204 protein-coding genes, 1 tRNA gene, 1 other RNA gene, 2 pseudogenes and 1 riboswitch (1 of these 209 cut by a window edge) are annotated in these 229,552 nt (G+C 57.2%); of the genes and pseudogenes, 87 read left to right on the forward strand and 121 right to left on the reverse strand.

Annotated elements, in window-relative coordinates; genetic code table 11:
* Positions 1-328: 328 nt before the first annotated feature.
* The 4 genes from zapB to DSD31_RS00555 all read left to right on the forward strand — a co-directional run bounded on the left by zapB (position 329) and on the right by DSD31_RS00555 (position 3,984).
* On the forward strand, positions 329-574 hold the full coding sequence (gene zapB, locus DSD31_RS00540; RefSeq protein ID WP_113990778.1) for a septal ring assembly protein ZapB: 246 nt from the start codon (positions 329-331) through the stop codon (positions 572-574).
* Between the two features lie 160 nt (positions 575-734).
* Positions 735-1,724 carry a sulfate ABC transporter substrate-binding protein gene (locus tag DSD31_RS00545; protein ID WP_004868989.1) on the forward strand — a complete coding sequence of 330 codons (990 nt, stop codon included), beginning with the start codon at positions 735-737 and terminating at the stop codon, positions 1,722-1,724.
* A gap of 91 nt (positions 1,725-1,815) precedes the next feature.
* Positions 1,816-2,571: a CDP-diacylglycerol diphosphatase gene (locus tag DSD31_RS00550; RefSeq protein ID WP_004868986.1), complete on the forward strand. Its 756-nt coding sequence runs from the start codon at positions 1,816-1,818 to the stop codon at positions 2,569-2,571.
* A gap of 108 nt (positions 2,572-2,679) precedes the next feature.
* Positions 2,680-3,984, forward strand: a complete 1,305-nt coding sequence (locus DSD31_RS00555; protein ID WP_004868985.1) for an SLC13 family permease — start codon at positions 2,680-2,682, stop codon at positions 3,982-3,984.
* A 112-nt stretch (positions 3,985-4,096) separates the two neighbouring features.
* Here DSD31_RS00555 and tpiA read toward each other — a convergent pair whose 3' ends face one another.
* Together tpiA and DSD31_RS00565 are read right to left on the reverse strand one after the other, a co-directional pair.
* Positions 4,097-4,864: a triose-phosphate isomerase gene (gene tpiA / locus DSD31_RS00560; RefSeq protein WP_015585511.1), complete on the reverse strand. Its 768-nt coding sequence runs from the start codon at positions 4,862-4,864 to the stop codon at positions 4,097-4,099.
* Between the two features lie 110 nt (positions 4,865-4,974).
* On the reverse strand, positions 4,975-5,574 hold the full coding sequence (locus DSD31_RS00565) for a DUF1454 family protein (protein ID WP_004868981.1): 600 nt from the start codon (positions 5,572-5,574) through the stop codon (positions 4,975-4,977).
* A 112-nt stretch (positions 5,575-5,686) separates the two neighbouring features.
* Between DSD31_RS00565 and DSD31_RS00570 the strand changes: the two genes are divergently transcribed.
* On the forward strand, positions 5,687-6,115 hold the full coding sequence (locus DSD31_RS00570) for a DUF805 domain-containing protein (protein ID WP_004868978.1): 429 nt from the start codon (positions 5,687-5,689) through the stop codon (positions 6,113-6,115).
* Here the strand turns inward: DSD31_RS00570 and fpr are convergent, their stop codons facing one another.
* The 7 genes from fpr to gmk all read right to left on the reverse strand — a co-directional run bounded on the left by fpr (position 6,116) and on the right by gmk (position 14,243).
* Positions 6,116-6,862: a ferredoxin--NADP(+) reductase gene (gene fpr / locus DSD31_RS00575; protein ID WP_004868977.1), complete on the reverse strand. Its 747-nt coding sequence runs from the start codon at positions 6,860-6,862 to the stop codon at positions 6,116-6,118. It abuts the gene before it with no gap.
* Positions 6,863-7,056: 194 nt separating this feature from the next.
* Positions 7,057-8,067, reverse strand: a complete 1,011-nt coding sequence (gene glpX, locus DSD31_RS00580; RefSeq protein WP_004868975.1) for a class II fructose-bisphosphatase — start codon at positions 8,065-8,067, stop codon at positions 7,057-7,059.
* 67 nt (positions 8,068-8,134) lie between these two features.
* On the reverse strand, positions 8,135-10,216 hold the full coding sequence (gene recG, locus DSD31_RS00585; RefSeq protein WP_004868972.1) for an ATP-dependent DNA helicase RecG: 2,082 nt from the start codon (positions 10,214-10,216) through the stop codon (positions 8,135-8,137).
* Positions 10,217-10,978: a tRNA (guanosine(18)-2'-O)-methyltransferase TrmH gene (trmH, locus tag DSD31_RS00590; protein ID WP_015585515.1), complete on the reverse strand. Its 762-nt coding sequence runs from the start codon at positions 10,976-10,978 to the stop codon at positions 10,217-10,219.
* Positions 10,979-11,150: 172 nt separating this feature from the next.
* Positions 11,151-13,271 (reverse strand): bifunctional GTP diphosphokinase/guanosine-3',5'-bis pyrophosphate 3'-pyrophosphohydrolase, encoded by a 2,121-nt coding sequence (spoT, locus tag DSD31_RS00600; protein WP_004868967.1) that lies wholly within the window; start codon positions 13,269-13,271, stop codon positions 11,151-11,153.
* Positions 13,272-13,289: 18 nt separating this feature from the next.
* A complete protein-coding gene (gene rpoZ / locus DSD31_RS00605; protein WP_004868966.1) occupies positions 13,290-13,565 on the reverse strand; it encodes a DNA-directed RNA polymerase subunit omega in 276 nt (91 codons plus the stop codon).
* A gap of 54 nt (positions 13,566-13,619) precedes the next feature.
* A complete protein-coding gene (gene gmk / locus DSD31_RS00610) occupies positions 13,620-14,243 on the reverse strand; it encodes a guanylate kinase (protein WP_004868963.1) in 624 nt (207 codons plus the stop codon).
* A 256-nt stretch (positions 14,244-14,499) separates the two neighbouring features.
* Here gmk and ligB point away from each other — a divergent pair, with 256 nt between their 5' ends.
* Entirely contained in the window at positions 14,500-16,179 is a 1,680-nt protein-coding gene (gene ligB / locus DSD31_RS00615) for an NAD-dependent DNA ligase LigB (RefSeq protein WP_048022788.1), read from the forward strand.
* A gap of 5 nt (positions 16,180-16,184) precedes the next feature.
* Here the strand turns inward: ligB and DSD31_RS00620 are convergent, their stop codons facing one another.
* Both DSD31_RS00620 and DSD31_RS00625 read right to left on the reverse strand, forming a co-directional pair.
* Positions 16,185-16,802: a trimeric intracellular cation channel family protein gene (locus tag DSD31_RS00620; protein WP_004868959.1), complete on the reverse strand. Its 618-nt coding sequence runs from the start codon at positions 16,800-16,802 to the stop codon at positions 16,185-16,187.
* Between the two features lie 207 nt (positions 16,803-17,009).
* Positions 17,010-17,873 carry a YicC/YloC family endoribonuclease gene (locus DSD31_RS00625; RefSeq protein ID WP_004868955.1) on the reverse strand — a complete coding sequence of 288 codons (864 nt, stop codon included), beginning with the start codon at positions 17,871-17,873 and terminating at the stop codon, positions 17,010-17,012.
* A gap of 239 nt (positions 17,874-18,112) precedes the next feature.
* Between DSD31_RS00625 and rph the strand changes: the two genes are divergently transcribed.
* Both rph and pyrE read left to right on the forward strand, forming a co-directional pair.
* The gene (gene rph / locus DSD31_RS00630; RefSeq protein ID WP_004868954.1) at positions 18,113-18,829 is read left to right on the forward strand and encodes a ribonuclease PH; all 717 of its coding nucleotides are present in this window, start codon (positions 18,113-18,115) and stop codon (positions 18,827-18,829) included.
* Between the two features lie 175 nt (positions 18,830-19,004).
* Positions 19,005-19,646 carry an orotate phosphoribosyltransferase gene (gene pyrE, locus DSD31_RS00635; protein WP_113990779.1) on the forward strand — a complete coding sequence of 214 codons (642 nt, stop codon included), beginning with the start codon at positions 19,005-19,007 and terminating at the stop codon, positions 19,644-19,646.
* A 39-nt stretch (positions 19,647-19,685) separates the two neighbouring features.
* Here the strand turns inward: pyrE and slmA are convergent, their stop codons facing one another.
* From slmA to coaBC, 3 genes are all read right to left on the reverse strand, one after another.
* Positions 19,686-20,282 carry a nucleoid occlusion factor SlmA gene (gene slmA, locus DSD31_RS00640; RefSeq protein ID WP_004868952.1) on the reverse strand — a complete coding sequence of 199 codons (597 nt, stop codon included), beginning with the start codon at positions 20,280-20,282 and terminating at the stop codon, positions 19,686-19,688.
* Positions 20,283-20,407: 125 nt separating this feature from the next.
* The gene (gene dut / locus DSD31_RS00645; RefSeq protein WP_004868951.1) at positions 20,408-20,866 is read right to left on the reverse strand and encodes a dUTP diphosphatase; all 459 of its coding nucleotides are present in this window, start codon (positions 20,864-20,866) and stop codon (positions 20,408-20,410) included.
* A complete protein-coding gene (gene coaBC, locus DSD31_RS00650; protein WP_032718458.1) occupies positions 20,844-22,055 on the reverse strand; it encodes a bifunctional phosphopantothenoylcysteine decarboxylase/phosphopantothenate--cysteine ligase CoaBC in 1,212 nt (403 codons plus the stop codon). The genes dut and coaBC overlap by 23 nt, the downstream gene beginning before the upstream one ends.
* A gap of 173 nt (positions 22,056-22,228) precedes the next feature.
* Between coaBC and radC the strand changes: the two genes are divergently transcribed.
* The 4 genes from radC to mutM all read left to right on the forward strand — a co-directional run bounded on the left by radC (position 22,229) and on the right by mutM (position 24,492).
* On the forward strand, positions 22,229-22,894 hold the full coding sequence (gene radC, locus DSD31_RS00655; RefSeq protein ID WP_004868949.1) for a RadC family protein: 666 nt from the start codon (positions 22,229-22,231) through the stop codon (positions 22,892-22,894).
* 216 nt (positions 22,895-23,110) lie between these two features.
* Positions 23,111-23,347: a 50S ribosomal protein L28 gene (gene rpmB / locus DSD31_RS00660; RefSeq protein ID WP_002436699.1), complete on the forward strand. Its 237-nt coding sequence runs from the start codon at positions 23,111-23,113 to the stop codon at positions 23,345-23,347.
* Positions 23,348-23,367: 20 nt separating this feature from the next.
* Positions 23,368-23,535, forward strand: a complete 168-nt coding sequence (gene rpmG, locus DSD31_RS00665) for a 50S ribosomal protein L33 (RefSeq protein ID WP_003024094.1) — start codon at positions 23,368-23,370, stop codon at positions 23,533-23,535.
* Positions 23,536-23,682: 147 nt separating this feature from the next.
* The gene (gene mutM, locus DSD31_RS00670) at positions 23,683-24,492 is read left to right on the forward strand and encodes a bifunctional DNA-formamidopyrimidine glycosylase/DNA-(apurinic or apyrimidinic site) lyase (RefSeq protein ID WP_004868948.1); all 810 of its coding nucleotides are present in this window, start codon (positions 23,683-23,685) and stop codon (positions 24,490-24,492) included.
* 89 nt (positions 24,493-24,581) lie between these two features.
* Here mutM and coaD read toward each other — a convergent pair whose 3' ends face one another.
* The 7 genes from coaD to rfaQ form a co-directional block, all read right to left on the reverse strand.
* Positions 24,582-25,058 (reverse strand): pantetheine-phosphate adenylyltransferase, encoded by a 477-nt coding sequence (coaD, locus tag DSD31_RS00675; protein ID WP_004868947.1) that lies wholly within the window; start codon positions 25,056-25,058, stop codon positions 24,582-24,584.
* A gap of 2 nt (positions 25,059-25,060) precedes the next feature.
* Positions 25,061-25,831, reverse strand: a complete 771-nt coding sequence (locus DSD31_RS00680) for a glycosyltransferase family 2 protein (RefSeq protein WP_004868946.1) — start codon at positions 25,829-25,831, stop codon at positions 25,061-25,063.
* Complete coding sequence (waaA, locus tag DSD31_RS00685) at positions 25,831-27,105, reverse strand: lipid IV(A) 3-deoxy-D-manno-octulosonic acid transferase (protein WP_004868944.1); 1,275 nt, start codon at positions 27,103-27,105, stop codon at positions 25,831-25,833. Before waaA ends, DSD31_RS00680 begins: the two co-directional genes overlap by 1 nt.
* 91 nt (positions 27,106-27,196) lie before the next feature.
* Entirely contained in the window at positions 27,197-28,186 is a 990-nt protein-coding gene (locus DSD31_RS00690) for a glycosyltransferase (protein WP_004868941.1), read from the reverse strand.
* A gap of 30 nt (positions 28,187-28,216) precedes the next feature.
* Positions 28,217-29,311 (reverse strand): glycosyltransferase, encoded by a 1,095-nt coding sequence (locus DSD31_RS00695; RefSeq protein ID WP_113990780.1) that lies wholly within the window; start codon positions 29,309-29,311, stop codon positions 28,217-28,219.
* A 2-nt stretch (positions 29,312-29,313) separates the two neighbouring features.
* Positions 29,314-30,441 carry a glycosyltransferase family 4 protein gene (locus DSD31_RS00700; protein ID WP_048022800.1) on the reverse strand — a complete coding sequence of 376 codons (1,128 nt, stop codon included), beginning with the start codon at positions 30,439-30,441 and terminating at the stop codon, positions 29,314-29,316.
* Positions 30,438-31,514: a putative lipopolysaccharide heptosyltransferase III gene (gene rfaQ, locus DSD31_RS00705; protein ID WP_032724303.1), complete on the reverse strand. Its 1,077-nt coding sequence runs from the start codon at positions 31,512-31,514 to the stop codon at positions 30,438-30,440. The genes DSD31_RS00700 and rfaQ overlap by 4 nt, the downstream gene beginning before the upstream one ends.
* Positions 31,515-31,625: 111 nt before the next feature.
* Here rfaQ and DSD31_RS00710 point away from each other — a divergent pair, with 111 nt between their 5' ends.
* The gene (locus DSD31_RS00710) at positions 31,626-32,588 is read left to right on the forward strand and encodes a polysaccharide deacetylase family protein (protein WP_113990781.1); all 963 of its coding nucleotides are present in this window, start codon (positions 31,626-31,628) and stop codon (positions 32,586-32,588) included.
* A gap of 20 nt (positions 32,589-32,608) precedes the next feature.
* On the forward strand, positions 32,609-33,691 hold the full coding sequence (locus DSD31_RS00715) for a glycosyltransferase family 9 protein (RefSeq protein WP_065907240.1): 1,083 nt from the start codon (positions 32,609-32,611) through the stop codon (positions 33,689-33,691).
* A 46-nt stretch (positions 33,692-33,737) separates the two neighbouring features.
* Here the strand turns inward: DSD31_RS00715 and DSD31_RS00720 are convergent, their stop codons facing one another.
* From DSD31_RS00720 to rfaD, 5 genes are all read right to left on the reverse strand, one after another.
* Positions 33,738-34,910 carry an O-antigen ligase family protein gene (locus tag DSD31_RS00720; protein ID WP_032718394.1) on the reverse strand — a complete coding sequence of 391 codons (1,173 nt, stop codon included), beginning with the start codon at positions 34,908-34,910 and terminating at the stop codon, positions 33,738-33,740.
* On the reverse strand, positions 34,888-35,796 hold the full coding sequence (locus DSD31_RS00725) for a hypothetical protein (RefSeq protein WP_004868927.1): 909 nt from the start codon (positions 35,794-35,796) through the stop codon (positions 34,888-34,890). Before DSD31_RS00725 ends, DSD31_RS00720 begins: the two co-directional genes overlap by 23 nt.
* Positions 35,796-36,767 (reverse strand): lipopolysaccharide heptosyltransferase RfaC, encoded by a 972-nt coding sequence (rfaC, locus tag DSD31_RS00730; RefSeq protein WP_004868925.1) that lies wholly within the window; start codon positions 36,765-36,767, stop codon positions 35,796-35,798. The genes DSD31_RS00725 and rfaC overlap by 1 nt, the downstream gene beginning before the upstream one ends.
* 3 nt (positions 36,768-36,770) lie before the next feature.
* Positions 36,771-37,829, reverse strand: coding sequence for an ADP-heptose--LPS heptosyltransferase RfaF (gene rfaF, locus DSD31_RS00735; RefSeq protein ID WP_004868923.1), 1,059 nt, complete (start codon positions 37,827-37,829; stop codon positions 36,771-36,773).
* Positions 37,830-37,908: 79 nt separating this feature from the next.
* Positions 37,909-38,889, reverse strand: coding sequence for an ADP-glyceromanno-heptose 6-epimerase (gene rfaD, locus DSD31_RS00740; protein WP_004868921.1), 981 nt, complete (start codon positions 38,887-38,889; stop codon positions 37,909-37,911).
* A 212-nt stretch (positions 38,890-39,101) separates the two neighbouring features.
* Here rfaD and kbl point away from each other — a divergent pair, with 212 nt between their 5' ends.
* From kbl to DSD31_RS00755, 3 genes are all read left to right on the forward strand, one after another.
* Positions 39,102-40,295: a glycine C-acetyltransferase gene (gene kbl, locus DSD31_RS00745; protein WP_004868920.1), complete on the forward strand. Its 1,194-nt coding sequence runs from the start codon at positions 39,102-39,104 to the stop codon at positions 40,293-40,295.
* A 9-nt stretch (positions 40,296-40,304) separates the two neighbouring features.
* On the forward strand, positions 40,305-41,330 hold the full coding sequence (gene tdh, locus DSD31_RS00750) for an L-threonine 3-dehydrogenase (protein WP_004868917.1): 1,026 nt from the start codon (positions 40,305-40,307) through the stop codon (positions 41,328-41,330).
* A gap of 193 nt (positions 41,331-41,523) precedes the next feature.
* Complete coding sequence (locus DSD31_RS00755; RefSeq protein WP_004868916.1) at positions 41,524-42,321, forward strand: glycosyltransferase family 2 protein; 798 nt, start codon at positions 41,524-41,526, stop codon at positions 42,319-42,321.
* On the opposite strand, the gene DSD31_RS00760 is transcribed toward DSD31_RS00755, so the two are convergent.
* Genes DSD31_RS00760 through gpmM form a run of 3 tightly spaced genes read right to left on the reverse strand, consistent with a single transcriptional unit; the run spans position 42,318 to position 46,097 of the window.
* The gene (locus DSD31_RS00760) at positions 42,318-43,268 is read right to left on the reverse strand and encodes a divergent polysaccharide deacetylase family protein (protein ID WP_044346796.1); all 951 of its coding nucleotides are present in this window, start codon (positions 43,266-43,268) and stop codon (positions 42,318-42,320) included. The genes DSD31_RS00755 and DSD31_RS00760 overlap by 4 nt on opposite strands.
* A 3-nt stretch (positions 43,269-43,271) precedes the next feature.
* Positions 43,272-44,543: a murein hydrolase activator EnvC gene (gene envC / locus DSD31_RS00765; RefSeq protein WP_015585524.1), complete on the reverse strand. Its 1,272-nt coding sequence runs from the start codon at positions 44,541-44,543 to the stop codon at positions 43,272-43,274.
* A gap of 9 nt (positions 44,544-44,552) precedes the next feature.
* Positions 44,553-46,097 carry a 2,3-bisphosphoglycerate-independent phosphoglycerate mutase gene (gpmM, locus tag DSD31_RS00770; protein ID WP_032718389.1) on the reverse strand — a complete coding sequence of 515 codons (1,545 nt, stop codon included), beginning with the start codon at positions 46,095-46,097 and terminating at the stop codon, positions 44,553-44,555.
* Positions 46,098-46,342: 245 nt separating this feature from the next.
* Here gpmM and DSD31_RS00775 point away from each other — a divergent pair, with 245 nt between their 5' ends.
* The 5 genes from DSD31_RS00775 (at position 46,343) to cysE (ending at position 49,579) form a co-directional block, all read left to right on the forward strand.
* Positions 46,343-46,774, forward strand: coding sequence for a rhodanese-like domain-containing protein (locus tag DSD31_RS00775; protein WP_004868909.1), 432 nt, complete (start codon positions 46,343-46,345; stop codon positions 46,772-46,774).
* 109 nt (positions 46,775-46,883) lie between these two features.
* Positions 46,884-47,135 (forward strand): glutaredoxin 3, encoded by a 252-nt coding sequence (grxC, locus tag DSD31_RS00780; protein ID WP_004868906.1) that lies wholly within the window; start codon positions 46,884-46,886, stop codon positions 47,133-47,135.
* Positions 47,136-47,193: 58 nt separating this feature from the next.
* On the forward strand, positions 47,194-47,661 hold the full coding sequence (gene secB / locus DSD31_RS00785) for a protein-export chaperone SecB (protein ID WP_004868904.1): 468 nt from the start codon (positions 47,194-47,196) through the stop codon (positions 47,659-47,661).
* A complete protein-coding gene (gene gpsA / locus DSD31_RS00790; protein ID WP_004868903.1) occupies positions 47,661-48,677 on the forward strand; it encodes an NAD(P)H-dependent glycerol-3-phosphate dehydrogenase in 1,017 nt (338 codons plus the stop codon). The genes secB and gpsA overlap by 1 nt, the downstream gene beginning before the upstream one ends.
* An 80-nt stretch (positions 48,678-48,757) precedes the next feature.
* Positions 48,758-49,579, forward strand: a complete 822-nt coding sequence (cysE, locus tag DSD31_RS00795; protein WP_004106845.1) for a serine O-acetyltransferase — start codon at positions 48,758-48,760, stop codon at positions 49,577-49,579.
* A gap of 177 nt (positions 49,580-49,756) precedes the next feature.
* Here cysE and trmL read toward each other — a convergent pair whose 3' ends face one another.
* From trmL to DSD31_RS00820, 5 genes are all read right to left on the reverse strand, one after another.
* The gene (gene trmL / locus DSD31_RS00800) at positions 49,757-50,230 is read right to left on the reverse strand and encodes a tRNA (uridine(34)/cytosine(34)/5-carboxymethylaminomethyluridine(34)-2'-O)-methyltransferase TrmL (RefSeq protein WP_004868901.1); all 474 of its coding nucleotides are present in this window, start codon (positions 50,228-50,230) and stop codon (positions 49,757-49,759) included.
* A gap of 93 nt (positions 50,231-50,323) precedes the next feature.
* The gene (lldD, locus tag DSD31_RS00805) at positions 50,324-51,508 is read right to left on the reverse strand and encodes an FMN-dependent L-lactate dehydrogenase LldD (protein WP_004868899.1); all 1,185 of its coding nucleotides are present in this window, start codon (positions 51,506-51,508) and stop codon (positions 50,324-50,326) included.
* Entirely contained in the window at positions 51,508-52,281 is a 774-nt protein-coding gene (lldR, locus tag DSD31_RS00810) for a transcriptional regulator LldR (RefSeq protein WP_064356578.1), read from the reverse strand. The genes lldD and lldR overlap by 1 nt, the downstream gene beginning before the upstream one ends.
* On the reverse strand, positions 52,278-53,933 hold the full coding sequence (gene lldP, locus DSD31_RS00815; protein WP_004868894.1) for an L-lactate permease: 1,656 nt from the start codon (positions 53,931-53,933) through the stop codon (positions 52,278-52,280). Before lldP ends, lldR begins: the two co-directional genes overlap by 4 nt.
* Positions 53,934-54,275: 342 nt before the next feature.
* Entirely contained in the window at positions 54,276-54,638 is a 363-nt protein-coding gene (locus DSD31_RS00820) for a YibL family ribosome-associated protein (RefSeq protein ID WP_004868892.1), read from the reverse strand.
* A gap of 275 nt (positions 54,639-54,913) precedes the next feature.
* On the opposite strand from DSD31_RS00820, the gene DSD31_RS00825 reads away from it, so the two are divergent.
* Positions 54,914-55,138 carry a hypothetical protein gene (locus tag DSD31_RS00825; protein ID WP_044346788.1) on the forward strand — a complete coding sequence of 75 codons (225 nt, stop codon included), beginning with the start codon at positions 54,914-54,916 and terminating at the stop codon, positions 55,136-55,138.
* Here the strand turns inward: DSD31_RS00825 and mtlR are convergent.
* The 3 genes from mtlR to DSD31_RS00840 all read right to left on the reverse strand — a co-directional run bounded on the left by mtlR (position 55,127) and on the right by DSD31_RS00840 (position 58,913).
* Positions 55,127-55,726: a mannitol operon repressor MtlR gene (gene mtlR / locus DSD31_RS00830; protein WP_015585526.1), complete on the reverse strand. Its 600-nt coding sequence runs from the start codon at positions 55,724-55,726 to the stop codon at positions 55,127-55,129. The two genes, DSD31_RS00825 and mtlR, sit on opposite strands and share 12 nt — an antisense overlap.
* On the reverse strand, positions 55,723-56,871 hold the full coding sequence (gene mtlD, locus DSD31_RS00835; protein WP_004868885.1) for a mannitol-1-phosphate 5-dehydrogenase: 1,149 nt from the start codon (positions 56,869-56,871) through the stop codon (positions 55,723-55,725). Before mtlD ends, mtlR begins: the two co-directional genes overlap by 4 nt.
* A gap of 122 nt (positions 56,872-56,993) precedes the next feature.
* Positions 56,994-58,913, reverse strand: coding sequence for a PTS mannitol transporter subunit IICBA (locus DSD31_RS00840; RefSeq protein ID WP_004868884.1), 1,920 nt, complete (start codon positions 58,911-58,913; stop codon positions 56,994-56,996).
* A gap of 664 nt (positions 58,914-59,577) precedes the next feature.
* Between DSD31_RS00840 and DSD31_RS00845 the strand changes: the two genes are divergently transcribed.
* From DSD31_RS00845 to selB, 5 genes are all read left to right on the forward strand, one after another.
* A complete protein-coding gene (locus DSD31_RS00845; protein ID WP_004868882.1) occupies positions 59,578-59,934 on the forward strand; it encodes a DUF3302 domain-containing protein in 357 nt (118 codons plus the stop codon).
* A 2-nt stretch (positions 59,935-59,936) separates the two neighbouring features.
* Positions 59,937-61,073: an HlyD family secretion protein gene (locus tag DSD31_RS00850; RefSeq protein ID WP_004868880.1), complete on the forward strand. Its 1,137-nt coding sequence runs from the start codon at positions 59,937-59,939 to the stop codon at positions 61,071-61,073.
* Between the two features lie 381 nt (positions 61,074-61,454).
* Positions 61,455-62,063 carry a glutathione S-transferase gene (locus DSD31_RS00860; protein WP_015585527.1) on the forward strand — a complete coding sequence of 203 codons (609 nt, stop codon included), beginning with the start codon at positions 61,455-61,457 and terminating at the stop codon, positions 62,061-62,063.
* 106 nt (positions 62,064-62,169) lie between these two features.
* Positions 62,170-63,558 (forward strand): L-seryl-tRNA(Sec) selenium transferase, encoded by a 1,389-nt coding sequence (selA, locus tag DSD31_RS00865; RefSeq protein ID WP_004868874.1) that lies wholly within the window; start codon positions 62,170-62,172, stop codon positions 63,556-63,558.
* Positions 63,555-65,396, forward strand: a complete 1,842-nt coding sequence (gene selB / locus DSD31_RS00870) for a selenocysteine-specific translation elongation factor (protein ID WP_048022813.1) — start codon at positions 63,555-63,557, stop codon at positions 65,394-65,396. Before selA ends, selB begins: the two co-directional genes overlap by 4 nt.
* A gap of 126 nt (positions 65,397-65,522) precedes the next feature.
* Here the strand turns inward: selB and DSD31_RS00875 are convergent, their stop codons facing one another.
* Both DSD31_RS00875 and DSD31_RS00880 read right to left on the reverse strand, forming a co-directional pair.
* Positions 65,523-67,484 carry a glycoside hydrolase family 127 protein gene (locus tag DSD31_RS00875; protein ID WP_113990782.1) on the reverse strand — a complete coding sequence of 654 codons (1,962 nt, stop codon included), beginning with the start codon at positions 67,482-67,484 and terminating at the stop codon, positions 65,523-65,525.
* Positions 67,485-67,494: 10 nt separating this feature from the next.
* Positions 67,495-68,895, reverse strand: coding sequence for an MFS transporter (locus DSD31_RS00880; protein WP_004868866.1), 1,401 nt, complete (start codon positions 68,893-68,895; stop codon positions 67,495-67,497).
* A 252-nt stretch (positions 68,896-69,147) separates the two neighbouring features.
* Here DSD31_RS00880 and DSD31_RS00885 point away from each other — a divergent pair, with 252 nt between their 5' ends.
* Entirely contained in the window at positions 69,148-69,963 is an 816-nt protein-coding gene (locus DSD31_RS00885) for a helix-turn-helix domain-containing protein (protein WP_004868865.1), read from the forward strand.
* Positions 69,964-70,005: 42 nt separating this feature from the next.
* On the opposite strand, the gene araD is transcribed toward DSD31_RS00885, so the two are convergent.
* From araD to DSD31_RS00945, 12 genes are all read right to left on the reverse strand, one after another.
* The gene (araD, locus tag DSD31_RS00890) at positions 70,006-70,704 is read right to left on the reverse strand and encodes an L-ribulose-5-phosphate 4-epimerase (protein WP_004868864.1); all 699 of its coding nucleotides are present in this window, start codon (positions 70,702-70,704) and stop codon (positions 70,006-70,008) included.
* Entirely contained in the window at positions 70,698-71,558 is an 861-nt protein-coding gene (locus DSD31_RS00895; protein ID WP_004868862.1) for an L-ribulose-5-phosphate 3-epimerase, read from the reverse strand. Before DSD31_RS00895 ends, araD begins: the two co-directional genes overlap by 7 nt.
* Positions 71,551-72,213, reverse strand: coding sequence for a 3-keto-L-gulonate-6-phosphate decarboxylase UlaD (gene ulaD, locus DSD31_RS00900; protein WP_071359838.1), 663 nt, complete (start codon positions 72,211-72,213; stop codon positions 71,551-71,553). Before ulaD ends, DSD31_RS00895 begins: the two co-directional genes overlap by 8 nt.
* Complete coding sequence (locus DSD31_RS00905; protein WP_004868856.1) at positions 72,210-73,715, reverse strand: FGGY-family carbohydrate kinase; 1,506 nt, start codon at positions 73,713-73,715, stop codon at positions 72,210-72,212. Before DSD31_RS00905 ends, ulaD begins: the two co-directional genes overlap by 4 nt.
* A gap of 47 nt (positions 73,716-73,762) precedes the next feature.
* Complete coding sequence (locus DSD31_RS00910) at positions 73,763-75,082, reverse strand: MFS transporter (protein WP_015585530.1); 1,320 nt, start codon at positions 75,080-75,082, stop codon at positions 73,763-73,765.
* Between the two features lie 53 nt (positions 75,083-75,135).
* Entirely contained in the window at positions 75,136-76,071 is a 936-nt protein-coding gene (locus DSD31_RS00915) for a DUF4862 family protein (protein ID WP_113990783.1), read from the reverse strand.
* 45 nt (positions 76,072-76,116) lie between these two features.
* Positions 76,117-76,584, reverse strand: a complete 468-nt coding sequence (locus DSD31_RS00920; protein WP_004868849.1) for a NanQ anomerase/TabA/YiaL family protein — start codon at positions 76,582-76,584, stop codon at positions 76,117-76,119.
* 11 nt (positions 76,585-76,595) lie between these two features.
* Positions 76,596-77,594, reverse strand: a complete 999-nt coding sequence (yiaK, locus tag DSD31_RS00925; protein WP_004868847.1) for a 3-dehydro-L-gulonate 2-dehydrogenase — start codon at positions 77,592-77,594, stop codon at positions 76,596-76,598.
* A gap of 112 nt (positions 77,595-77,706) precedes the next feature.
* Positions 77,707-78,570, reverse strand: coding sequence for an SMP-30/gluconolactonase/LRE family protein (locus tag DSD31_RS00930; RefSeq protein ID WP_004868844.1), 864 nt, complete (start codon positions 78,568-78,570; stop codon positions 77,707-77,709).
* A 1-nt stretch (position 78,571) separates the two neighbouring features.
* Entirely contained in the window at positions 78,572-79,639 is a 1,068-nt protein-coding gene (locus DSD31_RS00935) for an ABC transporter substrate-binding protein (RefSeq protein ID WP_227538655.1), read from the reverse strand.
* 63 nt (positions 79,640-79,702) lie between these two features.
* Complete coding sequence (locus tag DSD31_RS00940) at positions 79,703-80,773, reverse strand: ABC transporter permease (protein WP_113990784.1); 1,071 nt, start codon at positions 80,771-80,773, stop codon at positions 79,703-79,705.
* A 13-nt stretch (positions 80,774-80,786) separates the two neighbouring features.
* On the reverse strand, positions 80,787-82,307 hold the full coding sequence (locus DSD31_RS00945) for a sugar ABC transporter ATP-binding protein (RefSeq protein ID WP_044350502.1): 1,521 nt from the start codon (positions 82,305-82,307) through the stop codon (positions 80,787-80,789).
* Between the two features lie 223 nt (positions 82,308-82,530).
* On the opposite strand from DSD31_RS00945, the gene yiaJ reads away from it, so the two are divergent.
* Both yiaJ and DSD31_RS00955 read left to right on the forward strand, forming a co-directional pair.
* Positions 82,531-83,349 (forward strand): IclR family transcriptional regulator YiaJ, encoded by an 819-nt coding sequence (gene yiaJ, locus DSD31_RS00950; protein ID WP_004868836.1) that lies wholly within the window; start codon positions 82,531-82,533, stop codon positions 83,347-83,349.
* A 117-nt stretch (positions 83,350-83,466) separates the two neighbouring features.
* Positions 83,467-83,955, forward strand: a complete 489-nt coding sequence (locus tag DSD31_RS00955) for a 4Fe-4S binding protein (RefSeq protein WP_004868835.1) — start codon at positions 83,467-83,469, stop codon at positions 83,953-83,955.
* Between the two features lie 82 nt (positions 83,956-84,037).
* Here the strand turns inward: DSD31_RS00955 and avtA are convergent, their stop codons facing one another.
* Positions 84,038-85,297 (reverse strand): valine--pyruvate transaminase, encoded by a 1,260-nt coding sequence (gene avtA / locus DSD31_RS00960; protein ID WP_004868832.1) that lies wholly within the window; start codon positions 85,295-85,297, stop codon positions 84,038-84,040.
* A 174-nt stretch (positions 85,298-85,471) separates the two neighbouring features.
* Positions 85,472-87,505, reverse strand: coding sequence for an alpha-amylase (locus tag DSD31_RS00965; RefSeq protein ID WP_113990785.1), 2,034 nt, complete (start codon positions 87,503-87,505; stop codon positions 85,472-85,474).
* A gap of 315 nt (positions 87,506-87,820) precedes the next feature.
* Here DSD31_RS00965 and DSD31_RS00975 point away from each other — a divergent pair, with 315 nt between their 5' ends.
* Positions 87,821-88,639 carry a protein bax gene (locus tag DSD31_RS00975; protein ID WP_075808156.1) on the forward strand — a complete coding sequence of 273 codons (819 nt, stop codon included), beginning with the start codon at positions 87,821-87,823 and terminating at the stop codon, positions 88,637-88,639.
* Positions 88,640-88,692: 53 nt separating this feature from the next.
* On the opposite strand, the gene xylR is transcribed toward DSD31_RS00975, so the two are convergent.
* The 4 genes from xylR to xylF all read right to left on the reverse strand — a co-directional run bounded on the left by xylR (position 88,693) and on the right by xylF (position 93,754).
* On the reverse strand, positions 88,693-89,871 hold the full coding sequence (gene xylR, locus DSD31_RS00980) for a D-xylose utilization transcriptional activator XylR (protein ID WP_004868824.1): 1,179 nt from the start codon (positions 89,869-89,871) through the stop codon (positions 88,693-88,695).
* A gap of 125 nt (positions 89,872-89,996) precedes the next feature.
* Positions 89,997-91,178: a xylose ABC transporter permease XylH gene (gene xylH / locus DSD31_RS00985; protein ID WP_004868822.1), complete on the reverse strand. Its 1,182-nt coding sequence runs from the start codon at positions 91,176-91,178 to the stop codon at positions 89,997-89,999.
* Positions 91,156-92,697 carry a xylose ABC transporter ATP-binding protein gene (locus tag DSD31_RS00990; protein ID WP_064356585.1) on the reverse strand — a complete coding sequence of 514 codons (1,542 nt, stop codon included), beginning with the start codon at positions 92,695-92,697 and terminating at the stop codon, positions 91,156-91,158. Before DSD31_RS00990 ends, xylH begins: the two co-directional genes overlap by 23 nt.
* A gap of 64 nt (positions 92,698-92,761) precedes the next feature.
* A complete protein-coding gene (xylF, locus tag DSD31_RS00995) occupies positions 92,762-93,754 on the reverse strand; it encodes a D-xylose ABC transporter substrate-binding protein (protein ID WP_004868818.1) in 993 nt (330 codons plus the stop codon).
* A 375-nt stretch (positions 93,755-94,129) separates the two neighbouring features.
* Here xylF and xylA point away from each other — a divergent pair, with 375 nt between their 5' ends.
* Both xylA and xylB read left to right on the forward strand, forming a co-directional pair.
* Complete coding sequence (gene xylA, locus DSD31_RS01005; protein ID WP_004868817.1) at positions 94,130-95,452, forward strand: xylose isomerase; 1,323 nt, start codon at positions 94,130-94,132, stop codon at positions 95,450-95,452.
* Between the two features lie 87 nt (positions 95,453-95,539).
* Complete coding sequence (xylB, locus tag DSD31_RS01010) at positions 95,540-96,997, forward strand: xylulokinase (protein WP_004868816.1); 1,458 nt, start codon at positions 95,540-95,542, stop codon at positions 96,995-96,997.
* A 40-nt stretch (positions 96,998-97,037) separates the two neighbouring features.
* Here xylB and DSD31_RS01015 read toward each other — a convergent pair whose 3' ends face one another.
* Positions 97,038-98,033: an acyltransferase gene (locus tag DSD31_RS01015; protein ID WP_015585539.1), complete on the reverse strand. Its 996-nt coding sequence runs from the start codon at positions 98,031-98,033 to the stop codon at positions 97,038-97,040.
* Between the two features lie 185 nt (positions 98,034-98,218).
* On the opposite strand from DSD31_RS01015, the gene DSD31_RS01020 reads away from it, so the two are divergent.
* The 3 genes from DSD31_RS01020 to glyS all read left to right on the forward strand — a co-directional run bounded on the left by DSD31_RS01020 (position 98,219) and on the right by glyS (position 101,646).
* Entirely contained in the window at positions 98,219-98,518 is a 300-nt protein-coding gene (locus DSD31_RS01020; RefSeq protein WP_004868812.1) for a YsaB family lipoprotein, read from the forward strand.
* Between the two features lie 137 nt (positions 98,519-98,655).
* Positions 98,656-99,567, forward strand: coding sequence for a glycine--tRNA ligase subunit alpha (gene glyQ, locus DSD31_RS01025; protein ID WP_004126458.1), 912 nt, complete (start codon positions 98,656-98,658; stop codon positions 99,565-99,567).
* A gap of 9 nt (positions 99,568-99,576) precedes the next feature.
* On the forward strand, positions 99,577-101,646 hold the full coding sequence (glyS, locus tag DSD31_RS01030; protein ID WP_048022828.1) for a glycine--tRNA ligase subunit beta: 2,070 nt from the start codon (positions 99,577-99,579) through the stop codon (positions 101,644-101,646).
* Between the two features lie 98 nt (positions 101,647-101,744).
* Here glyS and DSD31_RS01035 read toward each other — a convergent pair whose 3' ends face one another.
* A complete protein-coding gene (locus DSD31_RS01035) occupies positions 101,745-101,933 on the reverse strand; it encodes a hypothetical protein (RefSeq protein ID WP_004868809.1) in 189 nt (62 codons plus the stop codon).
* Between the two features lie 75 nt (positions 101,934-102,008).
* Entirely contained in the window at positions 102,009-102,218 is a 210-nt protein-coding gene (locus tag DSD31_RS01040) for a YdgH/BhsA/McbA-like domain containing protein (protein ID WP_004868808.1), read from the reverse strand.
* Between the two features lie 378 nt (positions 102,219-102,596).
* On the opposite strand from DSD31_RS01040, the gene DSD31_RS01045 reads away from it, so the two are divergent.
* Positions 102,597-104,216 (forward strand): ABC-F family ATP-binding cassette domain-containing protein, encoded by a 1,620-nt coding sequence (locus tag DSD31_RS01045; protein ID WP_044350514.1) that lies wholly within the window; start codon positions 102,597-102,599, stop codon positions 104,214-104,216.
* A gap of 101 nt (positions 104,217-104,317) precedes the next feature.
* Here DSD31_RS01045 and cspE read toward each other — a convergent pair whose 3' ends face one another.
* From cspE to DSD31_RS01060, 3 genes are all read right to left on the reverse strand, one after another.
* Positions 104,318-104,530, reverse strand: a complete 213-nt coding sequence (cspE, locus tag DSD31_RS01050) for a transcription antiterminator/RNA stability regulator CspE (protein WP_004868803.1) — start codon at positions 104,528-104,530, stop codon at positions 104,318-104,320.
* A gap of 261 nt (positions 104,531-104,791) precedes the next feature.
* Positions 104,792-105,082 carry an HTH-type transcriptional regulator gene (locus DSD31_RS01055; RefSeq protein ID WP_004868797.1) on the reverse strand — a complete coding sequence of 97 codons (291 nt, stop codon included), beginning with the start codon at positions 105,080-105,082 and terminating at the stop codon, positions 104,792-104,794.
* A 242-nt stretch (positions 105,083-105,324) separates the two neighbouring features.
* Positions 105,325-106,683: an MFS transporter gene (locus DSD31_RS01060; protein WP_004868795.1), complete on the reverse strand. Its 1,359-nt coding sequence runs from the start codon at positions 106,681-106,683 to the stop codon at positions 105,325-105,327.
* Between the two features lie 440 nt (positions 106,684-107,123).
* Here DSD31_RS01060 and DSD31_RS01070 point away from each other — a divergent pair, with 440 nt between their 5' ends.
* A complete protein-coding gene (locus DSD31_RS01070) occupies positions 107,124-107,834 on the forward strand; it encodes a DUF3053 domain-containing protein (RefSeq protein WP_004868792.1) in 711 nt (236 codons plus the stop codon).
* A gap of 57 nt (positions 107,835-107,891) precedes the next feature.
* Here DSD31_RS01070 and ghrB read toward each other — a convergent pair whose 3' ends face one another.
* From ghrB to DSD31_RS01100, 6 genes are all read right to left on the reverse strand, one after another.
* Positions 107,892-108,863 carry a glyoxylate/hydroxypyruvate reductase GhrB gene (ghrB, locus tag DSD31_RS01075; protein WP_004868790.1) on the reverse strand — a complete coding sequence of 324 codons (972 nt, stop codon included), beginning with the start codon at positions 108,861-108,863 and terminating at the stop codon, positions 107,892-107,894.
* 24 nt (positions 108,864-108,887) lie between these two features.
* Positions 108,888-110,168 (reverse strand): MFS transporter, encoded by a 1,281-nt coding sequence (locus DSD31_RS01080; protein WP_004868788.1) that lies wholly within the window; start codon positions 110,166-110,168, stop codon positions 108,888-108,890.
* An 84-nt stretch (positions 110,169-110,252) separates the two neighbouring features.
* On the reverse strand, positions 110,253-111,191 hold the full coding sequence (locus DSD31_RS01085) for a sugar kinase (RefSeq protein WP_004868786.1): 939 nt from the start codon (positions 111,189-111,191) through the stop codon (positions 110,253-110,255).
* A gap of 3 nt (positions 111,192-111,194) precedes the next feature.
* Positions 111,195-111,944, reverse strand: a complete 750-nt coding sequence (locus DSD31_RS01090) for a sugar phosphate isomerase/epimerase family protein (protein WP_004868783.1) — start codon at positions 111,942-111,944, stop codon at positions 111,195-111,197.
* Positions 111,945-112,054: 110 nt separating this feature from the next.
* Positions 112,055-113,071, reverse strand: coding sequence for a LacI family DNA-binding transcriptional regulator (locus DSD31_RS01095; RefSeq protein WP_004868782.1), 1,017 nt, complete (start codon positions 113,069-113,071; stop codon positions 112,055-112,057).
* 123 nt (positions 113,072-113,194) lie between these two features.
* Positions 113,195-113,857, reverse strand: a complete 663-nt coding sequence (locus DSD31_RS01100; RefSeq protein ID WP_004868780.1) for an OmpA family lipoprotein — start codon at positions 113,855-113,857, stop codon at positions 113,195-113,197.
* A gap of 167 nt (positions 113,858-114,024) precedes the next feature.
* Between DSD31_RS01100 and DSD31_RS01105 the strand changes: the two genes are divergently transcribed.
* Positions 114,025-116,355 carry a molybdopterin guanine dinucleotide-containing S/N-oxide reductase gene (locus DSD31_RS01105; RefSeq protein WP_064356590.1) on the forward strand — a complete coding sequence of 777 codons (2,331 nt, stop codon included), beginning with the start codon at positions 114,025-114,027 and terminating at the stop codon, positions 116,353-116,355.
* Here the strand turns inward: DSD31_RS01105 and DSD31_RS01110 are convergent.
* Both DSD31_RS01110 and tag read right to left on the reverse strand, forming a co-directional pair.
* Positions 116,324-116,764: an N-acetyltransferase gene (locus DSD31_RS01110; protein WP_075808162.1), complete on the reverse strand. Its 441-nt coding sequence runs from the start codon at positions 116,762-116,764 to the stop codon at positions 116,324-116,326. The two genes, DSD31_RS01105 and DSD31_RS01110, sit on opposite strands and share 32 nt — an antisense overlap.
* Entirely contained in the window at positions 116,742-117,323 is a 582-nt protein-coding gene (gene tag, locus DSD31_RS01115; RefSeq protein ID WP_004868774.1) for a DNA-3-methyladenine glycosylase I, read from the reverse strand. The genes DSD31_RS01110 and tag overlap by 23 nt, the downstream gene beginning before the upstream one ends.
* A gap of 264 nt (positions 117,324-117,587) precedes the next feature.
* Here tag and DSD31_RS01120 point away from each other — a divergent pair, with 264 nt between their 5' ends.
* The 17 genes and pseudogenes from DSD31_RS01120 (at position 117,588) to DSD31_RS01205 (ending at position 140,559) form a co-directional block, all read left to right on the forward strand.
* A complete protein-coding gene (locus DSD31_RS01120) occupies positions 117,588-118,196 on the forward strand; it encodes a lipase (RefSeq protein ID WP_015585545.1) in 609 nt (202 codons plus the stop codon).
* A 239-nt stretch (positions 118,197-118,435) separates the two neighbouring features.
* On the forward strand, positions 118,436-119,638 hold the full coding sequence (locus tag DSD31_RS01125) for an L-lactate MFS transporter (RefSeq protein ID WP_015585546.1): 1,203 nt from the start codon (positions 118,436-118,438) through the stop codon (positions 119,636-119,638).
* Positions 119,639-120,001: 363 nt separating this feature from the next.
* On the forward strand, positions 120,002-121,693 hold the full coding sequence (gene eptB / locus DSD31_RS01130) for a kdo(2)-lipid A phosphoethanolamine 7''-transferase (RefSeq protein ID WP_004868768.1): 1,692 nt from the start codon (positions 120,002-120,004) through the stop codon (positions 121,691-121,693).
* Positions 121,694-121,783: 90 nt separating this feature from the next.
* Positions 121,784-121,860 (forward strand) — tRNA-Pro (locus DSD31_RS01135).
* Positions 121,861-121,893: 33 nt separating this feature from the next.
* A non-coding RNA gene (locus DSD31_RS01140) (RtT sRNA) lies at positions 121,894-122,025 on the forward strand.
* Between the two features lie 839 nt (positions 122,026-122,864).
* Complete coding sequence (dppA, locus tag DSD31_RS01150) at positions 122,865-124,472, forward strand: dipeptide ABC transporter periplasmic-binding protein DppA (protein WP_004868766.1); 1,608 nt, start codon at positions 122,865-122,867, stop codon at positions 124,470-124,472.
* A gap of 106 nt (positions 124,473-124,578) precedes the next feature.
* Positions 124,579-125,598, forward strand: a complete 1,020-nt coding sequence (gene dppB, locus DSD31_RS01155) for a dipeptide ABC transporter permease DppB (RefSeq protein WP_004868763.1) — start codon at positions 124,579-124,581, stop codon at positions 125,596-125,598.
* Between the two features lie 9 nt (positions 125,599-125,607).
* A complete protein-coding gene (gene dppC, locus DSD31_RS01160; RefSeq protein WP_015585547.1) occupies positions 125,608-126,510 on the forward strand; it encodes a dipeptide ABC transporter permease DppC in 903 nt (300 codons plus the stop codon).
* 10 nt (positions 126,511-126,520) lie between these two features.
* Positions 126,521-127,504: a dipeptide ABC transporter ATP-binding protein gene (gene dppD, locus DSD31_RS01165; protein WP_015585548.1), complete on the forward strand. Its 984-nt coding sequence runs from the start codon at positions 126,521-126,523 to the stop codon at positions 127,502-127,504.
* On the forward strand, positions 127,501-128,514 hold the full coding sequence (gene dppF, locus DSD31_RS01170) for a dipeptide ABC transporter ATP-binding subunit DppF (RefSeq protein ID WP_004868756.1): 1,014 nt from the start codon (positions 127,501-127,503) through the stop codon (positions 128,512-128,514). The genes dppD and dppF overlap by 4 nt, the downstream gene beginning before the upstream one ends.
* A gap of 496 nt (positions 128,515-129,010) precedes the next feature.
* Positions 129,011-129,625: a cellulose biosynthesis protein BcsO gene (gene bcsO / locus DSD31_RS01175; RefSeq protein WP_113990786.1), complete on the forward strand. Its 615-nt coding sequence runs from the start codon at positions 129,011-129,013 to the stop codon at positions 129,623-129,625.
* A 1-nt stretch (position 129,626) separates the two neighbouring features.
* Positions 129,627-130,419, forward strand: a pseudogene (locus tag DSD31_RS01180) (cellulose synthase operon protein YhjQ/BcsQ).
* A gap of 19 nt (positions 130,420-130,438) precedes the next feature.
* A complete protein-coding gene (bcsA, locus tag DSD31_RS01185) occupies positions 130,439-132,550 on the forward strand; it encodes a UDP-forming cellulose synthase catalytic subunit (protein WP_004868748.1) in 2,112 nt (703 codons plus the stop codon).
* Positions 132,547-135,030 (forward strand): cellulose biosynthesis cyclic di-GMP-binding regulatory protein BcsB, encoded by a 2,484-nt coding sequence (bcsB, locus tag DSD31_RS01190; protein ID WP_065907215.1) that lies wholly within the window; start codon positions 132,547-132,549, stop codon positions 135,028-135,030. Before bcsA (DSD31_RS01185) ends, bcsB (DSD31_RS01190) begins: the two co-directional genes overlap by 4 nt.
* Positions 135,027-139,079, forward strand: a complete 4,053-nt coding sequence (locus tag DSD31_RS01195) for a cellulose biosynthesis protein BcsC (RefSeq protein ID WP_004868743.1) — start codon at positions 135,027-135,029, stop codon at positions 139,077-139,079. Before bcsB (DSD31_RS01190) ends, DSD31_RS01195 begins: the two co-directional genes overlap by 4 nt.
* The gene (bcsD, locus tag DSD31_RS01200) at positions 139,079-139,555 is read left to right on the forward strand and encodes a cellulose biosynthesis protein BcsD (protein WP_160873410.1); all 477 of its coding nucleotides are present in this window, start codon (positions 139,079-139,081) and stop codon (positions 139,553-139,555) included. The genes DSD31_RS01195 and bcsD overlap by 1 nt, the downstream gene beginning before the upstream one ends.
* Positions 139,556-139,566: 11 nt before the next feature.
* A complete protein-coding gene (locus DSD31_RS01205; RefSeq protein ID WP_113990787.1) occupies positions 139,567-140,559 on the forward strand; it encodes a glycosyl hydrolase family 8 in 993 nt (330 codons plus the stop codon).
* A gap of 59 nt (positions 140,560-140,618) precedes the next feature.
* Here DSD31_RS01205 and map read toward each other — a convergent pair whose 3' ends face one another.
* The 5 genes from map to bcsE all read right to left on the reverse strand — a co-directional run bounded on the left by map (position 140,619) and on the right by bcsE (position 145,225).
* A complete protein-coding gene (gene map, locus DSD31_RS01210) occupies positions 140,619-141,398 on the reverse strand; it encodes a type I methionyl aminopeptidase (RefSeq protein WP_004868737.1) in 780 nt (259 codons plus the stop codon).
* Positions 141,379-141,597 carry a ParD-like family protein gene (locus tag DSD31_RS01215; RefSeq protein ID WP_004868736.1) on the reverse strand — a complete coding sequence of 73 codons (219 nt, stop codon included), beginning with the start codon at positions 141,595-141,597 and terminating at the stop codon, positions 141,379-141,381. The genes map and DSD31_RS01215 overlap by 20 nt, the downstream gene beginning before the upstream one ends.
* Before the next feature lie 210 nt (positions 141,598-141,807).
* Positions 141,808-143,478 carry a cellulose biosynthesis protein BcsG gene (gene bcsG, locus DSD31_RS01220; protein ID WP_004868734.1) on the reverse strand — a complete coding sequence of 557 codons (1,671 nt, stop codon included), beginning with the start codon at positions 143,476-143,478 and terminating at the stop codon, positions 141,808-141,810.
* Entirely contained in the window at positions 143,475-143,672 is a 198-nt protein-coding gene (gene bcsF / locus DSD31_RS01225; RefSeq protein ID WP_004868733.1) for a cellulose biosynthesis protein BcsF, read from the reverse strand. Before bcsF ends, bcsG begins: the two co-directional genes overlap by 4 nt.
* The gene (gene bcsE / locus DSD31_RS01230) at positions 143,669-145,225 is read right to left on the reverse strand and encodes a cellulose biosynthesis protein BcsE (RefSeq protein ID WP_113990788.1); all 1,557 of its coding nucleotides are present in this window, start codon (positions 145,223-145,225) and stop codon (positions 143,669-143,671) included. The genes bcsF and bcsE overlap by 4 nt, the downstream gene beginning before the upstream one ends.
* A 170-nt stretch (positions 145,226-145,395) precedes the next feature.
* Between bcsE and bcsR the strand changes: the two genes are divergently transcribed.
* From bcsR to DSD31_RS01275, 9 genes are all read left to right on the forward strand, one after another.
* Positions 145,396-145,584, forward strand: a complete 189-nt coding sequence (gene bcsR, locus DSD31_RS01235; RefSeq protein WP_004868728.1) for a cellulose biosynthesis protein BcsR — start codon at positions 145,396-145,398, stop codon at positions 145,582-145,584.
* Positions 145,585-145,595: 11 nt separating this feature from the next.
* Positions 145,596-146,333: a cellulose biosynthesis protein BcsQ gene (gene bcsQ / locus DSD31_RS01240; RefSeq protein WP_004868727.1), complete on the forward strand. Its 738-nt coding sequence runs from the start codon at positions 145,596-145,598 to the stop codon at positions 146,331-146,333.
* The gene (bcsA, locus tag DSD31_RS01245; RefSeq protein WP_004868725.1) at positions 146,330-148,948 is read left to right on the forward strand and encodes a UDP-forming cellulose synthase catalytic subunit; all 2,619 of its coding nucleotides are present in this window, start codon (positions 146,330-146,332) and stop codon (positions 148,946-148,948) included. The genes bcsQ and bcsA (DSD31_RS01245) overlap by 4 nt, the downstream gene beginning before the upstream one ends.
* Before the next feature lie 10 nt (positions 148,949-148,958).
* On the forward strand, positions 148,959-151,322 hold the full coding sequence (gene bcsB, locus DSD31_RS01250; protein ID WP_088883579.1) for a cellulose biosynthesis cyclic di-GMP-binding regulatory protein BcsB: 2,364 nt from the start codon (positions 148,959-148,961) through the stop codon (positions 151,320-151,322).
* Positions 151,323-151,325: 3 nt separating this feature from the next.
* Entirely contained in the window at positions 151,326-152,435 is a 1,110-nt protein-coding gene (gene bcsZ / locus DSD31_RS01255; RefSeq protein ID WP_004868720.1) for a cellulose synthase complex periplasmic endoglucanase BcsZ, read from the forward strand.
* A complete protein-coding gene (gene bcsC, locus DSD31_RS01260; RefSeq protein ID WP_113990789.1) occupies positions 152,417-155,896 on the forward strand; it encodes a cellulose synthase complex outer membrane protein BcsC in 3,480 nt (1,159 codons plus the stop codon). The genes bcsZ and bcsC overlap by 19 nt, the downstream gene beginning before the upstream one ends.
* 308 nt (positions 155,897-156,204) lie before the next feature.
* Positions 156,205-158,214 (forward strand): biofilm formation regulator HmsP, encoded by a 2,010-nt coding sequence (hmsP, locus tag DSD31_RS01265; RefSeq protein ID WP_113990790.1) that lies wholly within the window; start codon positions 156,205-156,207, stop codon positions 158,212-158,214.
* A 157-nt stretch (positions 158,215-158,371) separates the two neighbouring features.
* Positions 158,372-159,658, forward strand: coding sequence for a dicarboxylate/amino acid:cation symporter (locus tag DSD31_RS01270; RefSeq protein ID WP_004868713.1), 1,287 nt, complete (start codon positions 158,372-158,374; stop codon positions 159,656-159,658).
* Between the two features lie 220 nt (positions 159,659-159,878).
* On the forward strand, positions 159,879-161,372 hold the full coding sequence (locus tag DSD31_RS01275; protein ID WP_004868711.1) for a M16 family metallopeptidase: 1,494 nt from the start codon (positions 159,879-159,881) through the stop codon (positions 161,370-161,372).
* A 52-nt stretch (positions 161,373-161,424) separates the two neighbouring features.
* Here the strand turns inward: DSD31_RS01275 and kdgK are convergent, their stop codons facing one another.
* Positions 161,425-162,354 (reverse strand): 2-dehydro-3-deoxygluconokinase, encoded by a 930-nt coding sequence (kdgK, locus tag DSD31_RS01280; RefSeq protein ID WP_015585562.1) that lies wholly within the window; start codon positions 162,352-162,354, stop codon positions 161,425-161,427.
* Positions 162,355-162,548: 194 nt separating this feature from the next.
* Here kdgK and DSD31_RS01285 point away from each other — a divergent pair, with 194 nt between their 5' ends.
* A complete protein-coding gene (locus tag DSD31_RS01285; protein ID WP_064359704.1) occupies positions 162,549-164,600 on the forward strand; it encodes an AsmA family protein in 2,052 nt (683 codons plus the stop codon).
* 47 nt (positions 164,601-164,647) lie between these two features.
* Here the strand turns inward: DSD31_RS01285 and DSD31_RS01290 are convergent, their stop codons facing one another.
* The 3 genes from DSD31_RS01290 to DSD31_RS01300 form a co-directional block, all read right to left on the reverse strand.
* Positions 164,648-165,970 carry an MFS transporter gene (locus DSD31_RS01290; RefSeq protein ID WP_004868705.1) on the reverse strand — a complete coding sequence of 441 codons (1,323 nt, stop codon included), beginning with the start codon at positions 165,968-165,970 and terminating at the stop codon, positions 164,648-164,650.
* A gap of 270 nt (positions 165,971-166,240) precedes the next feature.
* Positions 166,241-167,272, reverse strand: a complete 1,032-nt coding sequence (gene yhjD / locus DSD31_RS01295) for an inner membrane protein YhjD (protein WP_004868703.1) — start codon at positions 167,270-167,272, stop codon at positions 166,241-166,243.
* 120 nt (positions 167,273-167,392) lie between these two features.
* Positions 167,393-168,292: a LysR family transcriptional regulator gene (locus DSD31_RS01300; RefSeq protein WP_004868701.1), complete on the reverse strand. Its 900-nt coding sequence runs from the start codon at positions 168,290-168,292 to the stop codon at positions 167,393-167,395.
* Positions 168,293-168,411: 119 nt separating this feature from the next.
* Here DSD31_RS01300 and DSD31_RS01305 point away from each other — a divergent pair, with 119 nt between their 5' ends.
* Entirely contained in the window at positions 168,412-169,170 is a 759-nt protein-coding gene (locus DSD31_RS01305; protein WP_004868698.1) for an SDR family NAD(P)-dependent oxidoreductase, read from the forward strand.
* Between the two features lie 42 nt (positions 169,171-169,212).
* Here DSD31_RS01305 and DSD31_RS01310 read toward each other — a convergent pair whose 3' ends face one another.
* The 3 genes from DSD31_RS01310 to DSD31_RS01320 form a co-directional block, all read right to left on the reverse strand.
* On the reverse strand, positions 169,213-169,752 hold the full coding sequence (locus tag DSD31_RS01310; RefSeq protein ID WP_004868697.1) for a GNAT family N-acetyltransferase: 540 nt from the start codon (positions 169,750-169,752) through the stop codon (positions 169,213-169,215).
* 68 nt (positions 169,753-169,820) lie between these two features.
* A complete protein-coding gene (locus DSD31_RS01315) occupies positions 169,821-171,473 on the reverse strand; it encodes an alpha,alpha-trehalase (RefSeq protein ID WP_004868695.1) in 1,653 nt (550 codons plus the stop codon).
* 248 nt (positions 171,474-171,721) lie between these two features.
* Positions 171,722-172,870 (reverse strand): iron-containing alcohol dehydrogenase, encoded by a 1,149-nt coding sequence (locus DSD31_RS01320; RefSeq protein ID WP_004868693.1) that lies wholly within the window; start codon positions 172,868-172,870, stop codon positions 171,722-171,724.
* A gap of 122 nt (positions 172,871-172,992) precedes the next feature.
* Here DSD31_RS01320 and DSD31_RS01325 point away from each other — a divergent pair, with 122 nt between their 5' ends.
* Both DSD31_RS01325 and DSD31_RS01330 read left to right on the forward strand, forming a co-directional pair.
* Positions 172,993-173,616: a glutathione S-transferase family protein gene (locus DSD31_RS01325; RefSeq protein ID WP_004868692.1), complete on the forward strand. Its 624-nt coding sequence runs from the start codon at positions 172,993-172,995 to the stop codon at positions 173,614-173,616.
* 212 nt (positions 173,617-173,828) lie between these two features.
* Positions 173,829-174,962, forward strand: coding sequence for a serine hydrolase domain-containing protein (locus DSD31_RS01330; RefSeq protein WP_004868690.1), 1,134 nt, complete (start codon positions 173,829-173,831; stop codon positions 174,960-174,962).
* A 19-nt stretch (positions 174,963-174,981) separates the two neighbouring features.
* Here DSD31_RS01330 and gorA read toward each other — a convergent pair whose 3' ends face one another.
* Complete coding sequence (gene gorA / locus DSD31_RS01335) at positions 174,982-176,334, reverse strand: glutathione-disulfide reductase (protein WP_004868688.1); 1,353 nt, start codon at positions 176,332-176,334, stop codon at positions 174,982-174,984.
* Positions 176,335-176,431: 97 nt separating this feature from the next.
* Positions 176,432-177,274, reverse strand: coding sequence for a 23S rRNA (adenine(2030)-N(6))-methyltransferase RlmJ (locus DSD31_RS01340; RefSeq protein WP_004868687.1), 843 nt, complete (start codon positions 177,272-177,274; stop codon positions 176,432-176,434).
* Positions 177,275-177,467: 193 nt separating this feature from the next.
* Here DSD31_RS01340 and DSD31_RS01345 point away from each other — a divergent pair, with 193 nt between their 5' ends.
* The 3 genes from DSD31_RS01345 (at position 177,468) to rsmJ (ending at position 182,068) form a co-directional block, all read left to right on the forward strand.
* Complete coding sequence (locus DSD31_RS01345) at positions 177,468-178,739, forward strand: acid phosphatase (RefSeq protein ID WP_113990791.1); 1,272 nt, start codon at positions 177,468-177,470, stop codon at positions 178,737-178,739.
* Between the two features lie 401 nt (positions 178,740-179,140).
* A complete protein-coding gene (gene prlC, locus DSD31_RS01350) occupies positions 179,141-181,183 on the forward strand; it encodes an oligopeptidase A (protein WP_113990792.1) in 2,043 nt (680 codons plus the stop codon).
* A 132-nt stretch (positions 181,184-181,315) separates the two neighbouring features.
* Positions 181,316-182,068 carry a 16S rRNA (guanine(1516)-N(2))-methyltransferase RsmJ gene (gene rsmJ / locus DSD31_RS01355; RefSeq protein ID WP_015585567.1) on the forward strand — a complete coding sequence of 251 codons (753 nt, stop codon included), beginning with the start codon at positions 181,316-181,318 and terminating at the stop codon, positions 182,066-182,068.
* A 105-nt stretch (positions 182,069-182,173) separates the two neighbouring features.
* Here rsmJ and DSD31_RS01360 read toward each other — a convergent pair whose 3' ends face one another.
* The gene (locus tag DSD31_RS01360; protein WP_065907190.1) at positions 182,174-183,376 is read right to left on the reverse strand and encodes an NAD(P)/FAD-dependent oxidoreductase; all 1,203 of its coding nucleotides are present in this window, start codon (positions 183,374-183,376) and stop codon (positions 182,174-182,176) included.
* A 232-nt stretch (positions 183,377-183,608) separates the two neighbouring features.
* Between DSD31_RS01360 and DSD31_RS01365 the strand changes: the two genes are divergently transcribed.
* Complete coding sequence (locus DSD31_RS01365) at positions 183,609-184,112, forward strand: RrF2 family transcriptional regulator (protein WP_004868676.1); 504 nt, start codon at positions 183,609-183,611, stop codon at positions 184,110-184,112.
* A gap of 36 nt (positions 184,113-184,148) precedes the next feature.
* Here the strand turns inward: DSD31_RS01365 and dtpB are convergent.
* Positions 184,149-185,620, reverse strand: a pseudogene (gene dtpB, locus DSD31_RS01370) (dipeptide/tripeptide permease DtpB).
* A 320-nt stretch (positions 185,621-185,940) separates the two neighbouring features.
* Positions 185,941-186,378, reverse strand: a complete 438-nt coding sequence (gene uspA / locus DSD31_RS01375; RefSeq protein WP_004126268.1) for a universal stress protein UspA — start codon at positions 186,376-186,378, stop codon at positions 185,941-185,943.
* A gap of 379 nt (positions 186,379-186,757) precedes the next feature.
* On the opposite strand from uspA, the gene uspB reads away from it, so the two are divergent.
* Positions 186,758-187,093: a universal stress protein UspB gene (gene uspB, locus DSD31_RS01380; RefSeq protein ID WP_004868671.1), complete on the forward strand. Its 336-nt coding sequence runs from the start codon at positions 186,758-186,760 to the stop codon at positions 187,091-187,093.
* Positions 187,094-187,136: 43 nt separating this feature from the next.
* Here uspB and DSD31_RS01385 read toward each other — a convergent pair whose 3' ends face one another.
* The 3 genes from DSD31_RS01385 to pitA all read right to left on the reverse strand — a co-directional run bounded on the left by DSD31_RS01385 (position 187,137) and on the right by pitA (position 189,584).
* A complete protein-coding gene (locus DSD31_RS01385; protein WP_015585569.1) occupies positions 187,137-187,544 on the reverse strand; it encodes a hypothetical protein in 408 nt (135 codons plus the stop codon).
* A complete protein-coding gene (locus tag DSD31_RS01390) occupies positions 187,522-187,824 on the reverse strand; it encodes a polymorphic toxin type 44 domain-containing protein (RefSeq protein WP_077266782.1) in 303 nt (100 codons plus the stop codon). The genes DSD31_RS01385 and DSD31_RS01390 overlap by 23 nt, the downstream gene beginning before the upstream one ends.
* A gap of 260 nt (positions 187,825-188,084) precedes the next feature.
* Positions 188,085-189,584 (reverse strand): inorganic phosphate transporter PitA, encoded by a 1,500-nt coding sequence (gene pitA, locus DSD31_RS01395; RefSeq protein WP_004868665.1) that lies wholly within the window; start codon positions 189,582-189,584, stop codon positions 188,085-188,087.
* 230 nt (positions 189,585-189,814) lie between these two features.
* Between pitA and DSD31_RS01400 the strand changes: the two genes are divergently transcribed.
* On the forward strand, positions 189,815-191,008 hold the full coding sequence (locus tag DSD31_RS01400) for a BaiN/RdsA family NAD(P)/FAD-dependent oxidoreductase (protein WP_015585571.1): 1,194 nt from the start codon (positions 189,815-189,817) through the stop codon (positions 191,006-191,008).
* A gap of 43 nt (positions 191,009-191,051) precedes the next feature.
* On the opposite strand, the gene DSD31_RS01405 is transcribed toward DSD31_RS01400, so the two are convergent.
* From DSD31_RS01405 to DSD31_RS01440, 8 genes are all read right to left on the reverse strand, one after another.
* Positions 191,052-192,065 (reverse strand): magnesium transporter, encoded by a 1,014-nt coding sequence (locus tag DSD31_RS01405; protein WP_004868661.1) that lies wholly within the window; start codon positions 192,063-192,065, stop codon positions 191,052-191,054.
* Between the two features lie 57 nt (positions 192,066-192,122).
* Positions 192,123-192,306, reverse strand: a riboswitch (M-box (ykoK) riboswitch).
* A 139-nt stretch (positions 192,307-192,445) separates the two neighbouring features.
* Positions 192,446-192,862 carry a nickel-responsive transcriptional regulator NikR gene (gene nikR / locus DSD31_RS01410; protein ID WP_004868659.1) on the reverse strand — a complete coding sequence of 139 codons (417 nt, stop codon included), beginning with the start codon at positions 192,860-192,862 and terminating at the stop codon, positions 192,446-192,448.
* On the reverse strand, positions 192,850-193,641 hold the full coding sequence (nikE, locus tag DSD31_RS01415) for a nickel import ATP-binding protein NikE (RefSeq protein WP_032724994.1): 792 nt from the start codon (positions 193,639-193,641) through the stop codon (positions 192,850-192,852). The genes nikR and nikE overlap by 13 nt, the downstream gene beginning before the upstream one ends.
* Positions 193,638-194,402: a nickel import ATP-binding protein NikD gene (gene nikD, locus DSD31_RS01420; protein ID WP_015585572.1), complete on the reverse strand. Its 765-nt coding sequence runs from the start codon at positions 194,400-194,402 to the stop codon at positions 193,638-193,640. Before nikD ends, nikE begins: the two co-directional genes overlap by 4 nt.
* A complete protein-coding gene (nikC, locus tag DSD31_RS01425; protein WP_015585573.1) occupies positions 194,402-195,235 on the reverse strand; it encodes a nickel ABC transporter permease subunit NikC in 834 nt (277 codons plus the stop codon). Before nikC ends, nikD begins: the two co-directional genes overlap by 1 nt.
* Positions 195,232-196,176 carry a nickel ABC transporter permease subunit NikB gene (nikB, locus tag DSD31_RS01430; protein WP_004868652.1) on the reverse strand — a complete coding sequence of 315 codons (945 nt, stop codon included), beginning with the start codon at positions 196,174-196,176 and terminating at the stop codon, positions 195,232-195,234. The genes nikC and nikB overlap by 4 nt, the downstream gene beginning before the upstream one ends.
* Positions 196,176-197,744 (reverse strand): nickel ABC transporter substrate-binding protein, encoded by a 1,569-nt coding sequence (gene nikA / locus DSD31_RS01435; RefSeq protein ID WP_064359711.1) that lies wholly within the window; start codon positions 197,742-197,744, stop codon positions 196,176-196,178. The genes nikB and nikA overlap by 1 nt, the downstream gene beginning before the upstream one ends.
* 195 nt (positions 197,745-197,939) lie before the next feature.
* Positions 197,940-198,800 carry a LysR family transcriptional regulator gene (locus DSD31_RS01440; protein WP_004868649.1) on the reverse strand — a complete coding sequence of 287 codons (861 nt, stop codon included), beginning with the start codon at positions 198,798-198,800 and terminating at the stop codon, positions 197,940-197,942.
* Positions 198,801-198,897: 97 nt separating this feature from the next.
* On the opposite strand from DSD31_RS01440, the gene DSD31_RS01445 reads away from it, so the two are divergent.
* The 8 genes from DSD31_RS01445 (at position 198,898) to arnF (ending at position 207,174) form a co-directional block, all read left to right on the forward strand.
* On the forward strand, positions 198,898-199,431 hold the full coding sequence (locus DSD31_RS01445) for a phenolic acid decarboxylase (RefSeq protein ID WP_160873409.1): 534 nt from the start codon (positions 198,898-198,900) through the stop codon (positions 199,429-199,431).
* A 367-nt stretch (positions 199,432-199,798) separates the two neighbouring features.
* A complete protein-coding gene (gene arnB / locus DSD31_RS01450; protein WP_004868647.1) occupies positions 199,799-200,938 on the forward strand; it encodes a UDP-4-amino-4-deoxy-L-arabinose aminotransferase in 1,140 nt (379 codons plus the stop codon).
* Position 200,939: 1 nt separating this feature from the next.
* The gene (gene arnC, locus DSD31_RS01455) at positions 200,940-201,923 is read left to right on the forward strand and encodes an undecaprenyl-phosphate 4-deoxy-4-formamido-L-arabinose transferase (protein ID WP_004868646.1); all 984 of its coding nucleotides are present in this window, start codon (positions 200,940-200,942) and stop codon (positions 201,921-201,923) included.
* Complete coding sequence (gene arnA / locus DSD31_RS01460) at positions 201,920-203,905, forward strand: bifunctional UDP-4-amino-4-deoxy-L-arabinose formyltransferase/UDP-glucuronic acid oxidase ArnA (protein WP_004868645.1); 1,986 nt, start codon at positions 201,920-201,922, stop codon at positions 203,903-203,905. Before arnC ends, arnA begins: the two co-directional genes overlap by 4 nt.
* A complete protein-coding gene (gene arnD / locus DSD31_RS01465; RefSeq protein ID WP_004868644.1) occupies positions 203,902-204,804 on the forward strand; it encodes a 4-deoxy-4-formamido-L-arabinose-phosphoundecaprenol deformylase in 903 nt (300 codons plus the stop codon). The genes arnA and arnD overlap by 4 nt, the downstream gene beginning before the upstream one ends.
* Entirely contained in the window at positions 204,801-206,456 is a 1,656-nt protein-coding gene (arnT, locus tag DSD31_RS01470; protein WP_032718353.1) for a lipid IV(A) 4-amino-4-deoxy-L-arabinosyltransferase, read from the forward strand. Before arnD ends, arnT begins: the two co-directional genes overlap by 4 nt.
* Complete coding sequence (gene arnE / locus DSD31_RS01475; protein WP_004868642.1) at positions 206,453-206,791, forward strand: 4-amino-4-deoxy-L-arabinose-phosphoundecaprenol flippase subunit ArnE; 339 nt, start codon at positions 206,453-206,455, stop codon at positions 206,789-206,791. The genes arnT and arnE overlap by 4 nt, the downstream gene beginning before the upstream one ends.
* Complete coding sequence (gene arnF, locus DSD31_RS01480; RefSeq protein ID WP_004868628.1) at positions 206,791-207,174, forward strand: 4-amino-4-deoxy-L-arabinose-phosphoundecaprenol flippase subunit ArnF; 384 nt, start codon at positions 206,791-206,793, stop codon at positions 207,172-207,174. Before arnE ends, arnF begins: the two co-directional genes overlap by 1 nt.
* Position 207,175: 1 nt before the next feature.
* Here the strand turns inward: arnF and acpT are convergent, their stop codons facing one another.
* The 18 genes from acpT to DSD31_RS01570 all read right to left on the reverse strand — a co-directional run bounded on the left by acpT (position 207,176) and on the right by DSD31_RS01570 (position 222,130).
* Positions 207,176-207,745, reverse strand: coding sequence for a 4'-phosphopantetheinyl transferase AcpT (acpT, locus tag DSD31_RS01485; RefSeq protein ID WP_048022859.1), 570 nt, complete (start codon positions 207,743-207,745; stop codon positions 207,176-207,178).
* A 1-nt stretch (position 207,746) separates the two neighbouring features.
* Positions 207,747-208,976 carry a beta-ketoacyl-ACP synthase gene (locus DSD31_RS01490; protein ID WP_015585577.1) on the reverse strand — a complete coding sequence of 410 codons (1,230 nt, stop codon included), beginning with the start codon at positions 208,974-208,976 and terminating at the stop codon, positions 207,747-207,749.
* A complete protein-coding gene (locus DSD31_RS01495) occupies positions 208,973-209,704 on the reverse strand; it encodes a 3-ketoacyl-ACP reductase FabG2 (RefSeq protein WP_004868621.1) in 732 nt (243 codons plus the stop codon). The genes DSD31_RS01490 and DSD31_RS01495 overlap by 4 nt, the downstream gene beginning before the upstream one ends.
* A complete protein-coding gene (locus DSD31_RS01500) occupies positions 209,701-210,177 on the reverse strand; it encodes a hotdog family protein (RefSeq protein WP_015585579.1) in 477 nt (158 codons plus the stop codon). The genes DSD31_RS01495 and DSD31_RS01500 overlap by 4 nt, the downstream gene beginning before the upstream one ends.
* Positions 210,174-211,343, reverse strand: a complete 1,170-nt coding sequence (locus DSD31_RS01505; protein ID WP_113990794.1) for a beta-ketoacyl-[acyl-carrier-protein] synthase family protein — start codon at positions 211,341-211,343, stop codon at positions 210,174-210,176. Before DSD31_RS01505 ends, DSD31_RS01500 begins: the two co-directional genes overlap by 4 nt.
* Position 211,344: 1 nt before the next feature.
* The gene (locus DSD31_RS01510; RefSeq protein ID WP_064356605.1) at positions 211,345-211,929 is read right to left on the reverse strand and encodes a DUF3261 domain-containing protein; all 585 of its coding nucleotides are present in this window, start codon (positions 211,927-211,929) and stop codon (positions 211,345-211,347) included.
* Positions 211,926-214,250 (reverse strand): MMPL family transporter, encoded by a 2,325-nt coding sequence (locus DSD31_RS01515; protein ID WP_048022866.1) that lies wholly within the window; start codon positions 214,248-214,250, stop codon positions 211,926-211,928. The genes DSD31_RS01510 and DSD31_RS01515 overlap by 4 nt, the downstream gene beginning before the upstream one ends.
* A complete protein-coding gene (locus DSD31_RS01520) occupies positions 214,219-214,824 on the reverse strand; it encodes an outer membrane lipoprotein carrier protein LolA (RefSeq protein ID WP_004868611.1) in 606 nt (201 codons plus the stop codon). Before DSD31_RS01520 ends, DSD31_RS01515 begins: the two co-directional genes overlap by 32 nt.
* Positions 214,821-215,243 carry an acyl-CoA thioesterase gene (locus tag DSD31_RS01525; RefSeq protein ID WP_004868610.1) on the reverse strand — a complete coding sequence of 141 codons (423 nt, stop codon included), beginning with the start codon at positions 215,241-215,243 and terminating at the stop codon, positions 214,821-214,823. The genes DSD31_RS01520 and DSD31_RS01525 overlap by 4 nt, the downstream gene beginning before the upstream one ends.
* A 3-nt stretch (positions 215,244-215,246) precedes the next feature.
* The gene (locus tag DSD31_RS01530) at positions 215,247-216,938 is read right to left on the reverse strand and encodes a glycosyltransferase family 2 protein (protein ID WP_113990795.1); all 1,692 of its coding nucleotides are present in this window, start codon (positions 216,936-216,938) and stop codon (positions 215,247-215,249) included.
* Positions 216,929-217,282, reverse strand: a complete 354-nt coding sequence (locus DSD31_RS01535) for an ApeI family dehydratase (protein WP_004868605.1) — start codon at positions 217,280-217,282, stop codon at positions 216,929-216,931. The genes DSD31_RS01530 and DSD31_RS01535 overlap by 10 nt, the downstream gene beginning before the upstream one ends.
* The gene (locus DSD31_RS01540) at positions 217,269-218,627 is read right to left on the reverse strand and encodes an AMP-binding protein (RefSeq protein WP_054829448.1); all 1,359 of its coding nucleotides are present in this window, start codon (positions 218,625-218,627) and stop codon (positions 217,269-217,271) included. The genes DSD31_RS01535 and DSD31_RS01540 overlap by 14 nt, the downstream gene beginning before the upstream one ends.
* Positions 218,624-219,205: a COG4648 family protein gene (locus tag DSD31_RS01545; RefSeq protein WP_004868602.1), complete on the reverse strand. Its 582-nt coding sequence runs from the start codon at positions 219,203-219,205 to the stop codon at positions 218,624-218,626. Before DSD31_RS01545 ends, DSD31_RS01540 begins: the two co-directional genes overlap by 4 nt.
* Before the next feature lie 5 nt (positions 219,206-219,210).
* Entirely contained in the window at positions 219,211-219,462 is a 252-nt protein-coding gene (locus DSD31_RS01550; RefSeq protein WP_004868599.1) for an acyl carrier protein, read from the reverse strand.
* Between the two features lie 10 nt (positions 219,463-219,472).
* Entirely contained in the window at positions 219,473-219,730 is a 258-nt protein-coding gene (locus DSD31_RS01555) for a phosphopantetheine-binding protein (protein ID WP_004868598.1), read from the reverse strand.
* On the reverse strand, positions 219,711-220,526 hold the full coding sequence (locus DSD31_RS01560) for a lysophospholipid acyltransferase family protein (protein ID WP_004868595.1): 816 nt from the start codon (positions 220,524-220,526) through the stop codon (positions 219,711-219,713). The genes DSD31_RS01555 and DSD31_RS01560 overlap by 20 nt, the downstream gene beginning before the upstream one ends.
* A complete protein-coding gene (locus tag DSD31_RS01565; RefSeq protein WP_004868593.1) occupies positions 220,523-221,245 on the reverse strand; it encodes a beta-ketoacyl synthase chain length factor in 723 nt (240 codons plus the stop codon). Before DSD31_RS01565 ends, DSD31_RS01560 begins: the two co-directional genes overlap by 4 nt.
* Positions 221,246-221,740: 495 nt before the next feature.
* Positions 221,741-222,130 carry a hypothetical protein gene (locus tag DSD31_RS01570; protein ID WP_113990796.1) on the reverse strand — a complete coding sequence of 130 codons (390 nt, stop codon included), beginning with the start codon at positions 222,128-222,130 and terminating at the stop codon, positions 221,741-221,743.
* A gap of 669 nt (positions 222,131-222,799) precedes the next feature.
* On the opposite strand from DSD31_RS01570, the gene DSD31_RS01575 reads away from it, so the two are divergent.
* Complete coding sequence (locus tag DSD31_RS01575; RefSeq protein WP_004868587.1) at positions 222,800-224,020, forward strand: MFS transporter; 1,221 nt, start codon at positions 222,800-222,802, stop codon at positions 224,018-224,020.
* Here DSD31_RS01575 and DSD31_RS01580 read toward each other — a convergent pair whose 3' ends face one another.
* Positions 224,021-224,578: a DcrB family lipoprotein gene (locus tag DSD31_RS01580; RefSeq protein WP_004868586.1), complete on the reverse strand. Its 558-nt coding sequence runs from the start codon at positions 224,576-224,578 to the stop codon at positions 224,021-224,023.
* A 73-nt stretch (positions 224,579-224,651) separates the two neighbouring features.
* Complete coding sequence (locus DSD31_RS01585; RefSeq protein ID WP_004868583.1) at positions 224,652-225,317, reverse strand: 7-cyano-7-deazaguanine/7-aminomethyl-7-deazaguanine transporter; 666 nt, start codon at positions 225,315-225,317, stop codon at positions 224,652-224,654.
* 211 nt (positions 225,318-225,528) lie between these two features.
* Between DSD31_RS01585 and tusA the strand changes: the two genes are divergently transcribed.
* Positions 225,529-225,774: a sulfurtransferase TusA gene (gene tusA, locus DSD31_RS01590; RefSeq protein WP_004868581.1), complete on the forward strand. Its 246-nt coding sequence runs from the start codon at positions 225,529-225,531 to the stop codon at positions 225,772-225,774.
* Positions 225,775-226,194: 420 nt separating this feature from the next.
* Here tusA and zntA read toward each other — a convergent pair whose 3' ends face one another.
* Positions 226,195-228,393: a Zn(II)/Cd(II)/Pb(II) translocating P-type ATPase ZntA gene (zntA, locus tag DSD31_RS01595; protein ID WP_113990797.1), complete on the reverse strand. Its 2,199-nt coding sequence runs from the start codon at positions 228,391-228,393 to the stop codon at positions 226,195-226,197.
* Positions 228,394-228,471: 78 nt separating this feature from the next.
* Positions 228,472-229,098, reverse strand: a complete 627-nt coding sequence (locus tag DSD31_RS01600; protein ID WP_004868576.1) for a lysoplasmalogenase — start codon at positions 229,096-229,098, stop codon at positions 228,472-228,474.
* 141 nt (positions 229,099-229,239) lie between these two features.
* On the opposite strand from DSD31_RS01600, the gene DSD31_RS01605 reads away from it, so the two are divergent.
* A protein-coding gene (locus DSD31_RS01605; RefSeq protein ID WP_069476381.1) for a DUF2500 domain-containing protein crosses the window boundary here: on the forward strand, positions 229,240-229,552 show its 5' portion. The gene runs 47 nt beyond the window's last position; the window shows 313 of its 360 coding nt (coding positions 1-313); the start codon lies at positions 229,240-229,242; the stop codon falls past the right edge of the window.

The following is a 229,552-nucleotide window of genomic DNA, read 5'->3' on the forward strand; positions in this document are numbered from 1 at the left end:
TGCCGGATAACTTCCACAGAAACGCGCCGAATGCGCCAGGTAAAGACTGAAAAGTGTTGCAAACCGCAATCTGCGCGGGTTGTCGCTGGACAGGGAAGGCGGGGATTCATACAATCGACTGCATGACCACTGTAGTGCGCTTATTTTCGTTAAGGCGTCACCGCGTAGGTACACAACATCATTCGGGATGTGTCAAAACGGCAAGCGAATGAATCCTCGCCGCTTACTTCGGTAAGTGTTCGGGAAGAACCCGCTAACGCAGAAGCAGCTTGAAGGACGACGTGTACGGGATAGTACTCTATCAACGCCTTGCAAGTTCAGGAGAGGTATGACGATGTCATTAGAAGTGTTTGAGAAATTAGAATCAAAAGTACAGCAGGCGATTGATACCATCACTCTGTTGCAGATGGAAATCGAAGAGCTGAAAGAGAAGAACAACACGCTGGCGCAGGAAGTTCAGGGCGCACAGCACGGTCGTGAAGCGCTGGAGCGTGAAAACGGTCAGCTGAGAGAACAGCTGCAGGGCTGGCAGGATCGTCTGCAGGCGCTGCTGGGTCGCATGGAAGAAGTGTAACCCTCTCGCCCTCACCCTCTCCTCTCCTGGAGAGGGTAAGCATTCCCCTCCGGTTTACATATACTCGCAAGTTATAGCCAATCTTTTTTTATTCTTTAATCATTGTTTCGCTTTCTGGCACGCTTAACTCATCACAACACGACATAAAGAGAGCGGTGCGATGAACAAGTGGGGCGTTGGGTTAACTCTGTTGCTGGCATCCGCCAGCGTTCTGGCCAAAGACATTCAGTTATTAAACGTATCTTATGATCCAACGCGCGAGCTGTACGAACAGTACAACAAGGCATTCAGCGCGCACTGGAAACAAGAAACCGGCGACAATGTGGTGATTCGTCAGTCGCATGGCGGCTCCGGCAAACAGGCGACGTCGGTGATCAACGGTATCGAAGCCGATGTCGTGACGCTGGCGCTGGCCTACGATGTTGATGCGATCGCGGAACGTGGCCGTATCGATAAAAACTGGCTGAAACGTCTGCCGGATAACTCCGCGCCGTATACCTCCACCATCGTGTTCCTTGTACGTAAAGGCAACCCAAAACAGATTCATGACTGGAACGACCTGATTAAACCGGGTGTGTCGGTGATTACGCCAAACCCGAAAAGCTCCGGCGGCGCACGCTGGAACTACCTGGCCGCCTGGGGCTATGCCCTGCACCAGAATCACGGCGACCAGGCAAAAGCCCAGGAGTTTGTGAAGGCGCTGTATAAAAACGTCGAAGTGCTGGACTCCGGCGCGCGCGGTTCGACCAATACCTTTGTTGAACGCGGGATCGGCGATGTGTTGATTGCGTGGGAGAACGAAGCGCTGCTGGCGGCGAACGAGCTGGGCAAAGATAAGTTTGAAATTGTGACTCCGAGCGAATCGATTCTTGCTGAACCGACCGTCTCCGTGGTTGATAAAGTGGTCGATAAAAAAGGCACCCGCCAGGTAGCTGAAGCTTACCTGAAGTATCTCTACTCGCCGGAAGGCCAGGAGATTGCGGCGAAGAACTTCTATCGCCCACGTGACCCGGCAGTCGCGAAGAAATATGCCGATGAGTTCCCGAAACTGAAGCTGTTCACCATCGACCAGGAGTTTGGTGGCTGGACGAAGGCGCAGAAAGAGCACTTCTCAAACGGCGGTACTTTCGACCAAATCAGTCAGCGTTAATCGTTCCGAACGCCCGGTTAAATAACCGGGCGTTTTTATTTAGTCATCAAACTACGCTACTCTTCCGTTTCTGGCTGGACAGGAAAAGATGATGAGAAGAGTACGATACCTTTTATGGCTGCTGCTGGTGCTTGTACTGGCAGCGGCGGCCGGCGGCTGGTACTGGCTGCATTCCGGTAACCCTGACGCGCTGCGACAGATTGTTTTGCAGCAATGCGTTCCTAATCAACAGCAGCACCAAACTCCCTCGCCGTGTGCCGACGTCAATCTGCAGGGCGGCTACGTGCTGTTTAAAGATCGCAACGGGCCCTTGCAGTATCTGCTGATGCCGACCTATCGAATTAACGGCACCGAGAGCCCGCTGCTGCTCGACCCGTTAACGCCGAACTTCTTCTGGCAGGCATGGCAGGGGCGCGACATCATGAGCGAACGCCGCGGTTCAGCGGTACCGGATAACGCCGTGTCATTAGCCATTAACTCCCGCAGCGGACGCACGCAAAACCATTTCCATATTCATATCTCCTGCTTACGCGAAGATGTGCGCGCCCGGCTGGATAACGATGCCGCTGCTATCAGCAGCCGATGGCTGCCGCTTCCCGGTGGTTTGCTCGGCCATGAATATCTCGCGCGGCGAGTCACTGAGTCCGAGCTGGCGCAGCGTAGCCCGTTTCTGATGCTGGCGGAAGAGGTGCCGGAGGCGCGTGAACATATGGGGCGCTTTGCGCTGGCGATGGCGAAGCAGAGCGATGGCTCGCTGGTGCTGCTGGCAACCGAGCGCAACCTGCTGACCCTGAATCGCGCCTCTGCTGAAGAGATCCAGGACCATCGCTGCTTGATTCTGAAATAACCTTTATTGCTGAGCCATGCAGGTGCCTGCATGGCTGGCTATTTTTTGATAGGTTTACCTGCCTCGCCCCCGATCGTATTCTTGCTGAAAAAACGACAGGAGACAGGCATGTCGCTCTGGTTTTCTCACCCTCTGTTTCTTCCCTCGCTGATTATCGCGATAACCATTGTGCTGTGGGCGACCTCGCTGTTGCCGGAGTTTATGACCGCGCTGCTGTTTTTCGCGGCGGCGATGATCGCCAAAATTGCGCCGCCGGAAGCGATCTTTGGCGGGTTTGCCTCGTCGGCATTCTGGCTGGTATTCAGCGGCTTCGTTCTCGGGATTGCGATTCGTAAAACCGGGCTGGCGGACAGAGCGGCACAGGCGCTATCGGCGCGACTGACGGACTCCTGGCCGTTGATGGTGGGTAGCGTCGTGCTACTCAGCTATGCGCTGGCCTTCGTGATGCCGTCGAATATGGGACGCATCGCGCTGCTGATGCCCATCGTGGCGGCGATGGCGAAACGGGCCGGTATCGCAGACGGTTCGCGGGCCTGGTATGGCCTGGCGCTGGCGGTGGGTTTTGGGACCTTTCAGCTGTCGGCGACCATTCTGCCCGCCAACGTCCCGAACCTGGTGATGAGCGGCGCGGCCGAAGGTTCTTACGGGATCCACCTTAACTACCTGCCGTATCTGCTGCTGCACACGCCGGTGCTGGGCTGGCTAAAGGGGGGAGTATTAATTGCCCTGATCTGCTGGCTGTTTCCTGGCAAACCGCATCCGCCGCGCGAACTGATCCCGCTTCCGCCGATGAGTCGGGACGAGAAGCGCCTGGCCTGGCTGCTGGCCGTGGTGCTGGTGCTGTGGGTGAGCGAGAGCTGGCACGGTATCGGGCCCGCCTGGACGGGGCTGGCAGCGGCAGTCGTCACGCTGCTGCCGCGGGTTGGCTTTATCAGCGGCGAGGAGTTTTCCAGCGGGGTGAATATTCGTACCTGCATTTACGTCGCCGGGATCCTCGGACTGGCGATTACCGTGACCCAAACCGGCATCGGTGAGGTGGTCGGCAATGCGCTGCTGCACGTGATGCCGCTCGACAAAGAGAGTCCGTTCACCAGCTTCCTGGCATTAACCGGCATGACCAGCGCCCTGAACTTTATTATGACCGCCAACGGCGTACCCGCGCTATACACCACGTTTGCCCAGAGCTTTTCCGATGCCACCGGTTTCCCGCTGCTCAGCGTGATTATGATTCAGGTATTGGGCTATTCCACGCCGCTGCTGCCGTATCAGGCGTCGCCGATTGTCGTGGCGATGGGGTTAGGGAAAGTGCCGGCACGGGCGGGAATGCTGCTGTGTATCGCCCTGGCGGCGGTGAGCTATTTGATTCTGCTGCCGCTGGACTATCTGTGGTATCAAGCGTTGGGGAAATTGTAGCGGCATAAAAAAGCCCGGATGCGGCGCCTGCGCGCGTTGTCCGGGCTCCTCGTATTGCGTTATTCCTTCGCCCCGGTAAGCGGTACGCCGCCGGGGCCGGGCTTAGCGCAGGTTACGCTTTTTTCGCTGCTTCAGCAGCTTTCACGATCACTGCGAAAGCGTCTGCTTTCAGGGAGGCGCCGCCAACCAGCGCGCCGTCGATGTCCGGCTGGGTGAACAGTTCTGCTGCGTTAGATGCGTTAACGGAACCGCCGTACTGGATGATGACCTGCTCGGCCACTTTCGCGTCTGCTTTCGCAATGTGATCGCGAATGAATTTATGCACCGCCTGAGCCTGTGCCGGAGTCGCTGATTTGCCGGTGCCGATTGCCCAGACCGGTTCGTAAGCGATAACCACGCCTTCGAATGCCGCAGCGCCCTGAGTTTTCAGAACGGCGTCAATCTGACGTGCGCACACTTCTTCCGTTTTGCCCGCTTCGTTTTCTGCTTCAGTTTCGCCGATGCACAGAACCGGAATCAGACCCTGTTCTTTCAGAACCGCGAATTTCTTAGCGATGAACTCGTCAGACTCGTTGTGGTAAGTACGACGCTCAGAGTGACCGATGATGATGTATTCAGCACCGACATCTTTCAGCATTTGAGCAGAGGTTTCACCGGTGAATGCGCCGGACAGGTTCAGGTCAACGTTCTGCGCGCCCAGGTGAATGTGGCTACCTTCTGCCGCATGCTTAGCCAGATCGATGTACATTTCTGGCGGAGCGATTGCAACGGCACAGCCAGAAACGCCAGCCAGTTCGGTACGCAGGTTAGCAACCAGTTCGTTTACCATATGGCGGCTGCCGTTCAGTTTCCAGTTACCCATCACTAAAGGATGTCGCATTTTAATTCTCCACGCTACGTTAAGCGAATTAAGGAATATAGCCACCCGTCAGGGCAGCATGGTCTGTCAAACAGTATAGAGATTCATCGTTGGAAAGGCTTTGCTTTTTGTCATTTATTATTGCTCTCCAGCGTTTCAGATAGCGCCAGCTTAATCGGTTCAACAGCGAAGGTCAGCCCTTTTTCACCGTTGTCTGCGACAACATAACGTATCGCGCCTTCCGTTTCAGAGAAGTAACGTTTTCCCTTGCCGGCGGCGAGCATTTTCTGCAGTTTTTGCTGGCTCTGAGCCACGCTTAAGGTGGGCGCGAACATGCGTAACACGGCGCTCATATACTCCTGCGCTTTGGCCTTCGCCGCTTTCTGCTCGGGCCCCTGAATAGGGAGCCAGGTCACCTGCATCGATTTTATTTTCAGGGTGCCGCGCTCCAGCGCCGTGGAGGCGTAAAGATTTTCATTAATTTTGCTCGCCGCACGCGTCAGATTTTCTCTGTCGCGGCTGGAGGCAATGGCGCGAAATTCATTCAGCTGAAGCTTCGGATTCGCCGCGTTGAATTTTTCCCGAAAGTCGCTGATAGACATATCAAAGGTAGGGGCGCCCGCCAGCAGATAAGGGGCCGTGGCGGAGGATTCGGGCACCGCGGACAACGCCTTCGGGCCGACGGATAAGGCCGTCAGCCCAATAAAACATACAGTCATCCACGTCTTCATGCCGGTCTTTCCTTTTTTTGCCTGCAGACGATTAAAACGGGAACCGTCGCGCTTGTCAAAAAGTGACGGCTTCAGGGTAAACTACGCGAATGATGATGATAAGGAATAAAACATGACCCTACAGCAGTGGATGTTCTCAATTAAGGGGCGTATCGGGCGCCGTGACTTCTGGATCTGGATGGCCATCTGGGTTCTTGCCATGAGCGTGCTCTTTACCCTGGCCGGCACCAATTTGCTCAATGTGCAGACCGCTGCGTTTATCCTGGTGTGCCTGCTGTGGCCGACGGCGGCGGTGACGATCAAACGCCTGCACGATCGCGGTAAATCGGGGATCTGGGCGCTGCTGATGATTCTGGCGTGGATGCTGCTGGCGGGGAACTGGTCGGTGCTGCCTGGCGTCTGGCAATGGGTTGTCGGGCGGTTTGTGCCGACGCTGATTATCGTCATGATGTTCATCGACCTGGGCGCGTTTGTCGGTACCCAGGGCGAGAATAAATTTGGTAAAGATACGCAGGATGTTCGCTGGAAGGCGGAGCCCTGATTACCAGTATTGCTCGGCGGTCATGTGGCCCGGCCGGCGGCGTAAATGTTTCGTCATCTGCCGGGTTTCTTTCAACAGCTGCTGGGTATCACGCACCATCTGCGGGTTTCCACACAGCATCACGTGGCTATTATCGGCGTTCATCGGCAGGCCAACGGCCTCTTCCAGGGCGCCGGTGTCGATAAGAAACGGAATCCGTCCGGTCAGCGAACCGGCGGCGGTTTCACGGCTCACGACGGTCTGAATCCGCAGCTTGCCGCCATAGCGCTGTGCTAATTCGCGCATCAGCGGCAGGTAGCTTAAATCGGCCTCATAGCGCACGGCGTGGACCAGCACCAGATTTTTGAAGCGCTCAAGGTCTTTACCTTCCTGCAGAATTGACAGATACGGGCCGAGCGCGGTGCCGGTCGCCAGCATCCATAAGGTCTCGCAGTCAGGTACCTCTTCCAGAACGAAGAATCCCGCGGCCTCGCTGACCAGCTGAACGTCATCGCCCGGTTTGAGCGCCGCAAGGCGTGGGCTGAGCTTACCGTCCGGGACGGTGACCAGATAGAACTCCAGATCGGGATTGCCCGGTGCGTTAACGTAGGAATAGGCGCGCTGAACGCGCTCCCCGTCAATTTCCAGCCCGAGCTTGGTAAATTGCCCGGCGGTAAACGGGTGAACCGGCGCGTGGACGTACAAACTGAACAGCGTATCGGTCCAGAACTCTATTTTTTTTACTTTACCGTTAACCCAGTCCGCCATCATCTTCTCCCGTTGCGCAAAGCGTTGCCTTATCTTCGTTGCACGCGGCAAAGATTTCCAGCCTGACGGCGCCGAAAAGCTCTATTGATCAAATATTCTCGTCATACTTCAATTGCCTGTGCGTTGGCGGCAGCCGTTTTCGGCCCGTCCCTGGGCCTGGCGCCAGCGTGCAATCCGCACGCGCGATCGGAGGCTTACAGAATATGCAGCTGAATATCCGGGTCTTTACGGTCGAGATAATGAATGGACTGAATGCGGCGAATCGTACGGGATTTACCGCGGATCAGCAGCGTTTCGGTGGTGGCCATATTGCCCTTACGGGTAATGCCATCCAGCAGATCGCCTTTGGTGATCCCGGTTGCGGAGAACACCACATTATCGCTGCGGGCCATTTCGTCCAGGCGCAGCACTTTGCCTGCTTCGATGCCCATCTCTTTGCAGCGCGCCAGTTCGTTCTCGCCGATACGACGGTTTTCTGCGGTATCGCCTTTTACATCGTGACGAGCCAGCAGGCGACCCTGCATGTCGCCGTCCAGAGCGCGGATCACTGCGGCAGAAACTACCCCTTCCGGCGCGCCGCCGATGCCGTACAGGACGTCTACTTCGCTGTCCGGCATGCAGGTCAGAATCGACGCCGCTACGTCGCCATCCGGAATGGCGAAGACGCGAACGCCCGACTGCTGGAGTTCGGCAATCACCGCGTCGTGACGCGGTTTGGCCAGAATGGTGACGGTCAGCTCGGCCAGCGGTTTATTCAGCGCCGCGGCGACATTACGCAGGTTCTCCGCCAGCGGCAGATTGAGGTCAATCGCCCCTTTTGCCCCTGGGCCGACAATCAGTTTTTCCATGTACATATCCGGCGCGTTCAGGAAGCAGCCTTTATCGCCGACCGCCATCACCGCCAGCGCATTGGCCTGGCCCATGGCCGTCATGCGCGTCCCTTCGATAGGGTCAACGGCGATATCCACCGCATCGCCGTTGCCGGTGCCGACCTTCTCACCGATATACAGCATCGGCGCTTCATCGATTTCACCTTCGCCAATGACGATGGTGCCGTCGATATTAATCAGGTTGAGCATAATGCGCATGGCATTGACGGCGGCGCCGTCGGCGGTATTTTTATCGCCGCGGCCCAGCCATTTATAGCCCGCCAGCGCGGCAGCCTCGGTGACACGCGAAAATTCGATGGCCAGTTCTCGTTTCATAATCCACTCGTTGTGAAGATAAATTGCGCGAAGCGTCCTGGTCTGGCCCTGCGGGACAGAGTCGACGCTAGGCGTTGGAATAGCGTTCGGTTTCCGGCATCCAGCGTTCAATAAGCGCCTGGGCCTGCTGAGAATAACGTTCGTGAATATGGCGAGCAATGCGCTGAACGTCAGGGATCATGGCCTGATCGCGCAGCAGATCGGCGACTTTAAACTCGGCGGTGCCGGTTTGTCGGGTGCCGAGCAGCTCGCCGGGGCCGCGGATTTCCAGGTCTTTCTGGGCAATAACGAAACCGTCGTTGCTGTCGCGCAGAACCTGCAGGCGTTTCTGCGCCGTTTTTGACAGCGGTGATTTATAGAGTAGCACGCAGTGGGAGGCGACCGCGCCGCGCCCGACGCGCCCTCTGAGCTGATGCAGCTGCGCCAGCCCCAGACGTTCCGGGTTTTCGATAATCATCAGGCTGGCATTCGGTACGTCGACCCCAACCTCAATAACCGTGGTGGCGATCAGCAGGTGCAGTTCGCCCTGCTTGAAGGCCTGCATAACCGCCTGTTTATCTGCCGGTTTCATCCGGCCATGTACGAGGCCGATATTCAGCTCCGGCAGCGCGAGCTTAAGCTCTTCCCATGTCGCCTCTGCCGCCTGCGCTTCCAGCAGATCGGACTCTTCAATCAGGGTGCAGACCCAGTAGGCCTGACGCCCTTCCTGAGTACAGGCGTTGCGAACCCTATCAATAATATCGTGGCGACGAGTATCGGGGATGGCCACCGTGGTGACCGGCGTCCGGCCCGGCGGCAGTTCGTCGATAACCGAGGTATCAAGATCGGCATAAGCCGTCATCGCCAGGGTTCGTGGAATCGGGGTAGCGGTCATGATCAGCTGATGGGGATGGAAGCCCTGCTGCTGGCCTTTTTCCCACAGCGCCAGACGCTGGTGAACGCCGAAGCGGTGCTGCTCATCAATAATGACCAGCGCCAGACCGTTGAACTGCACCTGTTCCTGAAAAATGGCGTGAGTGCCGACGATCATCTGTACCTGGCCGCTGGCAATGGCCTCCTGCTGCGCCTGGCGGGCTTTCCCTTTCTGTTTGCCGGCCAGCCAGCCTACTTCGATGCCCAGCGGCGCGAACCACTGGCGGAAGTTATTGGCGTGTTGTTCCGCCAGCAGTTCGGTCGGCGCCATCAGCGCTACCTGTTTGCCGTGAGCGATCGCCCGCAGCGCTGCGAGGGCGGCAACCAGCGTTTTACCGGAGCCGACGTCGCCCTGTACCAGACGCATCATCGGCACATCAAGCGCCATATCGCGTTCAATTTCGGCGGTAACTCGCTGTTGTGCGCCGGTTGGCTTAAAGGGCAGGGAGGCCAGCAGCTGGTTTTTGAATGTGTCGTTCGCACCGAGTGCCAGGGCATGATAACGCTGGGCGCCGGCGCGTAGCGCCAGCATGCTCAGGTTATGCGCCAGCAGTTCTTCCAGAATTAAGCGCTGTTGCGCCGGATGCTTACCGCTTTCCAGGTCACTGAGCTGCAGCGACGGCGGCGGACGGTGTAATGTGCGTAGCGCCTCCGGCAGGCTCATCATTCCCTGCGCCAGTTCGGGCGGCAACAGCTCGGCGATGGCACAGGTATCCAGTAATTCCAGCGCCTGATCGGTGAGCTTGCGCAACGTCGCCTGCTTGATGCCTTCGGTGGTGGGATAAACCGGCGTCAGCGTTTCCTGGAGATCGGGGGTGCTCATGTCACCCTGCACGCGGTATTCCGGGTGAATCATCTCCGCCCCGTATTTCCCCCGTTTGGCTTCTCCATAGGCCAGCACGCGCCGGCCGGTCGCCAGGCTGTTTTTCATGGCGGCGTTGAAGTTGAAAAAGCGCATGGTGAGAATACCGGAACCGTCGCTGATCTGGCATGTCATCATTCGGCGGCCGCCGAAGGTGATGTTGCTGCTGAGAACTTCACCTTCAACGGTGGCGTAAACGCCCGGTAGCAGCTCGCCTATCTGATAAAGATGGGTGCGGTCTTCATAGCGTAGCGGCAGGTGCAGAAGGAGATCCTGCACGGTATGCAGGCCGATTTTCGCCAGTTTGTTGCTTTGCGCCGCTCCAACGCCGGTGAGCGAATTGAGCGGGACGGCATCTAACAGGCGACCGGCCATTTACCCTTCATCCTTCAGACTGCATCTTGTCTGGCCTGCTTCGGCACGATTGTCGCGCCTGCTACCGTGAGCGGTACCGGAAGCCTGCATGGTTGCCCACCACGCGTCATCGGCTTCGACTTCGCCCTGCGCATTCACGTAGGGGTAAGGCAGACCTTTTTGTTTTGCCACTCTGGCCAGTACCGGATACCCGCCTTCAAACAGCAGGCGCTGCTGTTCTTCTTCCGGCAGCATGCTGTTCTCACGCTTATACATCCCCGCATTTTGCCGCTGGCGCTGGGCTTCATACAGAATCAGAGCCGAGGCGACGGAGACATTCAGCGACTGCACCATGCCAGTCATCGGAATGATGATGTCCCGATCGGCCAGCGCCAGAGCTTGCCGGGTAATGCCGGTTTTTTCCTGCCCCATCAGGATGCAGGTAGGACGGGTATAGTCGATTTCACGGAAATCGACGGCTTTGTCAGAGAGGTGAGTGGCCAGGATCTGCATGCCCTGGCCCTTTAAATGGCTGACGGCATCGTCAATTGAGCGGTGGGTTTTAACCTGCACCCAGCTATTGCTGCCGGCGGCGGCTGAGGCCATCGTGCGCATGCGGCTGCTGGGCCAGATGGCGTGGACTTCATGTACGCCAACGGCGTCTGCGGTACGAATCACCGCAGAGACGTTATGAGGTTTATGGACCTGCTCCATGCAGACCGTCAGGTCAGGCTGGCGCCTGGCGAGCATCTCGCAGATACGCGCATAACGCTGTGGATTCATAAACACTTCATCCTTCAAATTGCCTCGGCGTTAGCCGTACTCATTACCCCCGGTTACGTACTCCTGTACGGGACGGGTAATTCATTCGCTCGCCGCGCGATCCGGCTGACCGCCCGCCCCTTCGGGACCGGTACCCGTGCGGTGCAAAACGCGAATGATTTTGTGCGCAAGGCTAGTTTCGGTTACGGGTGACTTTTATTACATCCGGCATAACGCGAATTTTGCGCATAATATTCGCCAGATGTACGCGATCGCGCGCCGTCAGGCGGATAAACGCGCTGTACACGCGACCATCTTTTTCTTCGGTATTCAGACTCTGAATATTAGAAGAGGCGGTATTAATGGCCGCGGTGAGGTTCGCCAGTGCACCCTGGTGGTTAAACATATCCACCTTAATTTCGGTGATAAATTCCTGCGCGGTCTCTTTATCCCACTCGACGGCCATAAACTTCTCTGGCTCTTTCTGATAGCCACGAATGTTACGGCAGGACTCATGGTGAATGACCAGGCCTTTGCCAGGGCTGACATGGGCGATAATCGGGTCGCCGGGAATCGGACGGCAGCACTTCGCAAAGGTAATCAGAACGCCGTCAGCGCCTTTAATCGGCAGATGACCATGGCCTGAAGAGGCGCCTTGCGCCGGTGCGGTGACGGTCTCGCCCTGTTGCAGGTTTTTGGCTACCACCACGCTCATCGCGTTGCCGAGGCCAATTTCCGCCAGCAGATCGTCAAGGCTGGCCAGCTTCATGCGTTCCAGCTCACGCTGAATGCTCTCCTGCGGGATTTCAGCCAGTTTACGGCTACCGCCGAGGGCGTGGTTGAGCAGACGGCGACCCAGGCTGACGGAGTCATCGCGCTTAAGGTTTTTCAACAGCTGGCGAATTTTGGCGCGCGCTTTTGAGCTGACGACAAAGTTCAGCCACGCGGCATTCGGACGTGCGCCCGGTGCGGTGATGATTTCCACCGTCTGGCCGCTGGAAAGCGACTGGGACAATGGATACGGCTGGCGGTCGACGCGTGCGCCAACGCAGGCATGGCCGATATCGGTATGTACCGCGTAGGCGAAGTCCACCGGCGTGGCGCCAGCGGGGAGTTCGACAATGCGCCCTTCTGGGGTGAAAACGTAAATCTCATCCGGGAACAGATCGGATTTGACGCTCTCGATAAATTCAAACGAGCTGCCTGCGCTTTGCTGCAGCTCCAGCAGGCTCTGCATCCAGCGCTGGGCGCGGATTTGTGCGGTGGTGCTGCTTTCGCCGCCGTGCTCTTTATAGGCCCAGTGCGCCGCAACCCCCATTTCTGCCATCTGGTCCATGTCTTCGGTACGAATTTGTACTTCAACCGGGACGCCGTGAGGGCCGATCATCGAGGTGTGCAAAGATTGATAGCCGTTCGCCTTGGGAATGGCGATGTAATCTTTCATCCTGCCAGGACGAGGCTTGTAAAGGCTATGCATCTGGCCAAGCACGCGGTAGCAGGTGTCAGCATCATGCACAATCACGCGGAAGGCGTAGATATCCATAATCGAGTGAAAACGCTGCTCTTTCAGCACCATTTTGCAGTAGATGGAGTACAGATGCTTCTCGCGACCGCTGACGCGACAGGGGATTCCCGCTTCCTGTAAACGCCCTTCGATTTCAGAGAGGATCTTTTGAATCATCTCTTTACGGTTGCCGCGCGCTGCTTTGACGACTTCTTTGATGACGCGATAGCGGTTGGGATACAGCGCTTCAAAGCCCAGCTCTTCGAGCTCGGTTTTGATGTGGTGGATACCTAAACGGTGGGCCAGCGGGCTGTAGATCTCCAGCGTTTCGCGGGCAATGCGGCGGCGTTTATCCGGGCGGAGTGAGCCCAGGGTGCGCATGTTGTGCGTGCGGTCGGCAAGTTTGATCAGGATGACGCGGATATCCTGCACCATCGCCATAATCATTTTGCGAAAGTTTTCGGCCTGCGCCTCTTTCTTATCGCGGAACTTGAGCTTATCAAGTTTCGATACCCCCTCTACCAGCTCAGCAACGCTTTTGCCAAAGAGCTGCTCCATATCCTGGTAGGTGGCAGGGGTATCTTCAATCACGTCATGCAGTAGCGCAGCCATCAGCGTTTCATGGTCGAGTTTCATCTCGGCCAGAATGCAGGCTACCGCTACCGGGTGCGTGATATAAGGTTCACCGCTTGAACGTGTCTGGCCCTCGTGAGCGTCACGTGCAACGAGATATGCCTGCCGAAGACGCTTGATTTGCTCTTCCGGCAGGTAATTTTGAATCAGCTGATTCAGGCTTTCAAACAGATACAAGGGCTACCCACTGCGTGATTAACGACGGCCTTCGGCAATAGCGGTAACGGCTTGTAATTCAGCGGCTTCCTGCTCTTGCTGCTCTTGACGATCGCGGACGTCGAGGATCTGATTGTTGATCAGACCTTCTTCGATTTCGCGCAGTGCAATAACGGTAGTTTTATCGTTTTCTTCCGGTACCAGCGGATCTTTTCCGCCAACCTGCATCTGACGAGCGCGACGCGCGGCGACCAGTACCAGGTCAAAACGGTTACCAATTTTCTCTACAGCGTCCTGAACAGTTACGCGTGCCATACTTAAAATGCTCCACAGATGAAGAAATGACTGGGCATGATACTGAATGTGGGTTCAGTCTGCCAACAGTTTGGTGATTAAAGCGCCATGTCGCTGCTTTTGGCGGCTCATGCGCAGACGTTCGGCGCGAATAATGTTTTTCAGATCGCTCAGGGCGGTATCAAAATCATCATTCACAATAAGGTAATCATATTCCGCGTAATGACTCATTTCTGCAACAGCCTGAGCCATACGTTTTGCGATCACCTCTTCGCTGTCCTGGCCGCGGCCACGCAGGCGACGGTCAAGCTCATCTTTTGACGGCGGCAGAATAAAGATGCTGCGTGCGCCAGCCATTTTTTGACGGATTTGCTGAGCGCCCTGCCAGTCGATATCCAGGAAGACGTCGACGCCGGTTGCCAGTACCTGCTCGATGGTTTCGCGCGAGGTGCCGTAATAGTTGCCAAAAACTTCCGCGTGCTCAAGAAATGCGTCTCTGCTAATCATCGCCCTGAAATCGTCGTGATTAACGAAGAAATAGTGTTCGCCGTGCACTTCACCCGGACGCGGCGCGCGCGTGGTATGTGAAACAGAGACCTGGGTGTCGTACAGCGGTTGGGTTTTCAATAAAGCCTGAATCAGGCTGGATTTACCCGCGCCACTTGGGGCGGAAACAATATAAAGCGTGCCTTGAGCCATGAGAGTCTTTTGTATGTGATTGTCGAAAGAGATACTACATACGAGCCTATTATACACGGCGCCGCACCGTGACGCAGTCCCTGTCACACTTTTTGCTTCTGTTTCTTTCATTTTGCCAGCCGTTTCCCTGATTTCGCCGTGTATTGCGCAGCAGGCAAACAAAGTCTGGATGTCCGATCGCAGCGTGATAAATCCCTCGTCGCCGAATAAAACCGCTCTCCTGCAGAATGTTTGCGGGTAAACAGGAGGTGGAGTCATGCATAAATGGATCTGGATGATTGGCGCGTGGGCGGTGGCTGGATACGGACAGGCTACCTGTCCTGAATGGCCGCAGGCACAGGCCCGGCAGGAGGTACATCGTCTCAATCAACAGGTGACGGCCTGGAACAATGCGTACTGGCGACAGGGGAGCAGTGGGGTCAGTGATGAAGTATACGACCAGCTTTCGGCGCGACTTATGCAGTGGCGGCGCTGTTTTTCGCTGCTATCGCCTGCGGATAACGATGATGTGCCGCCCGCTACCGGAGAGGTCAGGCATCCGGTTGCCCATACCGGCGTGCGTAAACTGGCCGATAAATCGGATATTGCGCGGTGGATGCGCGATAAAACGGATCTCTGGGTGCAGCCGAAAGTGGACGGTGTCGCCGTGACGCTGGTGTATCGCCACGGGCGGCTGGCACAGGCCATTAGCCGTGGCGATGGTCGAGCCGGGGAGGATTGGACCGCCAGGGTGAGGCTGATTCCGGCCGTGCCGAAGATGACGGAGGGCGAGCTGGCGAACAGCGTGCTGCAGGGAGAGATTTTTCTGCAGCGCGACGGGCATGTGCAGAAGCAAATGGGGGGAATGAATGCCCGGGCGAAAGTGGCCGGTACTCTGATGCGCCTCGATACCCCGGCGCAGCTTGCGGAACTGGGGATCTTTATCTGGGCATGGCCAGATGGCCCTCAGGACATGCGCCAGCGTCTGGCTCTGTTGCGCAAGAGTGGATTTCTCCACAGCGCCTCTTTTACGCAGCCCGTTACGGATGCGCGGCAGGTGGCACGGTGGCGAGAGCGCTGGTTAACCTCGCCTCTGCCTTTTACTACCGACGGCGTGGTCGTGCGCCGCGGCCACGAACCCGGCGGGCGATTGTGGTCGCCAGGGCAGGGTGAGTGGGTCGTTGCGTGGAAATATCCGCCGGCATCGCGGTTAATGGAAGTGCGCGGCATTCGCTTTCGGGTCGGGCGCAGCGGCAAAATTTCCGTCGTCGCTCTGCTGGAGCCGCAGCGCCTTGACGACAAACGGGTTAAGCAAGTCAGTATTGGCTCGCTTTCTCGCTGGAAGCGCCTGGATATTGGCCTCGGCGATCAGCTGCAAATCAGTCTGGCGGGCCAGGGCATTCCGCGCCTCGACAGCGTAGTATGGCGATCGGCGCAGCGTACGAAACCGCAGCCTCCCCCGGAACGGTTTACCCCGTTGACCTGCTATTTCACCACGCCGGGGTGTGATGCGCAGTTTCTCTCAAGGCTTATCTGGTTATCGTCAAAACCGGTTCTGAATCTTGATGGCGTGGGTGAATCAGTATGGCGCACGGTGCAACATGCGCGCCCGCTGGCGCATCTGTTCTCGTGGCTGGCATTGACGCCAGCGCAGCTGCAGGGGATTCCGGGGATAACCTCCGGGCGCGGGCAGCGGCTTTGGCACCAGTTTAACCTGGCGCGCGAGCAGCCCTTTCTGCGCTGGGTCCAGGCGATTGGCGTACCGATTCCCCGGGCGGCGCTTGCCGGTCTGGCGAGAGAAAACTGGCAGCAGCTACGAGAACGTTCTGAAGAACAGTGGCAGCGTCTGCCGGGCATGGGGGCAGGGAGAGCGAGGCAGCTGGTTGCCTTTCTCCAGCACCCGGATGTTGCCGCGCTGGCGCAGTGGCTCAGCGGGCAACATATACCCGGGTTTTGAGAGGATCAGTGGGCGTTATGGTTGTAGTGGAAGACGGGCAGCCCCAGCTTCCAGCGCAGCGCCAGCATGCGAGCGGTGAAGCCAAACAGCAAGGTGGAGATCACCACCACGTCGTGGCTGCTGACGTAATGCTGCAGGGCAATATAGAGAATTGCGGCCGCAAACGAGATGCCGGCATACAGCTCCTTCTGGAAAACCAGCGGAATGCGCTTGCAGAACATGTCCCGCAGTACGCCGCCAAATACGCCGGTAATCACGGCGGCGATAGAGGCGATCACCGGTCCTTCTCCCATATCCAGCGCGATTTGCGCGCCGATAATTGAGAACACCACCAGCCCCAGGGCATCCAGAACCAGAAACAGACGGCGTAGATGGGGCATGACCGGCGCAGCAATAGTCGTTAACACTGCCGCGACGGCGACGATAATGACGTATTCCGGATGTTTTACCCACCCCAGCGGGTAGTGGCCCAGCAGAATATCCCGGACTGAGCCGCCGCCCAGCGCGGTGGCGGTAGCAATGATGATGACTCCAAAAGTGTCCATCCGGCGGCGACCGGCCGCCAGAGCGCCGGTCATCGCTTCCGCAGTAATACCGATTAAATACAGAATATGAAGCAGCATAAATCCCCCACAATGATGTCGGGCAGATTAGCGATTTGTGCGTAAGATCACGATTGAGATTTTCTAAGGTGAATCATTTTCCCCAGGAAAAACTAATGTGAGAGGTGTTTTATGAGCAGTAGTGCAGGGAGATGTTGATCGACGGATGATAAAAACAGATAAGTAAAAGTAATGCTGGCTCACAACAAGAGGAGCCAGCAAAAGAGATTACTCGATGTTCTGAATTTGCTCGCGCATTTGCTCGATCAGGACTTTCAGTTCGATGGCGGAATTGGTCACTTCGGCATTAATGGATTTCGATGCCAGCGTGTTCGACTCGCGGTTAAATTCCTGCATCATAAAGTCAAGACGGCGGCCAACGGCTTCTTTCTTCTTCAGGATGTTCCAGGTCTCTTTTACGTGCGCTTCCAGACGATCCAGCTCTTCGGCGACGTCGATACGCTGCGCCATCAGCACCAGCTCTTGTTCGAGACGGTTGTTTTCCAGCTGCACTTCCGCATCTTCCAGTCGGGAAACCAGGCGCTCGCGCTGCCACTGTAAGATTTCCGGCATATGGGCGCGCACTTTGGCGACTTCGGCGGTGACGCCTTCCAGACGCTGCTCAATAAGCGCTTTCAGCGCCTGACCTTCGGTCTCGCGGGCAACGATAAAATCATCCAGCGCACCGTTCAGGGCCGACAGAATATCGGCGGCAATCGCATCGAGATCCTGTTCCTGAGCAGCCATTACGCCAGGCCAGCGCAGAATATCAACCGGGTTGATTTCGCCTTCGTCGCTCTGCATCTTGACCCAGTTGGCGGCATTGACCAGCTGTTTTGCAAGACTTTCGTTCAGAATCAGCTCGCCCTGGGCGCTGGGATCCTGATCAAAACGTAAGGTACATTCAACTTTGCCACGGGTCAGGCGAGAACGGATGCGCTCGCGCACGACAGGCTCCAGGCTACGGAACTGCTCCGGCAGACGGAAATAAGTTTCCAGATATCGTTGGTTTACCGAGCGCAGTTCCCATGCGGCGCTGCCCCATTCACCCTTGATTTCACGCCGGGCATAGGCGGTCATACTGCGGATCATAGACGTTCCTGTTTTTAAAGGAGAGTGAGGTGGATTATAGCTTTCAGGGCCTTATCAGGATAGGAATAAGCGAGCATTATCCGTATATACACGTTATCCTTCTGGCAGCCCCTCTGTTGGCGGCATTGCTCAGCCCTGAGCGCCAGTTATCTACGCCGTCAGAGGCGCGTCACCTCATGCATCCCGCATGATTTTGTGTATAATGCGCGCCACATTCGTTTCAAGCCGGAGAGATCATTATGCGTCCAGCAGGTCGTAGCGCTAATCAGGTGCGTCCCGTCACCCTGACCCGTAACTATACAATACACGCAGAAGGCTCCGTGCTGGTCGAATTTGGTGACACTAAAGTGTTGTGCACCGCGTCGATCGATGAAGGCGTGCCGCGCTTCCTGAAAGGCCAGGGCCAGGGTTGGATCACGGCAGAATATGGCATGCTGCCGCGTGCAACGCATACCCGTAACGCGCGTGAAGCCGCGAAAGGGAAACAGGGCGGCCGTACTATGGAAATCCAGCGTCTGATTGCCCGTGCGCTGCGTGCGGCGGTCGATCTGAAAGCGTTGGGCGAATTCACCATTACTCTCGATTGTGATGTTTTGCAGGCTGACGGTGGCACCCGTACCGCATCCATTACCGGCGCCTGCGTGGCGCTGGCCGATGCGCTGAATAAGCTGGTGGCGGCCGGCAAGCTGAAAAGCAATCCAATGAAAGGGATGGTCGCCGCGGTTTCCGTTGGTATCGTCAATGGCGAAGCGCTGTGCGATCTGGAATATGTCGAGGATTCAGCGGCGGAAACCGATATGAACGTGGTGATGACCGAAGATGGTCGCATCATTGAGGTACAGGGCACCGCGGAAGGCGAGCCGTTTACCCACGAAGAGCTACTCACCTTGCTGGCGCTGGCCCGCGGGGGTATCGAATCCATTGTCGCGACGCAGAAAGCGGCATTAGAAAATTAATTTTAAGGGCGGCTGATGAGTCGCCCTTTTTTTTACGTTTTATTCTTCATGCGGTCTTTCTCGGCTGCCGCACGCGACCGGCTCACAGCGTTATCGACGTATCTGTGCCGCCTGATGACGCGTGAAGAATTTGGCGTAAACCTAAATGATGAAAAGTAAGATAAGGAGCGAATCCATGAAACCGTATCAGCGCCAGTTTATTGAGTTTGCGCTTAACAAGCAGGTACTTAAGTTTGGCGAATTTACGCTGAAATCCGGGCGTAAGAGCCCCTATTTCTTCAACGCCGGCCTGTTTAATACCGGGCGCGATCTGGCACTGTTAGGCCGTTTCTACGCCGAAGCGCTGGTCGATTCCGGAATTGATTTCGATCTGCTGTTTGGGCCGGCTTATAAAGGGATTCCTATCGCGACGACTACCGCGGTTGCGCTGGCGGAGCACCATGACCTGGATTTGCCTTACTGCTTTAACCGCAAAGAAGCAAAAACCCACGGTGAGGGGGGCAATCTGGTCGGCAGCCTGCTGCAGGGGCGCGTCATGCTGGTTGATGATGTCATTACCGCAGGTACCGCGATTCGCGAGTCGATGGAAATTATCCAGGCGCACGGCGCGGAACTGGCCGGCGTGCTGATCTCTCTGGACCGTCAGGAGCGCGGCCGCGGCGAAATCTCGGCGATTCAGGAGGTCGAGCGTGACTACGGCTGCAAAGTGATTTCTATCGTGACGCTGAAAGACCTGATTGCCTATCTGGAAGAGAAGCCGGAGATGGCTGAACATCTGGCGACGGTACGTGCTTACCGCGAAGAGTTTGGTGTATAAGTCGAAAGCCCCGGAGGCGATATGCCTCCGGGATTTCCGCTACTGCAGCTGAGCGGCGACCAGCGGCCAGCGGGCGTCAAAATCATCCGTCGGACGATATTTAAACTCGCTGCGAACAAAACGCGACAGCATGCCTTCGCAAAATGCCAGCAGCTGGCTGGCCAGCAGCGCCTCATCGATGGTGTAACCTTCACCTTCCCGCATTTTCTTCTCACGCATGACCTGGCGCAGCTGAACCTCGATACGCTCAAACAGCTGGTTAATCCGCCCCTGGAGACGATCCTGTTCGAACATCAGCGCATGGCCGGTCAGAATTCGCGTCAGCCCAGGATTACGCTCACCAAACCCAAGAATCAGCAGCACAATCAGACGCAGGCGCGCCGACGTGTCTTTTTCATCTTTTAAAATCAAATTGATGCGCGTAATCAGACTGTCTTCGATAAACTCGATCAGGCTATCGAACATGCGGGTTTTACTGGGGAAATGGCGGTACAACGCCGCTTCGGATACCCCGACAGACGCCGCCAGTTTCGCTGTGGTAATGCGCTGACTTCCATCGCTGGATTCAAGCATCAGGGCCAGAGACTGAAGTATTTCTTCGCGACGATTCCTTTTCGCAGTTTGTTTTTCTGCCATGTTTTAAAATACCCCTGAAAATAAGCACTTGTCAGGCAGACATCCACAAAGTGACCGCAAACGGTCGTTTGCGGCGATGTTATTGCATTAGTGCACTTTGGGATGCGGATTCGATGTGGTCGGGCTTATGCGCGCCCTGAGTGACCAAAGCCACCTTCGCCACGTTCGGTGGCGTCAAAATCTTCCACCAGGTTAAATTCCGCCTGTACGACGGGTACAAAGACCATTTGAGCGATGCGCTCGCCAGGTTCAATCGTAAAGCTCTGCTGGCCGCGGTTCCAGACGGAAACCATCAGCTGCCCCTGATAGTCGGAGTCGATAAGACCAACCAGGTTGCCCAGAACCACGCCGTGCTTATGGCCCAGCCCGGAGCGCGGCAGAATCACCGCCGCCAGAGAGGGATCGGCGATATGAATAGCCAGACCGGTCGGCAACAGCGTGGTTGCACCCGGCGCCAGCTCTACGGCGTCGTCGAGACAGGCTCGCAGGTCAAGTCCGGCGGAGCCGGAGGTGGCATAGGTCGGCAGCGGAAATTGCTGGCCAACGCGCGGGTCCAGAATCTTAACGTCGATTTTTTTCATCATAACGGGTCACGATCTCGTCGAGTAATAATTGGCCAAGGAGTTCTTTACGCTCAAGTGGCAAGCGCTTATCTCCATCCTGCCAGAAAAGGTGTAATGCGTTGCTGTCGCTGTTAAAGCCTTGATCAGGCTGCGAAACATCGTTAGCGCAAATCAGGTCGAGATTTTTGCGCGCGCGTTTTTGCTTCGCGTATTCTTCCACATTATTCGTTTCGGCGGCAAACCCTACGACAAAAGGCCGATTAGCCGCGAGTGCCGCCACCCCGGCAACAATATCCGGATTTTTGACCATTTTGAGGGTGAGTTCATCACCTTGCTTTTTAATTTTTTCTTCAGCGATGGCGACGGCACGATAGTCTGCTACGGCGGCACAACCAATAAAAATCTGCTGCTGCTGGGCGTTTTGCTGGACCGCAGCTTCCATTTCCAGCGCGGTCGTTACATCGATTCGCTGTACAAACGGCGGCGTCGGCAATGCAACCGGCCCGCTCACCAGCGTGACGTTTGCCCCGCGGCTTGCGGCCGCGGCGGCAATGGCAAACCCCATCTTGCCGGAGCTGTGGTTAGTAATATAACGCACCGGATCCAGAGGTTCACGCGTGGGGCCCGCGGTAATCATGATGTTGAGATGTTGCAAATCTTTGACAGGCGAAAAATGCGCAGCGGCTAAATCAACAATCGTCATCGGATCCAGCATGCGGCCAGGGCCAATGTCGCCACAGGCCTGGCTACCGCTGTCCGGCCCCCAGAGCAGCAGGCCGCGTGAGGCGAGTACCTCGAGGTTATGCTGCGTGGCCGCTGCGCGGTACATTTGCTGATTCATCGCCGGGACAACGGCAACCGGAGAGGGGGTCGCGAGGCAGATAGTAGAAACCAGATCGTTGGCCATACCGGCCGCAACGCGGGCAATCAGATCGGCGGTTGCCGGGGCGAGGATAACCAGGTCCGCCCATTTGCCCAGCTCTATGTGACCCATCGCCGCTTCCGCTGCCGGATCGAGCAGACTATCGGAGACCGGATAGCCAGACACCGCCTGCAGGCTCAGTGGCGTAATGAAGGCTTTGGCGGCTTCCGTCATGGCAACACGCACATCCGCGCCACGGTCACGCAGGCGGCGCACCAGTTCCGGCGTTTTATAAGCAGCAATGCCGCCGCTCACGCCAAGAACGATCTTTTTACCAGCCAGACTCATCATGATTCTTTCCTGTTGCAGTACACCAGAATCCGCGCATATTACCACAATCCCGTCGCCGTCGCGTGACTGCCAGGCATTCACTTTGCGAGGCGCTACGCAACAGGTAGATACGGCAGTCGGCAGCACCGTCGGGCTGTGCCAGGATGGGGGCACGAGAAAGGAGAGGCCCTATGGATGCACCGGAACCCCTGATGCCACGGGAAAAAATGTGGCTTTACGGCATTGAAACGTTGTCGGACGTTGAGCTGCTGGCGCTGTTTTTACGCACCGGGACGCGGGACAAAGATGTCATGGCGTACTCGCATGACCTGTTACAGCGTTTTGGTTCGCTGTATGGCCTGCTGTCAGCGAATAAAGCACAGTTTGAGACGGTCGACGGGATTGGCCTGGCGAAATATGCCCAGCTAAAAGGAGTGGCTGAGCTGGCGCGGCGTTATTTTAGCCTGCGGCTGGTTGAAGAGCCCTCTCTGGTCACGCCGATGATGACGCTGGAGTTTTTGCAAAGCCATCTCTCCGATGAAGAGCGGGAGATCTTCATCGTGATCTTTTTAGATAATCAGAACCGGGTATTGAAACATAGCCGGCTTTTTTCTGGTACTCTTAGCCACGTAGAGGTGCATCCGCGAGAAATTGTACGCGAAGCCATCAAAGTGAACGCCGCTGCGGTGATCCTTGCACATAATCATCCGTCCGGTAGTCCCGAGCCGAGTAAGGCCGACAGACTGATGACCGAACGTGTGGTAAAGTGTTGTGGTTTCATGGATATACGAGTACTCGATCATCTTGTAATCGGCCGCGGTGCGTACGTATCTTTTGCCGAACGCGGCTGGATTTAGCCCCGATCACGCGATCCAGCGGGATCTTTGTCTGTTCGGGACTTGAGCACATCGCCGAGTCAGCGTATACTACGCCACCTTTGAGAATCTCGGGTTTGGCATTTGGGCCTGGCAATCGATGGTTCACTTAGAACTGCGATGACCGGGCTGTAAAGCCTGACGAGGCGCCGATACCCCATACGAAGCTCGAGCTAATTTGATTTTTGGAGAATAGACATGTCCCGAGTCTGCCAAGTTACTGGCAAGCGTCCGGTGACCGGTAACAACCGTTCCCACGCACTGAACGCGACCAAACGCCGTTTCCTGCCGAACCTGCACTCTCACCGTTTCTGGGTTGAGAGCGAAAAGCGTTTTGTCACCCTGCGTGTATCTGCTAAAGGTATGCGTGTTATTGATAAGAAAGGCATCGATACAGTTCTGTCTGAACTGCGTGCCCGTGGCGAAAAGTACTAAGTACTAAGAGGAAATAAATCATGGCTAAAGGTATTCGTGAGAAAATCAAGCTGGTTTCTTCTGCTGGTACTGGTCACTTCTATACCACCACGAAGAACAAACGTACTAAGCCGGAAAAACTGGAACTGAAAAAATTCGATCCAGTTGTCCGTCAGCACGTTTTATACAAAGAAGCTAAAATCAAATAATTTTAGTTTCCTTGTAAAGAAAACCCCGCTCCGGCGGGGTTTTTTGTTTTTTGTCCGGCAGAACCCGTCGGATAAACCCTGCCGGGAATTTGCTTCCCTGTCGTCTGTTGCTGCAGCACAATACTCTGGGTTAACGGAGGAAAACGAATGCCTGAATTACCTGAGGTAGAAACCAGCCGGCGTGGCATCGAACCATACCTGGTGGGCGCAACCATTCTGCACGCCGTTATTCGCAACGGGCGTCTGCGCTGGCCGGTCAGTGAAGAAATCTATCGTTTGAGCGACATACCGGTGCTGAGCGTGCAGCGCCGTGCCAAATATCTGCTGCTTGAGCTGCCCGGCGGCTGGATTATCGTCCACCTTGGGATGTCGGGAAGTCTGCGAATTCTGAGTGAAGAGCTGCCTGCAGAAAAGCACGATCATGTTGACCTCGTGATGAGTAATGGCAAGGTCCTGCGCTACACCGACCCACGCCGCTTTGGCGCCTGGCTGTGGACCCGCTCGCTGGAAGGGCATCCTGCGCTGGCACATCTTGGCCCAGAGCCCTTGAGCGATGATTTTAATGCCGACTATTTGCAGCAGAAGTGCGCGAAAAAGAAAACCGCTATTAAGCCCTGGCTGATGGATAACAAACTGGTGGTCGGGGTCGGCAATATCTACGCCAGCGAATCGCTGTTTTCGGCCGGGATCCATCCCGATCGGCTGGCGTCTTCGCTTTCACGCGAAGAGTGTGAACGGCTGGTAAAAGTGATTAAAGCGGTGCTGCTACGCTCGATTGAGCAGGGGGGCACGACGCTGAAGGATTTCCTGCAAAGTGATGGCAAGCCGGGCTACTTCGCCCAGGAGCTGCAGGTTTATGGCCGCAAGGGCGAACTTTGTCGCGTTTGCGGCACGCCGATTACAGCCAGCAAACATGCTCAGCGGGCAACATTTTATTGCCGCCAGTGTCAGAAGTAAGGTGCTGATGTCGCCGCGATCCAGGTGACGCCTCGCCAGCCGGGTACGGGTTCACGCTATTGCTGGCGGGTAGCCCGGACGGCGCAAGATTACAGCTTTTTCAGCAGCGCCTGGTGTACGTTGGCCGGCAGGAAGTGGGAAACATCGCCCTGGTGGCGCGCCACTTCCTTCACCAGCGATGAAGAGATAAACGACCACTCTTTGCAGGGCATCAGGAAGACGCTTTCCAGGGTTGGCATCAGGTGGCGGTTCATATGTGCCAGCTGCATCTCATATTCGAAGTCCGCCACCGCACGTAAACCGCGAATGAGGATATTCGCCTGCTGCGCGCGGGCAAAATTCGCCATCAGATCGCTGAAACCAACCACCTCGACGTTGACCAGATGCGCCGTTGCCTGCTCCGCCAGCGCAATACGCTCGTCGAGGGTGAACATCGGTTTTTTGCTCGGGCTGGCGGCAATGGCCAGCAGCACCTTGTCAAACATGCTGGCGGCACGCGTGACGATATCGATATGCCCGTTGGTAATGGGGTCGAAGGTGCCCGGATAGATCGCTTTTGTGCTCATAATTACACTTTCTCTGAGTAGCCGCGGCTCAGCGCCCACAGCTCGGTGTATTTATTAAACGTATACTGCGCGTTGACCACGGCAAGTAGCCAGCCCTGTTTACCATCCAGCACGCCGCCGCGTAGCAGCAGCGTTTTCACAAAAGCCCCCAGCGTATGGCCGAAAATGCTCGCCAGAGAGGTCTTCTTCCCCTTCTGGTGGCGCTCCCGTGCCCAGGCAGAGGCATAGGCCAGCTGCTTTTGCTGGAAGCCGGAGAAGTCGCGGCAGGTCAGATGCAGTAAATCGCCCGACAGTTCGATAACCTGCGCGCCTTTGGCATCGAGCGATTCGTGCACCAGATTATTGTTATAGCGGAAACGGCTGCGTTCGTACAAACGCATGACGCGGTCGGGATACCAGCCGCTATGGCGCATAAAGCGGCCAAGGAAATAGTTACGCCGGGCGATGCTGTAGACGGCACCTTTTTGGGGCGCCTCCAGTACACGGCGAAGTGAGCAGGCCAGCTCCGGCGTCACGCGTTCATCGGTATCAATCATCAACACATAGTCGCCGGTCGCGTAGTCCTGGGCGCGCTGACGCTGAATACCGTAGCCTTGCCAGTCGCTGTTGATGTAGACCGTTGCGCCGAGGCGACGGGCCAGTTCGACGGTGTTATCGCTACTGCCGGAGTCCAGCAGCACGATTTCATCGGCCCACGCTACCGAGGCCAGGCAATCAGCCAGCAGATCCGCCGCATTTTTGGCGATCATTACGACGGACAGTCGGGTCGACATTAGTGGCTCCGCTGCGGCAGATAGGGTTGCAGTAAATGTAGCAGACGCGAGAGCGCGCCCTGGTTTTGATGCAACACTTCTACCGCGTGGCGGCCGTACCACAGACGATAGTCTTCATCGGTGAGCAGATTGGAGACCTGGGTGACCAGCGAACTGACGTCGGTGACCGTAATCAGGCCATCGTCCTGCTGCAACTTGGCGCAAATATCTTTGAAGTTGAACGTGTGCGGGCCCATCAGTACCGGGATGGCGTGTGCCGCCGGCTCCAGCGGGTTGTGACCGCCGCGTTCGACCAGGCTGCCGCCGACGAAGGCGAGGTCGGCAATGCCGTACAGCAGCATCAGCTCGCCCATGGTATCGCCGATCACCACCTGGGTACTGTTCGACGGGATTTCGCCGGTGCTGCGTAGCGTGAAGCTCATCCCCGCTTTCTGCACCATTTCTCGTGCATCTGCGAAGCGCTCCGGGTGACGAGGGACGAGAATCAACAGCAGATCCGGGAAAGTATCGAGCAGCTTCCTGTGCGCCTGCAGGATAATTTGTTCTTCACCGTCGTGGGTGCTGGTGGCGATCCAGACTTTGCGGTGCGGCGCCCACTGGCGGCGGAGGGTAATCGCGCGCGCGGCCAGCTCTGGCGTCACGGAAATATCAAATTTGAGGCTGCCGGTGACCGCCAGCTGGTTGCGCTTCAGGCCCAGAGCCAGAAAGCGATTGCCGTCTTCTTCATTCTGCGCCGCAATCAGCGTGATGCGACTGAGCAGCCGACGCATAAATTTCCCCAGTTTCGCGTAGCCTTTGGCGGAACGCTCCGACAGACGGGCGTTGGCGATGACCAGCGGGATTTTACGTTTGTGCAGCGCGGCGACCATATTTGGCCACAGCTCGGTTTCCATCACGATAACCAGCTTCGGTTGCACCGTGTTGAGGAAGCGGTTCATTGCGCAGGGCAAATCGTAAGGCAGATAGACATGATGAACATCTTTGCCGAAGGCGGACATGGCGCGTTCTGAGCCGGTCGGCGTCATGGTGGTGACGGTGATAGGCAGCGAGGGGTAGCGGTGGCGCAGCGCGCGCACGAGCGGGATAGCAGCAAGCGTCTCACCCACGGAAACGGAATGCAGCAGAATCCCATCCGGCGCTACCTTGTTCTGACAGAAGCCATAACGTTCAGCCCAGCGCTTTCGGTAGGCAGGGGCCTTACGGCTGCGCAGCAGCAGTCGCAGCCATACCAGCGGCTGAATAAGATAGAGTAGGGTGGTATAAAGCAATTCCAAGCGATTTATCCGATTTATGTTTTAGCGGGCAAATTCTAAGCATTTAGCCCGCGTAAAGCTATCTCTTTGGCGGAAACAACGGGATTCAGAGTCAGGTCGCGTCGCGATAGCGTTTAATGCGCAAATAGCGTCGGCCAAGGCGCCAGCGTAAACGGAAGGTACGCGCATTTTTCCAGATCAGACGCCAGATGCCGCGGTCAAAGAATTCTTTAATGATAATATGCTTTTTTGACTCATCTTTCATGCTATCAAAGGTATGAATAATTCCCAGCCCCTCTTTGGCAATTTGCCAGCGGCAGGCGGAAATATGACGCACCTTATCAGGATAGCGTTGGTTGATGGCCTCCAGCATCTCCAGAATTTTCATGTAGTGGCGCGCCGAGCGCATCAACGTATCGTCATTGTCCGGTTTGTGCGACACCGATTCCGAGTGAATATAGTAATCGTAGAACTGTTCGCTGGTGTACTGCACGCGTTCAGCCGCCAGCAGCGCTTCGGTGGTCCACGGAATGTCCTGATGACGTAATCCGGGCTCGAAGTGGAACTTGTGCTGCATGATAAATTCGCGGCGATAGATATTCAGCCAGGTCACGTGCAGGAACTTGCGCGAATCCAGCGCCTGTTTAAGCCAGACGTGGCCTGGCAGGATGCCGGTCGACGGCAGACGGTCCGGTGGAAGAATAGGGTGGATATCTTTGCGGGTTTCGTAAACGTAGCGGCCGTTACAGGTGGCGACATCAAGGCGGCCCTTTTCGGCCATCTCCAGCAGCGTACGGTACATCCCGGGATAAAGCTTATCGTCAATATCCGGGAAGGCCAGGTACTTGCCGGTTGCCACCGCCAGGCCGGTATTACGCGCGACCGAGACGCCCTGGTTTTCCTGTTCCAGCACGATAATATGGGGTAAGCGCGCTTTCCATTCGTCGATAACCGCCAGGCTACCGTCCGTCGAACCGTCGTTGACCAGGATCAGCTCATAGCTTTCCAGCTGCTGTTGTTCAATGCACTCAAAGAATTGCGCAAGGAATTTTTCGCCGTTATAAACGGCAGCCACAATGCTCAGTAAAGGCGTTTGACTCATAAATCATTCGATCCTGGTTAAATAGCGGCGTCAGCCGCGACGCAGCTGACGGTACTGCTGACAAATCGTATCCACGCTGAATTTTTCCAGTGCGGAAGGTTCGATAGCTGGTGGGTTATGGTAAATGCTTTGCATCGTCCGGGCCAGCGCCGGGCTGTTCAGATCGGCCAGGCCGCGGGCTAATTCGCCGGTGAGAATTTCCGTCACCCCGCCAGGACAGCGGGTGCTGGCCACCGGGGTATTTAGCAGCAGCGCCTCAACCACCACGTTACCAAAGCCTTCGCTGTCGGAGCTGAGCACCAGCATCCGCGCATGCTTAATCCACGGCAGCGGGTTTTTCTGAAAGCCTTTAAACAGAACACGATCGGCAACCTGTAGCTGCTGCGCCAGCTGGCGCAGGCGCTGTTCCTGCTCCGGTTTACCCTGACCCAGCAGCACCAGCGGCGCGGTGATTCCGCTTTGCGCATAGGCTTCGATCAGGCGATCGTGACGTTTCCCCGGGTGGAACCGACCGACGTGAATAATATAATCCCCCGCGGGCTGCTCGCCAGGCGCATCGGCGGCGGCGTGCAGAGCGGGAATATCGAACGGGTTATAAATGGTTTTTAACTGTGCCGGGCGGATGGCGAACTGTTCGACCAGATCCTGACCTACCGCATCGGAGACGGTAATGACGTTGCGTCCCTGATAGACACGCTTAATCTTCTGCTGTTTCATCCAGCGATCAAATCCGGTGCGATGGCCCAGATATGATGTGGAAAAGACGCCATGCAGGCAGAACCAGACGTTCCGGTTTTTCAGCGACCGGCTGCGGGCGACAATGCGATCGGTTTTATGCAGGTTGGAGAGCACCAGATCGAATTCACCCTGCTGCTCGGCTGTGACGATGGCGGCATCCAGCTGGCGGGCGCGGCGCGAAAGTTCGGTGATTTTGCGCCAGGGTGTCCGGCTGCGGTCACTCACAACCTGATAATCCAGCCCTTCCGGCAGCGCATAATCGCAGACATCGCGCAGAGAAAACAGTGAGACCCGTTCGCCCTGGCGCAGAAAATGCTCAGCCAGGGTCAGCACGACCTTCTCCGCCCCGCCGCCGGGCAGGCCGTCGATCACAAACAGCATACGCATCGTTATTTCACCAGATCCTGATAGAGGGAGAGCAGCTGCGTCGAGAGTCGTTCGCTGGTGCAGGACATGATGCGCTCGCGGGCGCGTTCCCCTTCCGCAGAGCCTAACGCCCGGGCGGGCAGGGCGCTAACCGACTCCTGCAGGGCCGGGATATCCAGCGCATCGCAAACGTAGCCATTGCTGCCCTGAACGATAAACTCCGCGCCGCCGCAGCCGGTGGTGGTAATGACCGGCAGGCCGCAGGCCATCGCTTCGAGAATAACGTTGGGGAACGGATCGTACAGCGTCGGCAGCAGCAGGCCGTCGGCCATCTGATAGAACGGCAGGGTTTCCGACTGCATGCCGAAAAAGCGGACCCGCTCCTCGCAGTTGAGGGTTTTCGCCAGCGACTGATAGCGATTCTGATCTTTGTCTTTACCGACGACCAGCAGATAGCGATCGGTGGGGGCGATGGCGCGGATCGCCGCATCCAGCCCCTTGCGCTCAAAGCCGGAGCCGACGTAGATCAGGCAGGTCGCCTGCAGCGGCAGATTCCATTGGTGACGTAGCGCAACAAAGGCCGCTTCCGTAGGCGGCAGAAAACGCTGGTTATCAATGGCGTTATAGATAACGTGGATTTTCTCCGCCGGCAGGCCGAAGTCTTCAATAATCTCGCGTTTTATCATCTCCGCGTTGCAGATGACGCCGCGCAGGTGCGAGTCCTGGTACATTTCGCGCTCAGCCTGCATGACATAGCGATGGTAGCGGTCGGCAAACAGCAGGCGGCTTTTCCAGCCGGGCAAAATGCGCGAGCGCTGCTGTAGCCAGCGGCGGTGCACGCCGTCCCCGGCGCGGTACAGGTCGCAGCCGGGAATGCGTTCGTGGCTCTGCACCAGATCGAAATGTTCGCTCTGCCACAGCCGGCGGGCGGCGTCGGCGAAACCACGTTCGCGGCTGATCCGCCCCCACTTACGCGGGTTGCAGATATGAATATTCCAGTCGGGTTTCACCGGCCCTTGCCATTCGCGAGTAATGACGTTCAGTTCAAGATTGCTGCTATCAAGGGCTTCCAGCGCGCGGGAGACAAAGCGCTCCGCGCCGCCGTCCGGGCGATATTTCTGTCGCACCAGGGCCAGCCTGAATTTGCTCATGCCAGTACCTTTTTCGCCGCCGCGATAACCGCGTCGGTGGGAATTAAATCGAGATAACGTTCGTCTGTGCCGGTGTCGATATCATCCGGGTCGGGAATAGCGCCGAAATCACCTGCCCAGATCACCTCACCTTTAGCCTGCCATGGACGCCAGAAGGTGAGTTTGGAGGGGCCGAACAGCGCCACCAGCGGCGTACCCAGCGCGGCGGCCATATGCATCGGTACGGAGTCGACGCCGATAAACAGGCGGCCATGATCGATGACGGATGCCAGCTGGCGCAGAGTCAGCTGACCGGCGAGGGAGTGTAAACGAGCATTGGGGCAGCCCGCCATAATGGTATCGATCATCTGCTTCTCTTTGGCATCGGGACCTGAGGTCAGCACGACCGGGTAGCCTGCGTCAGAGAGGGCGTTAATCAGGGCGCTCATTCGCTCTTCGCGCCAGCACTTAAAGAACCAGCGGGAGGTCGGTTGAATGACGATATAGTTGTCCTGAAATCCTTCCGGCAGCAGCGCGCGGCTGACGTGCCAGTCCTGCTCGCTGTAGCCCATTTTAGCCGGCGCGTCATTCATCTCCAGCCCAAGCGGCGCCAGAATCGACAGATTCTGCTGCACGGTGTGCTGCTGGTTATGCTGCTGTGTTGAGGCGAGAGCGGTATGACAAAAACGCCATGCCGGGTGACGACGCTTCGGGAAGTCAAAGCCGATGCGGATTGGCGCGCCGGTCAGTTTCGTGATAATTGCGCTTGGCCACTGATCGGCAAGATTGAGCACCATATCGTAGCGCTGCTGGCGCAGCGCACGAATCAGCTGCCACTCCATCTTGAGCTGGTGGCCGGTGCCCTGTTTTTTCCAGCGCCGATCAATGGCGAAAATCTGATTGATATCAGGATTGGCGGCGAGCATATCCCGGGTTTCTTCATACAGCAGGACATCAACGCTGGCCGCGGGATATTGCTGTTTGAGGGCGTGAATGAGCGGCGTGATCAGCAGCATATCGCCATGATGGCGCAGCTTAATAACCAGGATTCGCGTCGGGGTCACAGGGCCGGAAGAGCGGGTTTCAGGCGTCATTCTCTGTTCTTCATTCAATATCAGGTTTCCGATTCTAGGGGATCAGACTGATTGAGAGAAGCGTTGTATTGCTCTACCATGACCCGATACGTATGCTCTGAGGACGTTTTCGTGCACAATCCCGCATTTCTCATCACGATTGATACAGAGGGCGATAACCTCTGGCAAAAACATGACAGCATTACCACCGAGAATGCGCGCTATTTACCGCGTTTTCAGCAGCTTTGCGAAAAGTATGGTTTTAAACCGGTCTATTTGACCAACTATGAAATGGTGATCGATCCCTTTTATATCGAATTCGCCAAAGATGTGATTGCCCGCGGGACGGCGGAAATCGGCATGCACCTCCATGCCTGGAACAGCCCGCCGACGGACCCGTTGACCGATGACGACTGGCGTCATAAACCCTATCTGATTGAATATTCCGATGCGGCGATGCGCGAAAAAGTCGCTTACATGACGCATCTGCTGGAAGACACTTTCCAGACGAAAATGGTCAGCCATCGCGCCGGACGCTGGGCGTTTGATGAGCGCTACGCCCGCCTGCTGGTGGAGCATGGCTATCTGGTTGACTGCTCGGTCACGCCGCGGGTCAACTGGAAGACGGCGAAAGGCGCCCCGCAGGGGGACGGTGGTACCGATTACCGTCGTTTCCCGCAGCATGCCTATTTCCTTGACGAGAACGATATCAGTCGCGAAGGCGGCTCTTCGCTGCTGGAAGTGCCGATGAGCATTCAATATAAGCACTCCGGCTGGATGAACAGCGTGAAGCAGGGCTACGATCGCTTGCGCGGCAAAGTGCGTTCGCCTTCCGTTCACTGGCTGCGCCCGATGGGGGGAAATGTCGACACCATGAAGAAAGTGGTGCAGCAGACATTGACTCAGGGCAATGATTACGTCGAATATATGCTGCACTCTTCTGAGTATATGCCTGGCGGCAGCCCAACATTTAAAAATAAACAGGATATCGAGCAGTTATATGTCGACCTGGAAGCATTTTTTAACTGGCTGGCGCCGCAGGTGAAGGGGATGACGTTGGCAGAATATTACCAGCGGAAACACACACAGCGATAAAAGGCACCCTAAGGTACCGTATGCGTATCCTTAAACAACTGACGCGGAAGAAAAATGCTTTTTTCCGCGACATTAAATTTAATTTAATTAATTTTCGTTATAGAAATAAAGCTGAGCGCCAGCCGTTCAATCCCGCTCAGGTGAAGCGCATTTTATTACTGCGTCTGGATGATAAAGTCGGCGACATGGTGGTAACCACCGGCTGTGCCAGACTTCTCGCCGAGCACGGCTATAAAGTTTCTGTCCTCACCGGTCCTGTATGCATGCAAATATTAGCAGGCTCAATATTTCTTGAGAATGTATATTTGTATAAACCGCGCATGTCACTCGCGGCGTTACGCGCACTTAATTTTGATGCGGTTATAGATTTTGATGACGTGAAAACCTATGAACGGTTTAAGTTTCTCTCTGATTTACGCGCGCCCTGCGTCATTGGTTTTAATAAAGAGAAATATAAGCTGTATGACCAGTCAATCACCTTTTATGATAGCAAAAGCCATATTTCCGCCCGCTATAAACAGGTGGTTAAGCTTTTTGGCGTGAGAGATGAGCACTATCATTATCACGTTCCCGGCGATATACGCGAGCGCCAGCGAGTGGAAAAGTTACTGGCGACAGAAAGTGACAGACAGCTATGCGTGGCCATCAATCCTTTTACCGCCTCAACAGATAAGGATTTCTGCCGTCATCAGGTCGCCGCGCTCATTGAACGGCTCCGTCAGCTCCCCTATAAAGTGAGCGTGGTGATGGTCGGTCGCAGCGAGAAAATCCGTCAGCTTGGGCTGGATATGGCCCTGTATCTGGCTGACAGCAATATCAACTCGGCGGTAGAAGTTATCCGCTGCTGCGATCTGGTGATTACCGCTGACACTTCCATTGTGCATATTGCCAGGGTGTTTGATAAGCCGATGGTGGCGGTCTATAACAAGCGCAGGCTCAAGGATACTGGCCTGCCGGGTTATACCATTTGGGCACCGGGTTATGCTAAGGCCAGGCAGATTGTCTGCGAGGAAGAGAACGTGGCGGATGTCCCGATTGACGCCATATGGCCGATGATCCAGGAGCAGGCTGATAGTCTGGTTGCCACGCGTTTGCGGCAATAAAAAAGGGCCCGGACGGGCCCTTTTCGGTTACGCTTTCACGACGGCCTTACGGCCGTTTCGCCGTCAGGCTGTTGCTCAACGCAATCCCGAGCGGTAACCAGAACAGCACCCAGGTTTCTCGCGGGTTGCTGACGATAAACATCCCCTGCGACGCCATAAAAATCAATGCATACATGAAAATCGCCAGGCTGTATCGGCTGTCGCCGCGGCGTTTGCACCATGCCCGCCATAATCCGCTGGCGATGACCGCCAGCAGCAGCAGCAGGCCAATGATGCCGCCTTTCAGCAGCGAGCCGAGATAGACGCTGTGGGTGGTGGTGATGTGTTCACCGCTGTAGTTAATGAATTCGAGTCCATAATCGAACCCCCGACCCAGCCAGGGATGGTCCGCGATTTCCGCCAGCGTATGGCGCCAGATACTGAAACGTAGACCACTCTGTGTCCCCATCTCCTCAAAGCGGGCTAACAGCAGGTCGCCAACCGGCGTCAGGAAGAAGACCAGCCCGAGCACCACCGCCAGCGTGGCGACGATCGCTAAATTACGGCGCGTAAACACCTGCAGATGCAGCGTGCAGCAGAAGGCCAGCGCCAGGGCGATAATCGGCCCGCGACTCTGGGTAAAGACCATCATCACCAGCAGGATAGCGATCGGCACATAGAGATAATGGCTGGCTTTCTCTTGCAACAGCAGGCAGCAAATTAAGATGGCGATGCCACAGTATCCTGCCAGGTCGATAACGTTGGTCGGGCCTGGGTTTTCCGCTGAGACTTCGCGTAAGGTCAGAACCAGCGTATGGTCTATCGCCAGCGTCCAGACAGACAGCACGGTGACTCCGGCAACCACGCTGAGCAGCGCCAGATGCCGGGTGCGGGGATGGCCCATCAGGGTGGTGAGCAGCAGCAGGTAGAAGATGAGGTAGGTGCCGTGAGTCAGCGGCGAGTCAATATGTTGCGGCGTATGCCCCCAGAGATTGCTGAGCGCATAGTAGACAAAGAAGACCACCAGCAGCGCATAGGTCAGCCATTGCTGGCGGGTGCTCTCCGCCAGCGCCTGGCGATGGTCTTTGTTCAGTAAAGACAGCAGGAACAGCAGAATCGACAGGTGGAGCAGGTTATTCGTCCGGGTGGAGATGCAAAAAATAGCGCTGAAAAATAAAAATAAGGGAAAGAAAATGGAGTAACCCTGAATGGCATAGTTACTTATTTTTAAAGTACGCATCAAAAGAAACCTTTGCAAAAATCGATTCCGGCACCGCGCTCTCCTGGGAGAAATTGATGACCCGAATATGGTTTTGTTGTAGCACACAAGCGGCGTGCGAAAAGGACGGCATGACCAGGTCATCCACTTTGTTTGCCAGGTAGGAAGGCAGTTTATTCTGTTGTGTTTCGTAGAACCGCGGTTCGTGGAAATTATTCATGTCCAGCCCGCTGATAAGAATAGTGTCGAACCCCAGCCAGGCGAGGATCTGTAAGGACCAGTAGACCACGGTGCCGGCATCAAAGACCCCGTGGCGGATATCGGTGCTAAAGCAGATATCCTGGCGCTCAGGGTGGAAGCGAAGCGCTTCGATATGCTGATAGGTTTGCCGCATCATGCTGCTGGCGACTTTAGGCTGGTAAATTTTATAGCAGCCGTCTTCAATCAGCGCCAGGCGGCAGCGCAGATCGGCCGGATAGCGATCGTAGATTTTGGCGATCCCGTGCATGGTGGTAAACAGCACAAGATCGGGCTGGCCGATCACCGAGCGAATAATGTCGGGTTGCTTGTCGTAAAACTCCATATCGACAATGGTGTAGAACGAAAACCTGAGCGTATCAGAGAGAAACCAGGCGCCGTTGACACCCATCACCGGCACGCTCTCCGGCAGCCGTGAAAAATCAATACGGCGGGTGGAGGGGCCGGTCGCCGTCAACAAAACCTCGCCATGCGCGCTGTTTTTTAACGCGCTCAGGCTGACCAGCGGAACGTGTTGACCTTTGTACTGCAGCGTGCGGATTTCACCGCTTTCGGCACGGGTGATTTTGGTATACGGCCAGAGATTTTCGTTATGGCGAAAAGCCCGCGGACGCGTGTAGCGGTAAATTTGCTTGTACAGTGAACCCATTAAATCAGCCCCTGAGATTGCAGCAGCTGCGCGATGCGGGCGGCGGAAATATCCCCGGTACTGTTGCCGCTTTCCGGACGTACGACATACTGATTTTTACCGTAACCGCCAATCAACCCCGGGTCGGTGGGACCATATAACGTAAAATTGGCTTTATCGAGCGCGGCGGTCAGATGGCTCAGGCCGGTATCAACGGAAACCACGCCTCTGGCGCCCGCCAGAACCTGAGCGACCTGCTCCAGACTCATGCGCGGCAGTACTTCGACAAAGTCGTGGCCATCCGCCAGCCGTTTGGCCCGCGCTTCTTCATGCGGGGCGCCCCACGGCAACTTAATCTGCAGGCCGCTGTCGGCCAGCAGAGCGATAAGCGCCTGCCAGTGGCTTTCTGGCCAGTGTTTGTCATCGCGGGTCGTGGCATGGAGGAAGACGAGATACGGCACCGCAGAGGCGGCATCCTGGCGGGTAAAGTGGCGGGCGATGGCATAATCTCCCTGACTCTCCGGCCGGGTGTAGCCCAGGCTTTTGGCGAACAGTTCGCGGGTGCGCTCAACGGCATGCTGCTGCTTCGCGATATGGTGACGGCGATTGTAGAACAAGCTGGCCAGCGGCTCGCGGGCGGTTTGCCAGTCCATACCGTGCTTCACGCCGTGCGCCAGCCGGGTGACCAGCGCGGCGCTTTTGACCAGACCCTGAGCATCGATAATCGCGTCATATTTCTGTGCCCGTACGGCATCGCGAAAGGCCTGGCGTTCGCCCCTGATGGGGGCAGAAAACCAGGCTTTACGCCAGCGACGAATGGCGACGGGAATCACCCGATCGACCGCTTCATGCCAGGACGGGATCTGTGCGAACCCCTCCTCGACGACCCAGTCAAAGCGAATGCCGGGAAAAGCTTGCACAGCATCGGTCAGCGCGGGCAGCGTATGCAGGACGTCGCCCATGGACGAGGTTTTTACGATCAATACCCGCATCCGCTACGCTTCCTCTTTATCGGTTTTTTCCTGCAGGAGCGCGTTTAGCTCTTCCTGTACGCGCTGCGGCGTAATATCGATCAGGCTCTGATGATAACCTTCCGCGGCATCGCCCTTACGGACTTTGTGGTAGCCGCTAATCAGGCGAATCACCCGCGCTTTGTGGGACAGCGGCGGGGTGAAGTCGGGGCTGCTTGGGCCATACAGCGCCACCAGCGGGCGGTTCAATGCCGCGGCAACATGCATCAGACCGGAATCGTTACTGACGACGGCCGTACAGGCGGCAATCAGGACGACCGCCTGTTCAAGCTGGGTTTCTCCGGCCAGATTACGACACCATGCCTGCTGCCGGGTATTCAGCGCGGCCAGGATATCGTTGCCGGCGTCATGGTCTTTGGCCGAACCGAACAGAACCACCTGATACCCCTCGTCGATAAGCTGCTTTGCCAGCTCGGCGTAGTGGTAGTGCGGCCAGCGTTTTGCCGGGCCAAACTCCGCTCCGGGGCAGAAGCCGATGATCGGACGGTCGGCAGAGATGTTGAATGCGTTGCAGACCTGCGATTTTTCCCCGTCAAAAACCTGCAGCTGCGGCCACAGCAGCGGCTGCGGCAGGTCTTTGGCGCTGAGCATGACCCCTTTGTCATAGGCCAGCGCGACATAGCGTTCAACCATCAGCGGCCAGGCGTCTTTATCCAGCACCCGCGCGTCGTTCAGCAGACCGTAGCGCATCTCACCGCGCCAGCCGGTGCGGTGCGGGATGTTGGCGAAGAAGGGAACCAGCGCCGATTTAAATGAGTTCGGCAGCACGTAGGCGCGGTCGTAGCGTCGTTCGCGCAGACTGTGTCCGAGCTTACGGCGCTCGCCTATCGCCAGCGCGCCATGGCCGAGCGGCATCGGGATGGCTTCGTTGACTTCCGGCATTCGTGACAGCAACGGACGGCACCATGCGGGTGCCATCACGTCGATGATTGCCTGGGGATAGCGCGCTCTGAGCGTGCGATAGAGACTTTGCGACATCATCATGTCGCCCACCCATGACGGGCCAACCACCAATATTTTCATTCACTTCATCCTTCAAGCCATCTCTGCGTTGGCTGCCTGCGTTCATCCCGGTCACTGACTTTAGTAAGCCCCCGGAGATTTACTTCGTTGCCGCCTTGCTATCGCTTGAATGATTTTGTGAACCGGCGTCAGTTTCGCGATTGAGCCAGGCCATATACTCCGTTACGCCTTCGGCAACGGTCTTGAACGGCTTGTCGTAGCCCGCAGCGCGCAGGTTGGTCAGATCCGCCTGGGTAAATGCCTGGTAGCGGCCTTTCAGCTTTTCCGGGAACGGGATGTATTCGATGCTGCCTTTCTTATGGTATGCCAGCGTGGCATCGGCTACCGCCTGGAAAGATTCCGCACGGCCGGTGCCGAGGTTGAAAATGCCGGATACGCCGTTTTCCCAGAACCACAGGTTTACCGCGGCCACGTCGCCTACGTAGACGAAATCGCGTTTGAAGCCATCGCTGCCTTCGAACAGTTTCGGGCTTTCGCCGTTATTCAACTGGGTGTTGAGGTGGAAAGCCACGCTCGCCATGCTGCCTTTGTGCCCTTCGCGCGGCCCGTAGACGTTGAAATAGCGGAAGCCAACGATCTGCGAGTCGGCTTCCGGCAGGATCTGGCGGACGTATTCGTCGAACAGGAATTTGGAGTAGCCATAAACGTTCAGCGGCTGCTCATATTCACGGGATTCGATAAAGTCGCTGGTGCGGCCGCCGTAGGTTGCCGCCGACGAGGCGTACAGGAACGGAATCTGACGCTCCAGGCAGTAATGCAGCACCTCTTTGGAGTACTGATAGTTGTTATCCATCATGTACTTGCCGTCCCACTCCGTGGTGGAGGAGCAGGCGCCTTCGTGGAATATGGCTTCAATTTCGCCGAACTCTTCCCCGGCCATCACCTGAATCAGGAAGTCTTCTTTATCCATGTAATCAGCGATATCCAGGTCTACCAGGTTAGCAAACTTGGTACCGTCTTTCAGATTATCTACGACCAAAATGTCGGTAATGCCTTTGTCATTCAGGGCCTTAACGATGTTGCTGCCGATAAACCCTGCGCCGCCGGTAACGATGATCATAACTGTAACCTTTGAAGTATGGAGTCCAGAGACAATCCGGACATGAATACTCATATCATATCACCACATGGAGCAGGCTTCAGCCATTCGCCGAAAAGCGGTTGGCGAGCGTGATTTATGCTGCAAATAATTCATCCAGGCATGCATCATCTCGTATCAGCGTATAGCTTTGGGTAATATGTGCCAAATTTTGCCAAATCTGGAGAGTTGCAATGCGTGGTGATTTTTACGAACAGTTGACCAATAGCCTCGAGACCGCTCGTGCGGAAGGGTTATTTAAAGAAGAACGCATTATTACGTCGGCGCAGCAGGCGGATATTACCGTCGGCGGCAGCAATGTGATTAACTTCTGCGCCAATAACTATCTGGGTCTGGCTAACCATCCGGAGCTGATTGCCGCCGCGAAAGCGGGGATGGACAGCCACGGTTTTGGTATGGCTTCCGTGCGCTTTATTTGCGGTACGCAGGATAGCCACAAAGCGCTTGAGAAGAAGCTGGCTGAGTTCCTCGGCATGGAAGATGCGATTCTCTACTCCTCCTGTTTCGATGCCAACGGCGGCCTGTTTGAAACCTTGTTGGGCCCGGAAGATGCCATTATTTCTGATGCCCTGAACCACGCTTCCATCATTGATGGCGTGCGTTTGTGCAAAGCAAAACGCTACCGTTATGCCAACAACGATATGCAGGAGCTGGAAGCACGTCTGAAAGAGGCCCGTGAAGCCGGCGCACGCCACGTGCTGATCGCCACCGACGGCGTATTCTCCATGGACGGCGTGATCGCCAACCTGAAAGGCGTCTGCGATCTGGCGGATCAGTTCGATGCGCTGGTGATGGTCGACGATTCCCACGCCGTCGGCTTTGTCGGTGAAAACGGTCGCGGCTCTCATGAATACTGCGATGTGATGGGCCGTGTCGATATCATCACCGGGACATTAGGTAAAGCGCTGGGCGGCGCATCCGGCGGCTATACCGCTGCACGTAAAGAGGTCGTTGAATGGCTACGTCAGCGTTCGCGTCCGTATCTGTTCTCCAACTCGCTGGCCCCGGCGATTGTTGCTGCCTCTATCAAAGTGCTGGAGATGGTGGAGTCCGGTGCTGAACTGCGCGATCGCCTGTGGTCCAACGCGCGCCTGTTCCGCGAAAAAATGACCGCCGCGGGCTTTACGTTGGCTGGTGCCGACCACGCGATTATCCCGGTTATGCTGGGCGAAGCCGTGATTGCGCAAAACTTTGCGCGCGAGCTGCAAAAAGAAGGGATTTACGTCACCGGGTTCTTCTATCCGGTGGTACCAAAAGGCCAGGCGCGTATTCGCACCCAGATGTCTGCGGCGCATACCCCTGAACAAATTGAACGTGCGGTAGAAGCCTTTACCCGCATCGGTAAACAACTGGGCGTGATTGCCTGAGGGCGTGAGATGAAAGCGTTATCCAAACTGAAAGCGGAAGAAGGCATCTGGATGACCGACGTACCGGAACCGGAAGTCGGCCATAACGATCTGCTGATCAAAATCCGCAAGACCGCGATTTGCGGTACCGACGTACACATTTATAACTGGGATGAGTGGTCGCAAAAAACCATCCCGGTGCCGATGGTAGTAGGGCATGAGTACGTGGGTGAAGTCGTGGGTATCGGCCAGGAAGTACGCGGCTTTAAGATTGGCGATCGCGTTTCCGGCGAAGGGCATATTACCTGCGGCCACTGTCGCAACTGCCGTGCTGGCCGTACACATCTGTGTCGTAACACGATCGGCGTAGGCGTGAACCGTCCGGGCTGTTTCGCGGAATATCTGGTCATTCCGGCTTTCAATGCCTTCAAAATCCCGGACAATATTTCTGACGATCTGGCGTCGATTTTTGACCCGTTTGGCAACGCGGTCCACACGGCGCTCTCGTTCGATCTGGTTGGCGAAGATGTACTGGTATCCGGCGCAGGCCCGATTGGGATCATGGCGGCTGCGGTCGCGAAACACGTCGGCGCACGTAATGTGGTTATTACTGACGTGAACGAATATCGACTGGGTCTGGCGCGTAAAATGGGCGTGACGCGTGCTGTGAATGTTGCGCAAGAGAGCCTGACCGATGTGATGGCCGAACTGGGGATGACCGAAGGGTTCGACGTGGGCCTGGAAATGTCCGGCGCGCCGCCGGCATTCCGCACCATGCTGGATACCATGAACCACGGCGGTCGTATTGCGATGCTCGGTATTCCGCCGTCGGATATGTCCATCGACTGGACAAAAGTTATTTTCAAGGGGCTGTTTATCAAAGGGATTTATGGCCGGGAAATGTTCGAGACCTGGTACAAGATGGCCGCACTGATCCAGTCCGGGCTGGATTTGTCACCGATCATTACCCACCGTTTTGGCATCGATGAGTTCCAGCAGGGCTTTGATGCGATGCGCTCCGGCCAGTCCGGAAAAGTGGTGCTGAGCTGGGATTAAATCTGATAAAACGGCAGCCCGGCTGCGGCCGGGTTTTATGCTGAGATACGCTGAGCGCCTGCGGGCGCTTTTTTTTATTTAGATTTGGATAACATTTCACAGATCCTTCATCGTGAACGCACTTTTTCTAAATCGATTTTTGGCCTATTCGTTTATACAGTTCGTTTAACTACCGTTTAATTTTATAAACACCATGCTTAAACTCTCTGTATGCTTACTGACCTGTAATTCTGCCCGCCTGCTAGGCCAGGTTTTACCTCCGCTCCTGAAGGTGGCGGATGAGTGCATTGTTGTGGATTCAGGCAGCACCGATGCGACGCTGGATATCTGTCGCCAGTTTGGGCTGACGGTACATCATCACCCCTATACCGCTCACGGGGCGCAGATGAACTACGCGACGACGCTGGCCAGCCATGACTGGGTGCTGTGCATGGATAGCGATGAAATTCTCGATAATGAGGTTGTCGCTGAGATTCTGAGGCTTAAAGCCGGCGAGGATCTCGACCCCGCCTGTGCCTGGCGCCTGCCGCGCTACTGGTATGTGCTTGGCGAACCCGTCAGGACTATTTATCCCGTCTCATCGCCGGATTATCCGGTTCGCTTATTCAATCGTACTACGGCGGCCTTTAACAACCGCGCGGTTGACGATCAGGTGGTTGGTCACGCCCGATCCCTCAAACTCCCGGGTCGGGTGCGTCACGATACCTTTTATTCGCTGCACGAAGTCTTTAGTAAGCTCAATAGTTATACCACCCGGCTGGTGAAACATCAGAAGATCAGGCCCTCTCTGGGCCGCGGGATCATCAGCGCGATTGGCGCCTTTTTTAAGTGGTATCTGTTTAGCGGGGCATGGCGGAATGGGAAGGTGGGGGCCGTGACCGGGCTATATGCAACCCTGTACAGTTTTATGAAGTATTTTAAAGCCTGGTATGCCTTTGAAGATAAACGGGAATCTGCCGCTGAAAAACGAACAGATTCCCGATCCGCTTAGTTCGTTGGGTTGTCCCAGCCCTGCCATTTCAGCTGGTAGTACTGCACCAGAGGGCTCTGGCGGATACTTTCGCTCAGGATGCTGAAGAAGCGGCTGGCGTATACCGGCTCCGGCGGATGCTTCGGTTTACAGAACTTCACGCCGCGGAACGGATTGCGCGGCGATGTTGGCGGCGTCGTTTTCGACGGCGGTAGCCCGCTGTCGGGCCTTGAGGTATCGACCTGCGGCTCGTTCAGCAGGTTGCTCGGACGCACCAGGGTGATATCCGGCGGCAGGTTATAGACCATTTGCTGCAGGACGCGCACCGTGGTGGGGTGCGGATGACCAATAGCAATGGCGGAACCGTTGCGGCGCGCCAGCGCGATGGCACGGTTGAACTGCACGCGAATATCGGCCTCATTCTGCGTGTCATCGAGGAACACCTTACGCTTGATCACCTTCACCCCGGTACCCTGCGCCGCGCGCATGGCCTGGGTGTTGCCGATGGTAACGCTGTCGAGGAAATAGAGATTGTAGCGCTCCAGCGCCTGCATCACCTTTTGCATTCCGAACAGGCTGGAGGTCATCGCGCTGCCCATATGATTGTTCAGGCCCACGGCGTACGGCACTTTGCCATAGGCGTCGCGGATGATGCGCTCGATCTCGTCGCTGCTCATCTCCGGGCGCAGCGTATCTTTTTCCAGCGGTTGCTTGCTGAGCGGCGCCATCGGCAGGTGAATAAGCACCTCGTGGCCGAGATTGTGCGCTTTAGTCGCCATTTCACGGGCGTGTGGCGCGTTGGGTAAGACGGCGACGGAGATGGTTGCTGGCAGCGCCAGTACCTGATTTTCAGTCTGTGGACGATAGCCAAAGTCGTCAATAACAATGGAGAGTTTACCGGCAAATGCCGGCGATGCCATAGCCAGCGTACCGGCTACCGCGAATGCAATTCTGCGAAATTGAAGCAAAACTTATCTTCCCAACCACGGCTGTGGATTGACCGCCTGACCCTGGCGACGAATTTCGAAATAGAGCGACGGACGGCCCTGACCGCCGCTGCTGCCTACGAGAGCAATCGGCTGGCCCGCCCGGACCTGAGTGCCGACGCTGACCAGCGCGCTTTGGTTATAGCCGTAAAGGCTCATATCGCCTTTACCGTGTTCAACGACCACAACCAGGCCATAGCCCTGTAGCCAGTCGGCGAGAATCACCCGGCCATCGGCAATTGCCTTGACCTCGGTACCTTCAGACGCAGCGATAACCATCCCTTTCCAACGTAGTTCACCTTGCAGCTGTTCGCCATAACGATGAAGCAACGTTCCGCGAACCGGCCAGTAGGCCTGACCGCGCGGAGAGCCCAGACCGCCGGTGCGGGACATCAGCGAACGCTCGCTTTCGGTCGGTTTGTAGGTGGTACCTTTACGGGATGCATCCTGCTGACGATCGCGCACGGCCTGAGCCTCGCGAGCTTCTCGCTCTGCGCGGGCCTTCGCTGCGGCTTCTGCTTGCGCGATCCGACCGCGCAGGCGCGATTCGTTGGCCCGCATTTCGCCCAGCTGCTGCTGACCTTGCTGAATAGACGATTCAAGGCCTGAAAGGGTTTTCTTACGTTCGTTCCGCGCCTGTTCCAGTTTTGCCTGCTGTGCGCGCTGCTCGTAAACCAGCGTCTGCTGTTGGCTCTGCTTTTCTTCCAGCTCCGCCTTTTGCGCGGCGACCTCTTCACGCGTCTGTTTCAGCTGGGCGATGGTCTCCTGGCGGGCCTGGTTAAGATAACCGTAGTAAACCTGCATGCGCTGGTTACGCTGACCCTCTTCACCGCTGAGGATCATTTGCATCCCGGTATGCGGCCCCTGACGGAACGCGGCATCAAGCTGCGCCGACAGGTTACGCTCCTGAGTGGCGCGCTGACGTTCCAGCTTTGCGATTGAAGCGTTCATTTCGTCAATCTGCTTATTCAGCTGGTTCAGGGTATCCTGGGTTTCACGCAGTTTGCGGGCGGCGGCAGAGATGGCCTCTTCCTGTGCTTTGAGCTGGGCAAGCAGGGAGGCGCGTTGCTGTTGCTGTTGCTTGATCGCCCGCTGCTTTGCGGCGATATCGGCCTGAATAGATTTGAGCTGGTCGCGGTCATCCGCCTGAGCAGGTGCGGCGCACAGCAATACGCCAGCGCTGAGTGCGCTGGCGTAAAGGACGGATCGAACAGCCGTTGCGATCCATGTATTTGAATAAGTCGCCTTTCCCCTCATGGGGAAGGATTATTCCACGATGAACAGCGGCTTGCCAGTCATCTCTTGCGGGATTTCCATTCCCATCAGCGACAACATGGTTGGCGCGATATCGGAAAGCTTGCCACCTTCGGCGACTTTCACGGCTTTATCGCCAACGTAGATCAGCGGTACCGGCAGGTTGGTATGGGCCGTGTGGGCCTGGCCGGTTGCCGGATCGCGCATCTGTTCAGCGTTACCGTGATCGGCGGTAATCAGCAGCTGGCCGCCGACGGATTCTACCGCTTTGGCAACCTGATCGATGCAGTTGTCCAGCGTTTCAACGGCTTTAATTGCCGCTTCCATGACGCCGGTATGACCGACCATATCGCCGTTCGGATAGTTACAGATGATGGTGTCGTACTGACCGCCCTTGATAGCAGCAACCAGTTTTTCGGTCAGCTCGGCGGAGCTCATTTCCGGCTGCAGGTCGTAGGTTGCGACTTTCGGCGAGTTAATCAGAATACGATCTTCGCCTTTGAACGGCTCTTCAACGCCGCCGTTAAAGAAGAAGGTCACGTGCGCGTATTTCTCGGTTTCGGAGATGCGCAGCTGAGTCTTGTCGTTCTTTGCCATCCACTCGCCGAAGGTATTGGCCAGGGACGCCGGCGGGTATGCGCAGGCGACTTTAATGTCGGCGGCATATTCGGTCAGCATCACGAAGTCGAGTTTGACCTCTTTCTTACGGGCGAAACCGTCGAAATCGGCGTTGACGAAGGCACGGGTGATTTCACGGGCGCGGTCAGCACGGAAGTTCATGAAAATCAGCGCGTCGCCGTCTTCCATCGCGGCATCGGCCTGGCCTTCGGCACGGATCACGGTCGCCTTCACGAATTCATCGTTTTCATCGCGAGCGTAAGCGGCCTGCAGACCGGCAACGGCGGTGTCGGCCTGGAACTCGCCCTTCGCCAGGGTCATCAGATCATATGCCTGCTCAACGCGGTCCCAGCGATTGTCGCGGTCCATGGCGTAGTAGCGGCCAATAATGGAAGCCACGCGGCCTTTACCGAGAGCGGCAAATTTTTCTTCAAATTTCGCCAGTGAGTTTTCAGCGCTGCGCGGCGGCGTGTCGCGGCCATCGAGGAAAGCGTGCAGGTAGATTTTTTCTGCTCCGCGCTCGGCGGCCAGCTCTACCATCGCCATAATGTGGTCTTCGTGGCTGTGAACGCCGCCAGGGGACATCAGGCCCATAATGTGCACGGCTTTACCCGCAGCAACGGCTTTGTCGACCGCGGCGGTCAGCACCGGGTTTGCAAAGAACGTGCGTTCTTTGATTTCGACATCAAGACGGGTCAGATCCTGGTAAACGATACGACCGGCGCCGAGGTTAACGTGACCCACTTCAGAGTTGCCCATCTGGCGATCCGGCAGACCAACCTCCAGGCCAGAAGCATCAATCAGCGTATGGGGACGTTTCGCCCACAATGCGTCCATGACTGGCGTTTTCGCGCTATAAATCGCGTTATCCTGCTGGTCTTCACGATAGCCATAGCCATCAAGAATGACCAGTACCATCGGCTTTTTAGAATTCGACATTGCGACAACCTCATGCTCAAAGACAGAAAATTTGCGTAATTTTACTACAGCTGAATCGTTCAAAGCACCGTAAAAGATCAAAGAAAGAGAGCGTCGGGCCCGCACGAAAGTCGTCGGAAGGGGATTTTTTCGTGACGGGCCGCAGAAAATACATTACATCGCGCTCACTGGCTGTATTTGCCGCAATGCACAGGTATACTCCTTCCCTGGTTTTTTTATCACTTAGTCGGGAGTTGTAACCCCCCATGCAAGAAATTATGCAATTCGTCGGCCGTCACCCCGTCCTGAGCATCGCGTGGATCGCGCTGCTGGTGGCGGTGCTGTTCACCACCTTTAAGGGGCTGATGTCGAAAGTTAAAGTCATTACCCGTGGTGAAGCGACGCGTCTGATCAACAAAGAAGATGCCGTGGTTGTCGACCTGCGTCAGCGTGACGACTTCCGTAAAGGCCATATCGCGGGCTCCATCAACCTGCTGCCGACCGAAATCAAGGCAAATAACGTTGGTGAGTTGGAAAAACACAAAGCACAACCCATTATAGTGGTAGACGGTTCCGGTATGCAGGCGCAAGAGCCTGCCAGCGCGCTGAATAAAGCCGGATTCGAAAAGGTCTTTGTACTGAAAGAAGGCATCGCTGGCTGGAGCGGCGAAAACCTTCCGCTGGTACGCGGCAAATAAATTTACCCACGTCTTTATGACGTAGTCAGGTTTCCCCCGCTGCGGCGATCCGTTGGGGGCAGCCTTGTCTGCGGCGTAACATCCTGCGGGTAAAAACAGGAGTGAAGTCATGGCCAATATTGATATCTACACCAAAGCGACCTGTCCGTTCTGTATCCGTGCGAAAGCACTGCTGAACAGCAAAGGCGTAACGTTCAATGAACTGCCGATTGATGGCAATGCCGCGAAGCGTGAAGAGATGATTCAACGCAGCGGTCGCACGACGGTTCCGCAGATTTTTATTGATGAGCAGCACATTGGCGGCTGTGACGACTTGTACGCGCTTGATTCACGTGGTGGACTTGATCCCCTGCTGCGCTAATTTTGCGTCCACCCAGGCCGGGTAGGCGTATTTAAGGACAACACGAAAGGGTTTTACTATGTCAGAACAAAACAGCACCGAAATGACTTTCCAGATCCAGCGTATCTATACCAAGGATATTTCCTTTGAAGCGCCAAATGCGCCGCAAGTTTTCCAGAAAGACTGGCAGCCGGAAGTTAAACTTGATCTGGACACCGCTTCCAGCCAGCTGGCTGAAGGCGTCTACGAAGTGGTGCTGCGCGTAACCGTAACCGCTGCGCTGGGCGAAGAAACCGCGTTCCTGTGTGAAGTACAGCAGGGCGGCATCTTCTCTATCGACGGCATTGACGGCAACCAGATGGCGCATTGCCTCGGCGCATACTGCCCGAACATTCTGTTCCCGTATGCTCGTGAGTGCATTACCAGCCTGGTGTCTCGCGGTACCTTCCCGCAACTGAACCTTGCGCCAGTGAACTTCGATGCGCTGTTCATGAACTATCTGCAGCAGCAAGCTGGCGAAGGTGCCGAACAACATCAGGATGCCTGATGAACGCACTTAATGCTGCAATGACTGTGATCGGTGCCGGCTCATACGGCACCGCTCTTGCCATCACACTGGCAAGAAATGGCCACGATGTTGTGCTCTGGGGCCATGACCCGAAACATATCGCGACGCTGCAACATGACCGCTGCAATGCCGCTTTCCTTCCTGACGTCCCTTTCCCTGACACGCTGCATCTTGAAAGCGATCTGTCTGCCGCGCTGGCTGCCAGCCGCGACATTCTGGTTGTGGTGCCAAGCCACGTCTTTGGTGAGGTTCTGCGACAGATTAAACCGCTGATGCGTCCGGATGCGCGCCTGGTCTGGGCGACGAAAGGCCTTGAGGCTGAAACCGGTCGCCTGCTGCAGGATGTCGCGCGCGAAGCGCTGGGCGACACGATCCCGCTGGCGGTTATTTCCGGCCCGACCTTCGCCAAAGAGCTGGCGGCAGGGCTGCCGACGGCCATTTCGCTGGCATCCACGGAGCCGCAATTTGCCGACGACCTGCAGCGCTTGCTGCACTGCGGTAAAAGCTTCCGCGTCTATATCAACCCGGATTTTATCGGCGTGCAGCTTGGCGGGGCGGTGAAAAACGTCATCGCCATTGGCGCCGGGATGTCTGACGGCATCGGCTTTGGCGCCAATGCGCGTACGGCCCTGATAACCCGTGGTCTGGTTGAAATGTCGCGTCTCGGTACCGCGCTGGGCGCCGATCCGGAAACCTTTATGGGGATGGCGGGGCTGGGCGATCTGGTGCTGACCTGTACCGATAACCAATCGCGTAACCGCCGCTTTGGCATGATGCTCGGCCAGGGTATGGATGTGCAAAGCGCGCAGGATAAGATTGGACAGGTGGTTGAAGGCTATCGCAATACCAAGGAAGTTCGCGTTCTGGCACAGCGTTTAGGTGTCGAAATGCCAATAACCGAGGAAATTTATCAGGTATTGTATTGCGGAAAAATTGCGCGCGAGGCAGCATTGACTTTATTAGGCCGCGCACGCAAGGACGAGCGCAGCAATTAAGCTTAAAGGAACCTTTGTCACCTCGATGACCCGGTCAGCGTAGAACTGGCCGGTCATTCTGCTATCGCCTGGAGTCAGCAATGCCGTGTGAAGAACTGGATATCGTCTGGAACAATATTAAAGCCGAGGCCCGGGCTCTGGCCGACTGTGAGCCTATGCTCGCCAGTTTTTACCACGCAACGCTCCTCAAGCACGAAAATCTGGGCAGCGCCCTGAGCTATATGCTGGCGAATAAGCTGGCGTCGCCGATTATGCCCGCCATAGCCATTCGTGAGGTGGTGGAAGAGGCCTATGCCGCCGATCCGGAGATGATCGCCTCCGCCGCCTGCGATATTCAGGCCGTGCGCACCCGCGACCCGGCGGTCGATAAGTACTCCACGCCGCTGCTGTACCTGAAAGGTTTCCACGCGCTGCAGGCCTATCGCATTGGCCACTGGCTGTGGAATCAGGGGCGCCGGGCGCTGGCGATTTTCCTGCAAAATCAGGTTTCCGTTTCTTTCCAGGTGGATATCCATCCGGCGGCGAAAATTGGCCGTGGGATTATGCTCGATCACGCTACCGGTATTGTGGTTGGCGAAACGGCGGTGATTGAGGACGACGTGTCGATTCTGCAGTCCGTGACCCTCGGCGGTACCGGTAAAACCAGCGGCGATCGTCACCCGAAAATCCGTGAAGGCGTGATGATTGGCGCCGGCGCGAAGATCCTCGGCAATATCGAAGTGGGTCGGGGGGCGAAAATTGGCGCCGGTTCCGTGGTGCTACAGCCCGTACCGCCGCACACCACCGCTGCCGGCGTACCGGCGCGTATCGTCGGTAAACCAGAGAGCGACAAGCCGGCGATGGATATGGATCAGCACTTTAATGGTATTCACCATACCTTTGAGTACGGCGATGGTATCTAGAAGCGGGCTATCCCGATAACGCGTTGCCTGCGTAGCGAGGATCGGGCGCCTGCGCCGCTATCGCGGAATCCGCTGCCGTACTGCTTTCCCCCGGCTGGCGCTTAGCAGGGCTACGGACCCGTGATATCGGGTCGCCCGGATAAGGCGCAGCGCGCCGCAATCCGGGAATGACTCAGGCTAACTGCGCAATAGCGCGCCCGGGTACCCCAGCTGGCGCCAGGCCTCGTACACCACCACCGACACCGCATTTGACAGGTTCATACTGCGGCTGTCCGGCATCATCGGAATACGGATTTTCTGCTGTGCCGGCAGGGCATCAAGAATGCTGGCCGGCAGGCCGCGCGTTTCCGGGCCAAACATCAAAAAATCGCCATCCTGATAGCTGACCGCGCTGTGAGCCGGTGTGCCTTTCGTGGTCAGGGCGAACAGGCGCTGCGGCCTGGCGCTTTCCACGAAGGCAGCATAATCACGATGGCGCTGAACGGCGGTAAATTCATGGTAATCCAGCCCGGCGCGGCGCAGGCGTTTATCGTCCCAGGTGAAACCCATCGGCTCAATAATATGCAGATTGAAGCCGGTGTTGGCGCACAGGCGGATGATGTTCCCGGTATTTGGCGGGATCTCAGGTTCGAATAGTACAATGTTCAGCATGCTGCCCTGTCTCATTAGGCTCTTAATCGCGCGGGCAGAATAGCAGATATTTGCCCGGCCCTCATCCCTGTGGGTGAGCGCCGGGCGGGGGGATTATGCAGCGTTACCCTGCTTAATCGCATTGAAGGTTTGCAGCGCGTCGGCGTTCTGAACCAGAGAGTCGCGGCTGATTTCACCAATGGTTTTGGTTCCGGTCAGGGTCATCGCCACCTTCATCTCTTTCTCGATCAGATTCAGCAGGTTGGCTACGCCCTGCTTACCGTGGGTAGCCAGCGCGTACAGATAGGCGCGGCCCAGCAGCACGCTATCGGCGCCCAGCGCGATCATGCGCACCACATCGAGACCGTTACGAATACCACTGTCGGCGAGGATGGTGATATCGCCTTTTACCGCATCGGCGATGGCCGGCAGCGCACGGGCTGAGGAGAGAACGCCGTCGAGCTGGCGGCCGCCGTGGTTGGAGACCACGATCCCGTCGGCGCCGAAGCGCACCGCATCCCGCGCATCCTGCGGATCGAGGATCCCCTTGATCACCATCGGGCCGTCCCAGAATTCGCGGATCCACTCAAGGTCTTTCCAGGAAATGGACGGATCGAAGTTGTTGGCCAGCCAGCCAATGTAGTCCTCAAGTCCGGTCGGCTTACCCAGATAGGCGGAAATATTGCCGAGGTCATGCGGGCGGCCGTTTAAGCCAACGTCCCATGCCCACTGCGGGTGGGTCATCGCCTGCCAGTAGCGGCGCATCGCCGCATTCGGGCCGCTCATGCCGGAATGGGCATCGCGATAGCGGGCGCCCGGCGTCGGCATATCAACGGTAAAGACCAGAGTTGAACAGCCCGCAGCCTTGGCGCGCTCCAGCGCATTGCGCATAAAGCCGCGATCGCGCAGGACATACAGCTGGAACCACATCGGGCGCTTGATGGTCGGAGCGACCTCTTCAATCGGGCACACGGAAACGGTGGAGAGGGTAAACGGAATGCCTTTATCATCCGCGGCGCCTGCCGCCTGTACTTCACCGCGGCGAGCGTACATCCCGCATAGCCCGACCGGTGCCAGCGCCACCGGCATGGAGAGCTTTTCTTTGAACAGCGTCGTCTCCAGGCTCAGATCCGACATATTCTTCAGCACCCGCTGGCGGAGCGCCACATCAGACAGGTCTTCAACGTTGCGGCGCAGCGTGTGCTCGGCATAGGCGCCGCCGTCGATATAGTGGAACAGGAACGGTGGCAGGATTCGCTGTGCGGCTGCGCGATAGTCGCTGGCGGCTGAAATAATCATCACGGGTTCTCCCTGGCATTTTCATTGTGGTCACCGGGCAGGCGGGTAATTCGCGCCTGGCGGGCCTGGTCTTCATCAAAGTGTTTAATCGTGGCGTGGACAAAGCCTAAATGCGCCATCATCGCCTGACGCGCGCCTTCGGCGTCACCGGCGAAAATGGCTTCCATCACGGCCTGGTGCTGCTCAGTCAGACGGGCGAATACCGGCGGGACAAGGTACATCCGCTGGCGGCTCTGTTTGACCGAGGATTGCAGGAGATCGAAAAAGCCGCGCATGGTTTGTAGCAGCACCACATTGTGCGAGGCTTCGGCAATCGCCAGATGAAAGCGAACGTCAGCCTGCGAGGCCAGGTCCGGGTCTTCGCTCTGGGTCGCTTCAAAGCACAGGCGAATGCGCTCTTTTTCGGCGTCGGTGGCGCGTATCGCCGCATGCCAGGCCGTGCTGGCTTCGATGGCGTGGCGGGCTTCCAGAATATCAAAGCTGTAATCGGGATCGTCGGCAAGCAGCGTTTTTAGCGGCTGAACGATATTCTGTTCCGACCACGCTTCGTGCTGCCAGCGCACGAAAGTCCCGCCGCCGCGGCGGCTGACCAGCAGGCCTTCGTTCACCAGCATCGCCAGCGCTTCGCGCAGCGAGTTGCGCGATACGCCAAGCAGGGCGGCCAGCTGGCGCTCGGCGGGCAGTCGCATGCCCGCCTCCAGCTTCTGTTCTTCAATCAGCGCCCGCACACGACGGGCTACATCGTCTGCAAGGCGCCGGGGCATCACTATCATGGGATCATCCAGGTTAAGACATAGGCCTGTAGCGTGGTAATAACGCCAACCATGCAGGTAAAGATCAGGCTGTGTTTTACGGTAAAGCGGAACAGGTCCGACTCTTTCCCCACCAGGCCTACCGCCGCACAGGCGATGGCAATGGACTGCGGCGAAATCATTTTGCCGGTGACGCCGCCGGTGGTGTTGGCCGCGACCAGCAGAATATCGGAGACGCCGATCTGCTGTGCCGCGGTTGCCTGCAGCGCGGCGAACAGCGCGTTAGACGAAGTGTCTGAACCGGTCAGGAACACCCCCAGCCAGCCGAGGAACGGCGAGAAGAAGGTAAACGCGTGGCCGGTGTGCGCCAGCGCGAGGGCCAGCGTCGACGATAGCCCGGAATAGTTTGAGATAAAGGCGAACGCCAGCACCATGCCGATGGAGTAAATCGGCAGAGCCAGTTCTTTTAACGTGCTGCCAAAGGTGACCAGCGCATCTTTTGGCTTCATACGCAGCCAGACGATGGAAAGTATAGCCGCAAACAGGATGGCGGTGCCGGTGGCAGACAGCCAGTCGAACTTATACACCGCAGCGTAAGGGGTGGCTGCGCTGACAACCGGCGGCATGCGGGCCACCATTTTATCGAGGAATGGCACGGAGATATTGATGACGAAGTCATACATCGCCCCGCCGGGAGCAAACAGGGCCTTAAACGGCGGGATGCTCCACAAAGTCACGGTGGCGGTCAGGAACAGGAACGGCGACCAGGCGCGGACGACCTGCCCGGCGCTGTAATGGGTGCGCGCCAGCGTTTGATCGACCTGGGCGGCGCCCATATCGCCGAAGCGGAAGATACGGACCGGCTGCCAGCGTTTGAGGAACAGGGTCAGGCAAACCAGCGACACCAGAGAGGAGATGATGTCCGGCAGTTCCGGGCCAAGGAAGTTAGAGCTGAGGTACTGCGCGATGGCGAACGAGCCACCGGCGACCATGACCGCCGGCCAGGTCTCTTTGATACCGCGCCAGCCGTCCATAATCGCCATAATCCAGAACAGGACGATGATGGTCAGGAACGGCAGTTGACGACCGACCATCTGGCCGATGGCAAAGCTGTCGATACCGGTGACCTGGCCGGCGACCAGAATCGGAATGCCCATCGCACCAAAGGCCACCGGCGCGGTGTTGACAATCAGACACAGCCCCGCCGCATACAGCGGGTTAAAGCCCAGGCCGACCAGCAGCGCGGCGGTAATCGCCACCGGAGCGCCAAAGCCGGCCGCACCTTCGAGGAAAGCCCCGAAGGAGAAGCCGACAATCAGCATCTGCAGGCGCTGGTCAGGGGTAATCGAGAGAATCGACGAGCGAATAATGTCGAACTGTCCGGTCTTGACCGAAATTTTATAGACGAAAACCGCGGCGATAATAATCCATGCGATGGGCCACAGGCCGTAAAAGAAGCCGTAGACCACGGAAGTCAGCGCGCGGTCAACGGGCATCTTATAGAACAGCAGCGCGACCGACAGCGCAATGGCTACGGTCCATGTCGCCGCCAGGTACCCTTTGAGCTTGAGCTTTATCAGGGCAAAAAAGAAAAACAGAATCGGTAACGAGGCGATAAGACTTGAGAGCCAGATATTACCGGCCGGATCGTAATTTTGTTGCCAGAGGTTCATGCAGGTCTCCATCGGGCCGCAAAGATGTGGTGCTGAGTCTGCGCTCCTTGCAGATCACATCTTTTGTAAAACTGGCCCAGCCAAAATTGAGTTGTAGGGTTAACGACAACGAATAGTTAACCAAATGTTATTGGCAGGCAATATATCTGTGACTAAAAATGATGGATATGTGAACCGTTGAGTGGTTTAAGAAATAATTGGTAGGGCCAATAGGACAGGGAGAAAGATCATGGATGTGAATGACAGGTGAATCAGCGCCTGTCCGGCCAGCGACTGGCAGCGAATGTGTTTCCGTAGCCCCGGTCAGCGCAGCGCCACCGGGGAGGCCTCGGGACTAAAAGATTAGAACTCGGTTTTAGCGAAGCCGGTCATTTCTTTGAGGTTCATCTCGCGACCGAGGGCGGTCATCGGATGAACAATCACCAGTCCGCGAACGCTTTTCTTCAGCTTGCCCATATCGGCCTGCTCTTTTTTCGTAATCGCGCGGCGATGCGGCAGGCTCATCAGCTTCTGCGCTTCTTTGCTCAGTTTCTGGCCCTGAACTTCGCGCAGGCGAATAATTTCGGCTTCGAGGGTCGTTTTTTCTTTTTCCAGCTCGGCGTATTTGTCCGCAGCTTCCACCAGAGACAGGTCTGCCTGCTGGTGGCGGATGGCGTCGAGGCGGTCGCTCAAACGCTTGATTTCATTCTTTTCGACTTCTTTCATGATGACTTAATCTATTAATAAAGGGATTTCGACAACATATAGTATGTGCTGTGACTTCTGTTGTGGGTAGTCATTTATCCACAATCCGGCGTTTTTTCCGCGGAAGTCTCAGAGGTAATGATTTCTAATTATATGAATGTTAATAATATTATGACTAAGAGTGGCCTGTTTTTCATCTCTGTGAAGTCTGTCGTCTATACCGCACGTTTTCCTCAACCCTGACCTCGCTTTTCGCTAATCCTTTACAGGATGATCCCTGAAAACTGGAGGGCGAGATGGCAAAAATCGGTGACGGCGTACCGCGTATTATCGACAAGACAGTTGATTTTATGGCTTCAAGCCAGGCTTTTATGGAGTATCTGAAAAAATCCCCGCGTTTGCAGCACGTGCCGCGGGAAATTCCGCAGAACAAAGAGGCGCTGTATCTGAGTCGTCTGGAGTATTACAGGCAGCTTTACCGGCCGGCTTGTGACCAGGTGGAATCCGGGTCAGAGCGTTGATTTCTGAAAGGCTTTTTTCAAGCTGATTCGGGAAATCAGCTCGGTCAGAGACAGCATCATTGTTGAACGTACAACCTGCTGGTAGCGCAGCTTCTGCATTGCCAGCAGTTCTTCGTCGCTGTCATCAAACAGCGGCGTCGGCGGCAGGGCGGTCACACAATGCAGTTCGCCAAAAGGCCCAAGAATCTCATCATCGGTAAAACTGTACTCATTTCCGTCGTGATTCAACTCTTCACGCAGGGCCATCAGCAGCTCGGCGTCTTCGTATTCGGCGCGGCTAATCACCCCAAGGCCGTAAATCAGCTTCAGGCGTACAGAAAGGTCCCCCAGCGGCCCATCGCCATCCAGCAATGGCTCCACTGCGTATTTCACCGCGTAGTCGTCTTTACGGAACACCTGAAGCACCAGAATATTGACCGCTTCCGTGAGTAGCTCGACGGTGGCGATCAGGAAGCTTCGTACGGTTTTGCCAGCATTCAGACGCTCAAGCACGCGGTTTTCAAATGCCTGTGTTTCTTCCATTATTGCCTGCATATCTGACAGGAGTAGTAATGGGCGCGGTTCGTACCGCGCCAGGTCTTGCCTCATTTGGTGGCGTTGTAGTCGTTAACGGCCTCGGTCACCACGGCACTTGCTGCATCCAGACCAGAAATCTGTGCCAGCGCAGCCTGGGGGCCCTTCTCGTTAATCAAGGCTGCCAGCTCCTGCGCCTGCGGGTCTTCTTCGCTGCGGAAGTGCATTGCCGCAGCGATCCCTTTGACCAGATTGACGTGCGGCAGAGCATATTCCAGCGTACCAAGCAGCGGCTTAATCAGACGATCGCCCGCGCTCAGTTTACGCAGCGGCTGACGACCTACGCGCTCAACGTCATCTTTCAGGTACGGATTCTCGAAACGGCCGAGGATTTTCTGGATGTAGGCGGCGTGCTTCTGTGCATCAAAGCCGTAGCGCTTGATCAGTACCGCGCCGCTCTCTTCCATCGCCCCTTTCACCACGGCGCGAATGTTCTCATCGAGAATCGCGTCGCGGATCGTCTGGTGCCCGGCCAGTTTTCCGAGGTAGGCGGTTATAGCATGTCCGGTGTTTAAGGTGAATAGCTTACGTTCGACAAATGCCATCAGGTTGTCGGTTAATTCCATGCCAGGGATCGCCGGCAAAGTGCCTTTAAACTGAGTTTTATCGACGATCCACTCGCTGAAGGTTTCCACGGTCACTTCCAGCGGGTCATGCGTCGCAGAGGCGGACGGGGGAACAATACGGTCAACGGCGGAATCGACAAAGCCGACGTTGGCCTCTACCCAGGCTTTGTCTTCTTCCGCCAGAGCGTTAAACACGTGGCCTTTAAGCTGTGTGGTTCCGCGCACCATGTTTTCACAGGCAATGATGTTTAGCGGGGCGGTGATTCCCTGCGCTTTACGCTTCGCCAGCCCCTGCGCTATAGCCGGCGCAATGCGCTCCAGCACAACCGGGCCGACGGCGGTGGTGATCAGGTCAACGCGGGCAATCAGGTCAATCACTTCATCGCCGATGCTGCTGACGGCATTGACGCCGGAAACGGTATCGACCTGCTCGTTTTCGCCGACGACGTGAACCTGATAGCTATGACGGGCATTCAGGGCGTCAAGTACCACCTGATTCACATCGGCGAATGTTAACGCGATCCCCGCGTCAGCCAGCAATTTGCCGATGAAGCCACGTCCGATATTACCTGCGCCAAAATGTAATGCATTCATAGTATTAACCTTCATTAATGTTTTTACCTGAGAGGGTTCGGGTGAGGCTTGCCCCTCACCCGAACCCTCTCTCTCCAGTCAGAGAGAGAGGGTGATTCGTCTCCCGGCGTGGCCGGGACCGTTTACGCTTTGGTGCCTTTCAGCAGCGCCAGCACTTCTTCAACGCTGGTGGTGCGGGTCAGGCGCTCAATCACCGACTCATCATCCAGCGCGTTAGTCAGGCTGGTAATCACGTGAATGTGCTCGTTATTGCGTGCCGCGATACCGATAACCAGACGGGCTACGTCATCTTCGTCTTCGCCAAAGCGAACCCCTTCCGGATACTGGCAGAACACTACGCCGGTCTTCAGGACGCGATCTTTAGCTTCAATCGTGCCGTGTGGTACCGCGATGGACTCGCCCAGATAGGTGGAGGTCAGTTTTTCACGATCCAGCATCGCCTGGACATATTCAGGCTCAACGTAGCCGCCTTTCACCAGCTGCTCGCCCGCGAAGCGGATCGCCTCTTCTTTGGTCGCCGCTTTGCGACCGAGGAAGATATTCTCTGCGCCAAGCTTAAACAGATTTGTGTCGGCGGCCTCGAAGCTGTCTTTCAGACTGCCGCGGACTTTCTCTTCGTTGTCAGTATGGCGCTGCGCCGCAACCAGACGCTCGGTCAGGCTGGTGTACAGGCCGCTGTCGAGGAAGTTGGTCAGCGAAATGTGCTGGGCCTGCGGCACCTGGCGCATCGCCCGCTCGGTCAGATCGCGGTGGGTAATCACCAGGTCGACATCCGGCGGCAGGTTGTTAATGGCGCAGTTGGTGACGGAGATATTGCCCAGCCCCGCATCCTGCACTTTTTTACGCAGCACCCCGGCACCCATGGCGCTGGAACCCATGCCGGCATCGCAGGCCACGATGATTTTGCGCACGTGGCTCAGATCGTTAGCCACGGCACCTGCAGACAGCGGAGTAGCCGCGCCTTTGGATTCAGCTTTCATATCCTGCATGCGACGGGTCGCAGCATCGATATCATCTTCTTCTTTCACTTTGCTGGTTTTCAGCAGAATGGCGGAGACCACAAAGGAGACGGCCATTGCGGCAATAATGGCCGCGATGTTAGCGAAGTACGCCCCTTTCGGCGTCATCGCCAGCACCGCAAGGATAGAACCTGGGGAAGCAGGAGAAACCAGACCGCCGTTGAGGATAGTCAGGGTGAACACGCCGGTCATACCGCCGAGAATAACGGCAAGGATCAGACGCGGGTTCATCAGTACGTACGGGAAGTAGATTTCGTGGATACCGCCCAGGAAGTGGATGATTGCCGCACCGCCTGCAGACTGCTTCGCGTTACCGCGACCAAAGAACATGTATGCCAGCAGTACGCCCATCCCCGGGCCCGGGTTGGCTTCAATCAGGAAGAAGATTGATTTGCCCAGCTCATGAGACTGCTGAATACCCAGCGGCGAGAAGATGCCGTGGTTGATAGCATTGTTCAGGAACAGGATTTTCGCCGGTTCAACGAAGATAGATGCCAGCGGCAGCATGTCATGGACAACCATGAAGTTAACGCCCGCCGCCAGAATTTTGGACAGGACTTCAACCGCCGGGCCAATGCCGAGGAATGCCAGAATGGCGAGGATCATCCCGATAATACCGGCGGAGAAGTTGTTCACCAGCATTTCGAAACCGGACTTAATCTTACCGTCTACCCAGCTATCAAAATGTTTAATCGCCCAGCCGCCCAGTGGACCTGCGATCATGGCGCCGAGGAACATCGGCATGTCCGCGCCGACGATGACGCCCATGGTGGTAATGGCACCGACGACGCCGCCACGCTCACCGCCAATTAACTTACCGCCGGTATAGCCGATAAGCAGCGGCAGCAGGTAGGTGATCATCGGGCCGACTAACTTCGCCAGCGTCTCATTCGGTAACCACCCTGTCGGTATGAATAATGCGGTGATGATACCCCACGCGATAAACGCGCCGATGTTTGGCATCACCATATTGCTGAGGAAACGACCAAAGCTTTGCACCTTGATCTTGATATCGGATGACATAAAACACCCCTTCTTCTGTTTTGCTTATCGCGTAGGCTAAAAGCCCGAGGCTTGTTGTGAATATGGCGGCAGAGGTCGCCGGACCCTGATTGATAAAGCGAATCTGGCACTGAATCGTTAAACTGTCCAGTCGGTGGGTTTTAGTGTGATTCTGATCACATGAATATAGGTATCTGGCAGGTATTTGTAGTGACGTGCATCACAAAATGGGTGTGCAAAAAAAAGACAATGGGTCAAAATTCGCCTGATTAGGCTAATTAATGTGAATTACATCACATAATATTGTTTTCAGTTTGTCTCGATATTGTGACTTTGTTCACAAAAAATAATTCGCTGAATTTTGCGGATGTGATCGCCGGCAAACTCTGCTCGCTCGCACTGTGGCCGGCGTCGGTAAACAGGCTGCAGAATGAAAAAACATCATCGGCGTACCGTATGGAAAAAAGTCAGAATGTGGCTTAAGCTCAACATGTAAAGATAAGTCTATAGTTCTTCAGGATATATTTTGTCACGCTTAAAAACTTGCAAGGAGAATAACTAAAAACAATACTCCCCGGCCTTAAATTATAAGTGCATTTTCCTTTTACTTAAATTTCATTAATTAATTTGGTTGCTTACCATTTTATATCATTGATGAGCTGACGTCGTGTTTAGTGAGGCACATATGTTTCTCAACTATTTTGCGCTGGGTGTATTGATCTTCGTTTTTCTGGTTCTCTTTTATGGAATTATCGCGATTCATGATATTCCCTATTTAATGGCTAAAAAACGTAATCATCCCCACGCTGATGCCATCCATACCGCCGGGTGGGTGAGCCTGTTTACGCTGCATGTTATCTGGCCATTCCTGTGGATCTGGGCCACTCTCTACCAGCCTGAGCGCGGATGGGGAATGAAATCTCATCTTCCTCCATCTGAACGCGATCCCGATATCGATCGGCTTTCACAACGTGTTGCCGAGCTGGAAAAAAGACTGGGTGCGGTGCCATCATCCGCAGATAAAGAGACCCCGGAGCGCTAATCATGGATCTGTTAATTGTATTGACCTATGTGGCGATTGCATGGGCGGTTTTTAAGATATTTCGCATTCCGGTTAACCAGTGGACTCTCGCCACGGCGGCATTAGGCGGTATATTTCTCGTCAGCGCCCTTATTTTATTAATGAACTATAACCATCCTTATACATTTACTGCACAAAAGGCGGTTATTTCGATTCCCATTACGCCACAGGTGACCGGTATCGTCAGTACCGTGACGGATAAAACGAATCAACGTGTTAATAAGGGTGATGTCCTGTTTACGATTGATCCCGTGCGCTATCAGGCCCGGGTAGATAGACTGCAGGCCGATCTGGTGACCGCGCTGCACAGCATCAACACTCTGAAGGCGCAGCTTTCAGAAGCGCAGGCAAACACGGTGCGTGTTTCCGCCGAGCGCGATCGGCTCTACAAAGACTACCAACGCTACCTGAAAGGCAGCCAGGCGCGGGTCAACCCGTTCTCAGAAAGCGATATCGATAATGCCCGGCAAAACTATCTGGCGCAGGATGCGTTAGTAAAAGCATCGGTTGCCGAGCAGGCACAGATTCAGAGTCAACTGGACAGCATGGTGGGCGGTGAGCAGTCGCAGGTTGTCAGTCTGCGCGCGCAGTTGGCGGAGGCGAAATATAACCTCGACCAGACCGTTATTCGCGCGCCAAGCAACGGCTATGTTACCCAGGTGCTGATCCGTCCCGGCACCTATGCGGCAGCGCTGCCGCTGCGCCCGGTGATGGTCTTTATCCCGGAACAAAAACGGCAGATTGTTGCTCAGTTCCGCCAAAACTCGCTGCTGCGACTGAAGCCAGGCGATGATGCCGAAGTGGTCTTTAACGCGCTGCCGGGCCAGGTATTCCATGGCAAGCTGACCAATATTCTTCCGGTGGTCCCGGGTGGATCTTACCAGGCTCAAGGGGCATTACAGTCGCTGACGGTCTTACCGGGAACCGATGGCGTACTGGCGACAATTGAGCTGGATCCCAACGCGGATGTCGACTCGCTGCCGGACGGTATTTATGCTCAGGTGGCGGTCTATTCCGACCACTTCAGCCATGTATCGGTCATGAGAAAGGTCCTGCTGCGCATGACCAGCTGGATGCACTACCTCTACCTGGATCATTAATTGCGATGAAGGCAGGCTGACGTTAAGTCTGACCTGCCTTTTGCCTGCGCCTGAACCATACTTATACCCGTCATACTTCAAGTTGCATGGTCGTTGGCAATACTCGGCCCATCCCTGGGCCTTGCCCTACGGGCGCTGCGAACAGCGTTCAAATTCGTTCCTGACGAATTTGTCCTCGTTCACCCCAGTCACTTACTTGAGTAAGTGACTGGGGATTCTCTGCGTCGCCGCGTTACTCGGCCTTCGGCCTCGCCCCTGTGGGGGCAGCGTAAACGCTGTTCAACAACGTCGAAAGCGTTGTGGTCCTGCAACTCGAACTATTTTGGCTATAGAGCCTGTCCCATCAGGCTTCTACTTTTTTGTTGGCGAAAGGAGCAGGTAATGAAACTGATCGGCAGCTACACCAGTCCCTTTGTGCGTAAAATCTCCGTCATTCTGCTGGAGAAAAACCTCCCCTTCGAATTCGTCAATGAATTTCCCTACCAGGACGTGAACGGCGTCGGGAAATACAATCCCTTGGGTAAGGTGCCGGTGCTGGTCACGGACGGCGGCGAATGCTGGTATGACTCCCCCATTATCGCGCAATACCTTGATCAGCTCGGCGCTGCGCCGGCAATGGTGCCAGCGGACCCGAAAGCGGCGTTGAAAATGCGTCAGCTGGAGGCGCTGGCCGACGGCGTAATGGAGGCGGCGCAGGCGCTGGTGCGCGAAAAGAGCCGTCCGGCTGCGCAGCAGTCAGAAAGCGAGCTGCTGCGCCAGCGGGAGAAAGTGACCCGGGGACTCGATGCGCTGGAAGCCTATGTCGCCGATGGCAGTCTGCGTATCGACGAGGTCAATCTGGCCACGATTTCAGCGGCGTGCGCGATTGCCTATCTCAACTTTCGGCGGGTTGCGCCCGGCTGGTGTGCGACGCGGCCTCAGCTGATTAAGCTGGTCGATGCGCTTTTCCAGCGCGCCAGTTTTGCCCGTACCGAACCGCCAAGGACTTGACCCAGGCAGGTAACAGTTTCCTCCCGGAGACGTTACAATCACCGCTGATTTGTTGACTCCCTCTCCCGTCGGGAGGGGGGTAAATAACTTACCGCCAGGTCCATTCATGACTACCGATATTCGTGCGCTTTACACCCGGCTGCCGGCCACCGACCGTTTGCTTCGCGATCCCGCTTTTTCTGCTGTGCTGGCCCGCTATGGCCATGCTCAGGTGGTGGCGCTGCTGCGCCAGATGCTGGAGGAGGCGCGGGAATACATTCGTCAGCAGCAGGCGCTGCCGGCCTGGTGCGATGACTGGCCGCAGGAAACCGGGCGACGGCTGGCGCAAACGCTGCAAAGCGCGCTGCGCCCGGTGTTCAATCTCACCGGCACGGTGCTGCATACCAACCTGGGGCGCGCAATTCAGGCAGAAGCGGCGGTTGACGCAGTTGCACAGGCGATGCGTGCGCCGGTCACGCTGGAGTACAGCCTGGATGATGCCGGGCGCGGCCACCGCGATCGGGCGCTGGCGGAGCTGCTGTGCCGCATAACCGGCGCGGAAGATGCCTGCATCGTCAACAATAACGCTGCGGCGGTGCTGCTGATGCTGGCGGCCACCGCCGGCGGTAAAGAAGTGGTGCTCTCGCGCGGCGAGCTGGTGGAGATCGGCGGTGCATTCCGTATTCCCGATGTGATGCGCCAGGCGGGTTGTATCCTGCATGAAGTCGGCACCACCAACCGCACCCATGCGAAAGATTATCGTCAGGCCGTGAATGAGAATACCGGGCTGTTGATGAAGGTCCATACCAGCAATTACAGCATCGAGGGCTTCACGACGGCCGTCGATGAGGCCGGACTGGCGGCGATTGGCCGCGAAACGGGGATTCCGGTGGTGGCTGATTTGGGCAGTGGTTCGCTGGTTGACCTGAGCCAGTATGGTCTGCCGAAAGAGCCGATGCCGCAGGAGATGATCGCGGCGGGAGTCAGTCTGGTGAGCTTCTCCGGCGATAAGCTGCTGGGTGGTCCGCAGGCGGGGATTATCGTTGGTGAGAAGGCGATGATTGCCCGTCTGCAGCAGCACCCGCTTAAGCGCGCGCTGCGAGCGGATAAAATGACCCTTGCCGCGCTGGAAGCCACTCTGCGGCTCTATCTGCATCCGGAAACGCTGGCCGATCGGCTGCCCACCCTGCGCCTGCTGACCCGCACGGCGGAGGCGATTCAGGCGCAGGCGTTGCGCCTGCAGCCGTTGCTGGCCGCGCACTACACGCAGTTTGAGGTGCGGGTGGAGCCATGTCAGTCGCAAATTGGCAGCGGTTCGCTACCGGTAGACCGTCTGCCTGGGGCGGCGCTGACCTTTACGCCGCGCGATGGTCGTGGCAGTCAGCTGGAGGCGCTGGCGGCCCGTTGGCGCGGGCTGACGATCCCGGTTATCGGACGGATTTACGATGGGCGTCTGTGGCTGGACTTGCGCTGTCTTGAAGATGAACCCCGGTTTATGGAGATGTTATTACAATGATTATTGCCACCGCCGGACATGTTGACCACGGTAAAACAACGCTGCTGCAGGCGATTACCGGCGTTAATGCTGACCGCCTGCCGGAAGAGAAATCACGCGGGATGACGATCGATCTGGGGTACGCCTACTGGCCGCAGCCCGACGGTCGCGTGCTGGGGTTTATCGATGTGCCTGGCCACGAAAAGTTTTTGTCTAACATGCTGGCGGGCGTGGGTGGCATTGACCACGCGCTGCTGGTGGTGGCCTGCGATGATGGCGTGATGGCGCAGACCCGCGAGCATCTGGCCATCCTGCAGCTGACGGGAAAGCCGTCGCTGACCGTCGCGCTGACCAAAGCGGACCGCGTCGAGGCGCAGCGCGTTGAAGAGGTGCGTGGCGACGTGACGGCGGTGCTGGCAGAATTTGGTTTTACCGACGCCACGTTGTTTGCCACCGCGGCCACTGAAAACCAGGGGATCGCCGAACTGCGCGAGCATTTACTGCAGCTGTCCGCCCGTGCGCACCCGCAGCACCAGCGTTTTCGCCTGGCGATCGACCGGGCCTTTACGGTTAAAGGTGCCGGGCTGGTGGTGACCGGAACGGCGCTGTCGGGCGAGGTCAATGTGGGTGATACGCTGTGGCTGACCGGGGTCGATAAACCGATGCGCGTGCGCGGTCTGCACGCCCAGAACCAGGCCGTCGGGCAGGCCTGGGCAGGCCAGCGTATCGCCCTGAATATTGTTGGCGATGCGCAAAAAGAGGCGCTGAATCGCGGCGACTGGCTGCTCTCGGTGCGGCCGCCGGAGGCTTCTGAACGGGTGATCGTTGAGTTGCAGTGCCACACGCCGTTGACGCAATGGCAATCTTTGCATATCCATCATGCCGCCAGCCATATTACCGGACGCGTATCGCTGCTGGAGGGGGATCTCGCCGAACTGGTACTCGATACTCCGCTGTGGCTGGCAGATAACGACCGCCTGGTGCTGCGCGATATCTCCGCTCGCGTTACCCTGGCGGGTGCCCGCGTGGTGACGCTAAATCCGCCGCGGCGCGGCAAGCGTAAGCCTGAATATTTACAATGGCTGGCGGCGTTAGCCGCGTCGCAGGGGGATGATGCTCAGGCGCTGGATATTCATCTGCAACGCGATGCCGTCCGTCTCGATGATTTTGCCTGGGCGCGCCAGCTCAGCGATGAAGGCCTGAACGTGTTGATTAACCGCCCGGATTACCTGCAGGCGGGCAACAGTCTGCTCAGCGCCCCGCTGGCGGCGCGCTGGCAGACAAAACTCCTTGATGCGCTGGCGCGCTATCACGATCAGCATCGCGACGAGCCTGGACCGGGCCGCGAACGTCTGCGGCGTATTGCGCTGCCGATGGAGGACGAAGCGCTGGTACTGCTGCTGATTGAGCAGATGCGCGCCAGCGGGACTATCGATAGCCATCACGGATGGTTACATCTGCCGGAACACAAAGCGGGCTTTACCGAAGAACAGCAGAGCATCTGGCTGCGGGTTGCCGACCTGTTTGCCGACGAGCCCTGGTGGGTACGTGACCTGGCGAAAGAGGCGGGCGTTGAAGAGGCGCTGATGCGCGCGGTGCTGCGTCAGGCGGCGCAGCAGGGGATGATTACCGCGATCGTCAAAGATCGTTATTACCGCAACGATCGGATCGTGGCCTTTGCCAGAATGATCCGCGAACTGGATCTGGCTCGTGGATCCACCTGTGCGGCCGATTTCCGCGATACCCTGAACGTCGGGCGCAAGCTGGCGATTCAGATTCTTGAATATTTCGACCGGATTGGCTTTACCCGCCGACGTGGCAACGACCATATCCTGCGTGATAAGGCACTGTTCCTGTAGCCAGGGAAATCCCGGAGGCGGTGCTTGACCCGCCTGTCCGGGCTACCAGACCGACCCGGTAGCCCGCTCAGTGCAGCGCTACCGGGAAATCTGAATCCGCCAGTGGTTCAGCGACAACCTTCGCGCTTATTCCTCTGCTTCTTTTACCCAAATGCGCATCTCGCCTTCGCCACGGTTGGCCCAGCTAAACCACGGAATAAAGGTCAGGGTCTGCGGCTGGCGGGTTGTCGGCGCACGATCATAATGCCATAGCGCCTGCTGGCCGGCGTCTTCCGCTGTCTGCTTATAACCTGGCGCCTGCAGGATCACCTTGTGGGTAAAAATCCCTTTCCCTTCAAAGGCGCTGAACCCGGCGTTGCGCGGCAGCTGCAGGTTATGCAATTGCTCGCCGTTATCCGCCTGCTCCAGGCAGTACACTAGCGGACCGCGCTGGACAGCGACCTGGCCGGCCTGATGACGCACCAGCGGATTACCGTAAAGGCGGCGCACCGGCATCGGCAGCGTTAACAGAAGCGTGTCGCCTTCCTGCCAGCGATGGCTAATATGCAGATACCCCTTGCGTACATCCTGGGCCACTGGCTTGCCGTTGAGCGTCACCTGCGGGTTATCGCACCAGTCCGGCAGGCGCAGCGCCAGGGTGTGATTGATCGGCGTCGGTGAGTCGACAGCTATCTTCACCTGCTCCTGCCACGGATAGTTACCGCTGATCCGCAGGCGCAGGGTTTCATCACCCACCGGGATCTCCGCGCTGTTACCCACGTACAGGTTGATGTACAGCGCATCCTGATGCGGCGTGTAGATATAGTGCCCCAGCGAGGTCAGTACGCGGGCTATGTTTGGCGGGCAGCAGGCGCAGCCAAACCAGCGTTGACGCACCGGCTTCACGTGGTCATAGATATGGTTGAATTTTAACGATGTCGGGTGCACTTCCAGCGGGTTAACGTAAAAGAAGTGTTTACCATCCAGCGCCATCCCGCCCAGCACGGTGTTATACAGCGCACGCTCCATCACATCGGCATACTGGCTGTCGGCTTCCATCTCCAGCATCCGACGGGCAAACATCATCAGTCCGATAGACGCGCAGCTTTCCGCGTAGACCGTGTCGTTTGGTAGGTCATAGTCGCTGCTGAAGGCTTCGCCGCTGCTCTGCGAACCAATGCCGCCGGTAATATACAGCTGGCGCTGAGCCATATTGTTCCACAGGCGCAGGCAGTCCTGACGTTTGCCCTCGTCCTGACTTAAGCGGGCGAGATGGGCGACGCCGGTCATCAGGTAGACAAAACGTACCGCATGGCCGATGGCGACAGGCTGTTCGGAAATCGGCTGGTGCGCCTGGCTGTAGGGCTTATCCATCACCATCCAGGCCGGGCCGTAGGTATTCCAGTAGGAGGTTTTGCCACGCTTTTCATATTCGATATCGTAAAAGTGCGGCTGCGTGCCGCGCTCTTCAACGAAATAGTTCACCAGCGCCAGATAACGCGGCTCCTGGGTAATGTCGTACAGGCGCATTAACGCCAGCTCGATCTCCGGGTGGCCAGGGTAGCCGTGCAGCTGGTTGTCGCCGGGGCCGAACACGTTGTCGATATGATCGGCAAGACGGCAGACGACCTCCAGAAGGCGGCGTTTGCCGGTGGCCTGGAAGAAGGCGACGCCCGCTTCAATCATGTGGCCCGCGCAGTACAGCTCATGACATTCTGCAAGGTTAGTCCAGCGTTCCGCCGGGGCTTTGACCGTGAAGTAGGTGTTCAGGTAGCCATCTTCGCACTGGGCGGCCGCCACCAGTTCAATCACCTCGTCAGCGGTTTTTTCCAGTTCGGCGTCCGGCTTCTGACATAGCGACCAGGCAACGGCTTCCAGCCATTTAGCCACGTCGCTGTCCTGAAAGACCATGCCGTAAAATTCTCCTTCCTGCTGCCCTGCGGCAATCCGGAAGTTTTCGATTGCATGGCTCGGATCCGCCTCGGCAATACGGTCGTTCAGCGCATCCCATTGATACGGGATCACCACATCGCGCACCAGCTGCTGGTACTGGCCGAGGAACGGGTCGTTGATTTTCAGTTTGTGCAGATCGACTTCCATAACAGACATAACGGACTCCTTAAGACTGGACGTGACGCGTGCGCAGGTCGCTGGCAATGCGCGCCATCATAGGATTATTAAGCTTGCAGGCGCGAATGGTGAAGGCCAGCAGCAGGTGGAACAGGGCCGGCAACAGGGTCTCCATGCTGGAGATGCCGGCCAGCGATGATGCGGTTTGGTTTTCCGCGCCCGGCTGATAGGCCACATAGATAAACACCAGGCTGATAATGCCGGCGCTGGAGGCCCATGCCAGCTTGATGAAGAACAGGTTAAAGGCGAAGTTCATGCCGGAAGAGCGCACGCCGGTTTTCCATTCACCGTAATCGTCGGAGAAGGCCATCAGCGAGAAGTGCAGCGGCAGGGTGAAGCCGAGAATGATGCCGTTACTGAGGATCACCACCAGCCATAAGGTCTGGTAGGCCGGGCCGGTCGGTAAAAACCACATCGCGAAGGCGATCGCGGCTAACACCAGGTTGGTGTAGTAATAGAGTTTGACGGTATCAAAGCGGCGCGACAGCAGGTTGATAATCACCGAGCCGCCAATCGAGGCGAAGGTCACCATGGTGAAGAACAGCGAGGTATAGCCGGTCGAGCCGCCCAACACGTAGGTGATGAAGTACATGTAGCCGCCGCCGCGGATATTAAAGACGTTGATCAGCAGGAACGACATCACCAGCATCAGCAGCAGCTGGTCATTCTGGCGCAGTCCGGCGATATGTTCGCGCAGGGTGAATTTCCCCATCATGTCCAACGAGACGCGTTCGCGAACCCAGAAGAAGCAGCACAGGAACATCACCACCGCAATGGCGCAGAGTACGCCGACGCCATACTGATAGCCCTGTGCGGTGTTGCCCTGACCGAGCGCCTTCACCAGCCACGGCAGCCCAACGGATACCAGGAATCCTGCCACGCCGCACAAGACAAAACGCCACGCCTGACACGAGATCACTTCGCTGTGGCGCGTGGTCATAGTGTTAATCAGCGCGCAGTAGGGCACGTTAATCGCGGTATAGCTCACCGACAGCAGCAGATACGTGCCGAAAGCCCAGGCGATTTTTACGCCCATACCGGCATCCGGCACGGTAAAGGTCAGTACGCCGATAATGCCGATGGGCAACGCTATCCATAGCTGCCACGGGCGAAAGCGTCCCCAGCGGCTTTGGGTGCGGTCGGCCAGCACGCCCATTATCGGGTCGGAGATGGCGTCAAACACGCGCAGCGCCAGGAATAGCGTCCCGACCAGCGCCGGCGTCAGTCCAAACACGTCGGTATAGAAGAAAGTTAAAAAGTTCATGATCAGGCAGGTAATGACCGTCCCGCCCGCATCGCCCAGGCCGTAACCGATTTTTTCACGGAGCGTGAGGGAATCGTCCTGAGTGCGTTGTGCTAAATCACTTGTGGTAATCGGAGCCGAAGTCATAAATAACTCCCGGAGATGATGTGCGGAATAATATCCCGCTGAAGTGCGGGCTTTTATTTGTCATTTGCAAAGTACGTTATTTATTCTGCACTAAATACCTGGGCTAACAAGGGAAGGGAAAAGTATAAAAAGGTGACGATTCCGACTTCATGATAAAAGTGTGATTGCGATCCTGAATCATGCTGTTTTATCGTGAATAATCAAAGGTAAAGCGAATATCTGGTGATGCAAATAGCGGGGATTTTCATATCTATGCTTGAATTATCCATGTCTTTACCGATTAAAGTCCAAAATGGCGGGTTATTTATTTCTCGCGGTATTGGTAGCCATCCGGCACGACAGCTTCGTTCCTGGGAAATTATCTTCGTTGAAAAAGGGACATTAACGATTCGCGAAGATAACGAGGTATTTAGCGTGAATGCCGGGGAAAGTTTGCTGCTGTGGCCAGAGCGCTTGCATGTCGGGGTAGGGCAATTTCCGGCGGATTTAAAATTCTACTGGCTGCATTTCGAAGTGGTAGCAGACGAGGCCGCCTCGCCGCCCGAAGCGCTGCTGGCGGTGCCCCAGCACACGCGGGTGAGTGAGCCGCAATATATTATCTCCCTGTTCAGGCAATTCTTGCACGAACAGGAAAATATTCATCGTAGCGTCGCGCTGGAGCTGATCCTGCTGCTGATTTTGCAGAAGATTGCGGCGGCGGCCAGCGAACAGCCTGCCGATAGTCCCGGCACCGCGCTGGCCTGGAAAGCGCAGCAAATCATCCTCACCCGGTTTCATCTGCCCATTTCTGCCTCCACGCTGGCGAAGGAGCTGCACTGCAACGCGGACTACCTCGGGCGCGTCTATCGCCATGCTTTCAGGCTGACGCTAACCGAAGCGCTGCATCGCCAGCGGGTGAGGGCGGCGGAAAAGCTGCTGATCAGCGATTCGCTGTCATTGACCGACGTGGCGTCGAAATGCGGGTTTAATGATGTGGGCTATTTCCGCAAAATTTTCCGCAAGCACACCGGTCTGACCCCGGCGGCATGGAAGCGTCGCTACTGTAAGGAGCACGTGAATTCGGCGTAGGAACGGCCTCCTCCGGGCGGAGAAGGCGCGGTGGTAGGGTGGTCAGTTTTGCCCGTAATAGGCATTGGCGCCGTGTTTACGCAAATAGTGTTTATCGAGCAGTTCAGACTGCATATCAGGCAGTTGCGGGGCCAGCTGGCGCGAGAACAGCCCCATGTAAGCGCACTCCTCCAGCACCACCGCGTTATGCACGGCATCGGCGGCATCTTTGCCCCAGGCAAACGGGCCGTGTGAGTGGACGAGGACCGCCGGAATTTGCGCCGGATCCAGCCCGCGCTCTTCAAAGGTTTTAATGATCACTTCGCCGGTCTGATATTCGTATTCGCCGTTAATTTCGTCCACGGTCATCAGACGGGTACAGGGAATGGCGCCGTAGAAATAGTCGGCATGGGTGGTGCCCCATGCCGGCAGGTCAATGCCCGCCTGCGACCAGATCGTCGCGTGGCGGGAATGGGTGTGCACGATCCCGCCGATCTGCGGATAGCGGCGATAGAGCGCCAGATGGGTCGGGGTATCGGACGACGGTTTTTTGCTGCCTTCAACGACCTTGCCGCTGGCTAACTCCACCACCACCATATCGTCGGCGGTCATTACCGTATATTCGACACCGGAAGGTTTGATGACCATCAGCGTGCGCGTGTCATCGACCGCGCTGACGTTGCCCCAGGTAAACGTCACCAGCTGGTGGGCCGGCAGCGCCAGGTTGGCAGCCAGGACCTCGGCTTTGAGTTGTTCTAACATGTAAATCCTCCTTCCTGCATCCGCGATTCAATCCAGCGACGTGCCTGGATAATTTCCAGCACCGGTTCGCTGGCTTTCTCCGTCCACATTTCAATCAGAAACGATCCGCGATAGTTCAGTTCGTGCAGGGTTTTGAAAATGCCAACAAAATCGACACAACCTTCGCCAAACGGCACGTCACGAAACTGTCCGGGACTGTGCGCGGTGACCGGCTGGGTATCTTTCAGGTGGATGGCGGCGATGCGATCGATACCCAGTTTGAGTTCGGCGGCCACGTCGTTGCCCCAGGCGCTGAGGTTGCCGACGTCCGGATAAACGGTGAACCATGGGGAAGAGAGCATCTCATCCCACGCTTTCCACTTGCTGATGGAGTTCATAAAGGCGGTATCCATGATCTCCACCGCCAGCATCACCTGCGCAGCTGCGGCCTGTTCCACCGCCCACGCCAGCCCTTCGGCAAAGCGCTGGCGGGTGCCTTCATCGTGCTCCTCGTAGTAGACGTCATAGCCCGCCAGTTGAATGGTGCGGATGCCCAGATCGCGCGCCAGACGGATGGCTTTGGTCATGATCTCCCGCGCCCGCTGGCGGATGGACTCATCGCGGCTGCCAAAGGGGAAGCGGCGGTGGGCGGAGAGGCACATCGACGGAATGGCTACTCCGGTCTCCAGCATGGCGGTCACCAGCGAGGCGCGCTGAGCGGGGCTCCAGTCGAGGCGTGACAGGCGTTCGTCAGTCTCATCTACCGACATTTCGACAAAATCAAACCCGCAGCTTTTTGCCAGCACCAGCCGCTCCGGCCAGCTGAGATCTTTGGCCAGCGCTTTCTCATAGATACCTAACGGATGATTACGCATGCTGTTCTCCCCAGATGGCGTCAATCTGTGCGTGGAATTCGGCGGCAACCTGTGCCGGGTGGGCGGCGCCTGATAATGCACGTCCGGCAATAAACGCTTTAACGTTAATATCACGGAACAGCGCCAGGTCAGCGGGGGTGATCCCGCCGGTAATCGACAGTTCGAGGCCAATATCCGACAGCGCCTTCATGCGCGTCAGATCGGCGTCACCCCACTGTTGCCCGCTGGCCTGGGCGTCGCGTCCGCGGTGGTAGATCGCCTGACGAACCCCGGTGCGATACCAGCCACGGGCATCCTCCAGCGTCCAGTTGCCGAACAGCTCCATCTGAATTTCTCCGCCGCAGGCCTGCGCCACGGCGTGGCCTTTCTCTACCGTGGCGAGCGGGGCGGCGCAGATGATAGTCATCCAGTTGGCGCCGGCGTTAAACGCCTGCTGTGCGAGGGTTTCGCCGGCATCGGCCACCTTCCAGTCGGCGACGATAATTTTGTCCGGACACTGGGCGCGCAGGGCGGTCACCGCGCGCAGCCCTTCGGCAAGGCACAGGATCGTGCCGGCTTCGACGATATCGACGTGGTCCTGTAACAGGGCGACATCGTGCTGTGCCGCCTGAAGATGGGTATGGTCGAGCGCCAGTTGCAGTAATGGACGGCTCATAGTGCGTGCTCCTTAATGCGGGCGTGATAGCCCTGCAGTGCCTGAATCAAATGTTGGTATTGCTGGTATTTGTGCTGGTAACGCGCGTGCGCGGCCATATCGGGCTGCAGCGTGCGTACCGGATGTTGTAAATCGTGCTGGGCGTCTTGGAAGGTGCGGTAGACGCCGGTCCCGACGCGGGCGGCAAGCGCCGCGCCGAAGCACCCGGTCTCCTCGACCTGCGGCAATTCGATGCACAGACCGCTGACGTCGGCCAGCATCTGCATCCAGACGTCAGAGTGCGCCGGGCCGCCGGTGACGCGCAGGGCGTGAACATCGGTAAAGCGTTCACGCATGCGGTTCAGGTGGGTCATATGGCTGAAGACCACTCCTTCGTAGACCGCCTGCAGCAGATGGGCGCGGGTGTGCAGCGCCTGCAGGCCGTAAAACCCGCAGGTCATCTCCAGCCCGGCGTTGCTGCCATAGAGAAACGGCAGGAAAAAGAGCTGGCCGTCGGCTTTCGGCAGCCCGGCGACGGCCCGGTTGATCTCATCGAAAGAGAGGTCGCCCCATTGGGCCGTGAACCATTCAAGATTGCCGGAAGAGGTTGGGCTGGCTTCATGAACGATGTACTGCCCGTCATTGACGTAGCGACCGTAGACGTAAGGGTGGGCCTCGTGATTGCGCAGGCCGTGGGTTATTCCACTGGTCACCGCCCAGGTCCCCATTACCGCATTGAGGGTAAACTCATCTTCGATACCCGCGCAGAGTGCGGTGGAAACCACATCAAACAGACCGCCGACGACGGGAGTTCCCGCCGCCAGACCGGTGATAGCGGCTGCCTGAGCGGTGATTTCCCCGCATATTTCTGCTGAACCGACGATGGGCGGTAAGGCGTTATCGATTTCACTGATGCCCAGCCAGCGGGTCAGCTGTGGGTCGTACTGGCCGGTTGCCATGTTGTAGAGGTTGGACTCGGAGATGTTGCTCTCCTCGCAGCCTTTAACGCCGGTTAAGCACCAGCGCAGGTAGTCGTGGCCCATCATGACGCTGCCGATTTGCGCGTAACGCTGAGGTTCATGCTCTTTTACCCAGCGCAGCAGCGAGGCCGGATGCCCGGTCCACAACGTCTGGCGGGTAACCGGATACAGCTGCTCAGGGATGCCGTCCTGCTGCCAGCGCTGGACGATATCCAGCGCCCGGCGATCGGAGGAGAGCATGGCATTGCCCAGTGGCCGATCCTGTTTATCCAGGAGAAACAGCCCCTTGCCCTGCGCCGAAATACCGATCCCGGTAATCTGTTCGCCCACGACGCCGGTGCGTTGTAGTAGCCCGGCAATGGTCGCCACGCACTGTTGCCAGAGCTGGTGCATGTCGCGTTCGGCATAGCCCGGCAGGGGCGACGCCGTCTGCAGCGATTGCCGATGAATGCCATGCTCATGACCTTTGGCGTCATATAAACCGGCTTTCAGATAGGTACCACCGCAGTCGATACCGAGCCAGAAGGTCTTTTTCTCACTCATCTTTGCATTCTCTTTGTTGCCGGGAGGCGCAGACCCCCCGGCAGGGGTTACGCCGCGTGTTTACGTGGGCTCATCGTCTTTAGCGGGGCTGCGCCGGTATCGCATTTCGACGGCAGCAGAAGGGCCATCAGCGCAGCCAGCGCCAGGGAGATCGCCAGGCAGTAAACGCCGGCGTCTTTGCTGTAAAGGGTGATCAGTACGCCCACCGCGTAGGGACCGCAGAAGCCACCGAGGTTGCCGAGGGCGTTGATGACGCCACGGGCGCCGCCGGCCATTTCAGCGCTGAATAAGCGGGCCGGAATGGTCCAGAACACCCCCGCCGCGGACTGCAGGAAGAAGCCACAACCCACCAGCGCGGCATAGGCCAGCCAGACGTTGTTTTTCAACGCCACCGACAGGAACATGCACAGGGCAAAGCCAACCAGCGGCAGGCAGACGAACAGTTTGCGTTTTCCGGTACGGTCAGAGAGGGAAGAGAACAGGAACATCCCGGCAATCGCCCCGATGTACGGCAGGATAGCGAGCATCCCAACCTGCCCCATGCTGCTGTGCGTCAGCTCTTTGAGAATGGTGGGGAGCCACAGGGTGTAGCCGTAAATACCGGTCTGATAGAAGAAATTCAGGGCGATCAGTTGCCACATGGTTCTGTCGGCCAGTACAGCGCTGAGAGACGCATTTTTGACGGTGGTTCCGGCGATGGCGCGTTGTTCGGCGGCGAGGGTATCGACCAGGTAGCGCTTTTCGGCTTCAGAAATCCACCGGGCTTCCTGCGGACGGTCGTAGACGGTATAGGCCCACAGGGCTAATACCACCACTGAGAGCAAGCCTTCAATAATGAACAGCCAGCGCCAGTCGAGGATGGTAATGATCCATCCGGAGAGCGGGGCGGTGATAATGCCGGCAATCGGGACAAACATAATCACAATCGCGTTGGCGCGGCCACGTTCAGCATCCGGGAACCAGTTGCTGATCATCGTCAGCACCACGGGCAGCATGCCCCCTTCGGCGACACCCAGTAAAAAACGCAGGACCAGCAGCTGATACTGGTTGGTGATTAACCCGGTCAGGACCGAAATGACCGCCCAGGCGACCAGCGACCAACCAATAAACTTCTTGCCGCTGCCGTGGACCGCGATTTTCCCGCCCGGCACCTGTAAAAACAGATAGCCGATAAAGAATATCCCGCCCGCAAGCCCTGCCATGGTGGCGGAAATACCGAGTTCGGCATCCATCCCGCCGGGCATAGCAAAGGCAATGTTGACCCGGTCCATATAGGAAATAATACACGCGATAAGAATAGGGGGAATAATTCTTAACCAGCGTTGGCGCGGAATATCCGCGGTTGTAGCGTAAGAGGAAGTGTTCATATTAATCTCGTGTTTAAAGTAACTGACGTTGCGATTAAATTGACGCTTTATATTTATTGTTGGGCTATGTTTAACGCGTTAATGCCATCGCGTAATATGGCTATGCGATGATTCACATCAGCATTCTCATCAATTTCCAGTAACTTAATACCGGCAAACTGTAATTTTGCTGAATCAGCCACATTAAATAATTCTTTGGCGTGCGCCGCCGTTAACAGGCTGTGCGGGCAGAACGGGGCGAACGGTGTATGCAGGTCAGTCCATTCGCCATACGGCCCTTCGGTCGCGGTGCCAGAGAACATCAGCGCCCCCAGTTTTCCTGCGGCATGTACCGCCTGAGCGTGCGTCAGCGGCAGGGCGGCGTTACGCCCTTCAATCGCCGACCGCGCCCAGTTGATACAGATATCAATGCGGTAACCTGCCAGGACCTCCAGCACGTTTTCCAGCGGCAAAAAGCCTTTGCGTGGCGCCGGCTGGTTCATGGCATCACAATGTTCCAGTACGAGTGAGCATGACCAGTCCCAGGCCGCAATCTCTTTGATTGAGCGGGCGAAAGCATCGGTTGCCTGCTCTACGTTCGCATTGCCTGCAAGCGGTGCCGCCTGCAGTTCCAGGGCGATCACCTTGCCAGCAAAACGTTTATTTAGCGCATTGATTTTGTTGTGTAAATGACGATGGAATTCGATGCATGCCAGGCGCTGTTCTTCATCGCTGGAGGCCAGGCCGAAAGCCGTGTTGCCGCCGCCACGGCGACGCATGGTTTCCGGGATGGCAGTCACCACCATCTGCCACTCCTGCGGCGTATGCTGGAGCAACCACTCATCGCCATAGGGGTGAAAGTTCTCATGGCATGGCTGCTCGAGCCCACGGATGTGGGGCGTGTCCGCGAGTAAGCGCCAGAATTCCGTCTCTTCTTGTTCGCTCTTTTGGTGAAATGAGGGCGCACAAGGGTATGCGCCGATGATATAACCGGCGTCATTTCTTTCCATTTTTCACTCCTTTTATTTATCGTCGTGCGACAAATAAATTACGGATTAATCTAAAGCGGAAATAGCAACTTTAACCACTATTTTCCTGATTGCCGTTGCCCGGTGTTTATTACAGGCTGGTCGGTGAACATCCTGCGGGAAAAATATGGCGTAGTTCCCCGGCCTCATTTCTATTAACGATTCATTTTCGCTGTGGTGATAGAAAATAATATCCCGCTGCTCAAGTAATTCTTCACTGACGACATTATTGCCGGTATCGATAGCAACACCGATCTGCTCTTCACCGGAATATAAAAACTGGATATCCAGGTAGCGGCGGTGTACTTCCGGGCGTAATTCATCGTGCGGGCGGGTGGTCAGGTCGAGGATCTGCGCGAAGATCGTGCGCCCCTCGATTTCGACCACCCCGGTCTCCAGCTTACTGAAGTCCGTGGTGCGCAAAAAATCCAGTGCTTTTTCAATCGCCGCCGGGTACCGGCAGGCGTTGGGTTGAGAAATATGTCCATAAATCATGATGATATTCCTTACAGCGCTTTGATTTTTGCCCACACGCTGTCATCAACGGTGATGCCGTTGCGGCGGTTCTCTTCCAGCAGACGGGAAAACTCATGACCGGGCAGACGGACCGGCACGTTTTCGTCGGCACGTTCGGCGCTGGTGATGTAATCCATGATGCGTTGCAGCTTGGCGTCGCGAGTGGCTCCGTCGATCAGCTTGTCCACTTCGATAGCGATAAAGACTTGCGAAATGTTGAATTCGTCACTGTTGTCTTCAGTTACTGCAGCAACGGAAGCGCCATCGGAGAGCAGGGTGGCGATCATGTCCAGCACAATGGAGAGGCCTGAACCTTTCCAGTAGCCCATCGGCAGAATACGGCGGTTTTTCTCGATGGGTGCCGGGTCTTTGGTCAGGTTGCCTTCGTCATCGAAGCCGCCGTCAACCGGCAGCTGGCGGCCCGCCAGACGGTTCACTTCCAGCATGCCGTAGGAGAACATCGACATCGACATGTCCACCATGGTGATCGGCGTCGACGGAATAGCGACGATCAGTGGGTTCGTCCCGATGCGGCACTCTTTGGCGCCCCACGGCGGCATCACGGCAATGGAGTTGGTCCAGCAGATACCGATGTAGCCTTTTTCCGCCGCCTGCCAGCCGTAGCTGCCGCCGCGCATCCAGTGGTTGGCGTTGCGTACCGCAACCAGACCAATACCGTGGTCAGAAGCCAGTTCAATAGCCCGATCCATCATTTTTTTCGCCGTCAGGTTACCGATTGAACGCTGGGCATCCCACTGCTCAATTGCCCCCAATGAAGCGGTACGTTTTGGCAGGGCCTCCGGGATGATATCGCCGTTTTCCAGCTGCTGAATAAAGCGCGGGAAACGGTTTACGCCGTGTGAATAGACCCCTGACTCGGTGGTGCGAGCGAACATTTCTGCACAGGCATCGGCAGTTTCAGCCGCCACGCCGCGTGCCAGCAGGACACGGGTAAACTCATTTTTAAGGTCAGAAAAACTCAATAACATACGTTTTCTCCATTACATCTTATGTTTCACATAGTGGAATGTGATTCCACTAAATAATGTCGGGTTGCAAAAACACGCCGGCAGGACCGGTGCGTGTCGGTGTGATTCTGGTTTATCCCTGAAGGCGGGACGGGGTGAAGGTCACCCGGTACAGCGATGTCGTCGCCGTAATAAAAAGCGCATTCCCGTCGGGGCCACCAAAGGTGCAGTTAGAGACGCGCTCGGGGACCGCAATGGTGTCCAGTAATTCGCCTGCGGCGGAGAAAATCAAAATCCCCGTTTCGCAGCTGCAGTAAATATTCCCGTCCTGGTCGACGCAAAATCCGTCCGGAATACCCGGTTTGACCTGGGTTACAACGTGGGAAAATAGCGCGTTATCGCCTTCAAGACGGTAAGCACGAATTTCCCGGCGACCCTGGCTCGGAAAATCAATAACCGACATATCTGCCACGTATAGCCATTTATCATCTGGCGAAAAGGCCAGCCCGTTGGGGCGCTGGGTATCGCTGATGGCAATAGCGACCTGGTGACGCGCTTCATCAAAGCGATAGACGTAGCAGCCAATGACCTGACTTGCGGCGCGATAGCCCTCTTCGTCACCGACGATGCCGTAGGGCGGATCGGTAAACCAAATCGACCCGTCCTGGCGCACCGCGATATCGTTGGGGGAGTTAAAACGCAGCCCATCGACTTTATCCACCAGCAGGGTGTGATTGCCTGCGGCGTCGGTACGGCTGATCCCGCGCCGACCGTGCTCGCAGGTTAACAAGCGCCCTTGTAAGTCCCGCGCGTTGCCGTTGGCAAAGTGGGATTCGGCACGAAACACGCTGACGCCATTTTGCGCATCCCAACGGAACATTCTGTTGCCTTTCACATCGCTGAAAATCAGGCACTGCTGGTCTGCCAGCCACACCGGGCCTTCCGCCCAGATCGCCGGTGAGCACAGGCGTTCAATACTTCCCGTGACGGCTAACATTTCACTTCACGCCCCAGATGGCTTTGTAGCGATCGCGATAATGGTTGTCCGGGTCGAATTCGTTGTTCTGGCCGCCGTCGGCGGCGATGTTCTCTTTGGTTACCAGATGCGCCGGGGTGACATAACCAGACGGCGCTTTGCCCGCGAAGGCGCGGTTAAATTCATCCAGCAGCTGCCAGCCGTGCAGTTTCAACGGTTCTGGTACGGTTGCGATCTGCGCTTTGCCTTCACGTACGCGCTGGTAGGCGGTGACGGAACCGTCGCCAGCGGAGATGTTGTACGGTGGTTTATCTCCGCTGCCTTTGCCCGCGGTTTGCAGTGCAGAGGCCATAAAGTCGAAGTACAGGTCGTTAATCGCCAGCGAGTATTCGAATTTATCGCCATATTTTTGGATCAGGCTGTAGGTCATGCCCGGCATGCGGTTGGAGGTATCGGCCAGCGGGGTATCGATAAACTCCACCACCTGGCAACCGCTGCATTGCTCAATCACCTTCTTCATCGCGTTGGCTTTATCCAGTGCGATTTGGTACAGCGAGTCGGTGAAAATCAGCACCTTGGCGGTGCCGTTGGATTTTGCCACCGTATACAGTGCCGCCATGCGCGAAACGTCATTCGAGTCGGAGGTCACGTTGTAGAAAATGTTGTAAGCCGGAACCGGGCCAGGCGCGGGAACCGCGTGCCATGCGGTCAGCACGATGCCCTCTTTCACGGCTTTTTTCAGCGGAATTTTGGCGACGTTCGGGTTCCAGCCGCCAATGACGATACCGTCCGGTTTACGGGCGATCGCCTGGTTTAGCGCCGCCAGTTGATCTTTCACCGAACCTGCACCATCCAGTACATCCAGCTGCCAGCCTGCGGCTTTCACCGCTTCCTCCAGTCCCTCTTTAACGCCCAGCACGCCGCCGTTTTTCATGTCCGAGGCGATGAAAATGATCTTCTTATTCGGCTGCAGCGCCGGACCCTGGGTTGGGCCGTCCCATGTGGTGACTGGTGCGGTCGCTTTGGCAATCGCCGTTTTCGCTTGCTGAACAAAGGCATCGTCGGCGAGGCTGAAACCACTTGCCATCATCAACCCGGCAGCCAGACAGCATTGAACTATTTTTTTATTCATTTTCAGTTCCTTACGCGAGAGTCATTGGGTAACGGAGGAGCCTGATGCTGGCGATTGTGCCCGCTGCACCAGTTTTTTATTTAATGCCCGACGGCGTTGGGCGTAGCCTGCCAGGGTAATCGACAGCAGCAGCGTCGCGCCGTTAAACAGTGGTTCGACCCAAAACGCGCCGCCGAACTGCTGGATACCCGCAATACCTATCGCCAGCACCGTAATACCGACCACCGTGCCCCAGACGTTCACCCGGCCAGGACGAATGGTAGTGCTGCCAAGGAAGGCGCCCACCAGAGCCGGGAGCAGATAATCCATCCCGACGCTGGCCTGGCCCACACCCTGCTCGGCGGCGATGATCACCCCGGTAAAGCCGGTTAAGGTGCTGGAAGTCATAAATGCCCCGATGATGTAACGATTAACGGAAATGCCGTTGAGCGCTGCGGCGACGGGGTTGCCGCCCACCGCATACATGCAGCGACCAATCGGGGTATGTTCGGTGATGATCCACAACACCACGGCGGCAAAAAGGACGTAGAAGGCCACCACCGGAATGCCGAACAGGTCGGAGTGATGCAGGGCGATAAAGGCGTCCGGTAAGTCCCCGACGATCTGCCGACCGCCAGAGTGCCAGAGCGCGATGGCGTACAGCACCGTACCGGAACCCAGGGTCGCAACAAAGCTGTCGATATCCGCCAGCGCCACCAGAATACCGTTCAGCAAACCGTAGAGCGCAGAGAGCACCAGCACGATCGCCACAGCGACGGGCCAGGAGAAACCATATTCAACCTGCAAAGTAATGGCGAGGATGTGCCAGAGCACGATGCCGAAGCCGACGTTCAGGTCGATTTTGCCAACAATCATCGGGATGGTTGCTGCTAGCGCCAGCAGGGCAATTTTCGATTTGCTATCGAGAATGGCCTGCAGCGTCAACAGGGAAGCAAACGAAGGCGTTGTCAGTGAAAAAACGATAACCAGCACCACGCAGATCGCGGGTAAACCGTAACGCGTGGTCAATTGTCCAAGCCAGGTAGCCGCACCGTGTTCATGAAGTGATACGCGTGATTCCAGGGCCGTCGATTTCATTGATGTTTTAGCCATAACGCACTCCGACTTAATGTATGGTGCCGCTGCCTGATGCCAGCTCAAGCAATCTGGCAAAGGTGACATCCTGGTTGAGAAGTTCGCCGACGATCTGCCCGCGGTTAAACACCAATGCCCGGTTACAGATGTGCGCTACCTCTTCCAGGTCGTTGGAGATGACCAGAATGGCAACGCCGTTTTGCAGCGCCTGATTGAGTAAATCGTAAATTTCTGCGCGTGCGCCTACATCAACGCCAGCAGAAGGATCTTCCAGGATGAGCAGCGGGGCATTGAGCGAGAGCCAGCGTGCCATGACTACTTTTTGCTGGTTGCCGCCCGACAGCGCACTGATTTCAATATTTATCTGCGCAGGGCGCACGTCGAACTGGCGGATTTTCTCCCGGCTCAGCGGCGCTTCGCTTTTTTCGTTATAGCGGGAAAACAGCGCATGGCCGTGTTTACAAGGGTTCATAAACAGGTTTTCACGCACCATCATGCCCGGAATCAGGCTTTCATGAAGACGGTCGCCGGCGACAAAAGAGATGCCTGCGGACATCGCTTCCCCTGGTGTTGTCGCCGTAAACGGCACGCCACTTAACGTGATTTGTCCACTCTCCTGCGGCCTGCAGGCAAACAGTAAACGTCCAATCTCTTCCTGACCGGCACCCCGCAGACCGGCGAGTGCCACCATCTCACCGGCACGCAGCTCAAAGGAGACCGGCCCGGTATCGCCCACTTTGACGTTGTCCATTTTCAACAGCACCGGCGCGCTGGCATCGGGTAAGGCCTGACGCCGATCGCCGCCGAGGCTTTCGCCCACAATCAGCTCGACCAGACCACGTAAGCTATAGCGAGCGATATCGCCGCCCCCGGCGTAGCAGCCGTCGCGCATCGCGCAAACGGTATCCGCCATCTCCATCACCTCATCCAGGCGGTGGGTGATGTAAATCATGCCAACCTGCTTCTCGCGCAGGATGTTCATCACGCGGAACAGGTGGCGGACATCGTCGGCAGGCAGTGAGGCTGTCGGTTCATCGAGCACCAGCACCGAGGCGTCAACTGCCACCGCGCGGGCAATCGCCAGCAGGGATTTTTCGGTGCGGGAAAGATCAAACACGCGGTCATCCGGGTCGAGCTGAATGCCGATATCTTCCAGCGCTTTTTGCGCCTGGCGTTTGGTGGCCGCCCAGTCAATCAGGCCGAAGCGACGGGGGAAACCCATCACCAGCGCCATGTTTTCGGCGACGGTCATCCACTCTACCAGGCCTAAGTCCTGATGAATAAAGGCGATAGGCTGTTCGTTACCCTTACGTAACGCGGCGGCGGAATCCACCGGCTGACCGCGAAACAGGATCTCGCCACCATCGCGGGAATAGACGCCCGCCAGCACCTTAATCAGCGTCGATTTACCGGCACCGTTTTCTCCCAGCAGTGCCACAACCTGGCCCGGATAAATATCCAGACTGACGTTATTGACCGCCACATTTCCACCAAAGCGCTTGATAATGTGGCGCATGGATAACAACGGAGACAACACTGCTGCTTCTGCCATTTAAGGTGACCTCCCGCCGTGTGGGAAAGAACGTTTTGCACGCTATAAATTTCACTATGCGAAATCTGATTTCAAATATATCGATCATGATTTCACAAAGCAATCGAAGAGGTTGTTTTTGAAATTCAATAAAATCAGTCAATTACAAAATTTCTGTTCAGATCGTGAAGTGAAACACACTTTGCGCTACCATCAGTGCGGGTCGAAAAGGGGAGCTGACGCGATGGACACAAAAGAGAGAGAAATGACGCAAGACAAAGAAAGGCCTGCGGGAAGCCAGAGCCTGTTCCGCGGGTTGATGCTGATTGAAATCCTCAGTAACTATCCGAACGGTTGCCCGCTGGCGCACCTTTCGGAGCTGGCGGGCCTGAACAAAAGCACCGTCCATCGCCTGTTGCAGGGGCTACAATCCTGCGGCTATGTGACGCCCGCACCCGCAGCCGGTAGCTATCGGCTGACCACCAAGTTCATTGCGGTGGGGCAAAAAGCGCTCTCCTCGCTGAATATCATCCACGTTGCCGCGCCGCATCTCGAGACGTTGAACCTGGTTACCGGCGAAACGGTGAACTTCTCCAGTCGGGAAGATGACCACGCCATTCTGATTTACAAGCTGGAACCCACCACCGGGATGCTGCGCACGCGGGCCTATATCGGCCAGCATATGCCGCTGTACTGCTCGGCGATGGGCAAGATCTACATGGCCTTTGGGCACCCTGACTATGTCGAGAACTACTGGGAAACTCACCAGGATATTATTCAGCCACTGACCCGGAATACCATCACCGGGCTGCCCGCAATGCATGATGAGCTGGCGCAGATCCGCGAGCGCAATATGGCGATGGACCGGGAAGAGAACGAACTAGGCGTCTCCTGTCTGGCGGTCCCGGTGTTTGATATCCATCGTCGGGTGCCTTATGCAATTTCTATCTCCCTGTCGACCTCGCGCCTGAAGCAGGTGGGCGAAAAGAACTTGCTGAAACCGCTGCGCGATACCGCAGAGGCGATTTCACGTGAGCTGGGTTTTGCCGTACGGGAAAGCTAAGGCAGATGACCAAATTCCGCTGACGTAACGGAAAAAAACCGCTGACTCCATTCAGGATCAAGGCGCGCAGGAGGATATTTCTGGCACGCTGCCGTTTTATCCCCAATGGAGCAGTGGATGAACCGTTTTATCATCGCGGATGCCCAGAAGTGTATTGGCTGCCGTACCTGTGAAGTGGCCTGCGTGGTCTCCCATCAGCACGACCAAAGTTGTTCGACGGTTTCTGCGACTCAGTTTGCGCCCCGTATCCGGGTGGTGAAAAGCGATGCGCTGTCTACGGCCACCCTGTGCCGGCAATGTGAAGACGCACCCTGTGCCAATGTCTGTCCGGTTGAGGCTATCCAGCGCGACCGTGGGGTCTGGCGCGTCGACCAGCGGCGCTGTATCGGCTGTAAAAGCTGTATGGTGGCCTGCCCGTACGGGGCGATGAGCGTGATGATGACCGGGGAAGGGGTGCAGGCGCTGAAATGCGATTTATGCAGCCACACCGACGAAGGCCCGGCCTGCGTGGCGGCCTGTCCGACCCAGGCGCTGCGCTGCATGGAACCGAGCGAGCTGGAAAGACTTAGCGCCGAGCGTCGCCAGCGCATGGCGCTGGCGATGTAGCGATGATGCTTGCGGCGTGTTCCCCGGAAGCGGCGCTGGCGCGCCTGTCCGGGCTACGGGTTGGCCGATGGCGATGAGCCGGTTACGCGGCGCCCTGTTCACTCCAGGCCCGCTCAATCTCTTCGGCGAGGATTTGCACGCCCGCTTCGATTTTTTGCGGATCCGGCACGTAGTTCATACGCATGCACTGATGCGTATGCGGCCAGGGTTTATCCAGCCCCGGGAAGAAGTAGTCGCCCGGAACCATCAATACACCGCGTTTTTTCAGCCGCTGGTACAGCAGTTCGGTGGAGATCGGCAGATCTTTAAACCACAGCCAGAGGAAAATCGCCCCTTCAGGTTTATGAATCAGGCAGCGATCTTCCGGCAGATAGCGACGGATAATGGCGATAGTTTCCTGTACGCGCTGATAGTAGAACGGCTTGATGACCGTTTCCGACAGGCGCAGCAGGTCATGACGTTTGATCATTTCGCACATCATCGCCGGCCCCATTCCGCCCGGCGCAAGGCTGATAATCCCGTTCATGTTGCTGATGGCGGTAATGATTTTCTCATTGGCTATGATGATCCCGCAGCGGCTGCCCGGCAGGCCCAGCTTGGACAGGCTCATACACAGCACAATATTCGGGTTCCAGAGCGGCCTGGCGTCGCTGAAAATAATTCCTGGGAAAGGCACGCCATACGCGTTATCAATCACCAGCGGGACGCCATGTTGGTGGGCCAGCGCATCCAGTTTGATCAGCTCTTCGTCGGTAATCACGTTACCGGTCGGGTTGGTCGGGCGAGAGACACAAATCATCCCCGTCTCTTCGGTGACCTGCAGATGCTCGAAATCGACGTGGTATTTAAACTGGCCTTCTGGCAGCAGCTCGATATTCGGGCGGGTGGCGACAAACAGATCCTCTTCGAGGCCCGAGTCGGCGTAGCCGATATATTCCGGCGTCAGCGGGAACAGGACTTTGCGGGTAGTGCCATCCGCACGGCGCCCGGCAAAGAGGTTAAATAAGTAGAAAAATGCACTCTGACTGCCATTTGTTAGCGCAATATTCTGTGGTTCGATCTCCCAGCCCAGCTCTTCACGCAGCATCTGCGCCAGCACGGTCAGCAGCTCGCTTTTTCCCTGCGGACCGTCGTAATTACAAAGCGCATCAAGGGCTTTGCCGTTGGCGAGCATGTCAGCCAGCAGGTTCTGGAAGTATTCGTTCATTTCCGGGATCTGCGCGGGATTACCGCCGCCCAGCATGATTGCGCCCGGCGTGCGCAGGCCGTCATTGAGGTCTTCCATCAAGCGGGTGATGCCTGAATGACGGGTGAATTTGTCGCCGAAAAGTGAAAATGTCATTGCGGATAATCTATCGGTCTTCCTGGAAAGTGGATAACCATAACGCCAGCCTCGACGCGGTGCAAATCGGCAGGAAAGTCGAAGATTTCATTTTTATGCTGGATTATCGATGGGGATTAGTTTTTTATTCTGCAAAGGCTCCCCAAAGAGATCGGGGAGCCATCAGAAGCGGGGCTATCGTTGGCCTGCCCATACCACCATGACTTTGTCATCGGCGTTTTCACGGACGAAACCGTAACCTTGCGGCATAGAGAGCGTGGTTTGTTTACCCATCCCGATTGCCGGGTGGCGGGCGCGGAACTGGCCGAGTTTCTGCCAGTGGGTGACGCTGAGCGCGGCTTTACCCTCGACGTCCTGCCAGTTCATATCCGAACGTGTCCCCTGCAACGGATCTGAGCCGGTAGGCCCGAATGGCCGCGCGGACTCATCGCCATAGAAGAGCTGTACCGCGCCTGGTGCGAGCAGCAGCAGTTCTGCCGCAGTGCTGCCGCCTTCGCGGAACAGGCGCGTGTCGTGGGAGGAGAGGTAGCTCAGAACGTTAAACGTCTGCAGTTTATCCGCCATCTGCTGCCAGGTCAGGTCAATACTGGAGAGACAGCCTGACGCTTTCGCCGCCTGATCCTGGTAGTCGAAGTTAATCATCGCATCAAAACCGTGGCGGTAGTAATCGCTCTGCATTACCCCATGACCCCAGGCTTCACCGGTCATCCAGAAAGGCGCGTTATCCAGCGCTTTATCCGGATTGGCCTTTTTCCATTCCGCCAGCGCCGCAGTGGCCTGGGTTTTCAACTGCTGCCAGGCAGCCTGCTCGACGTGTTTGGCGGTATCGACGCGGAAGCCGTCAATGCCGTAATCACGTACCCACTGACTCAACCAGTGGGTCAGATAATCGCGCGGCGTATAGCCTGGAATCACTTTTGCCGCCGTATCAGGCTTTTGTTGATAGAAATTCGGCAGCCCGGAAGGGGCGGTTGATTCGGTTTTCAGATCCGGCAGAAAAGCCAGGGACATGGTCAGATCGTCAAAGCCTGGGTTGTCGTAGTCGCCGATATCGGTACGAATCCATTTTTTCCCCCACCATTTTTCCCAGCCGGCTTTATCGCTGAAGTTGATGTAGTCGTTGAAGCTGTGCCAGGTCTGTCCCGGGCCGGGTTTCCAGTTGGTCCAGTGTTCCCCGAGCGTTTTTTTCAGTTCGTCGCCCTGCAGATACAGCGAGCCGAATTTGAACGTCTGCATATCGGCGAGGGTGGCGTAGCCGGTGTGGTTCATCACCACATCGAACAGGATGTGAATACCGCGCTTGTGCGCCTCATCGACAAGGCGACGCAAATCCTCCTCAGTACCCATATTGGCATCCAGCTTTGTCCAGTCCTGGGCGTAGTAGCCGTGGTAGGCGTAATGCGGGAAATCGCCCTTGGTTCCGCCGCCGACCCAGCCGTGAATTTGTTCCAGCGGCGAGCTTATCCACAGTGCGTTAACGCCCAACGCTTTCAGGTAGTCGAGTTTGCTGGTCAGCCCTTGCAGGTCGCCGCCGTGGAAGGTGCCGATTTCCTGCATACCGTCTTTGTGGCGTCCATAGCTGTTGTCGTTGGCCGGGTTACCGTTGACGAAACGGTCGGTCAGCACGAAATAGACGGTGGCGTTATGCCAGTTGAAAGGCGCGTCGGCGGTGGTTTCCGCACTTTCAAGCAGCAATAAACCATTGCTGTTGGGGGCCGGCTGCAGCGTAATTTTCCCGGCGCTGACCGTGGCGACATTGCCGCTGTAGAAATCACGGACTTTGCTGCCCTCGGCAAAGGTCTTGCTGACATCCAGCGTCAGCGGCTTACCATCCCATTTTGGACACTGACGCAGCTGCGGCGCGGAAGCTGTCGCCGCCTCTTTTTCCTCCAGAGAAAGCATCAGCGTCGGCGTACCGGAGCGAGTATCGACTTCAAGCGTGTAGCGACCTTCGCGGAAGACCCGCCACTGTGCAGGGGTGCCGCGGCAGGGTTCCATGGAGAGCATCTGGTTGAGTTTGATGGCGCCGACGGGCTGCCAGCACTGTTGGTCAAAATTAATTTGTAGCGGACGTGTACCCTTCGCCACCTCGTTTTGACTGATAAACCTGCCGGTGCCCTCTTCGGTAAAGGCCGGAAAATCGGCGGTGGTCCAGGCGGCGAAGGCCATTCCTGGCAACAAGAGCGACGCTAGCGCAGCGAGTTTCATTCTGGAGTCCTGTGAGCGGTTTTTTGTTCAGTTTGCCCGGCAAAGCGGGTAATGAACTCATCCCATCTGCGCTTTTGCAGGGATGACAAAAAGGGGTGAGTGACAGCGGTCAAAAAACAGGCAAAAAATGAGACGGCGCTAGCATTTTTGCCCCCTGATGACGGCGCGGAAACCGATTTCAGATGACAGCTTTTAGGAATTGGACTATTTCTGTTAGTGCTCTCACTGGGTATTTTTGATACTATTCGCGACTCAATTAACGTTTTTTTGCGTAAAACAAGGTGTTGGAATGATTAAATCCGACCAGGAGACCTAATGATATCGATTCCCATGCGACGATATGGGGCTGCGATACTCATGTTACTTACCTGCATATTTTCAGGTAGTGTGTTGGCAACAACCCACACAGCAACAACGAGTCATAAAGCCTCACAAGTAAAGAAAAGTAGTCAAGTTAAGGTAAGCAGTAAACAAGAGTATTCTCGCAATAGTGTAAAGAGTAGTTCACTTCCTGATTTGCGAAAATACCCTTCCGGAACCCCAAGGAAAAAAGCGTTTCTCCGGACAGTAATGCCTTATATTACTAAACAGAATCAGGTGATTACCGCCGATCGTAACTGGCTTGTTGCCAAGCAATACGACTCGCGCTGGTCACCGACAGAGCGTACGCGTCTGAAGGATATTACGGCACGCTATAAGGTGAAATGGTCTGGTAATACGCGCCATATTCCCTGGAACACGCTGATGGAACGCGTTGACATCATTCCGAACAGTATGGTGGCGACCATGGCGGCGGCGGAAAGCGGCTGGGGGACGTCCAAACTGGCGCGGATGAACAACAATCTGTTTGGTATGAAATGCGGCGGCGGAAACTGCCGCGGTGCGATGAAAGGCTACTCCCAGTTTGATTCCGTGGAGCAGTCTGTACAGGCTTATGTGACGAACCTGAACACGCATCCGGCATACAAGTCCTTCCGTAAATCCCGTGCGCAGCTGCGTAAAACGGATCAGGAAGTGACGGCCAGCACCATGATTCATAAGCTGAAGGGCTATTCGACGAAAGGGTCGAGCTACAACAACTATCTCTTCGCGATGTATCAGGACAACCAGCGGCTGATCGCTGCCCATATGTAATAGCGAATGCCCGGAGCGTAAGCCCCGGGCATTTTCTTTTCATCTCACCGGCCCTACATCATCACTTCACTGTGCCGATCCCGGTACTCCTTCGGCGTCACGTCGTACTCTTTCTTAAATACCGAATAGAAATATTGCAGCGACGGATAGCCGCACATTTGCGAAATTTCATTAATCGATAGCGTGGTGGAGACCAGCAGACTGCGGGCCTTTTCGAGTTTCTCTCTGTGAATGATGGAGTGAATGGTGTCGCCGACCTCCTCCTTGAAGCGCTTCTCGAGGTTAGAGCGGGAGATGCCGACGGCATCCAGCACCTGCTCGACCTTGATACCCTTGCAGGCGTTATTGCGGATGTAGTGCATCGCCTGAATCACCGACGGGTCGGTGAGCGAACGATAGTCCGTAGAGCGCCGTTCAACGACGCGCATCGGTGGCACCAGCCGGCGCTGCAGCGGCAGCGGCTCTTTATCCAGCAGTCGATGCAGCAGCTTGGCCGCCTGGTAACCCATCTGCCGGGTTCCCTGCGCGACGGAGGAGAGCGCCACGCGCGACAGGTAGCGGGTCAGCTCTTCATTATCAATACCGATGACGCACAGCTTTTCCGGCACCGGAATATGCAGCAGCTCGCAGGCCTGAAGCACGTGGCGAGCGCGGGCATCGGTCACGGCGATGATTCCGGTTTGCGGGGGGAGCGTTTGCAGCCAGTCCGCGAGACGGTTCTGCGCGTGTTGCCAGTTTTCCGGCGCGGTCTCCAGCCCCTGGTAAACCACGCCGCGATATTTCTCCTTCGCGACCAGCTGGCAAAACGCGTGTTCGCGCTCGACAGCCCAGCGTTTTCCGCTGGAAGTGGGCAGCCCGTAAAAGGCGAAGCGCTGGACGCCCTTTTCTTTCAGATGCAGGAAGGCGCTTTCGACCAGCGCGGCGTTATCCGTCGCAATATAGTGCACCGGGGGATAGCATTCGGGGCGATGGTAGGAGCCGCCGACGCCGACAATCGGGACCTCGACGTCGGCCAGCAGTCTTTCGATTTCCGGGTCGTCATAATCAGCAATCACGCCGTCGCCCAGCCACTCCCTGATATTCTCGATACGCGCCCGAAAATCCTCTTCGATGAAGATATCCCATTCCTGTTGCGATGCCTGTAAATATTCTCCTACCCCCTCGACCACCTGTCGGTCGTAGGCTTTGTTGGCATTGAATAGCAGCGTAATACGGTGGCGCTTTGCAAACATAGTCTCTTTTCCTGGTCTCTCTTTCTGGCCATACAATACCGGCCAATGCCCGAATCATGACAAGCGTCTTATGCGTAAATCTGGTGGTAGCGCATAGAATTCGGGCATTCTTCCATTAAGCGGGCTTACGTTCTGCGCTTTGTCGCCGAATCCATCCATACCGCCAGCAGTAAAATGGCACCTTTGACGATGTACTGCCAGAAGGTGGCGACGTCCATCATGCTCATACCATTATCCAGCGCCGACATGATAAATGCCCCCATGACGGCGCCGGCGACGCTGCCTACCCCGCCGGCGAGGCTGGTGCCGCCGATAACGCAGGCGGCGATAGCATCCAGCTCGGCGATGTTACCGGCTGAAGGCGAACCGGCACCGAGACGCGAACTGAGGATCAGACCGGCGATGGCCACCATCAGACCATTGATGGCGAAAACGGCCAGCTTGGTTCGTTCAACGCTAATCCCCGACAGGCGTGCCGCTTCCAGGTTACCGCCAATGGCATAAATTCGCCGGCCAAAGGCCGTTCGGGTGGCCATAAACATCCCCGCCAGCAGCAGAGCTGCCAGGATGAGAACCGGCGTCGGGACGCCGCGATAATCGTTTAATAGCCAGATGGCGCCGAGCACGATAACCGCGGTAATGCTCTGGCGTGCCACCGTCGAGGTTGGCGCTGATGTGGTTAATCCCAGGGATTGACGACGCAGGCGACCGCGCCATTGCCAGACAATAAAGGCCGCCATACCAATGACGCCGATGCCGAAACCCAGGCCGTCAGGCAGATAGCTTTGTCCAATTTGCGACATGGCCGGGCTGGTGGGGGAGACGGTGGTGCCGTTGGTTATCCCGATCAGAATACCGCGGAACGCCAGCATTCCGGCGAGGGTGACGATAAACGACGGGACTTTACGGTAGGCGACCCACCAGCCGTTCCAGGCGCCGAGTACCAGCCCCATCACCAGGGTGACCGCAATGGTCAGCGGCAGCGGCCAGCCGAGCCAGACGTCAAAAATTGCCGCCGCGCCGCCGAGCAACCCCATCATCGAGCCCACGGAAAGATCGATTTCGGCGGAAATAATGACGAACACCATCCCGACCGCCAGGATGCCGGTGATCGCCGTCTGCCGCAGCAGGTTAGAAATGTTTCGCGCGCTTAAATAGGCGCCTTCGGTGGCCCAGGTGAAGAACAGCATAATCACCACAATCGCGGCGATCATCACAAAAACCTGAAGGTTCAGCCCTTTGAATCCAGACAGACCGGCAGGGGCGGGCGGGATGATTTTTATCTCAGACGACGTGTTTTTCGACATGGTGTTCGCTCCTCAACGCGGCTTCCATCACCTGCTCCTGGGTCAGATGATGATTGACTAAATTGGCTTTCAGCTTGCCTTCATGCATGACCAGCACCCGATCGCTTAACCCGAGAACTTCCGGCAGCTCTGATGAGATGACGATGACGGCGATCCCCTGCTGCACCAGCTGATTAATCAATTTGTAGATTTCGTATTTCGCACCGATATCGATGCCGCGAGTGGGTTCATCGAGAATCAGGATGCGCGGATTCAGCAACAGGCAGCGGGCCAGAATCGCTTTCTGTTGATTGCCGCCGCTCAGGCGGCCAATGGCCAGCTCTGGCGATGACGTTTTGATTTTCAGCCGCTGGATAGATTGCTGGATACAGTGCTGCTCCCCGGCGTCATCCAGGCTGCTCAGCGGGCCGGTAAACTGACTTAACGCCGCCAGAGTGATGTTCTTACCTACCGCCATCACCGGCACGATCCCGTCTTTCTTGCGGTCCTCAGGGACCATGGCAATACCGTGGGCGATAGCCTGCTGGCAGTGGTGGATAGCCACCGGTTGACCGTCAATAAACACTTTCCCTTCCCAGCGTCCCGGCCAGACGCCAAACAGGCACTGTACGGCCTCGGTACGCCCGGCGCCGACCAGTCCGGCAATGCCGAGGATTTCACCGCGACGCAGTGAAAAAGAGATATCGTTGACCCGCTTAATGTGCCGGTTGACCGGATGCCAGGCGGTCAAATGCTCGACGCGTAGAATTTCGTCGCCGCAGTCGTGCGGCTCGTTCGGGTAGAGGGCGGTGAGTTCGCGGCCAACCATCATGGTTATCACATCATCTTCATTCATGCCGCTGGCGTCGCGGGTGCCGATATGCTGGCCGTCGCGAATGACGCAGATGGTGTCTGAGATGGCTTTCACCTCATTCAACTTGTGGGAAATATAAATACAGGCGATGCCGTGGGCCTGCAGATCGCGAATGATATCCAGCAGAATGGCCGTTTCCTGCTCGGTTAATGAGGCGGTGGGTTCATCAAGTATTAATAAACGCACCTGCTTATTGAGCGCTTTGGCAATTTCAACCAGCTGTTGCTGCCCCAGCCCGAGATCGCCGACGCGGGTATCGGGTGAAATCGTTAAATTCACCTGCGCCAGCAGCTTCTGACAGCGCAGGGTCATGGTTTCATAATCAAGGAGACCATAGCGGGAGATTTCCGCGCCAAGAAAAATATTCTCCAGAACGCTCAGGTGCTTAACCAGCGCGAGCTCCTGGTGAATAATGGCGATACCTTTGCGTTCGGTGTCGCGAATATGATTGGGCTTAAGCGTTTCACCGGCGAAAATAATTTCACCGTCATAGCTGCCGTGCGGATAAATTCCGCAAAGGACTTTCATGAGCGTGGATTTACCAGAACCGTTTTCGCCGCAAAGTGAGACAACTTCTCCGGCGTTAAGCCGCAGGCTGATATTGTCTACCGCCTTCACGGTCCCGAAGGTTTTGGTGATATTTTTCATTTCTAGTAACCAGGACATAGATGCTCCGCATAAGCGATATCCGGCTGGACGAGAATGACGCCCCGGCGAGGGGCGTCAGGAATTATAATTCGCTCTTTTTGTGGAAACCGTCTTTGATGACCGTCTGTTCAATATTGTCTTTATTCACTTCGATCGGGGTGAGCAGGCGGGACGGGACATCTTTAAGTCCGTTATTCAACGAGGTATCAGCATGCGGCGCTTTATCATTGCCGAGCTCGACAGCAATTTCAGCGGCGGTGGTGGCAAGGGTGGTAATCGGTTTATAGACGGTCATGGTCTGCGTGCCGGAAATAATGCGCTTCACGCCAGCAAGGTCGGCATCCTGGCCGGAAATGGCGACTTTCCCCGCCAGACCCTGCGCGCTTAATGCCTGAATCGCGCCGCCGGCGGTAGCATCGTTGGAAGCGACAACCGCATCGATTTTGTTATTGTTAGCGGTGAGGGCGTTCTCCATAATTTTTAATGCATTTTCCGGCAGCCAGCCGTCAACCCACTGGTCGCCAACGATCTTAATTTTACCTTCGTCAATATAAGGCTTGAGGACTTTCATTTGTCCGGCACGGAACAGCTTGGCGTTATTATCCACCGGAGAACCACCCATCAGAAAGTAATTTCCCTGAGGGGTTTTATCCACCAGGCTTTGGGCCTGCATTTCGCCCACTTTTTCATTATCAAAGGAAATATAGAAATCAATATCTGCGTTGTTTATCATACGGTCGTAGGCCAGAACTTTAATACCTTCCTGTTTCGCTTCTTTAATCACATTGCTTAAGACCTGACCGTTGTAGGGAATAATAACCAGAACATCAACGCCGCGGTTTATCATATTTTCAATTTGCGACATTTGTGTTTCTTCATTACCATTGGCGGACTGAACAAATACTTTCGCGCCTAATGATTCGGCTTTGTTGACAAATATATCGCGGTCTTTCTGCCAGCGCTCAAGGCGGAGATCGTCAATGGCCATACCAATCTTAACTTCTTTCGCAATCCCCGCCATACTGGTCAGCAGGAGCGAAGCACAGAGCGTGAGGCAAAGGTTCTTTATCTTCATAATAATCAGCCTTTTTTGTAAAGTGCAGGATAAGACGAACGGGGTAAAGAAACGGCCTGATACGTAGTAGATTCTTAACAGTGAACGGAGGACTGGCAATTATCTGTGCTTATTTTGGGATTACGAAATTTAGTTTGTTTTCTGATTTATGACCGCGATCTGGTTTTTAAAAATAAATAAAACAGCTATATCGTTGATATGTCATTGAAAGGATGGTGGAGAGGGCGTTGATAATATTCAGTTGTGCGATCTGGCGCACGTTTGTGGATTCTCTCAATCGCGGTGTGAAATAACGTAATTGAGGAAAGTAAAACATGAATTCTATATTGGCTTATGACTTGTTACCCGCCGCATTCCCTGAATATGGAGTTCATTATGCAAACCTATTTCGATCAACTCGATCGCGTTCGTTATGAAGGCCCAAAAACCACCAACCCGCTCGCGTTCCGTCACTATAACCCGGACGAGATGGTGCTGGGCAAGCGCATGGAAGAGCATCTGCGGTTTGCCGCCTGCTACTGGCATACCTTCTGCTGGAACGGGGCAGATATGTTTGGCGTGGGCTCCTTCAATCGTCCGTGGCAGCAGCCGGGCGAGGCGCTGGAAATGGCGAAACGTAAAGCCGACGTCGCCTTTGAGTTTTTCCATAAGCTTAATGTGCCGTACTACTGCTTCCATGATGTGGATGTCTCTCCGGAAGGGGCGTCGTTGAAGGAGTATCTGGACAATTTTGCCCGGATGGTCGATGTCCTGGCGGCGAAGCAAGAACAGAGCGGCGTGAAGCTGCTGTGGGGGACGGCAAACTGCTTTACCAACCCGCGTTACGGCGCTGGAGCGGCAACCAACCCGGATCCAGAGGTTTTCAGCTGGGCGGCGACTCAGGTGGTGACCGCCATGAATGCCACACACAAACTGGGCGGGGAAAACTATGTTCTGTGGGGCGGCCGCGAAGGCTACGAAACCCTGCTCAATACCGATCTGCGCCAGGAGCGCGAGCAAATTGGTCGCTTTATGCAGCTGGTGGTGGAACACAAACATAAAATCGGCTTCCAGGGCACGCTGCTGATTGAGCCAAAACCGCAGGAACCGACCAAACATCAGTACGATTATGATGCCTCTACCGTCTACGGTTTCCTCAAGCAGTTTGGCCTCGAAAAAGAGATCAAACTGAATATCGAAGCGAACCATGCGACCCTGGCCGGACATTCCTTCCACCATGAGATTGCGACCGCTATTGCGCTGGGTCTGTTCGGCTCCGTGGATGCCAACCGCGGCGATCCGCAGCTGGGCTGGGATACCGATCAGTTCCCGAACAGCGTGGAAGAGAATGCCCTGGTGATGTATGAAATTCTTAAAGCCGGTGGCTTTACCACCGGCGGCCTGAATTTTGATGCCAAAGTTCGTCGTCAGAGCACCGATAAATACGATCTGTTCTATGGTCATATTGGGGCGATGGATACGATGGCGCTGTCGCTGAAAGTGGCGGCCCGTATGATCGAAGAGGGCGAGCTGGATAAGCGGGTCGCGAAACGCTATGCCGGCTGGAATGGCGACCTGGGTCAGCAAATCCTGAAAGGGCAGATGACGCTGACGGAGATTGCGCAGTACGCGGCGCAGCATAATCTGGCTCCCCAGCATCAGAGCGGCCATCAGGAGCAGCTGGAAAACCTGGTTAACCATTATCTCTTTGATAAGTAATAAGGATACCCGGCGTTGCCGGGTATGAGTGAGAGCACGCTTTCTTGCGCCACGGTTAGCCGTGGCGCACTGTTAAGGAGAGACCGTATGTACATCGGGATTGATTTGGGCACCTCGGGCGTCAAGGCCATTTTGCTCAATGAGCAAGGTGAGGTGCTGGCTTCGCACACTGCGCCCCTCACCGTATCGCGCCCACACCCGCTATGGTCCGAGCAAGACCCGGAGCACTGGTGGCAGGCGACGGACCGCGCAATGAAAGCGTTGGGTGAACAGCACGCTCTGCGCGATGTAAAAGCGGTAGGGATCGCCGGGCAGATGCACGGTGCAACGCTGCTGGATAAACATCAGCGGGTGCTGCGCCCGGCTATTTTGTGGAATGACGGCCGCAGCGGCGACGAGTGTGTCCAGCTGGAAAAAGCGGTAAGCCGCTCGCGGCAAATTGCCGGTAACCTGATGATGCCGGGGTTTACGGCGCCAAAATTACTTTGGGTGCAGCACCATGAACCCGATATCTTCCGCCAGGTCGATAAGGTGCTGTTGCCGAAAGATTATCTCCGCCTGCGCATGACCGGTGAGTTTGCCAGCGATATGTCGGACGCCGCCGGGACGATGTGGCTGGATGTGGCCAAACGCGACTGGAGCGATGAGCTGCTCGCCGCCTGCGGCCTGAGCCGCGATAATATGCCGGCGTTATTTGAAGGCTGTGAAGTGACGGGAACACTGCGCCCCGCTATCGCCCAGGCGTGGAATATGCCACAGGCGCTGGTGGTCGCTGGCGGCGGCGATAATGCTGCCGGTGCGGTAGGCGTCGGCATGGCGGATGCCGGACAGGCGATGTTGTCCCTGGGAACCTCCGGGGTCTATTTTGCCGTCAGCAATGGTTTTCTCAGCAAACCTGAAAGCGCCGTACACAGCTTTTGCCACGCCCTGCCGGGACGCTGGCATTTGATGTCGGTGATGTTGAGCGCCGCTTCCTGCCTCGACTGGGCGGCAAAACTGACCGGTCTCGGTACGGTGCCTGCGCTGCTGGCGGCGGCGGAATCGGCGAGTGAAAATGCCGATCCCATCTGGTTTTTGCCCTATCTTTCCGGCGAGCGCACGCCGCATAACAACCCTCATGCTAAAGGCGTGTTTTTTGGCCTGACGCATCAGCACGGCCCGGCAGAACTGGCGCGTGCGGTACTGGAAGGGGTGGGTTACGCATTAGCCGATGGGATGGATGTGGTGCATGCCTGCGGCGTGACCCCGCAGAGCATCACTCTGATTGGCGGCGGCGCCCGCAGCGCCTGGTGGCGGCAGATGCTGGCTGATATCAGCGGCCAGCAGCTGGATTACCGTACCGGCGGCGACGTTGGACCTGCGCTTGGGGCCGCCCGGTTAGCGCAGCTGGCGCAGCACAAAGAGGCGGCTTTTTCAGATCTGCTGCCGCAGCTGCCGCTGGAACAGGCTCATCGACCGGATGCCGGGCGTGTTGCTCGTTATGCGCCGCGCCGCGAAACGTTCCGGCAGATTTATCAGCAGCTGCTGCCTCTGATGTCGTCATAAACGTCCGCCCCGGATGGGGCGGGTTAACGTTTACGCCGCGCTAGCTGACCAGGCGTCGACTATCCAGGCGCTGTACCAGCATCGACAGCAGCAGGCTGCCCCCCAACGCTGCGCCGAAAATCCAGAAGATATCCAGCAGCGGCCAGCGCGTCAGCTCCAGCCCGCTGGCGCGTAACGCATGAATAATCAGGGCATGAAATCCGTAGATCCCCAGCGAATGGCGTGCAATCAGCGCCAGGGCAGGAAGCGGACGTGTGTTAAGGGTATTCTTCACCAGCGTGAGCAGGGTTATCGCGCAGACAAAAACCGCCGGCCCGCAATACAAGTACCAGGTATCGCCGAAGTCGCCGCGCCACTTCAGCTCATGCAGTGTCCCGCGGGAAATGACCCACACCGCGGTAGCGAAAAGCGCGGCGCACAGCAGCGTGAGCCACTTTTTATCGGTATCTATCATGCCGATCGCCCGCCCCAGCACGCCATACAGAACATAGTAAAACGTATCGCCGTTGATATAGAGATTGAGCGGTAGCCATTCGATGCCGCCAGCCTTAACCGACACCATGTTGGGGTTTGCCAGAAGACCAATTACCAGCATCAGAATCAGCAGCATCTTGCCGCTGACCTGCTTAACCTGCAGCAACGGTGAGAGCAGGTAAATGACGATAATCGCGAAGAAAAACCACAGATGGTAGAACACCGGCTTTTGCAGCAAATGCTTCAGCGACAGCACCACGTTGATATGGGTGAACAGCGTGATGTAGAGCAGGGACAGGGCGCTGTAAAACACCACGCACAGTACGATCCGCAGAAAATGTCGCGGTTGGGCGCTGCGCTCACCGAAAAACAGATAGCCGGAGATCATGAAAAACAGCGGAACGCTGACGCGGGAAGCCGAATTAAGCAGGTTGGCGATATCCCAGTTCAGCAAGCTGATGGCATGAGGGTGAGTGATATACCAGGTTGTGCTGTGAATCATCACCACCATCAGGCATGCGATGCCGCGCAAACTTGTTATCCAGTTTATTTTTTCCTGCATCGGTACCTCAGTTGCTCCTTCTTAAAGAGGGTCTGACTCCTCCAGGCCGGCCACGTCGCAATGGAAAATTCCGAGTTTGCCGCGACGCTCTTGTAGAGATGCGGAGAGATTCGCACAATGCCCCGGTAATTTCACGTAACCTGCACGATAACAATTTGCTAACAAGGCGGTTGAGGAAAATAGTGATGAAATATTTCTTTTCTGGACTGTTATTGCTCCTGCTGGCGGGCTGCAGCCAACAGCCGCCTCAGCCGGTGCAGAAAGCGCAACGTGCGCGGATTACGCCGCAAATTACCCTGAACATGGAGCAACTTTGCAAGGATCAGGCGGCAAAACGCTACAGCACGGGGCCCCGTATGGTCGACGTTAGCCGCTTCGAGCAGTTCCAGGGGAGCTACGAGCTATCGGGGCTGACATCGCAGAATGAGCACTTTATCTGTTCTTTCGATCCAGACGGGCAGTTTTTACATCTTTCTATGCGCTAAATCGGCCCCTGATGCCGCGTGATGGCGTTAATTTCCGCAATTTTATTTAAACAGCGCCGTTTCGTACTGTATATCTCGCAGCCAGCGGGTATACTGATCCCTTCCTTTAAATCCACACGTATCCAGCACGAAATAATATGCAAAAGTTTGATACCAGGACCTTCCAGGGCCTGATCCTGACCTTACAGGATTACTGGGCTCGTCAGGGCTGCACCATTGTTCAACCACTGGACATGGAAGTTGGCGCCGGCACCTCTCATCCAATGACCTGTCTGCGTGCGCTGGGGCCAGAGCCGATGGCGACTGCCTATGTGCAGCCTTCCCGTCGCCCGACCGACGGCCGCTACGGCGAAAACCCGAACCGCTTACAGCACTACTATCAGTTCCAGGTGGTCATTAAGCCCTCGCCGGACAACATTCAGGAGCTGTACCTCGGGTCTTTGAAAGAGCTGGGTATGGATCCGACCATTCACGACATCCGCTTCGTGGAAGACAACTGGGAAAACCCGACGCTGGGTGCCTGGGGTCTCGGCTGGGAAGTGTGGCTGAACGGGATGGAAGTGACGCAGTTCACCTACTTCCAGCAGGTCGGTGGCCTGGAGTGTAAGCCGGTGACCGGCGAGATCACCTACGGTCTGGAACGTCTGGCGATGTACATTCAGGGCGTTGACAGCGTTTACGACCTGGTCTGGAGCGACGGTCCGCTGGGTAAAACCACCTACGGCGACGTGTTCCATCAGAACGAAGTGGAGCAGTCCACCTACAACTTTGAATACGCAGACGTCGACTTCCTGTTCTCCTGCTTCGAGCAGTATGAGAAAGAAGCGCAGCAGCTGCTGGCGCTGGAAAACCCGCTGCCGCTGCCTGCCTACGAGCGCATTCTGAAAGCCGCCCACAGCTTCAACCTGCTGGACGCGCGTAAAGCCATCTCCGTCACCGAGCGTCAGCGCTATATTCTGCGCATTCGCACCCTGACCAAAGCCGTGGCAGAAGCCTATTACGCTTCCCGTGAAGCCCTGGGCTTCCCGATGTGCAACAAGAATAAATAAGAGGCGGCCATGTCTGAAAAAACTTTCCTGGTGGAAATCGGCACCGAAGAGCTGCCACCAAAAGCCCTGCGCAGCCTGGCGGAATCTTTTGCTGCGAACTTTACCGCGGAGCTGGATAACGCTGGCCTCGCTCACGGCAACGTCGAGTGGTTCGCTGCTCCTCGCCGTCTGGCGCTGAAAGTCGCTGGCCTGGCGGCGGCTCAGCCCGATCGCGAAGTCGAAAAACGCGGCCCGGCGGTTTCTGCTGCGTTCGACGCGGAAGGCAAACCGAGCAAAGCGGCCGAAGGCTGGGCGCGTGGCTGCGGTATCACCGTTGACCAGGCCGAGCGCATGGTCACCGACAAAGGTGAATGGCTGCTGTATCGTGCGCATGTGAAGGGCGAAAGCGCGGAAGCGCTGCTGCCGAACATGGTGGCGACGTCGCTGGCAAAACTGCCGATCCCGAAACTGATGCGCTGGGGCGCGTCCGACGTGCAGTTCGTGCGTCCGGTTCACACCGTGACCCTGCTGCTGGGCGACAAAGTCGTTCCGGCAACCATTCTGGGCATTGCCTCCAATCGCGTGATTCGCGGCCATCGCTTTATGGGCGAACCGGAATTCACCATCGACAATGCCGATCAATACCCGCAAATTCTGGTTGAGCGCGGCAAAGTCATTGCTGACTACGAGCAGCGTAAAGCCAAAATTAAAGCCGATGCCGAAGAAGCGGCGCGCAAAATTGGCGGCAACGCCGATCTGAGCGAAAGCCTGCTGGAAGAAGTGGCCTCTCTGGTGGAATGGCCGGTGGTGCTGACCGCGAAATTCGAAGAGAAATTCCTCGCGGTACCGGCAGAAGCGCTGGTTTACACCATGAAAGGCGACCAGAAGTACTTCCCGGTTTATGGCAATGACGGCAAACTGCTGCCGAACTTTATTTTCGTCACCAACATCGAGTCGAAAGATCCGCTGCAGATTATCTCCGGGAACGAAAAAGTGGTTCGTCCGCGTCTGGCGGATGCCGAGTTCTTCTTCAACACCGACCGTAAAAAGCGTCTGGAAGATCATCTGCCGCGTCTGCAAACCGTGCTGTTCCAACAGCAGCTGGGTACGCTGCGCGACAAGACTGACCGCATTCAGGCCCTGGCGGGCTGGATTGCGGGCCAAATTGGCGCAGACGTGAACCACGCCACGCGTGCGGGCCTGCTCTCCAAGTGTGACCTGATGACCAACATGGTGTTCGAGTTTACCGACACCCAGGGCATCATGGGCATGCACTACGCGCGTCACGATGGTGAAGCCGAAGATGTGGCGGTGGCGCTGAACGAGCAGTATCAGCCGCGCTTTGCCGGTGATGACCTGCCGTCTAACCCTGTCGCCTGCGCCGTGGCGATCGCCGATAAAATGGATACCCTCGCGGGCATCTTCGGCATCGGCCAGCATCCGAAGGGCGATAAAGACCCGTTTGCGCTGCGTCGTGCCGCGCTCGGCGTGCTGCGTATCATCGTTGAGAAGAACCTGAACCTGGACCTGCAAACGCTGACCGAAGAAGCGGCGCGTCTGTACGGTGATAAGCTGACGAACGCCAACGTAGTCGATGACGTCATTGACTTCATGCTGGGTCGTTTCCGCGCCTGGTACCAGGATGAAGGCTACACGGTCGACACCATCCAGGCGGTACTGGCACGTCGTCCGACTCGTCCGGCTGATTTCGACGCGCGCATGAAAGCGGTGTCTCACTTCCGTACGCTGGAAGAAGCGGCCGCGCTGGCAGCAGCCAACAAGCGTGTGTCCAACATCCTTGCGAAATCCGAAGAGACGCTGAACGACGCCGTCCACGCTTCCGTGCTGAAAGAAGCCGCAGAGATCAAGCTGGCGACCCATCTGGTGGTACTGCGCGACAAACTGCAGCCGTTCTTCGCCGAAGGCCGTTATCAGGAAGCGCTGATCGAACTGGCTTCCCTGCGTGAACCGGTAGATGAGTTCTTCGAAAACGTGATGGTCAATGCGGAAGACAAAGAGGTCCGTATCAACCGTCTGACGCTGCTGTCGAAACTGCGTGACCTGTTCCTGCAGGTGGCGGATATTTCCCTGCTGCAATAATCGCCTGTTTTGCATAACAAAAAACCTGCCCTGGGGCAGGTTTTTTTATGCCGGTAAGCGACTCTCTCGCCCACCCGGACGCCTTTCGGCGGCCAGATTTACTGCAAATTCCCCGCGGTCAGACTCTCTTTATCAAAAGCGTGGCTGACGTTAATACGGTTCTGATGCACTGAGGTATCCATGTTGGACCCGGCTTCCGGCTGCGCGGGGCGATGCTCTGCGGCGATGGCACCGGATGACAATGAAGCGGCCAGAAACAGGGCAGCGATCGCGCTGAGATTTTTCATTTTATCTTCCTTTTCATCGTGCTGTCGTTGTCGCCTGTCTGGTTAACCTTCGGCGGCCCGGCAGAGCAGATTGCGTTATTTGGTCAGTTCTGCGGTCATGTGCACGCGGTTATTGAACTGGGCGCTGGTAATTTTATAAGAGGCACCTTGTTCTGCGGCCTGGGCGGCAATTTTTGCTTCAGCGCGATCCAGCGTGGAGGCGGTGGAGCTGACGCTCTGTGCGAAAGCACCGAAAGACATCAGAGAAAGAGCAGAAACTGCAACGAAAGTTTTGATGGATTTCATGGTCGTATTCCTTAAATGATTTTGTTTGATATAGAGCGTTGTTGCTCTGATGTGATAAATAATAGAACGATTATCGATCGATTAAAATTGGAACAATTTGCGCATCTCATTCAAAAAAATAGAATGAAAAGTAAGCGTGTAAAACGGGGTTATTTCGAGGCCGTTTGACGTTCCTGCTGCGGGAGAACCGCTCAGCCCGAACGCGTTTGCTGAAAAATTCATCTTGAAATGAAGGGGCGAGTATGGCTATCCTGTGCCCCGACGAACCCCTCGTCTCACAGAGAGCACACTGAAAATGGATAAACACACCTGCTGAATTCGGTCCTTGCTGGCGCACTGCGTCTGTAGGGGAAGTATGAATTTCATTCAGGAGTGCTTATGGCCCATTGTGCCCAATCCCCCTCTTTTATTTTGCATCAGGTCACCTGTCAGTTTGCGACGGGAGAAACGCTTTTTGGCCCGTTGAATGTCTCGCTGGAAAATTCCCTCTGTGGCCTGGTCGGGCGTAATGGCGTCGGGAAAACCCGCCTTCTGCGCCTGCTGGCCGGTATCGATACGCCTTCTGGCGGACATATTGAACGGCCTGTTTCTCTGGCCTGTGTTGCTCAGCAGCACACGATAACCCCGCAGACCACGCTGGCCGCACTGCTGGGCTACGGACCACACTTTGCTGCCTTGCAGCGCCTCGGGCGCGGTGAGGCCCTGGCTGACGATGTCGATTGCCTCGAAGGTTTCTGGGATCTCCCGGATCGCCTGAGTGCAGGTTTCCGCCAGGCCGGTTTAGCGGATTTCGATCCTGACCGACCCGCATCATCATTGAGCGGCGGGGAGCGGGTGAAAGCTCTGCTGTGCGGCGCCTTTCTCTCCGCGGCCGATTACCTGCTGCTGGATGAGCCAACCAATCACCTGGACAGGCAGGGGCGCGACTGGCTGTATCACCAGCTTGAATGCTGGCCTGGCGGGGCGTTGATAGCCAGTCACGATCGTGCGCTGTTGGCCCGCATGTCGCGCATACTCGAACTGACGCCCGGTGCGTTGCGAAGCTACGGCGGTAACTATGCCGATTATCAACTGCAGCGCGATGCGGAGCAGCAGGCGGCGCGCGCGGCGCTAGACCATGCCGCCACCGAGCGTCGTCGCACGCGCGCGCGGATGCAAAAAGAACACGATGCCAGCCAGAGGCGTTCTGCTCAGACGCTGCGCGTGGTGGATACGCTGAATATCGCCTCTTTTGAACGGGTAAAATATAAAGGGGCGGCGAAGGAGCGGCCTGGCACACTGCATCGCCAGCACCGGGAGCAAAATAGCGCGCTGAATGCCGCGGTTGTCCAGGCCCGTGAGCGGGTGGAGGAGGACGCCGCGGTGATGTTCACTCTGCCGGGAAGCCAGGTTGCCGCTGGCAAACAGGTGTTGGTCCTGGAAGCTTTGCAGCTGGCATTCTCTGCCATGCCACCACTCGACTGGCGTCTTGACGGGCCGCTGCGCGTGGCGTTACGTGGCCCCAATGGCTGCGGGAAAACCACGCTGCTGAAAACGTTGGTCGGTCTGGAATCACCGCTATCCGGCGAGTGCCGGGTGTCGGTGCAGGCGGCCTGGCTGGATCAGCATCTCACGCAGCTGGACCTGTCGCTGTCGGTAATGGCGCACCTTAATCTTGATGACACACCGCTGGAGGCGGGTGTATTACGCAGCCGCCTTGCCCGGCTGCAGCTGGGCGCGGATAAAATTAATCTGCCGCTGTCGGCTTTAAGCGGCGGCGAACGGCTCAAAGCCGCGCTGGCCTGCGTGCTGTGGCGGCGTGAAGCGGCGCAGCTTCTGCTGCTGGATGAGCCGACAAACCATCTTGATTTGGCTTCCGTTCGGGCTATTGAGTCGGCTTTAGCCACCTTTCCTGGCGCGATGATTGTCGTCTCTCATGATGAGGATTTTCTGCGCGGCCTGCGGCTGACCCACTCTCTGGCGTGGCAGGAGGATGGCTGGCATTTCTCAGCGCTTTAAAGACAAAAAACCGCCCTCTGATGAGCGGCGGTTTTTTATTAGCAGATAAAAAAAATCCCCGCCGCGAGGCAGGGATCTTAAATTCTGAGCTTAATTTAAGCTTACAGGCTGGTTACGTTACCAGCTGCCGGGCCTTTAGCGCCGCTTTCGATGGTGAAGGAAACTTTCTGACCTTCATCCAGAGATTTGTAGCCATCGTTCATGATAGCGGAGAAGTGTACGAATACATCTTTAGAACCGTCATCAGGAGTGATGAAGCCGAAGCCTTTGTCAGCGTTGAACCATTTTACGATACCAGTCATTTTACCGGACATAGCGAAATACCTTTAAATAATAAATGAACCTTTCGGCGATACGGTCTGGACTACAGATTTGAAGCTATAAAGGGAAAGTTCACTACCGGGGTATCTATGATAACCGCTCAAGGACTACTCTATACTAATGCTCTGTGGTCTGTACATCAAACCTGCGAGCATTAACTCATTTTTGCGGTGCGATAGCAAACCTTTTTTCACAGAAATAAAAACGGTCCCGATATAAGGACCGTAACCAGACCTGATTCTTATTATAGAACTTTAGTCAATAAGCTGCCTTGAAAGCTGCGGGTTTGCCTGAATCAGGCGCATTAATTTGAGTTCCGTGGGTGAGGGCTTCACCCGTCTTGACTCCCACTCTTGTACCATCGCCACGCTGACGCCCATGGCATTGGCAAAATCATCAATTTTCAGGCCAGTGCCTTTGCGAAGCTGTTCAAACTCGCTACATGCGGTCTGCTTACGAGGCTGGGCGATCGTTTGCGAAATATCTTTAAAAACAATTTGTTCCAGGCTGCTAAGCAGTTCAAACACGGGATCTTTATATTCCATTGAGAACTCCTTCTGTCACACAGCAAAAGAGATATTTAGTGAAGCCTATTAAGAATAGTCAGAAAAAACGCAAAAAATAGTCACGGGGGTGATTATGTGCAGACAGCCTATCGTCTGAACGGGTATTCGGGGATGAAAACGGCAGATAAGGTGATGATTAATCATCAGACGTGTCGCAAGAGAAAATTTTTGTAAACAGAGACGAAATCTGCAAGGCCAGCGGTTGCCCGCTGGCCTGAGGGTCAGGCTTTTTGCATATTGTCGGCTTTCGCCTGCGCAGATATCGGCTGGCTCTTGCTGGTCTTATATTTCACCAGCAGCGCGATGGCGGATAAAAACGCCGGAATCGACAGCAAGGTAAAGATGGTCACGAAGGAGAGCTGCGCCTGCATCAGGAAGGCGCCGCTGAAGGCACCAAGGATCCCGCCAAACCGGCCGATGCCCAGCATCCAGGCGACGCCGGTCGCCCGGCCCTGGGTGGGATAAAATCCGGCGGCCAGGGCCGGCATTGATGATTGCGCGCCGTTCATAATGCTGCCGGCAATAAAGACCATCACGCCCATTAGCACCAGACTGTTGGTTGAGAAGCCGACCAGAAAGACGAAAACGCCGGTCAGCAGCCAGCCTACGGCGACCACTTTATTGGGGTTAATCTTGTCCATCAGGGCGCCGAGGATCAGCACCCCGATGCCGCCGCCCAGCGGGAACAGCGCGGTGATAATCGAAGCCTGGCTCATTGACGCGCCGGTTTCGCGAATCAGCAGCGGAAGCCAGCTGGTCAATAAATAGAAAATCAGCAGCCCCAAAAAGTAGGTCATGCACAGCATCAGGGTACCGACGAGATAACGGGGGGAGAAAATAACCGCAAGGGCCGATTTGTCTTTCACCTGGCCGGCTTCGCGCAGCTCGAATTCAACCTGGTCAGGCAGCGGGGCAATACGGCGCAGAATGGCGGCAATGCGCTGCGATGGCTGGCGCTTGACCACCAGATAGCGCGCCGATTCCGGCAGTAAGAACACCAGCGCGACGGCAAGCAGCAGAGGCATCACGCCGCCCAGTATCAGCACGCTTTGCCAGCCGTAATGCGGAATCATCCAGGCCGAGAGGAATCCACCCAGCGAAGATCCCATCGGGAACCCGACGAACATCAGATTGACCAGCAACGCGCGACGGCGTTCCGGCGCATACTCGCTCATCAGCGTTGCCGCGTTTGGCATGGCGGCACCCAGCCCGAGGCCGGTCAGAAAGCGCAACAGCGTCAGTTGATTCAGGCTGGTGGCGAAGGCAGTTAACAGACTAAAGCTACCGAAAACCACAATCGACATAAGCAGCACTTTTTTTCGGCCAATGCGGTCGGCCAAGGGGCCTGCGGTCAGCGCGCCCACCGCCAGACCGACGAGCGCAGCGCTCATCACCGGGCCTAACGCGGATTTTTCCACGCCCCATTCCTGCACGAGGTCAGAGGCAATAAAACCGATGATGGCGGTATCAAACCCGTCCATCGCGACGGTGATAAAACACAGGGCCAGAATCATCCACTGGTACTTCGTAAACGGATGTTCGTTGATAAAAGCCTGAATATCGATGGTTGTTTTATGCATACAGCATTCCTGGCAGCCAGAGCGGGGGACGGAGCCGGGCGATTATCGCCTCCCTCGCTGTCGTTAATGTGATGTGTGCGATAATCGAACGTATCGCCGTTAATCGCTCATTTATCAAATCACTGAACCTGGCTTCAGGCAACGCAGTCGGCCCAGGAAGCGTGCGATTATCGTTCGCTTTCACGGGTTAGGTCCGCAATAATGATTTTATTTATAATGAAATCAATTTGTTGCTGGTCATTTTTCTCGGGCGAGTTATGGCGTTAATTGTGATGGGCTTAACAGACGCCCGCGTTCACCCGTCAAACGCCGCGAACGGTACTTTTCCTGCGTAAGATTGTCAGGAAAGAGTATCCTGCAAGGCCGACCTGGACTATCCTTGTCAGCGTCTGGCACGTGTGTGTCTGTGTGCGCTTTTTTTGGCTGAAAGGAGTAAAAAAATGGCGACAGGAAAGTCCTGCTCTCGCTGGTTTGCGGCTATTGCGGCCTTATTAATGGTGGTTAGCCTGAGTGGGTGTTTTGATAAAGAAGGCGATCAGCGCAAAGCGTTTATCGACTTCCTGCAAAATACGGCAATGCGTAGCGGCGAACGTCTGCCGACGCTGACAGCCGATCAGAAAAAACAGTTCGGTCCTTTTGTTTCCGATTACGCGGTGATTTACGGCTACTCACAGCAGGTAAGTCAGGCGATGGATGCGGGTCTGCGTCCGGTCGTAGACAGCGTGAATGCGATTCGCGTTCCGCAGGATTATGTGACTCAGCGTGAACCGCTGCGCCAGGCAAACGGCGCGCTGGGCGTGCTGAGCCAGCAGCTGGAAAATGCGAAAATGCAGGCCGATGGCGCACATAGCGCGCTGAAGCAGAGTGACGATCTGAAACCGGTCTTTGACCAGGTTTACAACAAAGTCGTGACCGCACCGGCAAACGCGCTGCAGCCGCTGATTCCTGCCGCGCAGGTCTTTACTCAGCAGCTGGTGCAGGTGGGTGATTTTATCGCTCAGCAAAATACTCAGGTGAGCTTCGTGGCAAACGGGATTCAGTTCCCGACCTCGCAGCAGGCCAGCCAGTATAACGCTCTGATTGGCCCGCTGGCTGCCCAGCATCAGGCTTTCAACCAGGCGTGGACGGCGGCAGTTAACGCAACGCGTTAACCGGTTCGTCAACCCGGGTCAGGTATTGACCTCGACCCGGGTGACTTCAGCTTACCTTCACTTCACCTGCGGATTGACGCAGTTCTTCTCGACCTGACCATTCAGCGCATCAATCAAATTATCGACCGCACACGCCGCCATATTGTAGCGGGTCTCATGAGTGGCCGAACCGATATGCGGCAGCGCGACGACGTTAGGTAGCGTGAGCAGCGGCGACTCTTTCGCCAGTGGCTCCTGCTCGAAAACGTCCAGACCGGCCGCGTGGATTTGGCCCTTTTGCAAGGCCGAGATCAGCGCCTTTTCGTCGACAACCGGGCCGCGGCCCGCATTAATAAAGATGGCGGAGGGCTTCATTTTCGCGAATTTTTCCGCGTTGAACAGGTGATGAGTCTCGGCGGTCAGCGGCAGGATCAGACAGACAAAGTCGGCTTCCTGCAGCAGCGTATCCAGATCGCAGTAACGCGCGTTAAAGCGCTCTTCCGCCTGCGGGTGACGGCTGCGGGCGTTATACAGAATCGGCATGCCAAAACCGGCGTGCGCGCGCTGCGCCAGGGCCATCCCGATACGGCCCATGCCCACGATCCCCAGCGTTTTATGGTGCACATCGCTGCCGAACCAGTCCGGGCCGATGCTTTTCGTCCACTCCCCGGCTTTCACCCGGTTGGCGACCTCCACCACCCGACGGGATGTGCTGAGCACCAGCGCCATCACCGTATCGGCTACGGTTTCAGTCAGCACGGTCGGCGTATGCATCAGCAGCACTTTGCGTGCATTCAGCGCCTCTACATCGAAGTTGTCATAGCCGACGGAAATCGTGGAGGTCGCACGAAGCCTGGGCATTTTCTCCAGTAACGCGGCATCAACTTTTTCGCTCGACCCCAGCAGACCTTCCGCCTGGGCAAAGGCTTCCGCGTGCTGCTGGACGGTGTCAGGGCTCAGGTTTTTCACCTGAGTGACGGTAAAGTGTTTTTCCAGACGTTGCTGCAGGTCGTCGGGAAGCGTTTTATAGAGAATAACGGACGGCTTCATGCGGATCTCCGTAAGTTGTAAAAGTCAGGCGTGACGAGCGCCGATGGGGAGCTTTTGATTGTTAGCAGGCTTAACAATTAAAGTAAGCCATACCGAGGCGAAAAGCGCCACTCCCATGAAAATGTATGAGGCTGACGGGCTGCCGGTGGTGCCGTTCAGGTAGCCCACGAACCACGAACCAAAGAATGACCCTAATGCCCCCATGCTGTTGATGAGCGCCATTGCGCCGCCGGCGACGTTACGCGGCAGCATTTCCGGAATAATGGCGAAGAACGGGCCGTAAGGGGCATACATTGCCGCACCGGCAATCACCAGCAGGGTATAAGAGGCCCAGAAATGGTTAGCGCCGACGGCCCAGGAGCCAATAAAAGCCAGTCCGCCAATCAGCAGCAGCGGCCAGACGAACAGTTTACGGTTCTGCATTTTATCGGAAGCCCAGGAGACGACGATCATCGCAATAGTCGCGGCCAGATAAGGCACCGAAGAGAGCCAGCCGACTTCCACCATCCCCATATTGACGCCGCCGCTGCGGATAATGGACGGCAGCCACAGAACAAAACCGTACACGCCGATGCTCCAGGCAAAATATTGCATGCACAGCAGAATGACGTTGCGTGAGCGGAAGGCTTCGCCGTAGTTACGCACGGCTTTAATACCCTGCTGCTCGCTCTCCAGCTGCGCCTGCAGCGCGGCTTTTTCGTTTTCCGACAGCCAGTTCACCTGCGACGGTTTATCTTTGACCAGCACCCACCAGCAGAAAGCCCAGAGGACGGCCGGCACGCCTTCAATAATAAACATTTCACGCCAGCCGAAGGACTGAATCAGGTAGCCGGAGACCACCGACATCCACAGTACCGTGACCGGGTTACCGAGGATTAAGAAGGTGTTGGCGCGTGAACGTTCTGATTTGGTAAACCAGTTACTGATGTAAATCAGCATTGCTGGCATAACGGCCGCTTCAACGACGCCGAGAATAAAACGGATCGCCGCCAGCGCGGGGATATTGTGCACCATCCCGGTCAGCGAGGCGCAGGCGCCCCACAGGATCAGGCAGATGAAAATCAACTTACGTACACTACGGCGTTCAGCATAAATCGCCCCCGGGATCTGGAAGAAGAAATAGCCGAGGAAGAAAAGGGCGCCAAGGAGCGACGAGATGCCTTTGGTAATGCCTAAATCTTCCGTAATGCCCGCTGCCGAAGCAAAGCTAAAGTTTGCGCGGTCGAGATACGCCAGGCTATACGTGATAAACACGATAGGCATGATGTACCACCAGCGTTTCGTTGCATTGGTAGAGCTGTTCATAGGCTTGCCTCTAAAGTTGAGGTTCATGACGCCGCCGCCGTATGTAGGGTACAGAGGAGGCCGTTATTATGACGCGGGTCCGGGCTATTCGCCCAGCGCCTCGCGTGTGGGTAATCCTTCGCTGTCGCCCTGGACCTGAATGGCCAGCGAACCAATTTTATTGCCGCGCCGTATCGCTTGCTGCAGCGTTCTGCCCTCGAGCAGAGCGCTAATCACGCCGACGGCAAAACCATCGCCGGCGCCCACGGTATCCACGACGTTATCGACTTTGATGGCTGCGACTGCGCCCTGTTCGCCCGCGGCGGTTTTGTACCAGGCGCCGTCGCAGCCGGTTTTAATGATCACGGCCTGAACGCCGCGCGTGAGATAGAAATCGGCAATCCCCTCCGGGGTCCGTTGGCCGGTGAGGATCATGCCCTCTTTGATACCCGGCAGAACCCAGTCGGCCTGAAACGCCAGCTGATTAAGTTTTTCCACCATCTCGGCTTCGCTTTTCCACAGCACCGGGCGCAGATTCGGATCGAACGAGATGGTCTTCCCCTGGGCCTTCATCGTGGTGGCCGCCTGCTCCAGCAGGGCGTATGAACTCTCCGACAGCGCAGCGGCCACGCCGCTAAGGTGCAGGTGGCGAGCGCTGGCGAAGTATTCGGCGCGAAAGTCTTCGGGCGACAGATGGCTGGCGGCAGAACCTTTGCGGAAGTATTCCACAATGGGATCGGTTCCATTTTCAACTTTAGATTTCATCTGGAAGCCGGTTGCATAGCGGCTGTCTTCGCTGACGCCGCGCGCATCAATCCCTTCTTTGGCCAGCGAATGAAGCACAAAACGGCCGAAGCTGTCTTTACCCACGCGGCTAACCCAGCCGACTTTCAGCCCCAGACGAGCCAGGCCGGTGGCGACATTCAGCTCTGCGCCGGCTACGCGTTTCATAAAGTGTTCTACTGCGGCCAGATCGCCGGTTTCCGTCGCGACAAACATCGCCATCGCTTCTCCGATGGTGATGACATCTAATGCGTTTTCCATGGCTTACTCCTCGCGTAACAAATTCACATAGCGACGGGTTACGGCCGTCAGATCGTGACCCACCAGCGGAAATTCGATACCGCGCGGGGCATCGGCGGGCAGGTTGTCGAGCAGCGCCAGCCAGCGTGCCGGAGCTTCATCGGGCGGGACGGCGCGAAAGTGCGCATGATGCGGCTCTGCGGCTTTGACATGGATATAGCTGACGGCGGGAGCCAGATGCCGTGCGGCCTCTTCCGGCGAATCGCCGACCCACAGCCAGTTACCCATATCGAAAGTTAAGGTAACCGGCAGCTGATTCACCCGACAGGAGGCTTTAAAGCGCTGCATCGGCGCCAGCTGGCCGCAGTCGGTCTGGTCGTTTTCCACCACCAGCGCCATGCCGCTCTCCTGCAGGATGCGGCGCAGCGATTCGAGTTCGTTGTTATGGATAAAATGGCCGAGCGACAGTTTTAACCACAGGGCGTTGAGGGTCTGCGCTTCGCGCAACAGCGCCGGCAGGCGCGGGTTAAGGGCGCCATCCGCTTCAAACAGGGCTTCCGGCGCAGAGTAGCAGGCCAGCAGGTTGTGGCGCTCGATGGTGGCGGCCAGCGCCGGCAGCTGGTTGAGCTCGTCAGCGCTGAATAACTCACGGCGGATTTCCACGCCGTCGGCGCCGGAGCCGGCGATAAACGGCAGTACGGCGGACTGCCCGCCAAGTTCTTTAATGCAATCATGACCATAGGCGGCGGTCACGACAATAATTTTTCTGGCCATCTGACAAACTCCCGGTAGCGCTGTAGCAAATCACTCTATTACGCTAGATGGTACCGGTTCCAAAGGAAAGGAGAGGATGTCTGATTTATGATCACCATCACGAAGGAGAGTTATCGGGAGGTCGATCCGCGCACGATCAGTTCACCGGAGAAGACCCGCTCGCAGATGGGGTCGTTAGTGCCTTCAATTCGGCGCACCACCTGCTCAACCGCGGCATAGCCAATCTGCCACGTGGGCTGTTTGAGCGTAGTAATCCCCACGCCCGCCAGCTCCGCCCACTCCAGTTCGTCGAAGCCGAGCAGGCCGATGTCGCTGCCCCAAACCAGGTCGATTCGCTTGAGCGCGCGCGCAACCTGTAGCGTCAGGGCGCCGTTGGCGGAAATCAGCGCCTTGCGCATGCCGCGGTGGCGGGAGTGAAACTGGCGCAGCACCGTATCGAGCATAGCGCCGTCGTTAAGCGGAACTTCCGCGTTTTCCGCGACGATGCCGGCGTAGCGCTGGAGGGTGGCGCGAAACGCGCTCAGACGTTCGCGACGGGTGTTCACCGAACCGAGCGGCTCGCTGAGGAACAGCAGGGCTTCAAACCCTTTCTCCACCAGATGTTCTGTGGCGGTCGTCGCGGCCTGGGTGTTGTCCAGACCGACGACATCGCAGGCGAAGTCCGGAATCTTGCGGTCAATGAGCACCATCGGCAGCGCCGACTGCTGCAGGCGATTCAGCCCCTCTTCGCGCATCCCGACGGCGTTGACCACGATCCCCTCAACCTGGTAGCTGCGCAGCAGGTCGAGATAGTGCAGCTCCTGGTCGAGCTCGTTATTGGTATTACACACCAGCAGAGTAAAGCCCTTTTCGCGACAGGCCGCTTCGATGCCGCTGAGGACATTGACCGAGTAGGGGTTGGTGATATCGGCGATGATCAGACCAATCAGCCGGGTACGGCCATGTTTCAGGCCACGGGCCATCAGGCTGGGGCGGTAGTTAAGTTCGGCAATCGCTTTTTCAATGCGCGCCAGCAGGTCGTCGGAAAGCAGGTGCTTTTCGCCATTGAGGTAGCGTGAAATGCTGGTTTTTCCGGTCTTTGCGGCTTTCGCCACATCGCTAATGGTTGCTCGCGCCGCTTTCGCCATGATGGCTTCCTTTGCTGAAATCTGGAGAACACCTTAGCGCGAAAATCTGCTATATCAAGCATTTTGCCCGGCAAGCGGCGCTTACCGGGCGAAGGATGCGGTGGTCGGGGTCGACCGCCGGACTTACTGGAGCGGGCTCAGGGTGATCTCTACGCGACGGTTTTGCGCTTTCCCTTCCGCCGTGGTGTTGCTGGCGATGGGGTTCGCCGGGCCCATGCCGCTGGTGCGAATACGGTTTGCCGCCACGCCCTGGGTGATGAGGGCGCTGGCAACGCTGTCGGCGCGCTGCTGCGACAGGCGCATATTCAGATCCTGACCGCCGGTGCTGTCGGTGTAACCCACGACGTTAACCGCGGTTTTCTCATACTCTTTCAGCACCATGGCCACGCCGGTCAGGGTGTTCGCCCCGGCCGGTTTCAGGTTGGCGCTGCTGCTGTCAAAGGTGACGTTATTTGGCATGTTCAGCACGATGTTATCGCCATTTCGCGTCACGCTGACGCCCGTTCCCTGCATTTTCTCGCGCAGTTTTGCTTCCTGCACATCCATGTAATAACCGATGCCGCCGCCCAGCGCCGCCCCGGCCGCTGCGCCAATCAGCGCGCCTTTGCCGCGATCTTTTTTCGACGAGGAGAGTGCGCCGACGCCCGCGCCGACCAGCGAGCCGATCCCGGCGCCGATGCCGGATTTCCCCGCTTCGCGTTCGCCGGTATACGGATTGGTGGTACAGCCAGAAATCGCCAGGGTGCCGCTAACCACAGCCGCAATCATGAGTACGCGTTTTTTCATGTTATTTCCTTAATCCTTTTTATTCTTTGTCACAGCGCGCGTGACGGTTGATTATGACGCCCAATTACGTAGAAAATTCCCCGGACCGGCTCTCTTTTTGTAAATAACATTGAACGGTCGTGTCACTGACCGTCACAACACCTGCATTCGCTGACCAGGAGCTCGCTTTGCCAACCTCATCTGCAACCAAAACCATCTTAACCGCGGCTCACTGGGGGCCTATGCTGGTTGAAACGGATGGTGAAAATGTCCTCTCTTCCCGAGGTGCGCTGGAGACCTCTTTCGCCAACTCCTTGCAAACCGCGGTGCGCGAGCAGGTACACAGCAAAACCCGCGTCCGCTATCCGATGGTACGTAAAGGTTTCCTTGCTTCGCCGGATAGTCCGCAGGGCGTGCGTGGCCAGGACGAGTTTGTGCGGGTGAGCTGGCAGGAGGCATTGGATCTTATCCACGCACAGCATCGGCGGATTCGGGAAAGCTACGGCCCGGCATCGATTTTTGCCGGCTCCTACGGCTGGCGTTCTAACGGCGTACTCCACAAGGCGGCGACGTTGCTGCAGCGCTACATGAGCCTGGCTGGCGGATATACCGGACATCTGGGGGATTATTCCACCGGCGCGGCACAGGCGATCATGCCCTATGTGGTTGGCGGCAATGAGGTTTATCAGCAGCAGACCAGCTGGCCGATGGTACTGGAACATAGCGATGTGGTGGTACTCTGGAGCGCCAACCCGCTGAATACGCTAAAAATTGCCTGGAACGCTTCCGATGAGCAGGGGATCCCATGGTTCGATCGGTTGCGCAAAAGCGGGAAGCGGGTGATCTGCATCGATCCGATGCGATCGGAAACGGCGGAATTCTTTGGCGAGGCGGGCGAATGGATCGCTCCGCATATGGGTACGGATGTCGCGATGATGCTCGGCATTGCCCATACGCTGGTGGAAAACGGCTGGCAGGATGAGGCGTTTCTCGCCCGCTGTACCAGCGGCTATGACGTTTTTGCCCGCTATCTGACCGGTGAAAGCGATGGCACGCCGAAAACCGCAGAGTGGGCGGCGGAGATTTGCGGCGTCAGCGCGGATAAGCTCCGCGAGCTGGCAGCGCTATTCCATGACAATACCACCATGCTGATGTCTGGTTGGGGGATGCAGCGCCAGCAGTTTGGCGAGCAGAAGCACTGGATGCTGGTGACGCTTGCCGCGATGCTGGGGCAGATTGGTACCCCCGGCGGCGGTTTTGGCCTTTCCTACCACTTCGCCAACGGCGGCAACCCGACCCGCCGGGCGGCGGTGCTGGCTTCGATGCAAGGCTGCGTGGCGGGCGGTACCGAGGCGGTCGAAAAAATACCGGTGGCGCGTATTGTGGAAGCGCTGGAAAACCCCGGCGCGCCGTATCAACACAACGGAATGGACCGGCATTTTCCGGATATTCGCTTCGTCTGGTGGTGCGGCGGCGCGAACTTTACCCACCATCAGGATACTAACCGCTTGATTCGGGCCTGGCAGAAGCCGGAGCTTATCGTCATTTCGGAGTGCTTCTGGACCGCCGCCGCCCGCCATGCCGATATTGTCCTGCCGGCGACAACCTCGTTTGAACGTCACGATATGACCATGACCGGCGATTACAGTAACCAGCACCTGGTGCCGATGAAGCGCGTGGTCGCGCCGCGCGATGAAGCCCGGGATGATTTTGACGTTTTTGCCGATCTCAGCGAGCGCTGGGAAGAGGGAGGGCGCGCGCGTTTTACCGAAGGGAAAACCGATCTACAGTGGCTGGAGACCTTCTATCAGATTGCCGCGCAACGCGGGGCGAGCCAGCAGGTGACGCTACCGCCATTTGACCAGTTCTGGCAGGCTAACCAGCTGATAGAAATGCCGGAAAATCCGGAAAATGCCCGTTTTGCCCGTTTCGCGGCATTTCGTGCCGATCCACAGGCCAGTCCGCTGAAAACCGCGAGCGGCAAAATTGAAATTCACTCTCCAACGATTGCCGGCTTTGCCTACCCGGACTGTCCACCGCATCCAATGTGGCTGGAACCGGACGAGTGGCACGGCAATGCTCAGCCCGGCCAGCTGCAGGTGCTGTCCGCTCATCCGGCGCATCGTCTGCACAGCCAGCTGAACCATACGTCGCTGCGAGAAAAGTACGCAGTTGCCGGTCGTGAGCCATTAACCCTTCATCCGCTGGACGCACAGGCGCGCAATATTGCTGACGGCGATGTCGTGCGGGTGTGGAATGCCCGCGGCCAGGTGCTGGCCGGTGCCGTGGTGACGGAAGGTATTCGTCCAGGGGTTATCTGTTTACACGAAGGGGCCTGGCCTGATATCGACCCGCAGGCCGGTATCTGCAAAAACGGCGCGGTGAATGTTCTGACCAAAGATATTCCGACTTCGCGGCTGGGCAACGGCTGCGCCGGGAATACGGCGCTGGCGTGGCTGGAAAAATATGACGGCCCTGCGCTGACGCTTACGGCGTTTGATCCGCCGGCCAATGCATAATCCAGGTCGGCTGTAGCGTATCGTCCTGCCATGCGCAGTCTTCTATCCGGAAGCCTTGCGCATGGTAGAAATTCACCGCCTGAACGTTTTTCTGGTAAACCTCGAGACTGAGCCAGCGGTAATGCTGTTTGACCTCGTCCAGCAGCGCGCTGCCGATGCCGCGGCGAATTGCGTCCGGCGCGACAAACAGCGCACCGATAAAGCGAGACTCCATCACGCTGACAAAACCTTTTATCGTCGCGTTCTCTTCCCACACCCAGGTGCGGGCGGCAGGCAGGTAGACATCGCGTACAACGGCGACACTCTCGTGCCAGTACGTTTCGTTGATAAAGGGATGGGCATGAATCGTGCTTTCCAGCCACAGCGTGAGCAGCGGCCGGGTCTCTTTAGCGTCCCACTTGCGGATCATCATCGCCTCCCGGGTGACAGAAGCAGCTCGTCAGGTGATCGTTGACCAGCCCGCAGGCCTGCATAAAGGAGTAGCAGATGGTGGAACCAACAAACTTAAAACCGCGCTTTTTCAGCGCCTTTGAGAGGGCGTCGGAGGCCGGTGTGGTGGTGGGTATCTCCGCCAGGGTGGCGGCATGGGAGATCTGTGGCTGATTCTCGACGAAAGACCAGACAAAGTCGCTAAACGATTCGCCGCTCTCTTCCATGGTCAGGAAGGCGCGGGCGTTGCCAATAATGGCCTGAATTTTCCCGCGATGGCGAATAATTCCCGCGTCCTGGAGCAGGCGCTCGATATCTGCCTCATTCATGGCGGCGACGCGAACCGGATCGAACTGATGAAAGGCCTGGCGATAATTTTCACGCTTTTTCAACACCGTAATCCACGACAGACCGGCCTGCTGGCCCTCAAGGCAGATCATTTCGAACAGTTTGCGGGCATCTCTTTGCGCAACGCCCCACTCGTTATCATGGTACTGGATGTAAAGCGGGTCCTGGCTTACCCAACCGCAACGCTGCATGTCTCTCTCCCTTTAGCAATAAAACTTACGCGTTCGCCTTGACGGCTGAAAGATAAAGATAATAGTTAATACAGGGATACCACTCTCAAATATACCCGCCATTATTCAGGTTGCATGTGCATTGGCTGCATTCGTTCGCCCAATCACATAATTCAGGGTATTCAGGGAAGCCCGTCCCATAAAAACACAGCAATAATGCCGGTTTGGCTCTTTTCTGGAGTCGCATTAATGATAATAAAGAAATGCAATGGCCTTCGGGGGATTATGCTCCCGGCGTGCGCAGTTGTCTGGGTCTCGTTTATCAGTGGCGCGAATGCCTGGCAACAGGAATATATCGCTATCGATACCAAAAGTAATACCCCTGAACGCTATACGTGGGATAGCGATCACCAACCCCGCTATGAAGATATTCTGGCGGAGCGGATGAATGCGTCCGGCGATCTTCCCGGTATTGCGCTGAATCAGGCGGTGGCGCCGCCGGATAGCGGCCGCGGGATGAGCGTGGGATGGAATTTTACTCTGGCCAACGGCGTCACTTCCGGCCCGGTGGCGAGTTTGCGTAGCGAGGTGATATCGACCGCACCCGCGCGCCGCGCGCCAGACAACCCCTACGTGAATACGCTTGGCTGGCGTATGGATTATCAGGCGCTATGGGGCGTCCATCCGTGGGCGCAGGTGAGCTACAACCAGCCGCTCTCTTCGGATCTGATTGGCCCTAATCGCGGTCAGGATGGCGCCTGGCGCGATGTCACCTTCGGGGCGGATATGGCCCTCAATTCACACCTTGCGGCCTGGGCGGCATTATCGCAGGCGGAGAATACGACAACGGGCGCCAACTATCTCTATGTGATGGGGGTGAGCGCTAACTTTTAGCCTTTATTTAGCATGCGTGAAACGTTCTTGTTACCTAAAAAACACAGTAATGGCGCATTGTTGTAAGATAGTGGTCACTAACTTATTTCTGCTGCGGTCATGCGCCTGCCTTTTTCAATGTCATTCATTCCGGCTCACATGCATTTCATTCCTTGCTGATGGCATTTCATGCCTTTTTTACCCTGGCGTTCAGGTGACTTCGCTATTGTGGCGGCAGTTAATTATTCAGGATATCTGCTATGAACGCTGCAAACAGTCAATATACCCGCTGGCTTACGCTGGCCGGCACGATCGTCACACAATTCGCGCTGGGATCGGTTTATACATGGAGTTTGTTCAACAGTTCCCTTTCCGCAAAACTGGACGAACCGGTAAGCCAGGTGGCTTTCTCCTTCGGTCTGTTAAGCCTCGGTCTGGCGCTATCCTCTTCTGTCGCCGGTAAACTGCAGGAACGCTTTGGCGTCAGACGCGTCACGATGGCATCCGGTGTTCTGCTGGGGCTCGGCTTTTTCCTGACCGCTCACGCCAACAGCCTGATGATGCTCTGGCTCAGCGCAGGCCTGTTGGTGGGCCTGGCGGACGGCGCGGGCTATCTACTGACGCTCTCCAACTGCGTGAAGTGGTTCCCGGAGCGTAAAGGGCTGATTTCCGCCTTTTCCATCGGTTCCTATGGCCTCGGTAGCCTCGGGTTCAAATTTATCGATAGCCACCTGCTGGCCACCGTCGGGCTGGAGAAAACCTTTATTATCTGGGGCGCCATTGTCCTGGTGATGATTGTCTTCGGCGCCACCTTAATGAAAGATGCGCCGAATCATACCGCCGCCTCGCATAATGGCGTGGTGGAGAATGACTTCACGCTGGCCGAGTCGATGCGTAAACCGCAGTACTGGATGCTCGCCGTGATGTTCCTGACGGCCTGCATGAGCGGTCTGTATGTTATTGGCGTCGCGAAAGATATCGCGCAAGGGATGGTGCATCTGGATGTCGCGACGGCGGCGAATGCGGTCACCGTTATCTCTATCGCCAACCTGAGCGGACGTCTGGTTCTGGGGATTCTGTCGGATAAAATTTCCCGTATCCGCGTCATTACTATCGGTCAGGTGGTTTCCCTGGTCGGCATGGCTGCGCTGCTGTTCGCGCCGCTGAACGCCACAACCTTCTTTGCCGCGATTGCCTGCGTCGCCTTTAACTTCGGTGGAACGATTACCGTGTTCCCGTCGCTGGTCAGTGAATTTTTCGGTCTGAATAATCTGGCAAAAAACTACGGCGTCATCTATCTGGGCTTTGGTATCGGCAGCATCTGCGGATCGCTGATTGCCTCGCTGTTCGGTGGGTTCTACGTGACCTTCTGCGTTATCTTTGCCCTGCTGATTCTCTCCCTGGCGCTCTCGACGACGATTCGCCAGCCGAAAGGTGAAGTTTACAGCGAAGCCCACGCCTGATACGCCCTCTTTGCGGCGTCATACCGATATTCCTGAGCTATTTGTGCCTGTCCAACCAAATGTTTTGTAAATGTTTGGTTGGATCACACTCCCACCTGGTACTTTTTCCTTTCTCTGTGGTCTACTTAGCGCGCTTTGTAGAGGTTTCTTATACTCTCCGTCCTTCAAACTGCCTTATTGTTGACTGCGCTCGTTCGCCTCAGTCACTTACTTGAGTAAGCTCCAGAGGATTCACGAGCCTGTCGCCTCAAGGCATCTCGAATGGGTTTGAGTAGTTAATCAACCTGAACGCACCCTATTAACCTGCCCGCTTATATCGCGTAAGTCAGGTGGTTTTATCTCTTCTTTTTCCAGGTTTCATGCATGAATTATATTAGAACGATGACACAGCAGAAAGTCAGCCTTTGGCTGGCGCTGTACATCGGCTGGTTTATGAACGTTGCTGTGCTTTTCCGTCGCCTTGATGGTTATGCGCAGGAATTTACCCTCTGGAAAGGGCTTTCCGGGATTGTGGAACTGGTTGCCACCGTGCTGGTGACGTTTTTCCTGCTACGTGTTCTGTCGCTGCTGGGGCGGCGCGTCTGGCGAATACTCGCCACGCTGGTGGTGATTTTCTCCGCTGCCGCCAGCTATTACATGACCTTCCTGAACGTGGTGATTGGCTACGGCATCATTGCGTCGGTGATGACCACGGATATCGACCTCTCTCAGGAGGTGGTGGGTTGGTATTTGATTCTGTGGCTGGCGCTGGTCAGCGCTCCGCCGCTGCTGCTTATCTGGAGTAACCGCTGCCAGCATACTCTGCTGCGGCAAATTCGGACGCCGGGCCAGCGGGTAAAAAATATCGCCATCGTTGCTCTCGCCGGGTTAATGGTCTGGGGACCGATTCGCCTGCTCGAACTGCGGCAGAAGGATGTTGAGCGTAGCTCTGAAGTCGATATGCCGAGCTACGGCGGGGTGATTGCCAACTCGTATCTGCCATCGAACTGGCTTTCCGCGCTGGGGCTGTACGCCTGGGCGCAGGTGGATGAGTCCTCAGATAACAAGTCGTTGATAAACCCTGCCAAAAAATTCACCTATGTCGAGCCGCAGGGCCTGGATGATACCTACGTGGTGTTCATTATCGGTGAAACCACCCGCTGGGACCATATGGGGATCCTGGGTTATAACCGCAATACCACGCCGAAGCTGGCTCAGGAGAAAAACCTGGTGGCCTTCCGCGGCTACTCCTGCGATACCGCGACCAAACTCTCTCTGCGCTGCATGTTTGTGCGTGAGGGTGGGGCGGAAGACAACCCGCAGCGAACGCTGAAAGAGCAAAACGTCTTTGCTGTCTTGCACCAGCTCGGCTTTACCGGCGACCTGTATGCGATGCAGAGCGAGATGTGGTTCTACAGCAATACCATGGCGAACAGCATTGCCTATCGTGAGCAGATTGGCGCTGAACCGCGTAACCGCGGCAAAAGCGTGGACGACATGCTGCTGGTGGATGAGGTTAAGCGCTCTTTGATGAAGAATGACCATGGTAAACACCTGATTATTCTCCATACCAAAGGTTCGCACTTTAACTATACCCAGCGTTACCCGCGCAGCTTTGCGCAGTGGCAGCCGGAGTGTGTGGGCGTGGACAGTAAATGCTCGAAAGCGGAGCTGATCAACTCTTACGATAATAGCGTGACCTATGTCGATCACTTTATCGTGAGCGTGCTGGACCAGCTGCGTGATAAGAAGGCGATTGTGTTCTATGCCGCCGATCACGGGGAGTCAATCAACGAGCATGAACACCTGCACGGTACGCCACGTAAGATGGCGCCGCCGGAACAGTTCCGTGTGCCGATGATGGTGTGGATGTCGGATAAATATCTGGCCGCGCCGGATCATGCTGCTTCGTTTGCCCGCCTCAAAGAGCAGGCGGCGATGAAAGTCCCGCGTCGTCATGTTGAGCTGTATGACACCATCATGGGTTGTCTGGGCTACACCTCGCCGGACGGTGGAATTAATGAGCATAACAACTGGTGCCGCGTTGCCGATGCGGGGAAAACCGTGGCGAAATAGCGGGAGTGGCGAGTTTCTCGCCGCTTGAGCTATTTTTTCCAAATAAGGCATTGACGGGTGTGAGTCTCAGCAGTAAGATGCGCCCGCATTCGGTGATTGGCGCAGCCTGGTAGCGCACTTCGTTCGGGACGAAGGGGTCGGAGGTTCGAATCCTCTATCACCGACCAAATTTAAAAGCCTGCTCAACGAGCAGGCTTTTTTGCATCTGAAGCTGGTGAGGATGAGAACCTCCGGGGGCAGAGGTTCGACCCGAGCGTAGCGAGGGAACGTTGCTTAAGCAACGGCCCGCAGGGCGAGCCACGTAGTGGTGAGTCATCCTCTATCACCGACCAAATTTAAAAGCCTGCTCAATGAGCAGGCTTTTTTGCATCTGAAGCCGGTGAGGATGAGAACCTCCGGGGGCAGAGGTTCGACGATGCCTGCGGCCCTGACCGGTCATGTGTACCTCAGCAATTTTTAGCTGGCTTAACGCCCCTCAGGCCTATTTGCCGGTCTCCCTCTGCCGGCAGGAAAAACAGACCTCTGCCCAAACCACCGTAAAAATGAGATCCCTTCCATCAATGGCGTTGAGCAGCGCGCCGGGCGCCACGATGTCGGAGTGTGATAGTTAACCAAAGTCACAAAAAAAGCACGAATCCTTGTTTCATGTTGTCTGTTAACTATTTTGTGACATCTTCCATTGTATTTTTTTATATATCTAAGGTTCTTTTTTCGCGAAGCTTATGGATAACTGCAGCATTTTCCGCTGTGCGTTTTAACGTTCGCGCTATTAATCGCTCACATATTGGCCACATCGTAATAAATTTTCACCATTTACCAGAATTGCTTATCACTAGCTGTTAAGAAGTATTAAGACATTTATGCTGCCTGCTCGCCGCTAGCATAAATTTCTCTGCTGAAAATAGCGTCTTGAAGTTTTTTTAATCTTTGCCTGCTGATTCTCACCCCGGATGTAAAACCCGGTTGGCTGTATTGACGTTTACGCATTCTGTTGACAGATTGTAGGGCATGAGGGGCATTTCATGGAGAATCCGCACTGCAACTCAGGCGTTTTTGTGAAAGGAATCCCCATCTCTCATCCAGGCCTTCGGGCACCACCGACCAGACCGGGTAAAAAATAAATAAAGGCCTGGCGGATATATGCAAACAACATCACATTTGGAGCAGAATAATGAGTATTTCCTTGAAAAAGTCAGGGATGCTGAAGCTTGGTCTGAGCCTGGTCGCCCTGACCGTTGCAGCAAGCGTTCAGGCTAAGACCCTGGTTTATTGTTCTGAAGGTTCGCCGGAAGGCTTTAACCCACAGCTATTCACTTCTGGTACAACCTATGACGCCAGCTCGGTGCCCATCTATAACCGCCTGGTTGAATTCAAAACCGGTACTACGGAAGTTATTCCGGGGCTGGCGGAAAAATGGGAAGTGAGCGAGGACGGCAAAACCTATACATTCCACCTGCGTCAGGGCGTGAAGTGGCAGGATAATAAAGACTTTAAACCCACTCGCGACCTGAATGCCGACGACGTTGTATTCTCGTTCGATCGCCAGAAAAACGCGCAAAACCCGTACCATAAAGTGTCCGGCGGCAGCTATGAATACTTCGAAGGGATGGGCCTCCCTGACCTGATTAGCGAAGTGAAGAAAGTCGACGATAAAACCGTCCAGTTTGTGCTGACCCGCCCGGAAGCGCCGTTCCTCGCTGACCTGGCTATGGACTTCGCCTCTATTCTGTCCAAAGAGTATGCCGACAATATGCTGAAAGCCGGCTCGCCGGAAAAAGTGGACCTGAACCCAATCGGTACCGGGCCGTTCCAGCTGCTGCAATACCAGAAAGACTCTCGTATTCTCTATAAAGCCTTCCCGGGCTACTGGGGCACCAAGCCGAAGATCGATCGCCTGGTCTTCTCCATTACCCCTGATGCTTCCGTGCGCTATGCCAAACTGCAGAAGAATGAGTGCCAGGTGATGCCGTACCCGAACCCGGCCGACATCGCGCGCATGAAAGAAGATAAGAACATTAACCTGCTGGAACAGCCGGGCCTGAACGTCGGCTATCTCTCCTTCAACACCGAGAAGAAACCGCTGGATAACGTGAAAGTCCGCCAGGCGCTGACCTATGCGGTAAATAAAGAAGCGATTATCAAAGCCGTTTACCAGGGCGCTGGCCAGTCCGCGAAAAACCTGATTCCACCGACCATGTGGGGCTATAACGACGACGTTAAAGACTACACTTACGATCCGGAAAAAGCGAAAGCGCTGCTGAAAGAAGCCGGCATGGAAAAAGGCTTCTCCATCGATCTGTGGGCAATGCCGGTACAGCGTCCGTACAACCCGAACGCGCGCCGTATGGCTGAGATGATCCAGGCTGACTGGGCCAAAATTGGCGTCCAGGCCAAGATCGTCACCTACGAATGGGGCGAGTATCTGAAGCGTGCGAAAGCAGGCGAGCACCAGACCGTGATGATGGGCTGGACCGGCGACAACGGGGATCCGGATAACTTCTTCGCTACCCTGTTCAGCTGCGCAGCAGCAAAAGACGGCTCGAACTACTCTCGCTGGTGCTACAAGCCGTTTGAAGATCTGATTCAGCCGGCACGTGCCACCGATGACCACAACAAACGTATCGAGCTTTATAAGCAGGCTCAGGTTGTGATGCATGACCAGGCTCCGGCGCTGATCGTCGCTCACTCCACCGTTTATGAGCCGGTGCGTAAAGAAGTCAAAGGCTACGTGGTTGACCCGTTAGGCAAGCACCACTTCGAAAACGTCTCTGTCGAATAATAAACAGTATGTTTCCCCTCTCCCTTAACGGGGAGGGGGGATTTCATTTGTGAGCAATACAGACGTCCTGTCACCAGGCGGGGCGTCACTATAGAGAATCCGGGTTATGTTGCAGTTCATCCTCCGACGTTTGGGACTTGTCATCCCGACATTTATCGGTATTACCCTTCTCACCTTTGCCTTTGTGCATATGATTCCCGGTGACCCGGTGATGATTATGGCGGGCGAACGTGGTATTTCCCCTGAACGTCACGCTCAGCTGCTGGCTGAAATGGGCCTTGATAAGCCGATGTGGCAGCAGTATGCCCACTATATCTGGGGTGTCTTGCATGGGGATTTAGGCATCTCGCTGAAAAGCCGTATTCCCGTGTGGCAGGAGTTCGTGCCGCGCTTTAAAGCCACGATGGAGCTGGGCGTGTGCGCGATGATTTTCGCCGTTATCGTCGGTATTCCGGTGGGCGTACTGGCGGCGGTCAAACGCGGCTCTATCTTCGATCACACCTCCGTCGGCCTCGCGCTGACCGGTTATTCCATGCCGATCTTCTGGTGGGGAATGATGCTGATCATGCTGGTTTCAGTCCAGCTCAACCTGACGCCAGTCTCCGGACGTATCAGCGATACCGTGTTCCTTGACGATACCCTGCCGCTGACCGGTTTTATGCTCATCGATACCGCTATCTGGGGCGAGCCGGGCGATTTTATTGATGCCTTAATGCACATGATTCTGCCAGCCGTGGTGCTGGGCACCATTCCGCTGGCCGTTATCGTGCGTATGACCCGCTCCTCGATGCTGGAAGTGCTGGGCGAAGATTATATTCGCACCGCGCGCGCCAAGGGGCTGACCCGGATGCGCGTCATCGTGGTCCACGCGCTGCGTAACGCTATGCTGCCGGTGGTCACGGTGATTGGGCTACAGGTAGGGACGCTGCTGGCGGGCGCCATTCTGACCGAAACCATCTTCTCCTGGCCTGGTCTAGGGCGCTGGCTGATCGATGCGCTGCAACGCCGTGATTACCCGGTGGTTCAGGGTGGGGTACTGCTGGTCGCGACGATGATTATCCTCGTCAACCTGCTGGTCGATCTGCTGTACGGCGTGGTGAACCCGCGTATTCGGCATAAGAAGTAAGGGGCCATCATGTCACAAATTACTGAAAATAAAGTTGTCGCCGCACCGGTGCCAATGACCCCTTTGCAGGAGTTCTGGCACTATTTCAAACGCAACAAAGGGGCGGTTGTCGGCCTGGTCTACGTCGCGATTATGATTATTATCGCCGTGTTCGCTAACTTCCTCGCCCCTTATAACCCGGCGGATCAGTTCCGCGACGTGCTGCTGGCGCCGCCGGCCTGGCAGGAGGGGGGAAGCTTTGCGCATCTTCTGGGGACCGATGACGTGGGCCGCGATATTCTGTCGCGACTGATGTACGGCGCGCGCTTGTCGCTGCTGGTTGGCTGTCTGGTCGTGGTGCTGTCGCTGATTCTCGGCGTGGTGCTGGGCCTGATTGCCGGCTACTTCGGCGGGGTGATCGACTCCATCATCATGCGTGTTGTCGATATCATGCTGGCATTGCCGAGCCTGCTGCTGGCGCTGGTGCTGGTGGCTATCTTCGGCCCCTCGATCGTGAACGCTTCGCTGGCGCTCACCTTTGTCGCCCTGCCGCACTACGTGCGATTGACTCGTGCGGCGGTGCTGGTGGAAGTGAACCGCGACTACGTCACCGCTTCACGGGTGGCAGGCGCGGGGGCAATCCGTCAGATGTTCATCAACATTCTTCCTAACTGCCTTGCTCCGCTGATTGTTCAGGCGTCGCTGGGCTTCTCTAACGCCATTCTCGATATGGCCGCTCTTGGCTTCCTTGGCATGGGTGCGCAGCCGCCGACACCGGAGTGGGGCACGATGCTCTCCGACGTGTTGCAGTTCGCGCAGAGTGCCTGGTGGGTCGTCACCTTCCCGGGTGTCGCGATTCTGCTGACGGTGCTGGCATTTAACCTGATGGGTGACGGTCTGCGTGACGCGCTCGATCCCAAACTGAAGCAGTAAGAGGTTCGAGATGGCGTTATTGAATGTGGATAAATTATCGGTGCACTTCGGCGACGAAGGGACACCGTTTCGCGCGGTAGACCGCGTGAGTTACAGCGTGAACCAGGGTGAAGTGGTTGGCATTGTCGGCGAGTCCGGCTCAGGTAAATCGGTCAGCTCACTGGCGATCATGGGGCTGATTGATTATCCCGGCCGCGTGATGGCGGATAAGCTGGAATTTAATGGCCGCGATCTGAAGCGTATTTCAGAAAAAGAGCGCCGCCAGCTGGTGGGGGCGGAAGTGGCGATGATCTTCCAGGACCCGATGACCAGCCTGAATCCGTGTTACACCGTCGGCTATCAGATTATGGAAGCCATTAAAGTACATCAGGGCGGAAATAAGAAAACCCGTATCCAGCGGGCGATCGATCTGCTGACGCTGGTTGGCATCCCTGACCCGGCATCGCGTCTTGATGTCTATCCGCACCAGCTTTCCGGCGGGATGAGCCAGCGCGTGATGATCGCCATGGCGATTGCCTGCCGGCCCAAGCTGCTGATTGCGGATGAACCGACCACCGCGCTGGATGTGACCATCCAGGCGCAGATCATTGAGCTGCTGCTGGAGCTGCAGCAAAAAGAGAACATGGCGCTGGTCCTGATCACCCACGATCTGGCGCTGGTGGCTGAGGCGGCACACAAAATTATTGTGATGTACGCCGGTCAGGTTGTGGAGACGGGCGATGCGAAGGATATCTTCCGCGCACCGCGCCATCCTTATACTCAGGCGCTGCTGCGCGCGCTGCCGGAGTTTGCCCAGGATAAAGCGCGGCTGGCGTCGCTGCCGGGCGTCGTGCCAGGGAAATATGACCGCCCCAACGGCTGTCTGTTAAACCCGCGCTGCCCCTATGCCACGGATAAGTGCCGCAGCGAGGAGCCTGAGCTGAACCGCGTCGACGGCGCCCGTCAGTCGAAATGCCACTACCCACTGGATGATGCCGGGAGGCCTACGCTATGAGTACCCATGAGGCCACCACGCAACAGTTCTTGTTGCAGGCCATTGATCTGAAAAAATATTACCCGGTGAAGAAGGGGCTGTTTGCGCCGGAAAGGCTGGTTAAGGCGCTGGACGGGGTCTCCTTTACCCTCGAACGCGGGAAAACGCTGGCGGTGGTTGGCGAGTCCGGCTGTGGAAAATCGACGCTGGGCCGTCTGCTGACGATGATTGAGATCCCGACCGGCGGCGAGCTTTACTATCAGGGTCAGGACTTATTAAAGCCAGACGCCACGGCGCAAAAGCTGCGTCGGCAGAAAATCCAGATTGTGTTCCAGAACCCCTACGGCTCGCTGAATCCGCGTAAGAAAGTGGGTCAGATTCTGGAAGAACCGTTGCAGATCAATACGTCGCTGAGCAAAGAACAGCGCCGTGAAAAAGCGCTGGCGATGATGGCGAAGGTCGGGCTGAAAACGGAGCATTACGATCGCTATCCGCACATGTTCTCCGGCGGTCAGCGGCAGCGCATCGCGATTGCCCGTGGTCTGATGCTGGACCCGGATGTGGTGATTGCCGATGAACCTGTCTCCGCGCTGGATGTGTCGGTCCGCGCGCAGGTGCTGAACCTGATGATGGATCTGCAGCAGGATATGGGGCTGTCGTATGTGTTCATCTCCCATGACCTGTCGGTCGTGGAGCACATTGCGGATGAAGTGATGGTGATGTATCTCGGCCGCTGCGTGGAGAAAGGGTCCAAGGATCAGATCTTCAACAATCCGCAGCATCCGTATACTCAGGCTCTGCTGTCGGCCACGCCACGCCTGAATCCGGACGATCGCCGCGAACGTATTAAGCTGACCGGCGAACTGCCGAGCCCGTTGAATCCGCCGCCGGGCTGCGCGTTTAACGCCCGCTGCCGCCGTCGTTTCGGCCCGTGTACCCAGCTACAGCCGCAGTTGAAAGATTACCGGGGTCAGCTGGTCGCCTGTTTTGCCGTTGACCAGGATGAAAATCAGCAAAAACAGCTCGCCTGATGTTCCCTGCTGCTGTCGAAGGCGTCAAAACTTTCGGCAGCAGCCGCTTATTATGCCCGGAGAAGAGTCAGGCTTGAGAAAGTACCTGACTGCTGTTTTTCGACTTAAATAATTAATTTGACCTATTTATACAACGATATAAAAAGTCTAAAATATATTCCATCACGCATCATAGTTATTTTGTTCTGCGCATTATCTAAAGATCAATTAGAGAAAAACCTGGTTATTTTAAGGGGGCGCTGAGCTCAGGTTTGGTGGGATCACAGGACCTCCTAAAAAATGGAGCTATCATTTCTTATAAGAAATGATAGGGTAACCGCAAAATTATCAGTGATTTACGCCACCTTGAACGATACTCCTCTACAACGTCATTGTATTGTTGGTCATTCTGACCAACTTAAGTTGATGAAAAACAATAAAATAAACTATGCTCTAAAGGCGTAGTATCAAAATAAAAACAGCTAAAATATTATTTATTAGAATCATGAGGTTATCCATGAACCATTATGATGATTTGCAGCGCTTCAAGGAAAAGACTCGTACGCAAAGTCTGGATTTCAAGGACCTTTCATCACACGCAGCCGCCAGAGAACAGGGAGATTGGGTTATTCTCAATCAGCTCTCTCCTGGGGAAGAAAAAGAATCCTCGCTGGCCATGGGAGGATCGGTATCGTTACCGATACCGCAGCCGGTGCCGACGGATATGTTTCATTGGGTCGAGGCAGAATCCGCGCACACGCCGCAACCAACGTCACCTGTAGCCCCGGCTCCGGTCATGCCACCCCCTGTCTCCGTTTCAGCGCCACATGACCCCCTTTCGGTTGCAGAACATACGTGGGCAGCAGAATCTGTGCCGGCAATGGCCGTACCCCATACGCCTGCTCCCGCTCCAGCCGCTGCGCCCGCTCCAGCCGCTGCGCCTGCTCCAGCCGTTGCGCCCGCACCAGCCGTTGCGCCTGCACCACCGGTAGCGGTTCGCCCGGTCGTGCCGTCTGCACAGGCGGCGGAAGGCTATGCTCATTTATTTGCGGCAAAAGCCGTTGAACCGGTGGCGAAAAATAAAGATCAGCCGCTGAAATCACTTTTAGAAAGGATTGCGACATGCCGTTGATCTGCGTGTGTTCTCCCAAAGGCGGCGTAGGAAAAACGACCCTCGCGGCAAATCTGGCCTATTCATTAGCTCGCGCAGGCAGCAAAGTCCTGGCGATCGATTTTGACGTGCAAAATGCGCTGCGTCTGCATTTTGGCGTCCCTCTTAGCGATGAGCGCGGCTATGTTGCGAAAGCGCTGGAGCTTCATGACTGGAGCCAGTGCGTACTGAGCGCGGGCAGCAATATTTTTGTCCTGCCGTATGGCGACGTCAGCGAGGCGCAGCATCAGGCTTTTGATGAACACCTTGCCACGGACGCCCATTTCCTCACCCGCGGGCTGGCGGCATTATTGAATTATCCCGGATTAATTATCATCGCCGACCTGCCACCCGGCCCTTCACCGGCGCTGACGGCCTTAACGCCGCTGGCCGATCTGCACCTGGTGCCGCTGCTGGCGGACACCGCCTCGATGTCGACCCTGTCGCACGTCGAAAAGCAGCGTTTAACCGGCGGTAAGCTAAACCACAAACTTGGGCACTTTTTCGTGCTGAATCAGAGTGATAACCGCCGTCAGGTCAGCCGTGACGTCACCGCTCTGATGGAGGATAAACTGGGCGATCGTCTGTTGGGTATTATCCATCGTGATGAGAGCGTCGTTGAAGCGAATGCTTCCCAGAAGTCGATTCTCGACTTTAGCTCTTCCTCTGCAGCCGCCTTTGATATTGAAATTATGGCAAAAAAAATCTCTGCGCTGTTGGGTATTAAAATTGGCGACGGCACGGTGCACAGCCAGCCTCGTATGTCAGGGCTTTAACTTATTGCAGGGCTGCTGAATGAAAAAGTCTCTTTTCTGGTTGCTGGCACTGGTGCTGTCGCCGATTGCCGTTCTGGTCATTATTACGCCGATGGACAGCCAAAAGCAGTATCTTTTTGGTCTGTTAAGTATCGGTATTCTGTTCTTAATGGGATTTAGCAAAAAGCGCAGTATTTCGGTCATTATGGTCGTGACTTCGCTGCTGATGTCTACCCGCTATATGTATTTTCGCCTGACGCAGACCCTGCATTTTAACTCCACCATTGAGACGGTGCTGGGGATGGGGCTGTTTCTGGCGGAAGTCTATATCTGGGTAATGCTGCTGCTGAACTACCTGCAAACGGTCTGGCCGCTGAAGCGAGAAATCGTCCCGCTGCCCGATGATATGAGCACGTGGCCGACGGTCGATATTTATATTCCCAGCTATAACGAACCGCTGGAAGTCGTGCGCGATACCGTGTTGGCTGCGCAGTGTATCGATTACCCGGCGGATAAAATGAAAATCTATCTGCTGGACGACGGGAAACGTAGCGAATTTGCGGTGTTCGCCGCCGATGTCGGCGTCGGCTATATCACCCGTAATGATAATAAACACGCCAAAGCGGGTAACCTGAACCACGCGATGACCCTGACTCAGGGAGAGCTGATTTGCGTCTTCGACTGTGACCACGTGGCGACCCGCGTGTTCCTGCAGGCGACGGTTGGTGGCTTCCTCAAAGACCCGATGCTGGCGCTGGTGCAGACCCCGCACTATTTCTATTCGCCGGACCCGTTTGAACGCAACCTCTCCGTCGGCCGCAACATCCCCAATGAAGGGATGCTGTTCTATGGCCCGATTCAGCAGGGCAACGATAACTGGAATGCGACCTTCTTCTGCGGCTCCTGCGCCGTAATTCGCCGTAAAGCGCTGGATGATATCGGGGGTTTTGCGGTGGAAACCGTGACCGAAGATGCGCACACCGCGCTTAAATTTCAGCGCCTGGGCTGGAAATCGTCGTTTCTCGATATTCCGCTGGCAGCGGGTTTAGCCACCGAGCGTTTAGTCGTGCACGTCATTCAGCGTACCCGCTGGGCGCGTGGGATGACGCAAATCTTCCGCCTCGATAACCCGCTCCTGGGCCGCGGGCTGACCTTCCAGCAGCGCCTGTGTTACCTCAGCGCCATGCTCTACTATCAGTTCGCCCTGCCACGGGTCGTGTTTGTCACCGCACCGTTAGCTTATCTGTTGTTTAACCTGAATATTATCTACTCCTCAGCGAGCCTGATTGTCTCGTATGCGCTCCCGCATCTGTTCCTTGCGATTTATGTCGGCTCGCGGATGAACGGCCGCTATCGCTACAGCTTCTGGGGGGAAATCTATGACATCGTGCTGGCATTCCATCTGGTGCTGCCGACGCTGGTGACGATGATTTTCCCCAAACGCGGTAAATTCAACGTGACCGACAAAGGGGGGCTGCTGGATGTGGGCTACTTCGACTTTACCGTCGTCAGGCCGCATCTGGTGGTGGCGTGTTTGCTCGCGGTTGGCGTGATTGTCGGTATTGTCAGGGCCATTGGCCATGACTATTTCGGCTCGGATCCTAACGTTATCGCGCTGAACGTTGGCTGGGGGCTGTACAGCCTGATCTTCCTGCTGGCGGCGATTGCCGTCGCGCGGGAAACCCGCCAGGTGCGGAAAACGATCCGTATCGACGTCAATATTCCGGTGTTGATTCATTACGCCAGCGGCATCGTGTCGCGTAGCCACACCGCAGACCTGTCGATGGGCGGATGCCGCATCGCGGTCCCGGACGATCGCCATCTGCAGGATGATATCGAAGAGATTGAGCTGATCCTGCAATCTGGTGCGATTTGTATTCCCGCCGAACAGGTGACCGCGGATGAAAACTTTATTCGCCTCAAGTTTGATGAAAATATTCCCCTCTCGCTGCGCCGTGAACTGGTGCGAGTGGTGCTGGCGCGCGCCGATGCATGGATTAATCCGCCGCGTCCGCAGGACAACCCGTTCCGGTCATTTTTCACCATCTTACGCTGCGTGTTTGAACTGTTCTGGCTGAGCTGGAAAACACGACGCGGCCGTCGCCAGCAGAAACCTGTCGCCAGTACCGCGCAGGAGGATGGCCAATTATGAAGCGATTAACCACGCTTGCGCTGCTGGCCGGCATGTTTTCCATACCGGCGCTGCACGGTGAAGAGGCGCCGGCCGATCGTTCTGCGCCGCTGAATTTCCCGTTACCGGGCGCGACCACGGGCGGCCTTCCCGCCGATGAGTCGGCGTCGACCGCCGCAGCGGAGTCGTCGGCCGCAGCGGAGGTTCCGGTGAACTCAGAACCCGCTGTCGCGTCCGAGTCGTCGACCGCATCGACACCCACGACAGCAGAACCCGCGGCGGCGGATCCGGCCGCCTCGCTCCCCGTCATGCCACCGCCGACTCATACGGCAATGCCGGATGTGGCGCCGTTAACGCCGGTGGTCGGGGGCAGTCTTAATCTGGCTCAAATGGGGATGCCGGATGGCATTATCCTCAGCGGCGGCCAACAGCAGGGCGGCGCGGGGTTTACGCTGCCTTCAGACCAGGTGGTGACCCATGCCGAGCTGATGCTGGATGTTCAGGTCTCGCCGGATATGGCCACCCGCAACGCCACGCTGCAATTGATGCTCAACGGCCAGCCTTTAGGCACGGTGCCGCTGGGCACCGACGGGGCGGACGTTTCTCACTATCAGCTGGATATTCCGGCGGCGCTAATGGTCTCCAGCAACAACCTGAGCTTTAAGGTGAATGATGGCGACAACATGCAGTGCCAGCTCAACATGCATGACACGTCGGGCGTCACGATTTTACCGGCTTCGCGTTTTAACTGGGAAAGCCAGCCGCTGAATCTCAGCAACGATTTGAGTCACTTCCCGCGTCCATTCTTCGACAGCATGCAGATGACCCCGGCGGACATCGCGGTGGCCTACCCGGAGAAATCGGGAGCGGATATCTTCAGCGCCGCAGCGCTGCTCTCGTCGTGGCTGGGTATTCAGGCGGATTATCGCGGGATTGCTTTTAGCGCGCTGCGCGACCGTTTACCGGAGCGTCACGGTATTATTATCGGCCATCCGGGTGACCAGGTCGGCGGGCTGACGCTGCCGCAAACCGATAAACCGCTGCTGCAGATTGTCGATAACCCGGGTAACCCCACCTACAAACTGCTGCTGATCGTCGGGCAGAATGATGCGGCGCTGCGTGCGGCAGCCTGGCGGCTGACCCGCGGTAATATTGCCGCGCAGACCGCGAGCCTGAGCGTGGATCCGCAGGCGATCCCGATCGGCAAGCCGTATGATGCCCCGCGCTGGATCCCAACCGATCGGCCGGTAAAAATCAGCGAGCTGCTGCGTAAAGATCAGAGTATGACCGTAAACGGCGTCTGGCATGAACCGCTGCGCGTGGCTTTCCGCGCGGCGCCGGACCTCTATCTGTGGGACGGGGAAACCATTCCCTTGCAGATTGGCTACCGTTTCCCGTCGGAAAACTGGATTAATGAGGAGCAGTCGTTATTAAGCGTGACGCTCAATAACACTTTCCTGCACAACCTGCCGCTGAACAAGCAGGGGCCGCTGGAGAAATTATGGCGTCATCTGGGCGGCGACGTGCGTCAGGAGCGGTTTACCATTCCGCTGGCGCCGTATCTGATTTACGGGGATAACCAGCTGTCGCTCTATTTCAACGTGGTGCCGAAACAAAACGCCCCCTGTTCGGTGGTGCTTAATAACAATATCAAGAGCCGGATTACCGATGATTCGTGGATTGATTTGAGCAATACGCGACACTTCTCGCTGCTGCCGAATCTCTCCTATTTCGTCGGCGCTTCGTTCCCGTTCTCGCGGCTGGCGGACTATTCACAAACCACGCTGCTGCTGGCGGAAAAACCGTCGGAAACGCAGGTCGCTACGCTGTTAAACCTCGCCGCCCGATCGGGTAATGCCACCGGCACGGCGCTGGCGAACAACCGCGTTGTTTTAGGCATCCCCAGCGGTGGCGCCGGCCTTCAGTACCTGCACAATCGCGATGTGCTGGCGGTCAGCGCCCTCGATCAGAAAACGTTTAACCAGCGCTTGTTAGAAGATTCTCCTTATTATCAGGCGGATAATCAGCTGGGCGTACGCGAGTCGGGACTGAGTTCAAAAGTACAGCGGTGGCTGGCCGGCGACTGGACATCCGCCAGCCTGGATGCCGATCGCTATCTCTCTTCCAGCAGCGCCTGGCGCGGCTTTATCAGCTACCGTTCACCGTGGAATCCACAGCGCACGGTGGTGGTGGCGATGGCCAGCAACGATGATCAGCTGACGAAGCTGAAAAGCGACCTTGATTCACCGCGAATCAACGCCGGTATCCGCGGCGATACGGCGGTTATCACCAGCGATAATGGGGTTCGCAGCTTCCAGGTGAGTACGCCATTCCCGAGCGGGCAGATGCCGTGGTACATGATGGCCGTTTGGTATGCCAACCAGCACTCCGGTCTGCTTGCGCTGCTGGGACTGCTTGCGACAACGATCATCGGCCTGGCGCTTACCGCCATGTTTAAACGCCATGCACGCAAGCGCCTGAGTTCGGGGGATAGCCAATGAAACGAGCCATTAAAATGAACAGCAGGGCGACCCGCAGATTATCCACGTTTTGCCTGTCCGGCGCGCTGACCCTCGGCACCCTCGGTGATGCCATGGCTGCGGGGAATGATGCCGCATTGCAGGCGCTGTTTGCCCAGGCGAACTACTGGCACGAAAAATCGCACGATGAGCTGGCGATGGAATCGCTGCAGAAAGTTCTGTTGGTTGATGCCAATAACACGCAGGCCATGTATCTGATGGCGCTGTGGGCGCAGCAGGGCGGCGACCTTCAGGCGGCGGCCCAGTGGCGGGCGCGGTTGGCGAAAGTGTCGCCAGAGAGCCCAAACCTGCAGGAGCTGGATAATGCCAAAAAAATGGCGCAGGTGCCGCAGGGGCAGCTGAGTCTGGCCAGACAGCAGGCGCGCAGCGGCAATATTCCGGCTGCGCTGACGACCTGGCGCAGCATGTTCAACGGCAACACCCCGCCACCGGGGCTGGCCGGTGAGTACTACATGACCATGGCCAGCGACAAAGCGCTCTATCCCCAGGCGGTCAGCGAACTGCGTCAGTACGTGGCGCGGTATCCGCAGGAGAACGCCCCGCGCGTGGCTTTAGGTAAGGCGTTGACCTGGCGGGAAGATACCCGGCGGGAAGGGATTTCAATCCTGGAATCGATGGCCAGCGGCAGTAAAGATGCCGACAGCGGTCTACGCCAGGCGCTGCTGTGGCTGGGGCCGCAGGAGGGCGATCGGGCGTTTTACGATACCTGGATGCAGCGTCACCCGCAGGATACCGAAGTACAGAATTACTATCGTCAGCGGATAAGCGGCCAGGCGCGCGGTCAGGGGTTCGTTAACCTGAATAGCGGCAATACCGCGGCGGCGAAGCAGCAGTTTGAACAAGTGCTGCAAACCAACCCGCAGGATGCGGACGCGCTGGCCGGGATGGGATATATCGCCCAGCGCAACGGTGACTTCCAGGCCGCATCGCAATATTTAAGCCGGGCGGCGGATCTCGGCGGTAATGATTCAGCGGCGCGCCGTCAGCAGGCGGCGGACGCGCTATTCTATGGGCAGCTGGCCCAGGCTCAGCAGGCGTACAAGCAGGGCAATATTAGCCAGGCGCTGGCGCTCTCTGCTCCGCTGGCCCAGCAGAGCGGGACGCGCGGCACATCGGCCAAACTGTTCCGTGCCGATGTATTGCGTCATAACAAAGATCTCCCTCAGGCCGAACAAACGCTGCGCTCGCTGCTCAGCGAGCAGCCGCAAAATGGCCCGGCGCGCGAGAACCTTTACTACATCCTGCGCGAGCAAAATAAAACGGCGGAAGCGCAGGCGATGTTACGCACGCTGCCGGAGAGTTTGCAGCAAAAACTGCAGCCGCGCATCGTGACCGGTATGCCGGGAGATTCGCTTCGTCGCCAGGCGCAGGAGCAGGCCAACAGCGGCAACGTCAGCGGCGCTATCGCGACATTGCGCCAGGGGGTCTCCCGCTATCCGGATGACGCCTGGATGCGCCTCGACTTAGCCCGGCTACTGCAAAAATCCGGCAATGACAGCGAGGCCGCGTCAACGATGGCCGCCGCCTATCGTCCCGGCGCCAGCAGTAACGCCCTCTATGCCGCCGCGCTGTTTGCCAGTGAGAACGGCGGCTGGCAGCAGGCGCAGACGCTGCTGGGGCGGATTCCCGCCGCCAGCCAGACCAGCCAGATGCGCGACCTGCGTCAGCGGGTAAACTACAACCTGCAGCTGACCACCGCGCAAGATTATCTCGCCCAGGGCAATACGGTGGCGGCGTCCAATACCCTGAAAGCGATGTCGGCCACGCCGCCAAAATCACCGGCTGACGTGGGGAAACTGGCGCGATTGCTGGCGCAGAGCGGCGATGTTTCCACGGCGGTAACGCTGGTGCGCAACAATATCAGCGGCGGAATCACGGGGAACGCCGGCGACTATGCCGATCAGGTGGCGGTCCTCAACCAGGCGGGGCTGACCAATGAAGCGCAGACGCTGCTGTCGAACCCGCAGCTGCAGGCTGGCAGCACGCCAACGCAGCTGGCGAGTATCCGCAACGGCTATGTGATCAACGAAGCCGATCGACTGCGGGAGCAGGGCAACTACGCCGCGGCGTATGACAAGCTGATGGGGGCGATGCAAAGCGATCCGCAGAATACCGATCTGATGTTCGCGATGGCGCGCCTCTACCAGAGCGGCAAAATGAACAAAGAAGCCGGGGTGGTCTATGACTACCTGATGACCCGCGATACGCCGGATCAGGCGGCGCGATCCGGCGCTATCGATGTTGCGCTGTCGTCCGGCGATAACGACCGGGCGGAACAGCTGGCCGGCGGATTGCGTCAGGACAATACACCGGATCGCCTGCTGCTGCTGGCGCGCGTCGCGGAAGCGCAGGGACACCATCAGCAGGCGATGACGTATCTGCGCAGCGCGCGCGGCAAACTGCTGGGGCTGCAGAGCAGCAACAGCGCACAAACGCCCACCGTTGGCGGCGTGCTGGCGGCGGATAACCCCTTTGTGGGCGTCTCCCGCACGCCGTCCACGACGCGAACGGCATCGGCTTACGGCCAGTATATGCCATGGCAGGTTGCCCAGGTGTCAACTGGCAGCGGAACCACGCTGCCCGGCATCCAACGTCCCGATCTTCCGGTGGAGACCGCGCAAACCCGCATGCTGCGTCAGGTCGATACCATGATGGAGTCGTTGCAGGAGAAAACCGGCACCTGGCTCCAGGGGGGAATGGAGGTGCGTGGGCGCGACGGTGAATCCGGGACCAGTAAGCTGACCGAGATGAAAACGCCGCTGACCTGGTCTTCATCGCCGTTTGGCGACTCGCGTTTTGACTTTACCGTGACGCCGATTTCGCTGAATGCCGGCACCGCCAGCGGCGACGCCTGGCGGCGCTACGGCGCGAATCCGCTCTCCAATGCGGTGTCCAACATGATTTCCACTGCCACCAGCGAACAGGCGGCGATTGCGGCGATGACGGATACGGAGCGCACGGCGTACTTTGCCAGCAATCCGGGGGCCGAAGCCTTAAGTTCGCTGGGGACGCTGAATGCGGCAGACTTTAACGCCACGACCAGCAGCGGGATGGAGAATCTGGCGAAACTTGGCGCCTATGACTCCGGACAGGTCGCCAGCTATCTGGCCTCTTCCAGCCAGAAACCGAATGTCGATCAGACCAGCGGTTCGACGGATTCGCAGAAGGCGAATGGCGTCGAATTAGCCCTGGCGCTGAGCGGCGATGATTATCGCGTGGATATCGGCAGCACGCCGTTGGGCCAGGATCTCAACACCGTAGTCGGGGGGGTGAAATGGTCGCCGAAACTCACCAACTACCTGTCATTGATCTTCACCGGTGAGCGCCGTTCGTTGACCGACAGCCTGCTCTCTTACGTGGGGCTGAAAGATAGCTACTCCGGGAAAACCTGGGGGCAGGTGACGAAAAACGGCGGCACCCTGCAGCTCAGCTACGATGATGGCGACGCCGGTTTCTACGTCGGCGGCGGGGGCTACAGCTACATTGGCAGCGACGTGGCCAGCAACACCAGTGTCAACGCCAATGCCGGGGTCTATCTGCGGCCTTATCATGATGAATATCGCCAGCTGCAGGCCGGTTTGAGTATGAGCTACATGGATTACTCGAAGAACCTGAGCTACTTCACCTATGGTCAGGGGGGCTACTTCAGCCCGCAAAACTACGTGAGCGTTTCGCTGCCGGTTAACCTGACCGAGAAGTATGACAACTGGACCATGAAGCTCGGTGGCTCGGTGGGGTATCAATCCTATAGTCAGGATAAGAGCGCCTACTTCCCGACCAATTCCGAATGGCAGCAGACCCTGGAGACCGCGGTAGCCAACGGTTTTGCCAAAGAGGCGTACTATTCAGCGACCTCGAAGAGCGGCATCGGCTACACGCTGCGCGCCGGGGCGGATTACAAGGTGAACAAACAGATGACGCTGGGCGGCCAGATTGGCTACGACACCTTCGGTGATTACAACGAGAGTACCGCCGGTCTCTATATCCGCTATATGTTGGGAGATAACTGATCATGACGGACAAAAACAACGCGGAAGTCATGGCCTGGTTTCAACAGCAGCAAACCCCCGCGGGATGGTTTGATCTGCTGCTCATTATGATTGACGGGATGCTGAACAATGCCGGCGAGCTGGAGAGCCAGCCATTTTTACGTCAGATGGGTGAAGCCCTGGCCGATCGCTACCCGCTGCCCGAGTCAGAAACCGTCGGTCAGTTGGAGGCCAATATCAACCAGCTGCTCAGCCGCTTTCAGTGGGGCGTCGTCAGCGTGGATGTGGGCGATGACGGCCTGCGCTTACGTCATCGCGCGCTGCCGGTGAGTCGTGACGATGCGCGCCGCGTGCGCTGGTGCAATGCATTTTGTGCCATACTCGAGGGGCTTTATTCTCGCTGGCTACAGGGACAAGGGGGCGGTGCACATGTGGTGTTACAGCGTGAGCGGTTGTTCTCGGTGTCTGATGTTCAGTTCCTCTACTTCCATCCATAACGGGTGAACATATGTCTTTGCGTGTTGTAATCGCAGTCATGGTGACGATGGTGCTGCTGCCCCGCGCGTGGGCAGACACCGCCTGGGAAAGCTATAAATCGCGTTTTATGATGGCTGACGGGCGCATTGTGGATACGGGCAACGGTAACGTTTCGCATACCGAGGGGCAGGGATTCGCGATGCTGCTGGCGGTGGCGAAAAACGATCGGCCGGCCTTCGACAAGCTATGGCAATGGACCGATAAAACGCTACGCAATAAAGACAACGGGCTCTTTTACTGGCGCTATAACCCTGTGGCGCCGGACCCTATTGCCGATAAGAACGATGCCACCGACGGCGATACCCTGATTGCATGGGCGCTGCTGCGCGCACAGCAGCAGTGGGAGGACAAATCCTACGGTAACGCGTCTGATGCCATTACCGCATCGCTGCTGAAAAATACGGTGGTGACCTTTGCCGGCTATCAGGTCATGCTGCCTGGCGCCAAAGGCTTCAACCGCAACGACCATCTCAATCTTAACCCCTCCTACTTTATCTTCCCGGCATGGCAGGCGTTTGCCGCGCGCACGCATCTGATCGCCTGGCGTAAGCTGCAAAGCGACGCTCAGGCGCTGCTGGGCAAAATGGCATGGGGCAAAACCCAGCTCCCTACCGACTGGGTTGCGCTGAAAGCTGACGGTAAGATGGAGCCGGCGAAAGAGTGGCCGCCGCGGATGAGCTATGACGCGATTCGTATCCCGCTGTATCTCACCTGGGCCAATCCACAGAGCCCGCTGCTGACGCCGTGGAAAAACTGGTTCCAGAGCTATCCGCGGCTGCAAACGCCAGCGTGGATTAACGTCAGCACCAATAACGTCTCTCCGTGGTTTATGACCGGCGGCCTGCTGGCGGTGCGCGATCTGACCATGGGCGAGACGCCGGAGGATCCGCAAATTACCGTCCAGGATGATTACTACTCCGCCAGCCTGAAACTGCTGGTCTGGCTGGCAGGGCGCGATCGGTAATTTTAGCGCCTTCGCCAGGCGCTATGGCTTGCTGAAGGCGATATCGACAGCGGAACGGCTCAGAACGGGATAATTTCGTCCTGGCGTAGCGTCAGGACTTCTACGCCGTCGGCGGTAACGGCGACGGTGTGTTCCCACTGCGCCGAGAGCTTCTTATCGCGGGTCACTACGGTCCAGCCATCCTTCTTGATTTTTGTCCGGCTATCGCCCTGATTGACCATCGGTTCGATGGTAAAAACCATCCCCTCTCGCAGCACGGCGCCTTCACCCGGCTTGCCGTAGTGCAGCACCTGGGGCTCTTCGTGCATCTCCTGCCCGACACCGTGACCGCAATACTCCCGCACGACGCTGTAGCCGTTGCTTTCGACATAGCTCTGAATCGCATGGCCGATATCACCCAGCGTGGCGCCGGGCCTGACCACCTTGATACCTTTCCACATCGCTTCGTACGTTTTCTTCACCAGTCGACGGGCCAGCGGCGAAACGTCGCCGATTAAGTACATTTTGCTGGAGTCCGCAATCAGGCCATCTTTTTCCAGCGTAATGTCGACGTTGACGATCGCGCCTGACTTCAGATGCTCCGTTTCTTTTGGCATGCCGTGGCACACCACTTCATTCACCGACGTATTTAAGACGAAAGGATAATCATATTGCCCTTTGCTGGCCGGTCGGGAATGGAGCTGGTTGACGATAAAATCTTCCGCCAGGTTGTTGATTTCCATGGTGGTTATGCCGGGCTGAATATGTTTATCCAGCATGTCGAACACCGAGGCCAGCAGCGCGCCTGCCCGGCGCTGTCGGGCTAATTCGTCCGCCGTTTTAATGGGAATTGATGGCATTGATCACCTCCAGTAAACGATCGGATCCCGATTTAAGCATCATCATCTTGATTTGCTGGTGGTTAAGCTCCGGGTAGAGTTCGCTCATCATCCCCAGCCGAATCCAGTATTCCGCCTGAGCATTCACTGAGCGTGACATGGCCTTGCTGGCGTCGCGGATGTCGTCATGCAGCAGGTCGGAGATTTTTACGATTCCCATATATATGTTCCGTAATGATTCATATATATATCGTATATCCCCGGGCGGACGCTGTCACGGCGTTTTTGCCGGCGGCGGTCGTCCGGAGTGCGCCATCAGAGATAGCGACCCTGGGTGGTGATTGGAGTTTTCAGCGGGGAATTCGCGAGGGGCAGTTGACCTGCTGGCGTATCATGGCCGCAGGGAACGCCCCTGCGGCCATTGGCGGGATTACTGCGGGTACGGTACCCAGCTTCCGCCGTTCAGCTGAACGTAAGGTTTCCCCTGGTACTGCACAACGATGGCGTTGGCGTTTTCCGATACCGCGGCGCTTTGCGGCAGGTTGGCGGTGTACTGCTGCCAGTCCACGTTATCTTCGGTAAACATCTTGCCGTCCAGCGCGCGAACCACCAGCTCCGACACGGCCAGGTAACTGGTCGGCTGGTCGATAATCAGCGGGGCCCCCTGATGCGGTGCCTTCATCCCGAAGAATTTCACCGCCGTCGGCACGTCGGTAATGGACGGGCTCGGGATATCGCGCAGGCCAGAAACCTGCATTTTGTCGCCCTTCAGCGCGCCGCCGTGCTCCGGTACGACCACGACCATCACTTTACGGCCCGATTTTTCCAGCTCGGTAAAGAAGTTATCCAGCTCGTCGAAGAGTTTCTGCGCGCGAACTTTATAATCCGCCGTTTTGCTCTGGCCCGGGAAGTGGTTGCCGTCGTGCAGCGGCAGGATGTTGTAGAAGGTGGCGTTGCGGGCGTTACCCTGTTTATTTTCGGTTTCCAGCCAGCGGTTGAGGGTCGCTAAGTCGTCATAGACCGGCGAGCCATCAAAAGCCTGCAGGCTGACCGGCAGCCCCGTTTGATCCATCAGCGGACTTTGCATCCCGCCTAAGCTACGCAGCTCTTTCAGGAAGTCGCCGAACTGACCGTTATGGCCGAGCATCAGCTGTTGGGTAAAGCCGAGTTTGGCCAGATTTTCGAACAGGTAACAGTCGTTGCCCGACGGTTGATAGAGGTTCGAATGCGACAGCTGGCCGCAGCTTGCGCGCAGCAGCCGTACCGCCGCCGGGCCGCTGTAGGAGGTCGCCGAGTTAAAGTTTTTGAACACAATATCAAAATGCTTCCACAGCGGATGATCCATCAGCCCGGCGGCTTCGATATCGGACCACGACAGCGAGCAAATGTTGATAACCAGCAGGTCAAACGGCTGGGCATCGGCCGGAAGCCGATCCGGGAACGGCGTTTTGCGCTTCTGCTCTGCGGCGTAAAACGCGTTCAGCCAGTTGGTCAAATTCGCCGAGGTGGGCGGTTCGGTCTGTGCCGGAATATCGCCGCTGGCGGCAGAGGTGCCCGCCGGGGCCGCCGTCGTGGTTGCGGTCTTCACGGTGGTCGCCGCTGCCGTCGGCTGGCCCGCAGGCCATAACGTAAAGGCCGGAAGCAGTGGGCTGACCGCCAGCCACACCATAATGGCGGAGACCACTACCGTGACGCGCAGCCACTGGCTGATGAACATCCACAGAACCAGCAGCAGGAAGAAGGCGCCGACCATATTCCAGTTAATAAAGCGGGTGACCAGGTCCCAGATATAAGTGGCGCTGAAGCCAGCAAGCTGCGAACCCTGGCTGAAAATACTTTCCGGCCCCGGTAGCCAGGTATCATGCCAGAACAATCCGATGCCGATCGGAATAGCAATCCAGTGCCGCAGACGGTGCAGTTTATATTTCGGCAGCGGGACCAGTAAAAACGCGAGAAAGACCAGGTTGAGCATGGGATGAAAATTAAGATATCCCGCCCAAAGCAGCGCAAACTTCACCAGGAAGTAAAAATTCCAACCGGCCAGGCCACGCCAGTATTGCCAAAGCGGCAGCGGCGTCGCATTTGTTTTTGGATTCGTCATTTATTCAGTTTGCCTTGCTGAGTTGTTGCTTCCCGGCGTAATACGCCAGCCGGTTTGACATAACGAGGTTTAAAGAACATTAAGCGTAAGGTGGTGCGAATTCGACGCTGATAATGGCGCGTCAGGTATCCCAGCGGAAAAAACAGCAGGGCACAGAGTACGATCAGCTGAAGAATATCACTGATGGACATCATGACGTTTTCTCCCTGTCGGTAGACAAACGATGCGGCTGCGGAATGCGTCGCCAGCTGCGTCCGTCATGGGCCGCGTTAATGGGGTTGTTTTTCTCCATCGTAATAGGCAGCGGCGTGTTCCACTGCGCCGGCGAAATACCCCGCATCAGCCCAATTTCCGCCGTGATTTGTTTATCTTCAAACCAGACCATGCGGTTGGAAAAAATATCGCCAGTGGGCAACGGGAAAATATGGTTTAGCGCGGTGTCCAGGTCATTGACGCGACAAAACGACAGGAACAGTACTAATCGGTTGTTACCGATCGTCATGATATCGCCCATACGGTTCGGCCGGCACAGGGTCAGCGCTTGCTCGACGCGCAGCCCCGGCGCCGGGCGCAGCGCCACCATCACGCCCTTGCTGTCCGCAGGCAGCATGGTGTTGGCCATAATGTTATGTACCGCGGCGCAGAAATCCCCCCACTTTTGGTAGCCGCGTAGTTTGAGCGGCTGACTCCAGGTCAGCAGGGTGGCGAACTCTTCCGGAATATGGCGGGTGAACTTTTGTTTTTGCACGCTTTCCACTAGCGTCAGGCAGCGGGAAAGCGGTGCGCTGAAGGGGATCACCATATTCGCGCCGCTGCTGAGCAGCAGTCGCTCATCGGTGGTACGCAGGCTGGGGAGCTGTTCGCGCACCACAATTTTCAACGCGCTGCCGCGTTGCCGGCGCAGCGTGTGAATATAGCGACCCAGCTGCTCAATCTGTTCGTTCTGGGTCACGGAAAATAACAACGTTGCCGCCTGCGCGGTGCGGGCGGCATTAAACACGCCGTCATTGGTATCAAACAGCGTCCAGTATTCAGACAGGGCAGGCGCGCCTTCGAGGACTCGCAGGTTACTCAGGATAACCTTCTCATCGCTGCGCGGCTGCACCGTGGCCTCTTCTTCTTCTGCCAGTCGCCAGCCGTCGTCATCCTGGATTACCGTCAGCTGCTGCTGTGCGCTCATTCCTTTTTCGCTGCCCCACCAGGCAATATCAAACAGAAAACTATCGCCCTGATAACGAATGCTCGCCAGCCCGGAAAGGGCGCGGTACTCGTGTAATAATGGCGAAAGCTGCTTGTCTATATCATTATCGGAATTAAGAATTAATAACGAACACTTATGATATTTAGCCCATTGGTGAGATTTTTCAACCCATGCGCTTATTTTCTCACTTTTTATGTTTTTCCATGCATTTTCGGCACACAGCAAAATAAAAAAGTAATTGGCCGGATCGACCGAGCAGAGTAAATCACGATGCATTTCTTCCAGCCCTGCCGTCAGGTCAGGCATGCTGAATAATGCCACTTTTTTCGGGCCGCAATCTTTTTTTAATGATATGATTTTATTTGGTTTCTCACCCATGACGATGGCGGCGACTTTGCACTCTTTATCCTGGGCCGCCAGGGTTTGATTGAGCAGGCTTACCGCGTCAGGATAGCGATCGACGTTAAGCCACCACACGCCCCCGACGGGCATATGACAGACCTCGTCCCATAATGATGAAATACCTAAAGTATAAACGATATTCACGTCGTTCCTCGTCAGCCCTGATTCATACTGGATCAGTTTACTAGCGAAAGCGTCAGAGTAAACCTAACATTGAATTTAAAGGGTATCAGTTTTAGCATATATAGGTGAGTTAAGACTGAGCCTATTATACATCGGGTTTTATTTATGTGTTTTTTTGAATGGACAGCGAAATGCCGGGAAAAGAGCCTTCAGTACCCTCAGATGCAACGCTGGGTTATACCTTTCAAAATGATTTCCTGGCGTTAAGCCGGGCATTTTCCCTGCCCGAAATTGATTACCACGACATTTCCCGGCGCGAGCAGTTAGCCGCGGCGCTGAAACGCTGGCCACTATTGGCGGAACTCGCAGAGAAAAAGTAAGGACGCCGTCGATGGCTATTCTTGGATTACAGGGTATCCGCGGTGGCGTGGGCACCACGTCGATTACCGCCGCGCTCGCCTGGGCATTACAGCTCCTCGGGGAAACGGTTCTGGCGATCGACGCCAGCCCGGATAATATGCTGCGCTATTTTTTCAACGTTGATGCGACGCATCGCGACGGTTGGGCACGTTCGTTAATTGACGGAGGCGACTGGCGCGACGCCGGCATCCGTTATACCTCGCATATTGATATTTTGCCTTTTGGTCTGCTTTCGCCCGGTGAAAGAGAGAACGTTGATAAGCTCTATCCGATGCTGGAATCTTTTGTCGGCATGGTGGAGAAGCTGGAGCAGCAGGGCGATCATCGCTGGCTGCTGCTGGATTTACCGGAAGGTTATTCCCCGCTGACGCGTTCACTGCTTAGCGCCTGCGATCGCACGCTGGTGGTGGTGCATCCGGACGGCAACAGCCATATTCGCCTGCATCAACAGGCGCTGCCGGCAAAAGGCGATATTCTGATTAACGATCTGCGCGTCGGCAGCCAGCTACAGGAAGATTTATACCAGCTGTGGCTGGAGAGCCAGCGCCGTATTTTGCCGGTCACGGTCCATCGTGATGAGGCGATGGCGGAGTGTCTGGCGGCGAAGCAGCCGCTCGGGGAATATCGTTCTGATTCGCTGGCCGCCGAAGAGATCCTGACCCTCGCCAACTGGTGTTTGCTGCACTATTCCGGCAAGGGGGCGCAATGATGCGCCTGAGTACCCTGCTACTGGCGCCGCCGGTCGCGGAACGTCTGAGCGAACGCTACAGCGATTATCGCCGCCACGGCGCATCGTGGCTGTCCGCATCGCTGGGCTGCCTGTGGGCGTCATTGGTCTGGGCGCTGATGCCGCTGGAAACACCGCGCTGGCAGGCGATTCTGAACAACCATCATGACTACTTCCCGCATATTAATCCCCATCGCCCGCGGCTGCTGGATCCGCTGCGCTATCTGCTGCAGTCCCTGTGGCTGCTGGTGACGCATGTACCCGGGGCGGATAAAAAGGCGAACTGGCGTTCGTTTGCCGCCATCAAAGGGGTTCACGGGCGCTATACCCAGTGGCTGGATACGCTTCCCGAACGGACGAACAGCCGCACAGCCCATCTGAATAAACACAAAGAGCTGGCGCACGTCAGTCCGAAACTGCGCAAGGCGATTCTTGGCGTGGTCGTCACTTTCTCGCTGGTGCTGTCGCTGCTGTGTATTACCCAGCCCTTTAACCCGCTTTCACAGTTTATTTTCCTGATGTTGCTGTGGGGCGTGGCGCTGCTGGTACGCCGTATTCCCGGCCGTTTTTCGGCCCTGATGCTGATTGTCCTCTCGCTGACCGTCTCCTGCCGCTACATCTGGTGGCGCTATACCTCGACGCTGAACTGGGACGATCCTGTCAGCCTGGTGTGCGGCATTGTGCTGCTGTTTGCTGAAACCTATGCCTGGCTGGTGCTGGTGCTGGGCTATTTCCAGGTGATATGGCCATTGAATCGCCAGCCGGTTCCGTTACCTAAAGATATGGCCGAGTGGCCGACGGTGGATATTTTCGTTCCCACCTACAACGAAGATCTTAACGTGGTGAAAAACACCATTTATGCCTCGCAAGGTATCGACTGGCCGAAAGATAAGCTCAATATCTGGATCCTCGATGACGGCGGGCGCGAAGAGTTTCGTCAGTTCGCCAAAGACGTCGGCGTGCATTACATCGCCCGCACCACCCACGAGCATGCCAAAGCCGGGAATATCAACAACGCGCTGAAGTACGCCAAAGGCGAATTTGTGTCGATCTTCGACTGCGACCACGTGCCGACACGCTCCTTCCTGCAGATGACCATGGGGTGGTTCCTGAAAGAGAAAGAGCTGGCGATGATGCAGACGCCGCACCATTTCTTCTCGCCCGACCCGTTTGAACGCAACCTGGGACGTTTCAGGAAAACGCCGAACGAGGGGACCCTGTTTTACGGTCTGGTGCAGGATGGTAACGATATGTGGGACGCCACCTTCTTCTGCGGATCCTGCGCGGTCATTCGTCGTGCCCCGCTGGATGAGATTGGCGGTATCGCTGTGGAAACGGTGACCGAGGATGCCCACACCTCCCTGCGTCTGCACCGTCGCGGCTACACGTCCGCCTATATGCGTATTCCGCAGGCCGCGGGCCTGGCGACCGAAAGCCTTTCGGCGCATATTGGCCAGCGTATTCGCTGGGCGCGTGGCATGGTGCAGATATTCCGCCTCGATAACCCCTTGTTTGGTAAAGGGCTTAAGTTTGCGCAGCGGCTCTGTTACGTCAATGCGATGATGCACTTTTTATCCGGCATTCCCCGGCTGATTTTCCTCGTCGCGCCGTTGGCATTTTTACTGCTGCACGCCTATATCATCTATGCGCCGGCGCTGATGATCGCGCTCTTCGTCTTGCCGCATATGATTCATGCGAGCCTGACGAACTCGAAGATTCAGGGCAAATATCGCCACTCTTTCTGGAGCGAAATCTACGAAACGACGCTGGCCTGGTATATCGCGCCACCGACCTTTGTCGCGCTGATTAACCCGCATAAAGGGAAGTTCAACGTGACGGCGAAAGGGGGACTGGTGGAAGACGAATATGTCGACTGGGTCATTTCCCGTCCCTATATCTATCTGGTGCTGCTGAACCTGGTGGGCGTGGCGGCGGGGATCTGGCGTCACCTCTACGGCCCGGAAAATGAGATCCTGACCGTTTGGGTCAGCATCGTCTGGGTGTTCTATAACCTGATTATCCTTGGCGGCGCGGTGGCGGTGTCGGTGGAAAGTAAACAGGTCCGTCGCTCGCATCGCGTCGAAATGAGCATGCCGGCGGCAATTGCGCGCGAAGATGGCCACCTGTTCTCCTGTACCGTACATGACTATTCCGATGGCGGGCTGGGGATCAAAATTCACGGTAAGGCGCAGGTGCTGGAAGGGCAAAAGGTGAATCTGCTGCTCAAACGCGGACAGCAGGAATATGCCTTCCCGGTCCGGGTTGCGCGCGTGAATGGCAGCGAAGTCGGTTTGCAGCTGATGCCGTTGACCAATCAACAACATATTGATTTTGTACAGTGTACGTTTGCCCGTGCTGATACGTGGGCGCTTTGGCAGGATAGCTTCCCGGAAGATAAACCGATGGAAAGCCTGCTGGATATCCTGAAGCTGGGGTTCCGTGGATATCGTCACCTGGCGGAGTTCTCGCCGCCGTCGGTGAAGGTTATTTTCCGCTCGCTCACCATGCTGGTTGCCTGGATAGTCTCGTTTGTTCCCCGTCGGCCTGAACGTGCCGCGGCGATACTCTCTTCAGAACCAGAAATGGCTCAACAATGATGATAATGCGATGAAAAGAAAACTCTCCTTGATTTGTGCAGTGGCAGTGGGAATGGCTGGTTGGTCATCCTTCGCCTCTTTTGCGGCGCCGGCGACAGCCGTGGCTGCGGCGCCAGCGCCTGCGGCGACGGACCCGCTAGCCGGGGGCCTGACGGCTCCGGCCCCGGTCATTGCCGACAGCCAGCCGACGGCAACCCTTGCCGCGCCGCCGGCGCCTGCGGTGGTCATGGAGAATGTTCCGTCCCGCGACGTGAAGCTCTCTTTCGCCAGTATCGCCCCGGCTCCGGGCAGTATGATACTGCGCGGGGCGCATCCCGACGGCTCGGTAGAGTTTGGTATGCGCAGCGATGAGGTCGTGACGAAAGCCCTGCTGAATCTCGACTATACGCCGTCCCCTTCGCTGCTGCCGGTGCAGTCGCAGCTGAAGGTGTACCTCAATGATGAGCTGATGGGCGTCCTGCCGGTTACCAAAGAGCAGCTGGGTAAAAAAGTCAGCGCGCAGATCCCTATCGATCCCCTGTATATCACCGACTTTAACCGCGTGCGTCTGGTGTTCGTCGGCCATTATCGCGATGTGTGTGAGAACCCGGCCAGCAGTACGTTATGGCTGGACGTCGGGCGTGACAGTAACCTGGACCTGACCTATCAGGCGCTGGCGGTGCGTAACGATCTGTCCCATTTCCCGGTGCCGTTCTACGATCCCCGGGACAACCGTTCGCTGACGCTGCCGATGGTTTTCGCCTCCTCACCGGATGCGCAACAGCAGCAGGCGGCGGCGATTGTGGCCTCCTGGTTCGGCAGCAAAGCCGGCTGGCGCGGCCAGGCGTTCCCGGTACTGTTTAACAAACTGCCGGATCGCAACGCCATCGTGTTTGCGACCAACGATAAGCGCCCGGACTTCCTGCGTGAACATCCGCCGGTGAAGGCGCCGACCATCGAAATGATTAACCATCCGGACAACCCTTACGTCAAGCTGCTGGTGGTCTTTGGGCGCGATGACAAAGACCTGCTGCTGGCCGCGAGGGGGATTGCGCAGGGCAATATTCTGTTCCGCGGCAGCAGCGTCGTGGTCGACGATGTCAAAGAGCTGCAGGCGCGCAAACCGTATGACGCGCCGAACTGGGTGCGTACCGATCGTGAAGTCACCTTCGGCGAATTGAAAACCTACGAACAGCAGCTGCAGTCCAGCGGTCTGGTGCCGGATTCCATTAACGTGGCGCTGAGTCTGCCGCCGGATCTCTATTTGCTGCGTGCCAACGGCATCGACATGAGGCTGAACTATCGCTACACCATGCCGCCGATCAAAGACAGTTCGCGCATGGATATCAGCCTCAACGACCAGTTCCTGCAATCCTTCAGCCTGAACAGCTCTCAGGACGTGAATAAATTGATATTGCGTCTGCCGGTGCTGCAGGGGCTGCTGGATGGTAAGACGAACGTCAGTATCCCGGCGCTGCGCCTCGGGGCGATGAACCAGCTGCGTTTTGATTTCCAGTACATGAACCCGATGCCGGGCGGCTCTATCGATAACTGTATTACCTTCCAGCCGGTACAGAACCACGTGGTGATTGGTGACGATTCAACCATCGACTTCTCGAAGTATTACCACTTTATTGCCATGCCGGATCTGCGCGTGTTTGCCAATGCGGGCTTCCCGTATAGCCGGATGGCCGATCTTGCTGACACGCTGATTGTAGTGCCATCCGCACCGACTGAGGGTCAGGTGGCGACGCTGCTGGAATCCGTTGGCGGTATCGGCGCGCAGACTGGTCTGGCGGCTATCAATGTGCAGCTCACCGATGATGGCAGCAAAATTAAGGATAAAGACGCCGACCTGCTGTTGATTGGCGCGATTCCGCCAGCGCTGAAAGATGAGACCAAAATTAGCCTGCTGGTCGATGCGACAAAGAGCTGGGTGAAGATGCCGATGCGCCATTACGATCTGCCGAGCATCTATCCGGATGATGAGGCCAGAACGCCCAATACGCGCACGGATATCACCTCCTCCGGGCCAATGGCGGCCATTATCAGCTTCCAGTCGCCGTATTACGATCAACGCAGCGTCGTGGCGCTGCTGGCGGACAGCCCACGCGGTAACGAGCTGTTGAACGGTGCGCTGAACGACAGCGGCAAGCGGGCGGCGATGTTTGGTTCCGCTGCGGTGATTCGTGAATCCGGAGTGAACAGCCTGCGGGTGGGCGACGTCTATTATGTCGGACATCTGCCGTGGTTTGAGCGAATCTGGTTTGCGCTGTCCAGCCACCCGGTGCTGCTGGCCATTCTGGCTGCGGTGAGCATTGTGCTTCTGGCCTGGGTGCTGTGGCGCATGCTGCGTATTGTCAGCCGTCGTCGTCTCCACCTTGATGATGAGTAAGCGATGATGAACCCGATTCGCGGAGTCATCCTGTCGGTTCTGATGCTGGCGGCGGCACAGGTAAGCGCCGCCTGCCAGTGGCCGGCCTGGGAGCAATTTAAAAAAGAGTATGTGAGTACCGAAGGGCGGGTGGTTGATCCCGCCGATTCGCGAAAAATCACCACCTCCGAAGGGCAAAGCTACGCCTTGTTCTTCGCGCTGGCGGCAAACGATCGCGACGCTTTCGGCAAGCTGTTCCAGTGGACCCAGAACAACCTGGCGGCGGGCGATCTGCGTGCGCACCTGCCGGGCTGGCTGTGGGGCAAAAAGAGCGATGAGGAGTGGACGCTGCTGGACAGCAACTCCGCGTCCGACTCCGATTTATGGATAGCCTGGTCGCTGCTGGAAGCCGGGCGGTTGTGGCAGATGCCGCAGTACACCGAGGTGGGCAAGGCGCTCTTGTCACGTATCGCCGATGAAGAAGTGACGGATGTGCCGGGTTTCGGACCGATGGTGCTCCCCGGTAAAGTTGGCTTTGTCGACGATAAAGGCTGGCGCTTTAACCCCAGCTACCTTCCGCCACAGCTTGCCAGCTACTTCAGCCGGTTTGGCGCCCCGTGGCCGAAACTGCGCGACAGCAACCTGCGTTTTCTGCTGGAGACGGCGCCCAAAGGTTTTTCTCCTGACTGGGTGCGTTACGAAAAAGGACAAGGCTGGCAGCTGAATGCGGACAAACCGATAATCGGCAGCTACGACGCGATTCGCGTCTATCTGTGGGTCGGGATGCTGGATGATGGGGATAAACAGAAAGCGCGACTGCTGGCGCGTTTTAAACCGATGGAAGCGCAGACGATTCGCCAGGGTGTACCGCCGGAAAAAGCGAATATCGCAACCGGGAAAACGACCGGCAACGGCCCGGTCGGATTTTCAGCGTCGATGCTGCCGTTTTTACAAAATGACGACGCCCGGGCGATACAGCGCCAGCGCGTCGCAGACCACTATCCGGGCGCCGATGCCTACTATAGTGCGGTCCTGACGCTTTTTGGCCAGGGATGGGATCAACATCGTTTTCGTTTCACTGCGGGTGGCGAATTACGACCTGACTGGGACCAGGAATGCGTAAGTTCAGATTAAGTATTATCACCTTGTCTCTCGGGATCGCCCTGCTGCCGCTGGCGCAGGCGGCGACAACCCCTGCCCAGGAGCATCTGCTGGAGCAGGTCCGGCTGGGCGAAGCGAGCCATCGTGAAGATCTGGTTAAGCAATCCCTCTATCGCCTGGAGCTGATTGACCCGAATAATCCGCAATTAATTGCCGCGCGAATGCGTTACCTGCTGCGCCAGGGCGACACCGACGGCGCCAAAAAACAGCTCGACAGGCTGGCAAAACTGGCCCCCGATTCCGCAGAACTGAAATCCTCCCGTAGCGAAATGAACCTCAACACCGGCGACGGGAGGCAGGAGCTGCAGCAGGCGCGCCTGCTGGGGGTGTCGGGACGTGTAGAAGAGGGGGTGGCCGCCTTTGAAAAATTGTTCGGCGGCGTGCCGCCCGATCAGACCCTCGCGATTGAATACTGGGCGCTGGTGGCGCGCCTCCCGGCGCGACATAAAGAAGCCGTTGCTCAGCTGAAGAAGCTGGATGCCAGCTCCCCGGGCAATGCCGATCTGCAGGCGGCGTTGGCCAAACAGATGTTTGCTGACGATAAACCGGCGGAAGGGTTTGCCTATTTAGAACAAATGTCGCGTTCGGCCGCCGGTCGCGGCGCTGCGGCCGATATGTGGCTTAGCGAAATCAAAGATATGCCGGTCAGCCGGGCCAGCGTGCAGCAACTGCAGCGTTTTCTGGTCCTGTTCACCACCGGTGAATCGGCAGCAAATGCTCGCGTGTTGCTGGCTCAGCAGCAGGCGCAGCTTCAGGATCCGGCATTTCGCGTGCGTTCCGAAGGACTGGCGGCGGTCAAAAATGACAACCCCGCCCAGGCCGTGGCCAATTTACAGCAGGCCGTGCGGGCCGATGCCAGGGACAGCGACGCCGTGGGCGCGCTGGGCCAGGCCTATTCGCAGCGTGGCGACAGAGCCCGTGCCGTCGCACAGCTGAACAAAGCGATCGCGATGGATCCGAAAAGCCCGAATCGCGATAAATGGGACAGCCTGCTACAGACGAACCGCTACTGGTTGTTGATCAAGCAGGGCGATAATGCGCTGAAGGCCGGCGAGCTGGATCGGGCACAAAACTATTATGCGCAGGCTCAGCGGGTCGACAGTAGCGATAGCTATGCGGTGCTTGGGCTGGGGGATGTGGCGGCAGCGCGCAAAGATAATGCGGCAGCGGAGCGCTATTATCAGCGTACCCTGCGGATGGATCGCGGCAACAACCTGGCGGTTCGCGGGTTGGCTAATCTTTATCGTGCGCAATCGCCGGAAAAAGCCAGCGCCTATATCGCCAGTCTGTCGCCTGCCCAGCGGCGCAGCATTGATGATATCGAGCGCAGTCTGACCAATGAACGACTGGAAAAACAGGCCGAAGCGCTGGAGAGCCAAAGCAACTGGGCGCAGGCGGCGGAGGTCCAGCGTCGGCGCCTGGCGCTTGACCCGGATAGCGTGTGGATTACCTATCGTTTATCCCGTGATTTAGTCAGCGCAGGCGAACAGGCGGAGGCCGATACGCTGATGCGTAATATGGTCAGCCGTAAGCCGGGGGATGCCGAGCGGGTTTATGCCTGGGGTCTCTATTTATCCGGCAATAATCAGGACGATCTGGCGCTGGCGCAGCTCGCTACTCTGCCGCGCGGCCAGTGGACGGATAACATTCGTGAGCTGGATGCGCGCTTACAGAGCGATAAGGTGATACGCCAGGCTAACCAGCTGCGCGACAGCGGCCGGGAAACACAGGCTATCGCCCTCATTCAACAGCAGCCGCCGTTGGTTCGCTACCAGCTTACGCTTGCGGACTGGGCGCAGCAGCGCGGCGATAGCCAGACGGCGATTGCGCAGTACAACGCGGTGCTGAGTCAGGAGGCCGACAACGGTGATGCCCGTCTGGGACTGGCGGAAGTCTATCTTGCCGAAGGCGATAAAAATGCCGCGCGCGCGCAGGTCAGCCAGCTGAAAGGCGGAGAGACCGATTCCATCAATATGCAGCGGCGGGTGGCCCTGGCGAATGCGGGGTTTGGCGATACAGCCCAGGCACAGCAGATTTTTAACCGTATTATCCCGCAGGCGAAAGCGCAGCCTCCGTCAATGGAAAGTGCGCTGGTGCTGCGCGATGCGGCCCGGTTCCAGACCCAGAACGGCCAGCCGCAGATGGCGCTGGAGAGTTATAAAGATGCCATGGTGGCTTCTGGCGTGACCCCGGTCCGCCCGCAGGATAACGATGCCTTTACCCGCCAGACCCGCAACGACAGCAGCGATGACTGGCTGAAGCGCGGGATCCGCAGCGACGCCGCGGATCTCTATCGCCAGCAGGATCTTAACGTCACCCTGGAGCATGATTTCTGGGGATCCAGCGGCACCGGCGGTTATTCCGATCTCAAAGCGCACACCACGATGCTGCATGTGGATGCGCCGCTCGCCGACGGACGCATGTTCTTCCGTACCGACCTGGTCAATATGGATGCCGGCAGCTTCTCAACGAACAGCGACGGTAGCTATTCGCCAAACTGGGGGACCTGCGGTGAAATTGCCTGCACCAGCGGTAGCAAAAACCAGACCGACGGTGGCGCCAGCGTTGCGGTGGGCTGGAAGAACGAGACCTGGAGCGCGGATATCGGTACCACTCCGATGGGCTTTAACGTGGTGGATGTGGTAGGCGGCCTGAGCTACAGCAACGATCTCGGGCCGATCGGCTACACCCTCAATATGCATCGCCGGCCGATTTCCAGCTCGCTGCTTGCCTTTGGCGGACAGAAAGACAGCAGCAGCCATACCGGGACAACCTGGGGCGGCGTCCGGGCTGACGGCGGCGGCGTGAGCATGAGCTACGATAAGGGCGAGGCCAACGGCGTCTGGTCTTCGTTGGGCGTCGATCAACTCACGGGAAAAAACGTGGCCGACAACTGGCGCGTGCGCTGGATGACCGGTTACTACTATAAAGTCATCAATGAAGATAACCGCCGCGTCACGGTGGGCCTGAACAATATGCTCTGGCACTATGACAAAGACCTGAGCGGCTATACCCTCGGCCAGGGCGGCTACTATAGCCCGCAGGAGTATATCTCGTTCGCGGTACCGGTCACCTGGCGGCAGCGGACGGAAAACTGGTCATGGGAACTGGGGGGATCCGTCTCCTGGTCGCACTCACGTACCAAAACCATGCCGCGCTACCCGCTGCTGAATTTGATTCCCTCAGACTATCGGGCCGATGCCAGTCAGTTGACGGAGCAAGGCAGCAGCAGTCAGGGCTTTGGTTACACCGCCCGGGCGCTGGTTGAGCGACGAGTTACCGGCAACTGGTTCGTGGGGGCGGCGGTGGATATTCAACAGGCGAAGGATTATACCCCGAGCCATGCGCTGCTCTACGTGCGCTATTCGGCCGCCGGCTGGCAGGGTGATATGGATATGCCGCCACAGCCGCTGGTACCCTACGCGGACTGGTAGCAGAATAGCCTGAATTACGCGATCGGGCGTCACTCCAGCCGCCGGTTCGCGTATACTCGTCAAACTTCGCCCGTCTTTGTTCATTCTGGCCGTCTTTCCCTCGGTGGCGCTACGCTTACCGGGGAGAGAGACCCATGCTGTCGCCTGGCTCCGGTAAGGGGGCAGCGGCAATCCGGGAAAATAACCCGCAGACGTCACGTCACCCCTTGCGGACGTGGGCGAAGGATTTAAGTATATAATCAGCCTGAAAACGACCGGTTTTGATGGAATGAAACCGGGTAGGTGTTAAGTATCAGTGGAGAACCCAGTTGCGCGTCAGCCGCTCACTTACAATTAAACAGATGGCGATGGTCGCGGGCGTGTCCATGGCGTTTGTATTGGTATTTTGTTCTATTTTGCTGTTTCACTTTGTGCAACAGAGTCGCTTCATTACGGCCACGCAATTAGAAAGTATCGCTCGTTCCGTTCGCGAACCTCTGTCGGCGGCTATCCTGAAAGCGGATATCCCCGAGGCGGAAGCCATTCTGGGGCGTATCCAGCCTGCTGGTATTGTCAGCCGGGCGGATGTGGTGTTGCCCAATCAATTTCAGGCGCTGCGGATGCGGTTTATCCCGGAGCGTCCGGTACCGGTGATGGTGACCCGCGTTTTCGAACTCCCGGTACAGATCTCCCTGCCGATTTACTCCCTGGAGAGGCCAGCCAACCCGCAGCCGATAGCCTATCTGGTGCTGCAGGCCGACTCCTGGCAGACCTACAAATTCGTCATGAGCGTACTTTCTACGTTAGTGACTGCTTACTTCTTGCTGGTGCTTATTCTGACGGTGGCTATCACATGGTGTATCAACCGTCTGATCGTCCGTCCGCTGCGTAAGCTGGCTCGTGAGCTCAATGATGTTGCGCCGCAGGACCGGCTCGGGCACCAGCTGACGCTGCCGCGTCTGCACCATGATGATGAAATCGGCCTGCTGGTGCGCAGCTATAACCGAAACCAGCAGACCCTGCTGCGTCAGCACGATGAGCTGACCTTACAGTCCACCCGCTTCCCGGTATCCGAGCTGCCGAATAAGGCCTTTTTGATGGCCCTGCTGGAGCAGACCGTCGCCCGGCCGCAAAGCTCAGCTTTGCTGGTTATCGCCTGCGAAACATTGCAGGACACCGCGGGAGTACTGAAAGAGACCCAGCGCGAGATCCTGCTGCTGACACTGGTGGAGAAGCTGCGGGGGATCATCCCGCCGCGGATGGTGCTGGCTCAGATTAGCGGCTATGACTTCGCCATTCTGGCCCACGGAATGAGCGAGCCGTGGCACGCGGCGACATTAAGTAAGCAAGTGCTCACTGTCATAAATGAACGGCTGCCGCTGCAGGGTATTCAACTGCGCCCCTGCGCCAGCGTGGGTATTGCGATGTTTAACGGCGAACTGAGCGCGGAACAGCTCTATCGTCGGGCATTTTCTGCCGCTATCGCCGCGCGGCATAAAGGTAAAAACCAGATTGAATTCTTCGATCCGGCCCAGATGGAAAAAGCCCAGCGTCGGCTGATGGAAGAACACGACATCCTTACCGCGCTGGATAATCATCAGTTCGCTATCTGGCTCCAGCCACAGGTTGATGCCGCCAGCGGTGAGGTTTGCGGAGCGGAAGTGCTGCTGCGACAACGCCAGCCCGACGGAAGCTGGTCGCTCCCTGCGGATCTGATTGAACGCATTGAAGCCTGTGGGCTGATGGTGCCGGTGGGTTACTGGGTGATGGAAGAAGCCTGCCGCCAGCTGGCCGCATGGCAAAGCCTGGGCATCATGTTGCCGCTGTCGGTGAACGTTTCGCTGCTGCAGCTGCTGCACCACGATCGCGGTACCGAGATGCTGACATTACTGGATCGCTATCGCATCGCGCCTGGGACGCTGGTGCTGGAGATTACGGAAAGCCGTCATCTGGACGACCCGCAGACGGTGGTGTCGCTGCTGCGTCCGCTGCGTGAGGCGGGCGTGCGGATTGCGCTGGATGATTTCGGGATGGGCTACGCCGGGCTGCGTCAGCTCCAGCATATGAAATCGCTGCCGGTCGATATCCTGAAAATCGATAAAGCCTTTATCGATATGTTGCCCGAGGATACCAGCATGGTTCCGGCGATTATCCAGCTGGCACGCGGCCTTAATCTGCGCATCGTGGCGGAAGGAGTTGAAAAAGAAGCGCAGTATCACTGGTTGCAGGCGGCCGGTGTGGATGTTGTTCAGGGGTTCCTGTTTGGTTGCGCTTTGTCGCAGGAGGCCTTTATGACGCAGTTCTTGCGCGGCAAGAATGAAGGGGGTGCAAGCTTGTAACGCGGGTGGTGAACTTGTGCGTGTCAGCTCAAAGTTTTTAACAATTCCGTTGCATTTTTGCGGTTAGTTATTTCTGAAATGTTTCCCTGGTGTTACTTTTAAGCCACAGACAGCCTATACCCCTTCAAGGTCTGTGGTTTTACCCAAAGGACACCCTATGAAAACCTCTCTCTTCAAAAGCCTCTATGTGCAGGTTTTGTCGGCCATTGCGATCGGTATTCTGCTGGGCCATTTCTACCCGGAACTGGGCGCGCAGATGAAACCTCTCGGCGATGCCTTCGTTAAACTGATAAAAATGGTTATCGCGCCGGTTATTTTCTGTACGGTTGTGACCGGCATTGCCGGGATGGAAAGTATGAAAGCCGTCGGCCGTACCGGTGCGGTGGCGCTACTCTATTTCGAAGTGGTCAGTACCGCTGCGCTGATTATCGGCCTGATTATTGTTAACGTGGTGCAACCCGGCGCCGGAATGAACGTCGACCCGGCGACCCTGGATGCCCATGCGGTAGCGGTCTACGCCGAGCAGGCGAAAGAACAGGGCATTGTCGCCTTCCTGCTGGATATTATCCCCGGCAGCGTCATCGGCGCCTTTGCCAGCGGCAATATCCTTCAGGTACTGATGTTTGCCGTGCTGTTTGGCTTTGCGCTGCATCGTCTCGGGAGCAAAGGCCAGCTCATTTTTAACGTCATCGAAAGTTTCTCGCAGGTGATCTTCGGCATCATCAATATGATTATGCGCCTTGCGCCAATCGGTGCTTTCGGTGCCATGGCCTTCACCATCGGGAAATACGGTGTCGGCACCCTGGTGCAACTGGGCCAGCTGATCGTCTGTTTCTATATCACCTGTATCCTGTTCGTGGTGGTGGTACTGGGTTCGATTGCCCGCGTGACCGGGTTTAGCATTTTCAAGTTCATCCGCTACATCCGTGAAGAGCTGCTGATTGTCCTTGGGACCTCTTCGTCCGAATCGGCGCTGCCGCGTATGCTGGACAAGATGGAGAAGCTGGGCTGTCGTAAATCGGTCGTGGGGCTGGTGATTCCAACCGGCTACTCTTTTAACCTCGACGGGACCTCGATCTATCTGACGATGGCGGCGGTGTTTATTGCCCAGGCGACGAACAGCCATATGGATATTTTCCACCAGATTACCCTGCTGGTCGTGCTGTTGCTCTCCTCAAAAGGAGCGGCGGGGGTGACCGGGAGCGGCTTTATCGTTCTGGCGGCAACGATTTCTGCGGTCGGGCATTTACCGGTCGCCGGTCTGGCGCTAATCCTCGGGATTGACCGCTTTATGTCTGAAGCACGCGCGTTGACCAACCTGGTGGGCAACGGTGTGGCGACTATCGTGGTGGCAAAATGGGTGAAAGAACTGGACAGCAAGCAGCTGGATGATGTCCTGAATAATCGCGAGCCGACCAACAAATCGCACGAATTATCCTCTTAAATCCTTCTGTTAGGCCCGTTGTCCTTGCTGGACTCCGGGCTCCTGCGCATAATTAGGTATCATTCCCCGCCGCAGGGGAATGATACGAAATGATTATTTTACGTCTCCGTGCGACATTTTCATCTCCGCGTGGTCTAACCGACGTACTTCGTTCACCATATTTTTTGGCAGCCCGTGCGCGGGTTGCTTTTGTAACCAGGAATGTTCATCAGGGGTTCACATGCAGGGCACAAAAATTCGACTGTTAACGGGTGGTTTGCTGATGATGGCAGCAGCCGGTTATGTGCAAGCAGAAGCGCTCCAGCCGGACCCGGCCTGGCAACAGGGGACTCTCGCTAATGGACTTCAGTGGCAGGTTTTAGCCACGCCGCAGCGCCCTAGCGATCGTATTGAAGTCCGTCTGTTCGTAAATATTGGCTCGCTGAGCGAAAGCACTCAGCAGAGCGGCTTTAGCCACTTTATTCCTCGTCTGGCGCTGACGCAGAGCGGCAGTCTGCCGACAATGCAGGCGCGTTCGCTATGGCAGCAAAGCATTGACCCCAATCGTCCGATGCCGCCCGCGCTTGTCTCGTATAACTACACCATGTTTAATCTCAGCCTGCCGAATAACCGCAACGATCTGCTGAAAGAGGCGTTGAGCTGGCTGTCGGATGCCAGCGGAAAGCTGGTCGTGACGCCAGAGTCGGTGAATCATGCCCTGCAGGGAGATGACATGGTGGCGACCTGGCCGCTGGACACGAAAGATGGCTGGTGGCGCTATCGCCTGAAAGGTTCCACGATGCTGGGACATGATCCAGGCGCCCCGCTGAAAAAACCGGTCGATATTGCCCAGCTGAAGGCGTTCTATCAGAAATGGTATACCCCGGATGCCATGACGCTGATCGTGGTGGGGAACGTCGATAGCCGCAGCGTGGCGGAGCAGATCAACAAGACCTTTGGCGAGCTGAAGGGCAAACGCGAAACGCCGGCGGCGGTGCCGACGCTGGCGCCGCTCCCGACGACACCGGTGAGCATCATGACCAGGACGGTGCGTCAGGATAAGCTGTCGATCATGTGGGATTCCCCGTGGCAGCCGATTCGCGACTCGGTGGCTCTGCAGCGCTACTGGCGTGACGATCTGGCGCGTGAAGCGCTGTTCTGGCATGTGCAACAGAGCCTGAGCAGGAGCAACGCGAAAGACGTTAACCTCGGCTTTGACTGCCGGGTGCTGTATCAGCGTGCTCAGTGCGCCATTAATATTGAATCACCGGGCAACAAACTCAACGCAAACCTGACCGCCGTCTCCCGCGAACTGGCGAAGGTACGCGATAACGGCTTGCCGGAAGAAGAGTTTGATGCGCTGATTGCGCAGAAAAATCTGGAGCTGCAAAAGCTGTTCGCCACCTACGCGCGCACCGATACCGATATTCTGATTAGCCAGCGTATCCGTTCGTTGCAAAACCAGGTGGTGGACATCGCGCCGGAGCAGTATCAGAAGCTGCGTCAGGAGTTTCTGGACTCTCTGACCGTGGATATGCTGAACCAGTATCTGCGCCAGCAGCTGTCGCAGGATATGGCGCTGGTACTGCAGCAACCGCAGGGTGAGCCGGAATACAATATGAAGGATCTGAAGGCGACATGGGAAAGGCTGATGATGCCAGCCCCGGCTGCGGCAACCAGCGGCGGCGCGGCTGACGTGCATAACGATGCCTCGGATATCCCCTCAGCGCAGTAATGCAGCCACAGCCCGGGAGTTCCCGGGCTGAAGCGTAACGCTCTTTCCGGGATTACTGCGGCATCGCGTCGCGCGGGATAATCGCCCCACGATACTGAATGACCGTGCTGGCCGTCAGGTGGCCGCGTCTGGCGGCAGACTCCGCATCACCGCCGGTCAGACGCACCGCCAGATAGCCGGCGCTAAACGAATCGCCTGCCGCGGTGGTATCCACTACGCACTCTTTTGCCAGTTTCACGGCCGGTACATCCAGCAGCGGCTGGCCGGCGATCGCCACCAGGCATGAATCCGCGCCGCGCTTCACCACCACCTCTTGCACGCCTGCGGCATGAGTACGGGCAATCACTTCATCGACCGGCTTTTCACCCCACAGCGCATCTTCGTCATCCAGCGTCAGGAAGGCGATATCGGTGCAGGCCAGCATTTGTTGATAGACCTCGCGAGTCTCTTCCTGGCTGCCCCACAGGCGCGGGCGGTAGTTATTATCAAAAATGACCTTCCCGCCGTTAGCGCGGCATTCGCGCAGCAGCGTCAGCAGCTTGTCGCGGCTGGTCGGGCTGAGGATGGCCAGGCTGATTCCGCTGAGATAGAGATAGTCAAAGGTGGCCAGCTCTTCGCAGATTGCGGCTGCCTGCCCGCTCTCCAGCCAGAATTTTGCCGCCGCCTCGTTACGCCAGTAATAAAAGGTGCGCTCGCCGGTATCGTCGGTTTCGATGTAGTACAGCCCGGGTAAGCGGTCGGCCATACGCTGAATCAGGTTGGTGTGGACATTCTCCTGCTGCCAGGCGTCCAGCATCTGCTGACTGAATCCATCCGTACCGAGCGCGGTAACGTAGTGGACGGCAAGTGCGCTGGCATCGGTCTGGCGCGCAATATAGACGGAAGTGTTTAAGGTATCGCCGCCAAATCCGCGGTTTACCGCCGCGTTTTTCTCTGACAGCTCAATCATACATTCGCCAATGACGGCAATTTTTTTAGACATAATCATGACCTGAGATGGAATCGAATGCGCGCCAGTGTGCGCCGCGCCGTTTTTATGGTCAATTATATTAAAACAATGTTCCATTATTTTTTTGACCTGACGCGTGGAATGTGACGAAAAGCGCATTTGTCAGAGAAAGATGTGCTTTTCAACTATATTCAGGACTGACGAGACGCAAAAGGAGCGGAGAGGGGATGACCAGAACCCGTAAAACGATTGCCATTATCTCGGGAACGATACTCGTAGCGATCGTTCTGTTTTTCATCGTGCTGGCGACCTTTGACTGGAATCGCCTGAAACCGACGATCAACCAGAAGGTCTCAGCCGAGCTGAATCGTCCGTTTGCGATTCGCGGCGACCTCGGCGTTGTCTGGGAGCGCCAGCCTGGCGAGCGCGGCTGGCGGCGCTGGATCCCCTGGCCGCACGTCCATGCCGAAGATATTGTTCTCGGCAACCCGCCGGCGATCCCTCAGGTCACTATGGTGCATCTGCCGCGAGTTGAAGCCACCCTGGCGCCGCTGGCGCTGCTTACCAGAACCGTTTATCTGCCGTGGATTAAGCTGGAACAGCCCGATGCCCGCCTGATTCGGCTGTCGGAAAAAAATAATAACTGGACCTTTACGCTGGCCTCCGACGCCGCGTCTACCGAGCACTCCGCCTCTTCCGGCTGGTCTTTCCGCCTGGATAATATTCTGTTCGATCGCGGACGGATCGCCATTGATGACAAGGTGACGCGCGCGGATATCACGATCCTGGTCGATCCCCTCGGCAAGCCGCTGCCCTTCAGCGAGGTGAGCGGCGAGAAGGGCAAAGAGGGGGCGGAAAAAGCCGGAGACTATATTTTTGGCCTGCAGGCGAAGGGGACCTATAACGGGCAGCCGCTGCAGGGCAGCGGTAAAATCGGCGGCATGCTGGCGCTGCGCAGCGAGGGGGAGCCGTTCCCGCTGCAGGGGGACTTTCGCTCCGGAAATACCCGGGTCGCCTTTAGCGGCACGGTCAGCGATCCCCTCAATCTCGGGGGCGTGGATCTGCGCCTGAAGTTCTCCGGGGCGTCGCTGCGGGACCTGTACGACCTGACCGGCGTCGTGCTCCCGGATACGCCGGCCTTCTCGACCGACGGCCATCTGCGGGCCACTTTTCAGGATCCGCAAGGCGCACGTTTCGCCTATCGTGATTTTAACGGGCGGATTGGCGAGAGTGATATCCACGGTTCCTTGACCTACAGCACCGGCAAACCGCGGCCGAAGCTGGAGGGCGATGTTGCTTCACGACAGCTACGGCTGGCGGATCTCGGCCCGCTCATTGGCGTGAATGCGAGCACAAAAGCCGCCGGAGGCGAGCAACGTAAAGGCACGGCCTCAGCGCAGCCTGCCGGGAAAGTGCTGCCCTACGATCGCTTTGACACCGATAAATGGCAGCTGATGGACGCCGATGTGCGCTTTAAAGGCGGGCGGATTGAGCACGGCGGCAGCTTGCCGATTAGCGACCTTTCTACCCATGTGATCCTGCAACGAGGTGACCTGCGTCTGCAGCCGCTGCGCTTTGGTCTGGCGAACGGCACCATTGCCGGCAGCCTCCATCTGCAGGGCAATAAGAAACCGCTGCAGGGGGAAGCCAATCTGCAGGCGCGGCGTCTGAAGCTGAAGGCCCTGATGCCGAAAGTCGAGATGATGCAGAAGACGCTCGGGGAGATGAATGGCGACGTACAGCTACGCGGGAGCGGTAATTCGGTGGCGGCCCTGTTGGGCAACAGCAACGGGAATCTCAAGCTGCTGATGAACGACGGTCTGATTAGCCGCAACCTGATGGAAATCCTCGGCCTGAACGTGGGTAACTACGTTATCGGGCAGATATTTGGTGATGATGAGGTCCGGGTGAACTGCGCGGCGGCAAACATCAATGTAACTAACGGCGTGGCGCGGCCGCAGATTTTTGCCTTTGATACCGAAAATGCGCTGATTAACGTGACCGGTACCGCCAGCTTTGCTTCGGAACAGCTCGATCTGACCATTGATCCGGAGAGTAAGGGGCTGCGTATTATTACCCTACGTTCTCCGCTGTACGTGCGCGGGACCTTTCAATCGCCGAATGCCGGGGTGAAGGCGGGGCCGTTGATTGCGCGCGGCGCGGTAGCGGCGGCGCTGGCGACATTAGTCACGCCGGCGGCGGCCCTGCTGGCGTTGGTATCGCCTGCGGAAGGGGATGCCAATCAGTGCCGGGCGATTTTATCGCAGATGAAAAAGTAAGCGGACGGAGGACGCGTGCCCGGCGCGGTGCGCCGGGCAGTAAGGGATTACAGCGACTGATGGCGCGTTTCGTGGGTCAACAGCAGCGCAATCAGCGTCAGCCCGGCCATGGCCGCGAGGTAGAGGCCGACCGCCATCAGACCATAGTTGCCCTGTAGCCAGGCGGCAATATACGGTGCGACGGAGGCGCCGAGAATCGACGAAACGTTATACGAGAACGAGGCGCCGGTGTAGCGAACTTCCGTCGGAAACAGCTCCGGCAGCAGCGCTCCCATCGGGCCGAAGGTCAGCCCCATCAGGCTCAGGCCCAACAGCAGGAAGGCAAAGACGAGCACCGGCTGACCGGAGCCCAGCAGTGGTTTGAAAGCAAACAGCGCGAAGAGGATGATCATCGAGGTAATCACGATCATGCTCTTACGACGACCAAACGCGTCGGCCAGCAGGCCCGCCACCGGCACCATCACGCCGAAGCCAATCACCGCCATCATCAGCATCCACAGCACTTCGTTCCGCGGCAGGCCGAGACCCACCGGCGCGGCGCCGGTACTGAACGTCATGGAGTAGACGGTCATGATATAGAACAGGGTATAGGTCGCCAGCATGATAAAGGTGCCCAGAACGGTGACGCGCACATGCCTGGTCAGCAGAGTTCCCAGCGGAATTTTAACCTGTTTCTTCGCGGCGGCGATTTTGGCGAACACCGGCGTCTCGTGCAGCGACACACGCACATACAGCCCGATAATCACCAGCACAGCGGAGAAGATAAACGGTACGCGCCAGCCCCATGCCATAAACTGCTGGTCGGTCAGCAGCCAGGAGAGCAGCAGGAAGGTGCCGTTGGCGAAGAAGAAGCCGATAGGCGCACCGAGCTGCGGGAAAGAGCCGTACAGCGCGCGTTTGCGCGGAGGGGCGTTTTCAGTCGCCAGCAGCGCCGCACCGCCCCATTCGCCGCCCAGTCCCAGACCCTGGCCGAAGCGCGCCAGCGCCAGCAGCATCGGTGCAAGAATACCAATGCTCTCGTAGCCGGGCAGCAGGCCGATAACCACCGTGGAGATCCCCATGGTCAGCAGCGAAGCGACCAGCGTGACCTTACGGCCAACGCGATCGCCGAAGTGGCCAAATAGCGCAGAGCCAATCGGACGGGCGATAAAGGCAATGGCAAACGTCGCCAGCGACTGTAGCGTAGCTGCGGCCGGGTCACCTTGCGGGAAGAAAATATGCGGGAAGACGATCACCGCGGCGGTGGCATAGATATAAAAGTCGAAGAACTCAATGGCGGTGCCGATGAGGGAGGCGACGACGACTTTATTGCGCGAGTTAACCGGAGCGGTTTCCTGCGGCTTGTCGAGTGTGGTGGCTGTGGCTTGCATAGATCTTTCTTATTTTTTAGCGAACGAAAGGTCATATAGCCACAGCAAAAGGGACATTTCAATCTGTAACAGAGGGCGCTGTTGGTGAAAAAACAGCCAAAAAGCGGATAATTTGTGTGCCGGAAAAATAACTTCTATGAAATGCTTCACATAAATAAAACAATAGTAGATAAAACCAGTTTTGAGTTAAATAAAAGTTACACGTTGGATTTATCTGCTGAAATGATGATTCGGGCTGAATTTTGTACCTCTCTTCAGCCCGAAAGGGCGTCAATCGTGGGCTTTGCCCGGCATCCGACGGTCATCTTTGTAGTCGGCCGTGGCGATCCACGCCGCGCAGAACAGCGTCAGGCGGGCGAAGAAATAGAAGAAGGCCATCAGGCCTAATACGGAGCCAAAGGCGGCGCCGGAAGGCGATTTCACCAGCGCGGGCAGCGTCCAGGTCATGATCATTTTTATGATTTCAAAACCGATAGCCGCAATCAGGGTGCCGCGAATCAGCGCCTTGCGCCGCGGGCGGTGGCGCGGCAGACGCCAGAAGATCCAGAAAAACAGCAAATAGTTGGCGAAGATGGAGATAGCAAGGCCGATCAGCCGCCAGGCCGGTTTTAACCACTCAATATTATCGAGATAGAGCGCGGAGATGATCATCTGCTGCGCGGAACCGGCGACGGAGGTTATCGATAACGTCACCACCAGCGCCACCAGCAGGCCGATCAACGAGATAAAATCGCGGAAGTATTTCATCCAGATCTTTTCCTGGTCCTGCGGCGCTCGCTCCCAGACGTCGCGCGACTGGGCGCGAATCGCCTCCCGCAGGTTGCCCATCCAGTTAATACCGGAATAGAGCGCGACCAGCAGACCGACCAGGCCAACGGCGGTGCGTTGCTGGATGGCGGTATTAATGGTGTTTTTCAGCGTGGCGGCCAGCGTGGGGTCGCTGACATTCAGCAGGATTTTATCGAAAATATCCTGCAGCAGCGTCGGGTGCCAGGCCAGCACAAAACCGGCGGCGGCGAAGGAGACCATCAGAATCGGGATCATCGACAGAAACGAGAAGTAGGTGATGGCGGCGCCGAACTGGTTTCCCATTCTGTCGTTAAAACGTTCGGTTGCGCGCAGCAGGTGCGCAATAATCGGGTTTCTCTGAACTTTTTCTGCTGTTCCGGTGACGGTTTTTAACGCCTGATTCGCCTTCTGCGCCACGGCAGAGTCGTTGATGGCGGCCAGCGGGCTTTTACTTTTTTCCGGCGGCTGGCCCGGATCCTGGGTCGGGCGTTTCGCGTCGTTTTCCGATGTCATGAGTGATTTCTTCCTTTATTTACAGCGAGATTCTTCAAAATTATATACGTAAAATCCTTCATCGACCTGTGAAGCGTCCGCACGACAGCCTGGGACCCGGCGGATAAAGGGCGGCGTCGCCTAATCGACGTACTCTTTCATCACGCTCCCCAGCCACTCCATAAACAGATGTACCCGGCGGGAAAGGTTGCGTCGGTGCGGATAGATTAACGATACCGGCAGCGGTTCCGCGCGATACTGCGGCAGGATGTCAATCAGCTCGCCGGTGCGCAGCGCTTCGCGGACGCCGGTACGTGGAACCTGGATAATCCCCAGTCCGGCCAGGCAGGCGGCTTGGTAGGTTTCCGTACTGTTGACGGTAAGCGTGCCGCCGGTTTTCACCCACTGGACGACGCCATCGCTCATCACCTCAAACCCCAGCGGCCGGGCGCCGGGGGTGCTGGCATAGTGGATCAGGGCATGACCGGCCAGATCGTCGAGCGTGGTCGGGTAGCCGAAGCGTGATAAATACTGCGGGCTGGCACAGTTAATTTGCGTCAGCTTACCCAGCGGACGGGCGATCAGGCCGGAGTCTTTCAGCGTGCCGACGCGCACCACGCAGTCAAATCCCTCGCGAATCACATCCACCAGCCGGTCGCTACTGCTCAGCTCCAGTTCAATCCCCGGGTACTGCTGTAAAAAAGCCGGCAGGCGCGGAATGATCAGTTTCCTGGCCAGCCCGACCGGCATATCCACCCGCAGGCGGCCGCTGATGGTGGCCGGATCGTGCTGAAACATGCCGTCCAGCTCATCGAGATTGCTGAGCAGATCTCTGGCGCGTTCGTAATAGACCATCCCGTCCTGGGTGAGCTGAACCCGGCGCGTGGTGCGGTGCAGCAGGCGCACCCCCAGATGGTTTTCCAGCGCCTGAATCTGGCGCGAGACGCTCCCTTTAGGCAGGCTTAAGGTTTCGGCGGCGCGGGAAAAACTCTCCAGCTCAGCGACGCGGATGAACAGCTGCATTGCGTGAATTTTATCCATACCGAAACCCTATTGTTGTTAATATTGGAACAGTAAAACGTAATTTAGCGCATTTATTGTTTCGATGGCAGCTAATAAGCTCTTTCACCAGACAAACGCAACTGAGAAGGGGTTTTCTGATGACACAACGTATCGCTTTAGTGACCGGCGGCAGCCGTGGACTGGGAAAAAATGCAGCGCTGAAGCTGGCAGAGAAGGGAACCGATATTATTCTCACCTGGCATAGCAACCCGCAGGCTGCCCAGGACGTCGTGGATGAAATTGAGCAAAAAGGGGTGAAAGCCGCGGCATTGGCATTGAACGTCGGTGATACGGCGAGCTTTGACACTTTCGCTCAGAATGTGGCTCAGCTGCTGCAACAGCGCTGGCAGCGCGATACCTTTGATTATTTATTAAACAATGCCGGCATCGGTTTAAACGTCCCCTTTGCAGAGACCAGCGAAGCACAATTTGATGAGCTGATGAATATCCAGTTTAAAGGACCGTTCTTCCTGACCCAGCGCCTGCTGCCGCTGCTGGCGGATAAGGGACGTATCCTCAACGTGTCGAGCGGGCTGGCCCGCTTCGCGCTGCCGGGCTATGCCGCCTATGCGGCGATGAAAGGGGCGATGGAGGTGCTGACGCGCTACCAGGCCAAGGAGCTGGGAGGGCGCGGGATTTCCGTTAATATTATCGCGCCAGGAGCGATAGAAACCGATTTTGGTGGTGGAGTGGTACGGGATAATGCTCAGGTTAATCAGCATATTGCGGCGCAAACGGCGCTGGGTCGGGTAGGGTTGCCAGATGACATCGGCGATGCGATCGCGGCATTGTTGAGCGATGACCTGAGATGGATGAACGCGCAGCGCGTGGAAGTTTCCGGCGGCATGTTCCTGTAATCGTAATCGCCTCTCCGTCTGCGGAGAGGCACCGCGTTCAGCTTATATCTTCAGCGTGTGATAATCGCGACGCAGCAGGCCAAACAGCCAGTCATTATGCCAGCGTCCGTTCAGCCAGTAGCATTCGCGCAGCTCACCCTCCTGCAGGAAACCGGTTTTCTGCAGCAGATTTCGCGAGGCTATATTTCCGGCGGTGACCGTGGCGGTCAGCCGACGTACGCCTCCGGCGCTGAAGGCAAAATCACAGAGCGCACGCAGGGACTCATAACCATAGCCGCGCCCCTGCGCTGCCGGGGTAAATAAAAAGCCCACTTCGGCGCAGCCGCCTTCATGGTGCAGGTAGCCGGTCAGACCCAGCGGTATGCGGGTTTCCCTGTCGCGCACGACCAGGCACAGCCACTGTTTTGCCCCTGGCGACCACGGTGAAATACGCGAATCGAAGGCCTCGCGTATTTCAGACAGCGGACGTGAATCGGCTATATAAAGCATCACCTGCGGATCTCTCTGCAGAGCGAGAAAAAAAGACCAGTCCTCCTGCTTCAGCTGTGAACAGTGCAGCCGTGGCGTAAGCAATTCGGTCATGAAAACAATTCCTGCGGAATGAGATGCTATGACCATAGCAGGACATGAATTGTCGGAACAGCACCTGGTTATAAGGGTTCGCCGTACAGCCCTATCAGCCGGCGCACCACGCCGTTGGTCCAGCCGAAGCCATCCTGTAACGGGTATTCACCGCCACCGCCTTCGTGGGCAACACCGCCGGCGATGTGGTACTTCTCAATCAGCTTATGGTGCTGCTTGTAGAAATGGTTCACCGTTTGCAGCCAGCTGTGGGCAATTTCGTCGCCGAGCGGGTCCTGGCCGTACAGTTTAAAGCCCTGGATCGCCATCCACTGTAGCGGCGCCCAGCCGTTGGGCTTATCCCATTGTTCGCCGCTGTCATATTCGGTGGCCATGATGCCGCCGGGGGTCAGCAGACGAGCGCGTACCGCATCGGCGAGCCGTTCTGCCTGTTGGTGTGTGGCCATGCCGACATACAGCGCTACGATGCTGGCGGCGGAGAAGAGCGCCTGCTGTTCGCGTCGCCAGTCGTAATCACGAAAACAGCCGCCCTCTTCATCCCATAAATAGCGGTTTACCGCTGACCGGCGATCGCTGGCCTTCTGGCGAAAAGCCGCTTCCGTTTCCCGGTCGCCTTTCAGGCCGGAAAGATTGGCGATGGTGTTTTCCAGTTTGAATAAAAAGGCGTTTAAATCGATCGGAATAAACTGGGTGGTACGGATGCTCGCCAGCCGGGTGATATCACGCAGCCAGCGGCTGGAATAGTCCCAGCCGGAGGCCGCACCGGCGCGCAGGTCCCGGTAGACTTCGTTGGCCGGGCGGCCCGAGTGTCTTGCCGTTTCCACATCTTCCCGCCACGATTCATCCCGCGGCGTATCGCGGTCGTCCCAGTAGCGATTGAGTAACGACCCGTCCGGCATACGTACCGTGTGGCGATAGGCCTGATTGGGAATTAATGAATCCGCGCCGTCCATCCAGAACTGGTACTCCAGCTTCAGATGATCGAGGTAGCGCCGCGCACCGCGCACGCCATCCTCTTCAAACAGCTCTACCATCAGGGCAAACACCGGCGGCTGCGAGCGGCTGAGATAGTAGGTGCGGTTACCGTTAGGAATATGGCCGTAGGTCTCAATCATCCACGCGAAGTTGTCCGCCATACATTTCAGCAGGTCTTCGCGGCCACTTTCCGCCAGCCCCAGCATAGTAAAGTAGGAGTCCCAGTAGTAGGTTTCGCTAAAGCGCCCGCCGGGCACGATATACGACTGCGGCAGCGCCAGCAGCGATGACCAGGGAATATGATCCTGCGGCTCGCGGGTGAGAACCGGCCAGAGGTGATCGATATGCTCTTTCAGCGATCGCCGGGGATCTGACACGTAGTCGTCAGTGCGGTTGTCCGGCATCCAGAAGTGCTCTTCAACAAACTGGCGCAGGTCGAATCCAGGCTGGTGCTTCACCCGCCGATAGTGGATCAAGATATCCAGCGGGTCTTGCTTTGGCGCGCAGTCGGGGAAGGTTTTGCTGTCGGCAAAGATGCGTGATTTCTGCACATGCGTAAAGAGTTCCAGATAGCGGTCGGCGGGCGTCAGGGCATCAGAGGCCGGCAGGCCTTCGATGATCTCCGGCTCCGGTTCGGCATCGAACATTTCATCCAGTTTTAACTCATACGGATCGGCTTCATAGCACAGATCGCGCCCGATCTTCGGTTCATCGCCATTATCGTTGCGTAGTGTCTGGCTGGACATAGTGATACGGACCTCCGGTTCGCGTCAGTTCAGGGCGCCGGGCCTCTCCCGGCCTGACTATTAAGCTTAGTCATTCGCTTCGGTGTCCGGAAGAAAACTGTGCGTCAGGTCACGATTTTTAGCGATGTACTGACGCAGGGATGTTGTTAATTTATTGATTTTTTAAAGTAAATTTCCACGAGTTGAAGGCGGAAATTCGGAGCAATCGATTTGCAACAAAATCTAATTATGCCGGATAAGACCTGGCCTCACTCCCACGCCGCTTCCAGCATCTCCAGCAACTGCTCGCTATCCAGCTGCACCGGATTCGCTTTCATTGATGAGGAGCTGCTGGCTGCCAGCGCCGCAGACTCCAGGGCCTCGTGCGGTACGCCCAGTTCGCGTAGATTCCCCAGTCCGGCACCACGGCTCCATTCGCGCAGGCTATCCCAGGCGGTCTCCGGCTCGACGTCCAGCCCGTCGGCCAGCCACTGGCGGACCTGGTCAAAGCGCCCGCGGATAGCCCTGTTGCTGATCTGCGACTCATTGAGCGCCAGGCCGTAAGGCAGCAGGCTGCCGCAGAGTGCGCCGTGGGAAGCATTGCTCAGTCCTCCCAGCGGGCCGGCAAGTCCATGAATGACGCCAAGACCGGCATTGGCCAGCGCCAGTCCGCCGCACAGGCTAACCCAGGCCATCTCATCGCGGCTGTCCGGGCACTCTTTTTCCATCAACGTGCGGAGCGCTTTGATTCCGCGCGGAATAGCAGCCAGGCAAAGTGCATCGCTAAAAGGATTGGCGCGGGTACAAAGCCAGGGCTCAATGAGCTGGGTAATCGCGTCAAGGCCGGAGCCGAGCGTTACCGCGCGCGGGGCGTTATCGGTCAGCGCCGGGTCGACGATGGCCAGGTCCGGCAGCATACGATCGTCGCGCAGGCTGACTTTTCGCTGCTGCTGCGTGACGTTAATCACCGCATTTTTCGTGACCTCAGCGCCGGTACCGGCGGTAGTCGGGATAGCGACAAACGGCAGCGGAGGCCCTTCTAATAGCCGCCCGTTGCCCACGACTTCCAGATATTCCATCACCGGACCCGAGGCCGGCACCAGCGCGGCAATCGCTTTTCCAGCGTCGATAACCGCGCCGCCGCCGAGGCTGACCACCGCCCCGATGCCGTGTTCCCGCGCCAGATGCACTCCCTGTTCGATATCTTCCAGGCAGGGCTCATGGGCAACGGATAGCGTAGTCACGTCAAGATGATGGGCGTGCAGCCCGGCGAGTAAAAAACCGGCCCGCTGCGGGCTGGCGCCGTGGACCAGCAGCACCTTCGCGGTACGCTGGGCCAGCCAGGGGGCAGCGCTCCCGGCAAGACCTCGGCCAAAACGAATATTGCCCGGAGTGAAAACAGTAAACGGAGTCAGCATGGCGGGTTCCCTGTGTCAGCAAAAAAGGCTGAAATCAACTATACACATTATCCGGCAGGCTGCCTCTTTGTCGCCGGATAGAGTAGGGTGGAAGTCACGTTCCTTCGCTTAAGGATGTCACGATGCTAAAAATACTGGGCAAACGCTCATCAATTAACGTTCGTAAAGTGCTATGGACCTGCGATGAAGTCGGTCTGACTTATCAGCAGGAGGATTACGGCAGCGGTTTCCAGCCGGTCGATACCGCCGAATTTCGCGCCCTGAACCCAAATGGCCTGGTGCCGGTGCTGCTTGATGATGATTTTGTGCTGTGGGAGTCAAACAGCATCTGTCGCTATTTGACGCGCAAAACCGGGCGTGAGGATTTGCTACCGGTTACGCCTCAGGGCGCAGCGGATGTCGAGCGCTGGATGGACTGGCAGGCCACGGAGTTTAACAATGCCTGGCGCTATGCCTTTATGGGGCTGGTGCGTAAAGACCCGCGTTTTCAGGATCCGGTGGCGATAAAGGAGAGCATTGCGGCCTGGACCCGCTGCGTGCAGATCGTGGAATCACAGCTGCAGCGCACCGGCGCATGGATCGCCGGCCCTCAGTTTACGCTGGCGGACATCGTACTGGGTCTGTCGGTACACCGCTGGAAAATGACGCCTTTTGCCCATCCGGAGCTGCCGGCGGTAGAGCGCTGGTATATGACGCTTAATCAGCGACCGGCGTTTATGCGCCATGGCAATAATGGTACCGCCTGAGGACACAGGAAAGACGGCCAGGCTGGCATCATTGCGCCGATCATTTCAGCCTGTTCGCTTTGCAATGATCGTTGACAGTCGCTACGATCCCGGCGTCTTTAATTCCCCTCATTGGTTTCAGCACGGCAGGAAGGTATGGTTTGAACAGGCAGTTGAGCCCTGTGCTATTGGCGTCACTGCTGCTTGTAGGATGCTCCGGAACGCTCTCGCAAATGAGCGCCCCCTCTGAGGCAACCGCGCTGGTCGGGCAAAATGGCCGTGCGTTGCCCATCGATACCCTTGTCGGCCGTTATATGCAGCAGAAACAGGTCAGCGGCGTGGTGGTGGCGATCATCCAGCGTAATGGCCCGGCGGAGTTTCACTGCTACGGTGTGACCGATGCCAAAAACCGCTACCCCATCACCCCGGATACGCTCTTTGCGCTGGGTTCCCTGAGCAAAGGAACCACCGCTGAAGCGATCGCGTTACTGGTCAACGAAGGGCGGCTGCACTGGGACGACACGCTACTCACGCTGCTTCCGCCGGGGACACCGCTTAGCGACGATGCAAAGAAAATCACGCTGCTGCAACTGGTGACGCACACGTCGGGTCTGCCGCGTCAGCCGATGAACCTGCTGTCGCTTGAACATTTGCTGGTCTATCTGAGCGATGGTGAAAACTTCTATCACGAGCTCGATAGCGACAACGTGCTGGGCTACCTGAGCACCTTTGACGCGCCGCTCACCCGCGAGCCGAAATACTCCAATCTTGGCTACGCGATTCTGGGTTACCTCCTCACCTATCAGACCGGGGAGTCGATAGAAAGCCTGGCGTGGCGAAAGATTTTTCAGCCGCTAGCGATGCAAAGTACCAGCTATCGGCCGCAAACGTTGCGCGGTTTTTCCCGGCGGGCGCTCGGCCATGCGGGCGATCAGCCCAGGTTTAAACCTCGCGGCGCGCTGACTCCTGACTGGCAGTTCAGCAACAACATGGTGGGCGCGGCAAGTCTGTACAGTAACGCCCGCGACCTGATTGAATATGCCCGCGCTCATTTTTCTCCGACCCATCATGCCGCGCTGGATAAGGCTTTTGCCGACGTCAGCGTTGATTACTATCCACGGGAAAAAGAGGCGGCCAATATCGCCTGGGTGACCGATACGCTCGGCGGGCAAAGAATCACCTATCAGGTGGGCTATATCGGCGGCTATTCCAGCTATATCGGTTTTGATAAGGCTAATCAGAATGCGGTGGTGGTGCTGCAAAACAGCTTTAACTGGAGTAACTACATCGGGCAGGCGATTTTGCAAAATCAGGTCGCAAAATCGTCCTATACGGCAGGCGATGAGCGCATAAAAAAAGCCCCGTGAGAACACGGGGCTGAAGAGATTAACGCATGGTCACGAACTCTTCCGCGGCGGTCGGGTGAATCGCCACGGTATTGTCGAAGTCCTTCTTGGTTGCGCCCATTTTCAGCGCCACTGCAAATCCCTGCAGCATTTCATCCATGCCGAAGCCGATACCGTGAATGCCGACAATTTTCTCTTCCGGGCCGACGCATACCAGCTTCATGCGACACGGCTGGCGGTGCGAAGTCACGGCGGTATACATCGCGGTAAAGGACGATTTATAGACCTTCACGGCGTCATCGCCATACTGCTCTCGCGCCTGCGGCTCGGTTAAACCGACGGTGCCGATCGGCGGATGGCTGAAGACCACGGTCGGGATATTGCTGTAATCCAGATGCTCTTCCGGCTTGTTGTTGAACAGGCGTTCGGACAGGCGACGGCCCGCGGCTACCGCGACCGGCGTCAGCTCCACCGCCCCGGTGTTATCACCCACGGCATAGATCCCCGGCACGTTGGTGTTCTGGAATTTATCCACCACGATATAGCCTTTGTCGTTGGTTTTTACGCCAGCGGCTGCGAGGTTGAAATTATCGGTCTCCGGCTCACGACCAATGGCCCAGATCAGGCAATCCACGGTCTGACTCCGGCCATCTTCCAGCTGAAGCGTCAGGCTGCCGTCCGCGTTTTTCACTACCGCTTGCGGAATGGCGTGAGTGTGCAGCTGCGGCCCTTCGGTGTTCATCACTTCGACCAGGGTATCAACGATCAGCGGATCGAAGCTGCGCAGCGGCGCATGTTTACGCACGAACAGGTGCGTTTCGGCGCCGAGGCCGTTAATGACGCCAGCCAGCTCAACGGCAATATAGCCTGCGCCCACCACCGCGACGCGCTTCGGCAGGGCCGGCAGCTCGAAGAAGCCGTTAGAGTCGATGCCATACTCAACGCCCGGAATAGACGGATGGCTCGGACGGCCGCCGGTGGCGATCAGGATATGATCGGCGGTGATCGTTTCGCCATTCACTTCCACGGTTTTGGCATCCACAAAACGGGCGAAGCCTTTGATGACATCCACCTTATTTTTGCCTAACACGTTGTCATAGGAGGTGTGGATACGGTCGATATATGCGCTGCGGCTGGCTACCAGTTTGTCCCAGTCGAAGTGATTAATCGTGGTATCGAAACCGTAGTCCGGGCCATACAGATGAATCGCTTCGCGAATTTGCGCCGCATGCCACATGATTTTCTTCGGTACGCAGCCGACGTTGACGCAGGTGCCGCCCAGATCTTTAGCTTCAATCAGCGCGCACTTCTGGCCATACATTGCCGCACGGTTGATGGAGGCGATGCCGCCGCTGCCGCCGCCGATAGCGATGTAATCATAATGTTTGCTCATAGCCTGTATCCTTAGAAGACCTATCCTGGTAGGCCCTTAATCGTTGAATGACCGCGATTGTAGCGCGAGGCGTAAAAGGTTCCACCGATGGCTGTGATTACTCCGGTACGATCCAGCCGACGGTGGCATGTCCGATGCCGGTCGGCGAGAGCTTCTTATGCAGCCACGGCAGGACGTTGTTCATCTGCTGTTCCAGCTTCCACGGTGGGTTAATGACGATCATCCCGGAAGCGGTCATGCCGCGCTGATCGCTGTCCGGACGCACGGCAAGTTCAATCTGCATGATTTTGCGAATGCCGGTCGCTTCCAGATCTCTGATCATGCGCTTAATCTGCGCGCGCAGTACCACCGGATACCACAGCGCATAGGTGCCGGTGGCAAAGCGTTTGTAACCTTCGTGGATACCGGCCACGACCGCCTGGTAGTCGCTTTTAATCTCGTACGGCGGATCGATAAGAATCAGGCCGCGACGGGATACCGGCGGCAGCTTCGCTTTCAGCTGCAGGTAGCCATCGGCTTTTTCCACGCGGGCACGGGCATCTTTTTGAAATTCCGAACGCAGCAGCGGAAAATCGCTCGGGTGCAGTTCGGTCATGTGCAGGCTGTCCTGCTCGCGCAGCAGCTGGCGAGCGATCAGCGGAGAACCCGGGTAGTAGCGCAGCTGGCCGCTACGGTTGAAATGCTGGATGACGGAAATGTAGGCTTCCATCTCGGCCGGCAGGTCGTCCTGCTGCCAGATACGGGAAATGCCTTCCAGGTATTCACCCGTACGTTCGGCGTGCTCGCCGCTCAGCTGATAGCGGCCCGCGCCGGCGTGAGTGTCCAGATAGAGAAACGGTTTTTCTTTCTCTTTCAGCGATTCAATGATCAAACTCTGAACGGTGTGTTTAAGGACGTCGGCGTGGTTGCCTGCGTGAAAGCTGTGGCGATAACTGAGCATGGATGCAGAGATTCCGGGAATTAAACAAGATGACCGATAGTTTACCGCAGATCCGTACAGATTACCGCTGTAGCACCGTGCTGTTTCAATGAGGTCAAAAGCGTTGCAAAACATGACCGCGTCATAAAAACGTCAAATATCAGCGCTAGCGTCGCGTGAAGGCAAGGTAATTGTTTGAATAAAAGGAAAAATAATGAAATTGCAAATCACACTCCTGACCTCAGCGTTAATCCTGGCGCTGCCGGCTCTGGCGAAAGAGGTTCCGCTGAACCAGGCGGCGGCGATCGCCGGTAGCGTGACGCCAGCGGCGGCCAGCCAGGCGTTTGACAGTCTCGAAGGTCAGGCGCTGACGCAGCTGCGCGCTGCGCTGAAGGGCGATGCCGCCACGCTCAGCCGCGGCCAGCTCGCGCACGCAAAACAGAGTAAAACCCAGGCGGATAAGGCCTGGCTGAAGGCCAGCGGCTACGATTTTGAGGAGAAAGCGAATCAGCAGGCGGGTATCGCGCTGCTGGCCGCCTTCAGCAAGCTCCCGGATTCGGTGGTGAAGGATAACCTGGCGACGGTGACCGCGATCAACCGCGATGCAACGCAGGCTACCCGCCATCAGGCGCTGGCGGATGCGGAAGGGATTAGCTATCTCTATTTCCTCAGCGATGCGCTGGGCCCGCGGCTCGGCAAAGCCTTCCTCACGGCCTACGACAAAGGCGAGCTGGGTAAAGCCGCGGCGCTGATTAAGGCCAGTGAAGTCAGTACGGGGGCGGCGAAAAAGCATTATAACAACCCGCGACCGTTCCTGATTCAGGGCAATACCATTCATCTGGTGCCGGACGATGTGGTGATAAAGGACAACCAGCCTTACACCGCTGACGGAGGTTCCTTCCCCAGCGGACACACCAACACCGGTTACACCGATGCGCTGCTGATGGCTGAAATGATCCCGGAGCGCTTTGATGCGCTGGTGACCCGCGGCGCGCGCTACGGCTATTCCCGCATTGTGCTTGGCGTCCATTACCCGCTGGATGTGATGGGGTCGCGGATGGTGGCGCAGCGTAACGTCGCGCATTACCTCAACGACGCGAAGTATCGTTCGCTGTTCAATGAAGCGCGCGATCAGCTGCGAACGGCGCTGGAAAAAGAGTGCGCGACTTCACTGGCCGAGTGCGCGAAGCCGGCCGGAAAAGACGACCCGTACCGCGACCCGGCGATGAACGCATTTTACGCGTTCACCATGACCTACAACCTGCCGCAGCAGAAGGGGGAAAAGTCAGCGCTGACGGTGCCGGAAGGCGCAGAGGTTCTGCTGGAGACCGCGCTACCTCATCTGTCCGCCGCCCAGCGCCGGGCGCTGATGGTGAAAACCGCGCTTCCGGCGGGCTATCCGCTGTCGGGCGAGACCGCCGACCAGCAGTTCTGGCAGCGGGTGAATCTGCCGGCGGCATACCAGATGGCGCTGAAAGCACATTAATCCACCCCGTCCGGTTTGTCGGATGACCATGTCCCCGGCCCACATAGCCGGGGAAAACCGGCGCCAGTCAGGCAACCACTGAGGATCTGTCTTATCAGGACTCTTGTGCTTGTCAGTTTGAAGCCGGGCGGTGCTCATAACGATATATCTTTGAACGCCCTTCAGGGTGACCCGAAGGGTGAGCGAAGCGAATCAAATCCTCATGTACCAGGCGTAAGCTCCGGTTTCTCCGTGCTGTGCGGATTCAAACTGCCTGCGCCAATAACGCCCACTTATTGCAGCAATACCCGGCGTCTGGCACGGTGTGACATTGAAATTCCCGTCACGATCCCCCATTCTAGATCTCATGCTAAAGCGCCGGAACGCGCGCTTCATTCACCCTTTTCAACAGGACTGCGCATATGACCAATCCATTATTGACGCCTTTTTCATTGCCGCCTTTTTCTGCGATCAAGCCGGAACACGTCGTCCCTGCGGTTACCAAAGCGCTGGACGACTGTCGGGCCGCGGTAGAAAGCGTGGTCGCGCAAGGCGCGCCGTACAGCTGGGAAACGCTCTGCCAGCCGCTGGCTGAAGTGGATGATGTGCTGGGACGCATCTTCTCGCCGGTCAGTCATCTGAACTCGGTCAAGAACAGCCCCGAGCTGCGCGAAGCCTATGAACAAACGCTGCCGCTGTTGTCGGAATACAGCACCTGGGTCGGTCAACATGAAGGGTTGTATCAAGCCTATCGCGATCTGCGCGACGGTGACCATTACGCCACGCTGAACACCGCGCAGAAAAAAGCGGTGGATAACGCGCTGCGCGATTTTGAACTGTCGGGGATTGGCCTGGCGAAAGAGCAGCAGAAACGCTACGGCGAGATTGCCGCACGCCTGTCTGAGCTCGGCAACCAGTACAGCAACAACGTGCTCGACGCCACCATGGGCTGGAGCAAGCTGGTCACTGACGTCGCTGAGCTGTCCGGGATGCCGGAAAGCGCGCTGGCGGCAGCCCAGGCTCAGGCCCAGGCGAAAGAGCAGGAAGGCTATCTGCTGACGCTGGATATTCCGAGCTATCTGCCGGTGATGACCTACTGCGACAACCAGGGGCTGCGTGAGGAGCTGTATCGCGCCTACTCCACCCGCGCGTCGGACCAGGGGCCGAATGCCGGCAAATGGGACAACAGCCCGGTGATGGCAGAAATTCTCGCGCTGCGCCACGAGCTGGCCCAGCTGCTGGGCTTTGACAGCTATGCCTCCAAATCGCTGTCGACCAAAATGGCGGAGAACCCGCAGCAGGTGCTCGACTTCCTGACCGACCTGGCGAAACGCGCTCGTCCGCAGGGCGAGAAAGAGCTGGCTCAGCTGCGCGCCTTCGCAAAAGCGGAGTTCGGCGTCGACGAGCTGCAGCCGTGGGATATCGCGTACTACAGTGAAAAACAGAAGCAGCATCTCTACAGCATCAGCGATGAGCAGCTGCGCCCCTATTTCCCGGAAAACAAAGCCGTTAACGGCCTGTTTGAAGTGGTGAACCGCATTTACGGGATTAGCGCCAAAGAGCGTACCGATGTGGATGTCTGGCACCCGGAAGTGCGTTTCTTCGAGCTGTATGATGAGAACAACGAACTGCGCGGCAGCTTCTATCTCGATCTGTATGCTCGCGAGCACAAACGCGGCGGGGCGTGGATGGATGACTGCGTCGGGCAGATGCGCAAACTCGACGGCTCGTTGCAAAAGCCGGTGGCCTACCTGACCTGCAACTTTAACCGCCCGGTGAACGGCAAACCGGCGCTGTTTACTCACGATGAAGTGATCACGCTGTTCCACGAGTTTGGTCACGGTCTGCACCATATGCTGACCCGTATCGATGCCGCCGGCGTCTCCGGCATCAGCGGGGTGCCGTGGGATGCGGTCGAGCTGCCGAGCCAGTTTATGGAAAACTGGTGCTGGGAGCCGGAAGCGCTGGCATTTATCTCCGGCCACTATGAAACCGGTGAACCGCTGCCGCAGGCGCTGCTGGAAAAAATGCTGGCGGCGAAAAACTATCAGGCCGCGCTGTTCATTCTGCGTCAGCTGGAGTTCGGCCTGTTCGACTTCCGTCTGCATGCGGAGTACCAGCCGGAGCAAGGGGCGAAAATCCTCGAAACGCTGGCGGAAATCAAAAAGCAGGTCGCCGTGGTGCCAGGGCCGTCCTGGGGTCGTTTCCCACATGCCTTCAGCCATATTTTTGCCGGGGGCTATGCGGCAGGCTATTACAGCTATCTGTGGGCCGATGTCCTGGCGGCGGATGCTTTCTCGCGCTTTGAAGAAGAGGGGATTTTCAACCGTGAAACCGGCCAGTCGTTCCTCGATAACATCCTGAGCCGCGGCGGTTCCGAAGAGCCGATGGTGCTGTTCAAACGCTTCCGTGGACGCGAACCGCAGCTCGACGCGATGCTGGAGCATTACGGGATTAAGGGCTAATTTCCCCGTCATTCCTCAGGCTGCCTCTTTGGCAACGGCACTCACTCGCCCTGGCCGCATACTCTGTGCGTGGCCAGGGATTCGTTCTTTTGTTGTCTTGATGCAACGCGCATTCTTTAGGGTAAAGTGGACGTGAAAATCTGCTTAATTGATGAAACGGGCGCCGGAGACGGCGCCTTATCTGTTCTTGCCGCTCGCTGGGGCCTGACGCAGGATGATGACAACCTGATGGCGCTGGTTATGACCCGCGAACATCTGGAGCTGCGTAAACGCGATGAGCCAAAGCTCGGCGGGATCTTCGTTGATTTCGTCGGTGGGGCGATGGCCCACCGACGTAAATTTGGCGGCGGTCGCGGCGAGGCGGTGGCGAAAGCGGTGGGCGTTAAAGGCGACTATTTGCCGGATGTGGTGGATGCGACGGCAGGGCTGGGTCGCGATGCCTTCGTGCTGGCCTCGGTGGGCTGCCGGGTGCGCATGCTGGAACGTAACCCGGTAGTGGCGGCCCTGCTTGATGACGGGCTGGCTCGTGGCTACGCTGACCCGGAAATCGGCCCGTGGCTTCGGGAGCGTTTACAGCTGATTCACGCCTCCAGCCTGACGGCGCTGACGGACATTACGCCACGCCCGCAGGTGGTCTATCTTGACCCGATGTTCCCGCATAAGCAGAAAAGCGCGCTGGTGAAGAAAGAGATGCGCGTATTTCAGTCGCTGGTGGGGCCGGATCTGGATGCTGACGGACTGCTGGAGCCAGCGCGTCAGCTGGCGACCAAACGGGTGGTGGTGAAACGTCCGGATTACGCCCCGCCGCTGGCGGATGTCGCCACGCCGAACGCGGTGGTCACCAAAGGCCACCGCTTCGATATTTACGCCGGGACGCCCGAGTAACGCTTCAGCCACCATCGTTCCCCCGGATGGCGGCATACCTGCCTTATATCCGGGCGACCGTTCATCGCTCCGGTAAGCGCAGCGCAACCGGGGCGTTTCCTGGGTTCAGACAAACGGCGCCAGCGGGTCAGCAATCTCAAAGGCTACCGCTTTCTCAGCCTTCGGCGGATAGATAAGCTCGCTGACGATCGACACCTTCAGCTTTTTCGCTTCCTCCCGGGTCAGCTTCACCTGCTGATCCCACCCTTCGGTATAGACTGCACCCCAGGCGCCGAGATCGAGGCAGGTGACGTAGTTTTCCTGGCGATACGGCAACGGCGCGACATCCAGCAGACTTGCCGCTGCGTTGTTACCGGCAAATTTACCCAGCAAAATAGCGTGCTGACAGGTCATTAACGCATGGTTTCCCTTGTCATCGGTCGCCGCGTAGGCCACGTCGCCGGTGGCATAGATATCGTCATAGCCGACCACCTGAAGCGCCGTGTTCACATGCAGACGACCCAGGCGATCGCGAGGCGCTTCAATTTGTGCCGTCAGGCCGTTTGCCTGCACGCCAACCGTCCAGATAACGGTGCGGGATGCGATCTTCTGCCCGTCTTTAAGCATGACGCCATCGGCATCAATCCGCTCAACTTCAGTATTGACCCGCCATTCAACACCGAGCTCTGCGGAGGCCTGGACGATAACGTCGCGTAGCGCTTCGCTGTAACGCGATCCCGGCAGCGGACCGCGTTCAACTACGACTACTCTGGTCTTAGCATTCTCACCCAGAATCTCGCGCAGCCTGCCGGGTAACTCCATGGCCATCTCAATGCCGGTGAAGCCACCGCCGCAGACAACAACGGTATTGCGTGGCTCGCTATCGGCTTCGTGAGCCAGTGATTGCAGGTGCTGTTCCAGAACGCTGGCGCTCTCCAGCTGGTCGAGATCGAAGGCATAAGCATCGGCGCCGGCCACTAACGAACGGTTCACATGGCTGCCGCTGGCCAGGATTAACCGGTCGTAGCGCTTCTGCTGTGTTTCACCGTTGGTATCCGTCCAGACGACGGCTTTGCTGGCCGGAAGGAGCTGTGAAACGGTGCCGCGCAGGAAGTGCACGCCGGTAGCATCAAACAAAGGTTGCAGCGGCGCAATCAGCGTTGGTACCGCTTTCTCATAGAAGCGTGGACGCACGCGCAGCTCTGGCTGCGGCGCAATGACGGTGATATCCACGGCCTGATGTTGATATTGATCGGCCAGGCGGGCGGCGCTAAGCGCAGCCCACATTCCCGAAAAGCCGGCACCGACAACCAGAATTTGTTTACGCATGATGGTTTCACTCATTGTTAACGACGATATCTTTACTCGGATTTTATTTGTCGTAGTATTAGTTTGCAATGTGATTTGTGCTGCGGTCTGGGTTTTATCCCTTGATTTGCATTCATCGTGTTGATAAAAAACAAATTTAAATTTTTCATCTTAACTTGTTATTTTATCCTTCTGGCACGGTTGGGGCGAAAAAGCTACAATAACTCAGATTCTTTTTGGCTGAGATTAGAGCATGGCATTTTACAGTTCCGGAGTTGAATACGGCATCCATAGCCTGATGTGTATGGTGGATAGCAAAGGTGATGCCCGCGAGATGAGCGTGCGGGAAATTGCCGATCTGCAAAGCGTGCCCTACGACTATCTGGCCAAAATCTTCACCCGCCTGTCTAAAGCCGGTCTGGTACGCAGCATTGAGGGTAAGGGCGGCGGATTTCAGCTGGCAAAACCCGCCGAACAGATAACGGTCCTGGATGTGGTCAACGCCATCGATGGTGATAAGCGTATCTTTGAATGTCGTGAAATTCGCCAGCGGCTGGCGGTGTTTGACGCACAGCCGCCGGAATGGGCCTGCGAAGGGATCTGCGGCGTGCGCTCGGTGATGGATATGGCGCAGCAGCGAATGGAAGAGGCGCTAGGGCAACATACTATTCTGGACCTGGCGCGTAAGATGTATCGCAAAGCGCCGGACGAGTTTGTCATAGAAGTGCGGGACTGGATTGCCGCGCGGAAAGGGTAACCTCAGCGACACCCGCCGCTGAGGTTAAGCAGGTTATTATTTGTCGCTCGACGGCGTATTAATCATCCGGTTGAGCCACGGTACCAGCATCGCCATCACCAGGGTCACACCCAGCGTCACCAGACCAATCTTGCTAAACACGCCGGTATAAACCGGCAGGGTTTGCAGCGGGTCGGTGATATTGTCCGGCACGGCGGTGAAGGTGGCGACGTATCCCCCCATCAGGAAGGCGGCTGCCTGAGTCAGAAACCACATGCCCAGAATAAAGCCCATCAGATGCTGCGGCACCAGCGCGGCGACCATTGCCAGCCCCAGCGCGCTGATCAGCAGCTCTCCCAGACTCTGGAACAGATAAACCAGCACGATAAACCACGGCGACGTCAGCCCCTGAGCATCGGCAAACCAGATTCCCGCGGCGGCGGCGGTCAGGAAGCCCAGCGAACATAAAAACATGCCGAGGGTAAATTTCATCGGCATGGTGAGGTCTTTGCCTTTGTTGCCAAGGCGGGTATAAATCGCCGCCAGCACCGGACTGGCCACCACCACCCAGAACGGGTTCAGGGCCTGGAAGCTGACCGGGTTAATGGTCATGCCGAGGATCTCGTGGTGAACGTTATTGATGGCGAAGAAGTTTAGCGATGTCGGCATCTGCGCGTACAGAATGTAGAACAGCACCGCTTCCAGCATCAGGATAAAGGCGACAAACATTTTGTTGCGCCCGGTTTTATCCAGTCTGAAGGCTTCGCGGAAGAAGAAAATAATCACGATGACAGAGAGGACAATCAGCACCAGGTTAGCGATTTTGACGTTATGCATCAGCCAGGCGCAAAGGAACACCATTGCCACCGTGCCGACCAGCACGTACAGCAGATTGCGCACAACAAGCGGCCGATGATCCGGCTCTGAACCGATATCTTTCACCATTCCACGGCAGGCGAAATAGACCAGCAGGGCGATAATCAGCCCCACGCCGCACAGGTTATAGGTTACGGCATAGCCAAATTTTTCCGCGATCACCGGCGCCAGAGAGAGCGACAGCAGCGAGCCGATATTAATCGACATATAAAACAGGGTGAATGCGCCGTCGAGACGGGCATCTTTGGGTGGATAGCACTTTGACAGCAGGCTGGCGGGATTGGCTTTAAATAGCCCGTTACCGACGGCAATCGTCCCGAGGGCGATAAAAATCAGGTCGGGTTTAAGTAGCGACAGCCCGGTCATGAAGTAGCCCAGCGCCAGCACCACGGCCCCAAGAACCAGCGTGCGTTTGGTGCCGAGTAGGTGGTCGCCAACATAGCCGCCGATGGAGATCAGCCCATAAACCAGCGCGGCAAAGGCGCCAAAGGTAATAAACGCTTGTTCCTGAGAAAATCCAAGTTGTTTAACAAAAAAGACCGCCAGGATCCCCTGGACGCCGTAATAACCAAATCGCTCCCATAATTCCACAAAAAAATCATGAAGAACGGACGAGGTTGCTGCAACAGCCCCGTAGGTGCAGTAGTTTTCATATTCCTTCGCCTTGTAGTGCAATCCCAAAAAAGTATGAACGCGTATGCCAGAACGCGCTGAAAAAGTATGATGAAGCGCAATGATGCGGCTATTGGCTTTGTGAGTAGATTATTATATAGATTATTTTTCTAATAATTGGTTGATCACACTAATAGTTAATAAATATTCGGTTTGATATCCTGGCGGTAAAGGCGGGTTAGTTATATTTGCATCGGCCAATGGACGCAGGCAATGGGCGCTGGCAAATAGGCCCTTCGTAAAAAACAACAACGCCCGCAAAGGCGGGCGCTGGCATTCTGATGGTTAACCGCGCGAACGGTTATTCGTCTTCTTCATCGCGCAGCGGCACAATCAGCATATCGACGTGAACGGTGTTGATGAGCTGACGTGCGGAAGACATCAGCTTGCTCCAGAAATCCTGATGGTGACCGCAGACCACCAGGTCCATATCGTATTTTTTAATTGCATCAACCAGCACCTGGCCGAGATCGCCGCTGCCGCTCAGGGTTTCGGTAATCGGATAGCCCGCATTGGTAGACAGCTCGCTCAGCGCGTGGTGCGTCTCTTCGGAAATCCGTTTCTGCATGTCGCCCAGGTTGACATCGATCAGACCGGTGTACAGGTCAGAGTAATTAACATCCACGTGAATCAGAGAGACTTTGGCATTATAAGGACGCGCCATAGAAACGGCTTTCTCTACCAGAACCTTGCTTTCCGGGGAGAGGTCTACTGCAATAAGAATATGTTTGTAAGCCATAGTGTTACTCCTTCCATAAGTTGTCGATGACCATTGGACCAGACAGCTGGTGCTGCCGCTTCGCCCGCGTCCTGCGTGCTAATCCGCGGGGGTTCAGCCCTTTAAGGACTTAATTGTAGAAGATATTTCTACCTTATAGCGCCCCTCGCGCTCCGTCAATGCACCTGGTTCACCAAAAGTTAAACAAATATATTCATCTTACGTATTGATAACGATTAACCTTGTGGTAAAAAAATTGACTGATCTCCTACACTATTTAATGAGCCGATCGGATAAATAAACGTGATCGGAATCGCACTCTCATATTGTATGTTGGGTTGGGTATTGGGAAGCGCTAGCTCCGGAGATGTCTCCGAGGGCGGGTCGCCGGGGAGGACGTATGATCAGCACTATTGCGCTGTTTTGGGCCCTGTGTATCGTTTGTGTGGTGAATATGGCACGCTACTTCTCATCATTGCGTGCATTATTGGTTGTGCTACGTGGTTGCGATCCCTTGCTTTATCAATATGTTGATGGCGGAGGCTTTTTTACTTCGCATGGGCAGCCGGGCAAACAGGTGCGCCTGGTCTGGTACATTTATGCCCAACGTTATCGCGATCATCACGATGATGAGTTTATTCGTCGCTGCGAGCGGGTACGGCGGCAGTTTATTCTGACCAGCGCCCTGTGTGGTCTGGTGGTGGTGAGTCTGATCGCATTGATGATTTGGCACTGAGCATAAGAAAGGCGAGGCGAGTCTCGCCTTCTTTGCATCGGGGTCAGGGCTTAACTGAGAATCTAAGGTCTGAGATATTGTCCTGGAGTGAGATAACCTTCCCGCTGTAAGAGAGGTTCACTTCCCCGTTTTTATCTATGCCGGCACTCGTAAGACTCCCTGTCCCCTCAATCACCGGGCTCTTCTGCGTAAGCTGCTGGATAATTTCTGTATTGTCCCCTGCTATCTCATGCGACAGATAGTAACGATAGATTGTAGGCACCGTTGCGCCACCTCGGTTGTTAACGGTCATGTAGAGCCAAACGCCGTCAGACAATTTATAAACACGCTGGAGCTCATCGCTCTTTCGCGGATCGGGATGGTGGTTTAGCCACACAAATCCGACGATCAGGGCCAGAAGTGCCAGCGTAACAAGCCGATGGATCCATCTAATAGCCGTTCTGAATGGCATAATCTATCCCTTCTCTGATATTGCGCTGATCCGTAGGGGCATCTCCATAGGGAGGTTTTTCATACCATTTCCCCCATTCGGGTTTTGAGGTTCCCGCACGATCCTGCGCCCAACCTGCGCCCATAAGAAGAATGTTTGCAGGAATACCTGCGGCGGTGCCGGTAGCCCCAAAATTGAAATTACCGAACGCGGCGAAATACGGGGCGAATTTTTTATCATCCCACGGGCCGCCATTTCTGACTTTTTGATAAAACCAGTAGTACGTTGATGGGGTAGCCATATTACGTGACATTCCTTGACGGCGTGCTTCACGCATATTGCCCGCTATAACGATTGAACCAGGTCCTGGGATGGGGACAGAAGCCATACATTCTCCGCTGTGAGGTATTTTATCCTGGCCGGGATGATATTTTTTTTCCTCCATGTTTTTGAACAAAAAATGTTCAGATTTTCCTCATGCCAGAAAAAGATTAAGTAAAACAACGGACATAAAAAAAGCGGGTCAGTTTCCTGACCCGCTTTTTTGTCGCTTTCAGCTTCTTAGATAATCTTCAGCGCTATCCAGTACAGCCCGCCGGACAGCAGAATCGCCGCCGGGAGAGTAAGCACCCACGCCATCAGAATACTGGTGACGGTCTTTCTCTGCAGGCCGCCGCCATCGACGAGCATCGTCCCCGCTACGGAGGAGGAGAGCACGTGGGTGGTGGAAACCGGCATACCGGTGTAACTCGCCAGACCAATCGAAACCGCCGCGGTCATCTGGGCAGACATACCTTGTGCGTAGGTCATACCTTTCTTACCGATCTTTTCACCGATAGTGGTCGCCACGCGACGCCAGCCGATCATCGTGCCGATACCCAGCGCCAGCGCCACGGCCATAATGATCCAGATTGGCGCGTACTCGATGGTGCTCAGCATATCGGTTTTCAGTTTCTTCAGCAGGCGCTGATCGTCAGCATTCACTTCCGGTAACTTCGCGACTTTATCGGTGGTGTCGGAAATGCACAGCATGATGCGACGCAGCTGACTACGCTGATCAATGGAGAGCGAGTCGTAGCTTTCAATACCGGTCAGCGCCGTCTTCACGCGATTCAGCGCGTTGATGGTATTCGCCGGATGGCAATGGAACTCACCGCCGCTGGCGGCCGTCCCGGCCTCCGGAGACGGAATCAGCTGGTCAACGCCGGTGGCCTTTTTCAACAGCTCAGGGCGCTGTTCGAAGAAGGTTTCCACGTTGTTCACCGCATCGCGGGTCCGGGTTATCTCATAGCCGGAGGCATTCATGTTAACCACGAAACCAGCCGGCGCCACGCCGATCAGCACCAGCATGACCAGACCAATGCCTTTCTGGCCGTCGTTAGCACCGTGCGAGAACGATACGCCAATGGCGGACAGAATCAGGGCAATACGGGTCCAGAACGGCGGCTTTTTCTTACCGTCTTTCTTTTCACGTTCTGCAGGCGTCAGGTGAATACGGGCGCGTTTTTTGGTACCGCTCCAGTAACGACGCAAAATGAAAATCAGGCCGCCAGCGACCACCAGACCAACAATCGGTGAGATGATAAGTGAGCCAAAAATACCGATGACTTTCGGGATATTCAACGCGTCGACCACGGACGTGCCGGTCATCAGCGCATTGGTTAAACCAATACCGATGATAGCGCCGATCAGCGTGTGCGAGCTGGAGGCCGGAAGGCCAAAATACCAGGTACCGAGGTTCCAGATAATCGCTGCCAGCAGCATAGAGAACACCATGGCGAGGCCATGTGCGGAACCCATGTTAAGCAGCAGGTCGGTCGGCAGCATATGCACGATGGCATAAGCGACGCTGAGACCACCCAACAGAACGCCGAAGAAGTTGAAGAGGGCCGCCATCGCAACCGCAAGTTGTGACCGCATTGCGCGTGTGTAAATCACAGTAGCAACAGCGTTTGCGGTATCATGAAAACCGTTAATCGCTTCGTAAAACAGCACGAAAGCTAAAGCAAGCAATAGTAATAGCCCGGTATGTAAATCCAGACCGGCAAATAAATGTAGCATAGGACGTTACGCCATTTTGAGGACATGAACGCGGCGCATTATCAGTGACTTTAGCGGCGCGGGCAAAGTGAAATATAGACTTTTTTTGATTTTCTTCCTGTCTGGATTTTACCTGCTTGAGAGTAATCCTATATCTTTCAATGATGTACATGAATACATCGATTTTCGTGCTGGTGCGACCAGCGTGAAAAATTTACAATTCCCGACAATCGGGATATGAGGAAAGTTGTGTGGAAAGGTTTGATGCCATTGTAATTGGCGCCGGAGCGGCGGGAATGTTTTGTGCAGCGCAGGCGGGCCAGGCGGGGCTGCGCGTGCTGTTGCTGGATAATGGCAAAAAGCCAGGCCGTAAAATCCTGATGTCCGGCGGCGGTCGCTGCAACTTTACCAATATGTATATTGAGCCGGCCGCTTATCTCAGCCTGAACCCGCATTTTTGCAAATCTGCGCTGGCGCGTTATACCCAGTGGGATTTTATCGAACTGGTGGGCAAACACGGTATTGCCTGGCATGAGAAGACCCTCGGCCAGCTGTTTTGTGATGATTCCGCAGAGCAAATCGTCAACCTGCTGCTGGCGGAATGTGACAAGGGCGGCGTGCAAATTCGCCTGCGTAGCGAAATTATCAGCGTAGAACGCGATGATGAAGGCTACAGACTGCAACTTAATGGCGACGAGGTGGCGGCGAAAAAACTGGTGGTCGCCTCCGGCGGCCTGTCGATGCCCGGACTGGGGGCATCGCCGTTCGGCTATAAACTTGCCGAGCAGTTTGGTCTCAAGGTGCTGCCGACCCGTGCGGGGCTGGTGCCCTTTACTCTGCATAAACCGCTGCTTGAGCAGCTGCAGGTGCTCTCGGGCGTTTCGGTGCCATCAACCATTACCGCACAGGACGGCACGGTGTTCCGCGAGAATCTGCTGTTTACCCACCGCGGGCTCTCCGGGCCGGCGGTACTGCAGATTTCCAGCTACTGGCAGCCGGGCGAGTTTGTCACCATCAACCTGCTGCCTGATTGCCATCTTGATGATTTCCTTAACGAGCAGCGGAGCGAACATCCGAATCAAAGCCTGAAAAACACCCTCGCTATGCAGCTACCGAAGCGGCTGGTGGAGTGCCTGCAGCAGCTGGGGCAAATTCCGGACGTCACGCTAAAACAGCTCAACGTGCGCGAGCAGGAAATGCTGGTGGAGACGCTGACCGCCTGGCGCGTGCAGCCCAACGGCACCGAAGGCTACCGTACGGCGGAGGTGACCCTCGGCGGCGTAGATACGCACGAACTGTCGTCGCGGACCATGGAAGCACGCAAGGTGCCGGGGCTCTATTTTATCGGTGAAGTGATGGATGTGACCGGCTGGCTGGGAGGGTACAACTTCCAGTGGGCATGGTCTTCTGCCTGGGCCTGCGCCCAGGCGCTGGTAGAAGCGTAAGACAGGGGCAGCTTCTCTGCTACGGGAAGCTGCCCTCGGTTTATCAGTTCAGACCAAGAAAGTGCTGGGCGATTTTGAAGTAGATAATCAGCCCGGTGCCATCAATCAGCGTGGCGATAAACGGCGCGGAAACGACCGCCGGGTCGATGCCCACGCGTTTAAGCGTCAGAGGGATCACTGACGAGACCACCGCGCTCCACAGCGTAATGCAGACCAGCGTCAGGCTGACAATCAGAGTGATCTCCATGCCGATGCCCATCATCCAGGCGCGCAGGCAGCCCGCCAGACCGAGAGTGAGGGCAATCAGCAGCGACGTCGTCATCTCTTTACGAATCACCCGGCCCATATCGCGCAGGCGTACTTCCCCGAGCGCCATGGAACGGACCAGCGTGGAGGTGATCTGCGTACCGCTGTTACCGCCGGTGCCGATCAGCAACGGAATAAAGAAGGCCAGCGCAATGGCGGATTCCAGCGCCTCTTCAAAATGTTGAATGACGCTGCTGGTGTAGGCTTCTGCCACGAACAGCAGCAATAACCACACCGAACGTTTCTTCCACAGCGTCCACGGGCTGATCTCCAGATAGGGCTTCTCCAGCGGGAGCGTTGCGCCCTGGCGATGCACATCTTCGGTGACGTCGTCTTCCAGCAGATGGGCAATCTCTTTCTCCATCAGGCAGCCAACCAGCTCACCTTTTTCAACCACCGGCACCAGGTCGAGTCCGCGTTCGCTCAGTTCGGCGACCACCTCCTGACGCTCATCATCGGGTTTCACGCGGAACAGGCAGCTGTCCATCAGATAGCGAATGGATTGCGCCGTATCGCTCTCCTGAAGCAGCTTTTTAATGGATAAACTGCCGCGCAGCTTCTTTCCGGCCACCACAAAGACCTGACCCGGAATATCATCGCTGGTGAGTTGCGAGACAAAGAGTTCCCGCGCTTCATAGACGCTGAGGTGCTCGGGCAGAGTGATAAAATCGGTACGCATGTACTGGGCGATCGCATCGCCGTCGAAGGCGGAAGTGGCCAGGTGCGCGGCGCAGTGTTGCATTGAAGACATGGTGTAATTCCCTATAAAAAAATCACTCATAGGGGCGAACAAGACAGGATGAGCACAGGCAGATCCCTACGTCCTGGTTTTAGCACTGCACAACGTATCTGTCCGGCATGAACGCCGTCAGAAGTTACCTTGGCAACACCTTGATTCGATGGATGCCTGTATTTCCCTGAGTGGTCTCTCTCGATACCAGCAGGGCGGTAACTTGTATTTGTGCAGGAGCCTCGCCATAACGAGATCGTTAAATGAGCGGCCATTATAGGAAGGTAGACAAGTTGTGAAAGCGTATAATTTACGTGGTTTATCAACGGTTGATAAACCACGTAAAATTGGTCGGTTTTCCGGGCTATACGTCGAATGGCATTGCCTCCATTATCGGCGGGTCAGTCGTGCGAACCCTCGTCTTGCGCGGTTAAGCAGTGCAGATGCCCGTGACGTACGCCGCGCTGGGCAATCACCTCATCGGCAAAATGCCGCACCTCGCCCATTTCACCTTTAAGGACGGCAATCTCCAGACAGTCATCATGGCTGATATGCACGTGCAGCGTCGCAACGGACAGATCGTGATGGTGATGCTGCGTGGCGATCAGTCGGCTTGCCAGCTCGCGTTTTTCATGTTCATAGACATAGGAAAGCACCGCGTAACCGCGCTGTTCGGGCTGTTGCGCATGCTCATGCATCAACGAATTGCGCAAGATATCGCGCACCGCCTCCGAACGGTTGTGGTACCCGCGCTGGGCGCTCAGCGCGTCCAGGGTCGCCAGAAGATCGTCATCAAGAGTCAGGGTTACGCGCTGCATGGTCGTTTCTCTATGGCAAGGGAAGGTGGAAAAGCGGGAAGGACCGCACGCTGGAGTGTCCGGCCCGCCATTGACTGAAGACGCAGCGGTGTGTTGACCGCCGTGGTTTCCAGAATCTGCCCGCTCTCCATCACCATCACCCGCTGACAAAAGCGCTCGACCAGCCGCAGATCGTGGGTGATAAACAGGCAGGCGGTAGAAAACTGTACCTGCAGACGCTTCAGCAGCGCAACGATCTCCGCCTGTAAAACGAGATCAAGATTCGAAACGGCCTCATCGAGGATCAGTAAGGGGGGACGCACAACCAGCGCCCGGGCCAGGCAGACCCGCTGCAGCTGCCCGCCGCTGAGCTGGTGCGGGCGTTTGTCGAGCAGGTGTGGAGAAAGGTCCACCGCCTGCATCATCGCTTCGACCCGCGCCTGGCGCTCATCGCGCGCGAAGCGGAACAGATGGCGCAGCGGCTCGCTGATGATCTCATTCACCGTTTTGCGCGGGTTCACCGCGCTTTGTGCATCCTGGAAAACCAGCTGGATATCGCGACGAAATGCCCGCTGCGCGTCGCCTTTTAACGTCTGAATCGGCGTTCCGCGCCAGGTTATCTCGCCGTGATCCGGTGTTTCAAGGCCGACCAGCATCCTCGCCAGGGTGCTTTTACCGCAGCCGCTGCGTCCGAGCAGCGCCACCGTTTCACCCGCCTGGATACTCAGGCTGACGTCGCGCAGCACGCCCGGATGGTGCGGGTAATCGTGGCTGACGTCGGTCACGTTCAGTAGGTTCATCCTGCAAACTCCATTCCGTACAGCGCCAGGTGTGCCGCCAGCAGCCGTTGACTGACCGGATGCTGCGGCGCGCTGAACAAGGTGTTGACGTCGCAACGCTCGACGATGCGCCCGTGGTCCATCACCGCGACCTCATGCGCCAGCCGCGCCACCACGCCCATGTCGTGAGTGACCAGCAGCAGGCCCTGGCCGCGGCTGGAGACAATCTCTTCCAGCAGATCCAGAATGCGCCCCTGCGCCACGGCATCGAGGTCGGTGGTAGGTTCATCGGCGAAGATAAAGGGGGCTTTACTCAGCAGGGCGAGGGCGATCATCATTCGCTGCAACATCCCGCCGCTCATCTCGAAGGGATAGCGTTTCAGGAGCTGAGACGGGTTTTCCAGACCGACGGCGGTCATGGCGGCAATAAGCGCCGCCTCATCCGCGGGCTGGCCGGTGGCGCGGCAGGTTTCCCGCGCGTGAGTTGCCATCGTATACAGCGGATTAAAGGCGCTGCGCGGATTCTGCATAATCGTGGCGACGGTACCGCCCCGCAGCTGTTCGCCGTGCACCGGAATGCCGTCCAGCAGCAGACGCCCGGCGGTTTGCCGGACACCGGGAGGCAGAACGCCAAGCGCTGCGGCGCAGGTCAGCGATTTTCCGCAACCGCTGCTACCCAGCAGGGCCAGCACCTGCCCGCGACGCAGGGTCAGCGACAGCTCCGTCACCAGCGGGCGGCCGGCGCACAGCGTCAATTGTTCTAACTGGATCTTTTGCGGCATCAGTGGCTGTGCTCCGCGATTAGGTGAGGATCGAGACGATCGCGCAGCGCGTCGCCCACCAGGTTAAAGGCCATCACGCTGATAAACAGCGCCAGGCCGGGCCACAGCATCTGTAGCGGCTGGGTCCAGATAAACTGCCGCGCATCGTTAATCATTACCCCCCATTCCGCCGTGGGGGCGCTGACGCCAAGACCGAGGAACGACATCCCGGCGACGTGCAGCATCATATGACCGATATCGAGGGTGGCGAGAACCAGCAGCGAGGGCACCACCGCGCCGGCCAGGTGATCGAGGAAAAGCCGCCAGCGATTTGCGCCGCTCAGCCGCGCGGCGAGAATAAACTCGCGCTGGCGCAGGGATACCACCAGGCTACGAACCATGCGCGCGTACCAGGCCCAGTGAGACAGGGCGATAGCGATAATCACGTTGGTCAACCCGGTCCCCAGCACGCCGACCATAAAAAACGACAGAATAGAGGTAGGAAAGGTCATAAACATATCGGCCACCCGCATGGTGAGCTGATCGACGCGCCCGCCCATGAGTCCGGCACAGCCGCCAACGAGAAGCCCCAGCGCCAGAACCAGCAGTAAACAGGCCATCACCGCCCCCAGTGACACCCGGGTCGCCGCCAGCAGACGGGAGAAAATATCGCGGCCAAGATGGTCGGTCCCCAGCCAGTGCTGGCCGTCAGGTGGCAGCAGACGGGAAGGTAAATCAATGGCCTGCGGATCGTACGGTAGCCACCACTGGCTGGTGAGCGCCACCAGCATCAGCAGAACGATAATGACCAGCGCCGCGCGCACCGAACCGCGCGCTGAGAAGAAAAAGCTCATGAGTGCGCTCCTTCATGACGACGAATACGCGGGTCCAGCGCGGCATTGACCAGATCGACCGCCAGATTGCACAGGGCGAATACCACCACCATGATAAGCGTAAAGCATTGAATCACAGGATAATCACGGTTAAAAATGGCCGAAACGGCATAGCGCCCGACGCCCGGCCAGGCAAAGATATTTTCGATGATCATCGTCCCGCCGATCAGTTCGCCAATGTGCATTCCTACGGCGGTAATCATCGGTAGCGAGGCGTTGCGCAGAATGTGACGACGTTCGATTTGCCTGGCATTCAGGCCGCGCAGGCGAGCCCAGGTGACATGGCGCTGTCCGGCGACTTCCAGCATGCTGGCGCGCAGGAGGCGGGCGTTAATCGCCAGCGACATAAACGCAATCGACACGGCCGGCAGGACGATATGCTGCCAGCTGCCGTAGCCCAGAGCTGGCAGCCACTGTAAATAGACCGAGAAGAACAGCACCAGCAAAAAGGCGAGCCAGAAGTTAGGCATCGACACGCCAAGAAAGGCGATGAGCCGCACGATGAAATCCGGCAAATGCTCGCGGTGACGCGCGGCCCAGATACCCAGCGGTACGGAGGTCAGCAGGATCAGCACCAGCGCCGCGCCCGCCAGCTGCAGCGTTGCGGGCAGGAAGCGCAGCACATCGTCAAGCACCGGACGCTGGGTGGCAAATGATACGCCAAAATCGAGATGTAGCGCCCGCCAGAGCCAGCGGCCGTACTGGACGACGAGCGGCTGATCCAATCCGAGCATCGTCCGCGTAGAGGCCACCATATCCGGCGTGGGCGGCAGGTTTGAAAGCCGCAGATAGTCGAGCGCCGGGTCACCGGTGCCGAGGCGAAGCATCAGGAAGATAATCACCGAGGCGGCAAAAATCATCGGAACCATCAGCAGTATGCGTCGCAGCAGATAACGTTGCATCAGGGATTCACCGGCTGGATCTGTTCGAACGGAATTTCAGCGGTAACCGCTGCGTAAGGAATCGCTCCCAGCTCGGGTTTCGCCACCACCATCATTGAGATATAGCTGACGGGCAGATAGACCGCGTCGTTGTGCAGACGGGTGAGAATATCGCGATACAGCGCCTGACGTTGCGCATCGTCGCTGGTGGTCAGAACCTGGCCAATCTCTTTATCAATCAGCTGCTTGTCCGCTAGCCCTTGCTGCGCCTGGTAATCGGCATGCGAGGGGACGCGCATTGAGCTCATAAAAGCGTGCGGGTCGTACGGCGCGCCCCAGGTACGGTTAAAAATCATGCCAAAGCGGCCGTCGCGCTGGCGGGCGTAAATGCTGCTCTCCTCTTCGCCAACCAGCGCCACATCCACCCCGACCTGGCGCATATCCGCCTGGATTATCTCCGCCATCGACTTACTCAGGGCATCGGTACCGATAAACGACAGTTCGATGTGCAGCGGCTGGCCATTCTTCTCGCGAATCGCTTTGCCCGCGGGCCTGACCCAACCGGCCTTTTCCAGCATGGCGTTGGCCTGCTGTGGGTCGTAGTGGCGCGGTTTCAGGCCAATATTGGCGTATGGCACGGAAGGGGCGAAAAGCGTGTCGGCCACCTGCTGCGTACCGTACAGCGCATTGTCGATCAGCGATTTTTTGTTCACCGCGTAATTCAGCGCTTCACGCACCGCCAGTTCGTTCGTGGGAGCTCTGGCGGAGTTCAGGGCCAGCATCACCGTTTCGACAGGCTGAGAGAGCTGGGTACGCCAGGCCGGGTTATGGCTGAAACGAGCGAAGGTATCCAGCGGCAGCAGGCCTTCGTTGCCGTAAAGCAGATCGATATCGCCGGTTTCAAAAGCGACGGCGCGGGTCATCGGGTCCGGAATCACTTTCACGGTCACCTGGCGGATCGCCGGTTTGTTACCCCAGTAGCGGTCGTTACGTACCAGCACATCATACTGGTTGAGCTGCGAGGTTTTCAGCACCCAGGGGCCGGTGCCGATCGGCGCTTTGATACCGTGCAGTGTTCCCCCTTCAACAAATTGCGAAGGGGCGATAAAACGGAACGGGCGCGGCAGCGCCAGCTCCTGCAAGAAAGGGTAGTAGGCGCTTTTGAGCGTAATCTGCAGCTGCGTATCGCTGAGCGCCCGTACGTCGGTAATCTGGTTGGTCAGCTCCAGCCAGGCATGGCGCTGCCGGTTAGCCAGCACCGCCTGGAAGTTGGCGACCGCGGCCTGCGCATTGAACGGCTCGCCGTTAGAAAACTGCACATCGTTACGCAGGGTAAAGAGCCACACTTTCCCGTCTGCAGAGTGGCTCCAGCTGCTCGCCAGCCACGGCTTGACCGAACCATCCTGCTGATATTTGACCAGCGGCTCGTAGACCATGCTTTGGGCAAACATTTGGTTGGGGGTATACAGATGCGGATTCAGCGGACCCACGTTCACCGGCCAGGCGGTGGTGATGTCGTATGAAGCGGCGGCGGTCAGCAGAGGTGCGCAGGCGAGAAGCGCCAGCAGCGTGGTGCGGAAAATAGACAAGGTCTTTATCTCAACAGGAAGGAAAGTATGATGATTTTAATAATTCATCATACTTCAGGCCTAACCTGGATCAATCTCAGGACGGAAAGTATAAGAATTTCATATACCCACTTCGTCCGTCAGGTTGTCTGCCGGTCAGCCAGGTCGAGACAACGTAAAGGATTCGTGGCCCGAAGGCCCGCGCAAGAAGGCGATTCAGGGCGCCCGGAACAGCGCCAGCAGCGTGGCGAGCTGCTCATCAATGGGCGCCAGATCGCGTTTGACGATCAGATGCAGCGGCGTGGCGCGTCGGGCGCCGTGGCTGAGCGGCAATATTTTCAACAGACCCTGATCCAACCGGGAGCGGATGCGCTCTTCCGGGAGCCAGCCGAAGCCAACCTGATAGAGCACCGCATCGATAGCGGCATCAATGGTGGAAAATGTCCACGCATCGCGCCCTGTCTGCGGGTCGTCGCTGCGATCGGCGATACGCACCAGCGGCCAGGAGGCCAGCGCACTGTCGTCGAGGGGGCCGCTCAGTCTGGCAAGCGGATGGTCCCGGTGGGCAACGGCAACAAAATCAATGTTCATCAGCCATTCGCCGCGTCCGGTAATATCCTGGCGGCGGGTGAGTACCATCACGTCGGCTTCGCTGCGGGCCTCCTGCTCATCTTTCATGTTTTCGAGGACTTCGGTCAGCCTCACCTGAGTCTGCGGATGGCGTTGCTGAAACTGGCGTAGAATGGCGAACAGCCGTTCGCGAGGGAAAATACTGTCCACAACCAGGTCCAGACGGGTTCGTGCGCCGTTGTGCAGGGTCGCCGCGCGGGTTTCAACGTATGAAAATGCCTGCAGGAGCGGTTTTACCTGGCTTAGCAACAGTTCCCCGGCCGGAGTGAGTACCGCGCGGCGGCCAGAGGGGTGCAGCAGCGCGACACCCAGTCTTTCCTGCAGCAGGGCGAGGTTATAGCTCACCGAGGACTGGCTGCGATGAGTCTCTTCTGCTGCTTTTGCGAAGCTACCCAGCTCGATGACTTTTTCCAGCAAGGCCCACTGTTCCAGCGTCGTTTTGTGCATGATTTATCGAAAAAGTGAATGAATTTCATCAAAACATAGCGTTATTCATCCATTTTTTAAAGCAGTATGCTTGTTCTCAACACATAGAGGAGAACAGATTATGAGCACATTTGACCAACATGACCTGAGCGGTTTTATCGGCAAACATCTGGTTTATACCTACGATAACGGCTGGAATTACGAAATTTACGTGAAAAACGCCCACACCCTGGATTACCGCATTCACAGCGGTATCGTCGCGAATCGTTGGGTGAAAGATCAGCAGGCTTACATCGTTCGCGTCGGCGAAAGCATCTACAAAATTTCCTGGACCGAACCGACCGGCACTGATGTGAGTCTGATCGTAAACCTCGGCGACAAACTGTTTCACGGCACCATCTTCTTCCCGCGCTGGGTGATGAATAATCCGGAAAAAACCGTCTGCTTCCAGAACGATCATATCCCGCTGATGGTTTCTTACCGTGAAGCCGGACCGGCTTACCCGACGGAAGTGATTGACGAGTTCGCCACCATCACCTTTATACGTGATTGCGGCGCGGATAATAACAGCGTCATTAATTGCCCGGCTAATCAATTACCGGCTGACTTTCCTGCAAATTTGTCATCTACCGGAAATGATTTTGTGAGCTAAGATGTGTTTTTGAAATTCAGATTGCAGAATAAAATTCTATTTATTGTTTAACTGTTTAATGTCTGTTTACTTTACTACATCGTGCTCCTGTTTTGCCCATAAACGGGAGCCGGTTTCCCACTCTTCCCCCGCGTTGTCATTTGTAAATTCCATTTAAAAACAATTGATTATTGTCTATTCGGCAAATTATATTAATTTCTTAATATTATCCTAAGCAACCCCGTCTAAATTTAATAACGTCAAATACCCTGGAATGAAAAGTGGCATTGAAGAGATTCCATTTTCATTTTGTTTAAGTCCGCTGGCGCAGGATATTTTTTCTATCGACCCGCAACCCTGAAAGGGTCATATACAGAACAGGAAAATGATGAGCGAATTTTTGCCGTTTTCGCGCCCGTCGATGGGCGACGCAGAGCTGGCTGCGCTGCGTGAAGTTTTGCAATCGGGCTGGATTACTACCGGACCGAAAAACCAGGCGTTGGAAGAGGCATTCTGCACGCTGACCGGCAACCGTCACGCCGTGGCGGTGAGTTCGGCGACCGGTGGCATGCACGTCACGCTGATGGCGTTGGGCATTGGCCCGGGCGATGAAGTCATCACGCCATCCCAGACCTGGGTTTCCACGCTGAACATGATCTGTCTGCTGGGCGCGACACCGGTGATGATCGATGTCGATCGCGACAATCTGATGATTACCGCCGAGGCGGTTGAAGCGGCGATTACCCCCAACACCAAAGCGATTATTCCCGTGCACTACGCGGGCGCGCCTGCGGATATCGACGCGATTCGCGCCGTGGCAGAACGTCACGGTATCCCGGTGATTGAAGATGCCGCGCACGCGGCGGGAACGTATTACAAGGGCAAACATGTGGGCGGTCGCGGCTGCGCGATCTTCTCATTTCACGCCATTAAAAATATGACCTGCGCCGAAGGCGGACTGATCGTGACCGATGACGATGCGCTGGCATCGCGCATTCGTAGCCTGAAATTCCACGGTCTTGGCGTCGATGCCTATGACCGTCAGACGCATGGTCGGGCGCCGCAGGCGGAGGTGATTTCGCCGGGCTTCAAATACAATCTGGCCGATATCAACGCCGCGCTGGCGCTGGTACAGCTGGATAAACTGGCCCATGCCAACCAGCGTCGTAGCGAGATTGCCCAACGCTATCTGCGCGAGCTGGCGGATACGCCGTTTAAGCCGCTGGCGATACCGGAATGGGAACACCAGCACGCCTGGCACCTGTTTATTATTCGCGTGGATGAAGCGACCTGCGGAATCAGCCGCGATGCGTTGATGGAAAAACTGAAAGCCATGGGCATCGGCACCGGCCTGCACTTCCGTGCGGCCCACACGCAAAAATATTACCGCGAGCGTTTCCCGACGCTTTCCTTACCGAATACGGAATGGAACAGCGCGCGTATCTGTTCACTCCCTTTGTTCCCGGATATGACCGACGATGACGTCACTCGGGTCATTTCCGCGCTGCACCAGCTGTCAGGATGTTGATATGTTTACTTACCCACCCGTGAAAAAAGTCTCGGTCGTTATTCCGGTTTATAACGAACAGGAGAGCCTGCCTGAGCTGATTCGCCGTACGGATGCCGCCTGCGCGACGCTGGGCCGCCAGTATGAGATTCTGCTGGTCGACGATGGCAGCAGCGATGATTCTGCCCGCATGCTGACCGAGGCTGCTGAAGCCGAAGGCAGCCATGTGGTCGCGGTGTTGCTTAACCGCAACTATGGCCAGCACTCGGCCATTATGGCGGGATTCAGCCATGTGACCGGCGATCTGATTATTACCCTTGATGCCGACCTGCAAAACCCACCGGAAGAGATCCCGCGCCTGGTGGCGAAGGCGGACGAAGGTTACGACGTGGTCGGTACCGTTCGGCAGAACCGCCAGGACACCTTCTTCCGTAAAAGCGCGTCGAAGATGATCAACCGCCTGATTCAGCGCACCACCGGTAAAGCGATGGGGGACTACGGCTGCATGCTGCGCGCCTATCGCCGCCACATTATCGACGCGATGCTCAATTGCCATGAACGCAGTACGTTTATCCCGATTCTGGCAAATACCTTCGCGCGCCGGGCGGTCGAAATCCCGGTGATGCACGCGGAGCGTGAATTTGGCGATTCCAAATACAGCTTTATGCGCCTGATTAATCTGATGTACGACCTGGTGACCTGTTTGACCACCACGCCGCTGCGTCTGCTGAGCGTCTTTGGCAGCGTGATTGCCCTGCTGGGCTTCGCTTTCGCCTTCCTGCTGGTGTTCCTGCGACTGGTATTTGGCCCGCAGTGGGCGGCGGAAGGGGTGTTCATGCTGTTTGCCGTACTGTTCATGTTCATCGGTGCCCAGTTTGTCGGCATGGGGCTGCTCGGGGAGTATATCGGACGCATCTATAACGATGTCCGCGCCCGTCCCCGCTACTTTATTCAACGTGTTGTTCGTCAGCCGGAAACGGCGTCTCAAGAGGAAGATCGTTCATGAAAGCTGTAGTCTTCGCTTATCACGATATGGGTTGTGCTGGCATTCAGTCTCTGCTGGATTCCGGGTATGAAATCGCCGCTATTTTCACCCATCCGGATAACCCTGGCGAAAACCATTTCTTTGGCTCGGTTGCGCGTATTGCTGCTGAACAAGGTATCCCGGTGTGGGCACCTGAAGATGTTAACCACCCGCTGTGGATTGAACGCATTCGCGACATGAAGCCGGACGTCCTGTTCTCTTTCTACTATCGCAACATGCTGGGCGACGATATCCTCAGCCTTGCACCAAAAGGCGGCTTTAACCTGCACGGTTCTCTGCTGCCGCAATATCGCGGCCGCGCGCCGCTGAACTGGGTGCTGGTTAACGGTGAAACGGAAACCGGCGTGACTCTGCATCGCATGGTCAGCCGTGCGGATGCCGGCGCTATCGTGGCGCAGCAGACGGTTGCTATCGGCGCGGATGATGTCGCGCTGACCCTGCATCGCAAGCTGTGCGCCGCGGCGTCAGAGCTGCTGAACCAGGCCCTGCCGGCGATTCGTGAAGATAAAATCCAGGATCGTGCGCAGGATGAAAGCCAGGCCACCTACGTTGGTCGCCGTACGCCGGAAGATGGCCGTCTCGACTGGGACAAACCTGCGCTAACGCTGCATAACCTGGTCCGCGCCGTTTCCGATCCGTGGCCGGGCGCGTTTGGCTATGTTGGTGCGAATAAATTTATCGTCTGGAAATCCCGCGTGCGCCAGGACCTGGCCGCGGCGAAGCCTGGAACGGTGATGTCGACCTCTCCGCTGGTGATCGCTTGCCAGGATGGCGCGCTGGAGATCGTAACCGGTCAAACCGAGCGCGGCGTTTACATGCAGGGTACGCAGCTGGCGCAGGCGCTGGGGCTGGTATCCGGTGCGGTACTGAGCAGCAAGCCGGTTGTGGCGATTAAACGCCGTACCCGCGTGCTGATCCTTGGCGTGAACGGTTTTATCGGTAACCACCTGACCGAGCGTCTGCTCGCCGACGACAACTATGAAATCTATGGTCTGGATATCGGGTCGGACGCGATCGGTCGTTTCCTGGGCAACCCGCGCTTCCACTTCGTTGAAGGCGATATCAGCATTCACTCCGAGTGGATCGAATACCACATTAAGAAATGCGACGTGGTACTGCCGCTGGTGGCCATCGCGACGCCAATTGAATATACCCGCAACCCGCTGCGCGTGTTCGAGCTGGACTTCGAAGAGAACCTGAAGATCATCCGCGACTGCGTGAAATACGATAAGCGCATTATCTTCCCGTCGACCTCCGAAGTGTACGGCATGTGCACCGACAAAAACTTCGACGAAGACACCTCAAACCTGGTGGTGGGCCCGATCAACAAACAGCGCTGGATTTACTCGGTATCGAAGCAGCTGCTCGACCGCGTTATCTGGGCCTATGGCGACAAGTCCGGCCTGCGCTTCACCCTGTTCCGTCCGTTTAACTGGATGGGACCGCGTCTGGATAACCTGAATGCCGCACGTATCGGCAGCTCTCGTGCGATTACTCAGCTGATCCTGAACCTGGTTGAAGGTTCGCCGATCAAGCTTATCGAAGGCGGTAAACAAAAACGCTGCTTCACCGATATTAGCGATGGTATTGAAGCGCTGTTCCGCATTATCGAGAACAAAGACGGCCGCTGCGACGGGCAGATTATCAACATCGGTAACCCGGAAAACGAAGCCAGTATTAAAGAGCTGGCGGAGATGCTGCTGGCGTGCTTCGAGCGTCATCCGCTGCGCAATAACTTCCCGCCGTTCGCCGGTTTCCGCGACGTCGAGAGCAGCGATTACTACGGTAAAGGTTATCAGGACGTGGAGCATCGTAAGCCGAGCATTCGTAACGCGAAGCGCTGTCTGAACTGGACGCCGACGGTTCCGATGGAAGAAACCGTGGAGCATACGCTCGACTTCTTCCTGCGTACGGTTGAGCTGGCGGACGACAAGACATCATGAAACAGGTCGGCTTACGCATAGATGTCGATACCTTTCGCGGTACCCGGGACGGGGTACCGCGTCTGCTGAGCCTGTTGGGCCAGCACGGGGTTCAGGCAAGCTTCTTCTTCAGCGTTGGGCCGGACAATATGGGGCGCCATTTATGGCGCCTGATAAAACCGAAGTTTCTGTGGAAGATGCTGCGCTCAAACGCCGCTTCGCTGTACGGCTGGGATATTTTGCTGGCCGGCACCGCATGGCCTGGGCGACGGATTGGCGCGGGTAATGAAGAGGTTATCCGTGCGACGGCGCAGGCGCATGAAGTGGGTCTGCATGCCTGGGATCATTACAGCTGGCAGGCATGGAGCGGCGTCTGGCCACAGGAACGGCTGGCGCTGGAGGTCGAACGCGGCCTGCTCGAGCTGGAGCGGATCATCGGCCGGTCGGTCACCTGTTCCGCGGTGGCGGGCTGGCGCGCGGATCAGCGGGTGATTAAAGCCAAAGAGTCCTTCAATTTCCTCTACAACAGCGACTGCCGGGGCTCGCGCCCCTTCCTGCCGTTGCTGGGCGATAAGGTGACAGGTACGGTGCAGATCCCCGTTACGCTGCCTACCTGGGATGAAGTGGTCGGCAGTCGCGTCGATGCCGGGGGCTTCAATCGCTATCTGCTGGATTGTATTCACCGGGATAGCGGTACGCCGGTCTACACCATTCATGCTGAAGTGGAAGGCATTGCCTTCGCGCAGCAGTTTGATGAACTGCTGACGATGGCCGCACAGGAAGAAATCCAGTTTTGCCCGCTGAGCCAACTGCTGCCCGCAGATTTTAGCGAGCTGCCGCTGGGTAAAGTGGTTCGCGGTGAATTGGCCGGCCGGGAAGGCTGGCTTGGGCGTGAACAATTATTGAGTCAGGACGTATGAAAAGCATTCGTTATAGCGTCTCTTTAGTGGTGTTATTTGCGCTGTATTATCTACTTCCGTTGAATTTCCGACTGCTCTGGCAGCCTGATGAAACGCGCTATGCGGAGATCAGCCGCGAGATGCTGGCGTCCGGTGACTGGGTGGTGCCGCATTTTCTCGGGCTGCGCTATTTTGAAAAACCAATTGCCGGATACTGGATTAACAGCATCGGGCAGTGGTTGTTTGGCCACAATAACTTTGCCGTGCGCTTTGGCTCGGTCTTCTCCATTAGCGTCACCGCGCTGCTGATTGCGTGGCTGGCATGGCGCATCTGGCAGGACAAACGGGTGGCGATTCTGTCCGCCGTGATCTTCCTGACCGCACTGCTGGTCTACGGTATTGGCACCTATGCGGTGCTGGACCCGATGATCACCCTGTGGATGGCGCTGGCGATGTGCAGTTTCTGGGGCGCCGCTCAGGCGCAGACCCGAAACGGTAAAATCATCGGCTACGCGCTGCTGGGGGCGGCCTGTGGAATGGGGGTAATGACCAAAGGCTTCCTGGCGCTGGCGGTGCCGGTTGTCGGGGTTCTGCCGTGGGTGATTGCCCAGAAGCGCTGGCGTGAAGTGCTGACCTACGGCTGGCTGGCGGTGGGGGTCTGTATCCTGACGGTGCTGCCCTGGGGCCTGGCTATCGCCAAACGCGAACCGGACTTCTGGCGCTATTTCTTCTGGGTGGAGCATATTCAACGCTTTGCCGAGAAAGATGCCCAACACAAGGCGCCGTTCTGGTATTACATCCCGTTCCTGTTCGCCGGAAGTCTGCCGTGGCTGGCGCTGCTGCCCGGGGCGCTGAAGCGCGGCTGGAGCGAGCGCGATGACGTGCGCGGCGCGCTGTATCTGCTTGGCTGGGTGGCGATGCCGTTCCTGTTTTTCAGTATCGCCAAAGGGAAACTGCCGACCTACATTCTGCCGTGCTTCGGGCCGCTGTCGATTCTGATGGCTCGCTATGGGCTGGATGCGGCGAAGGCGGGAGCGAAGGCGCTGCGCATTAACGGCCTCATCAACCTGATCTTTGGCCTGGTGGGTCTGATTGCCGTGCTGGTGGTGTCGCCGTGGGGCGTGATGCATAAACCGGTCTGGACGCAGATTGAGCTGTATAAATGTTTGCTGGCGGCGATTGCGTTTGCCGTCTGGGCGCTGATGGGCTGGCTGGCGATGAAAGATAACGGCCGTCGCTGGACATTAGCCGCCTGCTGTCCTCTGGGGCTGGCGCTGCTGATTGGCTTTGCCATTCCTGACCGGGTGATTGATAGTAAGCAGCCGCAGTTCATGGTCGATATCATTGGTGAATCGCTGGCGCCAAGCCGCTATGTGCTGAGCAACAACGTCGGCATTGCCGCCGGTCTGGCGTGGGAACTCAAGCGTAACGATATCATCATGTATGACAAGCAGGGCGAACTGAAGTACGGTTTAGACTGGCCGGATGCGAAGAATGGCTTTGTGAGCCAGAGTGAGTTTGCCAGCTGGCTGGCAGCGCATCGCCAGGAAGGACCGGTATCGCTGGTGCTGCTGATGGACAAAGGAGAAAACATGGCCGATTTACCTCTACCCAAACCTGACAACACCTACGTGTTGGAGCGGGTTGTGTTTCTCCAGTATCTGCCGCAATGAGTACCTGGATCTGCCTGGCGCTGGCGAGCCTGTTAAGCTGCGCCGGGCAGCTGTGCCAGAAGCAGGCGACGCGCCCGTCTAAATCACGGCGGCGCGGCCGCCATATTCTCGGCTGGCTGGGCCTTGCGCTGCTGGCGCTCGGCGGCGGTATGCTGCTGTGGCTGAGCGTGCTGCAATCCATTCCGGTGAGCGTGGCCTATCCCATGCTGAGCCTCAATTTTGTCTGGGTGACGTTAGCGGCCTGGGGGATCTGGCGAGAGCCGGTAGCCCGGCGGCACTGGGTCGGCGTCGGGCTGATTGTGGTCGGCATCGTGGTGCTCGGGAGTAGCGTCTGATGGGCTTAATCTGGGCGTTATTCAGCGTCGGGCTGGTCAGCGCCGCACAGCTTCTGCTGCGCGGGGCGATGGTTGAGCTGCCGCCGCTGAGTGACCTGTTCGCGTTTCTCAATCATCTTTTCCATCTGCGTGCCGGAACTATCGGCCTGGGGCTGGGACTGAGCGGCTACCTGCTGTCGATGGTCTGCTGGTACTTTGCGCTGCATCAGCTGCCGCTGGCCAAAGCCTACGCGCTACTCAGTCTGAGCTATATTCTGGTCTGGGCCGCCGCTATCTGGCTGCCCGGCTGGCATGAACCTTTCCACTGGCGCTCCCTGCTGGGGGTGCTGATTATCATCGCCGGCGTGCTGACAATCTTCTGGCCGGCGAAGCGCAAAACCTGAGTCAGCGGATCCTGTCGGCCTTCAACGCAAACGGCGTTGGCGTGCAGACCGCCAGACTCAGATTGGCAAGCTGGATCTGACTGACCGGGAACGCCGCGCCGCGCGTGCTGTCGACGCTGGCAATCTGCCAGGCGCTGCCGCCGCGCTGCTTAACCATCGCTTCTTTGCGCGTCCAGATACGCCAGAAGGCGTCGAGCTGCCGCTCCGGATGCTCCGCTTCTACTTCCGCATGCTCCCCAGGACTGAAAATGGCGTTAGCCAGCCTGCGCCAGTTCGGGCGAGGGCGAATCACTTCGATATCGCAGCCGACCTCGCCTTCATCGCTGAGCAGCAGGGCGATATCATCGCCGCTGTGGCTGAGGTTAAACCAGAGTCCCGTCTCGCCGGAGAACCCCGGTTTACCGTGTTCAGCGTAAATAATCTCAGGCAGCGGCGACACCGCCTGCGCCAACAGGACCCGGCCCGCCAGCCAGCTTGCGCGACGACTGCCCTGCGGCGCCTGAGCCGCGAGCTTATGCGGCAGAGGCCGGGTGCTTAACGTCGAGATTTTTCCCAGGAAAAGTCGATACATATCAGGGCCAGCGCTGAATAATGATGGACGTATTGATCCCGCCGAAGGCGAAGTTATTACTCTGGATAAATTCGCAATCAATCCGGCGGCTCTCGCCCATAATGTAATCCAGCTCGCCGCACTGCGGGTCCGGCCGGCGCAGGTTGAGCGTAGGGGCAAACCAGCCCTCCCGCATCATTTGCAGGCTCATCCAGGCCTCCAGCGCCCCGCAGGCGCCCAGGGTATGGCCAAAATAGCTTTTTAGTGAAGAGATCGGAACGCGGTCGCCAAACACGGCGGCGCTGGCCTGGCTCTCGGCAATATCACCGCGATCGGTCGCCGTGCCGTGCGCCGAAATATAGCCAATATCCTGGGCGCTTAAACCGGCCATTCTGAGCGATTGCTCCATGCAAATTTGCATGGTTTCCCGCTGCGGCTGGGTAATATGCGCCGCGTCGCAGTTGGTGGCGAAGCCGATGATTTCACCGTAAATCGTCGCTCCCCGGGCTTTGGCATGTTCCAGCTCTTCCAGCACAAAGGTGCCGGCGCCTTCGCCAATCACCAGACCGTCACGGGCTTCATCGAACGGCGATGGTGTGGTTTTCGGCTCATCGTTGCGCTGGCTGGTCGCGAACAACGTATCGAAAATAGCCGCTTCCGACGGACACAGCTCTTCAGCGCCGCCGGCCACCATGATGGTCTGATAGCCGTGACGAATCGCCTCCCAGGCATAGCCAATCGCCTGGCTGCCGGAGGTGCAGGCGCTGGAGGTGGGAATGACCCGCCCGCGCAGGCCGAAGAACAGGCCGGTGTTCACTGCGGTTGTGTGCGGCATCATCTGGACGTAGGTCGTGCCGGTGATGTTATTGGTATGCTTTTCCGTCAGCATGGTCGCGAATTCGCTGACCGGACCGGTGCTACCGGTAGAGGAGCCGTAGGCAATACCGGTTTCGCCATTGGTGAGAACCGCCTCGCCAGTCAGTCCGGCCTGCTCCAGCGCCAGCTCGCTGGCGCGGGTGGACATCAGCGAGACGCGGCCCATGGCGCGAATGCGCTTGCGCGTATAGTGCTCCGGCAGGGTGAAATCGTCGATGGGGGCGCCGAGTAGCGTATGCAGACCATCATAGATTTGCCACTCGGGCATTGTGCGCACGGCGTTCTCGTAGGCCTGTAGCCTGGCGGATACCGCCTGCCAGCTTTCGCCGAAGGCGGTGACGCCGCCCATACCGGTAATGACGACGCGACGAGTCATAGCATACCTCCATTGATGGAAATCACCTGACGCGTCACATAGCCCGCAATATCCGACATCAAATAGCTGGCGAGTCCGGCGACTTCTTCGGCCTGACCCATGCGTTTCATCGGAACGAGCGACATCGCCTCTTTGAGGGCGGCCTCTTCCATGGCGATCATCCCGGTATCAATCAGCCCTGGGGCAATGCAGTTGACGGTGATCTTGCGTTTTGCCAGCTCAATGGCCAGCGCTTTGGTCGCGCCGATAATGCCCGCTTTGGCGGCACTGTAGTTAACCTGCCCGCGGTTGCCCATGACGCCTGACACCGAAGAAAGCGTGATAATCCGTCCGCCCTGGCGGGCGCCGATCATCGGCATGATGCATGGCTGAATGACGTTATAAAAACTGTCGAGATTGGTGTGGATCACCGCATCCCAGTCGCTGTCGCTGAGCGCCGGGAAGGCGCCATCCCGGGTAATGCCGGCATTGCTCACCACACCGTACCACGGCCCATGAGTCGCGATATCCTGCTCCAGCACCTCGCGGCACTGCTCACGGTTGGCGACATCAAAACTCAATGTCCGGCCCGCTCCCCCGGCGGCGCGGATGCTCTTCAGCGTCTCCTGCGCACCCTCTGCGTCACGATGATAATGGACGCCGACAATAAAGCCATCGGCCGCCAGCTGGCAGGCGATGGCACGCCCGATACCCTTGCTGGCACCGGTCACTAATACGGAACGACTCATGGTTTCTCTCCCTGATTAAAAAGCGTCGTTAACTCTTCCTGGGTGGGCTGGAAGGTGTTGATGCGGCCCGTTGCCAGCGTGTCATTCCCGCAGCAGATCGTGCAGTCGAAGCTACCGAAACGTTCATCCTGCATTAATAAGCTGACCGCGATGGTCAGCGTTTGCCCGGCGGGCAGAACGCCGGCGGCGCACACCAGTTCTCTGGCTCCCAGCACCATACCGAGGGCGATGTTGTCCAGGTTTTTCTGATGACGATGCCAGCCGGACCAGACGCCAATGGTCTGCGCCATCAGCTCCAGCGCAAACCAGCCCGGCAGATCGCCGTTGGCATCAAGAAACGGCGTCAGTACGCCCCCGGAGGCGACGGTCACGCGGCAGGTGGCCGTTTCCTCGGACACCTCCAGCACCTCTTCGAGCAGCAGCATCGGGGCATCGTGCGGCAGATAGGCGCCGGGCGCCAGGTAATGGCTCATGAAAGTCTCCCGAGCAAAATGCTGGCGTTGTTGCCGCCAAAAGCAAATGAGTTGGACAAAATCAGCGGGCGTTCCAGAGGCTGCGACGTCGCGATGATACCGCACTCCGCCAGCGCCGGGTCGCGCGGCGAGAGGCTGAAATCCTGCGCAGGCAGTGGCAAATGACGCTGCAAAATCAGCATACCGATTGCCGCTTCGGTGATCCCGGCGGCGCCGAGAGTATGTCCGGTGAGGTGTTTGGTTGAGCTGCACGGCACGGTGTCGTCAAACAGCTGCTGCACGACCTGCGACTCCACCCGATCGTTAAGCGGCGTGGCGGTGCCGTGCAGGTTGATATAGCCCACCGCCCCGGCGGTGATGCCGGCATCGTCAAGCGCCTGGGTAATGGCGCGGATGGCGCCTTCGCCCTGCGGATGCGGGGCCGAAATATGGTGCGCATCGCTTGATTCGCCGACGCCCAGCAGCGCGATCGGCTGCGGCTCGCGCGTCAGCAGCATCAGCGCCGCCCCTTCACCGATGGTGATCCCGCAGCGGTCGCGGGCAAAGGGCTGGCATCGCGTCACCGAAAGGGACTCCAGACTATGAAAACCGTTCACCGGCATCCGGCTCAGCGTATCGGCGCCGCCGACAATAGCCACGTCGGCGAGGTCGGCTTCAATCAGCCGTCGCCCGCTGATAATGGCCCTGGCGCTGGAGGAGCAGGCGGTGGAGAGGGTGAACGCCGGGCCGTCCAGCGCCAGCCAGTGGCTCAGAAAGCGCGACGGATCGCCCAGCTCCTGCTGCGGATATTGCCAGCCGGCGCTGGTCCCGCCGTTCAGCGTGGCAGCCACGTGAATATCGCCCTCGTCGAGGCCGGAGGTGCTGGTGCCGAGCACCACCGCGACGCGGTCGCTTCCGAAGCGCGCGATGGCCTCGTCGACCTGGGGACGGATCTGGGTTAGCGCCGCCAGCAGCAGCTGGTTATTACGCGATCGGTGGGCCGCAAAATCATCGGCAATGGCAGGCAGGACGGCATCCACGCCGCCGAGTACCGCTGTGGGCTGTCCCTCTAGCCAGCCCGCACGCGGGCGCATACCGGGGGCAATGCCGCGTGTCAGATTCGCGGCGATTTCATCGCAGTTGTCACCCAGCGCATTGATCATGCCGACAGCAGAAATGTAGATCATCTCAGTCACCCAGATATTGAATGGTGATGTGGTATTTAAAGGCCCGCTGCTCAATGCTGATCGGCTCGCGCTTACCCTGCCGGTTGAGGTAGGCGATCGCCGTCACCAGCTGCCCGCGGGCGTTGCGTAGCTCGCGGCGGTCGCCGGTGTCGATCAGGGTCCAGCCCTCCGGCAGCTGCGGTTGCCAGGCGGCGACAGGCCAGTGGCTGAGCATCACATCGGCCAGCACCTGACTTGCCGGCGGCAGCTGCGGAGCGGCGATAGACTGCTCGGTGTGCAGCCCCTTTTCATCATAGGTCACAAGAAACAGGCGGATCCCCATCGATGAGAGACCGGCGAGAGTGACTTTTTGCTCATCCGCGTTGAGCATCACCAGCAGCGACTGAGTCTGGCCGTGAAAACGCCCGGTAAGCAGCTGCTGGGCATTCAGCGGCGGGGTGATGCCTGGCGCCGGTAACGTCACGCGGGTTCCCGGCTCCAGCCATGCCTGCGGTCGCCCTTGCCCGGGGCTGGACGAGTGACTGCACCCGGCGAGGATGAAGGTGGCGGCCAGCGCCGCGGCGCACCAGAGTCTGTGTTTGATCATCGTCTTTTTTTCTCTTTTTTACCGGGCATCGCCAGCGGGGAGAGCAGGAAAGCGGTGAAAATACCGCTGACCAGCACAATGCCAAAACTGCTGATGGCCTGGGTGGCGCTGAAGACCAGCATGCCGAGGGTCAACAGGGTGGTCATCATGGCGAGGATGATGGCCAGCAGCGACGTCAGCGGCGTTCCGCGCGGGTTGCTGAAAAACAGGGTGTAGTTGATACCAATCCCCAGCACCAGCACCAGCGCCAGCAGTGAAAACAGGTTCACCGGGTGGCCGCTGAAGGCGAGGGCTGCCAGCCCGCAGCCTAACGACAGCACGGAGGGCACCAGGCCGATCGACCCTTTGCGCCAGCCGAGACGCAATATGGCGCCACAGGCGATGACCGCCAGCGCAACGACCAGCAGGCCCGTCAAAATATGGCGATAGAGAGTAAACAGTTCGTCAAAGGCACTTTTTCTGTCTACCCACGCGACGCCGGGCTGCTTTTCACTCAGGGCCCGTAGCGCCGCGCTTGTTTTCACACCGTCAACCGGAACCAGCACGCCGCTCTCGCCCGCTGGCAGCGTCAGCCACAGCAGGCGCCAGCCTTCGCTGGCCGGGCTGGCAAGCCAGTCATCGACCGTGACCGGCATGGCCGACAGATCCGCATCGACCGTTTTGAGCCCGGCGTTTTGCAGCGCGGCGGTGACCGCCGGTGCTGCCGCGTTGAGCAGCGCCAGATCCTGGCGTTGACGGGCCAGCGAATTGAGCGGAAGCGTGCGATAACCGCTGAGCATCCCCTGACGTTTCGCCTCGGCAAGGGCTGGTGCAAAGGCCTCCAGCCGCTCCAGCGTCTGCTGCGGCGTCGCACCGTAGACCACGAACCATTTCTGATCAACGCTCTGGCCGGTCAGGGCGACGATCGCTTTTTCTTCGGCCAGAAGATGCTGCGGCAGCGCCTGGAGCTGTGAAATATCGTCATCGACCCGCAGGGTGGCGATACCGGCCAGCGAGAAGAGCGCCAGCGTCAGCGGCAGGCCAATATACAGTTTTTTGTTGCGTCGCCATGCCGCCAGCCAGCGAAGCATGAGCCCCATCGCCGGCACCGGGCGAACCGGCAGACCGCGGGACAGCAGCGGATGCCAGAAAATCACCGTCAGGCAGGAGGCGCTCAGTCCGACGGCGGCGAACACCGACATCTGGCGAATACCGGGGAAGGGGGCGAGCATCATGATGAGATAGGCCACCACGGCCGTCAGCAGCGCCAGCAGCAACGTGCGGCGGACTTTGGCAAGGCTTTGCCACGGCGTGGCATCATGCCCGTGGACCATACGTTCCGTGAGATAGTACAGCGTATAGTCGGCGGAGATACCGATAATGCTCATGCTCATCACCAGCGTCATCAGATGCAGTTCGCCAAACAGCAGCAGCGTGGCGACGGTGCCCGCCAGCCCGCCAATGCCGACGGAAATCACGCACAGCAGCAGCGGCCGAAGCGAACGGAAGGTCACGACGATAAGCAGGATCACCCCAAGCAGCGTGGCGATGCCGAGGGTGGAGATGTCCTGCTTCGCCTGCTGGCTGGCGTAGTCGCTGTAAAACACCGTCCCGCGGGTGAGCACCTGTGCCTGCGGGTAGCGCGCTTTTAATTGCTCTTCCAGCTCCGCGAGGGTCGTCACGACGCGGTGCGTCTGCTGCATATCGAATGAGGAACCTGCCAGCTCGCCGTGGATCAGATACCAGTCATTTCCCTGCTTATCCTGGGCCACCAGCCAGCCGTCTTTGAGCTGCAAATGCTGGCCGTTTTGCGCCATCGCCAGCTGCGAGCCGCGCATCAGCATCAGCGGATCGTTTTGCAGCTCTTTGCCGCTGACGCCGGAAAAGGCGGAGTAGAGCTGGGAGAGGACCCACTGCGCCTGCGCCGCGCCGCCGTTTTGCAGGCGAGCGCGGGTGGCATCATCGATAAGCCCGTTGCGGTGCTGCCAGAAAAAGGTTCCCCACGCCTGCTGGCTGGCGGCATCCATTGGGCCTTTCACGTCCGCGAGAGCGTGCGATTGCTGAAGGAGAGTGAGCCATTCGCCTGCCGCCTGAGGACCGGCCTGCTTGCCGGGGCTCACCAGCCAGACTATCTGCCGGTCCAGCCGCTGCATAAAGCCATCGTTCAGGGCCGGGGGAATAGCGCCAAGGGTCTGCTTCGGCAACATCGCCAGTACGCTGCTGTTGACCCGCGATTGCGGCAGCAGCGTCAGCAGAACGCCCAGCATCAGCAGGCAGACGCAGCCCCACAGCAGCGCGATGCTCCGGCGGTTACGGTGCAGCAAATCGTTGTCGTTCGTCATCGGTCAGTTGCGCGGGCGTCAGTTGATGTTGAGAGAGGACGATATCGGTACGATCGCCTTGTTTATCATTGAGTTGAATATTTTCCAGGTTGCGCTGGCCCGCCAGGTCGATGGTGGCGAAGATTTTATCCAGCGGTGTGGTTTTCGGCGTCAGGCGCAGGGTCCATCGCCCTTCGCCGGTATCGGCAAACTCGACGCGGAAGTTCTGCTCCAGCACCTGACGGTCGGCCTGAAACAGCGCGCGCAGCAAATGGTTGAACTGGAACATCTGCGGGTTGTTCTCGGCGGTGATCGTCTGCGGCGGCTGGCCGCCGATCGCCTGTACCATCCGTTTATCATCCAGCAGGAGCTGCATCGGGAACGGGGCGGTCTGATCCCACAGCAGCCCCTGGTCGCGGGCGATCAGCATCTGGCCCTGGGATCGCAGCGGCTGCGGCAGATCCTTAATGGTACGGGTTTGATCGAAGTGGGCGCGGATCACCGGCTGTTCGGTCAAGCGCTGCTGCAGATCGTCAAGCGTCAGGGCGCTGAGCAACGGGCTAATCAGCAGCGCCAGCAGGGGCCACCATCTCATGGCTTCACCCCCATGCGCTCAAACAGGATGTCCGGGCTGACGAAGCTCATCTCACGGCTTTTCTCCTCCACGGCGACCTGGATGGTATAGCCGGTGGTGGTGCGTTTTCCGCTGTCGGCGGCGAAAATTTCATAGCCGATGCGCAGCCGGTTTTCGTACTCTTCTATCCGGGCGCGCACGCGAAAACGTTGTTCAAAGGTCAGCACGTCGCGATATTTCACCCGGGTATCCACCACCGGCCACAGATAGCCGGATTCTTTCATCTGGCGGTAGCCATAGTTGAACTGATTGAGCAGCGCCTCGCGGGCAATCTCAAAGTAGCGAAAGTAGTTGCCATGCCACACCACGCCCATCATATCGACGTCGTGAAACGGTACGGTCAGCTCTACCTCGGCAGTAAAACGGGGATCGTTAAGCACCCTTTACTCCTTCTCTTTGGCATCCGGCAGCTGCCAGAAATCGAAAAAATTGAACCAGTCCAGCGGCGACTGCAGCGCGTAGTGCTCAAGGCGCTGTGCATAGCGGTCAATGGCATGCTGTAACGCCGCCTGGCGTTCTGCGCGAGGCAGCGTCAGCGGGTCGGCGAAGGGTTCGCAATGAATATGCAGTTTGCCCTGCTGGCGCAGCGCAAAAATCAGCTGCACCGGACAGCGCAGGATCGACGCCAGAATAAACGGCCCCTGCGGGAAAGGCGCGGGTTGTCCCATGAACTCACTCCAGCAGACGCGCCATTCGCCGCCGCGCTGGGGCGTCACGGCGATGCGGTCGCCGACGATAGCCACCCATTCGTTCCGCTCCAGCTTCTCTTTGAGCAGCATCGCGGTCTCCGGGCCGATATCGGTCACCGGCATCAGGTTGATCCCGGCCTGCGGCGCCATCTCATCCATGATCTGTTTAAAGCGGCGGGCGTTATCGCTAAACACCAGTGCGTTAATGACCTGACCGCCCTGCAATTGCGCCAGCGCCCGGCAGGCCTCGACATCGCCAAGATGGGAGGCCAGCAATAGCTTGCCGCCGGGAGTCCTGTTGCTGAGCGCTTCTTCCGCTCCGGGAGCGAAAACCACATCGCGTCCGAAGCGTAATTCGCCGCGCCAGCCGGCGATTTTGTCGAGCATCGCCTCGCCAAAGCGCAGAAAATGGCGATAGCTGTTGAGGTGCGCGGGCAGCGGCTGCTGACGGGCGGTAAGCTGCACGCGCACGCGTGACAGCCAGTTTTGCGAGGCCTGACGGGCGCGGTGTGCGATCGGCCAATAGACGGCCACCACCGGGTAGAGCAGCCACGAAAACGCCCTACGCCCCAGCAGTCGCCAGACCAGCAGCATCAGACGCATTCCCCACAGCCCTTTGACCTCCTGCTGCTGCGCCCAGTGGATTGTCCGACGGCGAAACAGCAGGGAAGGGATACGCGGCAGCATGCCGAGGAACAGGCGAGTGTGCATCCACGAGATGCGACAGTTGTCCTTAAGCGCATCAAAATGAGACAGCCCGTCCGCGGGATAGGTCACGCGGGTCGCAACAAAATGGCTGTCATTACCCTGCCAGTAGAGACGCACCATAACTTCGGTATCGAAATCCATCCGTTTACCCAGCGCCACGCGCTGTGCCAGCTGTAGCGTTGGCGCAATCGGGTAGACGCGAAAGCCGCACATGCTGTCTTTCAACTGGAGCGAGAGCGTTTCTATCCACACCCAGATGTGGGTAATCCAGCGGCCATAGAGGCGTGAGCGGGGGATCGTGTTGTCGTAAACGGGACGCCCGGAGATCAGCGCGGTCGGGTGCGCTTGCGCGAGGGTCAGCAGCTGTGGAATATCCTCAATGGCGTGCTGCCCGTCGGCATCCACCTGCACGGCGTGGCTGAAACCCGCCGCGGCTGCGGCCTGCAGACCGCGGATCACCGCCGCGCCTTTGCCGGCATTTTCCGTCAGGCGAATCAGCGTCAACCCGGGATCCTGCGCCGCCAGTTGTTCCAGCACCTGGCGCGTCGGCGCGTCGCTGCCATCGTCGACCACAATGCACGGCAGATTGCAGGGCCGTAAACGGGCCAGTACCCGGGGCATCATCGCGCCGTGGTTGTAGCAAGGGATCACCACACAGGGCGCGAAGGTTACTGACATAGACGGATTTTCCCGCTGCTGGCGATATGTCGCGCTTCGCCATCGTGGCGCTGATAGTTGAAGGTGAGTATCTGGCGCGCTTCCTGCCAGTGCAGGGTGAGCGTGACGGTCGCATCCGGCAGGAGCGGCGCCTGGAATTTGACGTTCTGAATGCTGTGGAACCGCCAGCCTGGCGCCAGCAGCGTGGTGGCGTAATGCATGACCCAGTCCAGCTGGGCAACGCCGGGCAGCAGCGGCTGTACGGCAAAATGGCCGCTAAACCAGAAAAGGCCAGGATCGAGGTACAAGACAATCTCAACCTGCTGCTGATGCGCCTGATTCCCTTCAATTTCATGGGGTTTCATGAAATAACTCCTGTAATTGCGCATATACGCGCTTGTTCATGCTGTTCACCGGGATCTCGTCGATAATGCGCCAGTAGCGGGGAATGGCGACCGACTCAAGCCTTGGCCGAAGCGCTCGTCGCCACGCCTGCTCAAGGGGTTTATTGGCGGATTGCCACTTCTGACGGGTATGGTCATTGAGCACCAGCAGGACACCGATGGCCTGGCGGCCACCGCGGCTGACGGGTAAAGCCACCGCGTCCTGAATTCCCTCCAGTTCCAGCAGGCGCTGTTCAATTTCGCTGAGTGAAATCCGCTTTTCTTCAATTTTAACCACCCGTCCCCGGCGTCCGGCCAGACGAAACTGTCCGTCATCGGTGAATTGCAGGGTATCGTCGAGTAGCAGGCCATCTTGATGGGCAATCAGCGGCGAAAATACGCGAAACGCTTCGCCTTCGGGGAGAAAGCTGACCCCGGGGAAAGGCCGCCAGTCGTCTTGCTCCTGCTCGCGGCAGCGCCAGGCAAGGATGCCGGTTTCGGTACTGCCGTAAATCTCATCCGGCCTGCATTTAAGCCAGTCGTTCGCCCCGGTCACCTGCTCCCAGGACAGTACTCCGCCGGCAGAGAACAGGATCGCCACCGGCGGCGGATTCAGTCTGGGGTCAAGGCGCTTCAAAAAGGCCGGACTGCTGATAAACGCATAGCGATGCCGGGGATCCAGCGCGCTGAGTTGCTCGGCATAATTCAGCATTGCCGCGTCTAGCGGCAGGCCGAGCGCCATGGGCAGGAAAATGCGAAAGGTCAGGCCGTAAAGATGCTGGGGTGCTACCGACGCGACAATACGACAGCCGGCCAGCCGGTCGGCAAAGTGCGTGGCCAGCAGTTCAGCCTCGCGGTCGAGAACGGCCAGCGATTTGATAATTCGCTTCGGTTGCCCCGTCGAACCTGAGGTGAACAGCTCAATGGCGGCGTCATCAGCCAGCGGGTGAAAGGTGACCGTCTGCGTGGGAGAGCGTCGGGAACGGCTGATGACCCATGTCGGGCCGCTCCAGCCAAGGGGCTTTTCACTGAGCACGCCATCGAACAGCGCGCGTTGCTCTTCCAGCTGAGAGAGGCGGCTGTGCCCCGGGATCACCGGCGTTTTGTGGGCATGCAGCGTGGCCAGCAGCGCGACCAGAAACAGATAGCTGTCGTCAAAACAGAGCGCCCAGCGTTGACCCTGGTGCTGCTGCAGCCGCTCCACGCAGCGCGCAACGTCATTGCGCAGATGGCCCAATGTCCAGAACTGGTCTCCCCGCCAGGCCACGAGGGTGTCGGCCGAACGCGGGGCACTCAGCCAGCGGACCACAGAAAGAGGCGGCATCATAAGGATTCTCGCTTCATCACCCGACGGCGTACCAGCCACTCTCCGGCCATCAGGGCGCCGATCAGCAGATAGGCGATCATGCCGTTCCACGCGGTCCAGAGCGCCATATCACCGTACAGCGCCGTCAAGAGGGCGATACTGCCATTGACGATAAAAAACAGGCACCAGATCTGCGTGACCCGACGGGTATAGCGCACGGCGGCGGCGGGGAGGTGAGGCTCTCGTATGCGGGCCAGGCGTTCCACCAGCGGCATGGTTGTCCACAGCGAACCGCCGAACGCAGCCAGCATCACGGCGTTGACCACCAGCGGGTAAAACAGCAGCAGCTGGTGCGTTTTCAGCAGTGTGCTGGCCACGCAGAGGGCGATCCCCGCCAGCGCGACCACCTGGGTGACGATGCGCAGCGGACCCGCCTGGCGCCGGGTCTGGCGCAGGCGTAAATAGAGCAGCAGCGCCATTAAAGGGAGCAGCCAGCGCAGGCTGTTATGCGCGAGGCCCAGCCAGATGACGCCAGGCCAGGCCAGCAGGAGCAGGCTTGTCAGCAGCAGAATACCCTTGCGTGGAAGTGCCCCCGACATGCGGATCAGGCTTCCCGGGACAGGCGTTCGAGGGCATCAACCACATCCTGCACGGTACGCACGGCTTTAAATTCTTCTGCTTTGATTTTCTTGCTGGTTTTTTTCTGCAGGTGGACGATCATATCGACCGCGTCGATGCTATCCAGCTCCAGGTCTTCGTACAGCCGCGCTTCCGGTTTGATGTCTTCAGGATCGATCTCGAACAGCTTAACCAGCAGTGCCGAGACGTCGGCATAAATATCATGTGATTCAGTCATGGGGCGAGCCTCAGGTACGTTGAGCGTCGATAAACGCGGCCAGGGTGGCAACGGAGAAGAAATGCTGGCGCATCTCGTCGCTTTCGGCGGAGAGCACCACGCCGTAGCGGTTTTTTACCGCCAGCCCCAGCTCCAGGGCGTCGATGGAATCCAGACCCAGGCCATCGCCAAAGAGTGCCGCATCGGTGTCAATGTCGTCAGCCGACAGTTCTTCCAGATTCAACGTAGTAATTATGAGATTTTTAATTTCAAGATAGAGCGCTTGCATCATTAATTCCTGAAGTAGGCGTAGTACCTGATTGTAATTGAAGCAAAAGATGCCGATTTAGCTGCCGTGCCGCCAGCGATGGCGTCTGTGAGCTGGCATCGAAAAACTGGTTGATACGTATCCGCTCCCGCACCTCAATCGTAAACAGAGGTTTGGTGGGCGGCGCATCGTACCATTTGCACTGCTTGCCAAGCATGTGCTCGCTGCAGCGGATTGTCACGACCCGTAAATCGCTGGCGCAGCGCACGGCAATATTGGCCGCGCCGCGCTGTAACGTCATCTGTTCACCGGGGCGCGTCCGCGTGCCTTCGGGGAAAATCAAAATGGTATCCCCCTGCTGAAGGCGGCTCAGACTGGCGGGCAGCAGCGAATCCGCCTGGTCATTAAGCAGATAATCCGCTGCGCGAATCACGCCGCTGACGAACGGGTTCTTCAGCAGGCTGCTTTTTACCATGCAGTCGGTTTCCGGCATGATCGAAGCCAGCATCACGTAGTCGATCAGGCTGGGATGGTTGGCCACCACCAGACAGCCTCGCTCCTGGCGTAGAATATCACCGCCTTCAATGCGGTAATCCAGCACGCCGACGGCTCTGACCACCGCCAAAAAGAGGCGGAAACTGGCGGCAATGCTGCGCCGCGCCAGTCGACGGCGACGGGGTTTGTTCCTGATAACGATCAGCAGCAGGTTGAACCAGATGAGGGACAGCAGCAGTCCACCAAGACCGAACAAGGCGAAACAGACGCCGGTCATGGCTCCCCGCCAGACCCGGTTCAGACGTGCCAGGATAGGGTTCATGCGCGGCTCCATTGCCACTGCACGCGCTCGCCGGGCAGGGTAAAGGTGGGGCTGTCCTGCAAATAGTGTTGTAAAAATAACAGGCTTTGCGGTAGCGCGGTCTCTGCGGACGTTTCGCCGCGACGGGTGACACAGCGCAGCGCCGTCCCGGCTTCAATCACCAGCGCCAGCGCATAGGGCCAGGTCGGCATTTCTGGCGATAGCTGCGGATGATAAAACTCGGGCAGGTAGCCGTCGAAATCCACCATTAATACCCGCTGATAACCTGCCTGCAGCAGGCACATGACTTCGCATAGCCCTTGCTGGAAGGTATCCCGCCCGGCCGACAGAGAGGAGGAAACGATCGGCCGCTGTGCGGCAATCGTCAGATTGCCCACCGCCGAATTATGGACGGAGAGGGCAAAGTCGGTCGGGGAGATGGCCTGCTGCGTCGCCAGGGCGTGGAGAATACGATAATTGCGTTCAAGTTCGCCGTGGCGACTGGTGTACAGTATGGCGTCGATTTGATGACGGCGCAGCATTGCCAGCCCGCACTCAACGGCGAGTTTACTGCCGGAGCTAAGACGTCTGGCGGTCATCATCGGTAATTCGGTTAATTTTGCCTGCGGGGCTGAGGGATCGAAGGCGTGCGGATGCCGTGACCATTGCTGCCACTGTGTCGCTTCGCTCATTCCCGGGGCTCTGCCCTGCCAGTCAACTATGTTTAGTGCAAATTTCATCAACGCGTATCCGCGATAAATCGGTGATCTTAGTGCCATTTTTAACGGCACTTTTTATTTTTGTTGTGGCACGCGTATACAGTATGGCTAACGCCTGGACCAACGATGTATTACCGGCCTGGATTGTTTACCGTTCCGCTTTTGGCCGACCGGATATCCGGCCTCAGAATGAGACTGAGGGCATATCGGCAAGCGTATTCACCGTATGGCAATTTATGCGGCGAAGTCAGGGCGTATTTTCGATATTTTCACATGCCAGCGCAATTTATTATGGTAACTATTCGCGCCTGAGAGAGATATTCTGTTATTCCATCAACAGGTCTGTGACCTGACTCTGACATTTCCGCCACATATTCTACCGGGTGGCAAACGAATACATAGGATAATGCCGAAACCGGTCTCGCATCAGAATAGTCTCTGATCCTGTTCCTCTTCAGGAGTCAGCATTTGCGCGCTGACTCCTGAATCAATGATGGGCTGAGATGACGTGGACAATCACAGGCTCGAACCAGCGGCTAAATTTACCTGAATATCTTTATCCAGATTGTGGACCCAGCGGTTATAGTTTTTATGGATTTTCCCACCGGAGGCCATCATATTGCTGCTGCTGACGTAGTGAATAGAATAACCGCTGGCGGAGTAATTAATACGGACCTCAACGACATGGTCGCGCGCCTGCTGACGCGCGGCGATCGCGCCAGGCGCGGTTTGCGACATGATCCACTGGCGCTGCACGCCGGCCCGCAGAATGGCCTGTTTCACCTGATCCTCTGTATGACCGGCGCTCACGGCGGTCTGGATTTGCTCCACCGGCGCGGTGCGCACACAGCCGGCCAACGCGCCTGCAACCGCAATAGCGGCGAACCACTGCACATACTTTTTCATGAACACTCCCTGTCAAATTACCGGTAATACAATGAAATGGCTGACGTTAAAAATGAATGTCAGTCGCCATATCGTTCCGGATAAATATCCGGTATGGATTTCCGTGTTGTCTTAAGATGAGACGGTTTTCATCATAAAGGATAGCGAGCGAGGCCACCAGCAGTTATGAGTGATAATGAATGGTTTGATGAGGTTGAATTTTAACGGCATGGCGGGAATTCCCGAAGCTTATACCCTTGACATTATTATTCGCCAGACCGTTAATTCGCGGGGGATATTCAGGTATATCGCTGACGGTATTTAAATAAATATGTCGTAGATTGCCAGTGGCATGTGTGTTGGCGACGTCCGTTCACTCCGCTGACCGGGTTATCGGTGTTCCCGGGCGAGTCTTGCTCCTCACCCGACGTCGCCTTCGGCTATTCACATTTGCTCCTGACGAATGGGGCTCTCTTGCCGGCCTGTTCCGGCTAGCGACAAAAACATTCATCCCGTGGCGGAGCGAAAATGACCGTCAGTTATCCTCTGGCAGCACTTGCTGGCAGACGCTGTACTCGATGCTGAGATTGACCGTGCGGCCCGTCGAGCGCGAATTTCTGCGCCGCGGGCTGCTTTTGAGCAGACGACGTGGTAATAGTGAAACATTGTTGTAAAAGTCTGGTGGACCCAATGCCCGAACCCGTTGACGAACCGGCGCTCAATGGAGTGCGCCTTAATCTGCGGATTGTCTCCGTGGTGATGTTTAATTTTGCCAGCTACCTGACAATTGGCCTGCCGTTGGCCGTTCTGCCGGGCTATGTCCATGATGTAATGGGATTTAGCGCGTTCTGGGCCGGCCTGGTCATTAGCCTGCAATATTTTGCCACTCTCCTCAGCCGCCCTCATGCCGGACGCTACGCCGATCTCCTTGGGCCGAAAAAGATCGTGATCTTCGGGCTGTGCGGCTGTTTTCTCAGCGGTTTGAGCTATCTGCTGGCGGCCGTCGGCAGCGGCTGGCCGATCCTTAGCCTGGCTCTGCTGTGCCTCGGCCGGGTGATTCTCGGTATCGGGCAAAGCTTTGCCGGTACTGGTTCAACGCTATGGGGAGTGGGGGTGGTGGGCTCGCTGCATATCGGGCGGGTGATTTCGTGGAACGGAATCGTGACTTACGGGGCGATGGCGATGGGGGCGCCGCTCGGCGTGCTCTGTTACTCCCTTGTCGGGCTGCCGGGGCTGGCGTGGGCGATTATGGCCGTGGCGCTGGTCGCTATTCTGTGCGCGCTGCCGAGGGCGGCGGTCAGAGCGACGAAGGGCAAAGCGATGACGTTTCGCGCCGTGCTGGGCCGGGTCTGGCCGTATGGGATGGCGCTGGCATTGGCTTCCGCCGGGTTTGGCACGATCGCGACGTTTATTACCCTGTTTTACGACGCCAAAGGCTGGGACGGCGCGGCGTTTGCGCTGACGCTATTTAGCTGCGCGTTTGTTGGCACGCGTCTGCTGTTCCCCAATGGCATTAATCGTCTGGGGGGACTGAACGTCGCGATGCTGTGCTTTAGCGTTGAGATTGTCGGACTTCTGCTGGTGGGGTTGGCTGAGACTTCATCGATCGCCAAAGTCGGGACCTTCTTTGCTGGCGCCGGTTTTTCACTGGTCTTCCCTGCGCTGGGGGTGGTGGCGGTGAAGGCGGTGCCGCAGCAGAATCAGGGCTCGGCGCTGGCGACCTATACGGTATTTATGGATCTGTCTTTAGGCATTACCGGGCCGCTGGCCGGGCTGCTGATGGCATGGGCCGGGATTTCCACCATTTATCTGGCGGCGGCGGGGCTGGTGGCGGTGGCGCTGTTGCTGAGCTGGCGGTTAAAAAAACGGCCCCCGGCGGTGTCACCGGAGGCCGCTACGTCAGGCCAGTAGTTACTGGATGACGAGGGTATTGATGATGTTTTCAGCTGCGCTTTGCGCCTGCTGCTGATTGTCTGCCGGCAGCGTGATCTGCAGGGTCAGCAACTTATCGTCAACCTTGCCGAGAATGACGGAAGACCAGGCGGTCTGGCCTTTGGCGGAGATGATGCTGTCCAGCTGCTGCAGCGTGTGGCCTTTGATATCAATCGATTTATTGGTGACAACCTGCAGCTGTGGATCGCGGCTGCGCTGCTGATCTTCCAGGCGTTGAGCCAGCACGCTCAATTCTTCATTGGTGCTGTCACCAACAATCACGATCACCGCTTTCTGTCCGGTGGCGTCAGAATAGACGTGCATGTTATTGGCCTGGGTACCCAGCTTGCCGCTCTGATCGGTCATTCCTGCTGGCAGGGAAAAACTCAGCTTGCCATCCAGCAGGCTGATATTTTGTCCGCTGGCATTGCTTTCCGCAGCAGCCCCGGCAGTCGGCGTTTTTGTGTCGCTGTTATCACAGGCCGCAAGCCCCATAACCAGCAGGCCAATACCGACATATTTAACCAAATTGCGCATTGACATCTTCCTTTCGATAAACGGCCATTAACGGCTCATTCGCTTATCTTATCACATCAACCTGCGAGTACTCTTAACCTGGCTGCAATGCGGATAAATCAGATTTATCTGCCAGTTTTTTCAGCAGCATATTCAACAACATGCCATACATCGGCAGGAAGAAAACAATGCTAATCAGTACCTTGAAGCTGTAGTCGACAATCGCGATTTCTCCCCAGTTCGCCGCCATAAACGGGTCCGGACTACGCCAGAAAGCGATGAAGAAAAAGGCCAGGGTATCGCTGACGTTGCCGAACAGGGTCGAGGCGGTCGGCGCCAGCCACCAGCGGCGGTTTTGACGCAGGCGGTTAAAGACGTGGACATCGAGGATCTGGCCCAGCGCGTAGGCCATGAAACTGGCGGCGGCGATACGGGCGACGAACAGGTTAAAGTGGGTCAGCGCGGCAAAGCCTTGCCATTCGCCCATATAAAACAGGGACGAGATGCCATAGGAGATCAACAGCGCCGGGACCATCACCGCCAGGATAATGCGTCGTGCCAGCGGCGCGCCGAAAATCCGCACCGTCAGATCGGTGGCGAGGAAGATAAACGGAAAGCTGAACGCGCCCCAGGTGGTATGAAAACCAAAAATGGAGATCGGGAGCTGCACCAGATAGTTGCTGGAGGTGATAACCAGCAAATGAAAAAGAGAAAGCCAGACCAGCGCTTTTTGACGCTGTGACGTTGTAAATGGACTCATATTGTGACCTTTTTAGTGATTGGGGTGAGGGAACCCAATAAATCAATACTCGTGCTGTGTTTTGCCAACCCACGAGTACCAGTTTGAAGCGGCAGAATGATACTGCGTTGAGCGGGTATTGCAATGGTTGTTTTTCGCGCAAACGTTAACCTGACTTGCGTAGCGGAAAAGTGGGGGTAAACTAGGGCCGTTTTGTTGATGTGAGATGAAAATGACCGAACTTTTCTCCAGCCCTGACCACACTCTGGATGCTCAGGGCCTGCGTTGCCCGGAGCCGGTAATGATGGTGCGTAAGACCGTACGTACAATGCCGGTGGGCGAAACGCTGCTGATTATCGCCGACGATCCGGCGACAACCCGTGATATTCCGGGTTTTTGCCGCTTTATGGAGCATGAGCTGCTGGCGCAAGAAACCGCGGCGCTGCCCTATCGCTATCTGATTCGTAAAAGCCATTAAGCACGGGTTTGCGTGCCTCTCCCGGAGGCGGGGCAATGCCCCTGTCCGGGCTACAAAATCCAAAGACCGCACGCTCCCGTAGCCCCGGTAAGCAGCGCGCCACCGGGGGTAAACGGTGCGATTGCCGCAGGCCGTCTTCCCGGAGGCGGGGCTATAAAGTCCAAAAAACGCACGCTTCCGTAGCCCCGGTAAGCAGCGCGCCACCGGGGGTAAACGGTGCGATTGCCGCAGGCCGTCTTCCCGGAGGCGGGGCTATAAAGTCCAAAAAACGCACGCTTCCGTAGCCCCGGTTAGCAACGCGCCACCGGGGGTAAACGGTGCGATTGCCGCAGGCCGTCTTCCCGGAGGCGGGGCTATAAAGTCCGAAAACCGCACGCTTCCGTAGCCCCGGTAAGCAACACGCCACCGGGGTCTTTCCGCTTACTTCTTACGTAACAGTCGCAGGGCGTTAGCGGTCACCAGCACCGTTGCCCCCGTATCGGCCAGCACCGCCAGCCACAGCCCGGTCAGTCCGAGCAGCGTAGTGATAAGAAAAATTCCCTTTAAGCCAAGCGCAATCGCAATGTTCTGCCGAATATTGGCGTGGGTGGCGCGGGCCAGGGAAATCATCTGTGCCAGACCGGTTAAGCGGTTATGCGTCAGGGCGGCATCGGCGGTTTCCAGCGCCACGTCGGTTCCGCTGCCCATGGCGATACCAATGGTGGCGGCCTTCATTGCCGGCGCGTCATTAATCCCGTCACCGACCATCGCCAGCGGCGCAGCGGCATTGAGCGCCGTGACCGCCTCCACTTTATCGGCCGGCAGCAGCCCGGCACGGAATTCCAGCCCCAGTTCCCCGGCAATGGCGGCAGCCGCCCGCGGGTTATCGCCGGTCAGAATTACGCCCTGCACCCCCAGACGATGCAGATCGTCGACCGCCTGACGGGCGTCGTCTCGCAGCGTATCCTGCAGCGCCAGAATGCCGAGCAGAGACTGTTCGCGCAGTACCAGCACAACCGTCTGACCCGCGCTCTCCAGCTGCTGAATCTGCGCCTCATGCTCTGCGGCGGCGTCGTTGCCTGCCGCGCAAATCAGTATCTGACGACCGTCGACCTCGGCTTCAATGCCCGAACCCGCCAGTGCGCGCTGACCGCGGGCAGACGGAATCGTCAGCTGGCGCTGCTGGGCTTCGCGCACGATGGCCTGCGCCAGCGGGTGGCTGGAGCCTTGTTCCACTGCCGCCGCCAGCGCCAGCAGGTCATTTTCATCCACGTCATTCAGGGCGATGGCGGCGGTGACGCGCGGTTGGCCGACGGTTAGCGTCCCGGTCTTATCAAAAGCCACCTGACGTATGCGACCCAGTTGCTCAAGCGCTGCGCCGCCTTTAATCAGGGCACCGCGACGCGACGCCACCGCCAGCCCGGAAGTAATGGCCGCCGGAGTGGAAATGACCAGCGCACAAGGACAGCCGATCAGCAGCAGCGTCAGACCTTTGTAGATCCACGGTAGCCAGGCGGCGGCAAAGAACAGCGGCGGTACGATGGCGACCAGCAGGGCGACGACCATAATGGCCGGTGTGTAAATCCGGCTGAAACGATCGATAAAGCGTTCAATCGGCGCCCGACGTTCCTCCGCTTCTTCAATCAGCTTCAGAATGCGGTCAATGGCGCTGTCGCCCGGCTCAGAAATCACCGTCAGTTGCACCAGGCGGTCGACGCTGGTGGCGCCTGCCCCCACGCGTTCTCCGGAGCGGCGCTCGACCGGCACCGACTCACCGGTTAAGGCACTTTCATCGAAGCTGGCGAACGGCGTGCGCAGCTGACCATCGGCGGGCAGGCGACCACCTGCTGCGACTTCAATTACGTCTCCAGGGCGGAGATCGCGCTGGGCGACGGTTTCCCGCACGCCGTCACGCAGGCGAGTGGCGGTATCGGGTTTTAACGCCATCAGCGCGCTTACCCCCTGGCGGGCACGGCTGGCCGCCCAGCCTTCAAGGCGCTCGCCAACCATAAACAGCAGCAGCACCATCGCGGCTTCGGCCGTTGCGCCGATAAACAGTGCCCCGATGGCGGCGACGCTCATCAGTGTTTCAATGGCAAACCAGCTACCGCTGCGGATCAGGCGCAAAGCCTGACGAGCGACGGGCCACAGACCCACAAGCGTGGTGGCAATGAATGCCAGCTCGCCGAAGGGGTGGTTGAGCTGCTCCAGACCCCAGCTCAGCGCCATCAGTAGTACCAGCGTTATCAGCGGCAGGTTCTCGCGCAGAGGTGAGGTTTCCGGCGGCGGGGCGCTTTCATCGCGCAGCGTATAGCCCGCGGCACGTACCGCGCTTTCGACGGCAGTGCGAATATCGGCATCGGCGTTGACCAGCAGTTTTTCGGTGGCAAACAGAACCTGCACCTGGTTGACGCCGGGTACCTGGCGCACCGCCGTTTCGACTTTACGGGCGCAGGCGGCGCAGTCCATGCCTTCAACCAGCCAGCGATAGCGCGCCTCGTTTAACCCCTCGCTGTCGGCGGCGTTATCGGCGGCACAGCCAGATTCCGTGCAGCAGCTGTCAGCCTGGGCGACAACCGGCTTTAATTTGAATGACGAGAACTGTGGGACTTTTTTATCCTGCGTTTCTGGAGTCGACATGGGACCCTCCCGGTAATGATAATTTTCTCATTACCAGAAGGATACACTCTGGAGTCGACTCCAGAGTCAAGCGCAAAATTACAGATACAGCGCGCGGACGATCAGAAAGTGGCCGGCAAAGTAGAAGGCGGCGGCGATGGCGTTATCGGCGCGGAAGCGACGGCGATAGTGGCTGATCAGCCAGACAATATTACTCAACAGCAGGAATGTCGCACCGGCGAAGCCTGAGAATGCGGTATCCGTCGGGCGGAAGAACCACAGCTCACCGGCCAGCCAGACCATCACCAGGGTCATGCCGATAAAGGTGAAAACCGGCATGCGCAGATCTTCCAGCCGGCTCCAGATGACCGCAAGCAGCAGCGCGCCGATAACCAGCAGCACCAGCGGCAGCGGCCAGAAAAACGACATCGTCATCTGGCTGGCAAACCAGATCGTGTACAGCAGATGCGACAGGAAAAAGGCCCCCACCGCATACATCACCCGCTGGCGCGGCAGCAGCGTTAATGCATCGCCCAGCAGCGAAGCGCACAGCCCGGCGAGTACCAGGTAGCTGATAGCGTTGAACATTGGCGCCTGCCAGGCCAGCAGCAGCAGCAGGATCAGCGTGACGGGTTTAAAAACCCAGCGCTGCCACGTGGGGCCGCGATAGGACGCATCGACGAAAAGCCATGCGGAGAAACAGACAGCAATAAACGACCAAAGCATAGTAAGTCCTTGTATCTGTTATTATTAAGTGAGTGGTGTATTGGCAGTACTGAAACTTAGTGTAGTGGTTCGGGCGGGCAGATGACAACGTTAATCAAGGCGCGGTATGCTTATTCCTGAGAATTCTTATGGGTGAGATGAATGAGCAAGGTTCCCCTGTTTTTTATTATCGTCGTCGCCATTATTGTGGTGGCCGCATCGGTCCGCTATGTACAGCAACGACGGGAAAATATGGCTAACGACGCCGCGCCGCTGCTACAAAAGCGGGTGGTGGTGAGTAACAAACGGGAGAAGGTGATCAACGATCGCCGGTCGCGCCAGCAAACCGTAGCCCCCGCCGGCAGCGATATGCGCTATGACGTGAGCTTCAGGCCGGAAACCGGTGGCCTGGAAGTCAGTTTTCAGCTTGAGGCGGCGCAATATCATGCGCTCAGCGTCGGTGACCGGGGAACGC

Origin of the sequence: Klebsiella sp. X13, from assembly GCF_003323835.1 — a bacterium.
Lineage (GTDB): Bacteria > Pseudomonadota > Gammaproteobacteria > Enterobacterales > Enterobacteriaceae > Klebsiella > Klebsiella ornithinolytica.

What these genes read in the sequence shown, in the direction of transcription:
- zapB (WP_113990778.1), top strand. Translation starts at nt 329, where the DNA reads ATGACGATGTCATTAGAAGTGTTTGAGAAATTAGAATCAAAAGTACAG.
- DSD31_RS00545 (WP_004868989.1), top strand. Translation starts at nt 735, where the DNA reads ATGAACAAGTGGGGCGTTGGGTTAACTCTGTTGCTGGCATCCGCCAGC.
- DSD31_RS00550 (WP_004868986.1), top strand. Translation starts at nt 1,816, where the DNA reads ATGAGAAGAGTACGATACCTTTTATGGCTGCTGCTGGTGCTTGTACTG.
- DSD31_RS00555 (WP_004868985.1), top strand. Translation starts at nt 2,680, where the DNA reads ATGTCGCTCTGGTTTTCTCACCCTCTGTTTCTTCCCTCGCTGATTATC.
- tpiA (WP_015585511.1), bottom strand. Translation starts at nt 4,864, where the DNA reads ATGCGACATCCTTTAGTGATGGGTAACTGGAAACTGAACGGCAGCCGC.
- DSD31_RS00565 (WP_004868981.1), bottom strand. Translation starts at nt 5,574, where the DNA reads ATGAAGACGTGGATGACTGTATGTTTTATTGGGCTGACGGCCTTATCC.
- DSD31_RS00570 (WP_004868978.1), top strand. Translation starts at nt 5,687, where the DNA reads ATGACCCTACAGCAGTGGATGTTCTCAATTAAGGGGCGTATCGGGCGC.
- fpr (WP_004868977.1), bottom strand. Translation starts at nt 6,862, where the DNA reads ATGGCGGACTGGGTTAACGGTAAAGTAAAAAAAATAGAGTTCTGGACC.
- glpX (WP_004868975.1), bottom strand. Translation starts at nt 8,067, where the DNA reads ATGAAACGAGAACTGGCCATCGAATTTTCGCGTGTCACCGAGGCTGCC.
- recG (WP_004868972.1), bottom strand. Translation starts at nt 10,216, where the DNA reads ATGGCCGGTCGCCTGTTAGATGCCGTCCCGCTCAATTCGCTCACCGGC.
- trmH (WP_015585515.1), bottom strand. Translation starts at nt 10,978, where the DNA reads ATGAATCCACAGCGTTATGCGCGTATCTGCGAGATGCTCGCCAGGCGC.
- rpoZ (WP_004868966.1), bottom strand. Translation starts at nt 13,565, where the DNA reads ATGGCACGCGTAACTGTTCAGGACGCTGTAGAGAAAATTGGTAACCGT.
- gmk (WP_004868963.1), bottom strand. Translation starts at nt 14,243, where the DNA reads ATGGCTCAAGGCACGCTTTATATTGTTTCCGCCCCAAGTGGCGCGGGT.
- ligB (WP_048022788.1), top strand. Translation starts at nt 14,500, where the DNA reads ATGCATAAATGGATCTGGATGATTGGCGCGTGGGCGGTGGCTGGATAC.
- DSD31_RS00620 (WP_004868959.1), bottom strand. Translation starts at nt 16,802, where the DNA reads ATGCTGCTTCATATTCTGTATTTAATCGGTATTACTGCGGAAGCGATG.
- DSD31_RS00625 (WP_004868955.1), bottom strand. Translation starts at nt 17,873, where the DNA reads ATGATCCGCAGTATGACCGCCTATGCCCGGCGTGAAATCAAGGGTGAA.
- rph (WP_004868954.1), top strand. Translation starts at nt 18,113, where the DNA reads ATGCGTCCAGCAGGTCGTAGCGCTAATCAGGTGCGTCCCGTCACCCTG.
- pyrE (WP_113990779.1), top strand. Translation starts at nt 19,005, where the DNA reads ATGAAACCGTATCAGCGCCAGTTTATTGAGTTTGCGCTTAACAAGCAG.
- slmA (WP_004868952.1), bottom strand. Translation starts at nt 20,282, where the DNA reads ATGGCAGAAAAACAAACTGCGAAAAGGAATCGTCGCGAAGAAATACTT.
- dut (WP_004868951.1), bottom strand. Translation starts at nt 20,866, where the DNA reads ATGATGAAAAAAATCGACGTTAAGATTCTGGACCCGCGCGTTGGCCAG.
- coaBC (WP_032718458.1), bottom strand. Translation starts at nt 22,055, where the DNA reads ATGAGTCTGGCTGGTAAAAAGATCGTTCTTGGCGTGAGCGGCGGCATT.
- radC (WP_004868949.1), top strand. Translation starts at nt 22,229, where the DNA reads ATGGATGCACCGGAACCCCTGATGCCACGGGAAAAAATGTGGCTTTAC.
- rpmB (WP_002436699.1), top strand. Translation starts at nt 23,111, where the DNA reads ATGTCCCGAGTCTGCCAAGTTACTGGCAAGCGTCCGGTGACCGGTAAC.
- rpmG (WP_003024094.1), top strand. Translation starts at nt 23,368, where the DNA reads ATGGCTAAAGGTATTCGTGAGAAAATCAAGCTGGTTTCTTCTGCTGGT.
- mutM (WP_004868948.1), top strand. Translation starts at nt 23,683, where the DNA reads ATGCCTGAATTACCTGAGGTAGAAACCAGCCGGCGTGGCATCGAACCA.
- coaD (WP_004868947.1), bottom strand. Translation starts at nt 25,058, where the DNA reads ATGAGCACAAAAGCGATCTATCCGGGCACCTTCGACCCCATTACCAAC.
- DSD31_RS00680 (WP_004868946.1), bottom strand. Translation starts at nt 25,831, where the DNA reads ATGTCGACCCGACTGTCCGTCGTAATGATCGCCAAAAATGCGGCGGAT.
- DSD31_RS00690 (WP_004868941.1), bottom strand. Translation starts at nt 28,186, where the DNA reads ATGAGTCAAACGCCTTTACTGAGCATTGTGGCTGCCGTTTATAACGGC.
- DSD31_RS00695 (WP_113990780.1), bottom strand. Translation starts at nt 29,311, where the DNA reads ATGCGTATGCTGTTTGTGATCGACGGCCTGCCCGGCGGCGGGGCGGAG.
- DSD31_RS00700 (WP_048022800.1), bottom strand. Translation starts at nt 30,441, where the DNA reads ATGAGCAAATTCAGGCTGGCCCTGGTGCGACAGAAATATCGCCCGGAC.
- rfaQ (WP_032724303.1), bottom strand. Translation starts at nt 31,514, where the DNA reads ATGACGCCTGAAACCCGCTCTTCCGGCCCTGTGACCCCGACGCGAATC.
- DSD31_RS00715 (WP_065907240.1), top strand. Translation starts at nt 32,609, where the DNA reads ATGCGTATCCTTAAACAACTGACGCGGAAGAAAAATGCTTTTTTCCGC.
- DSD31_RS00720 (WP_032718394.1), bottom strand. Translation starts at nt 34,910, where the DNA reads ATGCGTACTTTAAAAATAAGTAACTATGCCATTCAGGGTTACTCCATT.
- DSD31_RS00725 (WP_004868927.1), bottom strand. Translation starts at nt 35,796, where the DNA reads ATGGGTTCACTGTACAAGCAAATTTACCGCTACACGCGTCCGCGGGCT.
- rfaC (WP_004868925.1), bottom strand. Translation starts at nt 36,767, where the DNA reads ATGCGGGTATTGATCGTAAAAACCTCGTCCATGGGCGACGTCCTGCAT.
- rfaF (WP_004868923.1), bottom strand. Translation starts at nt 37,829, where the DNA reads ATGAAAATATTGGTGGTTGGCCCGTCATGGGTGGGCGACATGATGATG.
- rfaD (WP_004868921.1), bottom strand. Translation starts at nt 38,889, where the DNA reads ATGATCATCGTTACCGGCGGCGCAGGGTTTATCGGCAGCAACATCGTT.
- kbl (WP_004868920.1), top strand. Translation starts at nt 39,102, where the DNA reads ATGCGTGGTGATTTTTACGAACAGTTGACCAATAGCCTCGAGACCGCT.
- tdh (WP_004868917.1), top strand. Translation starts at nt 40,305, where the DNA reads ATGAAAGCGTTATCCAAACTGAAAGCGGAAGAAGGCATCTGGATGACC.
- DSD31_RS00755 (WP_004868916.1), top strand. Translation starts at nt 41,524, where the DNA reads ATGCTTAAACTCTCTGTATGCTTACTGACCTGTAATTCTGCCCGCCTG.
- envC (WP_015585524.1), bottom strand. Translation starts at nt 44,543, where the DNA reads ATGAGGGGAAAGGCGACTTATTCAAATACATGGATCGCAACGGCTGTT.
- gpmM (WP_032718389.1), bottom strand. Translation starts at nt 46,097, where the DNA reads ATGTCGAATTCTAAAAAGCCGATGGTACTGGTCATTCTTGATGGCTAT.
- DSD31_RS00775 (WP_004868909.1), top strand. Translation starts at nt 46,343, where the DNA reads ATGCAAGAAATTATGCAATTCGTCGGCCGTCACCCCGTCCTGAGCATC.
- grxC (WP_004868906.1), top strand. Translation starts at nt 46,884, where the DNA reads ATGGCCAATATTGATATCTACACCAAAGCGACCTGTCCGTTCTGTATC.
- secB (WP_004868904.1), top strand. Translation starts at nt 47,194, where the DNA reads ATGTCAGAACAAAACAGCACCGAAATGACTTTCCAGATCCAGCGTATC.
- gpsA (WP_004868903.1), top strand. Translation starts at nt 47,661, where the DNA reads ATGAACGCACTTAATGCTGCAATGACTGTGATCGGTGCCGGCTCATAC.
- cysE (WP_004106845.1), top strand. Translation starts at nt 48,758, where the DNA reads ATGCCGTGTGAAGAACTGGATATCGTCTGGAACAATATTAAAGCCGAG.
- trmL (WP_004868901.1), bottom strand. Translation starts at nt 50,230, where the DNA reads ATGCTGAACATTGTACTATTCGAACCTGAGATCCCGCCAAATACCGGG.
- lldD (WP_004868899.1), bottom strand. Translation starts at nt 51,508, where the DNA reads ATGATTATTTCAGCCGCCAGCGACTATCGCGCAGCCGCACAGCGAATC.
- lldR (WP_064356578.1), bottom strand. Translation starts at nt 52,281, where the DNA reads ATGATAGTGATGCCCCGGCGCCTTGCAGACGATGTAGCCCGTCGTGTG.
- lldP (WP_004868894.1), bottom strand. Translation starts at nt 53,933, where the DNA reads ATGAACCTCTGGCAACAAAATTACGATCCGGCCGGTAATATCTGGCTC.
- DSD31_RS00820 (WP_004868892.1), bottom strand. Translation starts at nt 54,638, where the DNA reads ATGAAAGAAGTCGAAAAGAATGAAATCAAGCGTTTGAGCGACCGCCTC.
- DSD31_RS00825 (WP_044346788.1), top strand. Translation starts at nt 54,914, where the DNA reads ATGGCAAAAATCGGTGACGGCGTACCGCGTATTATCGACAAGACAGTT.
- mtlR (WP_015585526.1), bottom strand. Translation starts at nt 55,726, where the DNA reads ATGAGGCAAGACCTGGCGCGGTACGAACCGCGCCCATTACTACTCCTG.
- mtlD (WP_004868885.1), bottom strand. Translation starts at nt 56,871, where the DNA reads ATGAATGCATTACATTTTGGCGCAGGTAATATCGGACGTGGCTTCATC.
- DSD31_RS00840 (WP_004868884.1), bottom strand. Translation starts at nt 58,913, where the DNA reads ATGTCATCCGATATCAAGATCAAGGTGCAAAGCTTTGGTCGTTTCCTC.
- DSD31_RS00845 (WP_004868882.1), top strand. Translation starts at nt 59,578, where the DNA reads ATGTTTCTCAACTATTTTGCGCTGGGTGTATTGATCTTCGTTTTTCTG.
- DSD31_RS00850 (WP_004868880.1), top strand. Translation starts at nt 59,937, where the DNA reads ATGGATCTGTTAATTGTATTGACCTATGTGGCGATTGCATGGGCGGTT.
- DSD31_RS00860 (WP_015585527.1), top strand. Translation starts at nt 61,455, where the DNA reads ATGAAACTGATCGGCAGCTACACCAGTCCCTTTGTGCGTAAAATCTCC.
- selA (WP_004868874.1), top strand. Translation starts at nt 62,170, where the DNA reads ATGACTACCGATATTCGTGCGCTTTACACCCGGCTGCCGGCCACCGAC.
- selB (WP_048022813.1), top strand. Translation starts at nt 63,555, where the DNA reads ATGATTATTGCCACCGCCGGACATGTTGACCACGGTAAAACAACGCTG.
- DSD31_RS00875 (WP_113990782.1), bottom strand. Translation starts at nt 67,484, where the DNA reads ATGTCTGTTATGGAAGTCGATCTGCACAAACTGAAAATCAACGACCCG.
- DSD31_RS00880 (WP_004868866.1), bottom strand. Translation starts at nt 68,895, where the DNA reads ATGACTTCGGCTCCGATTACCACAAGTGATTTAGCACAACGCACTCAG.
- DSD31_RS00885 (WP_004868865.1), top strand. Translation starts at nt 69,148, where the DNA reads ATGCTTGAATTATCCATGTCTTTACCGATTAAAGTCCAAAATGGCGGG.
- araD (WP_004868864.1), bottom strand. Translation starts at nt 70,704, where the DNA reads ATGTTAGAACAACTCAAAGCCGAGGTCCTGGCTGCCAACCTGGCGCTG.
- DSD31_RS00895 (WP_004868862.1), bottom strand. Translation starts at nt 71,558, where the DNA reads ATGCGTAATCATCCGTTAGGTATCTATGAGAAAGCGCTGGCCAAAGAT.
- ulaD (WP_071359838.1), bottom strand. Translation starts at nt 72,213, where the DNA reads ATGAGCCGTCCATTACTGCAACTGGCGCTCGACCATACCCATCTTCAG.
- DSD31_RS00905 (WP_004868856.1), bottom strand. Translation starts at nt 73,715, where the DNA reads ATGAGTGAGAAAAAGACCTTCTGGCTCGGTATCGACTGCGGTGGTACC.
- DSD31_RS00910 (WP_015585530.1), bottom strand. Translation starts at nt 75,082, where the DNA reads ATGAACACTTCCTCTTACGCTACAACCGCGGATATTCCGCGCCAACGC.
- DSD31_RS00915 (WP_113990783.1), bottom strand. Translation starts at nt 76,071, where the DNA reads ATGGAAAGAAATGACGCCGGTTATATCATCGGCGCATACCCTTGTGCG.
- DSD31_RS00920 (WP_004868849.1), bottom strand. Translation starts at nt 76,584, where the DNA reads ATGATTTATGGACATATTTCTCAACCCAACGCCTGCCGGTACCCGGCG.
- yiaK (WP_004868847.1), bottom strand. Translation starts at nt 77,594, where the DNA reads ATGTTATTGAGTTTTTCTGACCTTAAAAATGAGTTTACCCGTGTCCTG.
- DSD31_RS00930 (WP_004868844.1), bottom strand. Translation starts at nt 78,570, where the DNA reads ATGTTAGCCGTCACGGGAAGTATTGAACGCCTGTGCTCACCGGCGATC.
- DSD31_RS00935 (WP_227538655.1), bottom strand. Translation starts at nt 79,639, where the DNA reads ATGATGGCAAGTGGTTTCAGCCTCGCCGACGATGCCTTTGTTCAGCAA.
- DSD31_RS00940 (WP_113990784.1), bottom strand. Translation starts at nt 80,773, where the DNA reads ATGGCTAAAACATCAATGAAATCGACGGCCCTGGAATCACGCGTATCA.
- DSD31_RS00945 (WP_044350502.1), bottom strand. Translation starts at nt 82,307, where the DNA reads ATGGCAGAAGCAGCAGTGTTGTCTCCGTTGTTATCCATGCGCCACATT.
- yiaJ (WP_004868836.1), top strand. Translation starts at nt 82,531, where the DNA reads ATGGACACAAAAGAGAGAGAAATGACGCAAGACAAAGAAAGGCCTGCG.
- DSD31_RS00955 (WP_004868835.1), top strand. Translation starts at nt 83,467, where the DNA reads ATGAACCGTTTTATCATCGCGGATGCCCAGAAGTGTATTGGCTGCCGT.
- avtA (WP_004868832.1), bottom strand. Translation starts at nt 85,297, where the DNA reads ATGACATTTTCACTTTTCGGCGACAAATTCACCCGTCATTCAGGCATC.
- DSD31_RS00965 (WP_113990785.1), bottom strand. Translation starts at nt 87,505, where the DNA reads ATGAAACTCGCTGCGCTAGCGTCGCTCTTGTTGCCAGGAATGGCCTTC.
- DSD31_RS00975 (WP_075808156.1), top strand. Translation starts at nt 87,821, where the DNA reads ATGATATCGATTCCCATGCGACGATATGGGGCTGCGATACTCATGTTA.
- xylR (WP_004868824.1), bottom strand. Translation starts at nt 89,871, where the DNA reads ATGTTTGCAAAGCGCCACCGTATTACGCTGCTATTCAATGCCAACAAA.
- xylH (WP_004868822.1), bottom strand. Translation starts at nt 91,178, where the DNA reads ATGTCGAAAAACACGTCGTCTGAGATAAAAATCATCCCGCCCGCCCCT.
- DSD31_RS00990 (WP_064356585.1), bottom strand. Translation starts at nt 92,697, where the DNA reads ATGTCCTGGTTACTAGAAATGAAAAATATCACCAAAACCTTCGGGACC.
- xylF (WP_004868818.1), bottom strand. Translation starts at nt 93,754, where the DNA reads ATGAAGATAAAGAACCTTTGCCTCACGCTCTGTGCTTCGCTCCTGCTG.
- xylA (WP_004868817.1), top strand. Translation starts at nt 94,130, where the DNA reads ATGCAAACCTATTTCGATCAACTCGATCGCGTTCGTTATGAAGGCCCA.
- xylB (WP_004868816.1), top strand. Translation starts at nt 95,540, where the DNA reads ATGTACATCGGGATTGATTTGGGCACCTCGGGCGTCAAGGCCATTTTG.
- DSD31_RS01015 (WP_015585539.1), bottom strand. Translation starts at nt 98,033, where the DNA reads ATGCAGGAAAAAATAAACTGGATAACAAGTTTGCGCGGCATCGCATGC.
- DSD31_RS01020 (WP_004868812.1), top strand. Translation starts at nt 98,219, where the DNA reads ATGAAATATTTCTTTTCTGGACTGTTATTGCTCCTGCTGGCGGGCTGC.
- glyQ (WP_004126458.1), top strand. Translation starts at nt 98,656, where the DNA reads ATGCAAAAGTTTGATACCAGGACCTTCCAGGGCCTGATCCTGACCTTA.
- glyS (WP_048022828.1), top strand. Translation starts at nt 99,577, where the DNA reads ATGTCTGAAAAAACTTTCCTGGTGGAAATCGGCACCGAAGAGCTGCCA.
- DSD31_RS01035 (WP_004868809.1), bottom strand. Translation starts at nt 101,933, where the DNA reads ATGAAAAATCTCAGCGCGATCGCTGCCCTGTTTCTGGCCGCTTCATTG.
- DSD31_RS01040 (WP_004868808.1), bottom strand. Translation starts at nt 102,218, where the DNA reads ATGAAATCCATCAAAACTTTCGTTGCAGTTTCTGCTCTTTCTCTGATG.
- DSD31_RS01045 (WP_044350514.1), top strand. Translation starts at nt 102,597, where the DNA reads ATGGCCCATTGTGCCCAATCCCCCTCTTTTATTTTGCATCAGGTCACC.
- cspE (WP_004868803.1), bottom strand. Translation starts at nt 104,530, where the DNA reads ATGTCCGGTAAAATGACTGGTATCGTAAAATGGTTCAACGCTGACAAA.
- DSD31_RS01055 (WP_004868797.1), bottom strand. Translation starts at nt 105,082, where the DNA reads ATGGAATATAAAGATCCCGTGTTTGAACTGCTTAGCAGCCTGGAACAA.
- DSD31_RS01060 (WP_004868795.1), bottom strand. Translation starts at nt 106,683, where the DNA reads ATGCATAAAACAACCATCGATATTCAGGCTTTTATCAACGAACATCCG.
- DSD31_RS01070 (WP_004868792.1), top strand. Translation starts at nt 107,124, where the DNA reads ATGGCGACAGGAAAGTCCTGCTCTCGCTGGTTTGCGGCTATTGCGGCC.
- ghrB (WP_004868790.1), bottom strand. Translation starts at nt 108,863, where the DNA reads ATGAAGCCGTCCGTTATTCTCTATAAAACGCTTCCCGACGACCTGCAG.
- DSD31_RS01080 (WP_004868788.1), bottom strand. Translation starts at nt 110,168, where the DNA reads ATGAACAGCTCTACCAATGCAACGAAACGCTGGTGGTACATCATGCCT.
- DSD31_RS01085 (WP_004868786.1), bottom strand. Translation starts at nt 111,191, where the DNA reads ATGGAAAACGCATTAGATGTCATCACCATCGGAGAAGCGATGGCGATG.
- DSD31_RS01090 (WP_004868783.1), bottom strand. Translation starts at nt 111,944, where the DNA reads ATGGCCAGAAAAATTATTGTCGTGACCGCCGCCTATGGTCATGATTGC.
- DSD31_RS01095 (WP_004868782.1), bottom strand. Translation starts at nt 113,071, where the DNA reads ATGGCGAAAGCGGCGCGAGCAACCATTAGCGATGTGGCGAAAGCCGCA.
- DSD31_RS01100 (WP_004868780.1), bottom strand. Translation starts at nt 113,857, where the DNA reads ATGAAAAAACGCGTACTCATGATTGCGGCTGTGGTTAGCGGCACCCTG.
- DSD31_RS01110 (WP_075808162.1), bottom strand. Translation starts at nt 116,764, where the DNA reads ATGATCCGCAAGTGGGACGCTAAAGAGACCCGGCCGCTGCTCACGCTG.
- tag (WP_004868774.1), bottom strand. Translation starts at nt 117,323, where the DNA reads ATGCAGCGTTGCGGTTGGGTAAGCCAGGACCCGCTTTACATCCAGTAC.
- DSD31_RS01120 (WP_015585545.1), top strand. Translation starts at nt 117,588, where the DNA reads ATGCTCCCGGCGTGCGCAGTTGTCTGGGTCTCGTTTATCAGTGGCGCG.
- DSD31_RS01125 (WP_015585546.1), top strand. Translation starts at nt 118,436, where the DNA reads ATGAACGCTGCAAACAGTCAATATACCCGCTGGCTTACGCTGGCCGGC.
- eptB (WP_004868768.1), top strand. Translation starts at nt 120,002, where the DNA reads ATGAATTATATTAGAACGATGACACAGCAGAAAGTCAGCCTTTGGCTG.
- dppA (WP_004868766.1), top strand. Translation starts at nt 122,865, where the DNA reads ATGAGTATTTCCTTGAAAAAGTCAGGGATGCTGAAGCTTGGTCTGAGC.
- dppB (WP_004868763.1), top strand. Translation starts at nt 124,579, where the DNA reads ATGTTGCAGTTCATCCTCCGACGTTTGGGACTTGTCATCCCGACATTT.
- dppC (WP_015585547.1), top strand. Translation starts at nt 125,608, where the DNA reads ATGTCACAAATTACTGAAAATAAAGTTGTCGCCGCACCGGTGCCAATG.
- dppD (WP_015585548.1), top strand. Translation starts at nt 126,521, where the DNA reads ATGGCGTTATTGAATGTGGATAAATTATCGGTGCACTTCGGCGACGAA.
- dppF (WP_004868756.1), top strand. Translation starts at nt 127,501, where the DNA reads ATGAGTACCCATGAGGCCACCACGCAACAGTTCTTGTTGCAGGCCATT.
- bcsO (WP_113990786.1), top strand. Translation starts at nt 129,011, where the DNA reads ATGAACCATTATGATGATTTGCAGCGCTTCAAGGAAAAGACTCGTACG.
- bcsA (WP_004868748.1), top strand. Translation starts at nt 130,439, where the DNA reads ATGAAAAAGTCTCTTTTCTGGTTGCTGGCACTGGTGCTGTCGCCGATT.
- bcsB (WP_065907215.1), top strand. Translation starts at nt 132,547, where the DNA reads ATGAAGCGATTAACCACGCTTGCGCTGCTGGCCGGCATGTTTTCCATA.
- DSD31_RS01195 (WP_004868743.1), top strand. Translation starts at nt 135,027, where the DNA reads ATGAAACGAGCCATTAAAATGAACAGCAGGGCGACCCGCAGATTATCC.
- DSD31_RS01205 (WP_113990787.1), top strand. Translation starts at nt 139,567, where the DNA reads ATGTCTTTGCGTGTTGTAATCGCAGTCATGGTGACGATGGTGCTGCTG.
- map (WP_004868737.1), bottom strand. Translation starts at nt 141,398, where the DNA reads ATGCCATCAATTCCCATTAAAACGGCGGACGAATTAGCCCGACAGCGC.
- DSD31_RS01215 (WP_004868736.1), bottom strand. Translation starts at nt 141,597, where the DNA reads ATGGGAATCGTAAAAATCTCCGACCTGCTGCATGACGACATCCGCGAC.
- bcsG (WP_004868734.1), bottom strand. Translation starts at nt 143,478, where the DNA reads ATGACGAATCCAAAAACAAATGCGACGCCGCTGCCGCTTTGGCAATAC.
- bcsF (WP_004868733.1), bottom strand. Translation starts at nt 143,672, where the DNA reads ATGATGTCCATCAGTGATATTCTTCAGCTGATCGTACTCTGTGCCCTG.
- bcsR (WP_004868728.1), top strand. Translation starts at nt 145,396, where the DNA reads ATGCCGGGAAAAGAGCCTTCAGTACCCTCAGATGCAACGCTGGGTTAT.
- bcsQ (WP_004868727.1), top strand. Translation starts at nt 145,596, where the DNA reads ATGGCTATTCTTGGATTACAGGGTATCCGCGGTGGCGTGGGCACCACG.
- bcsA (WP_004868725.1), top strand. Translation starts at nt 146,330, where the DNA reads ATGATGCGCCTGAGTACCCTGCTACTGGCGCCGCCGGTCGCGGAACGT.
- bcsB (WP_088883579.1), top strand. Translation starts at nt 148,959, where the DNA reads ATGAAAAGAAAACTCTCCTTGATTTGTGCAGTGGCAGTGGGAATGGCT.
- bcsZ (WP_004868720.1), top strand. Translation starts at nt 151,326, where the DNA reads ATGATGAACCCGATTCGCGGAGTCATCCTGTCGGTTCTGATGCTGGCG.
- bcsC (WP_113990789.1), top strand. Translation starts at nt 152,417, where the DNA reads ATGCGTAAGTTCAGATTAAGTATTATCACCTTGTCTCTCGGGATCGCC.
- DSD31_RS01270 (WP_004868713.1), top strand. Translation starts at nt 158,372, where the DNA reads ATGAAAACCTCTCTCTTCAAAAGCCTCTATGTGCAGGTTTTGTCGGCC.
- DSD31_RS01275 (WP_004868711.1), top strand. Translation starts at nt 159,879, where the DNA reads ATGCAGGGCACAAAAATTCGACTGTTAACGGGTGGTTTGCTGATGATG.
- kdgK (WP_015585562.1), bottom strand. Translation starts at nt 162,354, where the DNA reads ATGTCTAAAAAAATTGCCGTCATTGGCGAATGTATGATTGAGCTGTCA.
- DSD31_RS01285 (WP_064359704.1), top strand. Translation starts at nt 162,549, where the DNA reads ATGACCAGAACCCGTAAAACGATTGCCATTATCTCGGGAACGATACTC.
- DSD31_RS01290 (WP_004868705.1), bottom strand. Translation starts at nt 165,970, where the DNA reads ATGCAAGCCACAGCCACCACACTCGACAAGCCGCAGGAAACCGCTCCG.
- yhjD (WP_004868703.1), bottom strand. Translation starts at nt 167,272, where the DNA reads ATGACATCGGAAAACGACGCGAAACGCCCGACCCAGGATCCGGGCCAG.
- DSD31_RS01300 (WP_004868701.1), bottom strand. Translation starts at nt 168,292, where the DNA reads ATGGATAAAATTCACGCAATGCAGCTGTTCATCCGCGTCGCTGAGCTG.
- DSD31_RS01305 (WP_004868698.1), top strand. Translation starts at nt 168,412, where the DNA reads ATGACACAACGTATCGCTTTAGTGACCGGCGGCAGCCGTGGACTGGGA.
- DSD31_RS01310 (WP_004868697.1), bottom strand. Translation starts at nt 169,752, where the DNA reads ATGACCGAATTGCTTACGCCACGGCTGCACTGTTCACAGCTGAAGCAG.
- DSD31_RS01315 (WP_004868695.1), bottom strand. Translation starts at nt 171,473, where the DNA reads ATGTCCAGCCAGACACTACGCAACGATAATGGCGATGAACCGAAGATC.
- DSD31_RS01320 (WP_004868693.1), bottom strand. Translation starts at nt 172,870, where the DNA reads ATGCTGACTCCGTTTACTGTTTTCACTCCGGGCAATATTCGTTTTGGC.
- DSD31_RS01325 (WP_004868692.1), top strand. Translation starts at nt 172,993, where the DNA reads ATGCTAAAAATACTGGGCAAACGCTCATCAATTAACGTTCGTAAAGTG.
- DSD31_RS01330 (WP_004868690.1), top strand. Translation starts at nt 173,829, where the DNA reads ATGAGCGCCCCCTCTGAGGCAACCGCGCTGGTCGGGCAAAATGGCCGT.
- gorA (WP_004868688.1), bottom strand. Translation starts at nt 176,334, where the DNA reads ATGAGCAAACATTATGATTACATCGCTATCGGCGGCGGCAGCGGCGGC.
- DSD31_RS01340 (WP_004868687.1), bottom strand. Translation starts at nt 177,274, where the DNA reads ATGCTCAGTTATCGCCACAGCTTTCACGCAGGCAACCACGCCGACGTC.
- DSD31_RS01345 (WP_113990791.1), top strand. Translation starts at nt 177,468, where the DNA reads ATGAAATTGCAAATCACACTCCTGACCTCAGCGTTAATCCTGGCGCTG.
- prlC (WP_113990792.1), top strand. Translation starts at nt 179,141, where the DNA reads ATGACCAATCCATTATTGACGCCTTTTTCATTGCCGCCTTTTTCTGCG.
- DSD31_RS01360 (WP_065907190.1), bottom strand. Translation starts at nt 183,376, where the DNA reads ATGCGTAAACAAATTCTGGTTGTCGGTGCCGGCTTTTCGGGAATGTGG.
- DSD31_RS01365 (WP_004868676.1), top strand. Translation starts at nt 183,609, where the DNA reads ATGGCATTTTACAGTTCCGGAGTTGAATACGGCATCCATAGCCTGATG.
- uspA (WP_004126268.1), bottom strand. Translation starts at nt 186,378, where the DNA reads ATGGCTTACAAACATATTCTTATTGCAGTAGACCTCTCCCCGGAAAGC.
- uspB (WP_004868671.1), top strand. Translation starts at nt 186,758, where the DNA reads ATGATCAGCACTATTGCGCTGTTTTGGGCCCTGTGTATCGTTTGTGTG.
- DSD31_RS01385 (WP_015585569.1), bottom strand. Translation starts at nt 187,544, where the DNA reads ATGCCATTCAGAACGGCTATTAGATGGATCCATCGGCTTGTTACGCTG.
- DSD31_RS01390 (WP_077266782.1), bottom strand. Translation starts at nt 187,824, where the DNA reads ATGGCTACCCCATCAACGTACTACTGGTTTTATCAAAAAGTCAGAAAT.
- pitA (WP_004868665.1), bottom strand. Translation starts at nt 189,584, where the DNA reads ATGCTACATTTATTTGCCGGTCTGGATTTACATACCGGGCTATTACTA.
- DSD31_RS01405 (WP_004868661.1), bottom strand. Translation starts at nt 192,065, where the DNA reads ATGTCTTCAATGCAACACTGCGCCGCGCACCTGGCCACTTCCGCCTTC.
- nikR (WP_004868659.1), bottom strand. Translation starts at nt 192,862, where the DNA reads ATGCAGCGCGTAACCCTGACTCTTGATGACGATCTTCTGGCGACCCTG.
- nikE (WP_032724994.1), bottom strand. Translation starts at nt 193,641, where the DNA reads ATGAACCTACTGAACGTGACCGACGTCAGCCACGATTACCCGCACCAT.
- nikD (WP_015585572.1), bottom strand. Translation starts at nt 194,402, where the DNA reads ATGCCGCAAAAGATCCAGTTAGAACAATTGACGCTGTGCGCCGGCCGC.
- nikC (WP_015585573.1), bottom strand. Translation starts at nt 195,235, where the DNA reads ATGAGCTTTTTCTTCTCAGCGCGCGGTTCGGTGCGCGCGGCGCTGGTC.
- nikB (WP_004868652.1), bottom strand. Translation starts at nt 196,176, where the DNA reads ATGCAACGTTATCTGCTGCGACGCATACTGCTGATGGTTCCGATGATT.
- DSD31_RS01440 (WP_004868649.1), bottom strand. Translation starts at nt 198,800, where the DNA reads ATGCACAAAACGACGCTGGAACAGTGGGCCTTGCTGGAAAAAGTCATC.
- arnB (WP_004868647.1), top strand. Translation starts at nt 199,799, where the DNA reads ATGAGCGAATTTTTGCCGTTTTCGCGCCCGTCGATGGGCGACGCAGAG.
- arnC (WP_004868646.1), top strand. Translation starts at nt 200,940, where the DNA reads ATGTTTACTTACCCACCCGTGAAAAAAGTCTCGGTCGTTATTCCGGTT.
- arnA (WP_004868645.1), top strand. Translation starts at nt 201,920, where the DNA reads ATGAAAGCTGTAGTCTTCGCTTATCACGATATGGGTTGTGCTGGCATT.
- arnD (WP_004868644.1), top strand. Translation starts at nt 203,902, where the DNA reads ATGAAACAGGTCGGCTTACGCATAGATGTCGATACCTTTCGCGGTACC.
- arnT (WP_032718353.1), top strand. Translation starts at nt 204,801, where the DNA reads ATGAAAAGCATTCGTTATAGCGTCTCTTTAGTGGTGTTATTTGCGCTG.
- arnE (WP_004868642.1), top strand. Translation starts at nt 206,453, where the DNA reads ATGAGTACCTGGATCTGCCTGGCGCTGGCGAGCCTGTTAAGCTGCGCC.
- arnF (WP_004868628.1), top strand. Translation starts at nt 206,791, where the DNA reads ATGGGCTTAATCTGGGCGTTATTCAGCGTCGGGCTGGTCAGCGCCGCA.
- acpT (WP_048022859.1), bottom strand. Translation starts at nt 207,745, where the DNA reads ATGTATCGACTTTTCCTGGGAAAAATCTCGACGTTAAGCACCCGGCCT.
- DSD31_RS01490 (WP_015585577.1), bottom strand. Translation starts at nt 208,976, where the DNA reads ATGACTCGTCGCGTCGTCATTACCGGTATGGGCGGCGTCACCGCCTTC.
- DSD31_RS01495 (WP_004868621.1), bottom strand. Translation starts at nt 209,704, where the DNA reads ATGAGTCGTTCCGTATTAGTGACCGGTGCCAGCAAGGGTATCGGGCGT.
- DSD31_RS01500 (WP_015585579.1), bottom strand. Translation starts at nt 210,177, where the DNA reads ATGAGCCATTACCTGGCGCCCGGCGCCTATCTGCCGCACGATGCCCCG.
- DSD31_RS01505 (WP_113990794.1), bottom strand. Translation starts at nt 211,343, where the DNA reads ATGATCTACATTTCTGCTGTCGGCATGATCAATGCGCTGGGTGACAAC.
- DSD31_RS01510 (WP_064356605.1), bottom strand. Translation starts at nt 211,929, where the DNA reads ATGATCAAACACAGACTCTGGTGCGCCGCGGCGCTGGCCGCCACCTTC.
- DSD31_RS01515 (WP_048022866.1), bottom strand. Translation starts at nt 214,250, where the DNA reads ATGACGAACGACAACGATTTGCTGCACCGTAACCGCCGGAGCATCGCG.
- DSD31_RS01520 (WP_004868611.1), bottom strand. Translation starts at nt 214,824, where the DNA reads ATGAGATGGTGGCCCCTGCTGGCGCTGCTGATTAGCCCGTTGCTCAGC.
- DSD31_RS01530 (WP_113990795.1), bottom strand. Translation starts at nt 216,938, where the DNA reads ATGTCAGTAACCTTCGCGCCCTGTGTGGTGATCCCTTGCTACAACCAC.
- DSD31_RS01535 (WP_004868605.1), bottom strand. Translation starts at nt 217,282, where the DNA reads ATGAAACCCCATGAAATTGAAGGGAATCAGGCGCATCAGCAGCAGGTT.
- DSD31_RS01540 (WP_054829448.1), bottom strand. Translation starts at nt 218,627, where the DNA reads ATGATGCCGCCTCTTTCTGTGGTCCGCTGGCTGAGTGCCCCGCGTTCG.
- DSD31_RS01545 (WP_004868602.1), bottom strand. Translation starts at nt 219,205, where the DNA reads ATGTCGGGGGCACTTCCACGCAAGGGTATTCTGCTGCTGACAAGCCTG.
- DSD31_RS01550 (WP_004868599.1), bottom strand. Translation starts at nt 219,462, where the DNA reads ATGACTGAATCACATGATATTTATGCCGACGTCTCGGCACTGCTGGTT.
- DSD31_RS01555 (WP_004868598.1), bottom strand. Translation starts at nt 219,730, where the DNA reads ATGCAAGCGCTCTATCTTGAAATTAAAAATCTCATAATTACTACGTTG.
- DSD31_RS01560 (WP_004868595.1), bottom strand. Translation starts at nt 220,526, where the DNA reads ATGAACCCTATCCTGGCACGTCTGAACCGGGTCTGGCGGGGAGCCATG.
- DSD31_RS01565 (WP_004868593.1), bottom strand. Translation starts at nt 221,245, where the DNA reads ATGAAATTTGCACTAAACATAGTTGACTGGCAGGGCAGAGCCCCGGGA.
- DSD31_RS01570 (WP_113990796.1), bottom strand. Translation starts at nt 222,130, where the DNA reads ATGAAAAAGTATGTGCAGTGGTTCGCCGCTATTGCGGTTGCAGGCGCG.
- DSD31_RS01575 (WP_004868587.1), top strand. Translation starts at nt 222,800, where the DNA reads ATGCCCGAACCCGTTGACGAACCGGCGCTCAATGGAGTGCGCCTTAAT.
- DSD31_RS01580 (WP_004868586.1), bottom strand. Translation starts at nt 224,578, where the DNA reads ATGCGCAATTTGGTTAAATATGTCGGTATTGGCCTGCTGGTTATGGGG.
- DSD31_RS01585 (WP_004868583.1), bottom strand. Translation starts at nt 225,317, where the DNA reads ATGAGTCCATTTACAACGTCACAGCGTCAAAAAGCGCTGGTCTGGCTT.
- tusA (WP_004868581.1), top strand. Translation starts at nt 225,529, where the DNA reads ATGACCGAACTTTTCTCCAGCCCTGACCACACTCTGGATGCTCAGGGC.
- zntA (WP_113990797.1), bottom strand. Translation starts at nt 228,393, where the DNA reads ATGTCGACTCCAGAAACGCAGGATAAAAAAGTCCCACAGTTCTCGTCA.
- DSD31_RS01600 (WP_004868576.1), bottom strand. Translation starts at nt 229,098, where the DNA reads ATGCTTTGGTCGTTTATTGCTGTCTGTTTCTCCGCATGGCTTTTCGTC.